The following is a 230,686-nucleotide window of genomic DNA, read 5'->3' as shown; positions in this document are numbered from 1 at the left end:
TGCGGCGAGCCCGGCGATACCGCCGCCGACCACCACGACATGAGGATCTGCCATGGCAGCGAGTCTGCCACCCCTTACGCGGGCGACCGTCCGGACGGCCCGCGGGCGGCCGGGGTCCGGGCGGGCCTACGATCGGGGCCATGGCCGACTTCCTGACGGTGTCCACGACGACCGACAGCGCCGACTCCGCGGCCGCGCTGGCCCGTTCGGCGGTGACGGCGCGGCTGGCCGCCTGCGCGCAGGTGGAGGGGCCGGTGACCTCCGTCTACTGGTGGCGCGGCACGGTGGACACCGCGCAGGAGTGGCGGGTCGTGCTGAAGACGACGGGCGAGCGGTACGCCGCGCTGGAGGCCCACCTGCGGGCGGCGCATCCGTACGAGGTGCCCGAGGTGATCGCCGTCCCGGTGGTGGCGGGGAGCCCGGACTACCTGGCCTGGGTGGGGGCGGAGACCACCGGGCACTGACGCCGCGGATCGCCTCGACACTGCGTCAACACCCTTTGCCCGCAGGCCGTTTCGGGTACATCCGAACGAGTCCGGGCCGTGATCGAGTCGGTACCGTCGGGCGGGATCCCGCCGGCTGTTCCCGTCGTCCAATGGTCCGACCGGATCGGCGGACAGGACGGGGAGGACACCGGGATGACGGGTCGAAGAGGACGGGCGCTCGCGGGCGGCGCACTGGCGGGGGTGCTGCTGCTGAGCGGATGCTCGGCGGCGGAGTCGGGGGCTTCCTCCTCCTCCGGGGCGCGGGCCGCCGACGCGGCGGCGGCACCGGCCGCGGCGCCGCCCAAGGCGGGCACGGCGGGCGCCGGGTCGGGGCAGGAGAAGCCGGCCGGATCGGCCGCCCCGGGCGCGGACGCGGCGGCCGGGCGGGCGATCGCGTACACCGGCCGGGTGGCGCTGGAGAGCGCCGACCCGGGCGCGGTCACGGCCCGGGCACGGCAGCTGGCGGTGGCCGCCGGCGGTTTTGTGGGCGGCGAGTCCGAGTCGGGCGGCGGCACCGGCCCGTACAAGGCCGAACTGGTGCTGCGGGTCCCGTCGGCGGGGTACGAGCGGACGCTGGACGAGCTGGCGGCGCTCGGCACGGTGCTCTCCCGCACCAGCCAGGCCGACGACCTGACCCAGCAGGTCGTCGACGTGGAGAGCCGGGTGAAGACCCAGCAGGCCTCGGTGGACCGGGTGCGGGCGCTGCTGGCGGACGCCAAGTCGCTGGCCGACGTGGTGTCGCTGGAGAGCGAGCTGACCCGGCGCGAGGCGGACCTGGAGTCGCTCAGGCGGCAGCAGCAGGAGCTCTCCGCGCAGACCTCGCTGTCGACGATCACCGTCGACCTGCAGCGGACGGCCGCGGCCGCGGCGCCGAAGGCGAGGCCGCGCGGGTTCTGGGCGTCGATCGGCCACGGCTTCGCCGGCGGCTGGCACGTGCTGGTGACCGTCCTGCGGGCGCTGGCGATCGGGTTCGCCGCGCTGGCGCCGTTCCTGGTGGTGCTCGTCCCGGGCGCGTGGCTGACCCGGCGGTGGCTGCGCCGCAGGCAGGACCGGCCCCGCACCGCACCGGCCCCGGCGCCGGGATGGCAGGCGCCCGTCCGGCCGGCACCCGGACCGCACCCCGGAGTGCCGGCCCAGGCCCAGGCGCCCGTACCGGCGGAGGCACCGGCGCCGCAGCCGCCCGCGGCCGAGGAGTGAGCCCGCGGCGCGGCCGGCGCCCCCGTCGGGGGTGCCGGCCGCGCGGCGGGTCAGCGGGCGCTGGCCTCGTGCACGAAGGCGACCAGGCGGGACAGCGCGTCCGGGTCCATGGTCGGCATGACCCCGTGGCCGAGGTTGAAGATGTGGCCGCTGTCGCCGATCGCCTGGGCCGCGTGCAGCACCTCGCGGGCCTTGGTCTCCACGACGCGGGTCGGCGCGTACAGCACGGCCGGGTCCAGGTTGCCCTGCAGGCCCTTGCCGGGGCCGACCCGGTCGGCCGCGACGTTCAGCGGCACCCGCCAGTCGACCCCGACGATGTCGGCGCCGGCCTGGCCCATCAGGCCGAGCAGTTCGCCGGTGTTGACGCCGAAGTGGATCCGGGGCACGCCGTACGGGGCCACCGCGTCGAAGACCTTGGTGCTGGCGGGGAGCACCGAGCGGCGGTACTCGTCGGGGGCGAGCGCGCCGGCCCAGGAGTCGAAGAGCTGGACGGCCGAGGCGCCCGCCTCGATCTGCACCTTGAGGAAGGCGGCGCTGATATCGGCCAGCCGGTCGACCAGGGCGGCCCACAGCTCGGGCTCGCCGTACATCATGGCCTTGGTGTTCTCGTACGACTTCGACGGGCCGCCCTCGACGAGGTAGCTGGCCAGGGTGAACGGCGCACCGGCGAAGCCGATCAGCGGGGTGGTGCCGAGCTCGTCGACGAGCAGGCCGACCGCCTCGGTGATGTAGGACACGTCGTCCGGCTCCAGCGGGCGCAGCCGCTGGAGGTCGGCGGCGGTGCGGACGGGGTCGGCGATGACCGGGCCGACGCCCTGCTTGATGTCGACGTCGATGCCGACCGCCTTGAGCGGCACCACGATGTCGCTGAAGAAGATCGCCGCGTCCACCTTGTGCCGGCGGACTGGCTGGAGGGTGATCTCCTTGACCAGCTCGGGCCGCATGCACGACTCCAGCATCGGGATCCCCGCGCGCACCTTGTTGTACTCCGGCAGCGAACGGCCGGCCTGGCGCATGAACCACACCGGGGTGTACGGCACCGGCTCGTTGCGGGCGGCGCGGAGGAACACGGAGTCGTACGCGGCGCCGCGGCGCGCCGCGGCCTGACGGGGATGCTGACCGGGCTGGGCTGCGGGGGTCTCCGCGGGTGTCTCACTCACAGGTCGAATCTTCGCACGCGCGGCGGGGCGGGTCGGGGCAGGAGGTTCGTAGGTTCGTCCGGAATGCCCGACCCGTGGGGCCCACGGCACGCCGCACCGGCGAAAGTTGCTCGGATTGCAGGCATCGGCAACCTAGGCTTCCCCTCATGGCAGCGGTCGGCGGGCACCCCGCACAAGGTGGCGGAACGGACAGGGAGGCGGCGCCGATCGAGTTCCGCCGTGCGGTCGAGGCGCTGGCCGGGGCCCGGCTCCGCCCCGAGGTGCTGCTCTCCCCGCGCCGGCCCCGCGCCGGCTGGCCCCTTCGCGTACGCGGTGACCGCCACCGTCGAGGTGGACGGCGACGAGCTGGCGGACGGCAGGCTGGTGCTGCTGCACGACCCGGCCGGCCAGGAGGCCTGGAACGGCGACTTCCGGGTGGTCACCATGACCCGGGCCGAGCTGGAACCGGAGATCGCCGGCGACCCGATGCTGGGCGAGGTGGGCTGGGCCTGGCTGATGGACTCCCTCCAGGCGCACGGTGCCGGGTACGCCGAGCCGGGCGGCACGGTGACCCGCTGCGCCTCCCAGTACTTCGGGGCCCTGTCCGAACGGCCCGGGTCCACCGAGATCGAGGTGCGGGCGTCCTGGACGCCCGCCGACGGCCGGTTCGACCGGCACCTGGCGGCCTGGGGCGACCTGTTGTGCATCTGCGCCGGGCTGCCGCCGGCCGCCGCCGCGGCCCTGCCCGCGGGTGAGGCGCCGCCGCTCGGCGGGGTCGTCCCGATGCCGGCCCGCCGCCGGCCCCGCCCGCACTGAACGCCCGCCCGCGCTGAGGGCCCGTCCGCACCGACGCCCGGCCGGGGCCCGGAGGGCTGCCGCCCGGACGGGCGCGCCCCCGCTCCCGCGACCCGCCCCCGCCGGCGGGTCCGCGCGTTCCGGGCGCCGCGACCGGCGCCCCGGCCCGGGGAGTGTGCCCTTCCGGGGGACCTGACCACCGCGCCGGTGACCCGCCACCCGGAGGACTGACGGAGTGTGACTTCGGTCGCGCTCTGTGTCAATTAACCGCCTCAAATTGATCATCCTGCACCGATCTTGATCGAATCCGTGCGATTTCAGGGCATGTCGCATCAGTCATCTGCGCGAATTGTCCGTATTGTTACTCACTAGATCGTGATCATTCGCTAAAGCCGGGCACGGATGATGCCGAAGGTGTCAGTGACCCTTTCCGAACGCGGAACACTCCGACCGCCCCCATCGGGGTTCCGTCCGCCACTCCCCGCAGGAGGCCTGGTGTCGGTCCTTCTTGAGCACCCCGCAAACGTGGTCGCCTACCGTCCGACGAAGCCCACCGCCATGGTGGTCATCGCGGACCCGCGCGTCCGAAACACCGTCACCCGGCACCTCTGGGCCCTGGGTGTCCGCGACGTCATCGAGGTCTCCTCGATCGCCGAGGCCCGCCCGCGGGTCGCCACCCCCGCGACATCTGCATCGCGGACGTCCACCTGCCCGACGGTTCCGGGCTGACGATCCTGGCCGAGACCCGCGCCGCGGGCTGGCCCAACGGCCTGGCCCTCTCCGCCGCCGACGACATCGGCGCGGTCCGCTCCGCGCTGGCCGGCGGCGTGAAGGGCTACGTGGTCACCGGCACCCGCACCAACCTCGCGATGCCGGGCCGCCCCGGCATGCCGCTCGGCGCGGCCCACCTGGCCGGCCGGATGCGTCGCCCCGGCATGCCGGGCGTTCCCGGCGCCACCGGCGCGGTCGGTGCCCCCGGCGCGCCCGGCGCCCCCGGGGCACCGGGTGCGCAGCCGACCGCGTACCGGGAGCTGTCGGGCCGTGAGGTCGAGGTGCTGCGGCTGGTGGCGGAGGGCCAGTCGAACAAGGCGATCGGCGTGGCCATGGGCCTGTCCGCGCTGACCGTCAAGAGCCACCTGGCCCGGATCGCCCGCAAGCTGGGCACCGGCGACCGGGCGGGCATGGTCGCCGTCGCACTGCGTACGGGGATCATCCACTGACCCGCGCGCCGGCGCGGAGCGGTACCGGCGGCCCGGAGGAACGTTCCTCCGGGCCGCCGCCCCGTGCCCGGCCGAACGGGGCCGCGAAGTCCGGCCGCTCGCGGGCGCCCCGCGGGCGGACCCCGGTCTGACCAGTCCGACAACACTCCCGGCCGCGGACGCCGTCGTACCCTTGGGGGTGACCGACGCCGTAGCAGCCATCCCAGAAGAGACAGCCCCGGTCCCGCTCCTCGAACCGCGGGAGGGGCTGCCACCCGTCGTGGCCGACGAGGAGGCGCTCGCCGCCACGGTCGCCGCGTTCGCGGGAGGCAGCGGGCCGGTCGCCGTCGACGCCGAGCGGGCCTCCGGGTACCGCTACGGCCAGCGCGCCTACCTCATCCAACTGCGCCGCGCGGGCGCGGGCACCGCGCTGATCGACCCGATCGCCTGCCCCGACCTGAGCGCGCTCGGCGCGGCCCTGGCGGACACCGAGTGGGTCGTGCACGCCGCCACCCAGGACCTGCCCTGCCTCGCCGAGGTCGGCATGCGGCCGCAGCGGCTGTTCGACACCGAGCTGGCCGGCCGGCTCGCGGGCTTCCCCGGGTGGGCCTGGGCCCGATGACCGAGAACGTGCTCGGCCTCTCGCTCGCCAAGGAGCACTCCGCGGTCGACTGGTCGACCCGGCCGTTGCCCGAGCCCTGGCTGCGCTACGCCGCCCTGGACGTCGAGGTGCTGGTCGAGCTGCGCGACGCCCTGGAGCAGGAGCTGGAGGGGCAGGGCAAGCTCGGCTGGGCGCTGGAGGAGTTCGCGGCGCTCGCCGCCGCGCCGCTGCCCACCCCCGCGTCGACCCGTGGCGGCGCACGTCGCAGCTGCACAAGGTGCGCCGCCGCCGGCAGCTCGCCGCGGTGCGCGAGCTGTGGCAGACCCGCGACCGGATCGCCCGCGAGCGGGACGTGTCACCCGGTCGGGTGCTCCCCGACGCGGCAATCGTCAACGCGGCGCTCGCGATGCCGCTGAACGCCCCGGCGCTGGTCGCCGTCTCCGGTTTCGGCCCGCGGGTGAACCGCCGGCAGCTCGACCAGTGGCTGGCGGCCGTGCAGCGGGCGCGCGAACTGCCCGAGTCGCAGCTGCCGCCGGCGTCCGCCCCGCACGACGGCCCGCCGCCGCCGCGCGCCTGGGCCGAGAAGGACCCGGTGGCGGCCGCCCGGCTGTCGGCGGCCCGCGCCGCGGTCTCGGCCCTCGCCGAGGAGAAGAACCTGCCCGCCGAGAACCTGATCACCCCGGACCTCGTCCGGCGGGTCTCCTGGGAGCCGCCGGTGCAGGCGGACGCCGCGAACGTCGGGGCCGTGCTGCGAAGACTCGGCGCCCGGCAGTGGCAGACCGACCTGGTCGCCCCGGTGGTGGCCGCCGCCTTCACCAAGGGATCCGAGTCCGAGCCCGAGTCCCAGTCCTAGCCCTAGAGGCACTCGACCGACACGCAGGGGCGCGGGAGACCGCGCCCCTCGGCGGTTCCGGGTGCGTTCCCCGGACGTGGTGCGGGACACACCCGGTCCGGGGGTGGTGGGCACTGTCCAACGTAGTTACCGGCGGGTAGCATGGCCGTGAAGCAGAGCCGCTCCACCCGTGGGCCGGGGTCTGCGCCTAACGTCATGTCCCCTGGGAGGAGAGCCCCCGTGCCTCGTACCGCGAGGGACGTCGTCTTTGTCGACGGCGTCCGCACCCCGTTCGGCAAGGCCGGCCCGAAGGGCATCTACCACGAGACCCGCGCGGACGACCTGGTCGTCAAGTGCATCCGTGAGCTGGTGCGCCGCAACCCGAACCTGCCCGTCGAGCGCATCGACGAGGTCGCCATCGCGGCCACCACCCAGATCGGCGACCAGGGCCTGACCATCGGCCGCACCGCCGGCCTGCTCGCCGGCCTGCCGAAGTCCGTCCCGGGCTACGCGATCGACCGCATGTGCGCCGGCGCGATGACCGCCGTCACCACCACCGCGGGCGGCATCGCCTTCGGCGCCTACGACATCGTCGTGGCCGGTGGCGTCGAGCACATGGGCCGCCACCCGATGGGCGAGGGCGTCGACCCGAACCCGCGCTTCGTGTCGGAGAAGCTCGTCGACGAGTCCGCCCTGTTCATGGGCATGACCGCCGAGAACCTGCACGACCGCCTGCCGCACATCACCAAGGAGCGCTGCGACGCGTACGCGGTGCGCTCGCAGGAGAAGGCCGCCAAGGCGTACGCCAACGGCGACATCCAGCCGGACCTGGTGCCGATCGCGATCCGCAACACCAACCCCGAGGTCGGCGAGACCGGCTGGGGCCTGGCGACCACGGACGAGCCGATGCGCCCGGGCACCACCATGGAGTCGCTGGCGAACCTCAAGACCCCGTTCCGCCCGCACGGCAACATCACCGCGGGCAACGCGGCCGGCCTCAACGACGGCGCCACCGCCTCGCTGCTCGCCGCCGAGGACGTCGCCGAGGAGCTCGGCCTCCCGATCAAGATGCGCCTGGTCTCCTACGCCTTCGCCGGCGTGGAGCCCGAGGTCATGGGCATCGGCCCCGTCCCGGCGACCGAGAAGGCGCTGGCCAAGGCCGGTCTGACCATCGACGACATCGGCGCCTTCGAGATCAACGAGGCGTTCGCCGTCCAGGTGCTCTCGCTGCTCGACCACTACGGCATCGCCGACGACGACGAGCGCGTCAACCCGTACGGCGGCGCGATCGCCTACGGCCACCCGCTGGCCTCCACCGGCGTCCGCCTGATGACGCAGCTGGCGCGCCGCTTCGAGCAGCGCCCCGACGTCCGCTACGGCCTGACCACCATGTGCATCGGCTTCGGCATGGGCGGCACGGTCATCTGGGAGAACCCGCACTTCGAGGGTGGTAAGTGAGCATGAGCACCACTGAGCTGCTGAAGCGCGCGGCCGAGCTGTTCCCCGGCGAGGTCGTCACCACCGCGCACGTACGCCACCTCGACCTGCCGCAGCAGGCCGGCAGGCTGGCGCTGATCACCCTGGACAACGGCTTCGACCACACCAAGCCGACCACCTTCGGCCCGGGCTCGCTCGCAAAGCTCTCCGAGGCGCTGGACCAGGTCGAGGCCGAGGCCGCCGAGGGGAAGATCGCCGCCGTGGCGATCACCGGCAAGCCGTTCATCTTCGCGGTCGGCGCCGACCTCAAGGGTGTCGAGGTGCTCAAGGAGCACAGCGACGCGCTGGCCATCGGCAAGGGCGGCCACGACGTCTTCAAGCGGATCGCCGCGCTGCCCGTCCCCTCCTTCGCCTACTACAACGGCGCGGCGATGGGCGGCGGCGTCGAGGTCGGCCTGCACTGCACCTACCGCACGGTCAGCTCGGGCGTCCCGGCGTTCTCGCTGCCGGAGGTCTTCCTGGGCCTCGTCCCCGGCTGGGGCGGCTGCACCATCCTGCCGAACCTGATCGGCCCGGCGAAGGCCGTCAAGGTCATCGTCGAGAACTCGATGAGCCAGAACAAGCAGCTCAAGGGCGCCGAGGTGTTCGACCTCGGCATCGCGGACGCGATCTTCGAGCCGGCCGACTTCCTGGAGCAGTCGCTGCACTGGACGGCCGCCGTGCTGAAGGGCGACATCGCCGTCCAGCGCGAGGAGATCGACCGCGGCAAGGCCTGGGACGACGCCGTCGCCTGGGGCCGCCTGGTCGCCGACGCCAAGGTGCACGGCGCCGCGCCGGCCGCCTACAAGGCGCTGGACATCATCGCGCAGGTCAAGGACGAGGACCTGCAGGCCGGCTTCGACGCCGAGGACGCGGCCCTGGCCGACCTCATCATGAGCGGCGAGCTGCGCAGCGGCCTGTACGCCTTCAACCTGGTGCAGCGCCGGGCCAAGCGCCCGTTCGGCGCGCCGGACAAGTCGCTGGCCCGCCCGGTCTCCAAGGTCGGCGTGGTCGGCGCGGGCCTGATGGCCTCGCAGCTGGCGCTGCTGTTCGCCCGCCGCCTGGAGGTGCCGGTCGTGCTGACCGACATCGACCAGGAGCGCATCGACAAGGGCGTCGGCTACGTCCACGGCGAGATCGACAAGCTGCTCGCCAAGGGCCGGATCAATGGCGACAAGGCCAACCGCCTCAAGGGCCTGGTCTCCGGCCACATCGACAAGGCCATCGCCTTCGGCGACGCTGACTTCGTCATCGAGGCCGTGTTCGAGGAGATGGGCGTCAAGCAGAACGTCTTCGCCGAGCTGGAGGCGGTGGTCTCGCCGACCACCATCCTGGCGACCAACACCTCCTCGCTGTCGGTCACCGAGATGGCCTCCAAGCTGGAGCACCCGGAGCGGGTCGTCGGCTTCCACTTCTTCAACCCGGTCGCGATCCTCCCGCTGCTGGAGATCGTCCGCGCGGAGAAGACCGACGACGCGTCGCTGGCGACCGCCTTCGGTGTCGCCCGGAAGCTGAAGAAGACGGCCGTCCTGACCAAGGACGCCCCGGCGTTCGTGGTGAACCGGATCCTGCTGCGCTTCATGGACGCGATCCAGGGCGCCATCGACGAGGGCACCCCGATCGAGACCATCGAGAAGGCCGTGCTGCCGCTCGGCCTGCCGATGTCCCCGATCGTGCTGCTGGAGCTGGTCGGCCCGGCCATCGCCCTGCACGTGTCGGAGACCCTGGCCGCGGCCTTCCCGGAGCGCTACACCGTCTCCGAGAACCTGGGCAAGCTGGTCAAGGCCGGCAAGCGCGGCTTCTACGTCTGGCAGGACGGCCAGCAGGTGCTGGACCCGGAGGTCCTCGCCCTGCTGTCCTTCGGCGACACCGTGCTGACGGAGGAGCAGGTGCGCGAGCGCGCCCTGGCCGCCGTCGCGCAGGAGATCGGCCTGATGCTGGACGAGGGCGTCGTCGGCGAGGCGCAGGACATCGACCTGTGCATGATCACCGGCGCCGGCTGGCCCTTCCACCTGGGCGGCATCACGCCGTACCTGGACCGCGAGGGTGTCTCGGAGCGCGTCAACGGCAAGCGGTTCCTCGCCCCGGGCCTGGCCTCTGTGCCGGTCTGACGCATGGTGAGTGCCGAACGCCCCGCCGGTCCACCGGCGGGGCGTTCGCATGCCCCCGGTCCGGCGCGGGCCGGGAGCAGCGCCGGGGCGCGGGCAATCAGGTTGTAATCGAACCGTAAAGTGAACTGACAGAGAACATTCCGTTAACCCCATAGGATCATCGTTCGATCACCCTTTCCATCGAGATCGAGGGCCTCCACAACCATGCCGGTGCGTTTCCGGGCTGCCCAGGCCACCCAGCTCAAGCGCCGGGCCAACGCCACCAGGCTGCGCGGCCTCGCCGTGGCCCTGGGGATGACCGCCGCACTCGCCGGGCTCCTGCTCACCGCCCTGCGCCCCGAGCCCGTCCTCTTCGTCGTGGTCGGCATCGCCAGCTACCTGGCCGAGCTCTACCTGCACCTCAACGAACCGCTGATGATGCGTCGCCTCGGCCAGCTCCGGGCCGGCGTGACGCTGCGGAGCGTGCTGCGCACCGCCCTGCTCCTCGTCCTGATGGCCCGCATGGGCCTGACCGACGACGCGGCCTACCTGCAGGCCGCCGTGCTCGTCCCCGTCCTGCTGATCCTCCAGACCGCCTACTCGGCGGTCAGCGCCGGCATCCGCCGCAACCGGACGCTGCCCGTGGTCACCCGCAACATCCCGCTGGACGGGCTGCCCGTCAGCAACACGCCGCCGCTGCGGCTGCTGCGCAAGCCGGGCCAGCGCCTGCTCCACCAGGAACTGACCGTCCTCGTCGGCGCAGCGGTGGCGCTGGCCACCCAGGACCGCTTCTGGATCCCGGTCGGCCTGCTGGCCGCCGCGCTGTCCGCCCTGCTGACCACCGTCCAGCTGGTGCCCTCGCTGCGCCGGGCGCTGCGGTTCCCCTCCCGCGAGGCCGTGCTCGCGCACGTCGACCACTGGCTGGGCGACTACCGGCCCGACGTCGTCCTCTACTTCACCGGCTCCAAGGACTCCGCCTACCAGGGCAACATGTGGCTGGAGTCGCTCGCCGACCTGGCCCGTCGGGGCCACCGACCGATGGTGGTGATGCGCGAGCGGGGCCTGGTGCGCAGCCTCGACCCGACCACCGTCCCCGTGCTCTGCGTCCCGTCGGCGACCCACCTGATGAACATGGAGCTCGGCTCCGTCCGCCTGGCGCTCTACCCGGCCAACGTCGGGAAGAACATCCACTTCCTGCGGATCCCCAAGGTCACGCACGTCTTCATCGGCCACGGCGACAGCGACAAGCTCGCCAGCGTCAACCCGTTCAGCAAGGTCTACGACGAGGTGTGGGTGGCCGGGCGGGCCGGGCGCGACCGCTACGCCCTCGCCGACGTCGGCGTCCGCGACGACGAGATCGTCGAGGTCGGCCGGCCGCAGCTCGACGCGCTCACCACCCGCCCGGCCGTCACCACCGGGCCGATCCCGACCGTGCTCTACGCACCCACCTGGGAGGGCTGGACGGACGACCCGGGCAACACCTCGCTGCTGCTGGCCGGCGAGAACATCGTCCGCCGGCTGCTGGCGGGCGACGAGCCCGTCCGGGTCGTCTACAAGCCGCACCCGTTCACCGGCATCCGCGACCCCAAGGCCCGCGGCGTGCACGAGCGGATCCTCCGGATGATCGCCCGCGCCAACGAGACCCGCGCCGGCCAGGACCGCTGGCGGGAGGCGGCCGCCGCCGACGCCGCCGCCCGCGCCCACGCCCGGGCCGAGGAGCAGCGCCTCACCGAGGAGATCACCCGGATCCAGAGCGAACTGGCCGACGAGGAGCTGGACGACGCCCAGCTCTCCCGGGACAGCGGGCACCCCGACGGCCGGCTGAGCGCCCGGCTGGCCGAGGCCAGGGCCGCTCACGTGCGGGTCTACTGGCAGGCCCGGGGCGCCTGGGAGCACCTGGTGGTCGAGGCCGGCGGCCCGCACCTCTACGACTGCTTCGACCAGGCCGACCTGCTGATCAGCGACATCTCCAGCGTGGTCTCCGACTTCATCTGCACCCTCAAGCCGTACGTGCTGACCGACACCGCCGAGCTCGGCGTCGAGGAGTTCCGGGCCCAGAACACCGCCGCCCGGGCCGCCTACATCCTCGACTCCGGCGCCACCGGGATGCCGAAACTCGTCAGGATGCTGACCCGGCCGGAGATGGACGTCCTGCGCCCGCACCGGCTCGACCTGCGCGAGTACCTGCTCGGCCCGGGCAGCCAGGCCTCCGCCGAGCGGTTCGCCGAGGCCTCCCGGCTGGGGATCGCCCGCGCCGCCGGGAAGGCGGAGCCGCCCGCGGCCCCGGACGGGGCCGAGCACCTCCCGCTCGTCACCCAGGGCATGTGATACCCGCCCCTTTCCGGTTTCCGGCGCCCCCGCCCGGTGGTCACCCGCCACCGGCGTGCCCTCTCCCGTTCTTCTCGCCCGTGCTCCCCCCACGCGCCGCCCCGCAAGACAAGGACTCCCTGCCATGCGCCGTGCCCCCGCCGCCCCCTCACCGTCGCCGTCGTGCTCGCCGGCGGCTCCGGCCAGCGGATCGGCCTGTCGATCCCCAAGCAGCTGATCAAGATCGCCGGCAAGACGATCCTGGAGCACACGCTGGCCGTGTTCGACGACGCGGCCGGCATCGACGAGGTCGTGCTGATGATGCACCCCGGCTTCGTCGCCGAGGCCGAACAGGTCGTGGCCGCGGCCGGGCTGCGCCGCACCGTCCGGGTGGTCGCCGGCGGGGAGACCCGCAACGCCACCACCGAGCGGGCGATCGGCGTGGTGGCCGAGCTGGCGGACGGGCGCGACTGCAAGGTGCTGTTCCACGACGCGGTGCGCCCGCTGGTCTCGCACCGGATCATCCAGGACTGCGTGGAGGCGCTCGACACCTACCGCGCGGTCGACGTCGCCATCCCGTCCTCGGACACCATCGTGGTGACCACCACCAGCGGCATGGCCACCGGCGAGCACGAGATCATCACCGAGGTGCCGGACCGCGCCAGGCTCCGCCGCGGCCAGACCCCGCAGGCCTTCTGGCTGTCCACCATCCGCCGGGCCTACGAGCTGGCCGCGACGGACCCGCACTTCGCCGCCACGGACGACTGCTCGGTCGTGCTGCGCTACCTGCCCGACACCCCGATCCACGTGGTGGCCGGCGAGGAGCGCAACATGAAGGTCACCCAGCCGATCGACATCCACATTGCCGACAAGCTGTTCCAGCTCGCCACCAGCACGCTCGCCGAGCCGATCCACCCCGAGGACTACCGCGACCACCTGGCCGGCCGCACCATGGTCGTCCTCGGCGGGTCGTACGGCATCGGCGCCGACATCGCGGCCCTGGCCGAGGAGCACGGCGCGCGGGTGTTCAGCTTCAGCCGGAGCACGACCGGGACGGACGTGGCCGACCCGGCGAGCGTGCAGGCCGCGCTGGAGCGGGCGTACGCGGAGAGCGGGCGCATCGACTTCGTGGTCAACACCGCGGGCGTGCTGCGGATCGGCCGGCTGGCCGAGCTGTCCCCCACCGAGGTGGACGAGGCGCTGCGGGTGAACTTCATCGCCCCGGCGTCGATCGCCCGGGCCGCCCACCCGTACCTGGCGCGCACCGGCGGTCAGCTGCTGCTCTTCACCTCCAGCTCGTACACCCGCGGCCGGGCCGACTACAGCCTGTACTCCTCGGCCAAGGCCGCGGTGGTCAACCTCACTCAGGCGCTGGGCGACGAGTGGTCGGCGGACGGCGTGCGGATCAACTGCATCAACCCGGAGCGCACCCTGACGCCGATGCGCGTCCAGGCCTTCGGCGACGAGCCGCAGGGCTCGCTGCTCAGCAGCTCGGCGGTGGCTCGGGCCTCGCTCGACGTGCTGGTGTCGGACATCACCGGCCAGATCGTCGACGTGCGGCGGGAGTCGGTGCCCGCCCAGCAGCGGGTGCCGGCCGCGGCCGGCGTCTGAGCGCGGGGGAAATCCGCAGGTCGGGGAACCACCGGCGGTCCGGCGCAGTCACCCACTGCGGACAGCCGTGATCCGCATCCGCAGGAGGAGAGCATGACCGCACCGGGCCGCCCGGCCCCACTCGGGCGGCGGGGCTTCCTGCTCGGCGGCGCCGCCCTGCTGACCGCCGCCGGGTGCGCCCAGGCGCCGCCGGCCCCTCGGGGGACGGGCCCGCGCTTCGACCTGAGTGCCGGGGCGGTCAAGCGGCTGCGCGAGAAGCCGCTCTGGTACGGCACCCTCGCGCAGTCGTTCGCGTTCGACCGGGTCAACGGGCACCTGTACGTCACCCAGGCTGTGGAGGCCGGGGTGCGGCTGCCCGGCGACGCGCAGCCCGTGGCGACCGCCGAGGGGCACCACGGCGACCTCTGCGTCAACAAGCTCGACCTGGCGGGGAACCGGCTGGCGTTCATGCGGCTCAAGGGCTTCGGCCACGGCGTCGGCCTCGGGGTGGAGCCGGTCGGCGGGGACGTCTTCGTCTGGACGGAGGCGGACGTGAACCCCGCCTCCGGCTACGGCCGGGCGCTGGCCAGGACGCGGTTCACCCCCGGCGCCGTCCTCTCCGCCGCCGACACCGGGACGGTGACCGTGCACCGGCCCGTCCCCGGGTCGACGTCCAACCAGCCGGCGATCGACCCGACGACGGGCCGCCTCGCCGTCCGGCACCGCCGCGCGGGGCAGGCCCACTACCGCGTCTTCGACCTGGCGGACGCCGGGCTCGGCGCCTTCGACCGTCCGCTGGCCGACATCGCGGAGACCGACCTGGGCGACGGGGACGAGGACGTCTTCCAGGGCTTCGCCGTCATGGGCGACTTCCTCTACCGGCTGCTGGGCACCGCCTACACCCCCGACGCGGAGGACGACCCCGACGCCGGCGGCAACCCGAAGGACAGCCACGGCAACGCCTCGGTGTCCACCGTCGACCTGCGCAGCGGCCGGGTGCTCGACCGGGTGCGCACGGAGGCGGCCTGGACGCTGGACTGGCGTGAGCCGGAGGGCATCGCGGTGGATCCGCAGGGGCCCGCGCTCTGTCTGGGCTTCGGCGGCGGCCAGGGCCGGCCGTGGACGTTCACCGCCTACGAGAAGCGCGCCCTGGTCGGGGTCAGTGCTTCTTCAGCCGGTAGATGACCGTGTCGCCGGTGACGCCCACGACCTCGTAGTGGGTGTCCAGCAGGCTCTCGATCCGGGGGACGAGCACCGGCTGGTACGGGGCGGTGCCGGAGTCGTCCACGACGATCTCCGGGAGGCCCTTGGTGGCCAGCTCCTGGTCGAAGGTCTGCCAGGCGTCACTGACGCTGTACTGCTCGCCGACCTTCTGGCTGTCCTTGCCGCCGCTGTAGTTGGTCAGGAACCCGGCCGTCAGGTAGCGGCTGGCCGGACGGCGGTCGGCCAGCCAGTACAGCTCCGGATGCATGCCCCAGACGAGCACGGTGTCCTTCGGGGTGGTCTGCGCGGCGACCGCGGTGGCCACCTCGGTGGTCTGGGTGAGCTTCTGGCCGGGCCAGAACACCGCGAGCGACCAGAACACCGTGCAGGCGACCGCCGAGTAGGTGAGCACCGGCCGCCAGCGCACCGCCGAGGTGGAGACGGCGCCCACCCCGAGCAGCACCAGCGGCGGCATCAGCTGCAGGTAGTAGTGGCCGAAGAAGTGGAAGCCGACGCTGACCGCGACCAGCGAGGACAGCAGCCACACCCACAGATCGGTGGTGGAGCCGTGCTCCTCCCCCGCGGTCGGGACGAACACCCGCCGCCGGTGCAGCCACATCCGGCGGGCCAGCGGCACGACGAAGCCGAGGCCGGCCGCGAGCAGGATCGCCGAGTTGCCGAGCGCCCGGCCGGCCATCTGCAGCCAGGCGCCGCCCAGCGAGGCGTAGTCGCCGCTGCCGGTGACCACCCAGAACAGGAAGCCCTTCGGCTTGGTGAGGATCAGCGCGACCAGCGCTATCGGCAGCGCGAAGCCGAGGCCGATGGCGCCGAGCACCGGGGGCCAGCGCACGCCGCGCCGGCGGGCGTCCTGGAACAGCATCCACAGCACCGGCAGCAGCACCGCGCCGCCGGTCTGCTTGGTCAGCGAGCAGACCGCCACCGCGATGCCCGCGGCCAGCCAGCGGCGCCGCTCGGCGTACCGGAAGGCGGCCACCATCGCCGGCAGCATGAACACCTCGAAGGTGGCGGCCTGGGTGTCCTCCGGCGACAGGCCGATGGAGACCAGCAGGTAGAGCGCCCCGGCGGCGCCGCCCGCCCGGTTCCCCCAGCGGCCGCGGGCGATCGAGGCGAGCAGCACGGCGGTGAGCAGGTGGGCGCCGATCGCCAGGGTGCGCAGCGGCCAGAGCGAGCCGGAGCCGAACAGGGCGAAGCAGGCCTGGTAGAGCCAGGGCAGCAGCGGCGGCTTGCGGTCGACCACGGTGTCGTACAGGACGCCGCCGTCGGCGAGCATCCGGGCCTGGGTGGCCAGGTAGCCCTCGTCGGGGCTCCAGACCGGCCGCAGGAAGGACGGGAGGTGGGTGAGGGCGGCCAGCAGCGCCAGCACCGGCACCAGCCTGCTCCAGTAGCCCGTCCGGATCCGCGCCGCGAGGCGGGCGGTCGGAGCGGCCTGCGGGCTGCTGGTCGGGGTGGGCACGGGTGACAACCTACCTGGCGGTCGTCACAGCGGCACCGCTGGTACCGGTATCCGTACGACGATCGGCCGGTTCGCGCCGGTGCGGGCGGCACCGGGTTCGGTCGGGTGGGCGGCGTGCGCGAGGCCCGGGTGCGTGCGCGCACCCGGGCCCCGTGCGGACGGTCAGGCCTGGACGGGCTGGGCGTCGAGGCGGGCCACCAGGGCGGTCACCTGGCGGGCGACGTCCGGGGCGGTGAGCCCGATCTCGGCGAGGATCTCCTCGCGCTTGGCGTGGTCCAGGAACTCCTGCGGGATGCCGAAGTCGCGCAGCGGCAGGTCCACGTCGGCGTCGCGCAGCGCCTGGGCGATCGCGGAGCCGACGCCGCCGGCGCGGCCGTTGTCCTCGACGGTGACGACCACCCGGTGCTCGGCAGCGAGGCCGGGCAGGGCCTTGTCGACCGGCTTGACCCAGCGCGGGTCGACGACGGTGGAGGTGATGCCCTGGGCGCCGAGCAGGTCGGCGGCCTCCAGGCAGAGCGGTGCCATCGCGCCGACCGAGACGATGAGGACGTCGGCGCGGCGGTCGCCGTGCTCGTGCGAGGTGTTCTCGCGCAGCACGTCCATGCCGCCGATCCGGCCGAGGGCCGGGACGGCCGGGCCGACACTGCCCTTGGAGTAGCGGACGACGGTGGGCGCGTCGTGGACCTCGACGGCCTCGCGCAGCTGGGCGCGGACCTGGTCGGCGTCGCGCGGGGCGGCGAGCCGCAGGCCGGGGACGGTCTGCAGGATCGACATGTCCCACATGCCGTTGTGGGAGGCGCCGTCGGTGCCGGTGACGCCGGCCCGGTCGAGGACGAAGGTGACGCCGAGGCGGTGCAGGGCGACGTCCATCAGGACCTGGTCGTAGGCCCGGTTGAGGAAGGTCGCGTAGACCGCGACGACCGGGTGCAGGCCGTTGGTGGCCAGGCCGGCGGCGGAGACCGCGGCGTGCTGCTCGGCGATGCCGACGTCGAAGGTGCGCTCCGGGAAGGCCTTGGCGAACGGGGCGAGGCCGACCGGGTGCAGCATCGCGGCGGTGATCGCCACGATGTCCTTGCGCTCGCGGCCGAGCGCCACCATCTCCTCGCCGAAGACGGACGTCCAGTCCTTGCCGGAGGTCTTCACCGGCAGGCCGGTGTCCGGGTGGATGACGCCGACGGCGTGGAAGCGGTCCTCTTCGTTGTTCTCCGCGGCGTGGTAGCCGCGGCCCTTCTCGGTGATGCAGTGCACGATCACCGGGCCGCCGAAGCCGCGGGCCTTGGTGAGCGCGGACTCCAGCGCCACCAGGTCGTGGCCGTCGATCGGGCCGATGTACTTGAGGCCGAGGTCCTCGAACATGCCCTGCGGGGCGATGAAGTCCTTGAGGCCCTTCTTGGCGCCGTGCAGGGTGTCGAAGAGCGACTGGCCGACGACGGGGGTGCGCTGCAGGGCGTCCTTGCCCCACGACAGGAACCGCTCGTAGCCCTGGGTGGTGCGCAGGGTGGAGAGGTGGTTGGCGAGGCCGCCGATGGTCGGGGAGTAGGAGCGCTCGTTGTCGTTGACGACGATGACGACCGGCAGGTCCCGGGCGTCGGCGATGTTGTTGAGCGCCTCCCAGGCCATGCCGCCGGTGAGCGCGCCGTCGCCGATCACGGCGACGACCGGGCGGTCCCGGTGGCCCTGGATCTTGTTGGCCTTGGCCAGGCCGTCGGCGTAGCCGAGCACGGTGGAGGCGTGCGAGTTCTCGATCACGTCGTGCTCGGACTCGGCGCGCGAGGGGTAGCCGGACAGGCCGCCCTTCATCTTCAGGCGGCTGAAGTCCTGGCGGCCGGTGAGCAGCTTGTGGACGTAGCTCTGGTGGCCGGTGTCGAAGAGGATCCGGTCGCGCGGGGAGTCGAAGACGCGGTGCAGGGCGAGGGTGAGCTCGACCACGCCGAGGTTGGGGCCGAGGTGGCCGCCCGTCTTCGAGACCTCTTCGACCAGGAAGCCGCGGATCTCCTCGGCCAGGTCGGCCAGCTGCGCCGGGGTGAGCCGGTCGAGATCACGCGGTCCCCTAATGCGGGTCAGCAGGGCCACCCGTTCCTCCTCGTTCACAGTTCCCGGGCCAGGGCAGGCCCGCCGGGCTTCGGCGCCCGTGGTGCCGGGCGCCCTCGACATCGGTTGTCGGAGTACCCCGGCTGGTCGAGTCTAATGTCCGACTGCCGGACACCGTGCGGCGCATGGGCCACATCGGGGACGCCCCACCCAGGACACGACGAGGCCCGGCACCCTTTCGGTTCGGGTGCCGAGCCTCACATCGGGGTCGGGCGTGTCGTCAGCCGCGGCCGGAGGACTTCTGGGTCCGGCGGGAGACGGAGTCGAGCACGACGGCGCCGAGCAGCACCGCGCCGGTGATCATGTACTGGATGGCCTGGTTGACGTGCACCAGGTCGAGGCCGGTGATGATCGACTGGATGACCAGGATGCCCAGCAGGGCGGACCAGGTCTTGCCGCGGCCGCCGAAGAGGCTGGTGCCGCCGATGACGGCCGCCGCGATGGAGTTCATCAGGACGTTGCCGCTGCCGAGCAGCTTGTCGGCGGAGCCCTGCTGGGAGGCGATGAACAGGCCGCCGAGGGCCGCCATGCCGGCCGAGATCATGAAGACCGAGATCCGCACCCAGGCGACGTTGATGCCGGCGCGGCGGGCCGCCTCGACGCTGCCGCCGACCGCGAAGATCTGCCGGCCGTAGGAGGTGCGGCGGAGCACGAAGTCGGTGATGACGACGACCGAGAGGAAGATCACCAGGGGCAGCGGCAGGCCGCGGTCCTGGTTCAGCATGTAAGCGGCGACCAGGCCGATGACGGCGAGCACGCCGGTGCGCAGGGCGATCTCGCTCATCGGGCGGGCCGGCAGGCCGGCGTCGCCGCGACGCTTGGCGTCCAGGAACTGGCCGGCGCCGAAGAGTGCGATGCCGAGGACGGCGAACGCCCAGGTGAAGGCGACGTCGCCGTCACCCAGGAAGTAGGTGTCGAGGTTGGCGAGCACACCGTCGTTCAGGACGTTGACGGTGCCCTTGTCGCCGAGCACGGACATCTGCAGGCCGCTCCAGGCGAGCAGGCCGGCCAGGGTGACCACGAAGGCCGGGACGCCGATCTTGGCGAAGAAGAAGCCGTGCAGGGCGCCGATGGCGACCGCGGCGGCGATCGCGATCAGGCAGGCCAGCCACTCGTTGACGCCGGAGCGCACCGAGAGGACGGCGGCTATCGCGGCGGACACGCCCGCGACCGAGCCGAGCGACAGGTCGATCTCGCCGAGCAGCAGCACGAAGACGATGCCGACGGCGATGAGGCCCGGGCCGGCGATCCACTTGGTGATGTTGGTGACGTTGTCGGCGTTGAGGAAGTCGCCGGTGACGCTCTGGAAGATGATGCCGATCAGGATCAGGCCGAGCACGACCGGGACGGAACCCAGGTCGCCGCTCTTCATCTTCCGCTTGAACTCCGCGAGGTAACCGGCGAAACCGGCCTCACGGACGAGCAGGCGGGGGTCGACCGCGGGGGCGAGGGGGCCTCGGCCGCCGTGGTGTCGGTGGTGGTCTGCTCGGTCACTTCGCTTCCTCCGCGATGCGTGCCTGACGCCGGGTCACGGCGTTCTCGGTGGCGCCGGTGATGGCGGAGATGATCTCCTCGTGCGAGGTGCTGGCCACCTCGAAGACGCCGTTGTTGCGGCCCAGGCGGAGGACCGCCACGGTGTCCGCGACAGCCTTGACGTCGGCCATGTTGTGGCTGATCAGGATGACGCCGAGGCCGCGCTCGCGCAGGCGCTCGACGAGGTCGAGGACCTGGGCGGTCTGCTCGACGCCGAGGGCCGCGGTGGGCTCGTCCAGGATGACGATCTTCGGGTCGCCGACCAGGGCGCGGGCGATCGCGACGACCTGGCGCTGACCGCCGGAGAGGGCGGCGATCGGGATGCGGACGCTCGGGATGCGGATCGACAGGGTGTCGAGCAGCTCCTTGGCGCGCTTCTCCATCGCGACCTCGTCGAGCGCGCCGAAGCGGCGCAGCTCGCGGCCGAGGAAGAGGTTGCCGACCACGTCGAGGTTGTCGCAGAGCGCGAGGTCCTGGTAGACGGTGGCGACGCCGAGGGCCTGGGCGTCGTGCGGCCGGTTGATCGCGACCTTGCTGCCCTCCCACTCGATCGCGCCCTCGTCGATGGGGTGGACGCCCGCGATGGTCTTCACCAGCGTCGACTTGCCCGCTCCGTTGTCGCCCACCAGGGCGACGACCTCGCCGGCGTGGACCTCCAGATGCACGTCGGTGAGTGCCTGCACGGCACCGAAGCGCTTGGAGACACCGCGCAACGCCAGTACGGGTGCGCCTGTCACGTGAACCATCTCCTTCATTCCGCGACGCCCTCGTCCAGGGCATGCCACGGCCTGCCGTGCGCCGGCGGGGGCACGGAAGGGTAGTGCGAGAAAGGATTTTGACGGCGCGGCGGGAGGGTGACGCGGCGCCGAGGGGCGGCCGTACCCCGGTGCACCGGGGTACGGCCGCCCTTGGGGGTCTTACTGCAGGCCCGCGGTCTTGCAGGCGGCGGCGTAGTCGCCGGTGCAGATGTCGGCGACCTTGTACAGGCCGTCGGCGATCACGGTGTCCTTGATGTTGGTCACGGTGACGACCTTCGGGTCCAGCAGCTTGGCCGGGATGTTCTTGTCGGTGTCGCTGTCGATGCTGGAGGAGGCGACGGACTTGATGTCCTTGCTCTGCAGCAGGTCGACGGCGAGCTCGGCGGCCGAGTCGGCCAGCGGCTTGTACGCCTTGTAGATGGTGTAGGTCTGGTCGCCGCTGATGAGGCGCTGGATGGCGTCGAGACCCGCGTCCTGGCCGCCGACCGGCACCTTGATGCCGGCGGACTTCAGCTGGGTGATGATCGCGGCGGCCATGCCGTCGTTGGCGGAGTAGACGGCCTGGAAGCCGTCCTTGCCGAGCTGGGTGATCGCGGCGCCGATCTTCTGGCCGGCCACGGTCGGCTTCCACTCGCCGGACTGCTCGTAGACGACCTTCTTGACCTTGCCGTCGAGGATCTTGTGCGCACCGGCCTTGAACTTGCCGGCGTTCGGGTCCGCGTCGTCACCGTTGATCATGACGATGTTGGCGTCGGCGGCCTTGGCGCCGAGGGCGTCGACCAGGGCCTGGCCCTGGAGCTCGCCGACCTTCTCGTTGTCGAAGGAGACGTACGCGGAGACCGGGCCGGTGGCGAGGCGGTCGTACGCGATGACCTTGACGCCCTTGTCGGCCGCTTCCTTCACCCAGGACTGGGTGGAGGCCGCGTCGAACGCGTCGAGGATGATGACCTTGACGCCCTGGGCGATCAGGGTGTCGAACTGCTGCTTCTGCTTGGCGGCCGAGCCCTCGGCGTTGCTGTACTTGACGTTGCAGTCGCTGCACAGCTCCTTGACCTTGGCCTCGATGAACGGCTTGTCGAAGGACTCGTAGCGCGTGGAGGACGCGTTCTCCGGGAGGAGAAGGCCGATCGACTTGGTGTCGCCGCCCTTCGCGTCGGAAGACTTGTTGTCGCTGCCGGCCTTGCCACAGGCGGCCATCGAGAGGGCCATCGAGACAGCAGCGGTACCGATGACAGCGCGACGCATCATTGCGTTCATGGTGGGGGTGCCTCCCTGACAGAGCCGCAACGTTGCGGCGAGGTTGGATGGAGTCAATCCGGCCCGCCCGCTTGTCGTCAATAAGTAAAACCGCGACTGCCTGGATCCGAACCCTTTCGTTATCTTCCTGAAGGCGAAGCCGAGATCAAACGACCTCGGCCCCCGTCTCCGGCCCTGCTCAGGCGGGTGCCGCCGTGGCCAGACCGGTCTGCCGGATGGCCCCCGATTCGCCCATCTCGCTCATCACCAGGGCCAGTGCGCCGAGCACCTCCGCACGGCCGCCCAGCGTGCCCGGCACCACCGAGAGCTGGCGGGCCGCACTGGGGATGGCGTACCGCGCCACCGAGTCCCGGATCGGGGAAAGCACCAGCTCACCGGCCTCGGCGAGCTCGCCGCCGAGGATCACCCGACGCGGGTTGAGCAGGTTGCACAGGGTGGCCACCCCGCTGCCGATCTGGCGGCCCGCGTCCGCGATCACCCGCCGGCAGCCCAGGTCGCCCTGCTGGGCGAGCTGCACGACCTTGGAGAGGGTGAGCTCCCCCGGGTGGTTAGCGTTCAAGAGGTTGAGCAGGTAGCGGGAGCCCACGAAGGTCTCCAGGCAGCCCCGGTTGCCGCAGCGGCAGACCGGTCCGGCCTCGTCCAGCGTGATGTGCCCGATCTCGCCCGCGGTGCCGCCCGGGCCCCGGTAGATCTGGCCGTTGATGACCAGACCGGAGCCGACGCCGCTGGCCACCTTGATGTAGGCCAGGTCGCTCAGCCCCCGCCCGGCGCCCCAGACCAGCTCGCCCAGCGCGCCGAGGTTGGCGTCGTTGTCGACGTAGACCTGCATGCCCAGGCGCTGCGCAAGCTCCTGGCCCGGGTGGATGCCCGTCCAGCCGGGCAGGATCGCGGTGGAGCCGAGCGCGCCGGTCTCCACGTCGATCGGCCCCGGTACGCCGAGGCCCACCCCGATCACCTTGTCCGAGCGGAAGCCCGCCTGCGACAGCAGACGCTCCACCAGGGCCTCGGCCCGGTCGAAGCCCTGCTGCGCCGACACGTCCGTGTCGATGGGCTCGCTCTCCTCGGCGAGCACCCGGTGGGCGAGGTTGCCCACCGCGACCCTCAGGTGCGTGTGGCCGAAGTCGACGCCCACGACGATCCCGGCGTCCCCGCTCAGGGAGACGCTGCGGGCCCGTCTGCCGCCGGAGGAGGTGTCGGCGACCACGACGGTGCCGCTCTCCTTCAGCTCGCGGACGATGTTGGACACCGTCGCCGCCGACAGCCCGGTCGACCTGGCGATCTCGGCCTGGGTGAGCGAGCCGGCCATCCGCACGGCCCGCAGCACCCGTTCGAGGTTCGCCCGGTGCAGTGAGGACTGCGATCCCGGCGTGTCCATCGACATGATTCACCCTCCCAGGGCACGGGGACCCGACCGTCCCCGCCCCTGCCGCGCCGTTGCGGCGGAGCTCGTTGTGCCGGCCGGACCCGTCACCCTGCGGTGTCGGTGCCTCAACCGGGCGTTCATCTTCAACTTCTGAACTCTAAGCTCAGCCAGCCCAGCCATACAGAGTCAAGGGCGAAGACGGATCGTTGCGAAACCTCTTCCGCCCTCCTACGTCGAGTGTCGTAGCCCGGCGCCTCCGGCGCCCGGTGACCAGGACTTCCCAGGTCCGCGCGGGGGAGGCTCGTGGGAGGATGCCGGGTATCAAAGCCTGACGAAGGAGTCCTGCGAGTGCCTGGCACCAACTTGACCCGTGAGGAGGCCCGTACCCGGGCCGCGCTCCTGCATGTGGAGTCGTACGACATCGAGCTCGACCTGAGCTCGGCCCGCGAGGGCGGCACGTTCCGGTCCACCACCGTGGTCCGCTTCACCGCCACCACCCCGGGCGCCGAGACCTTCATCGACCTGGTGGCCCCCGCCGTCACCGAGGTCGTCCTCAACGGCGAGTCGCTCGACCCGGCCGCGCACTTCGCCGACAGCCGGATCTCGCTGCCCGGCGTGCAGGCCGAGAACGAGCTGCGCGTGGTGGCCGACTGCGCCTACACCAACACCGGCGAGGGCCTGCACCGCTTCGTCGACCCGGTCGACGGCGAGACCTACCTCTACACCCAGTTCGAGGTCCCGGACGCCCGCCGGGTCTTCGCCAGCTTCGAGCAGCCCGACCTGAAGGCCTCCTTCGCCTTCACCGTCACCGCTCCGACCGGCTGGGTCGTGGTCTCCAACTCCCCCACCCCGGAGCCGGCCGGCGAGGGCGACACCCGCACCTGGCGCTTCGCCCCCACCCCGCGGATGTCCTCGTACATCACCGCGCTGGTCGCCGGCCCGTACGTGGGCGTCTTCGACGAGTACGCCGACGGCTCCCAGCGGGTGCCGCTCGGCGTGTACTGCCGCCCCTCGCTGCGGGAGTTCCTGGACGCCGAGGCGATCTTCGACGTCACCAAGCAGGGCTTCGCGTACTTCCAGGAGAAGTTCGACTTCGCCTACCCCTTCGCCAAGTACGACCAGCTCTTCGTCCCGGAGTTCAACGCCGGCGCGATGGAGAACGCCGGTGCGGTCACCCTCCGCGACCAGTACGTCTTCCGCTCCAAGGTCACCGACGCCGCGTACGAGATGCGCGCCGCGACGATCCTGCACGAGCTCGCCCACATGTGGTTCGGCGACCTGGTGACCATGGAGTGGTGGAACGACCTCTGGCTGAACGAGTCGTTCGCGACCTTCGCCGAGGCCGTCTGCCAGGCCGAGGCGCCCGGCTCGAAGTGGCCGCACTCCTGGACGACCTTCGCCAACCAGATGAAGACCTGGGCGTACCGGCAGGACCAGCTGCCGTCCACCCACCCGATCATGGCGGAGATCAACGACCTGGAGGACGTCCAGGTCAACTTCGACGGCATCACCTACGCCAAGGGCGCCTCGGTGCTCAAGCAGCTGGTCGCCTACGTCGGCCAGGACGCCTTCTTCCAGGGCGTGCAGGCCTACTTCAAGCGCCACGCCTGGGGCAACACCACCCTCGCCGACCTGCTCGGCGCCCTGGAGGAGGCCAGCGGCCGCGACCTGAAGACCTGGTCGAAGGCCTGGCTGGAGACGGCCGGCATCAACCTGCTGCGCCCCGAGCTCACCCTCGACGCGGACGGCGCGATCGCGTCCTTCAGCGTCCTGCAGAGCGCCCCGGCGCTGCCGGCCGGCGCCCGCGGCGAGGCCGTGCTGCGCCCGCACCGGATCGCGATCGGCCTCTACGAGCTGGTCGACGGCTCGCTGGTGCGCACCGACCGGATCGAACTGGACGTGGACGGCCCGCGCACCGACGTCCCCGAGCTGGTCGGCCGGCAGCGCCCCGCCGTCCTGCTGCTCAACGACGACGACCTCTCGTACGCCAAGGTCCGCCTCGACGAGGAGTCGCTGGCCGTCGTCACCGAGCACCTCGGCGACTTCGCCGACTCGCTGCCGCGCGCGCTGTGCTGGGCCTCGGCCTGGGACATGACCCGCGACGGCGAACTCGCCACCCGCGACTACCTCGCCCTCGCCCTCTCCGGCCTCACCCGGGAGAGCGACATCGGCGTCGTCCAGTCGGTGCAGCGCCAGGTCAAGCTCGCGCTGGAGATGTACGCCGACCCGGCGTGGCGCGAGGAGGGCCTGCAGCGCTGGGCCGCCGCCGCCGAGCAGCAGCTGCTCGCCGCCGCCCCCGGCAGCGACCACCAGCTGGCCTGGGCCCGCACGCTGGCCGCCGCCGCCCGCACCGACGGCCAGCTCGCGCTGCTCGCCGACCTGCTGGACGGCACCCGCACCGTCGAGGGCCTGGCCGTCGACACCGATCTGCGCTGGACGCTGCTGGCCCGCCTGGTCGCCACCGGCCGTGCGGACGACAAGGCCATCGAGGCCGAACTCGCCCGCGACAACACGTCCTCCGGCCAGGAGCACGCCGCCAGCTGCCGGGCCGCCCGGCCGAACGCCCGGGCCAAGGCCGAGGCCTGGGCCTCGGTGGTCGAGTCCGACACCCTGACCAACTACGTGCAGGAGGCCGTCATCGGCGGCTTCCAGCAGGCGGACCAGCGCGAGCTGCTGGCGCCGTACGCGGCGAAGTACTTCGCCGCCGTCAAGGAGGTCTGGGAGACCCGCAGCCACGAGATCTCGCAGCAGATCATCGTCGGCCTGTACCCGGCCTACCAGGTCGAGCAGGCCACGGTGGACGCCACCGACGCCTGGCTGGCCTCGGCCGACCCGGCCCCGGCGCTGCGCCGTCAGGTGGTCGAGGCCAGAGCCGGCATCGAGCGGGCGCTGAAGGCCCAGGCCGCCGACCGCGCCGCCACCGGCCGGAACTGACCCGGCAGCAGGGCCCGCCGGCCGCCCGGAGCCACCGCGCTCCGGGCGGCCGGCGCCGTCCGGGGCAGCGGATCAGGCGCCGGCCCGCGGCAGCGGATCAGGCGCCGGCCCGCGGCTGCGGGAGCCGGACGGTGAAGACCGTCCCGCCGGCGCCGCTCGCCACCGCGACCGAACCGCCGTGCGCCTCCGCGACCGCCCGGACGATCGCCAGCCCGAGGCCGGTCGAACCGGTCGCACGCGACCGTGCCCGGTCGCCGCGCACGAAGCGCTCGAACACCCGCTCCGCCAGGTCGGGCGGGATCCCCGGGCCGGTGTCCGCCACCGTCAGCCGCACCACGCCGTCGACGGCCGCCAGCCCCAGCGTCACCGCGGTGCCGGACGGGGTGTGCGCCCGGGCGTTGGCGAGCAGATTGGCCACCACCTGGCTCAGCCGGTCGGCGTCGCCCCGGACGAGCACGGGCTCCGCGGGCAGTTCCAGCCGCCAGTGGTGGTCCGGTCCGGCCGCACGGGCGTCCGCGGCGCCGTCCAGGGCGAGCCGGGTCAGGTCCACCTCGCCGGCGGCGAGCGGGCGGCCGGCGTCCAGCCGGGCCAGCAGCAGCAGGTCCTCCACGATCGCGCCCATCCGCCGGGCCTCGGCCTCGATCCGCTCCAGCGAGTGGTGCACCGGCTCCGGCACCGGGCCGGGGTGACGCAGGGCCAGCTCGGCATGGCCCCGGACGGTCGCCACCGGCGTCCGCAGTTCGTGGCTGGCGTCCGCGGCGAAGGACCGCAGCCGCTCCTCGACCTCGTGACGGCTGGTCAGCGCGGATCCGACGTGCCCGAGCATGCCGTTCAGTGCGGCGCCGACCCGGCCGACCTCGGTGCGCGGATCGTCGTCGGGGACACGCTCCGACAGCGCCACGGCGCCGGTGTCCAGCGGCATCGCGGCGACCCGTTCGGCGGTGGCCACCACCCGGTCCAGCGGCCGCAGCGACCAGCGCACCCACAGCGTGCCCGCCACCCCGACGGCGACCAGCGCCACCGCGAACACCGTGAGTTCCAGGCTGACCAGCCGTCCGGTGGTGTCGTCCACGGGTTGCAGCGGCAGGCCGGTCACCAGCACGTCGCCGTCGTGGCCGGAGAACGCGCGCAGCCGGTAGCCGCCCAGCGCGGCGACCGGGGCGCTGCGGGCCGCACCGTCGACCGGGAGGGCGGCGAGCAGGCGCTGCTCGGTGGCGGTGAGGGTCACCACGTCGTCGTTGTTGGGCGCGGACTCGTCGTCGGCGTCCCCGTCGACGACGCCCGCGGCGGTGACCCGGCCGGCCAGCAGCCGGGCACCGAAGGTCCCCGGCGCCTGCGCCCGGGTGTCGGCGCTGCCGACGGCCGCGCCGTGCTCCAGGCTCGCCGCGTACCGGCCGCCCGCGTCCACCAGCTGCTGGTCGAGCCGGTCCATCAGGAAGTGCCGCAGCGCCCCGGTGGTGGCCAGCCCCACGCCGCCGAAGGCGAGCACCAGCAGGGTGAGCAGGCCGGCGACCAGCCGGGCCCGCAGGGTCCGCGGCACGAGCCGGGCCCCGAGGGCCCGTACGGTCCGCCGCGGGCGCGACGACGGCGCCGGGCGGCGGGTCACACCGCCGCCTTGATCAGGTAGCCGGCCCCGCGCACCGTGTGGATCATCGCCGGCCGGCCCGCGTCGACCTTCTTGCGCAGGTAGCTGATGTACAGCTCGACCACGTGCGCCTGCCCGCCGAAGTCGTACGACCAGACGGCCTCCAGCAGCTGCGCCTTGCTCAGCACCTGCCGGGGGTGCTGCATCAGGTGGGTGAGCAGCGCGTACTCGGTGGGGCTGAGCTCGACCGGGGTGCCGCCGCGGGTGACCTCGCGGGCCTGCTCGTCGAGCACCAGGTCGCCGAGGACGAGGGCGTGCTCCGGCGGGCCGCCCGCGGCCGGCGGCTCGGCGCGGCGCAGCAGCCCGCGGAGCCGGACGGCGACCTCGGCCAGGCTGAACGGCTTGGTGACGTAGTCGTCGCCGCCGGCGGCGATGCCGGCGATCCGGTCCTCGACGGTGTCGCGGGCGGTCAGGAAGAGCACCCGGACCTCCGGGCGCTCCCGGTGGATGAGCCGGAGCACCTCCATGCCGTCGAGGTCGGGCAGCATCATGTCGAGGACCACGGCGTGCGGCCGCCAAGCGGCCGCGATCTCGACGGCCTCCCGGCCGGTGGTGGCGCCGCGGGTCTGCCACCCCTCGTAGCCGAGGCCGCCGCAGACGACGTCGACGAGGTCGGGCTCGTCGTCGACCACCAGGATCCGCCAGGTCGGCTGCGCGCTGCGGTCCATGCTGCTCCCTGGTCTCTGGTCTGGGCGGCTCCGCTCATTCTGGCCGCCTGCGATGAGAAAGCGGTGAGATCCGCCGGCCCGGCACGGCCCCGGCATCACCGCTCCGACCTGCTGGAACGCCTGCTCTCAGGATTTCCTCAGAGGCCCGGGCTCAGAGGCAACTGAGAGGTTGCGATGCCAGGGTTGGGCTCCTCGGCGGCACCGGGCCGCCCGAGACCGGAAGGAGGTCCGCCATGACCGCCGTCGCACCGCCGCGCACTGCCGGGAGCACCCGGCGGGCGCACCGCCCGCCGCGCCGCTTCCCGGTCGCCACCGTACCGGCCGCCGCGCTCGCCGCGATCGCGCTGGGCGCGCTGGGCGTCCTCGTCGTCTGGTGGCAGGGCACCGGCTCGGTCACCGGGGCGGCCGGCTGGCTGACCGGCGCGGGCCGGATCACCGGTCTGCTGGCCGGGTACGCCGCGCCCGTCCTGCTGCTGCTGATGGCCCGGATCCCGGTGCTGGAGCGCGAGGTCGGCGCGGACCGGATGGCCCGCTGGCACGCCTTCGGCGGCCGGTACCTGGTCTCGCTGGTCACCGTGCACGTGCTGACGATCGTCTGGGGCTACGCCCTGACCGACGGCCGCGGGCCGCTCGCCGAGGGCGTGGACATCGTGTTCCACTACCCCGAGATGATCAAGGCGTCGCTGGGCACCCTGGTGATGCTCGGAACCGGCGCGGTCTCGGCCCGGGCGGCCCGCCGCCGGATGTCGTACGAGGTCTGGTACTACCTGCACCTGGCGACCTACCTCGCGGTGGCGCTCGCCTTCGGCCACCAGCTGGCCACCGGGGCCGATCTCGGCGACGGGCCGGCCAGGCTCGCCTGGTACGCGCTGTACCTGGGCACCGCGGCGGTGCTGGGCTGGTACCGGCTGGCCGTGCCGTGGCTGCGGGACCGGCGGCACCGGCTGCGGGTGGCAGAGGTCCGGTCCGAGGGGCCGGGTGTGGTGTCGGTGTTCCTGACCGGCCGCCGCCTGACCGAGCTGCGGGCCGAGCCCGGCCAGTTCTTCCGGCTGCAGTTCCAGGCGCCGGGGCTGCGCTGGGCGGCCAACCCGTACTCGCTGTCGGCGCCGCCGCACCCTAATTTCCTGCGCTTCACGGTGAAGGACCTGGGGGCGCACAGCGCCGCCGTGGCCGGGCTGCGGCCGGGCACCCGGGTGCGCGCCGAGGGCCCGTACGGGGCGTTCACCGGGCGGCTGCACCGGCAGCGCAAGGTGCTGCTGCTGGGGGCGGGCGTGGGGATCACCCCGCTGCGCGCCCTGTTCGAGACGCTGCCCGGGGAGCTGACCCTGGTGCAGCGGGCCCGCCGGCCCGAGGACCTGCTCTTCACCGCCGAGCTGGCGGCCGTCGCCGCGCGGCGCGGCGGCCGGGTGCACGCGCTGACCGGCTCCCGTTCCCAGGTCGGCGACCTCGGCCGGGCGCTGCGCCGGCTCGTCCCCGACCTCCCCGCGCACGAGGTCTACCTGTGCGGCCCCGAGCCGATGGCCGAGGAGGCCGTCCGGGCGCTCCGGGCCGCCGGTGTGCGGCCCGACCGTATCCACCGCGAGTCGTTCGCCTTCTGAGGAGCCCCGCCATGCGCCGAGCCGTCGTCACCAGCACCGCCACCGTGGCCGGGGTGATCCTGCTGCTGTCGCTGAAGCCGCACGACAGCACCCCCGTCAAGGTGATCGGTTCGGGGGTACCGCCACCGACACCTCCGCGGGCTCCGCCGCGGACACGCCGTCCTCGGGATCCTCCGCCGCTGCGGGCGGGTCCTCGGGCACCTCGACCGCGACCCGGTCGGTCACCGGCAGCGCCGTCGACACCCGGTACGGGCCGGTGCAGGTGAAGGTCACCCTCGCCGGGTCGAAGCTCACCGCCGTGGACGTGATCCAGTACCCGTCCGAGGACCACCGCGACCAGGAGATCAACAGCTACGCGCTGCCCGTCCTCAACCAGGAGGCGATCGCGGCGCAGAGCGCCGGCATCGACGTGGTCTCCGGGGCCACCTACACCAGCGACGGGTACATCCGCTCGCTGCAGAGCGCGCTCGACCAGGCGGGCCGGTGAGCACCGCGGCGGACGCCGTCCGGCACGCCGAGCACGTCATGGGGACGGTCTTCTCGGTGACCGTCCGCGATCCCGGGCCGGGCACCGCGGCGGCGCTGGAGCGGGTGGCGGCCCGGCTGCACCGGATCGACGCGGTCTTCTCGACCTACCGCGCCGACAGCGACATCAGCCGGCTGGACCGCGGCGAGCTCGGCATCGAGGGCTGCGACCCGGACGTGGCCGAGGTGCTGGCCCGCTGCCGGGAGACGGCCGCGCAGACCGGCGGATGGTTCACCGCGCGGCCCGGCGGGCGGCTCGATCCGAGCGGCTGGGTCAAGGGCTGGGCCGTCGAGGAGGCCTGCCGGATCCTGCGCGCGGCGGGCTCCCGGGTGCACTGTGTGAGCGGCGGCGGCGACGTGCAGACGGCGGGCGGCCCGTGGCGGGTCGGCGTGGCGCACCCGCTGCGGCCGGGTGCGCTGGCGGCCGTGCTCACCGGCCGGGACCTCGCGGTGGCCACCTCGGGCACCGCCGAGCGCGGTGCGCACGTGGTCGACCCGTTCACCGGGCGCCCGGCCGTCGCGCTGGCCTCGCTGACCCTGGTGGGCAGTGCCGGCACCGGGCTGGCCCGCACCGACGCGTGGACGACCGCCGCGTTCGCGATGGGCCCCGATCGCGCGCTCGCCTGGGCCGGAGCGCGGCCCGGCATCGAGGCGCTCGCCGTCCTCCCGGACGGCTCGCAGCGGCGGACGGCGGGCCTGGCCCGCCACCTGCCGCCCGCCGGCCCGGCGGACTGGACACTGCGCGGCGCCCCCGTGAACGCCTGAGCGCCGCCGGGCGGGGCCCGGCGGCGCTCAGATCACGTCGTGTCGCAGGTGTCAGGACTTCTTGGCGCTCTTGCGGGTGCCGACCAGCACGAGACCGGTGATCGCCAGGAAGATCACGATCGGCAGGGCGACGTACAGACCGAGGGTCTGTGCGACGGTCAGACCGTTGCCCGCCTGCTCCCCGTCGTCCTGGGTCAGGGCCATGGCCGGCGACGTCATCAGCATCATCAGCGTGGCCGCCGCGGTGACCGCACCGGCGCGCATTGCGTTCCTCTTGTCCACGTTTCCCACGCTACCGGCAGGTCAGACGCCGCCGCGCGGCGGGGTGCGCCTTCCGGGCCCGTCCGCCAGCGCCCTGGTCAACCGGGCGGTGGAGGGTGCCGCGGCCAGCCGGTCGAGGGTCACCGGGCGGCCGTCGGCGTCGGCGACCGGCAGCCGCCAGTTCGGGTACTGGTCCCAGGTGCCGGGCAGGTTCTGCGGACGGGGGTCGCCGACCGCGTCCGGCAGCCAGACCCCGACGAGCGAGGCCGGGGTCGCCAGCAGGAAGCCGTACAGCGCCTCCGGCGTGAGGTCGCCGTCCTCCGGGAGCAGGCCGAGCCGGGCCAGTTCGGTGCGCCACCCGGTGAGCTCGGCGGCGGCGACCGCCTGCTCGTCGGCGAGGGGACGGGCCAGCAGGCCGAGCCGGTGCCGCAGTTCGACGTGCTCCCCGGTGAGGCGGGCCGCGGTGGACGGCAGGTCGTGGGTGGTGAGGGTGGCCAGGCAGCCGGCCCGCCAGCGCTCCGGCGGCAGGATCTCGCCCTTGGACTGCCAGTCCCGCTCGAACCAGAGCACCGAGGTGCCGAGGATCCCTCGGTCGGACAGCTCCTCGCGCACCCCCGGCTCGACGGTGCCCAGGTCCTCGCCGATCACGTACGTGCCGGCCCGGTGGGCCTCCAGGGCGAGCACGCCGAGCATGGCCTCGGCGTCGTAGCGGACGTAGGCGCCGCGGGTCGGCGGGTGCCCGGCCGGCACCCACCAGAGCCGGAACAGACCCATCACGTGGTCGATCCGCAGGGCGCCGGCGTGCCGGGCCGCGGCACGCAGCAGCTGGGCGAACGGCTCGTAGCCGGCCTCGGCGAGGGCGTCGGGGCGCCACGGCGGCAGGCCCCAGTCCTGGCCGTGCGCGTTGAAGGCGTCCGGCGGGGCGCCGACCGAGATGCCGTCGGCCAGCACGTCCTGGAGCGCCCAGGCGTCGGCGCCGTCCGGATGCACCCCGACCGCCAGGTCGTGGATCAGCCCGACCGCCATGCCGGCCTGCTCGGCCGCCCGCTGGGCCGCGCCGAGCTGCTCGTCCACCAGCCAGGCCAGCCAGCGGTGGAAGCCGATCCGGTCGGCGAGCTCGGCCCGGGCGGCGGTCACGTGCGGACTGTCCGGGTGGCGCAGCCCCTTCGGCCAGGCGTGCCGGTCCGGGCCGTGCCGCTCGGCCAGCGCGCACCAGGTGGCGTACCGCTCCAGCCAGTTGCCCTCGCGGGCGGTGAAGGCGTCGAACGCGGCCTGCCGGCCGACCGTCCGCTCCACCGCGTACAGCGCCTCCAGCGCCTCGCGCTTGAGCGCCCAGACCGCGTCCCGGTCGATCAGGCCGTCGTGCTCCAGCACCTCCGCGCGCAGCCGCGCGGCGCGCGGCGCGAACTCCCGCAGGTCGGCGTAGGCGTACTCGGGCACCGCCTCGATGCGCAGGTGGACGGGGTCGGCGAAGCGCCGCGACGACGGCCGGTAGGGCGACGGGTCGGAGGGCTCGCCGGGCATCCCGGCGTGCAGCGGGTTGATCTGCAGGAAGCCGGCGCCCAGGCCGTCGCCGGCCCAGCGGGCCAGCTCGGCGAGGTCGCCGAGGTCGCCCATGCCCCAGGAGCGCTCCGAGAGCACCGAGTACAGCTGGGCCAGGAAGCCCCAGCTGCGGCCGGACGGCTGCGGCAGCCGCGGCGGGGCGACGACCAGCGCGGCGGACGCCTCGCGGGCGCCGGCGCGCGCGGTCAGCCGGTGCCGGCCGAGCGGCAGGTCGGCCGGCAGCCAGTGCGAGCGGCCCTTCGGCAGCCGCCACTCGCCGCCGTCCTCCAACTCGACCAGCAGGTCGGCCTCGGCGGGCAGGTCCAGTGCGGTGCGGCGGCCCCGGCGGACGACCACGCACGGCGGCAGGAGGCGGGCCGCGGCCGTCCTGCGGTGCTCCTCCAGCGCCGCCAGCACCGCCTCGGGGGTGGACGCGTCCACCCCCAGCGCGGCGAGGACGGCGATCAGCGTGTCCGGCCCCACCGGCACCGGCCCGCTGCCCGGGTCGTACGTGTCGTCGACCCCGTACGCGTGTGCCAGGGCCACCAACTCCGGTGGCGGGGGCGGTGAGTCCTCGGCGGGCACCTGCTCGGCGGGGACCTGCTCGCTCCCGGTCTGGTCACGGTCGAGGTATGCGGCCACTCTGCGGCTCCCTGCGGTCAGCCCGACACCGAACAGCACAGTCCTACCCGGAGCCGACCCGCCCGACCCCGACCGACACGGGAAGAATCCGGCGCCAGGTTGCGCAGTACTGCGGGCCCGGACCGGACATTCGTCACACCCGCCATGAATGGCGCCCCCTCGGGAGGCCGTGAATTCCGAATGCCTCGAAGCCGCAGGCCCCGGGGACACGGACGCGAGCCGGGTGGCCGGTTCGTCATTCCGGGCGCACCACCGCCGGGTGAGCATTTCCTGACCTTCGCGGGAGTCGGCGTCGCGCCGTCAAAAGGCTTTCCGATGTTCGTTCGTCCGCACCCCGGGCGACGCGCCACGAAGGCCTGGTCCATCGTTGCCGCCGTGCTCGCAGCGGGGCTGACCTACGATCACCGCCCGGGCTGTGGTTGCTCGCGGCTCCCCTCCTTCCGGCCCCGGCCCCGGTACGGGTTCGCCGACACGCGGCCGAGCGACTGGGCCTGCCCCTGTCCGTGCCCCTCGCCCGAGCAGGCCCCCTGCACCTGCTGGCCCTTCCACCCGACGACGCGGACGGGCCGGAGAAGGTGCACGTCGCGCTGGCCAACGGCGAGTGGCACGGCAACCGCCTGCACCCGGGATCGGCGGACGACTGCCCAGGCCGTGTTCGGCGCACAGCGGCCACGCCTGCCGCAGACGCCAGCCGTGGGCGCGCTCGACGCGCTCGTCCGCCCGCGTCGTCCCCATCGGAAGAGGCGGCGGGCCGGTTGACGTCCCCTGCGCCCCGGTCGTCGAACGGGTGGACCGTTCCACGATCGGTCGGGCCGTCCACGGGATCCGCCCCTTGCCGGCGGCGCGCGACACCGGGGGGCCGTCCCCGGCGCGCGATCGGCGTACCGGGCGGCCTCGCACACTTTCTCGACATATCGGGCATACCTGTCACCGCCGTTGACACCCGCCCGGGTACCTGGTGGGCTGGCCCGGCGGAGCGGGTGCAGGCGGTGCACCGGGGTGAGGGGCCGGTGAGCTGCCGGGTTTTCGGCAATCGAGGAGGTCCGGTGCAGGCACGGGTGTCGGTGGCCGCGGGACGGCGCCTGCGGCAGCAGCTCGGACAGAACCCGGCCCTGCGTGAGTTCCTGGAGCACCCGGCGGCGCTGACGGCCCGCCGGACGGCCGCCCGTACGGCCCGCCAGCTGGCCCCGCGCGCCGCCGACCGGCTCATCGCCGACCTCAAGGGCACCGAACCGCTGCTCGCCTCCGTCCGCGCGGAGCGCCGCCGCCCCGGCCGCCGCCGCAGCACCCTGCAGCTCGCCGCGACGCTCTCGGCCGCCGCTGTCGTGGGCGGCCTGCTGGCCGGACCGACGGCCTGGGCGACCGCCCCGGGCATCGCCGACCGCACCGTCAGCAGCGCCCCGGTCACCCCGCTCGGCTCGCTCACCGAACCCCAGGTCTACCCCCGCCCGCAGCAGTTGGCCGCCGCGGGCACCCCGGTGGCCGTCCCCGACACCGTCGCCCTGGTCGCCGCCGCCCACGCCGACCGGTCCGCGCTGGCCGCCGTCCGGCAGGTGCTCGGCACGGCCGGCGCCACCGACATCGTCGAGTCCGACGGCGCCGCGGCCCCGGCCGCCGGCTCGCTCGTGGTGTACGTCGGCGGGCCCGCGGAGGGCTCCGGCGGCGACACCGACCGGACGCTGCGCCGGCTGGCCGAGGCCGCCGGACGCCCGGCCGGCGACCTCTCCACGGTCGGACTGCCCGCCGGCGGCCACGTACTGGCCGCCGGACAGCTCCCCGCCGCCGGCGGCGGCAGCTACGGCGCGGTGGTGCTGGCCGGCGTCGACGGCACCGGCACCTTCTACGCCGCGCAGAGCCTGCGCCAGCTCCTCGCCCCGCTGACGCCCGGCCAGGGCCAGGGCCCGTCCGCCGCCGGCAAGGGCCTGCCCGGGGTCGTGCTGCGCGACTGGCCGAGCGGCGCCGCGGTGCGCGGCACCGCCGAGTCCTTCTACGGCACCCCGTGGACCACCGAGGAACGCCTCGACCAGCTGGACTTCCTCGCCCGGACGAAGCAGAACTTCTTCCTGTACGCGCCCGGGGCGGACCCGTACCGCACCGGCCGCTGGCGCGAGGCCTACCCGGCGGCGCAGCTGGACGGGCTGCGCCGGCTCGCCGAGCGGGCCCGGGCCGACCACGTCGTGCTCGGCTACTCGGTCGACCCCGGGCAGTCGTTCTGCTACACCTCCGGCAAGGACGTGGACGCGCTGGTCGCCAAGCTGGACGGGCTGCGCCGGCTCGGCTTCGGCGCCTTCCAGCTGCAGTTCCTGGACGTCAGCTACGACGAGTGGCACTGCACCGACGACCGCCGCCACTACGGCACCGGCCCGGCCGCCGCCGCCAGGGCGCAGGCGGACCTCGTCACGCAGGTGCAGCGCCGGCTGGTCGCCGCCCACCCCGGTCTCGCGCCGCTCTCGGTGGTGCCGACGGAGTACCAGAAGCAGGGCGCGACGCCGTACCGCACCGCGCTGGCGGGCCTGCTGCCGGCGGGCGTCCAGGTGGCCTGGAGCGGCGGCGCGGTCATCGCGGGCACCGTCTCGGGCGACCAACTGGCCGCGACGGCCGGGCTGTTCGACCGCCCGCTGATGACGCTCGACAACTACCCGGTGAACGACTCCACCCCGGACCGGCTCTTCCTCGGCGGCTACACCGGCCGCGACCCGGCGGTTGCCACCCGCTCCGCGGCCCTGCTGACCTCCGCCATGGCCCAGCCGGTCGCCTCCCGGCTGCCGCTGGCCACCGCCGCCGACTTCGGCTGGAAGCCGGAGGGCTACCGCGCGGCCGACTCGCTGAAGGCCGCGGTGCACGCGCTGTCCGGCGGCGACGCCTCCGCCGAGGCCGCGCTCACCGCCCTGGCCGCCAACAGCGCCTCCTCGCCGCTGGACAAGCAGGAGTCCGCCGCCCTGCAGCCGCTGCTGGCGCGCTTCTGGGCGACCCTGGAGCCCGCCTCCGGCACCGCGCCCGACCAGGCCGCGCTCCAGCAGGTCGCCGCCCCGCTGCGGGCCGCCTTCGCCACCATGGCGGGCGCCCCCGCGGCCCTGGCGGGACAGCCGATCGGGGCCGACGCCGGCCCGTGGCTGGACCGGCTGGCCGGCTACGGGCGGGCCGGGGAGGCCGCCGTCGCGATGCTGCTGGCCCAGCGCGGCGGTGACGGCAGCGCCGCCTGGCAGGCCCGGGTGGACCTGCGCCGGCAGCGCGAGCAGCTCGCGCAGGGCTCCGTCACGGTCGGCGCCGGGGTGCTGGACGCCTTCCTGGAGCGGGCCCTCAAGGACGCCGACAGCTGGTCCGGGGTGAGCTCCGGCTCCGCCGCGCCGACCACCACGCTCGGCAGCGCCGACGATCACGTGCCGTCGCTGATGACCGACGGCGCCGCCGACACGTTCTACTGGAGCTCCGCGCCGCCGCAGGCCGGCGACGCGGTCGGCCTGGACCTCGGCGCCGGGCGTCCGCTGGGCCGGGTGACCGTGCTGATGGGCTCCTGGGGGACGGCCCCGACGCGGCCACCGCCGCCGACGACTACCTGCGCGACGGCGTCCTGGAGTACACCACCGGATCCGGGGCTGGCGCCAGCTCGGCGTGGTGCACGGGCAGAAGAGCATCTCGGTGACGGCCCCGGCGGGCACGGTCGCCAAGGCCGTCCGGCTGCGGGCCCGCACCGCGCAGAAGACCGCGATCGCCGTCCGGGAGTTCTCGGTGACGGCGCCGGACGACAACCCCGCCGTGGTGACCGGTCCGGCGGCCGCGCCGGGCTCCTCCGCGGACGCCGTGCTGGACGGCGACCCGGACACCGCCTTCCGGGCCGCCGCGGCGCCCACCGACAGCACCGTCCCGCTGACCGTCGAGCTGGGCTCCGCCCGGCCGCTGGACCGGGTGACGGTCCTGACCGACCCGACCGTGCAGGCCACCGCGACGGTGGCCGTGCGCGGCACGGACGGCGCCTGGACGACCATCGGCACGCTGCGGCCCGGCTACAACGAGCTGCCCGCGGGCGGCCGGCCCGCCGACGCGATCCGCCTGGTGTGGGCGGCCGGCGGCCAGGCGCCGGTGGTCAACCAGGTGGTGCCCTGGTACGCCGACACCCCGGCGGCGCGGCTCAGCCTGAGCGACGCCAGCGTGGACGTGGTGACCGGCCAGGCGGTGCCCGTCCGGACGGATGCGATCCTGGAGTCCGGGCGCCCGGAGGGCACCAGCGGCGAGCTGAAGGTCGAGGTGCCGACGGTCGCGAAGGGGCTGACGGTGACCCAGGCCGCGGCCGTGGCGGTGCCCCGCGGCAGCCGCGTCGGGGTGCCGCTCCAGGTGGTCGCCGCGGCCGGGACGCCGTCCGGGACGTACCAGGTGCCGGTGACCTTCACCGCGGGCACGCTGACCGTGCGGCAGACGCTGACGGTGCACGTGGTGCCGCCGACCGGCGGTCAGGACCTCGCGCCGGCCGCCACCGCCACCTCGTCGGGCGACGAGACCTCCGCCTTCCCGGCCGGCAACGTGAACGACCGCGACCCCCGCTCGCGCTGGTCCTCGCCGGCCGAGGACGACGCCTGGGTGCAGCTGCAGCTGCCGCAGGCCGTCCGGCTGGGCTCCGCGGTGCTGCGCTGGCAGGACGCGCACGCCTCGGCGTACCGGCTGGAGTCCTCGGCGGACGGGGTGACCTGGACGACGGTGGCCTCGGTGGACGACGGCACCGGCGGGGTGGAGACCGTCCGCTTCGACGCGCCGAACACCCGCTTCCTGCGGATCCAGGGCGTGAGCCGGGCGACCAAGTACGGCTACTCGCTGTGGGGCGTGGAGCTGTACGCCGTCACGTCCTGACGAGCAGCCCGGCCAGCGAGGTGAGCGCGCCGGGGGTGGCTCCGCTGCGGTCCAGCAGCCGGGCCTGCAGGCCGGCCGCGCGGGCCGCGGCGACGTCCTCGACCGGGTGGTCGCCGACGTGCAGGACGCGCGCGGGCTCGACGCCCAGCCGCTGTGCGGTGATCCGGTAGATCGCCGGGTCCGGCTTCTGGACCCCGCACTCGGCGGGCCGCACCACCGTGTGGAACAGCGGCTCCAGGCCGACCCAGGCGAGCTCGGCGTTGCCGTTGGTGGTGAGCGCCAGCGGCAGCTCGGCGGCGAGCACCGTCAGCACCTCGCGGACCTCGGGGAACAGCCGGGTGGCGCGGGCCCGGGCGGCGGTGAACTCGGTGTACAGGGTGTCGGCCAGCTCGGGGCGGTCGGGCGCGCGGCGCCGGACGGCCTCCGCGAAGCCGGCCCGCCGCAGCTCGGCGAGGGTCGCGCCGGGGAGCCCCGCGGCCACCTCGCGGCGGATCCGCTGGAGCCAGTCCGTCCCGACCGGCGGGCCGTCCAGGGCGCGGCCGAGGACCTCGGCGGCGTGCGCGATGGCGACCTCGAACGAGGCCGAGAAGTCCCAGAGGGTGTCGTCGCCGTCGAAGGACAGGGCAGCGATCGGGGGTGTCACGGTCGGTCTCCCGGGGGCGGTGCGGCGGACGTCCGGAGGGTGCGGAGGACGACGGCGGGCCGCCGACGCTCCCGCTGGGGGTGCGCCGGCGGCCCATGAGGCGTACCGAGGTGTGGCGGGCAGGCCCTTGTCTGTCAGGCGGAGAGTGCTTCCGGGTGCTCTCCGCGGCGGGTGGGGTGGGTCCGGACGACGGCCGGGCCCGGCAGGGCACCCCCGTGATCCGTATGGTCGTGGTGCTCGTACTCCCGGAACTGGTCGAGTCCGCCGTACGGCTCCAGGTAGGGCCGCCAGCGCGGGTCCTTGATCCCGGTGCCGATGACGCGCCAGGCCAGGCCGCTGGGCGGGGCCGGGGGCGCTTCATCCGCCACCCGAGTTCGGTGAGGTGGCGGTCGGCCTTGGTGTGGTTGCAGCGGCGGCAGGCGGCCACCACGTTGTCCCACCGGTGCTGGCCGCCCCGGCTGCGCGGAATGACGTGGTCGACGCTGGTAGCGGCGGCCCCGCAGTACACGCAGCGCCCGTGGTCACGGGCGAACAGGGCGCGGCGGGTGAGCGGGACGGGCCCGCGAAAGGGCACCCGGACGAAGCGGGTGAGTCGGACGACGGACGGTGCCGTCACGGTGTTCGTGGCGCTGTGCAGAGTGATTCCGGAGTCCTCGAGGCTGATGGCCTTGTGGTTGAGGACCAGGATGAGGGCGCGGCGGGTCGAGACCACTCCGAGTGGCTCGTACGACGCGTTGAGGACCAGGACATGCGGCACGGATGCCTCCTTGGTACGCCTGCGGCGCGTGGCTCGCGCCGGGACGAGCGGGTGATCGCATTGCGGCGCGATCTCCCCCAGTGTCGCCTTACGCCTTCGTACGGCGCCACCACTCCTGTGTAACGGACCGGATGTGGAATCCGTCATAGCCGGTATGCCCGCACACAGGCCGCGATGCACCCGTCGCCCCCGGTGAGAGGGTGTGGGCGGGGCCGGAGGCACGCTGACGGGGCGTCCGGGGCCGGGTGCCGGGGCCGATACTCTTGGGCGGGACGGCCCGCAGGCCGGGCCGTCGCCGGCGCCGTGCGCCGGTCGCAGCCCGTACCACGGAAGGCCCGCACGTGTTCCGGTCCGGTGTCACCGGCCTCCTCGCCGAAGCCACGCCCGCCCCCGCCCAGCCCAGCCTCGACCTGAAGCTGCCCACCAGCGCGGGCGAGGTGACGGCCTCCACCAAGCAGGCCGCCAGCTGGCTGGACCAGAACTGGCAGAGCTGGGTCGAGGGCGCCGTGCGCATCGTCTTCATCGTGCTGCTGGCCCTGATACTGCGGGCCGTCGTCCGCAAGCTGATCACCCAGCTGATAGCCCGGATGGGGCGGCCCTCGGAGGACGAGGCGGAGACCGGCCGGCTGGGCGGCCTGCTGGCCAACAGCGGAGTGGTGAACACCGAGCGCCGCCAGCAGCGCTCGGAGGCGATCGGGTCGGTGCTGCGCAGCGTGGCGTCCTTCTCGATCCTCGGCACCGCGGCCCTGATGGTGCTCGCCGCGCTGGGGGTGAACCTGGCTCCGCTGCTGGCCAGCGCCGGTGTGGCGGGTGTGGCGATCGGTTTCGGCGCCCGGAACCTGGTCACCGACTTCCTCTCCGGCGTCTTCATGATCATGGAGGACCAGTACGGCGTCGGCGACGAGATCGACACCGGCGTGGCGACCGGCACCGTCCTGGAGGTCGGCCTGCGGGTGACGAAGCTGCGCGGTACGAGCGGCGAGATCTGGTACATCCGCAACGGCGAGGTGAAGCGGATCGCCAACATGAGCCAGGGCTGGAGCACCGCCTCGGTGGAGGTCCAGGTCGGCTACAAGGAGGACCTCGTCCGGGTCGAGGCGCTGATCACGGACGCGGCCGAGCAGCTGTCCAAGGAGACCCCGTACGACGAGCTGATCTGGGGCCGGGTCAAGGTGCTGGGGGTGGACTCCGTCGCGACGGACTCGCTGGTGCTGCGGGTAGAGGCGCGGACCACGCCGGGCAAGTCGGCGCAGGTGGCGCGGGCGCTGCGGCAGCGGCTGAAGCTGGCCTTCGACGAGGCCGGGGTGAAGCTGAAGGAGGAGGCGACGGCCGCCGTGCCGGCGCAGGCGGTGGAGATCGCCGCGCCGTCGGCGCTCGCGGACCCGCACTCGCCCCGCTCCGAGGCCGCGAAGCCGATCCCGGTGGCACCCACGGAGTGAGCCGTCCGGCAGCAGGCCCCGTTCCCTGATGGGAGCGGGGCCTTCGTGTTTCCCGGCCCTGCCGGGGAGGCGCCGGTAACGCTTCGACGTCGGGTCATTGACACCCCCTGGGAGAGGATCTACCGTCCTCTCCAGGGATTGGAAAGTTTCCTAACAGTTCGCCGCCGCACCCCTTGCGGACCCGACCGACCCGCACGGAGGAGGATCGAGACGTGACCGACACCACCCGCCCCCGCTCGCCGGAACGCCCAGCCTGCTGCGCGCCATCAACGACCGGGCCGCGCTCGAACTGCTGCTCGCCAACGGCCCGCTGTCCCGCACCCAGATCGGGACGCTGACCGGCCTCTCCAAGCCCACCGCCTCCCAGCTCCTGGCCCGGCTGGAGGCCGCCGGGCTGGTCGTCCCGGTCGGCACCACCGCCGGCGGCCCCGGGCCCAACGCCCAGCTCTACCAGGTCAACCCCGCCGCCGGATACGTCGCCGGACTGGACGTCTCCACCACCCACGTGCGGATCGCCGTCGCCGACATCACCGGCACCACGCTGGCCGAGCAGCAGGTCGCCACCAAGGGCTGGCCGGCCGCCGCCACGGTCGAGAAGGTCGCCGCCGCCGTCGCCGCGACCGTCCGGCAGGCCGGGCTCGCCGAGGACAGCCTGCGCGAGGTGGTGATCGGCGTGCCCGGCGCCCTGGACCCCTCCAGCGGCAAGCTCCGCTACGCCTCCCACCTGCCCGGCTGGCACTCGCCGCGGCTGGTCGCCGAGCTGGAGGAGGCGCTCGGCGCCCCCGTCGCGATCGAGAACGACGTCAATCTGGCGGCCATCGCCGAGCAGGCCTTCGGCGCCGCCGCCGGCTGCGAGGACTTCGTGCTGCTCTGGGCCGAGGAGGGCATCGGCGCGGCCATCGTGATCGCCGGCCGGCTGCACCGCGGCTTCACCGGCGGCGCCGGCGAGGTCGGCTACATGCCGGTGCCCGGCGCACCGGTCGTCCACGACGTCCGCCGCCGCAACTCCGGCGGTTTCCAGGAACTGGCCGGCGCCGACGCCGTGCTGGCACTGGCCGCCGGGCACGGGCTGGCGGCGCCCACCGCCGAACAGGCCGTGCAGCTCGCCCTCACCACCCCCGGCGCGGGAGACGACTTCCTGGCCGTGCTGGCCGAGCGCTTCGCGACCGGCCTGGCCGTGATCGTGTCGGTGGTCGACCCGGAGCTGCTGGTGCTCTCCGGCGGGATCCCGGCCGCCGGCGGCGAGCGGCTGCGCGAGCTCGTACAGGAGGCGCTCGCCTCGATCTCCATCCCCCGGCCCGAGGTGCGGTTCACCACCGTCCCGGGCTCCCCCGTCCTGCACGGCGCGCTCCAACGCGCCCTCGCCGCCGCCCGGGAAGCGGCCTTCACGACCCACTGACCCACCGAACCGCCGAACCACCGACCCGCCCCGAACCGAGCGCACGCACCGCACCGCACCCGTACGACACCTCACCATCCCCCATGCACGGGCCGAAGGGCGATGACGCCTGCCCGCGTACCCCCAGGAGGAGCAGAAGTGCACACCCCCGCAGATCCCGTCGCACCGCCGCCGCCCTCGCCGGCACCGCCGCCCTGGCCCTGTTCTCCGCCGCCTGCACCGGCACGCCCCAGGGCGGCGGCGACGACGGCTCCGCGCAGGGCAAGGCCGTCACCATCACCTTCTGGCACGGCTGGAGCCAGGACAACGAGACCAAGGCGATCAACGACAACATCGCCGCGTTCGAGAAGTCCCACCCCAACATCCACGTCAAGGTGGTCGGCAACATCGCCGACGACAAGAGCGAGCAGGCCCTGCGGGCCGGCGGCGCCGACGCCCCCGACGTGGTCTCCTCGTTCACCACCGACAACGTCGGCAAGTTCTGCTCCGCCAAGGTCTGGTCGGACCTCACGCCGTTCCTCAAGAAGGACGGCATAGACCCGGCCAAGACCTTCCCGTCGGCGATGCTCACCTACAGCGCCTACCAGGGCAACCAGTGCTCGCTGCCGCTGCTCGGCGACGCCTACGGCCTCTACTACAACAAGACCGCCTTCGCCGCGGCCGGGATCACCGCGCCGCCGAAGACGTTCGGCGAGTTCGAGGCGGACGCCGTCAAGCTGACCGTGCCGCAGGGGGACGGCTTCAAGCAGCTCGGCTTCATGCCGAACTACCACGGCTACGAGTCCACCCCTTCGCACTTCCTCGGCCAGTACGGCACCGACTACTTCGGCAAGGACGGCAAGTCCGACATCGCCACCGACCCGAAGGTCGCCGCGATGTACACCTGGCAGAAGGCCCTGGTCGGCAAGCTCGGCGGCTTCGACAAGCTGGAGAAGTTCCGCACCGGCTTCGGCGACGAGTTCAGCGCCAAGAACCCGTTCACCACCGGCCAGGTGGCCATGGCCATCGACGGCGAGTGGCGGACGGCCTCGCTCGCCGACGACAAGCCGGCCTTCGAGTGGGCCACCGCGCCCTTCCCGGTGCCGGACGACCAGGCGGCCACCTACGGCCGCGGCTACCAGACCGGCACGATCATCGGCATCGCCAACAGCAGCCGCAAGCAGACCGCCGCCTGGGAACTCGTCAAGTACCTGACCACGGACACCGACGCGGTCGTCACCTTCGCCAACGCCATCCACAACGTGCCGAGCACGCTGGCCGCGCTCGACTCGCCGAAGCTGGACGCCGACCCCAACTTCAAGACGTTCCTGGACATCGCGAAGAACCCGAACTCCTCCACCACGCCCGCCTCGGTCAACGGCGGCGCCTACCAGGTCTCCATGCAGAACCTCGGCTACGAGTTCGAGTCCGGCAAGCAGGCCGACCTCCAGGCCGGCCTCCAGGCCACCGCCAAGGAGATCGACGCCGCCATCGACCAGGCCAAGTGACGGACGCACCATGGCACTTCTCGGCACACCCCGCCCGGCGGCGCTGCGACGCAAGCGCCGCCGGGAGGCGGGCCGCACGCTCGCCTTCCTGTCGCCCTGGCTGATCGGCTTCGCGGTCTTCTTCGCCTACCCGCTGATCTCCACCGTGTACTTCTCCTTCATGAAGTACGACGGCTTCACGGCCCCGACCTTCACCGGCCTGAAGAACTGGAACTACCTGTTCCACCACTACCCGTTCTTCTGGCAGGGCCTGCGCAACACCCTGTGGCTGGTGGTCGTCATGGTCACCCTGCGGACGGTCTTCGGGCTCGGCGTCGGGATGCTGATCACCAAGGTGAAGTCCGGCGCCGGCTTCTTCCGGACGGCCTTCTACCTGCCGTACCTGGCACCGCCGGTGGCCGCCACGATGGCCTTCGCCTTCCTGCTCAACCCCGGCACCGGCCCGGTCGACCACCTGCTCGGCGAGCTCGGCCTGCCGCAGCCCGGCTGGTTCACCGACCCGAGCTGGTCCAAGCCCGCGCTCACCCTGCTGGGGATGTGGGGCGTCGGCGACCTGATGGTGATCTTCATGGCCGCCCTGCTCGACGTCCCCAAGGAGCAGTACGAGGCCGCCGAACTCGACGGCGCCGGCCCCTGGCAGCGGTTCCGCTTCGTCACCCTGCCGAACATCTCGCCGATCGTGCTGTTCGCCGTCGTCACCGGAGTCATCCAGACGATGCAGTACTACACCCAGGCGATCGTCGCCGGAAAGGTCGCCAGCGGCGTGATCGGCGGCTCCGGCCAGCAGTTCGAGCCCGGCTACCCGCACGGCTCCACCTGGACGCTGCCGCAGATGGTCTACAACCTCGGCTTCCAGCGCTTCGACACCGGCACCGCCTGCGCGGCCGCCCTGATCCTGTTCGCGATCTCGATGGCCTTCACGACCCTGCTGCTGCGCCGCAGGTCCGGCCTGCTCGGGGAGGACTGACCAGTGACGCTCACCTCGACCCTGCCGGTGCACGTCGCCGCCCGCACCACCGCGGCCCGCACCGCCCGCCGCCGCGCCCTGCTCAACTGGGTGGCCGTGCACGCGCTGGCCATCGCCGCGGCACTGTTCTTCCTGCTGCCGTTCGTCTTCGTACTGCTCACCTCGGTGATGAGCGACCAGCAGGCGCTGACCTCCGACCTCTGGCCGGGCAGCTGGCACTGGGGCAACTACGTCAAGGTCTGGCAGACCCCGGCTTCCTCACCTGGTGGCGCAACACCCTGCTCTACGCGGGCGCCGGCACCGTGCTGACCGTCGTCTCCAGCCTGCCGGTGGCGTACGCGCTCGCCAAGTTCCGCTTCCGGGGCCGCAACGTGGCCCTGATGGCGGTCATCTCGATGATGATGCTGCCACCGCAGGTCACGATCATCCCGATGTACCTGTTCTGGGCCAACCAGCTGCACCTCACCGGCACGCTCTGGCCGCTGATCATCCCGATGGCGTTCGGCGACGCGTTCACCGTCTTCCTGCTGCGGCAGTTCCTGCTCACAATCCCCAACGAGTACCTGGAAGCCGCCCGGATGGACGGCTGCGGGGACCTGCGCACCCTGCTCCGGGTGGTGCTGCCGATGGCGAAGCCCGCGATCGCCGCCGTCGCGCTGTTCCAGTTCTTCTCCTGCTGGAACGACTACTTCGGCCCGCAGATCTACGCCAGCGAGAACCCGGGCGCCTGGACGCTCAGTTACGGCCTGGAGTCCTTCAAGGGCGCCCACCACACCAACTGGAACCTCACCATGGCGGCGACCCTGCTGGTGATGGCTCCGGTGATCATCCTCTTCTTCTTCGCACAGAAGGCCTTCATCGAAGGCGTGACACTGACAGGGGTCAAGGGCTGATGTCCGCACTGAAGTTGGCAATCGTCGGCGGCGGTTCCACGTACACACCGGAGCTGATCGACGGCTTCGCCCGGCTGCGGGACAGCCTGCCGATCGGCGAACTCGTGCTGGTCGACCCGGCCGCCGACCGGCTGGAGCTGATCGCAGGCCTCGCCCGCCGGATCTTCGCCCGGCAGGGGCACGGCGCGCAGGTCAGCACCGCCACCGACGTCGCGGCCGGCGTCCAGGGCGCGGACGCCGTCCTGCTGCAGCTGCGGGTCGGCGGACAGGCCGCCCGCAACCAGGACGAGACCTGGCCGCTGGAGTGCGGCTGCGTCGGCCAGGAGACCACCGGCGCCGGCGGTCTGGCCAAGGCCCTGCGCACCGTCCCGGTGGTGCTGGAGATCGCCGAGCAGGTCCGCCGGGCCAACCCGGACGCCTGGATCGTCGACTTCACCAACCCGGTCGGCATTGTCACCCGCGCCCTGCAGACCGCCGGCCACAAGGCCGTCGGCCTGTGCAACGTCGCGATCGGCTTCCAGCGGAAGTTCGCCGCCCACCTGGGCGTGGCACCGGAGTTCGTCCGGCTCGACCACGTCGGCCTCAACCACCTCACCTGGGAGCGCGGCGTCACCCTGCTGGACGCCCCCGGCGCCGCCACCGGCCGCGAGGTGCTGCCGGAGCTGCTGGCCGGCCACGGCGAGGAGATCGCCGCCGACCTGCACCTGCCGCTCGACGTCGTCCGCCGGCTGGGCGTGGTGCCCTCCTACTACCTCCGCTACTTCTACCAGCACGACCTGGTGGTCGAGGAGTTGAAGGAGCAGGGCTCGCGCGCCGCCGCGGTCGCCGCCATCGAGAAGCAGCTGCTGGAGATGTACGCCGACCCGACCCTGGACACCAAGCCGGAACTGCTCGGCAAGCGCGGCGGCGCCTTCTACTCGGAGGCCGCCGTCCAGTTGATCGCCGCACTGCTCGGCACCGACGGCACCACCGGCGTGCAGGTGGTCAACACGCGCAACGACGGCGTGCTGCCGTTCCTGCCGGACGACGCCGTCATCGAGGTGCCGGCCGAGGTCGACGCCGCGGGCGTCCGCCCGCTGCCGCAGCGCCCGGTGGAGCCGCTCTACGCCGGGCTGATCGCCGGCGTCACCGCGTACGAGCACCTGGCGCTGGAGGCCGCGCTCAAGGGCGGCCGCGGCCGGGTCTTCGACGCCCTGCTGGCCCACCCGCTGGTCGGCCAGATCGACCTCGCCGACCGGCTGACCGACCGGCTGATCGACCACAACCGCGCCCACCTCGGCTGGGCGTGACACCGCACATGACCACCTCGCGCCACCCCGGGGAGAACTGATGGACCGTCTTCACGGCGGGCAGATCCCCGGCGTCCTCGCCATCGACGCCGGAAACAGCAAGACCGACGTGGCCCTGGTCGCCGCCGACGGCACCGTCCTCGGCTCCGCCCGCGGCGGCGGCTTCCAGCCCCAGCCCGGCGGCGCCGACCGCGCGATCGGCGCCCTCACCCCGCTGGTCGAGGCGGTCGCCGCGCAGGCCGGGCTGAGACCGGAGGGCGTGCTCACCACCCACGTCAGCGCCTGCCTCGCCAACGCCGACCTGCCGGTGCAGGAGGCGCAGCTGCTGGCCGCGGTCGAGGCCCGGCCCTGGGGCGTCGCCAGCTCCGTCGCCAACGACACCTTCGGCCTGCTGCGGGCCGGCACCGACGGGCCGCTGGGCGTCGCGGTGGTGTGCGGGGCCGGCATCAACTGCGTGGGCCTGCTGCCCGACGGGCGCACCGCGCGCTTCCCCGCGCTCGGGGTGCTCACCGGCGACTGGGGCGGTGGCGGCGGACTGGCTGCAGAGGCCATGTGGCACGCCGCCCGGGCCGAGGACGGCCGGGGCCCGGCGACCGCCCTGGCGGGCGCGATCGCCGCCCACTTCGGGGTGGCCGGTGCCACCGCCGTCGCCGAGGCGATCCATCTCGGCGAGCTCTCCCAGGAGCGGCTGCACGAGCTCGTCCCGGTGCTGTTCGCCACCGCCGAGGCGGGCGACCGCACCGCGCTGGACCTGATCGACCGCCAGGCGGCCGAGATCGTCGGGTTCGCGCGGATCGCGCTGACCCGGCTCGACCTGCTGGGCCGGCCCGCGCCGGTGGTGCTCGGCGGCGGCGTGCTCGCCGCCCGGCACCCGCTGCTGATCGACAACGTCACGGCCCGGCTCGCGGCGGCGGCCCCGCTGGCGGAGCCGCGGGTGGTCGTCGCCCCGCCCGTGGTGGGCGCCGCCCTGCTCGGCCTGGACCGGCTCGGCGCCGGCCCGCAGGCCCAGCAACGGCTGCGGGACGCCTACGCCCCGGTGCAGTCGGCCGCGGCCTAGGCCGCCACGTACTCCGCGGCCGCCGGGGCCCGCACACCCCGGCGGCCGCGGTTCGCATGTCGCGGTACCCTGCCGTCCTTCGACGGTGTGTCAGGGGGCTGCGGGTGGGTGTTCCGACGATGGGACGGGAGCGGGTCGTCGGCATCGCCGTCCGCAGGTGGGCGAGCCGGGCGGCGCTCGCCGCGGCCGTCCTGCTCACCGCGCTCCACGCGGCGGGCGTCTGGTCGGACCGCTCGGGCGGGCTGGTCCGTGTGCAGCAGGTCTTCGGGTCACCGTGGTGGCCGGCCACGGCGATCGGGCTGCTCACCGTCGCCCCGTTCCTCGGTCCGGCCGGTGAGCGCCGGGGCTGGCGGACCGCGGCCTGCGTCGCACTCGGTCTGACGCTCTGTCTCGCCCTGCTCGTCATCCTTGCGGAACGGGAGTTGCGCTTCCCGCCCCGGCAGGTCGCGGCGTCGGCCCCGCAGGGGCGGGCGGACCGCCGGGTGGTCGCCGCGTACGACGGCGGCGAGGACCCCGTCTGGTCGGTAACGCTTTTCACCGGCTCCGGCTGGTCGGAACGCCGCTGGGACCTCGGGAACTTCCGGGTCGGTGACGAGGGCGGCCCCGGCGGCGATCCGGTCGCCTGGCGGGGGCCCGACGCCTTCACGGTCACGGTGCGCGGCACCCGGACGCTCGTCCGACTCGACCCCGCCTCCGGCCGTCCGCTCGACGCCCCGCACCGCTGAGCAGGCCGGACGGGCGGGGACGGCGGTCACGGGGCGGCGGCCGGCGATTCGGTGGCCGGCGGTTCGGTGAATTCTCGGTCACGAATTCGGCGCCCGGGGAATGTACGTTGATCGGACGGTCCGATGACCGCTACGCTCCCGGCTTCGTACCGCGCACCCGACCCACGGGACCGCGCACGTCCCCAGGGGAGCACGCCAGATGGCGATCCGTAAGTCCACCATGCAGGAGCAGGTCGCCGAGGCGATCGCCGCGATCGAGCCGAACGACCGGCCCGTCGTCACCTTCCACACCGTCACCGGCCCGAACCCGTGGCTGATGAGCCAGCTCGGCCTGATCGGCCAGCTGTTCGTCAAGTACTACTTCGTCACCCTGACCGAGCGCGTGGTCGTCGTGCACCGTGCCGCCCGGATGAGCAACCGGCCGCAGGAGCTGCTGCACGTCATCCCGCTGGAGCAGGCCCGCGGCCTGATCAGCCAGGTCGACCGCGGCGCCGTGTGGAGCTCGATGCGCCTGCACCTGCCCGGCGACGAGAAGCCGACCCGCCTCAACGTGGGCCGCTACTGGCGTGCCGAGCTCGACCAGTTCGTCCCGGCGCTGACCGGTGTGACGATCGCCGGCTGACCGGCCGTCCACCGACCGGACGCACGACGGAGGCCGGGCCCTGGCGGGCCCGGCCTCCGGTCGTCGGCGGCTGTCAGGCCAGGTGCTCGTCCACCCAGGCGGCGAGGATCTTCGCGCAGCCGTCCACCGACTCGCGCCAGCTGCGGGCGGCGCCGTCCCCCGCCTCGTCGCTGACGTGCTTCACCAGGCGGACGGGCACACCGGCCCGGCCCGCCACGGTGGCGATCGCATAGCCCTCCATGTCGACCAGGTCCGCGGTGAGCGCCAGCCGCTCCCGGGCCACCGGGTCCGAGACGAACAGGTCGCCGGTGGCGAGCACCGGGCCGTCCCCTCGCCGAGGTCGATCGCGTCGCCGTAGCTGCGGCCGGTCAGCTCGCGCAGCACCGGGGTGTCGATGTCGTGCTGGATCACCTTCGCGATCCGGTGGGTCGTCCCGGCCAGGCCCGGGCGCAGCGCGCCGGCGGTGCCCAGGTTGACCACCTCCGAAGGGCGGACGCCCTGGGCCAGCACGGTCGCCAGACCGGCCGCGGCGTTGATCTTGCCCATCCCGGTGAGCAGCACCGGAAGGCGCCGGTCGAGGTGGGCCGCCTCCTCGCGGACGGCGACGACGAGCAGCGGGCGGTCCGGGGACACGGTGCCAATCAGTTGCATGGAACCCATGCTACGGGCGGTGGCATCACCCCCGGCGGCCGCCGCGGGCCCCGGCCGGCCCGCCCCGGCACGGCACGAGGAGCGCCCGTGACGGCCCGGGCGGATCGTCCCGTTACGGGCCGAAGAGGCGGAACGCGCGGAAGGCGCTACCTCAAGACCGACACAACTCGGGTGTGACCGTCACAAGCGGCGGCCATACTGCTGGCTGAGGGGGATCCCCCGGCACGGGGTGAGCCACAGGGGAGGATGAGCGCGGGTGACGACACCGGCGGAGTTCGAGGGGGCTGCGGCCGCGCCGCAGGCGGAACGGCCACAGGCGGAAGGCCCACCGGGGCGGCCGGACGTGCCGGGCGCCCGCCGCCCGGGCGGCCCGCTCGCGGACGGCCGGGACCGGCTCGCCGAGCTCGGCCGGGCGGCCCGCACGCCGCCGGGTCGGCTACGGCTGGCCGGCGCCGTCCTGGCCGGGCTCGCCCTGTTGTTCGGGGCCAGCGCCGCCTGGCAGGCCGGCGCCCGGGCCACCGCGGCCGACCAGGTCGTGACGCACAGCCGGCCGCTCAGCCGGGACGCCAGCGAGATCTACCGGTCGCTGGCCGACGCCGACACCACGGCCGCCACCGGCTTCCTGCTCGCCGGCGACGAGCCGGCCGCCGTCCGCAAGCAGTACGAGGACGACCTCGCCACCGCCGCCCGGCTGCTCACCGAGGCCGCCGGGCAGGCCGCCGCAGGCTCCGAGGCGCAACGGCTGATCGGCAGTCTCAACGAGCAACTCCCCTCGTACGCAGGCCTGGTGGAGACCGCTCGGACGGACAACCGGCAGGGCCTGCCGCTCGGCGGCGCCTACCTGCGGCACGCCTCCGGGCTGATGCAGAACACCATGCTGCCGTCCGCCCAGCGGCTGGTCGCCGTGGAATCGGCCCGGCTGGACGGGGACTTCGCCGCCGCCGAGTCCCTGCCGTGGACGGCCCTGCTGCTCGGGGCCGTCACCATCGGCGCGCTCCTGCGGTACCAGCTGGTGCTGTTCCGCCGGACCAACCGGGTGGTCAACCCCGGCCTGGCCGCCGCCACGCTGGCGGTGCTCACCGCCACGGTCTGGCTCGGCGCCGGCGGCCAGGCGTCCTCCTCGTCGCTGGCCGCCGCCCGGACCTCCGGCGCCGGTCCGCTGCGGGTGCTCGGCGACGCCCGGACGCAGGCGCTGCAGGCCCGGGCCGCCGAGAACCTCAACCTGGTCTCCCGCGGGGCGAGCGACACGTACACCAAGCGCTGGCAGAGCGTCAGCGAGGCGCTCGGCGGCCGGGCCGGCGACGCCGCGGCGGGCGGCGGCGCACCGCAGAGGGCCGGCGGCGGCACCCTGGACACCGCCGGCAAGAACGCGCCGTCGGACGCCGCGGTCCACCTGGCGAAGGCCCGCACGCTGTTCGCGGCCTGGGACACCCGGCACGCGGCGGCCGCCCGCAGCGATCAGAGCGGCGACTACGACTCCGCGCTGAAGGCGACCGTCGGGCTCGGCGGGACGGACACCACGCAGGCGGCGTTCGCCGCCATGGACCGCGAGCTGGCCGCGGCCGCCGAGGCCGAGGAGGCCCGCTTCGGCACCGGCACCTCCGGTGTCGCGGGCGGGGACGAGGCGCTCGCGGTGGGCGCGGCCGTGCTGGCCCTGCTCGCGGCGACAGGCACGGTCAGAGGCATCGGCCGCCGACTGGCCGAGTACCGGTAGGGGGCGGCGATGACACCACGAACGGGACGAGCGGGCAGAACGGGCGCGACGGGGCGCGGGCGACGGCTCCGGCGGCCGACCGCGGCAGCGGCGGTGCTGGCCGCCGCCGCGGCGCTGCTCACCTCCGCGGGCCCCGGGGCGGCCGCCGCTCCCACCGCTGCGGCTCACGCCCCCGCGGCGGCCCCGGCACTGGCCCCGGCGGCGGACACCTGCGACGTGACGAAGAGCGCGGCGCCTGCGAAGGACCCGGACGGGGCCGCCGTCCGGCGGATCCGGCAGCGCGGCTCCCTGGTCGTCGGAGTCGACCAGAACAGCTTCAACTGGGGCTTCCGCAACCCGCGGACCGGCCGGATCGAGGGTTTCGACATCGACCTCGCCCACGCGATCGCCGCCTCGCTGTTCGGCGACCCCGACCGGATCACCTTCAAGACCGTGCCGACCGCCCGGCGGATCGACGCGATCAAGAACGGCGAGGTCGACCTGATCACCCGCACCATGACCATCACCTGCGACCGGCTGAAGGAGATCGCCTTCTCCGCGCCGTACTTCCGCTCCGGCCAGCAGGCCGTGGTGCCGAAGGCGGCGAGGATCACCTCGACCGCCCAGGCGTTCCGGGGACGCCGGGCCTGCGTCGCCGCGCAGTCGTCCTCGGAGGCCGAGCTCAAGCGGGACGCCCGCGGCACCGCCTCGGTCACCGTGGTGGAGAACCAGCTGGACTGCCTGGTGCTCATGCAGCTCGGCCAGATCGACACCACGCTCACCGACACCGCGCTCGGCGCCGCCCAGGCCGCCCAGGACCCGGGCATCGAGCTGGTCGGCGACACCATCGCCCCCGCCTTCATGGGCGTCGCGGTCAGCAAGGCCGCGCCCGACCTGGTGGCCTGGGTCAACCAGGTGCTGGCCGACTACCGCTCCGGCGGCGGCTGGCAGCGCAGTTACGACCACTGGCTGGCACCCACCATGGGGGCCTCCTCCGCGCAGTACCTGCCGTAGTCTCGTCACCCCCGCCGGTCTGCCGCCGGTCCCCCGCCGGCCGTACGGCCGGTCACCGCACCGCAGTACCGTCAACCCAGGCCCGCCGCACGGGCCGCACCGAGAACCAGCCGCCCGGCGCACCCGCCGCGGCGAGCCGCACCGGAGAGGACGACCGTTGGCAGGAACTGCCGGACCGGCGATGAGCCGGGAGGAGGTGGACCGCGCACTGGCGCGGCTGGGCGCCGAGCGCGACGCCGTGGAGGCGGCGCTGCTGGCCCTCCAGGACCATCCCGGCCGGCGCCTGCTGGAGGGGGCCGAACTGGCCGGCCGCACGCTGGAGCGGTGGTCCGTCGCCGGGCAGGGCCTGGAGGTGCTCTGGTCGCTGTTCGACCGGTACTCCGAGGCGCTCGCCTCGGCCCGGGCCGTCCGCTCCCGCCGCAACCGGCCCGGCAGCGCCGAACTGGCCGAGCTGGGCGAGCTGCTGGGCGGCCAGTCGGTGACCGTCTCCGGCGGCCAGCTCCCCGACGGCGCCGTGCGCCTGGGCGGACCGGCCCGGCTGGTCGAGCGGATGAGCCTGGCCGACCTGCTGGAGCGGATGAACACCTGGTACGGCGCCGTCGTCGAGGTGGTGACGGCGGTGGACGCGGTGTGGTCCGCGCTGCCCGCCCGGATCGACCTGCTGCTGGCCGAACTGCACCGCGTGCAGATGCTGGCGCTGTCGGTCGGCGTCCGGCCCGGCGGTCACCCCCTGGCCGACGATCTCGCCCGGCTCGCCGAGGACCTGACGGCGCAGCGCTCCGAGGTCGTCTCCGATCCGCTCGCCCTGTGGCGGCCGACCCGGGTGCCGGCCCAGCGCGGCACCGGGGCGGCGGGCCCGGACGGGAAGAGCGGTGACGGCAAGACGAGCAAGAACGCGACGGAGCGCGGCAGGGCGGGCGGCGCGGTGGACACCTCGCGCTTCGACCGGGCCGGACGGGCCCTGGACGACGTCCGGGTGGAGCTGGAGGGCCTGCTGCGGCTGCGCGACGAGTCGCACGAGCGGCTGCAGCAGGTGGGCGACCTGTTGCAGCGCGCCGACGCGACGCTCGCCGAGGCCCGCCGGGCCCGCGGCGAGGTGCTGGCGAAGATCGCGGCCACCGAGGTGCCGGCGGTGCCCGGCCCGGCGTCCGCCCTGCGCGAGCGGATCGCGCAGGCCGTGGAGCTCCAGCACAGCGGGCAGTGGTACCGGCTCGGTCCGCTGCTGGACGCGCTGGAGGACGCCGCCGCCAAGGAACTCGGCCGGGCCCGGCACTCGCTGACCGAGGTCGCCCAGCCGCTCGCCGTCCGCGCCGAGCTGCGCGGCCGGTTGGAGGCGTACCGGGCGATGGCCTCGCGGCGCGGCATGACGGAGGACCCGGAGGTCGTCGAGCGCTTCGAGAAGGCGCGCTGGCTGCTGTGGAGCGCGCCCTGCGACCTGCGCGCCGCCGCCGACGCGGTGGCCCGCTTCCAGCGCGCCGTCCGGCCGCACCCGGCCCTGCCCCCGCCGCGGCAGCGCCTGCGGAGGGTACCGCCGTCGCAGTGGTGGAGCGGGCGGGCAGCGCGGCCTCGCACGGTGTGCGCGACGCGGACGGTGGGCAGGAGGGGGACGGTGTGCAGGGCGGGGAGGGCGTGCACCCGGGGGACGGCGTGCAGGACGGGGTGCCGCTGACGGACCGGCGGCAGGACGGGGGATCCGATGGGTGAGGCCTGTGTGCGGCCCGAGTGCTCCGGCACCGGGGTCATCGACGCGGACGGCTACTGCGACGACTGCGGCGTGGCCGCCCGGCCCGCCGCAGGCACCGGCACGCACGGCAGTGCGCGGAACGCGGCGCCGGACGGGGCGGCGAACGGCGCGGCGCCGGCGCTGCCCGCCGGGCCGGTCGGCTGCACCCGGGACTGCCCGGGCACCATCGACGCGGACGGCTACTGCGACGAGTGCGGGCTGGCCGCCCCCGCGGGAGAGGCCACCGCGGTGCACGTGCCCTCCGCGCGGACCGGGTCGGCCCGTTCGTTCTCCCGGCGGTCGATGTCCGGCCGCTCACGCTCGCACGGCTCGACGCGGACGGGCAGCGGCCGGTCGGTCTCCGTCCGCAGCAGCCGGGGCTCCACCGGCACCGGACGGCGCGGCAACCTCGGCGCGGGCCTGGTCGAGGTGCCGCCGGTACCGCGGCACGACCCCGCCTCGGCCGTACTGGCGAACCCGGAGGTACCGGAGCGCAAGCGGTTCTGCAGCCGCTGCGACAGCCCGGTGGGGCGGTCCAAGAACGGCGACCCCGGCCGCCCCGACGGGTTCTGCACCAAGTGCGGCACCCCGTACTCGTTCACGCCCAAACTGCGCCGGGGCGACCTGGTCGGCGGGCAGTACGAGGTACTGGGCTGCCTGGCGCACGGCGGCCTGGGCTGGATCTACCTCGCGATCGACCGCCGGGTGAGCGACAAATGGGTCGTGCTGAAGGGCCTGCTGGACACCGGCGACGAGGACGCGCTGGCGGTGGCACTGGCCGAACGACGCTTCCTCGCCGAGGTCGACCATCCCAACATCGTCCGCATCATCAACTTCGTCGAGCACCCGGATCTGCGGACCGGCGCCTCGGACGGCTACATCGTGATGGAGTACGTCGGCGGCAAGTCCCTCAAGGACATCGCCAACGGGCGCCGCACCCCGCAGGGCCGCCGGGACCCGCTGCCGGTCGAGCAGGCGATCGCGTACGCGCTGGAGGCGCTGCCCGCGCTCGGCTACCTGCACGCGCGCGGGCTGGTCTACTGCGACTTCAAGGTCGACAACGTGATCCAGAGCGAGGACTCGCTCAAGATCATCGACATGGGCGCCGTCCGCCGGCTGGACGACGACGGGCCGATCTACGGCACCGTCGGCTACCAGGCCCCCGAGATCGCCACCGACGGGCCGTCGCCCTCCTCCGACCTCTACACCGTGGCCCGCACGATGGCCGTGCTCTCCTTCGACTTCCAGGGCTACACCGACACCCACCGCTACGACCTGCCCGGCCCCGAGCAGGTGCCGCTGTTCGACCGCTACGAGTCGTACTACCGGCTGCTCGTCCGGGCCACCGACCCGGACCCGGCCCGCCGGTTCGGCTCCGCCGACGAGATGGCCGACCAGCTCACCGGCGTGCTCCGGGAGATCCTCAGCCTCCAGGACGGCCGCCCGCGGCCCGCCCTCTCCGCCCTCTTCGGCCCCGAGCTGCGCGTCGTCGACACCGAACTCCGGCCGGGGCCTCCCGAACCGGCCGTCACCGCGCTCGCCCTGCCCATCCCGCGGGTGGACCCCGCCGACCCGAACGCCGGGTTCCTCGCCGCCCTGGCCGGCGGCACGCCCGGCGAAGCCCTCGCCGCCCTGCGCAAAGCCGCCACCGACTCCCTCGAACTGCGCCTGCGGGTGCTGCGCTGCCACCTCGAACTCGGTGACCGGGACGCCGCCGAGGAGGCGCTCGCCGCACTCGCCACCGACCACGGCGACGACTGGCGGGCGGTCTGGTACCGCGGGGTCGCCGCCCTGGCGGCGGGCGAGGCCGGCCCGGCCGCGGAGGCCTTCGACGCGGTCTACGACGCCTTCCCCGGCGAGGCCGCGCCCAAGCTCGCTCTCGCCGCCTGCGCCGAGCTCCTCGGCAACGGCGCGGACGCCGCCGAGTTCCACCGGCTGGTCGCCACCGCCGACCACGGCTACGTGGGCGCCGCGTTCGGCCTCGCCCGGGTGCGGCTGGCGGACGGCGACCGGTCGGGTGCGGTCGCCGCGCTGGAGGCCGTACCGGAGTCCTCCGCGCACTGGACCGCGGCCAGGATCGCCGCCGTCCGCGCCCGGCTGCGCGACCGCGGCCCGGCCGACCCGCTCGGGCCCGAGCTCGTCCGCTGCTCGGAGCAGCTCACCGGCCTCGCCCTGGATGCGCGGCGGCGGGCGGAACTGACGGTCGAGGTGCTGGACGCCGCCCTGGGCTGGGTCCGGGCCGGCCGCCCCGACCGGACCGGAGCGGCTGGGGCGGGAGCGGCCGGAGCAGCGGGAGCGGCGGGTGGGACGGTCGCCGAAGGGGCGGGCGGGACGCTCGCCGGGGCAGCGGACGCCGATACGTACCAGGTGCTCGGGCATCCTGCGGACGAACGGGAACTGCGGTTCGCCCTGGAACACTCCTACCGGGTGATGGCGCGGTTGTCCGACCGGGCCGAGACGAGGATCGACATGGTGGAGCGGGCCAATCGGGCCCGTCCCCGGACGTGGGTGTGAGCAATGCCGCAGCAGCAGACCGTGTGCCCCAACTGTGCCGAGCGCCTGGAGCCCCAGGACGCCTACTGCGGAGCCTGCGGGCAGAACCTGACGCGCCCTCCGGAGACCGCCGGCCCGGCCCCCGCGGCCGCGCCCGGTGCGCCTGACGGATCCGGTGGGTTGGGTGGATCCGGTGGATCGGGCGGATCGGGCGGTCCGGCCACGGTGAGCGACCCGGCCGCTCCCGGACGTGCCGCGGCGGGCGGCTGTGCGCACTGCGGCGCAGGTGAGGTGGCCCCCGACGGGTACTGCGAGGCCTGCGGCAAGGCCCAGCCCAAGCCCCGCGACCACCAGGAGAAGGCCCTCGACGGCGTCGCCGGCGTCAGCGACCGCGGGCTGCGCCACCACCGGAACGAGGACGCGTTCACCATCGCCGGCACCTCGCTGCCCGACGGCGAACCGGCCGTTGTCGCGGTCGTGTGCGACGGGGTCTCCTCCTCGCCGCGGCCCGACGAGGCGTCCGCCACCGCGGTCGACGCCGCCTCCGAGTCGCTGCTCAGCTCGCTCGAACGGGGCGAGGACCCGGCCGCGGCGATGCGCCGCGCGATCGGCGACGCCAACCGCGCGGTCACCGCCCTCGCCCACGACGGCCGCAGCCCCGCCCAGCCCGGCGGCGGCGTCAACGCCCCCGCCTGCACCTACGTCAGCGCCGTCTCCGCCGCCGGGCTGGTCACCATCGGCTGGGTGGGCGACACCCGCGCGTACTGGATCCCGGACGACCGCGAGTCCGCCGAGCCGTACCGGCTCACCGAGGACGACTCCTGGGCCGCCCGGATGGTGTCGGCCGGCCTGATGGCCGAGGCCGAGGCGTACGCCGACCCGCGGGCCCACGCCATCACGGGCTGGCTCGGCGCCGACGCCGAGGACCTCCTGCCGCACACCGTCTCCTTCACCCCGCACGTCCCCGGGGTGCTGCTGATCTGCACCGACGGCCTGTGGAACTACGCCGAGGCCGCCACCGACCTGGCCTTCTTCGTCCGGACGGACGCGCGGACGGAGCCGCTGGCCGCGGCCCGCGCGCTGGTGAACTTCGCGGTCACCTCGGGCGGGCACGACAACATCACGGTGGCCGTCCTGCCCATCACGCCGGCCGTCGAGGAGTACGAACCGACCCTGCTCGACCTGCCCGTGCAGCGCCCCGCCTCGGACACCCCGGCGCCGGCCGGCGGCCCCTCCCGTGCGGCGGCGGGCACCGGCGGCCCGGCCGGTACGGGCGGGGGCGGCGGTACGGGCGGGGGCAGGCACGACGTCACGGTGCCGGACCTGCCCCCGCTGCCGCCGCTGCCCGACCTTCCCCCGCCACCGGCGATGCCGCCGATGCCGGCCTTCGCGCCCACCGCGACGCCGGGCTCCGGCTGACCGCACCACGGCACGCCCTTGCGGGTCACGGGTCACGGGTCACGGCAAGGCCCTCCGCAGCGCCCGCGCCCGCAAGCCGTGCACCCCGTCCAGGGCACGCACCGCACCCGTACACCGCAGCCCACGCACCGACCGACGACCACCCGCCTGACCGCTCGAAGGAGCCCTCAAGCCATGGCAAGTCCGTCCACGCCGAACGCGCCCCACTTCACCGTCGACATCTTCCAGAACGAGTACCTCGCCGAGGGCTCCCGTGAGGTCAACGCGATCGTGACGGTCGCCGCCACCGGCAGCGGCGTCGACGGCCGGCCACAGCCGGCAGCGGCGGAGGGCGGCGGCCCGGACGCCGCCGTGGTCGTCATGATCGACTGCTCCGGTTCGATGGACCACCCGCCCACCAAGATGCGCAACACCCGTGAGGCCACCGCCGCGGCGATCGACACCCTGCGCGACGGCGTGGCCTTCGCCGTGGTCGCGGGCACCCACGAGGCCACCGAGGTCTACCCGGGCGGCGGCGCGCTGGCCGTCGCCGACAGCACCACCCGGGCCGCCGCCAAGCAGGCCCTGCGCAAGCTCACCCCGCTGGGCGGAACGGCCATCGGGACGTGGCTCGCACTGGCCCACCGTCTGTTCGAGACCCGACCCGACATCACCATCCGGCACGGCATCCTGCTCACCGACGGCAAGAACGAGCACGAGAAGCCGGCCGAGCTCCAGCACGTCCTGGACCGGGCCGCCGGGTACTTCACCGCCGACTGCCGGGGCGTCGGCACCAACTGGGAGGTCGCCGAACTGCGGCGGATCTCCTCCGCCCTGCTGGGCACCGTCGACATCGTCGCCGAACCCGCCGGCCTGGCCGACGACTTCCGGGCCATGATGGCGGCCGCCATGGACAAGCAGGTCGCCGACGTCGCCCTGCGCGTCTGGACCCCGGCCAACGCCGTCGTGAAGTACGTCAAGCAGGTCGCCCCGGCCGTGGAGGACCTCACCGACCGCCGCACCGACACCGGGCCCCGGGCCGGCGACTACCCCACCGGATCCTGGGGCGACGAGAGCCGCGACTACCACGTCTGCATCGAGGTGCCGGCCGCCGCCGTCGGCGACGAGATGCTGGCGGCCCGGATCAGCCTGGTCCTCCCGCGGACCGGCGGGACGGCCGATGTACTCTCCCAGGGCCTGGTCCGCGCCGTGTGGACGGACGACCTGGCCTCCTCCACCCGCATCAACCAGCAGGTCGCCCACTACACCGGCCAGGCCGAGCTCGCCGCCTCCATCCAGGAGGGGTTGGCGGCCCACCGGGCAGGGGACGTGGACCAGGCGACCGCCAAGCTCGGCGCGGCCGTCCGGCTCGCCCGCGCGACCGGCAACGACGGCACCTTCCGACTGCTCCAGAAGGTGGTGGACGTGGTCGACGCGGAGGAGGGTACGGTTCGATTCCGTAAGAACGTGAGCGCGGCGGACTCGATGACACTCGAGACCAAATCCACCAAGACTGTGCGTGTGAAGAGATGACCGGCCACCTCCCGGGGCCGGACCTGCTGGAAATGTGGGGGACCTGATGCCGATCTGCCCTAGGGGCCATGAGTCGCAGGCCGAGGACTGGTGCGACTTCTGCGGCTTCCCGATGACTCCGCCGCCCGGCCTCGCCGTCCCGGGCGCGCCGCCGGCCGCGAACGGGCCCTTCGGCGCGCCCGCCCAGAACCCCGGCCCCGGCTATCCGCCGCCCCCGCCGCCCACGACAGCTCCGCCCGGGCCCGGCGGCGCACCGGGCGCCGGGCAGGGCCCGCACGGCGGCCACACCGGTGGCCCCGGCGGCCGGCCGGGTCCGGGACCTCAGGGCGGCCGGCCCGGTCCGGGAGGCCAAGCGGGTCCGGGAGGGCCCCGCGGCGGCAACGGCTACGACCCGCAGGCGTTCGAGAACCCCTCGTACGAGCCCCCGCGCTACGAGCCGCAGGGCTACGAACGGCAGAGCTTCGAGCCCCAGGGCTACGAGCGGCAGGGCTTCGAGCGGCAGCAGCCGTACGAGCAGCAGCCTTACGAGCAGGCCGGCTACCAGCAGCCGGAATACGAGCAGGCCGGGTTCGAGCGCGGTGGGCTCGGCGGGCTGTCCATCGGCGGTGGCGGCCGGCGCGGCGGGTCGCCCGACGTGACCGCCGGGCTGGTCACCTGCCCGATCTGCCGGACCCCGCAAACCGGCCGGTACTGCGAGGAGTGCGGGTACGACTACGACCTGTCCGCGCCGCCCAGGCCGCAGGCGCCCGCAGCCCCGCCCACCGCTCCCCCGCCGCCGCCCCCGGCACCGCCGGGCGCACCCGCGGGCCGGGGTGGCTACGGCTTCCCGCCGCCCGCCGGATCGGCCCCGGCTCCGGCCCCCGCGCCGCCGGCCGACCCGTACCGGCAGTCCGGGTTCGACAAGCAGCCGTCCTTCGAGAAGCAGGGCTTCGACCAGCCCGGGCCGCCGCCGCAGGGCGGCGAGCGGCCGTTCCCGGGGCAGCCGTTCCCCGATCACGACGGCTACGAGCGGACGGGGCCGGTCTATGCCCAGCCGACGACCGGTGCCACCGGTACGGCCGGCGCTCCCGCCCGCCCGGCGGCTCCCGGCACGCACGGTGCTCCGGGCGCTCCCGGTGCTCCGGGGGCTCCCGGTGACGAGTTCGGCACGTCCTTCCGGCTCGCTCCGCCCGGACCCGGGCAGGCACCGCCCGGACAGCAGGGTCACCCCGGGCAGGGCGGCCACCCTGGACAGGCCGGGCAGCCCGGACAGGGGCAGGGACAGCCCGGACGGCCCGGCGGTCAGCAGGGTCACCCCGGACAGGGCGGGCAGCCGCCGGCTCCGCCGACCCGGACCCAGTGGATCGCGGTGGTGAGCGCCGACCGCGACTACTTCACCGACATGATGGTGCGCAGCGGGCCGGAGGCGGCCGGACTGTTCTTCCCGCCGTACTGCCCGGAGCGCCGGATCCCGATGACCGGCCGCGGCCAGCTGCGGATCGGACGGCGCAGCCAGCAGCGGGGCACGGTCCCGGAGATCGACCTGTCGGTGCCGCCGGAGGACCCGGGCGCCTCGCACCAGCACGCACTGCTCGCCGAACAGCCGGACGGCAGCTGGGTGCTGGTGGACCAGGACTCGACCAACGGCACCACCGTGAACGGCGGGGCCGAGCCGGTGCCGCCGCACACGGCGATCCCGCTCGGTGACGGCGACCGCGTCCACATCGGTGCCTGGACGACGATCACCCTGCACCGCGCCTGACGGAGCCTCGGGCGGGGCCGCCGGCCCCGCCTGAGCTTTCCTCAGGTTTTGCCCATATGGCTCGGCACGGCCTGCACGGATCCCCTACTGTCAGGCCACATGACTGCAGCGATATCCGCGGACGGGATCCGTAAGCGGTACGGGGATGTCCAGGCTGTCGACGGGGTGTCACTGACCGTTGAGACCGGCGAGTTCTACGGAATTCTCGGCCCCAACGGGGCGGGCAAGACGACCACGCTCGAGATCCTGGAGGGCATCCGCGAACCGGACGAGGGCCGCATCGAACTGCTGGGGCTCAAGCCCTGGCCGCGCAACTCCGAACTGCTGCCGCGCATCGGCGTCCAGTTCCAGGCCTCGGCCTTCTTCAACCGGTTGACGGCGCGGGAGACGATCCGCACCTTCGCCTCCTTCTACGGCGTCGGTGCCAGGAGCGCGGACGCCATGCTCGAAAGGGTCGGCCTCAACGATTCGGCCGGGGTCCGCACCGAGAAGCTCTCCGGCGGACAGGCGCAACGCCTCTCCATCGCGTGCGCCCTCGCCCACGACCCCGAACTGGTGTTCCTCGACGAACCGACCACCGGTCTCGACCCGCAAGCCCGGCGCAACCTCTGGGACCTGCTGCGCGACATCAACGCCGAGGGTCGCACCGTCGTCCTGACCACGCACTACCTGGACGAGGCCGAGGTGCTGTGCGACCGCGTCTCGGTGATGGACCACGGCAAGGTGCTGCGGACGGGCGCCCCGGCGACGCTGATCCGCGAGATCGACGACACCGTGCGGATCAGCGTGGAATCCGGCCTCCTGGCGGCCGACACCGCCCGTGAGCTGTTCACGGGGGCCGGCGCGGAGATCGCCGCCCTGGAGGACGACGGTGTCCTGCTGTCGGTCTCCACCCACCTCCCGGGACCGGTGCTGTCCGTACTCGCCGAGCAGAACGCCCTGCGCGGCCTGGAAGTCCGCGGCGCCACTCTGGAGGACGTCTTCCTCCAGCTCACCGGACGGGAGTACCGGGCATGACCGCCACCACCCCCACCGTGACCGAGCAGCCGCCGACGGGGAAGCCGGAAGCGGCGGCGCCCGAGCGGGCCAGCGCCTTCGTCGGCCTGACCCGCGTGATGTGGCTCGGCTTCGTCCGCGACCGCGGCGCGCTGTTCTTCACCATGGTCATGCCGCTGATGTTCCTGCTGCTCTTCGGCGCGCTCTTCAAGAGCGCCGGGGCTGCCCACGTGACCATCGGTCAGGTCGGCCAGGTGCAGGTGCTGGACTCCGTCCAGGGCGATGACCGCACCGAACTCGCGAAGACCGTCACGATCACCAAGTTCGACGACGAGCGGACCCCGCTGGAGAAGGTCCGCAAGGGCAACCTCGACGCGCTGGTCGAGCAGGGCCCGAACGGACAGGTCGTGGTGCGGTTCAGCGCCGGCGACAAGGTCAAGGCCGGCGTCGTGCAGGCCATCATCGACAACCTCGTGCAGGGCGCCAACCAGAAGGCGTCCGGCAAACCGCCCGCGTTCACCCTCGTTCCCAGCCAGGTCGAGGACAACTCGCTGAAGCCGATCCAGTACCTCACCCCCGGTCTGCTGGGCTGGGCGATCGCCTCCGGCGCGATGTACGGCGCCTCGTTCACCTTGATCAACTGGCGCACCAAGCGGGTGCTCCGCCGGCTGCGGCTGGCTCCCGTCTCGGTGGGAGCGGTGGTCGGTGCGCGGGTCGGGGTCAGTGTCCTGGTCGCCCTCGGGCAGACCGCGATCTTCCTCGTCGTGGCGACCATGCCGTTCTTCGGGCTGAAGCTCACCGGCCAGTGGTGGCTGATCGTCCCGCTGGTGCTGTGCGCCACGATCGCCTTCATGTCGATCGGCCTGGTCACCGGCGCGGTGGCCAAGACCGAGGAGGCGGCGAACGGCATCAATCAGATGATCATTCTGCCGATGTCCTTCCTCGGCGGGGCCTTCTTCCCGCTGGACGGAGCTCCCGGCTGGCTGCAGGACGTCTCCAAGGTGCTGCCGCTGCGGTACCTGGTGACCTCCTCGCAGTCCGTCCTCAGCCGGGGCGGCGGTCTCATGGACGCGCTGCCCTCGATGGGCGGGCTGCTGCTGTTCTCCGCCGTGCTCTGTGCGATCGCCTGGCGCTTCTTCAGCTGGGACGACGCGTAGCGTCCGACCGGCCCGGGATGCCGGACCGCGCAGGGGTCGTACGCCGAAGGTCCGGTGTACGGCCCCTGCGGCCGTCTGCGACCATGGTCGGGTGAACGAGATCCGGCAGACCCTCCCCGAGGCGACCTTCTTCGACGCCGTCGGCGGCGAGGCCACCTTCCGCCGGCTGGTGCACCGGTTCTACGAGGGCGTCGCCCAGGACGAGCTGCTGCGGCCGATGTACCCGGAGGAGGACCTCGGGCCCGCCGAGGAGCGGTTCACGCTCTTCCTGATGCAGTACTGGGGCGGGCCCCGGACGTACAGCGAGCACCGCGGCCACCCGCGGCTGCGGATGCGGCACGCCCCGTTCGCGGTCGACCGGGCGGCACACGACGCGTGGCTGCGGCACATGCGGGTGGCGCTGGACGAGCTGGAGCTCCCCAAGGACGCCGAGCAGCAGCTGTGGGAGTACCTGACCTATGCCGCCGCCTCGATGATCAACACCGCGGGCTGATCCGACCGGCGAAGCTCCGGCCCGGCCGATCCCGATCCCGGCGGCCGGGATCGGCGGCCGATCGGGACGGCTTCAGCGCAGGGGCTGAGCCCGAGGCCCGCACCCGGCGCGGCCGCCCGGCGGACGGCGACCGATCCGCTGGGGGCGCTGAGCCGCAGCCATCCTCCCGCGCGGTGCACGGTGAGCGGCGCGCCCGGCCTGAGGAAGCCGATGACGTAGGCGGCGTGGACGGCCCGCAGCGGCAGCTCCGGCAGGGCGGTCAGCGGACGGGACCAGATCTCGTCGGCCAGTGCGTCCAGCACGGCGCGGGTGCGGTGGTGCTCCGGCACCGCCTCGCTGCGCTCGCGGAACTCCCGCACACCGGCCATCAGCTCGGGCACCACCTCGAACGCGGGCGGCTCGCCGACCAGCTGCCAGCCCCTGCGGGGCGGCAGCAGCCCCGCCCAGGCCGGGCCGGTGACGGGCGACGGCACGGCGACCAGGCCGCTCTCCGCCTCGACACCGTCGAGCAGCTGCCCGGCGGACACGGTGACATCGAAGTCCGGGGCGGTGGGACCGGCCTCGCTCGCATCGGCACCGATCGCGCGGGGACCGACCGCACGGGTACCGACCGCATCCGTGCCGGTCGCGTCGGTGTCGGTCGGCCCGGCATCGACGACCGTGCCGGCGGAGGCACCGAGCCGGGAGGTGCGGATGGCGATGGCACCGGAGGTGCCGAGCGGCAGTCGGCCGAAGACGGCCAGGACGCCATCGCCCCGGGGGCCACGAACCGCCTGCAGCCGTACCGCGGCAGCCCGGTCGAACCGCAGCAGGCGGGCCAGGAAGGCGGCAAGATCCGCCGCCCCGCCGCTCTCCGCGAGGACGAGGGCGGCCGGATCACCGGACAGGTGCGATCGGTTCATGGTCGGCGGCACGGCGGGCTCAGGCGGCGACGACGGCGGCCGGGGCGTCGTCCATGAAGCGGGAGAGGAACTGGCGCTCGATCGGGCTGATCCGGCGCGGCCGGCCCTCCGCCAGGTTGTAGGGGACGACCACGGTGGAGGCGGTGACGTACACCGTCTCGGTGCCGTCGTCGTGGGTGTCCTTGATCTTGTAGGAGACCGTCAGCGAGGCGCCGCCGATCTTGGTGACCCAGGTCTCGATCGTCACCGGGGTCGGCCGGTGCACCAGCGGCCGCTTGTACTCGATCTCGTGGCGCGCAACGACCGAACCGCCCGCGAACTCCCCGCCCCGGCCTCGGCGGCCTGGGTGAACATGAAGTCGATCCGGGCCTCCTCCAGGTAGCGCAGGAAGACCACGTTGTTGACGTGGCCGAAGGCGTCCATGTCGGACCACCGCAGCGGGCAGTCGTAGATGTGGCGTGCCACGAACCTTCTCCTCAGCAATCGGTCGTCCGCGATCACTCGCGGACGGGGCCGGCAGGCTGCCGCAGGGACAGCCTGCCGGTCCGGTGTTGCGCCGGCGTTGCCGCCGGCTGTCCGTCCGGGGACGGTCAGCCGCGGGTCAGCTTCTTGTAGGTGGCGCGGTGCGGCCGGGCGGCGTCCGCACCCAGGCGCTCGATCTTGTTCTTCTCGTACGACTCGAAGTTGCCCTCGAACCAGAACCACTTGCTGTCGCCCTCGTAGGCGAGGATGTGGGTCGCGACCCTGTCCAGGAACCAGCGGTCGTGGGAGATGACCACGGCGCAGCCCGGGAAGTCGAGGAGCGCGTTCTCCAGCGAGGAGAGGGTCTCGACGTCGAGGTCGTTGGTGGGCTCGTCGAGGAGCAGCAGGTTGCCGCCCTGCTTGAGGGTGAGCGCGAGGTTGAGGCGGTTGCGCTCACCGCCGGAGAGCACACCGGCCGGCTTCTGCTGGTCCGGGCCCTTGAAGCCGAAGGCGGAGACGTAGGCGCGGGACGGCATCTCGACCTGGCCGACGTTGATCCAGTCGAGGCCGTCGGAGACGACCTCCCACAGGGTCTTCTTCGGGTCGATGTTGGCCCGGTTCTGGTCGACGTAGCTGATCTTGACGGTCTCGCCGACCTTGACCTTGCCGTCGTCCGGCGTCTCCAGGCCCTGCAGCATCTTGAAGAGCGTGGTCTTGCCCGCACCGTTGGGGCCGATCACGCCGACGATGCCGTTGCGCGGCAGGGTGAAGCTGAGGTCCTCGATCAGCAGCTTCTCGCCGAAGCCCTTGGAGAGGTTGTCGACCTCGACGACGATGCTGCCCAGGCGCGGGCCCGGCGGGATCTGGATCTCCTCGAAGTCCAGCTTCCGCATCTTGTCGGCCTCGGCCGCCATCTCCTCGTAGCGGGCGAGGCGGGCCTTGGACTTGGCCTGACGGCCCTTGGCGTTGGAGCGGACCCACTCCAGCTCTTCCCTGAGCCGCTTGGCGCGCTTGGCGTCCTTCTGGCCCTCGACCTTGAGACGGGTCTGCTTCGTCTCCAGGTACGTGGAGTAGTTGCCCTCGTACGGGAAGGCGCGGCCGCGGTCGAGCTCCAGGATCCACTGGGCGACGTTGTCCAGGAAGTACCGGTCGTGGGTGACCGCGACGACGGTGCCGGCGTACTTGGCGAGGTGCTGCTCCAGCCAGTTCACCGACTCGGCGTCGAGGTGGTTGGTGGGCTCGTCGAGGAGCAGCAGGTCGGGCGCCTCGAGGAGCAGCTTGCAGAGCGCCACGCGGCGCTTCTCGCCACCGGAGAGCTTGGTGACCGGCCAGTCACCGGGCGGGCAGCCCAGGGCGTCCATGGCCTGCTCCAGCTGGGCGTCGAGGTCCCAGGCGTTGGCGTGGTCCAGGTCCTCCTGGAGCTTGCCCATCTCGTCGAGCAGCGCGTCCGAGTAGTCGGTCGCCATGAGCTCGGCGATCTCGTTGAACCGGTTGAGCTTGCCCTTGATCTCCTTGACGCCGTCCTCGACGTTCTCGAGAACCGTCTTGGACTCGTCGAGCGGGGGCTCCTGGAGGAGCATGCCGACGGTGAAGCCCGGCGACAGGAAGGCGTCGCCGTTGGAGGGCTGGTCCAGGCCGGCCATCATCTTCAGCACCGTGGACTTACCAGCGCCGTTGGGGCCGACGACGCCGATCTTCGCCCCGGGGAGGAAGGAGAGCGTCACGTCGTCAAGGATGACCTTGTCGCCGTGTGCCTTGCGCACCTTGCGCATGGTGTAGATGAATTCCGCCACGTGAGATCGCTCCGGCGTCGTCGTGAGTATTCGGCTTGCAGCCTTCCATTGTGCCGCACTGCGCCCTCCGCCCCGAACGGTCGGCCGGAACGGGGCCGGCCCTGCCCCCGTCCGGGACGGGGAACAGGGCCGGTTCAGGTGGCGGAGCCGCGCGGGCGGCTCACACCTGGAGCGGAGCGGATCAGGCCGAGGTGCGGCCGTGGCGACCGCGGCGGCGCAGGGCGAAGACGGCGGCGCCGCCGGCCAGGAGGAGCGCACCGGCCAGGCCGGCGATGATCGGGGTCTCACCGCCGCCACCGGTGAAGGCGAGGCCGCCGCCGGTGGTCGAACCGGAGCCGGTCGTCCCCGTGCTGCCGGTGGTGCCCGTGGTACCGGTCGTGCCCGTGGTACCGGTGGTGCTGCTGGTCTTGCAGTCCAGGACGCCCTTGAACTCCTGGCTGAGGCCCGGGCCGGTGACCTTGATGTCGTACGCGGCGTCCTCGGCGACCGGGACGAGCACGGTCACGGTCTTGCCGGCCGCCACGGTGGTGACCTTGCCGGGGGTCACGGTGACGGTCGCGTCCTGGTCACCGGTGTTGGTGATGGTGACCTGCACACCGTTGTCGGTGCAGTCGACCTTGGCGGAGGCCTGGAGCAGCGGGCCCTTGGCCTGCGTCCAGGTGGCCTTGGCGCTCTTCGCGGTGGTCACCTCGTCGGAGCCCGCGAGGATCATCGTCTGACTGTGCTTCTCGGGGGTGTACCCGACGCTGAGGAACACCCGGCCGGTGGGGACGGTCGTGGTGGCCGAGGCGTTGACGGTCGCCGAGCCCGCGGCGGTGCCGGCGGGGACGTCCAGGAACAGCTGGGTGTCCTTGGCGATGGGCCCCTTGAGGTCACCGACCGCCTTGCCGTCCTTGTCGATCAGCTTGACCTTGCCGCCGGAGGAGTCCCCGGTGACGGACAGCTTGACCTCGTCGGCGCCGCTGTTCAGCGTGAACGGGCCGAGCTTGCTGCCGGACTTGCCGGTGACCGAGGCGGGGTCGAGGTCGAGGAGGGCTTGGGCTCGGCCGGAATGCCGGTGTTCTTGCTGCCGGCGAGGTACTCGGTGAGCTGCTTCGCCTCGGGGTCGATCGGCGTGGCGGCGGTCTTGTTGTCCGAGTAGCGCCAGATCGCGGCCTGCGTACCGGCGGCCGCGTCCTCCTTGCTGAAGTCACCCGAGATGCCGGCGGCGGTCTTCACCGCGTCCAGCGACAGCTTCGGGTAGGAGTGCTCCAGGATCCAGCGGATCTTGCCGGCGGCCTCGGCCTTGCCGGGGGCGCCGAGCGAACTGGAGGCCCAGTCGGACTCCTGGTACTTGACCGAGTCCTTGATCTTCACGCCGTGGTCGATGTCGATGCAGTACGTCTGGATGTACTTGCCGTCGTCGGTCTTGAGCGTGAACAGGCCACCCTGGATCACGTGGCCGCCGCCGGTGTCGACGGACCCGCTCAACAGCGTGGGCTGAAGGGTCGCGGTGATGCCCGCGCCGTTGTCCGCCGAGGCCGTGCCGGCCGCGAAGAGGCCACCGGCGACGGCCATTCCGGACGCGAGCATGACAGTGATTATGCGGGAGGCAGCCCGCTTCTGGCTGTGGAACATGTGTGATCCCTCCGAGCCGGACCCTGCCGATGGCAGCCGGCGCTGCAAAGCGATGCCCCCTGTGACACCGCTGCACATGTGTGGACCAGACGCATCATATTGAGATGTGAGACCGCGCCCTCGCCTGTGCGGAACCAGGACAGTACCGTTGCCATTCTGTTATCAAGGAGCGCGACCAGGGGTCTTGTTGACGATTCACCAGAAGTAACGGGCAATCAAGATGGATCCCCGATTGCCGTCCGACCGAACGGAAGTGTCCGCAATCCGTTCATCCGGTGGCGGCCGGGACGCGCTGTCCGTCGGCGCCGGGCAGCGAAGCCCCGGGCGGGACAGCCGCGTCGGCGGACCGTCGGGCGGCGACCGCCGCCACGATCCAGTCGGGGACGGCCTCGTCCACGCCCACCGGGCCGCCACCGGGTGCGGAGGCCCCGAAGTCGCCCGCATCACCGAGCGCCCCTGCTCCGGCGGGCACCGGCTCGCCGCGCCCCCGGACCGCCCAGCGGAACGCCGACGTGCCGCGCGCGAGATCGTGGCCGACGGACCGCGCGTCGATCTCGACCGTCGTTCGGCGATGGCCCTCCTCCCCCACTCCCTGACGCGGAGTCGGCCGCTCACCACCACCGGATCGCCCTTGTTCACCGAACTCACCAGATTGGTCGCCAGCCACCGCCAGGCGACCACGGTGATCCAGGTGGTATCGCCGTCCACCCAGTCGCCGGCGCCGCGGTCGAACCGCCGCTCCGTGGTCGCCATCCTGAAGTTCGCGACCGGCACCCCGCCCGCGGTCTGCGCATAACTGACGGCCGAAGCGACATTGCCGACAACCGTCACCAGCGTCTCATTCACGGGAAATCCCTCCGCCTCACCGAATACGAGCCGACCGACTCGCAGGGCGATCCTGGTGGATTGGGGAAACCGCCGGAGGGCGGAGGCGAAAACCTGTGGAAAACCGGGGGTGTGGATAACCGATATCACTCCGTAGAGCGAATAGCCGGCAGGCCGAGTTGACCTTGGGAACCGACAACCCGCGAGGTCATGACAAACGAGGTGCCGGTCAGGCCACCGGCGCCCGGCCCCGAACGGGTGGCCACGGCAGACGTCCGACCAGGTCATCCGACCGAAGGAAGCCAAATCCGACCCCCACCCCGCTGGTTCCCGGCCAATCAACGCGCCGAATCCATAACAGGTGAGGAGGCAGCCCCGTAACGACTGCACAACGTCCGGCTCCAGATCCCGCCAGACCGCTGCACGTCCGGCCGCCACCTGCGATTATCGGACCGCTCCGCCAAGGCCGACACACCCGAAGCGGTGCCGGAACGCCCGGCGGGGGATCTGGTCACCCTTATCCTGTCCCGGGCATCCCGTGCCCGACGGGGCCGACTCCCGTGCCCCGACAGCCGTACCCGACGGAGCCCCACCGGGCGCCGCGCAACGCCAGCAGCAGCACCGCCGGCACGGCCGGCACCTGCACGACCGACACCGGTCATGCCCCCATAGCTCAGCGGATAGAGCACCCGCCTTCTAAGCGGTAGGTCGCAGGTTCGAATCCTGCTGGGGGCACCTTCACAAGACCCGCGCGCCACCGCCCGCGCGCGGCGCGCCGATACCCCGCCATCCGCCCACGCGGGCCGGCATCTCGACAGCCGCCCTCCGGCATGCCGCAGCGCGAACGGCGGGACCGGCCCTCAGGCCGCGCGGAGTCCGGCCAGGAAACCGTCGACGAGGGCGACCTGCCGCTCCGGCGGGAACTCCTCCGGCGCGAACAGCGCCTGCACCACCAGCCCCAGCACGAAGCACTGCGCCGTGGCCGCCACGTCCTCGGCCGCCCGCCCGGCGGGCAGTTCGCCCGCCAGCTGGGCCGCGGTGACGTGGTCGAGCAGGCGCCTGCGGGAGCGGCGGTACCGCTCGGCGTGCTCGGCGGCGAGGCCGGGGGCGGCCAGGGCCGCGTCCCAGGAGCCGACCCAGATGCGGTTGTCGGTGGCGTCACGCTCGGTCAGCGGGAGGACGTCGAGCAGCAGCGCGCGGACCATCGCGAGCCCGCCGGCGGGCGCCGCGCTGTCGGCCGCGGGGCGGGGCCGGGCGTCCGAATGCTCGTCCAGCACCTCGAGCGCGTGGGCGACCAGCGCCTGCTTGCTCGGGAAGTAGTGGGTCAGCAGGCCGGTGGTCGCGCCCATCTCGGCGGCGACGGCGCGCAGCGTCAGTCCGGCGAAGCCGCGCGCGGCAAGGACCCGCCAGACCGCCTCGGAGACGTCTCGGCGGCGGGCTTCGTGGTCTCCACGGGCGGGCGGCATGCGCGCTATGGTACCTACCAAACGTTTGTTATGTACGAGCTCCACCCCCGCCGTCCCCCTCCCCGCCGACCCGAAGGACCGCCATGTACGCCGTACCGCTCGCCGACAACGCGGAGCTGCGCCCGCTGGAGCCCTGGCAGGCCGCAGAATTCCTCGCCCACATCGACCGGGCGCGGGCCAACACCGATCCGTGGATCCCGTGGGCGTCCCGCTCCACCGACCTGGAGTCGGCCCGCGCCGTCCTGCAGGGATATGCCGACCGGCAGGCCACGGACAGCGGCCGGATCTTCGGAATCTGGCTCGACGGCACCCTGGTGGGCGGCGTGATGTTCGTGCACTTCGACGCCAAGGCCGGTGTGTGTGAAATCGGTGTGTGGTCGGAAAAGGCCGGTGAAGGAAGAGGGCTCGTGAGCGCCGCGGTGCGCCACCTGATCGACTACGCGCTGGTGGAGCGCGGCCTGCACCGGGTCGAGTGGTGGAGCAGCACCCGCAACGAGCGCAGCCGCGCCGTCGCACAGCGCATGGGGATGCACCTGGACGGTGTGCTGCGCGAGTACTTCCCGCACAACGGCATCCGCCACGACAAGGAGGTCTGGTCGCTGCTCGCGCACGAGTGGCGCCCCGGGGCGGCTCGGCCCCCGGCGCCGCGGCCGGCGAGCCCAAGGGCGTCTGACGGCCGCCGCGGACCGGACCGGCCGGAGAGCGGTGGCCGGCGCCTGCGGGCCGGCTGCCGGCCCGCACACCTCGACGCTGCCGGGCGCCGCCCGCCCCGGCGGCGCCGGCCGGTTGGTGGAGATCACAGTGACCGCCGTGGTGCCGGACGACCCCGCTGTGGAAGGGTGATCGGGGACGTTCCGATCACGGAGGCAGTGATGGCCGAGGAGTTCGACACCGGCGTGGCCGGGCTGCGGGTGGAGCTCGACGGGCCGGTCGCGACCCTGGTGCTGGACAGGCCGGAGCGGCGCAACGCGATGACGCTGGCGATGTGGCGCGGACTCCCGGGGGTGCTGGACAGGATCGCCGCTCGGCCGGGCGTCCGGGTCCTGCTGGTGACCGGCGCACAGCAGACCTTCTGCGCCGGAGCGGACATCGCCGAACTCTCCGAGGTGTACGCGGACCCGGTGCGGGCCGACGCCTACCACGCCGAGAACGTCGCGGCCGAGGAGGCACTGGCCGCCTTCCCGCACCCCACGGTGGCGGTGGTGCACGGTGCGTGCGTCGGCGGGGGCTGCCAGTTGGCGGTCGCCTGCGACCTGCGGTTCGCCGCCTACGACGCCCGGTTCGGGATCACGCCGGCGAAGCTGGGCGTGGTGTACCCGGCGGTGCCGACGGTGCGGCTGGCCCGGCTGGTCGGGCCGGCCAGGGCCAAGTACCTTTTGTTCTCCGGTGAGTTGGTGTCAGCCGAACGGGCGGAACGGTTCGGCCTGGTGGACGAGGTGCTGCCGGCCAGCGAACTGGACCAGCGGGCCCGCGAGTTCGCCGCGCTGCTGGCGAAGCGGTCGCCGCAGACGATCGGGGCGGTGAAGGCCGCGCTGGCCGGCGGCCCCGAGGAGGCGGCCGCGGCGGTGGCGCCGTGGGAGCGCCGTTCGCGGGAGGCGCCGGACGTGCGCGAGGGCCTGTCGGCGTTCCTGGAGCGGCGCGAGCCGCGCTTCTGAGACCCCCGCGCCCGCGGCACCCGCAGCCTGTTGCGGCGCCGGGTCCGCCGCGCGGCCCGGCCCGGCGGCCCGGCGGTGCGGCGGACCGGCGGTGCCGTCAGCGGATCGGCAGCCCCGAGATGGCGCGGGCGATGACCAGGCGCTGGATCTCGCTGGTGCCCTCGAAGATGGTGTAGATGGCGCTGTCGCGGTGCATCCGCTCGACCGGGTACTCGCGGGTGAAGCCGTTGCCGCCGAGGATCTGCATCGCCTGCGAGGTCACCCACTTCGCGGTCTCGCCCGCGTAGAGCTTGGACATCGAGCCCTCGGCGTTGGTGAACGGCTGGTTGTTGGCGGCCATCCAGGAGGCGCGCCAGACCAGCAGCCTGGAGGCGTCGATCCGGGTCTTCATGTCGGCGAGCTGGAACGCCACGCCCTGGTTGTCGATGATCGGCCGGCCGAACTGCACCCGGGTCTTCGCGTAGTCGAGGGCGACCTCGTACGCGGCGCGGGCGATGCCGATCGCCTGGGCGCCGACAGCCGGACGGGACGCCTCGAAGGTCGCCATCGCCGCGTTCTTGCCCTTGGCGGCGGCCGGGCCGCCGGCCGCGCGCTCACGGGCCCGGGCGAGGCGCTCGTCCAGCTTCTCCTTGCCGCCGAGCAGGCAGTGGCCGGGGATGCGGACGCCGTCGAGCACGACCTCCGCGGTGTGCGAGGCACGGATGCCGTGCTTCTTGAACTTCTGGCCCTGGGACAGCCCGGGGGTGTTCGGCGGGACGATGAACGAGGCCTGGCCGCGGGCGCCGAGGGCCGGGTCGACGGTGGCGACGACGACGTGCACGGAGGCGATGCCGCCGTTGGTGGCCCAGGTCTTGGTGCCGTTGAGGACCCACTCGTCGGTGGCCTCGTCGTAAACGGCGCGGGTGCGCAGGGCGGAGACGTCGGAGCCGGCGTCGGGCTCGGAGGAGCAGAACGCGGCGACCTTGACGTCGTCGGGGGTGCCGAACATCTGCGGGGCCCAGGTGCCGATCTGCTCGTCGGTGCCGTTGGCGAGCACGGCGACGGCGGCGAGGGTGGTGCCGACGATGGCCAAGCCGATGCCGGCGTCACCCCAGAACAGCTCCTCCATGGCGATCGGGATGCCGACGCCGGAGGGGTCGAAGTACTGCTGGGCGTAGAAGTCCAGCGAGTAGATGCCGAGCTTGGCCGCCTCCTGGATGACCGGCCAGGGCGTCTCCTCGCGCTCGTCCCACTCGGCCGCGGCGGGCCGCATCACGTCGGCGGCGAAGCCGTGCAGCCAGTCGCGGACGGCGATCTGGTCCGGGCCGGGGTCGAGGGAGAAGGTGCTCATGGGGCGTGCCTCCGCAGGAAATGCGCACAGAGATGGGGGTCGGGCGCGGTGGGGATCCACGCCGCAGCAGGTGTTACCTCGGGTAACATCACGGGAGTCTGCTACTGATTGGTAACGCATGTCAACGCCCGCACCCCGAAGGAGCAGCACCGTGCCGACCCCCGCCACCGCACCCGCCGGAGAGCCCCGCCGCGAGCAGCTGCTCAACGCCGCCGACCGGGTCATCCAGCGGGAGGGGCCGGGCGCGAGCATGAACACCATCGCCGCCGAGGCCGGCATCACCAAGCCGATCCTCTACCGCCACTTCGGCGACCGCAACGGCCTGATCGGCGCGCTGACCGAACGTCACACGGCCGGCCTTCTGGACGCCGTGCGCGCAGCGCTGAGCGAGCCGCTGGAGCGACGCGACCAGGTCGAGCACGTCATCGACACCTACCTCGCCGCCATCGAGTCGCGGCCCCAGGTGTACCGGCTGCTGACCCACCCCGAGCCGGGCGACCCCACCGGCGCCGGCAACGCGCTCGCCCCGGCGCTGAAGCAGATCGCCGAGGAGATCACCCGGGCCGTACAACTCCAGGTCGACCTCGGCGCCGACACCCCGCTGCTCTCCGAGACCTGGGGGCGTGCGATCACCGGGATGGTGCTGGCGGCCGGAGACTGGTGGCTGGAGCAGCGTCCCTGCCCGCGGGCCAGGATGGTGCAGGCGCTGGCCGACCTGCTGTGGGGGCGGCTGGCGGCCGCCGCCGCCCTGCCGCCGGTGGTCCTGCCCGCCGCGCCGGAGCCGGCGGAGGAGACGGTCGCCGACCAAACATGAGCCGTACTCACCTCTTGTGCGGCCACGGCGACCGCGGCATCATCGCGGTCACCGACTCCCCTGCGAGGTGCACCGTGCGCATCCGCCGAACCGCCGCAGCACTCCTCCTGGCCCTGGCCGCCCTGTGGGGCTCCGCCCCGCCCGCGCCAGCCCGGACGGGCCCGGCCACCCGGCTGCCCGCCGGCACCACGACCACGGCGGACGGCCGCACGCTGTTCGCCGACAGCGCCGGACGCGCCCTCCAACTCCGCGGCTTCAACCTGGACAAGTACGCCGAGGCACGGGACGAGGACCTGCGGACGATCGCCGCCGACGGCTTCACGCTCGTCCGGATCGCGATCTCCTGGGCCCGGCTGGAGCCCGCGCCCGGCCGCCTCGACCGCACCGAACTCTCCCGTGTCGAGCGCCTCTTGGACAGCGCACAGCGGCACGGCCTGCTGGTCGTGGTCGACTTCCACCAGGACGTCTACGGCCCGGCGTTCGGCGGCGGCGACCGCGGGGTGCCGACCTGGGCCACCCGCGACGACGGCCTGCCGTTCACCCCCGACCCGGACGACTGGTTCGCCGGGTACTTCCAGCCGGCCGTCCAGGCCGCCTTCCGCCACCTGTACGACGACCCGGACCTGCGCCGGGCGCAGAGCGGGTTCTACACGGCGGTGGCCCGCGCCCTGCGCGGCCACCCGGCCCTGCTGGGCTACGACCTGTTCAACGAGCCGTTCGGGCCGGTCGACGGCGACCCGGCCGACCCGGCGGTGCTCGCCGCGGCCGCCGCCGAGCTCGAACAGGGGCGGCTGGCCGGGATGTACCGGCGGCTGATCGACGCCGTACGGCGGGTCGACGACCGCTCCTGGCTGTTCGTGGAACCGACCGTGCTGGTCGGCCAGGGCGTACCGACCGCGCTCCCCGGTTCGCCGACCCGCGCCGGGGGCCGGCCCGGATCGGCTACGCACCGCACTTCTACGACACCGCGGTCGAGGCGGGCCGCGACTGGGATCCGTCCGACGGCTTCGTCGAGGCCTACACCGCCGCGATCACCGCCTACCCGCAGGCCGCCCGGATGCCGGTCCTGGTCGGCGAATGGGGGCCGCCGAGCGCCCGGACGCCCGGCAACGCCGCGCTGATCGACCGCCAGGTGGCGGCGATGCAGGCCTTCGCCACAGGATGGACGATGTGGTACTGGTGCCTCGGCGACGGCGGGTACTGCGCGCTGGGCCCGGACGGGCGGCCGGCCGCCGGGGACGGCCCCGCCTTCGGACCGTACCCGGTCGCGACCGCCGGAGTGCCGCTCGCGCAGTCCTTCCGGGCCGACCGCTTCACCCTGGAGTTCACCTCCGGGGCGCGCGGCGGGGTGAGCGAACTGACCCTGCCGGTCGGCTCGTTCCCGCACGGCGTGCGGGTGTCGCTCACCGGGGCGGGCCGGACGGTGACCGACGTCCGGCAGCCGACCGCGGACCGGGCCGGGACGGTCCGGGTGCGGCTGCCGGACACCCGGCCCGGAAGCCGGGTCACGGTCACCCTCACCGGCTGAGCCGGCCGGCTCAGCCCAGGCCGCGGCGGGCCAGCAGCGGGCCGATCTCCGGGTCGCGGCCCACCACCGCCCGGAAGCAGTCCAGAGCAGGTCTGCTGCCGCCGCGGGCGAGGAGTTCGCGGCGGAAGATCTCGCCGCTCTCGCGCACCGGGCGCCCGTTGCCGCCGAACCACTCCACCGTGTCGGCGTCCAGCACCTCGGACCAGATGTAGGCGTAGTAGCCGGCGCTGTAGCCGCCGGAGAAGATGTGGCTGAAGTACGCGGTGCGGTAGCGCGGCGGGATCTCCGGCACCGCCAGGCCCGCCCGCCGCAGCGCCTCGGCCTCGAACTCCTCCGCGTCGGTGACCTCGTGGCCGGCCGGCAGGGTGTGCCAGGCCCAGTCCAGCAGGGCTGCCGCCAGGTACTCGACCGTCCGGAAGCCCTGCCCGAAGCCCTCGGCTGCGGCCATCCGCTCCACCAGCTCGGCCGGCAGCGGCTCGCCGGTGACGTGGTGCCGGGCGTAGTTGGCGAGCACCTCCGGCCGGGTCATCCACATCTCGTTCACCTGCGAGGGGAACTCGACGAAGTCGCGCGGCACTTCGGTGCCCGAGAAGAGCGGGTAGCGGACGTCCGAGAACAGGCCGTGCAGCGCGTGCCCGAACTCGTGGAACAGCGTGCGCACCTCGTCCCAGGTCAGCAGCGCCGGCTCGCCGACGGCGGGCTTGGCGATGTTGAGGTTGTTGACCACCACCGGCCGCTTGCCCAGCAGGTCGGACTGCGGCACGAGTTCGTTCATCCACGCGCCGCCGCGCTTGGAGGCCCGGGCGTGGAAGTCGCCCAGGAACAGGCCGAGCGAGCCGCCGTCGGTGTCGAACACCTCGAAGACCCGGGCGTCCGGGTGGTACCCGACCAGGTCCGTCCGCTCGGTGAAGGACACCCCGTAGACCAGCCCCGCCGCGAAGAACACCCCGTCGTGCAGCACCCGTTCGAGCTCGAAGTAGGGGCGCAGCCCGTCCCCGTCGATCAGGTACGAGGTCCGGCGGACCTTCTCCGCGTAGTACGCCCAGTCGTGCGCGGCGAGTTCGGTGAGGCCGTCGGCGCGGGCGGCGGCCAGCAGCTCCGCCTTCTCCCGCTCGGCGTTGGCCACCGCGGGCGCGACCAGCCCGCCCAGCATGGCGTCCACCGCCTCGACCGTGCCCGCCGTCTCGTCGGCGACCACGTACGCGCCGTGACTCGGGTACCCGAGCAGGGCGGCCCGCTCGGCGCGCAGCGCGGACATCCGGATCGCCAGCGGCCCGTTCGCCGCCGCCGCGCGGCCGAGTGAGGCGGCCAGCAGCCTCTCGCGCAGGGCCCGGTCGCCGAGGGCGGCGAGCTCGGTCTGGTTGGAGAAGTTCTTCAGGCTGAGCACGTACGAGCCGTCCAGACCGAGCGCGCGGCCGTTCTCGGCGGCGGCCGCGACCGCGTCCGGCGACAGGCCGTCGAGCTCCTCCGCGGTGCCGACGACGATCGCGCGGGCCCGGGTGTCGGCCAGCACGTTCTGCCGGAACGCGGCCTCGTCCGCCGCGAGTTCGGCGTTGATGACGCGCAGCCGGTGCTGGTCCTCCGCGGACAGCTCGGCGCCGGCCCGGACGAAGGCGGTGTGGTGGCGCTCCAGCAGCCGGAGCGACTCGGCGTCCAGGCCCAGTTCGGCGCGCCCCCGGTAGAGGGCGTCGATCCGTGCGAACAGGCCCGGGTCCAGATGGATCGCGTCCGCGTGCCCGGCCAGCCGCGGGCTGAGCACCGCGTCGAGCTCCTGCAGGACGGGGGTGGTGTCGGACGCCTCCTGGTTGTCGAAGGCGAGTCGGACGCGTCGCAGCAGAGCTCCCGAACGCTCCAGTGCCACCAGGGTGTTGTCGAAGGTCGGCGGTTCCGGGTCGGCCACGATCCCGGCGATCTCGGTGAGCTGGACGGCCATGCCCTGCTGGAAGGCGGGCAGGTAGTGCTCCTCCCGGATCTCGGCGAAGGGCGGCAGCTCGTGGACCAGGGTGCTGGTCGCGAAGAAGGGGTTGTCGCTCATGGTGCCGACCCTACGGGCTGTGATTCCGGCTGCCTACGCGCTCCGGCCGGTGCCCTGCCCGGGGCGCCCGGCGGGGGCCCCGGACAGGGCGACGGCCCGCCGCGGACCGGTTGTCGGTGCCACGCGCTACGGTCGGGCACGGAGCACCATCGTCACCCGGACCAGGAGAGGAGACCGCCGATGGCCCCCCGCTACGCCCTCGCCCCCGACCCGCACGGCCCCGGCGGCCGCCTGCAGCCGTTGGCCGACGACGGCACCCCGCTCGGGGCGCCGCACCACGCGCCGGCCCTGGCCACGGCGGTGGCCCGGATCGAGGCGGCCGAGCAGCCGCGCTGGGTCTTCGCCGCCGCCGACAGCGGATACGCCCCGCTGCTGCCCGTCCGGCTCGCCCGCTGCCACGACCTGCGGCTGACCGAGCCCCTGCTGCTCGGCCACGAGGGGCATTGGGGCGAGCCGCGCTCGCTGGGCGCGGCCTGGGCCAGGGTCCACGGCCGCCCCGTTCCGGCCGACCTGCCCGAGGCCGGCGCCGCCGACGACGACCAGGCCTCCCTGTTCGCACCGGACCGCCTGCAGCTGCCGCCCGGCGTCGACCCGCTGGAGGCCGTGGTCACCGTCCACGCCGACCAGCAGCGCCGGCTCTCCGCCGTCCGGGACGCGGGCGAGCGGGCCCGGCTGCGGCTTCTGGTCGCCGCCGAGTCCGCCGGTGGCCTGCTCGCCGCCGAGATCGCCGCCGACGGACTGCCCTGGCGCGCGGACGTGCACGACCTGCTGCTCACCGAGTTGCTCGGCCCCCGCCCGCAGATCCCGGGCGCTCGGCCGCGGCTCGTCGCCGAGCTGGCCGCCGAGCTCCAGCAGGCGCTCGGCGGACGCCCGTTCAACCCCGACTCGCCCGATCAGGTGCTGCGGGCCTTCGCCGAGCAGGGCGTCAAGCTCCCCTCGACCCGCAGCTGGGAGCTGCGCCGGGTGGACCACCCGGCAGCGGAGCTGGTGATCCGCTACAAGGAGCTGTCCCGGCTCCACACCGCGCACGGCTGGGCCTGGCAGTCCGCCTGGGTGCGCGGCGGCCGCTTCCGGCCCGAGTACGTGGTCGGCGGCGTGGTGTCCGGCCGGTGGGCCAGCCGGGGCGGCGGCGCCCTGCAGATCCCCCGGATCCTGCGCCGCGCCGTGGTCGCCGACCCGGGGTGGTCGCTGGTCGTCGCCGACGCCGCCCAGCTGGAGCCGCGGGTGCTGGCCGCGCTGTCCGAGGACGCCGGGCTGGCCCGCACCGCCGCCGAGGGCGACCTGTACGAGGCCCTCGCCGCCACCGCGTTCCAGGGCGACCGGTCCAAGGCGAAGCTCGGCCTGCTCGGCGCCATGTACGGCCAGACCAGCGGCGACATCGGCCCCCTGCTCGCCACCCTGCGCCGGCGCTACCCGGCGGCGATGGGCTACGTCGAGGCCGCCGCCCGGACAGGTGAGGACGGCGGGATCGTCCGCTCCCGGCTCGGCCGCACCTGCCCGCCGCCGTCCGCGGAGTGGCTCGACCGCACCGAGGCCGCCGACCCGGGCGACGAGGCCGGTGGCCGGTCGGCCCGGGCCCGCGGCCGTTTCACCCGGAACTTCGTGATCCAGGCCAGCGCCGCCGACTGGGCGCTCGCCATGCTCGCCGGGCTGCGGCGCCGACTGGCCGCGTTGAGTTCCGGGGCGGACCGGCCGCACCTGGTGTTCTTCCAGCACGACGAGGTGATGGTGCACACCCCGTCCGATCTCGCCGACCGGGTGGCGGCCGAGGTCGCGGCGGCGGCGGACGAGGCCCGGGCGCTGGTCTTCGGCGACACGCCCGTCCGCTTCCCGCTCTCCACCGCGGTGGTGGACTGCTACGCGGACGCCAAGTAGGCCGGGGAGCGCACGCGGGCCGGCCGGGCGGGTCAGAACTTGCGGAAGGCCCGGGCCTCCTCGGCCGCCCGGACGACCTCGTCCAGGGCGGCGCCCGCGGAGGCCGTCACCGTGGCGGCCACCGCCCCCTCCACGAACGGGGCGTCCACCAGCACCGGGCCCGGGCCGGGCCGCTCGGCCAGCACCGCCCGGACGGTCAGGACCGCGCTGCCGAGGTCGGGCAGCACGACGACCCCGGCACCGCCGTCGGCCTCCGCCAGCGCCGCGCGCACCAGGGCGTCACTGGTACCGAGGCCCCCGTCGGCCGTCCCGGCGGCCAGGGCGACCCGGACGGCCCCGCCGCCGAGTTCCGCGAGCAGGTCCCGGAGCCCGGCCGCCATCGCCGGGCTGTGCGAGACCAGGACGATGCCCACAAGCGCTGCCATGCCGCGCACCCTACTGCCGCGTCGGGCGCTGAACGGCCCCCGCCGGTCCTGACGCGAACGATCGGTGGGCGTCCGCGGCGTGTCGTACCGCACGGCACCCGGGGGTGCCCGGCGTAACGTCGGGCCGGGAGCAGCCCAGGGACACCGCCGTGAAGAGGCCCACCGGATGAAGAAACTGATCAACAGCCCGGAGACGCTACTGGCGGACGCCCTGGCCGGGGTCGCCGCGGCGCACCCGGGGCTGGCGGTGGACGCCGACGCCCGGGTGGTGACGCGGGCGGTGCCGGCGGCCCCGGGCAAGGTGGCGCTGGTCTCCGGCGGCGGTTCGGGGCATGAGCCGCTGCACATCGGTTTCGTCGGCCCGGGCATGCTCGATGCGGCGTGTCCGGGCGAGGTGTTCACCTCCCCGGTGCCCGACCAGGTGCTGGCCGCGGCCCGGGCGGTGCAGAGCGGGGCCGGGGTGCTGTTCGTGGTGAAGAACTACACCGGCGACGTGCTGAACTTCCGGCTCGCGGCGGAGCTCGCGGCCGAGGAGGGCATCGCGGTGGAGACCGTCCTGGTCGACGACGACGTGGCGGTGGAGGACTCCACCTGGACGGCCGGCCGCCGCGGTACCGGGGCGACCGTGGTGGTGGAGAAGACCGCCGGGGCGCTGGCCGAACGCGGCGCGCCGCTGGAGGCGGTCGCGGCGGTCGGGCGGCGGGCCGACGCGGCGTCACGGTCCTTCGCGATCGCGCTGAGCGCCGCCACGGTGCCGGCCGCCGGGCGGCCCGGCTTCGACCTGCCCGAGGACGAGATCGAGGTCGGGGTGGGCATCCACGGCGAGCCGGGCCGCCGCCGGGAGCCGATGCGTCCGGCCCGTGACCTCGCGGCCGAGGTGGTCGGGGCGATCCTCGCCGACCACGACCTCGCGGCCGGGGACGAGGTGATCGCCCTGGTCAACGGCCTGGGCGGCACGCCGTTGCTGGAGCTGTACGTGGTCTTCGGCGAGGTCCGGGCCCTGCTGGCGGCGCGCGGTGTCCGGATCGCGCGCAGCCTGGTCGGCAACTACGTCACCAGCCTCGACATGGCGGGTTTCTCGCTCACCCTGACCAAGGCCGACCGGGAGCTTCTGGAGCTCTGGGACGCCCCCGTGGCCACCCCCGCCCTGACCTGGTCCTGACCGGGCCGAGAGGACGCAGCCGATGGACGGCACCCTGGACACCGCCCGCGCCGAGGCGTGGATCCGCGCCCTGGCGGCCGCGGTGGCGGCGCACGAGGCCGAGCTGACCGCCCTCGACGCGGCGATCGGCGACGGCGACCACGGCAGCAACCTGCGGCGCGGGTTCGAGGCGGTGCTGGCCACGCTGGACGACGCCCCGGCCGCCTCACCGGGGGCCCTGCTGGCGACCACCGGCAGCACCCTGATCTCCCGGGTCGGCGGTGCCTCCGGCCCGCTGTACGGCAGCGCGTTCCGGGCGATCGGGCACGCACTGGCCGTCCCCGACCCGGATGCGGGTGAGCGGCCCGCGACGGGTGCGCCCGCGGTGGCGGCGGCGCTGGCCGAGGGCCTGGCCGCGGTGCAGCGGCTCGGCGGTGCGCAGCCGGGCGACAAGACGATGGTGGACGCCTTCGCGCCAGCCGTGGAGGCGTTCCGGGCGGCGGCGGGCGACGGGGTCGCGGCGGCTGCGCGGGCCGCGGCGGCCGCGGCGGAGCAGGGCGCGACGGCGACCGTGCCGATGGTCGCCCGCAAGGGCCGGGCCTCGTACCTGGGCCCGCGCAGCGCGGGGCACCGCGACCCGGGGGCGGTGTCCACGGCGCTGGTGTTCGGCGCGCTCGCCGCGGCCTGCCGGGGCTGATCCGCCGGGTTGCCGCCGTCCGGTTCCTCGGTCTCCGGCCGGTGGGGCGCCGTCAGTCCCCGGCCGGTGGGGTGCCGTCGGGCTGTCCGGGCTCGTCGGCCGGCCGGTGGTCACTGCGGCTGATCAGCATCAGCAGGGCGTCGTCGCCGAGTTCGCCGCCGGTGTGGACGAGCAGGTCCGCGTAGACGCGGCCGACCGCCGATTCCAGCTCGGCGGCGGAGCGGGCGGCGCCGCGCACCAGCGGGCCGACCCGCTCGGTCAGCGGGTAGAACTCCCCGGTGCGGTGGTGCCGGGCCTCGACGACGCCGTCGGTGCAGAGCACCATGACGTCCTCGGGGCCGAAGGGCTCGCGCACGCTGACGGGTTCGCCGGCGGCGAGCTGTCCGAGGCCGAGCGGCACCCAGGGATCCTCGGTGTCCAGGACGGCGGCCCGGCCGTCCCGGCCGACCCGGATCGGCGGGACGTGGCCGAAGTGCAGCAGTTCCACGCTGCCGGGCTCGTCGAACTCGGCGAACAGCGCGGTGGTGAACTCGCCGTCGGGCACGTGCCGGGTGACGCTGGCCTCGATCCGGGCGGCGACCGCACCCAGTTTCGCCTCGTCGTACGCCGCCTCGCGGAAGGCGCCGAGGACGACGGCCGCGGTCTGCACCGCACCCAGCCCCTTGCCGCGGACGTCCCCGACCAGCACCCGGGTGCCGTGCGGGGTCTCCAGCACGGAGTACAGGTCGCCGCCGATCCGGGCCTCGTCGGCCGCGGAGACGTAGCGGACGGCCAGGCTCAGCGGGCCGACGGTGGGCCCGGGGCGGCGCAGCAGGGCGCGCTGGGCGGCCTCGGCGACGGAGCTGACCGCCGCGAAGGCCGCGGCGCGGCGCATCCGCAGATGGGCGAGGTAGGCGCTGAGCAGGGTGAGCACGAGGTAGCTCAGCAGGGCGCCGAACAGGAACCGGCGGTCGTTGATGTTGGCGACCTGCTCGTAGTTGCTCAGCCAGAGCAGGGACAGGAAGCCGATGCCGCAGACCATCAGCAGTTCCAGCGGGCGCAGCAGCAGCGCGGCGATGGACGGGACGATCACCATCAGCGGGGCGAGGTAGCGGTCCTGGCCGGAGAAGAAGTCGGCCAGGGACACCAGCAGGATGGCGAGCAGGGCGGGGGCGGCCCGCCGTCGGAAGGACAGGTCCTGCAGATCGGCGGCGAGCAGCGCGGAGCGGCGGCGGGCGGGCGCGAGCCCGGTGGTGTTCAGCGCGCCGGCGCGCTGGACGCGACGGATCGAAGGCACATCTCGAACATATCGGACAACTGGCACGAGCCCCCGTCGAGCAGGGCCGGCGGTGACACGCCGAGCCGGCCGCCGTGACCCTGTGCGATCGACCGGCTACCCTCTGCTGGCGCATCCGGCCCGCGCGCGACGCACGCCACACGTTCCCCCCGGCACGGGGAATACCCCCTGGGGGTATGGTGTTGTGCAGAATCGGAGCGCGAACAAGGCCCGTCCCATCCACCTCCCGGAGGTCCCGATGTCCAGCACCGTCACCTACACCGTCACCGGCATGAGCTGCGGCCACTGCGAGAAGTCGGTGAGCTCCGAGGTATCCGGCCTGGCCGGGGTCACCGAGGTCGCGGCCGACGCCAAGGCCGGCACGGTCACCGTCTCCTCCGAGCAGCCGCTGGACGAGGCCGCCGTGCGCGCCGCGGTGGACGAGGCCGGTTTCGAACTGGTCGGCCCCGCGGCCTGAGCCCGGCCGGCGCGATCCCGTGGCCGGGGCGCCCGCAGCGCCCCCGCCGCGCCCTACTCCCAGGGAGCACCCGAGCATGAGCACGACCACGCAAGGCACGGAAGCGGCGCCCGCACGGCAGCGCGTCGAACTGTCGATCGGTGGCATGACGTGCGCCTCGTGCGCGGCCCGGATCGAGAAGAAGCTGAACCGGATGGACGGGGTCGAGGCCACCGTCAACTACGCCACCGAGAAGGCCCGGGTGGACTTCGCCCCCGGCATCGGCGTGGCGGACATCGTCGCCACCGTCGAGCGGACGGGGTACACCGCCGAGCTCCCGCCGCCGCCCGCCCCTCCCGAGCCCGTCGGCACCTCGGCGGCCCGCCCGGCCGAACGCCCGGCCGACCCGCTGCGTGAGCGGCTGCTGGCCACCGTCGTGCTCACCGTCCCCGTGGTGCTGCTGTCGATGGTCCCGGCGCTCCAGTTCGACGACTGGCAGTGGCTGGCGTTCGCGCTCACCGGCCCGGTCGTCGTGTACGGCGGAGCCCCGTTCCACCGGTCCGCCTGGACCAACCTGCGGCACGGCGCCGCCACCATGGACACCCTGGTCTCGCTCGGCACCCTGGCGGCGTTCGGCTGGTCGGTGTGGGCGCTGTTCCTCGGCAATGCCGGGATGCCCGGCATGCGGCACGCCTTCACCCTGGGGGTCGGCGGCGGCGACGCCGCCTCCACCCTCTACCTGGAGACCGCCGCCGCGGTCACCACCCTGATCCTGCTCGGCCGCTGGCTGGAGGCCCGCTCCAAGCGGCGGGCCGGCGCCGCCCTGCACGCCCTGCTCGACCTCGGCGCCAAGGACGTCGCGGTGCTGCGCGACGGGCGGGAGCACCGCGTCCCGGTCGACCGGCTCACCGTCGGCATGCGCTTCGTCGTCCGGCCGGGCGAGACGATCGCCACCGACGGCGTGGTCGTCGAGGGGGCCTCGGCGGTGGACGCCTCGATGCTCACCGGCGAGTCCGTCCCGGTCGAGGTCGCCGTCGGCGACCAGGTGACCGGCGCCACCGTCAACGCGGGCGGCCGGCTCGTCGTCGAAGCCTCCCGGGTCGGCGCCGACACCCGGCTCGCCCGGATGGCGAAGCTGGTCGAGGAGGCGCAGAACGGCAAGGCCGCCGCCCAGCGGCTGGCCGACCGGATCTCCGCGGTCTTCGTCCCGGTGGTGATCCTGATCGCGCTGGCCACCCTGGTCGGCCGGCTGCTGCTCGGGGACGACCCGACCGGGGCGTTCACCGCAGCCGTCGCGGTGCTCATCATCGCCTGCCCGTGCGCCCTGGGCCTGGCCACCCCGACCGCGCTGATGGTCGGCACCGGCCGCGGCGCCCAGCTCGGCATCCTGATCAAGGGCCCGGAGGCGCTGGAGAACACCCGCCGGGTCGACACGATCGTCCTGGACAAGACCGGCACCGTCACCACCGGCCGGATGGCCCTGGTCGCCGTCCACACCGCCGACGGCGTCGACGCGCAGCAGGCGCTGCGGCTGGCGGGAGCGCTGGAGCACGCCTCCGAGCACCCGATCGCAGCCGCGATCGCCGCCGCCGCGGCCGAACGGACGGGCCCGCTGCCGGCCGTCGAGGACTTCGCCAACCTTCCCGGCCTCGGCGTCCGGGGCACCGTCGAGGGCCGCGCGGTGGTCGCCGGACGCGCCTCCCTGCTGACCGCGGGGGACGGCCACGGGCCCGCGCGGACGCTGCCGCCGGAGCTGGCGGCCGCCCGGGCGGCCGCCGAGCGGGCCGGGCGCACCGCCGTCACGGTCGGCTGGGACGGCGCCGCGCGCGCCGTCCTGGAGGTCGCCGACACCGTCCGCCCGACCAGCGCGGAGGCCGTCGCCGAGCTGCGTGCGCTGGGCCTGCGCCCGGTGCTGCTGACCGGCGACAACCGGGCCGTCGCCGAGGCGGTCGCCGCCGAGGTCGGCATCCCCGTCCAGGACGTCGTCGCCGAGGTGCTGCCCGAGGACAAGGTGGCCGCCGTACGGCGGCTGCAGGCCGAGGGACGCTCGGTCGCGATGGTCGGCGACGGCGTGAACGACGCCGCGGCCCTCGCCCAGGCCGACCTGGGCCTGGCCATGGGCACCGGGACGGACGCGGCGATCGAGGCGGGCGACCTGACCCTCGTCCGCGGCGACCTGCGCTCGGCGGGCGACGCGATCCGGCTCTCCCGCCGCACCCTGGCCACCATCAAGGGCAACCTGTTCTGGGCCTTCGCCTACAACGTGGCGGCGATCCCGCTGGCCGCGGCCGGGCTGCTCAACCCGGTGGTGGCCGGTGCCACGATGGCCTTCTCCTCGGTCTTCGTGGTCACCAACAGCCTGCGCCTGCGGCGCTTCCGGCCGTCCTGACCGGCGGCGTCCACCGGTCCCCGGCGCTGCCGGGGACCGGACGGGTCAGCGGCCGAGCAGCTCGCCGCCGTTGAGGTGGACGATCTCCCCCGTGATGAAGCCGGCGTCCGGCGAGGCCAGGAAGTACACCGTGGCGGCGACCTCCCCGGGCAGGCCGATCCGGCCGACGAGGGTGCGGGACGCCCGCCGGGAGACCTCGGCCTCGTCCAGGCGGGGGCCGAAGAACTCGGTTCCGGCGACGGTGCCCGGCGCGACGATGTTCGCGGTGATCCCGGACGGCCCGAGCTGGGCGGCCAGGAAGTGGTTCCAGGCGTGCAGCGAGGCCTTCGCCGCACCGTACGATCCGGCGCCGCGCAGGGCGGCGATGGAACTGATCGTGACGACCCGGCCGGAGCCGGGGGTGAGCCGGTCGCGGATCGACTCGGTGAGCAGCACGACGGTGAGCACGTTGCGCTCGAAGTCGCCGCGCCAGCGGGCCAGCACGGCGTGCGGTCCGGCCCCGATCACGGTCTCCCGGCTGCCCGCGTTGTTGACCAGCACGTCGACGGTGGCCGGGAGTTCGGCGAGCGCCGCCTCCACCGCGTCGGGGTCGGCGAGGTCGCAGACCAACGGGGTGACGTTCGCGCCGAGTTCCGCGGCGGCCTTCTCGAGCACCGCCCGGCGGCGTCCGACGATCACCACGCGCTCGCCCGCGTCGGCGAACCGGCGGGCCACCTCCAAGCCGATGCCGGTGCCACCACCGGTGACGACGACATTCCTGGCCATCCGCGCACTCCCTCCCGCTCCGCGGCCGCACCGCGCGCCCTGCTGACGCTCCGTACCGATGGGGGTATCCCGGGCCGTCGGCCGGGGACGGAACGATTCCTATCACGCTGGGTTGCGGAGTCTGCGGGGAGGGTAACGCAGGGCGTCGGAAACCGTGTGATAAGGGGCGGGGCCTCGCTGGCACCGCTCGCACACGGAGCGTGGAGAGAGGCACATCACACCCCGCGAACGTGCCGCAGCGGGCCCCGTTACGTCTTACCTTGTGTACAGCGGCGGTTTCACAGCCCGCGGCGGTGTGGAGAACGGCTTCATCACCCCGCTCGGGCCGTCGCCGTGCACGGGGCTCCGGCGGGCCCCGGCGGCTGCCGGCCAGACCGGCGACCGCAGCGTACGACGCCGGGGTGCGACGGGTCGGGGACGCTTTGAGCGGCCGTTCCCGGCACTGTCGCACCCAGGCGTCGTAGGCGCCGGCACCCGATCTGCAGGACGACGCGCGACGGGCCCGGTCCGCTCCCGAGGGAGCGGGCCGGGCCCGTCGGCGTCAGCGGGTCAGCGGTCGCCGAGGTCGACGTAGTCGCGGATCGCGGTGCCGGTGTAGATCTGACGCGGGCGGCCGATGCGGCTGCTCGGGTCGTTGATCATCTCGTGCCAGTGGGCGATCCAGCCGGGCAGCCGGCCGAGCGCGAACAGCACGGTGAACATGCTGGTCGGGAAGCCCATCGCGCGGTAGATCAGACCCGTGTAGAAGTCCACGTTCGGGTAGAGCTTGCGCGAGACGAAGAAGTCGTCGCTGAGCGCGTGCTCCTCCAGCTTGAGGGCGATGTCGAGCAGCTCGTCGGACTTGCCGAGCTGGCCGAGGACCTCGTGCGCCAGGATCTTGACCTGCGCGGCGCGCGGGTCGAAGGCCTTGTACACGCGGTGGCCGAAGCCCATCAGCTTGACGCCGTCCTCGCGGTTCTTCACCTTGCGGATGAAGGCGTCGACGTCGCCGCCGTCCTTCTGGATCTGCTCCAGCATCTCCAGGACGGCCTGGTTGGCGCCGCCGTGCAGCGGGCCCCACAGCGCCGAGATGCCCGCCGAGATCGAGGCGAACAGGTTGGCGTGGCTGGAGCCGACCAGGCGCACGGTGGAGGTCGAGCAGTTCTGCTCGTGGTCCGCGTGCAGGATCAGCAGCTTGTCGAGGGCGTTGACGATGACCGGGTTGATCTCGAAGTCCTCGGCGGGGACGGCGAACGTCATCCGCAGGAAGTTCTCGACGTAGCTCAGGTCGTTGCGCGGGTAGACGAAGGGCTGGCCCATCGCCTTCTTGTACGCGTAGGCCGCGATCGTCGGCAGCTTGGCCAGCAGGCGCACCGTCGACAGGTGGCGCTGGTCGGCGTCGAACGGGTTGTGGCTCTGCGGGTAGAACGTGGAGAGCGCGCCGACCACCGAGGACAGCATCGCCATCGGGTGGGCGTCCCGCGGGAAGCCCTGGTAGAAGCGCTTGACGTCCTCGTGCAGCAGGGTGTGCTGGGTGATCTCGGTGTTGAAGGCCGTCAGCTCCTCGGCCTTCGGCAGCTCACCGTTGATCAGCAGGTACGCGGTCTCGATGAAGTTGCCGCGCTCGGCGAGCTGCTCGATCGGGTAGCCGCGGTAGCGCAGGATGCCGTTGTCGCCGTCCACGAAGGTGATCGCGGACTTGTAGGCGGCGGTGTTGCCGAAGCCGTTGTCCAGGGTGACCAGGCCGGTCTGCGGGAGCAGCTTCGAGATGTCGAAGCCGGCGTTGCCCGCAGTGCTCTCGACGACGGGGTACTCGTACTCGCCGTCCTGGTACCGCAGTACTACCGAGTTGTCGCTCACGTCTTCCTCACCGACGAAATGAATCCTCATCCGAGTGCCCTGACTGTCTCTACGATCCCCCATCCGGAGGACAGCCGCGCACCCGGGGTGGGCCGAAAAGGGGCCCGCCATACAAAAGCTGTCGCCGAAGCCGGTGTGAACCGGACAAGATCGGCACCAGACCAGGTTCCGCCCTAAATCTCTTCACGTCAAGACAACCCCGGACCGTACCCCACCCCCGGTCGATCATCCAATCGACAGCCGATGATCAAGCGCGGAATGCCTCCGACCAGCGCTGACGGCCCGCACCGCCTGCCCGATCGCCCTCCGTGACCCGACGAGCACCACGAGCCTCTTCGCCCTCGTCACAGCGGTGTAGAGCAGATTTCGCTGAAGCATCGACCATGCCGATGTAGTGACCGGAATCACCACCGCCGGGTACTCGCTGCCCTGCGAGCGGTGGATCGTCATCGCGTACGCATGCGCCAACTCGTCCAGCTCGTCGAAGTCGTACGGCACCTCCTCGTCCTCGTCGGTGCGCACCGTCAGCCGCTGGTCCTCGACGCTCAGCGCGGTGACCACCCCGACCGTGCCGTTGAAGACGCCGTTCTCGCCCTTCTCGTAGTTGTTGCGGATCTGGGTGACCTTGTCCCCCACCCGGAACGTCCGGCCACCGAAGCGCCGCTCCGCCAACCCCTCCCGCGCCGGCGTCACGGCCGCCTGCAGCAGCGTGTTCAGGTTGCCCGCACCGGCCGGGCCGCGGTGCATCGGCGCCAGCACCTGCACGTCCCGCCGCGGATCCAGCCCGAAGCGCTGCGGGATCCGCCGGGCCACCACGTCCACCGTCAGCCCCGCCGCCCGCTCCGTGTCGTCCTCCGCGAACAGGAAGAAGTCCGGCAGACCCTCGGTCACCGGCGGCAGCCCCTCGTTGATCCGGTGCGCGTTCGTCACCACCCCGGACTGCTGCGCCTGCCGGAAGATCCTCGTCAGCCGCACCGACGGGATCGGGCTGCCGGGCGCCAGCATGTCCCGCAGCACCTCGCCCGCCCCCACCGACGGCAGTTGGTCGACATCGCCGACGAACAGCAGGTGGGCGCCCGGCGCCACCGCCTTCACCAGCTTGTTCGCCAGGATCAGGTCCAGCATCGAGGCCTCGTCGACCACCACCAGGTCCGCCTCCAGCGGGCGGTCCCGGTCGTAGGCCGCCTCACCGCCCGGCCGCAGCTCCAGCAGCCGGTGCACCGTCGACGCCTCGGCCCCCGTCAGCTCCGCCAGCCGCTTCGCGGCCCGCCCGGTCGGCGCCGCCAGCACCACCTTGGCCCGCTTGGCCAGCGCCAGCGCCACGATCGACTTCACCGTGAACGACTTGCCGCAACCCGGCCCCCGGTCAGCACCGCCACCTTGCGGGTCAGTGCCAGCTTCACCGACTCCTGCTGCTCCGGGGCCAGTTCGGCACCCGTCCGGCGGCCGAGCCAGGTCAGCGCCGCCGCCCAGTCCACCTCGGCGAAGCCCGGCATCCGGTCGCCCCCGGCGTTCAGCAGCCGCAGCAACTGGTTGGACAGCGAGATCTCAGCGCGGTGGAACGGCACCAGGTACACCGCGGTGATCGGCTCCCCCGCCGCACCCGGCACGCTCTCCCGGACGACCCCCTCCTCGGTCACAAGCTCCGCCAGGCAGTCGATCACCAGGCCCACGTCCACCTGGAGCAGCTTCACCCCGTCGGCGATCAGCCGCTCCTCCGGCAGGTAGCAGTGCCCCTGGTCGCTGCTCTGCGACAGCGCGTACTGCAGTCCCGCCTTCACCCGCTCCGGGCTGTCGTGCGGGATCCCGACCGCCTGGGCGATCCGGTCCGCCGTCAGGAAGCCGATGCCCCACACATCCGACGCGAGCCGGTACGGCTCGTTCTTCACCACCCCGATCGAGGAGTCGCCGTACTTCTTGAAGATCCGCACGGCCAGCGAGGTCGACACCCCCACCCCCTGCAGGAAGACCATCACCTCCTTGATGGACTTCTGCTCCTCCCACGCCGCCGCGATCATCCTCGTCCGCTTCGGACCGAGCCCCGGCACCTCGATCAGCCGCTTCGGCTCGTTCTCGATGATCTCCAGCGTCTCCACGCCGAACGCCTCGACGATCCGCTCCGCGAATCGCGGCCCGATCCCCTTGATCAGCCCCGAGCCCAGGTACCGCTGGATCCCCTGCACCGTCGCCGGCAGCACCGTCGTGTAGTTCTCCACCGTGAACTGCCGCCCGTACTGCGGATGCGAGCCCCAGCGCCCGAACAGCCGAAGCGACTCGCCCGGCTGTGCCCCCAGCAGCGCACCGACCACCGTGAGCAGGTCGTTCCCGCCCCGCCCGGTGTCGACCCGGGCCACGGTGTACCCGGTCTCCTCGTTGGCGTAGGTGATCCGCTCCAGCACCCCCTCGACCTGGGCGAGCTGGCGCGGCACCGCCTGCTCCTGCTTCGTCGTCACGGGCCCCTCCCGGTAGCGGTGCGGTGCGCGGTGCCGAGACCGCCCGCCACGCACGCTACCGCCCGCCGCCGACAGCCGGGAGCGGCTCCCGGCGGCGCACCGGACCGCCCCGGGTTGTGAGCGCCCGGCCCGCGCCCGACGATGCCCCCAAGGGGGTTTGCCCGACCGCACCGGTGCCACCCAGGCGAGCGGAGGACCCGCCGTGCCCGCTACCGACCGCCCCCACGGGGCCCCCGCCGGCCTGGACCACACCGGCCCCGACCCGGAGTCCGCCGGGCGCTTCTACGCCGCACTGTTCGGCTGGCCGCATCCCCCGGCGGCGTCGCCCTGCACCCCGGAGCGGGCGCCCACGCCGCCTGGACGGTCGCCTTCACGACACCGGACGCGGCCGCCACCGCCCGCACCGTGCACCGCGCCGGCGGCACCGTGCACCGCTGCACGCCGGACGAGCGCGGCCGGCCCGCCGCCCTCTGCACCGATCCCACCGGCGCCGTGTTCGCCGTCCGGCAGACCGGGGCCCCGTTCCGCCTGCCGTGGACGGAGCTGCACACGCCCGACACGGCCGCCGCCCGCACCTTCTACCGCACGGTCTTCGACTGGCAGCAGCACGACCTGCGTGCCGAACGCGGCGGGTGCACCGTGCTGCGCCCGGTCGGCGGCGGGCCGGAGGACGGCCACGGCGCCATCGTCCAACTCCCCGCCCACCAGGCCGCCGACGGGATCCGCCCGCACTGGCTGCCCTACTTCGCGGTGCTCGATGCCGACGCCGCCGCGGAGCGGGCCGTCCGGCTCGGCGGATCCGTCCGCATGACCGGCCGCCCCGTCCCCGGCCTGGGCCGGCTCGCCCGGCTCACCGACCCGTACGGGGCCGCCTTCGCCGTGATCGCCGCCGACCGGCCGGGAGGTGCGCGTCCGCCCGGGTGCTCCGGGCCGGTCGGGCGGCCCTGACACCGGCTCCGGAACGCGGAACGCCCCCTCCCGCGGCGGGAGGGGGCGTTCCGGGGCGACGGCTTCAGCGTCCGGGCTTGATCCAGGTGTGTGCCACCTGCACGGGCTCGCCGTCCGGGTCCAGCGGGTCGGCCACCAGCCCGTCGGCGTCCAGCCAGGCCACGACGCCCTGACGGAGCTGCGCGGCGGACGACCGGTCGCCGTGGAACGCCTCGCGGGCCGCCTGGTAGGCGAACCAGCGCTCCACGTGGGCCAGCCACGCCTGCTCGGTCGGCGCGAAGTGCATCACGAACCGCGGGTGCGACCGGAGCCAGTTGATGACCGTCGGCGACTTGTGGGTGAAGTGGTTGTCGCAGATCAGATGGACCTCGCCGACCTCCGGCAGGGTCTTGTCGAGCTCCGAGAGGTAGCGTCGGAACTCCACGCCGCGCCGACGGCGGTGCAGGGTGCCCATGACCTTCTGAGCCGTGCCGCCGAGGGTGGACAGCAGGCCCTCCACGGTGGCCGGCAGCGGCTCGTCGCGGAGGCCGGCGAGCGCGTCGCGGAGCTTGGGCCGCAGGACGGTCTCGGCGTCCACATGCAGCACCAGGACACGCTCGGGGGTGCCAGGTAGAGGCCGGCGACCTCGTGCGAGGTCTCCATCGTGAACGGGTCGGTGGACAGACTGAAGGGCTCGGTCCGCGGCTGGGGCTGGGGGCGGCCTTGGGGGCTGGTCTTGCCATATCCCGATCGTATCCGGAAAAACAAGAAGGGCCCCACCCGTGCCGGGTGAGGCCCTTCTCAGAATGATTGTTCGGCGGCGTCCTACTCTCCCACAGGGTCCCCCTGCAGTACCATCGGCGCTACGAGGCTTAGCTTCCGGGTTCGGAATGTGACCGGGCGTTTCCCTCGTGCTATGACCACCGAAACACTATGAAACTGTCGCCGCCGACACACCCGAAAAGGAATCGGGGTCGGGGTCGTTGTTTCAGAACAACACAGTGGACGCGAGCAACTGAGGACAAGCCCTCGGCCTATTAGTACCGGTCAACTCCACCCATTACTGGGCTTCCATATCCGGCCTATCAACCCAGTCGTCTACTGGGAGCCTTACCCTCTCAAGGAGGTGGGAGTGCTCATCTCGAAGCAGGCTTCCCGCTTAGATGCTTTCAGCGGTTATCCCTCCCGAACGTAGCCAACCAGCCATGCCCTTGGCAGGACAACTGGCACACCAGAGGTTCGTCCGTCCCGGTCCTCTCGTACTAGGGACAGCCCTTCTCAACACTCCTACGCGCACAGCGGATAGGGACCGAACTGTCTCACGACGTTCTAAACCCAGCTCGCGTACCGCTTTAATGGGCGAACAGCCCAACCCTTGGGACCTACTCCAGCCCCAGGATGCGACGAGCCGACATCGAGGTGCCAAACCATCCCGTCGATATGGACTCTTGGGGAAGATCAGCCTGTTATCCCCGGGGTACCTTTTATCCGTTGAGCGACGGCGCTTCCACAAGCCACCGCCGGATCACTAGTCCCTACTTTCGTACCTGCTCGACCCGTCAGTCTCACAGTCAAGCTCCCTTGTGCACTTACACTCAACACCTGATTGCCAACCAGGCTGAGGGAACCTTTGGGCGCCTCCGTTACTCTTTAGGAGGCAACCGCCCCAGTTAAACTACCCACCAGACACTGTCCCTGATCCGGATCACGGACCCAGGTTAGACATCCAGCACGACCAGAGTGGTATTTCAACGATGGCTCCACCATGACTGGCGTCACGGCTTCAAAGCCTCCCACCTATCCTACACAAGCCGAACCGAACACCAATATCAAGCTATAGTAAAGGTCCCGGGGTCTTTCCGTCCTGCTGCGCGAAACGAGCATCTTTACTCGTAATGCAATTTCACCGGGCCTGTGGTTGAGACAGTCGAGAAGTCGTTACGCCATTCGTGCAGGTCGGAACTTACCCGACAAGGAATTTCGCTACCTTAGGATGGTTATAGTTACCACCGCCGTTTACTGGCGCTTAAGTTCTCAGCTTCGCCACGACGAATCGTGACTAACCGGTCCCCTTAACGTTCCAGCACCGGGCAGGCGTCAGTCCGTATACATCGCCTTACGGCTTCGCACGGACCTGTGTTTTTAGTAAACAGTCGCTTCTCGCTGGTCTCTGCGGCCAACCCCAGCTCAGACAGTAAATGTCATCACCAGGACTGGCCCCCTTCTCCCGAAGTTACGGGGGCATTTTGCCGAGTTCCTTAACCACAGTTCACCCGAACGCCTCGGTATTCTCTACCTGACCACCTGAGTCGGTTTGGGGTACGGGCCGCCATGAAACTCGCTAGAGGCTTTTCTCGACAGCATAGGATCATCCACTTCACCACAATCGGCTCGGCATCAGGTCTCAGCCTCAATGAGTGACGGATTTGCCTATCACTCGGCCTACACCCTTACCCCGGGACTACCACCGCCCGGGCTGGACTACCTTCCTGCGTCACCCCATCGCTCACCTACTACCCTGTTGGGTCACCGGCTCCACCACGTCCCTTCGTCCGAAGACTCCAGGCCGGCTTCACGGGCTTAGCATCAAGAGGTTCGACGTTGGCGCTTCAAAGCGGGTACGGGAATATCAACCCGTTGTCCATCGACTACGCCTGTCGGCCTCGCCTTAGGTCCCGACTTACCCTGGGCAGATCAGCTTGACCCAGGAACCCTTGGTCAATCGGCGCAAGAGTTTCCCACTCTTGTATCGCTACTCATGCCTGCATTCTCACTCGTGAACCGTCCACAACTGGATTCCTCCGCTGCTTCACCCGGCACACGACGCTCCCCTACCCATCCACAGCGCCGTTGGGCGTATTCTGTGAATGACACGACTTCGGTGGTGTACTTGAGCCCCGCTACATTGTCGGCGCGGAATCACTTGACCAGTGAGCTATTACGCACTCTTTCAAGGGTGGCTGCTTCTAAGCCAACCTCCTGGTTGTCTCTGCGACTCCACATCCTTTTCCACTTAGCACACGCTTAGGGACCTTAGTCGGTGTTCTGGGCTGTTTCCCTCTCGACCATGGAGCTTATCCCCCACAGTCTCACTGCCGTGCTCTCACTTACCGGCATTCGGAGTTTGGCTAAGGTCAGTAACCCGGTGAGGCCCATCGCCTATCCAGTGCTCTACCTCCGGCAAGAAACACACGACGCTGCACCTAAATGCATTTCGGGGAGAACCAGCTATCACGGAGTTTGATTGGCCTTTCACCCCTAACCACAGGTCATCCCCCAGGTTTTCAACCCTGGTGGGTTCGGTCCTCCACACGGTCTTACCCGCGCTTCAACCTGCCCATGGCTAGATCACTCCGCTTCGGGTCTTGGGCATGCAACTGTAACGCCCTATTCGGACTCGCTTTCGCTACGGCTACCCCACACGGGTTAACCTCGCTACACACCGCAAACTCGCAGGCTCATTCTTCAAAAGGCACGCAGTCACAGTCCGAAGACTGCCCCCACGGCTTGTAGGCACACGGTTTCAGGTACTATTTCACTCCGCTCCCGCGGTACTTTTCACCATTCCCTCACGGTACTATCCGCTATCGGTCACCAGGGAATATTTAGGCTTAGCGGGTGGTCCCGCCAGATTCACACGGAATTTCTCGGGCTCCGTGCTACTTGGGAGAAGCTCAAGTGAGCCGCTGATGTTTCGTCTACGGGGGTCTTACCCTCTACGCCGGACCTTTCGCATGTCCTTCGACTACACCAACGGTTTCTGACTCACCCAGCCGCCGGCAGACGACTGAAGAACTTTCCCACGACCCCTCATACGCAACCCCTGCCGGGTCTCACACGTATCAGGTTTAGCCTCATCCGGTTTCGCTCGCCACTACTCCCGGAATCACGGTTGTTTTCTCTTCCTGCGGGTACTGAGATGTTTCACTTCCCCGCGTTCCCTCCACATACCCTATGTGTTCAGGTATGGGTGACAGCCCATGACGACTGCCGGGTTTCCCCATTCGGACACCCCCGGATCAAAGCTCGGTTGACAGCTCCCCGGGGCCTATCGCGGCCTCCCACGTCCTTCATCGGTTCCTGGTGCCAAGGCATCCACCGTGCGCCCTTAAAAACTTGGCCACAGATGCTCGCGTCCACTGTGCAGTTCTCAAACAACGACCAGACACCCACCCTCCACACCGAAACAGTGCGTCAAGTGAGGCCGGCATCCCAGAGGCGAACGAAAAAATCGTTCCCTCAGGACCCAACAGCGTGCCCGACCCACCAAGCGGTCCCCGCGTTCCACGCCCCCGGAGGAGCAGTACTGACAGACCCATACTCGATGTGCCGAATAGTCAACGTTCCACCCATGAGCAACCGTGCGAGACATTCGCTCGCAACCGGCCATGTGCTCCTTAGAAAGGAGGTGATCCAGCCGCACCTTCCGGTACGGCTACCTTGTTACGACTTCGTCCCAATCGCTGGTCCCACCTTCGACGGCTCCCTCCCAAGGGTTAGGCCACCGGCTTCGGGTGTTACCGACTTTCGTGACGTGACGGGCGGTGTGTACAAGGCCCGGGAACGTATTCACCGCAGCATGCTGATCTGCGATTACTAGCAACTCCAACTTCATGGGGTCGAGTTGCAGACCCCAATCCGAACTGAGACCGGCTTTTTGGGATTCGCTCCGCCTCGCGGCATCGCAGCCCTTTGTACCGGCCATTGTAGCACGTGTGCAGCCCAAGACATAAGGGGCATGATGATTTGACGTCGTCCCCACCTTCCTCCGAGTTGACCCCGGCAGTCTCCTGTGAGTCCCCATCACCCCGAAAGGCATGCTGGCAACACAGAACAAGGGTTGCGCTCGTTGCGGGACTTAACCCAACATCTCACGACACGAGCTGACGACAACCATGCACCACCTGTACACCGACCACAAGGGGGCGACCATCTCTGGCCGTTTCCGGTGTATGTCAAGCCTTGGTAAGGTTCTTCGCGTTGCGTCGAATTAAGCCACATGCTCCGCTGCTTGTGCGGGCCCCCGTCAATTCCTTTGAGTTTTAGCCTTGCGGCCGTACTCCCCAGGCGGGGAACTTAATGCGTTAGCTGCGGCACCGACGACGTGGAATGTCGCCAACACCTAGTTCCCAACGTTTACGGCGTGGACTACCAGGGTATCTAATCCTGTTCGCTCCCCACGCTTTCGCTCCTCAGCGTCAGTAATGGCCCAGAGATCCGCCTTCGCCACCGGTGTTCCTCCTGATATCTGCGCATTTCACCGCTACACCAGGAATTCCGATCTCCCCTACCACACTCTAGCCTGCCCGTATCGAATGCAGACCCGGGGTTAAGCCCCGGGCTTTCACATCCGACGCGACAGGCCGCCTACGAGCTCTTTACGCCCAATAATTCCGGACAACGCTCGCACCCTACGTATTACCGCGGCTGCTGGCACGTAGTTAGCCGGTGCTTCTTCTGCAGGTACCGTCACTTGCGCTTCTTCCCTGCTGAAAGAGGTTTACAACCCGAAGGCCGTCATCCCTCACGCGGCGTCGCTGCATCAGGCTTTCGCCCATTGTGCAATATTCCCCACTGCTGCCTCCCGTAGGAGTCTGGGCCGTGTCTCAGTCCCAGTGTGGCCGGTCGCCCTCTCAGGCCGGCTACCCGTCGTCGCCTTGGTAGGCCATTACCCCACCAACAAGCTGATAGGCCGCGGGATCATCCTGCACCGCCGGAGCTTTCCACCCACCCCCATGCAGGAGCAGGTCATATCCGGTATTAGACCTCGTTTCCAAGGCTTGTCCCAGAGTGCAGGGCAGATTTCCCACGTGTTACTCACCCGTTCGCCACTGATCCACCCCGAAGGGCTTCACCGTTCGACTTGCATGTGTTAAGCACGCCGCCAGCGTTCGTCCTGAGCCAGGATCAAACTCTCCGTGAATGATTACCCGTAATCGGGTTCACACCCGCGTTGAGCGGCACGGCGGTCACCGGAATGAGGTGAACCCCGCGCACTGCGTCCTCGCTGTGTTTGTTACTTCAAAAGGAATCTCCAACCCCAGAAAATCCGGGGCCGGGGATGTCAACATATCTGGCGTTGACTTTTGGCACGCTGTTGAGTTCTCAAGGAACGGACACTTCCTTCGGACCGCCTTCCAGCGGACCCTCCGGGTGTTTCGCTCTTTCGTGTTCCCAGCTTATCAGAGAATTTCCGGCCCGTTTCACCGGGTGATTTCCGCCGACTCGCTTTTGCCGCCCCTCTCGGCGCGACTCCGGAACTGTACGGGGGCCGGCGGCCCGGAAGCAAATCGCCCCCGCCGGGCCGTGGGGCCGGGCGGGGGCGAGCGCTGCCGTCAGCGGACCTCGGTGATCTCCGGGCCGCGGGCGAAGGGGTCGAGGGCGGCCCCGCCGAAGCGGGGGTCGGCCTCGGTGGCCGCACCGTCGGCGACCATCTGGGCGTCCTCGGGCAGCTTCAGCACGATCGGGTCGCGCGGCGCCATCGGCGCCTCGCCGCGGACCACGACGGTCTGCTGGAAGACCTGCTCCAGGATGCCGGCCATCTCCGGCTGAACCGCGGCCTGACCGGAGATGACACCGCGCAGGAACCAGCGGGGGCCGTCGCAGCCGACGAAGCGCACCAGCTGGGCGCCCTGGGTGCCGTCGGGCAGCTGGACGGGGACCTGGGCGCGCAGGTGCCAGCCGAGCGCGCCCTCCTCCTCCTCGATCAGGCCACCCTGCTGGGTGATGCCGGTCGCGATCTCCTCACGGACCTCGGGCCAGATGCCCTCGGACTTGGGAGCCGCGAAGGCCTGGAGCTGGATGGCGCTGTTGCCGAGGACCAGCGTCGCGGCGACGATCGCGTCACCGGCCACCTCGACCCGGAGCTCCATGCCCTCGACACCGGGGATCAGCAGACCGCCGAGGTCCACCCGGCCCTCTTCCGGCTGCTCCAGCTCGGAGACGTCCCACGGACCGTCCGGACGGGGGCCGGCGGAAGGCCGACCCGGTCCGCCTGGTCCAGCTCGATGTCGTTCTCGCTCTCGGCGGAACCTTCGACGTCATCGGCCGGCTCGTCGGCGCTGATGGCGTCCTCGGCGAGCTGCTCGACAGCGTCCTCGCTCTTCTGGCGACGACGGAACACGGTCACTGTCCTTCCCGGTCCAGGACCGAATCCAAGACCGAAGCGAATACCTGCTCGGCTACTGCGAGACCGCGGGCATGCTAGACCGCGGCGTGGCCGCCGGTCGACCCGAACCCACCTTCGGCCCGTGCCGACCCGGGCAGTTCGGCCACCTCGTGGAAGGCCGCCTTCTCCACCTGCTGGATCACCAGCTGGGCGATGCGGTCCCCTCGACGGAAGCTGACACCCTCGCGCGGGTCCAGGTTGACGACGATCACCTTGATCTCACCACGGTACCCGGCATCGACCGTCCCCGGGGCGTTCACAAGGGCAACTCCGCAACGAGCTGCCAGGCCGGACCGCGGGTGCACGAACGCCGCGTAACCGTCCGGCAGCGCAATGGCGATCCCGGTCGGCAGCACCGCCCGTTCGCCGGGGCCGAGCTCGGCGTCGACGGTCGTCCTCAGGTCCGCCCCGGCGTCGCCGGGGTGCTCGTAGGCCGGGAGCGGCAGCTCCGGGTCGATGCGCCTGATCAGGATGTCCACCGGCGGACGGGACGTACTGCTCACGGATTCACCTCGAAAGCTCGCGCTCGCTCGAAAAGGTCGCGGTCGTCCATCGCCTTCTTGATGTCCTCCGGACGACCGTGCGTGGTGAAGTGTTCCAGCTTCACCTGGATGAACAGCGCCTGCGCCCGGATGGCGAGCGGACCGTCCGGCCCGCCGATGCGGCCCTCGGCCGCGCTGTAGATCTTGCGGCCGTGCATGCCGGTCACCCGTGCGCGGATGTGCAGGACGGTGTCGACCGGCACCGGGCGCACGAAGTCCGTCTCCAGCCGGCCGGTCACCGCGGGAGTGTGCAGCAGCCAGTTCAGCGTCCCGAGGGCCTCGTCCATGGCGGCGGTGAGGATGCCGCCGTGGGCCAGCCCGGGCCCGCCCTGATGGTGCGCCTCGACGGTGAACTCGGCGTCCACCGTGAGGCCCTCGCCGGCGACCGCGTCGAGGCGCAGCCCCTGCGGGTGCTGGGGGCCGCAGCCGAAGCACTGGTCGTAGTGCGAGCCGAGCCTCGTCCCCGGAGCGGGCGCCTGCTCGGCGCGGGGCGGCATCACCGCGTCGGCGGGCGGCGTGGTGGGCGACCCGGCGACGGTGTCGGCGGAGGTGCGGGGGCGGGCTGGCCGGCGCCCTGGGACGGCGCGGGTGCGATGGATCCGGTCACAGCGGCGACCCTACCGGCTGGTAGCACGCTGCGCGGAGGGGCCGGGGCGGGCCGCCCGGCAGCGGCGCCCACAATGGGGGCATGTACGACGAACGCCTCACCGTCCCGCGGTCCTGGTGGCTGCTCACGCCCGTCTGCGGGGTCGCCCTCGCCCTCGTCATGCTGCGGTTCAGCGCGATCGGCGCGCTGATCGCGCTGGTGGTGGGGATCGCCGCCGCCGCCGCGGCGCTGAGCAGCTACGGCTCGGTGCGGATCAGGGTGGTGCAGGACTCGCTGGTGGCGGGCCAGGCCCGGATCCCGCTGGACGCCCTCGGCGGCGCCGAGGTGCTGAACCCGAAGGAGGCGGTCGCCTGGCGCTCGGTGAAGGCCGACCCCCGGGCGTTCATGCTGCTGCGCAGCTACGTCCCGACGGCGCTGCGGGTCGAGGTGACCGACCCGGCCGACCCCACGCCGTACCTCTACCTGTCGACCCGGTCGCCGCAGAAGCTCGCGGACGCCCTCCAGGGCGCCCGCCGCGCCGCGCAGCGCTAGCCCGCCGCTCCCGCGGTGGCCCCGCCGGCCCGCAGGGCCTCCAGGGGGCCGTGGAAGGCCGGACAGGCCGCGGCGCGGGTGGCGCGGGCCGGGCCCGGAGGCCCGGACATGGAGGAGGGACGGCTCCGCGGATGCGGACCGTCCCTTCGCTCCTGTGGTCGCAGGGCCGGAGCCCTGCGGGGTGCGGCACCCGAAGGTGCCGCGGATCTGCCCCCGGCCTCGCTGCCCAAGGCCGGCGGGTGCGGTCTGCCGGGCCGACGGTGAGGCGTCGGGCCCGGGTCCTCCGCGTGGTGCTCAGGCGCCGCAGTCCCGGCAGATCGGCTGCCCGTTCTTCTCGCTGTAAAGCTGGCTGCGGTGGTGCACCAGGAAGCAGCTCATGCAGGTGAACTCGTCGGCCTGGCGCGGCAGCACCCTGACCGACAGCTCCTCGTTGGACAGGTCTGCGCCGGGCAGCTCCAGACCCTCGGCCGCGTCGAACTCGTCGATGTCGACCGAGCCGGTCGTCTTCTCGTTCCGGCGGGCCTTCAGTTCCTCGATGCTGTCCTCGTTGAGGTCGTCATCGGTCTTGCGTGGGGTGTCGTAGTCCGTTGCCATTTTTCGCTCTCCCCCTTTGGGTGTGTGCGGTATCTCCAGCGCACGTAACGCATGGGGGGCCGGTCTTGTGCCCGACCCGAGGCGGAGATTTTGCCTTACTTCAAGCCCTGTTACTCAATCGACACCCGGTTTCGGCCCCGTTGGGGTGATCGAATGCGGTTCGGGCAACATCTGCGGCGGTCACCCGTACGGCCTCGCAGCCCCCACCCAGCGGCTACCCGGAGTAGTCGTACACCCGCCCGGAGGGCTCCAACCGCCGTGTACTGCCGGAGCTTTGGCGAAAGACCGGCAGCTCGGCGGGCGGCCCGTCCGGTGACTGTGAGCAATGGTGTCGTGGGTCACGATGATCGCGGCCCCGGATCGGCCGGGCGGGCCGAACGGCCGAATGTGAGCTTGGCCACATCCGTGACTTTTCCGAAAAATCATGGCATTCAGGACGTCCACGCCGCCGGCCCGACCCGCCCGCCGGTCACTTGCGGGCGGCGTTGGCGGCGCGTCGGGCCAGCAGGGCGGCCTGCCGCTCGTCGAACTTCGTGGCCTGCGCGTCGAGGCCGTCCAGGAACGCCCCGAGCTCCTGCTGGGCCTGCTGGCCGACCGGCCCGAGCCCGGTGATCTCCATGACCTTCAGCTTCCGCAGCACGGGCTGCAGGACGTCGTCGTGGTGGATCCGCAGGTTGTAGACCCCGCCGATGGCGATCTGGACGGCGGAGCGCTCGAAGCCGGGGATGCCGTGGCCGGGCATCCGGAAGTTGGTGACGACCTCGGCGATCGCGCTCATGGCCTCGTCCGGGGCGATCTCCAGCGCCGCGCGCAGGAGGTTCCGGTAGAAGACCATGTGCAGGTTCTCGTCATTGGCGATCTTCGCCAGCAGCTGGTCGCAGAGCGGGTCGCCGGAGTGGTGGCCGGTGTTGCGGTGCGAGATGCGGGTGGCGAGCTCCTGGAAGGCCACGTACGCGACCGAGTGCAGCATGCTGTGCGCGTTGTCGGACGTGAAGCCCTCGCCCATGTGCATCATCCGGGCCCGCTCCAGCTCCACCGGGTCCACCGCCCGGGTGGCGAGCAGGTAGTCGCGGATGGCTATGCCGTGCCGGCCCTCCTCGGCCGTCCAGCGGTGCACCCAGGTGCCCCACGCCCCCTCGCGGCCGAACATGGTCGCGATCTCGTGGTGGTAGCTGGGGAGGTTGTCCTCGGTCAGCAGGTTGACGACCAGCGCGACCCGGGCCAACGGCGTCACATTGGACTGGTCCAGCGACCACGCCTCGCCGCCGAGCACACCGTCGAAGTCCCGCCCCTGGCTCCACGGCACGTACTCGTGCGGCATCCACTCCTTGGCGACCTTGAGGTGGCGGTTCAGCTCGGTCTCCACGACCTCCTCCAGGGCCATGATGAGCCGGGCGTCGGTCCAGGCGGTCGAGGAGGTGCGCTGCACGGGTGCGATGGTCACGGCTGGTGCTCCTGTGGGCGGTGTCCGGCACCTCGGTGGCAGCGAGGGCGGCCCCGCGGGACGGGGCTCGGACGGAACGGGGACGGGCGGGACGGGACGCGGGGACGCGCTCTGCGAGACGGGCGCGTCCGACTCACTTACGGATGCGTAGGTTACGTAACCGTAAGTTGTTCCGGCTACCCATGGCAAGCCGCCCCTGCCAGCGCTTATGTCGTTCTGACACGGCCGGCAGGGGCGGAAGTGGCGATCGGGGATGGTCAGCGCACGGAGCGGCGCCGGGCAGGGGCGCCGCTGCCGGCTCGGAGGGGCGTCAGGCGCCCGGGATGCGGACCTTGATGGTCAGGCCGCCACCGGGGCGCGGAACGGCCTCGATGCTGCCCCCGTGCGCCCGCACCACCGACCGGACGATCGACAGCCCCAGCCCTACGCCCTTGTCGCTGCGTGTGCGGTCCGCGCCCTTGACCCGCCGGAAGGGCTCGAAGATGTGCTCCAGCTCGTACCCGGGCACCACCGGGCCGGTGTTCGACACCACCAGCTCGCCCGCCCCGCCCGGGGCCGGCGAGGTCGAGATCTCCACCCAGCCGTCGGGCGTGTTGTACCGCACCGCGTTCTGCAGCAGGTTCAGCGCGATCCGCTCCAGCAGCACACCGTTGCCGAACACCGTCACCGGATGCAGCTCCGGGCGCAGCGACACCTCGCGGGTCACCGCCTCGGGCCGGACCTGCTCCAGGGCCCGCAGCGCCACCTCGGAGAACTCCACCGCGCGCCGCTCGGTGATCTCGTTGTCACTGCGCGCCAGCAGCAGCAGGCCCTCGACCAGCTGCTCGCTGCGCTCGTTGGTCGCCAGCAGCGTCCGCCCCAGCTGCTGGAGGTCCGCCGAGGCCTCCGGGTCGGCCAGCTGCACCTCCAGCAGGGTGCGGTTGATGGCCAGCGGCGTGCGCAGCTCGTGCGACGCGTTCGCCACGAACCGGCGCTGCGAGTCGAAGGAGCGGTCCAGCCGGTCCAGCATCTCGTCGAAGGTGTCCGCGAGCTCCTTCAGCTCGTCGTCCGGCCCGTCCAGCTGGATCCGCCGGTGCAGGTCCGAGCTCGCCACCTCGCGCGCGGTGCGGGTGATCCGCCCCAGCGGGCGCAGCACCCGGCCCGCCATGGCGTAGCCGACCGCGAAGGCGATCACGGCGAGGCAGACCAGTGCGGTGAGCGCCTTGCGGAGCAGGGTGTTGAGCGCCTCGTCGTCCTGCCGGGCCTGGAAGTGGTTGAGCCACTGGTCGAGGCCGGCCTGGCTGGTGATCACCGAGCCGTCCGAGGTGGTGATGGTGACGCCGGGGCCCAGGTGCAGCGGGGGCAGCTGGGCGCTCTGCATGGACTGGCGCACGAAGTAGTACGTGAGCAGCAGCAGGACCACGCCCGCCATCAGGAACATCCCGCCGTAGAGCAGGGTGAGCCGGATCCGGACGGTGGGACGCAGGGACAGCCAGGCGAACAGGCCGTCCCCGGGCTGGTACGGAGGGGCGGTGGCGGGCCGGGACGCGCCCAGCGGGGGGACGTCCGACCGCGGTGGTGCCGGGCGGGACGACAGTGGGCCCGGGCCGCCTGCGGGCGTGCCGGGGGCCCCGCCGACGGGGGCGGGGTGGTCATGGCCTGTCCTCTCGGGTGCTGCGGTGTGCTCTCGGTCCTGCGGGACGTCGGGGCGGGTCAGATGCGGTAGCCCGAGCCCGGCACCGTGATGATCACGGCGGGGTCGCCGAGCTTGCGGCGGAGCGTCATCACGGTGACCCGGACGACGTTGGTGAACGGGTCGGTGTGCTCGTCCCAGGCCTTCTCCAGGAGCTGCTCGGCGGAGACCACGGCGCCTCCGGCCCGCATCAGCACCTCCAGGACGGCGAACTCCTTGGGCGCCAGCTGGACGGTCTTGCCGTCGCGGAGCACCTCGCGGCGGCCCGGGTCGAGGCTGATGCCGGCGCGCTCCAGCACCGGCGGCAGCGGGACGGTCGCCCGGCGGCCCAGCGCCCGCACCCGGGCGACGAGTTCGCTGAAGGCGAACGGCTTCGGCAGGTAGTCGTCGGCGCCGATCTCCAGGCCCTCGACCCGGTCGCTGATGTCGCCGGAGGCGGTCAGCATGATCACCCGGGTGGCCAGGCCCTGCTCCACGACCTTGCGGCAGACGTCGTCGCCGTGCACGAGCGGAAGGTCCCGGTCGAGGACGACCACGTCGTAGTCGTTGATCGCGATGCGCTGGAGCGCGGCCTCCCCGTCGTAGACGACGTCGACGGCCATGGCCTCGCGGCGCAGCCCGGTGGCCACGGCCTCGGCGAGCAGCTGCTCGTCCTCGACGACGAGTACCCGCACGGTGGTTGTCCCTTCTTCGGAGCGGCCCCGCCGTGCTCACCCGAGCGGGCCGTGATGCGCCGGGCGCGGAGCCGCGCCCCTGGGACACGACTCCGACGGTGCCTCCATCCTGCCTGGTCCGCGGGTAAAGCAGCGGTAAGCTGACGCGCGATCGGCGCCCCACCCGCGTGACCAGCGGTGTCGCGGGCCGGGCCGGCCGTCGAGGGGTCCTGGTGAGAGGCCGCCCTCCGGTTGGACTGTGACACGGGCAACTTTCTGGACCCGAAGAGGTTTCCCCGCCCGGCGGTGGGGAGGACAAGCTCACACCGCGATCGCGCCGTGCGCGGATCGCACCACCCGCCGTGTGTTCATCCGCACCGGTTCGGGGGATCGATGTCACCGGGAGTCGCCACCCACCCGGCCGGCTCGCACTCGCAGGGACCAGACCGTCTGGCCGTGATGCGCCCGGGATGCCGTCCACCGATCGGGGAGCACGCGGACCCGTGCCCGTCCGACACAGCAAGGGGGCCAGATGGACGCCTTCACCGCCGGAATCCTTCAGCGCATTCAGAACGCCGAGCAGGACCTTCACCGCGCTCTCGAGTCCGGGGACGAGTTCCTGGCCGAGGTCGAGCAGTCCGAGTTGGAGGACCTGCGCCGGCTCGCCGCCGAGCACGGTGTCGACCCGGTGCACGAGATGCACCGCTTCGCCGCCTGATTCCGGGGCCGACCCGACACCGTGCGCCCCGCCCCCGCGGGGTTGAGCACACCGCAGTACGCACCAGCGAGCCCTGGCACCTCCCACGTGCCAGGGCCCTTTCCTGCCCAGGGCCCGCCGCCCGCCCCGCCCGGGGCGAGCGGCGGGCCCGTCGGCGTTGCCGGCCCGGGTCAGTCGTGCCAGGCGCCGAGTGCGTCCAGTCGCTCCTGGAGGGGCTCGAAGACGCCGGGGGCGCCGGCGACGGTCAGGTCCCCGTCCTCGGGCCGGCCGGGCCGGCCGCCGACCAGGGCGCCGGCCTCGCGGGCGACGAGCGCGCCGGCCGCGCTGTCCCAGGGCTTGAGGCCGCGCTCGTAGTAGGCGTCGAGGCGGCCGGCGGCGAGGTCGCAGAGGTCGACGGCGGCGGCGCCGCCGCGCCGGATGTCGCGCACCTCGGGCATCAGCGAGAGCAGCACCCGGGCCTGGTGGGTGCGGACGGCCTGCACGTAGTTGAAGCCGGTGGACACCAGGGCCTGCCCCAGGGCGGGGCCGGGCGGACGGTGAGCGGGCGGCCGTCCAGGTGGGCGCCGCCGCCCCGGACGGCGTGGAAGAGCTCGCCGCGGGCCGGCACGGCGACGACGCCGACGACCGCCTCGCCGTGCAGTTCCGCCGCCACGCTGACGCCCCACGACGGCAGGCCGTACAGGTAGTTCACGGTGCCGTCGAGCGGGTCGACGACCCAGCGCACGCCGCTGGTGCCGGGCCGGTCGGTACCTTCCTCGCCGAGGTAGCCGTCGGCGGGGCGGCGCTCGGCGATCAGCTCCTGCAGGAGCTTCTCGGAGGCGAGGTCCATCTCGGTGACGACGTCGACGGGGCTGCTCTTGGTCGCGGCGACGCCGAGGTCCGCCGGGCGGCCCGCGTGCAGCAGCTCGCCGGCGGCGCGGGCGGCCTCCGTGGCGAGCGCCAGCAGTTCGGCGAGCAGGCCTTCGGTCGGGGCGGTGCTGGGCACGCTGGTCCCTCCTGGGGGTCGGGTCACTGTTCGGCGGCCGCGGGCCGGGGGCCCGCGGGTTGGGGCAGCAGGCCACGGCGCAGACGTCGTGGCTCGGTCCGAGGGTGCCGAGGGCGCAGCGCGCCGGCCGGCTGCCGCGCTCGGTGGCGGCCCGTTCCAGGACGAGCTCGCGCACGGCGGCGGCGAACCGCGGGTCGGCGCCCACGGTGGCGGCCCGGGCGGCGGGCAGGCCGAGCTCGGCGGCCCTGGCGGCGGCCTCCGTGTCGAGGTCGTACTTGACCTCCATGTGGTCGGAGACGAAGCCGATCGGGACCATCACGGCGGCGGCCGCGCCGGCCCCGTGCAGCTCCTCCAGGTGGTCGCAGATGTCCGGCTCCAGCCAGGGGATGTGCGGGGCGCCGCTGCGGCTCTGGTAGACGAGGCGCCAGGGGCGGTCGGCGACGCCGGTGGCGTCGGCGACGGCCGCGGCGACCAGCCGGGCGACCTCCAGGTGCTGGGCGACGTAGGCGCCGCCGTCGTGGCCGCGGGCCGGGTCGGCCGGGTCGCCGGAGGAGTCCGCCATGGCGACCGGGATGGAGTGCGTGGTGAAGGCCAGGTGGGCGGTGTCTCGGACGGCCTCGGGCAGCGTGCCGAGGGCGGCGAGGGCGGCTTCGGCCATCGGCTCGACGAAGCCGGGGTGGTTGTAGAAGTGGCGGAGCTTGTCGACCGTCAGTTCGGGCAGGCCCTCCTCGGCGAGCACGGCCAGGGCGTCGGCGAGGTTCTCGCGGTACTGGCGGCAGCCCGAGTAGCCGGCATAGGCGCTGGTGGCGAGGACGAGGACGCGGCGGTGGCCGTCGGCCGCGATCTCGCGCAGCGCGTCGACGAGGTACGGCGCCCAGTTCCGGTTGCCCCAGTAGACGGGGAGGTCGAGGCCGTGGTCGGCGAAGTCCTTGCGGAGGGCGGCCAGCAGGTCGCGGTTCTGCTCGTTGATCGGGCTGACGCCGCCGAACAGGAAGTAGTGCTTCCCGACCTCGACCAGTCGTTCCCTGGGGATGCCGCGGCCCCGGGTCACGTTCTCCAGGAACGGCACGACGTCCTCGGGGCCCTCGGGGCCGCCGAAGGAGAGCAGCAGCAGCGCGTCGTACGGTGTGCGGTCGGTGCGGGTGCGCGAGTCGGACATGGCTCGATCCTGCCACCCGTCGGGGGCCGGGCCGGTGACGGGCCGCCGACCGGACCCCGACGGAACGGATATGGCTTCGCGGAAGGCCGTGCACACTTCGTAAGCTGTCATACGACCGACGTGCCTTACCGACCCGCGGAGCACCAGTGCTGTCCAGTTACCGCCAGATCTTCGCCGCCCCCGGCAGTCTGGCCTTCTCGGCGAGCGGCTTCGTGTCGCGGCTGCCGATCTCGATGACCGGGATCGGCGTCGTGACGATGCTCTCCCTGATCCGCGGCTCGTACGGGATCGCCGGCGCCGTCACGGCGGTGCTGGCACTGTCCGCGGCCGTGCTCGGCCCCCAGGTGTCACGGCTGGTCGACCGGTACGGGCAGCGGCGGGTGAGCCGCCCGGCGACGCTGGTGGCGGTGGCGGCAGGCACCGCCCTGCTGGCCTGCGCCCGGCTCGGGGCACCGGACTGGACGCTGTTCGTCTGCGCGGCCGGCATGGGCGTGATGCCGAGCACCGGCTCGATGGTGCGGGCCCGCTGGGCGCACCTGTACAGCGACGCGCCGCAGCGGCTGCACACGGCGTACTCGTTCGAGGCGGTGGTGGACGAGCTGTGCTTCATCGTCGGGCCGATCCTGTCGATCGGCCTGGCGACGGCGGTCTTCCCGGAGGCGGGCGTGGCGCTGTCGGGGGTGTTCCTGCTGGTGGGCGTCTGGCTGTTCACCGCACAGCGCCGGACGGAGCCGCCGGTGCACCCGGTGGAGCACCGGGCCGGCGGGTCGGCGATCCGTTCGGCGGGGCTGCAGGTCCTGGTGGTGACCTTCGTGGCGACCGGAGCGATCTTCGGCTCGGTGGAGGTGGTCACCGTGGCGTTCGCGCAGGAGCAGGGGCACACGGCGGTCGCCAGCGTGGTGCTGGCGGTGTACGCGCTGGGCTCCTGCCTGGCCGGGGTGGTCTTCGGCGCGCTGCGGCCGAAGGGGTCGCTGGCGGGCCGGTTCCTCGCGGGGATTGCCGGGATGGCGGTGCTGATGGTGCCGCTGGTCGTGGTGGCGTCACTGCTGCACGGCACGGCGGGCCTGGTGGGCATCGGCGCCGCGCTCTTCCTGGCCGGGCTCTCCATCTCCCCGACGATGATCACCGTGATGGCGCTGGTCGAGCGGCTGGTGCCGGCGGCGCAGCTCACCGAGGGGATGACCTGGACGACCACCGGGCTGGCGCTGGGTGTCGCGCTGGGCTCGTCCGCGGCGGGCTGGATGGTGGACGCGGCGGGCGCCGCGGCCGGCTACTGGGTGCCGGTCGCCGCCGGCGGGTTCGCGGCGGTGACCGCGCTGATCGGGCTGTCCCGGCTGCGGGCCGGCCTGCACGCCCCCGCGCCGGAGCCGCTGGCGTCCGCGCGGCCCTGAGCCGCCCGTCCGGCGCCGCCGTACGCGGGGCCCACAGGCATGGACCAGCGGCAGGGGAGTGACTACGCTCCCCTACCCACTGGTAGTTCGCGAGCAGGAGGCACCCCGCATGCCCCACGGCACCGCCGCCGGAACCTGGACCAACTGGGCCGGCAACCAGAGCGCCCGGCCGGCCGAGGTGATCGCCCCGGCTTCGGCCGAGGAGATCGGCGCCGCCGTCCGGCGGGCCGCCGACCAGGGGCGGCGGGTCAAGGCGGTCGGCTCCGGCCACTCGTTCACCGCGATCGCCTCGGCCGGCGACGCCGTGCTCGTCCGGCCGGACGCGCTGACCGCCGTCCGCGAGCTGGACCGCGAGGCGGGCACCGTCACGGTGGAGTCCGGACTGCCGCTGAGCCGATTGAACCGGCTGCTGGCCGCGGCCGGGCTCTCGCTCACCAACATGGGCGACATCGAGGTGCAGACCGTCGCCGGCGCGACCAGCACCGGCACGCACGGCACCGGCCGGGACTCCGGGTCGCTGGCGGCCCAGATCCGGGCGGTGGAGATCGTCCTCGCGGACGGCTCGGTGCAGCAGTGCTCGCCGACCGAGAACCCGGAGCTGTTCCAGGGCGCCCGGCTGGGCCTGGGCGCGCTCGGCGTGGTCAGCGCGATCACCTTCGGCGTGGAGCCGGCCTTCCTGCTCACCGCGCACGAGAAGCCGATGTCCTTCGACGAGGTGCTCGACGGCTTCGACGACCTGACGGCGGTCAACGAGCACTTCGAGTTCTACTGGTTCCCGCACACCGACCGCTGCTCCACCAAGCGCAACAACCGCAGCCAGGGCCCGGCCGCGCCGCTGCCCGCCTTCAAGGCCTGGCTGGACGACGACTTCCTCTCCAACACCGTCTGGGAGGGCGCCTGCCGGGTCGGCCGGCGCTTCCCCGGCACGATCCCGACGATCGCCCAGGTCGCCAGCCGGGCCTGGTCGGAGCGCACCTACACGGACACCGCGTACAAGGTGTTCACCAGCCCGCGCACCGTCCGCTTCATCGAGATGGAGTACGCGGTGCCGCGGGAGGCGGCCACCACGGTGCTGCGGGAGCTGAAGGCGCTGGTGGAGCGATCCGACTGGCGGATCAGCTTCCCGGTGGAGGTGCGGGTGGCGCCCGCCGACGACCTGTGGCTGTCCACCGCGAGCGGCCGCGACAGCGTCTACATCGCCGTCCACCTGTACCGCGGCACCGCCGAGCAGAGCTACTTCACCGAGGTGGAGCGGTTGATGACGGCACATGCCGGCCGCCCGCACTGGGGCAAGCTGCACACCCGGGACTCCGAGTACCTGGCCGGCGTGTACCCGCACTTCGGCGATTTCACGGCGCTGCGCGACAAGGTCGACCCGGGCCGGGTGTTCGCCAACGACTACCTGCGGCGGGTGCTGGGCGCCTGAGCCGCCTCAGCCCGCGGCGCCCGCGGCCGGCGAGCCGGCGGCGGGCGCCGGCGAGGAGGCTCCGGCGCTCGGGACGGCGGGCTCCTCGGTGGGACTCGCGGCCGGGCTGTCGGCGGGGGCCGACGGGTCGGGCGCGGCGGAGGCGGCCCCGGAGGGCGTCGCGGAGGGGCTGTGCGGGGCCTGCGAGGGACTGTGGCCGGTGCTGCCCCCGAACGGCGCACCGGAGGGACCCGGCTCGGCCGGCGGGACGACGGTGCGGCCGCTGCCGGGATTGAGCGAGGTGCCGCTGCCCGAGCCGCCGGTCGTGATGTCGTGCATCGGCTTGCCGACGGCGGCCTCGACGGCCACGATCGGCACCATCGCCAGCGCGAAGACCAGCCCGGTCACCGCGGCCCAGCCCCGCCAGGTCCGCGGCCGGAGGATCCGCGTGCTGCGGGCCCGCAGCACGGCCGACTCGTTCCAGCCGTCCGGGGACTCGGCCGGCACCGGGGTCGCGCGCACGGCGCCCGTCCGGTCGGTCACGCCCCGCAGCCGCTCCCCCGTGCTGCGGAAGGCGTGCTGGAACAGCGCGCCGCCGGTGGTCGCGCCCACCGAGACCACGGCCGCGCCGACCACCGTCCCGTACACGCCGAGCTCCGAGGCCAGGACGGCACCCACCACCGCGGCCAGCGCGGCGGCGGCCACCTGGGCCAGGCTCAGATCGATCCGCCGGCCGTTCTGCGGCCCGCTCCGTTCCCTCTGCTGCGGCATCAGCTTCCCTCGGTCGACGCGCGGAAATTCGAACAATCCTGTCCATCCTGCCCGGAGAAGGACACAACGGGCGAAATCCTGGTTCTTTCCGGTCCACATATGTGAAGATGATCACCGTCGGCTGATCGGACACCCGGTCCCCGGTGTGCCCGCGCTTGAGAATCCGGTGATTCGGGGGAGACTTGAGCGGCGAGCCGCCCCGCCAGGTGCCACGAATGGAGTACTGTTCGTGGGGCCTGAGCCTTCGGTGATTCTGTCGACGACCCGTCAGACGGCGGTCGAGGGGCCCGGGCGCGACGTCGACCGGCGGCGTGGCGAACAGGCAACCGTGCCACAGCGGCGTGCCCGGGTCGAAGCCCGACACGCCGGGTAACTCTGCAAGGTTGTGGCCAGTCGCAGGCGGGCAGGCCACACTCAGTACGGGAGCAGCGACGCAGGTGACGTCGGCAGGCACCACCCGGGAGGTAACCGTGCCCGAACTGCGGGTTGTGGCCGTCAGCAACGACGGCACACGGCTGGTGCTCAAGGCTGCCGACAGCACGGAGTACACCCTTCCCATCGACGAGCGGCTGCGCGCCGCCGTCCGTGGCGACCGTCCGCGCCTCGGCCAGATCGAGATCGAGGTCGAGTCCCATCTCCGGCCCCGTGACATCCAGGCCCGGATACGAGCCGGTGCCTCCGCCGAGGAGGTCGCGCAGGCCGCGGGCATCTCGGTCGAGCGGGTCCGCCGCTTCGAGGGCCCCGTCCTGGCCGAGCGGGCGTTCATGGCCGAGCGGGCGCGGAAGACCGCGATCCGGCGGCACGGCGAGTCCACCGGCCCCCAGCTGGGCGAGGCGGTGGCCGAGCGGCTGACGCTGCGCGCCGCCGAGAAGGACACCGAACGGTGGGACTCCTGGCGCCGCGACGACGGCACCTGGGAGGTCATCCTCGTCTACCGCGCGGACGGCGAGCACCGCCGCGCGAGCTGGACGTACGACCCGCCGCGCCGGCTGGTGCAGCCGAACGACGACGAGGCCCGTGCGCTGATCGGCGAGAACGTCGACCGCGAGGAGGACTCGGTCTTCCCGTTCATCCCGCGGATCGCCCGGCTCCCCCAGGACCGGCCGGCCCGGCCCATGATCGAGCGGCCCTCGGCCGACCGGATCATGTCCGGCCGCGAGGTGCGCGAGGCCAGGGAGGCGTCCGCGGAGCACCGCGACTCGCTGACCAGTCTGCTCGACGTGGTGCCCGCCTACCGCGGGGACCTGGCGATCGGCCCCGCACCGGAGCCGGTCACCGTCGAGGAGCCGGAGGAACCGGAGGAGCCGGCCGCCCCTGCGGCGGGCATCGGCGCCGGATCGGCGTACGCGGACATCCTGATGCCGCCGCGCGCGGTGGCGCCGCACCGGGAGCGGCTGGTCGGCACCACCGACCGCCAGGCCGAGGCGGACGGCGTCCGGCCCGGCCGCCGGGCCACCGTGCCCAGCTGGGACGAGATCGTCTTCGGCAGCCGGCGCAAGAAGCAGGAGTAGCGGGGACCGCAGGCACGACCGACACCGGAGGGCCCCGCCGATCGGCGGGGCCCTCCGGTGCGTCGCGGGCCGGTGGCGGGCCGGTCAGCCCGGCTGCGGGCCGGTGGCCGCCGGGTTGGCAGGATCGGCCGACCACTCGCTCCAGGAGCCGGGGTACAGCGCGGCGGTGAGGCCGGCGCTCTCCAGGGCCAGCAGTTCGTGGGCGGCGGTGACCCCGGAGCCGCAGTAGACACCGATCGGGCGGCCGTCGGCGCCGAGCCCGGCGAACCGCTCGGCCAGCTCGGCGGGGCTGCGGAAGCGCCCGTCCGGCCCCAGGTTGTCGGTGGTCGGAGCGGAGACCGCGCCGGGGATGTGGCCGGCCCGCGGGTCGACCGGCTCCACCTCGCCGCGGTAGCGCTCGCCGGCCCGGGCGTCCAGCAGCAGCCCGGTACGGGCGAGGGCGGCTGCCCCGGCCGCGTCCAGGATCGGCAGCCCGCCCGGCACCGGCGTGAAGTCGCCGTCCTCGGCGGCCGGTTGCTCGTCGGTCACCGGCAGACCGGCCGCGCGCCAGGCGGCCAGGCCGCCGTCCAGGACGCGGACGTCGCGGTGCCCGGCCCAGCGCAGCAGCCACCAGGCCCGGGCCGCGGAGGTCGCGGGCCCGGCGTCGTAGACCACCACCGGGCGGTCGTCGGTGACGCCGGCGCGGCGGAGCGCGGCGCCGAACACCTCGGGGTCGGGCAGCGGATGGCGCCCGGCCGGGCCGGGCGGGGCGGCGAGCTCCCGGTCGAGGTCGACGTAGTGGGCGCCCGGCAGGTGCCCGGCGGCGTACTCCCCGGCGCCGGGCGGACCGCCGAGCTGCCAGCGGACGTCGAGCAGGACGGGCGGGCGGCCCGAGTCGAGCGCGGCGGCGAGCCCGTCGACCGGAATCAGCGGGGAGGGGGCGGCAGATGACGTCATGGGGGCCATTGTGCAGGCTCCCGGCCCGCCCGGCGGCGGCGTACGCGGCAGGGGCGCCGGCTGCCACACGATCGTCATGGTGGCCCGCCGGCGGTGCGGCGGGTCAGCGGTGCGGCTGGTCCCCGAAGGGGAGCACGTCCGGGGACAGCACGGCGGCGCGGGCGGTCGCGGCGGTGAGCCGGCGCCGGTGGTGGCGGCGGCAGAGCACCTCGTAGCCGATCTGGTCCTCGGCCACGGCCACGTCGCCGACCACCACCTGGGCACCCTCGACGACCATCACCCCGCCGACCGTCCGGGCGTTGTGGGTGGCCCGGGCGCCGCACCAGCAGAGCGCCTCGACCTGGAGGACCTCGACCCGGTCGGCGAGTTCGATGAGCCGCTGCGAGCCCGGGAACAGCCGGGTGCGGAAGTCGGTGGTGATGCCGAACGTGAAGACGTCGATGCCGAGTTCGTCGACCACCCGGGCGAGCTGGTCGATCTGCTGGGCGGAGAAGAACTGGGCCTCGTCGCAGATCAGGTAGTCGGCCTTGCCGCCGGCCGACAGCAGGTGCACGACGTGCGCCTGGAAGTCGAAGTCGTCGGCCACCTCGACGGCGTCGGCCTGCAGCCCGAGCCGGCTGGAGAGGGTCGCCGCACCGGCCCGGTCGTGGCGGGTGAAGATGATGCCCTGCCGACCGCGCGCCGCGTGGTTGTGGTCCATCTGGAGGGCCAGCGTCGACTTGCCGCAGTCCATCGTTCCCGAGAAGAACACCAGTTCAGCCATGGGTGGGGCGGGGGCCTTTCGGTCGGGGTCGGGCGGGGCGGGCGGCGCGGCTAGGCGCGGACTTCGAGCAGCGGCACCAGTTGCTCGACCGGGGTCATCGATCCGTGCAGGCCGATCATCGAGGACTCGCCCGGCTCGGCGCGGGAGGCGACCACCGCGATGTCGTCCCGGGCCGCGGCCACCACGTCCCCGATCCGCTCGCGGACCCGGTCGTCCACCTCGGGGCCGAACCAGCCCGCGGCTATCGCCTGGTCGCGGGTGGCCACCCACATCCGGTCGCCGAGCACCTCGCTCCAGACGGTGTGGACGTCGGCGGCGGCCCCCGGCACGGCGTAGACGTGCCGGGCCCGGCCCTCGCCGCCCAGCAGGGCGACGCCGGCCGAGAGCTCCCAGTCCTCGTCGAAGTCGATCCGGTCCTCGGGCGCGATGTCGATCATGCCGTGATCGGCCGTCACGTACAGCGCGGAGCGCGGCGGCAGCTGCTCGGCGAGCCGCTTCACCAGCCGGTCGACTGTGTTGAGGGTCATCCGCCACTCGTCCGAGTCGACCCCGAACCGGTGCCCGGCGCCGTCGAGTTCGCTGACGTACGTGTAGACCAGCGCCCGGTCGTGCTCGGCCAGCCAGCGGGCCGAGAGGTCCATCCGCTCCTCGCCGGTGGTGCGGCCCAGGAAGGTGCCGCCGGAGAGCGCGACCTGGGTCAGCGGGGTCTGTGCGAACAGCGGCGAGGAGACCTGAGCGGTGGCGACACCGGCCGCGTCCACCTGCTCGAAGACCGTCGGGTGCGGCTGCCACTCGCGCGGCGGGACAGGCGGCTGCCAGCGCAGCTGGTTCATCAGCTGGTTGCGGCCGGGGATCCGGACGGTGTACCCGGCCAGGCCGTGCACACCGGGGGTGAGGCCGGTGCCGACCGAGGCCAGCGAGGTCGCCGTGGTGGACGGGAAGCCGGACGTGATCGGGCTCGCCCCCGCCGTCAGCGAGGTCAGGAACGGCGCGTACTCGGGGTGGCGGCGGATCAGCTCCCAGCCCATCCCGTCCACCAGGAAGACGCAGACCCGGTCGGCGGGCTCCAGCGGCAGGCCGCCGGTGAACCCGGGCACGCCGAAGCCGGCCGCCACCGACGGCAGCAGGTCGGCGAGCGAGCCGCAGCCGTACGCGGGGGCCGGTGCGTCGGAGGGATCGAGGATCTCGAAGGAGTCGTAACCGAGCATGTGGGGCGGCGGCCTCAGACCCGGCCGGTGACGGTGGCCTCGGACAGCGCCCGGGCGAACACCAGCGCCTGGGCGACCGTCTCCGGGCCGTCGCCGGCCTCGCTGACGCGCAGCGACAGGTCGTCCGCGGTCGCCGAACCGGTGTAGCCGTGGTCGGCGTCGCAGTTCGGGTCGGAGCAGCCGGCCGGCTCCAGGTCGAGGCGCTGCACGGCGCCCCACCCGATGGTCAGCACGACCTCGCGCGGCAGCGTGCCCGGGGTGTAGGTCTCCGGGTTGGCGACCATGCGGCTCAGCACCACCGAGTTGATCCGGTCCAGCCGGACGCTCTCGGTGGACGTCGTCGCGAACGGGACGGGCGTCGCGGCGTCGCCGTTCTGCTCGTCGGTGTGGCTGACCACGAACCGGGACGGGGTGAGCACCAGCACGGTGACGTGCCGGCGGACCTCGTTGGCGTCGAAGGTGGTCTCCTGGTGCACCAGGTAGGACGTGATCGGCTCGGGGCCCACCGCGGACTCCACGGCCTCCGACACCAGAGCCGGGTAGTAGCCACTGCGCTCGATCGCGGACCGCAGGTCCTGTGTCGTGGTGGTACCGGTCTTCGCCATGTCTCCATCCTGGCATGTCCCGCCGACGAAGCGGGCGGCACTGCGCCGAGCTTCCGGGGGCCCCTCGCGCGGGGGCTGTCCAACAGCGCGCCGTCGGGCGCAGCCAGGCAAGGCTACAGGCTGCTCATGGCCCTCGGTCCCAGATCGGTGCGCACCGGCAGCGGGGCGATCCGTACGCGCGCCCCGAGAACCGCAAGCCCGTGCGGGGCCACGACCACGGGTTCGAGATCGACGGCGGCGACCTCCGGCAGGTCGTCGACGAGCCGGGAGACCCGCAGCAGCAGGTCCTCCAGGGCCGCGGTGTCGACCGGGTCGGCGCCGCGCCAGCCGAACAGCAGCGGCGCGGCGCGCACCTCGCGGATCAGGGCGGCGACGTCCTGGTCGGTGGCGGGCACCAGACGGTGGGCGACATCACCGAGCAGTTCGGCGGGGGCGCCGGCCAGCCCGAAGCTGAGGATGGTGCCGGCCGCCGGGTCGACGGTGGCGCCGATCACGGTGTCCACCCCGCGCGGGGCGAGCTGCTGCACGACCAGCTCGGCCTGGGCGGCGCCGCCGAGCAGGGCGTCGAGTTCGCGGTGTGCCCGGCGCAGCCCGTCCTCGTCGGTGAGGTCGAGCCGGACGCTGCCGAGGTCGGGCCGGTGGCGCAGGTGCGCGGCGGTGGCCTTGAGCGCGACCGGATAGCCGAGGCCTGCGGCGGCGCGCAGCGCGCTCTCCTCGTCGGGGGCGGGCCGGGTGGGCCGCACCTCGATGCCGTAGCAGCCGAGCAGGGTGGCGGCCTCGTCGTCGGGCAGGGTGATCCGGGCGCCGCCGGGCTGGGTGCGGGCGGCGACCGCCCGGCGGGTGTCCAGCGCGGCCTCGACCAGGGCGCGGGCCGCCGTCTCGTCGATCCGGTCGAGCTCCGGGACGCGGGCCGTCCGCTCCGCCTCGGCGCTCTCGCGGCGCCACTCGGCGTACCGGACGGCGTCCGCGAGGGCGTGCACCGCGCGTTCGGGCGCCGGGTAGGCGGGGATCCGTCCGTCGCGCAGCCGGTGGGCGAGGCCGCCGAGGGCGAGGTGGGTGAGCAGCAGCGGCTTGCCGAGTTCGCGGGCCCGGGCGCCGGCGTCGAGCAGGGCGGCGGCGATCTCCGCGTCGTCGTCGCGCAGGTCGACGTCCGGGGCGGTGCCGGCCGGCTCGGCCTCGGGGGCGCCCTGCACGCCGATGGACGGGATGGCGACGGCGATCACCGCGTCGACGGCCGGGTCGGCGAGCGCGACGCCGAGCGCGATCCGGAAGTTCTCGCCGGTCGCGGCGGTGGTCAGGTCGACCGGGGTGCGGGGGCGGAGCCCGCTGGAGAGGCAGGCGTCGTGGGTGAGCAGGCCGAGCGAGTCGGAGTTGCCGACCACCGCGACCCGGTCGCCGGCCGGCAGCGGCTGGCGGGCCAGCAGCTCACCGGTGTCGAACAGCTCGGTGATGGTCTCCACCCGGACGACGCCGGCCTGCCGGAACAGCGCGTCCACGGTGGCGTCCTTCAGCCGGCTCGCGGCCGGCTGCACGGCGTGGCCGGGCGGCAGGCTGCCGGTGTGCCGGGCGCCCTTGACCACGACGACCGGCTTGGCGGCGGCGAGCCGCCGGGCGATCCGGGTGAACTTGCGCGGGTTGCCGAAGGACTCCATGTACATCAGCACGGCGTGGGTGGCGTCGTCCTCCTCCCAGTACTGGAGGAGGTCGTTGCCCGAGACGTCGGCGCGGTTGCCGACGGAGGCGAAGGAGGAGACGCCGAGTCCGCGCCGGTGCGCGGCCTCCAGCAGGGCGACGCCGATCGCGCCGGACTGGCAGAAGACGCCGAGCGTGCCGCGGGCGGGCAGCACCGGGGCGAGCGAGGCGTTCAGCGGGTGCGCGGGGTCGGTGGAGACCAGTCCGAAGGCGTTCGGGCCGATCACCCGCATGCCGGCGGCGCGGGCCTGCCGGACGAGGGCGCGCTGGCGGTCGCGGCCCTCGGGGCCGGTCTCCGCGTAGCCGGCGGTGACCACGACCAGGCCCTGGACGCCGTGCGCGCCGCAGTCGGCGACCACGGAGGGCACCACGGCCGCGGGGACGGCGATCACCGCCAGGTCGACCGGGCCGGGGATCTCCAGCAGGGAGCGGTGGGAGGCGACGCCGTCCAGGACGGTGCCCGCGGGCAGGCCCCGGTTCACCGCGTACACCGGACCGTGGAAGCCGGCCAGGCTGCGCAGCAGGCCGCGGCCGACCGAGTGGGGGTTGCGGGAGACGCCCACCACGGCGACCGACCGGGGGTGAGCAGCCGTTGGACCGAGCGGGACTCCGCCCGGTGCTCGCGGGCCCGCATCACCGCGAGCGAGGCGGCGGTCGGCTCCAGGTCGAACTCCAGGTGGACGACGCCGTCGGCGAAGCTGCGGTGCTGGGTGTACCCGGCATCGGTGAAGACCTTCACCATCTTGCGGTTCTCCGGGAGCACCTCGGCGATGAAGCGGCGGATGTCGCGCTCCTGGGCGACCGCGGCGATGTGCTCCAGCAGGGCGGAGGCGACGCCGCGCCCCTGGTGGGCGTCCTGGACGAGGAAGGCGACCTCGGCGTCGGTGCCGGTCTCGGACGGCCGGCCGGTCTCGTCGATCCGGTCGTAGCGGACGGTGGCGATGAACCGGTCACGGACCACCACGGCCAGGCCCACCCGGTTCACGTAGTCGTGGTGGGTGAAGCGCCGCACGTCGCGGTCGGAGAGCCGCGGGTACGGGGCGAAGAAGCGGAAGTACTTCGACTGGTCGGAGACCTGGCCGTAGAACTCGACCAGGCGCTCGGCGTCGTCCGGGGTGATCGGCCGGATCCGGGCCGCGCCGCCGTCGCGGAGCAGCACGTCGGCCTCCCAGTGCCGGGGGTAGCCGGGCTGGTCGCGGGCGTCCGTCCCGTCCGGCCGGCCGGTGGCCCCGGTCCGTCCCTGCGCGTCGGACGGCCCGGTCTCGTCGCTGTGCGGTGCCGTCCCGGAGTCGTCCACAGGCGCCAGGTTATCCGTACCCCGGGCTGTGCGCGGATCGGTCCACGGCATGCAACACTGGTCTAGACAACACAGCTCCACCCAGCACCACCGAAAGGCACGTCCCATGGCAGAGCGCAGCGTCACCATCGGTTGGGCCGAAGGGCTGCACGCCCGTCCCGCCTCGATCTTCGTCCGCGCCGTGACCGCCACCGGCGTGCCGGTCACCATCGCCAAGGAGGGCGGCAACCCGGTGAACGCCGGCTCCATGCTCGGCCTGCTCGCCCTCGGTGCCCAGGGCGGAGAGTCCGTCGTGCTCGCCTCCGACGCCGACGGCGCCGACGCCGCGCTGGACCGCCTCGCGCAGCTCGTCCAGGGCGGCCTCGACGAGCTCCCGGCCGCCTGAGCCGACCGCTCCGTACGCCAGCACCGAAGGGGTGCGCCGCCGACCGCGGCGCACCCCTTCGGCATGCTCTCCCGGGGTCACGGGGTCAGAACACCGACCAGCCGGTCGCCGTCGTCAGGGCGTCCAGGGCGGCCACCCCCAGCACCGAGTTCCCGGCCGCGTCCAGCCCCGGGCTCCACACGCAGGCCGCGCCCCGGCCCGGCAGCACCGCCAGCACGCCCCCGCCGACCCCGCTCTTCCCCGGCAGGCCCACCCGGTAGGCGAACTCCCCGGCGGCGTCGTACGTCCCGCAGGTCAGCAGCACCGCGTTGATCCGCTTCGCCTCGCTGCGCGACAGCAGCCGCGAGCCGTCCACCCGCACCCCGTGCCGGGCCAGGAACAACCCCGCCAGGGCGAGGTCCCGGCAGCTCGCCGCGATCGCGCAGTGCGCGTAGTAGTGCGCCAGCACGCTGTCCACCGGGTTGCGCAGGTTGCCGTAGCTCGCCATGAAGTGCGCCATCGCGGCGTTGCGGTGGCCGTGCCGCGCCTCCGAGGCGGCCACCGTGTCGTCCGCGGCCACCTCCGGGTTGCCGGACTCGGTCCGCAGGAAGTCCCGTACCGCGCCCACCGCGTCGCCGGTCAGCTCCAGCAGCCGGTCGGTCACCACCAGGGCACCCGCGTTGATGAAGGGGTTGCGCGGGATGCCCTGCTCCGACTCCAGCTGGACGAGCGAGTTGAACGGATTGCCGGACGGCTCCCGGCCCACCCCCGCCACAGCCCCTCGCCGCCCTCGGCCAGCGCGAGCGCCAGCGTGAACAGCTTGGACACCGACTGGATCGAGAACGGCCGCTGCCAGTCCCCCGCGCCGAACACCCCGCCGTCCACCGTCGCGATCGCCATCCCGAAGGCCAGCGGATCCGCCTCGGCCAGTGCCGGGATGTAATCCGCCACCCGGCCGCGCGCCGGCATCCGCCGGGCCTGCTCCATCGCGTCCTGCAACAGCACCTGGTAGTCCACAGCCTCGTTCACGCCGACATTGTGGCCCGTCCACCGGCCGGAACCCGCCGTCGTCCACGCACCGGAAGCCCCCGGCGTCCACGCACCGGAACCCGCTGTCGTCCACGAACGGTGCGCACCTACCCTGGGCGGGGTGACCACCGACTCCCCCACCCTGGCAACCGCCGCGGCCCCGCCCGAACGCCCCGTCCGCACGGCGGCCCGCGACACCCTCGGCGTCGGCCTCGGCCTCTACCCGCTCGGCATCGCCTTCGGCGTGCTGCTCACCCAGAGCGGCTTCGCGTGGTGGTGGGCGCCGCTGTTCTCGCTGCTGATCTACGCCGGTTCGCTGGAGTTCCTGGCGATCGGGCTGTTCCTCGCCCTCACCCCGCTCGCCTCCGTCGCCCTGACCACCTTCCTGGTCAACTTCCGGCACGTCTTCTACGGGCTGTCCTTCCCGCTGCACCGGGTGCGCGGCCGGTTCGCGAAGGCCTACAGCGTGTACGCGCTGACCGACGAGGCGTACGCGCTCTGCGCCGCCCGCCCCGGGCTGTCCGGCCGCCGCATCCTGGCGGTCCAGGCGTTCTGCCAGGGCTACTGGGTGGCCGGCGGCCTCACTGGCGCGCTGGCCGGCGCCGCCCTGCCGGGCACCCTGCACGGCCTCGACTTCGCGCTGACCGCGCTGTTCGTGGTGCTCGCCATCGACGGCTACCGGGCCACCCGGGACGTCCCCGGCCCCGTCCTCGCGCTGCTCTGCGCCCTGACCGCACTCGTCGTCGCCAAGGGCCAGCTGCTGGTCGTCGCCCTCGGCCTGTACGTCCTCACCCTCGCCGCCCGCCACCTGCTCAGGAGCCGACGTGCCCACTGACCGCTACCTGCTCGCCGGCCTCGCGGTGATGCTCCTGGTCACCGTGGCGCTGCGGGCCGCCCCCTTCGCCGTGCTGGGGCGGCTGCGCGAGTCGGCCCTGATCGCCTTCCTGGCGACCACCATGCCGACCGGGGTGATGGTCGTCCTGGTCGTCTACACCCTGCGCGACCTCGACGGCTCGACCGCCCTTCCGGCGGCCCTGGGCGTCGCCGCCACCGCCGGCCTCCACCTCTGGCGCCGCAACGCCCTGCTGAGCATCGTCGCCGGCACCGCGGTGTACATGCTGGCGCAGCAGCTGACCTGAACACCGCTGCGCGCGACAGGAATCGAGTGCCCCCGCGGAGAAGGCCGGGGCGCGCGTCGCGCGCACCCCGGCCGGGGGTCAGCCCTTCACGCAGACGACCTGCTTGAGGTGGGCGACCACCTCGACCAGGTCCTTCTGCTGGTCCATCACCTTCTCGATGGACTTGTACGCGCCGGGGATCTCGTCGACGACGCCGGAGTCCTTGCGGCACTCCACGCCCTTCGTCTGCTCGACCAGGTCCCGGGTGGTGAACTTCTTCTTCGCCGCCGTCCGGCTCATCCTGCGGCCGGCGCCGTGCGAGGCGGAGTTGAACGCGGACTCGTTGCCGAGACCGCGCACGATGTACGAACCGGTGCCCATCGAGCCCGGGATGATGCCGTAGTCGCCGGAGCCCGCCCGGATCGCGCCCTTGCGGGTCACGAGCAGGTCGACGCCGTCGTACCGCTCCTCCGCCACGTAGTTGTGGTGGCAGCTGATCATCTCGTCGAAGACCGGCTTCGCCTTCGGGAACTCGCGGCGCACCACGTCCTGGAAGAGCGCCATCATCATCGCCCGGTTGTTCTTGGCGTACTCCTGCGCCCAGAAGAGGTCCTGGCGGTAGGCGTTCATCTGCGGGGTGTCCGCGATGAAGACCGCGAGGTCGCGGTCGATCAGGCCCTGGTTGTGCGGCAGCGACCGGGCCACGCCCATGTGGTGCTCGGCGAGTTCCTTGCCGATGTTGCGCGAACCGGAGTGCAGCATCAGCCAGACGGCACCGGTGTCGTCGACGCAGACCTCGATGAAGTGGTTGCCTCCACCGAGGGTCGCCATCTGCTGCGCCGCCCGCTCGCGCTTCCAGCGCACCTCGGAGGCGATGCCGTCGAAGCGGTCCCAGAAGGCGCTCCAGCCCGCCGTGGCGAAGCCGTGCAGCGACCGCGGGTCGACCGGGTCGGAGTGCAGTCCCCGGCCGACCGGGATGGCCTGCTCGATCTTGGAACGCAGCCGCGACAGGTCGTCCGGCAGGTCCTTCGCGGTGAGCGAGGTCCTGACCGCCGTCATTCCGCAGCCGATGTCGACGCCGACCGCGGCCGGGCAGACCGCGCCGTTCATCGCGATCACCGAGCCGACGGTCGCACCCTTGCCCAGGTGCACGTCGGGCATCACGGCGAGGCCGTGCAGCCACGGCAGGGTGCTGATGTTGCGCAGCTGCTGCAGGGCCTGGCCCTCGACGGTGGCCGGATCGGTCCACATCCGGATGGGGACCCGGACGCCGGGTACCTCGGTGTACGACATGGTGAACGACCTCCAGGGGTCGGTGGGTTCAAGCGTATGCGGGAATCACCGTGCGAAAGGTCCCGGCACGGTTCGGGGAAGCCGGTGGGCGGTGCGCTCAGCGCGCGCGGCGCGGGGCGGCGGGAGAGCCCGGGAGGGCGGTGCGTCGTGGGGAGCGCCTGTACAACTCGACCCGCATGGTGACCGCCTCCTCTCCGCCGTGCCGTGTGTGTGCCGGGGAACATCTAGCCACGGCCGTGACCGGCGCCGCAACGCAATAACGACGAGCGGCCCGGTGGAGCTGACGCTCCGCCGGGCCGCTGCCGTGCCGGGTCAGTTGGCGATGACGGTGACCTCGCCGATGCCCAGCTCGCGGACGTCGTCGGCGATCGCCGCCGCGTCGCCGACCAGCACCGTGACGAGGCGCTCCGGCGGGAACGCCGCGACGACCGCCTCGGTGGCGGCCTCGGTGCCGAGCTCGGCGAGCCGGCGGTACACCTCGGCCTGGTAGTCGTCGGGCAGGTCCTGCTCGACCTGGTCGGCGAGGGTGCCGGCGACCGAACCGGCGGTCTCGTACCTGAGCGGGGCGACGCCGACCAGGAACTGCACCGCCTCCTCGCGCTCGGCGTCGGTGAGGCCCTCGGCGGCCAGCGTGCGCAGGATCGTCCAGGTGTCGGCCAGGGCCGGGCCGGTGGAGGCGGTGTCGACCGAGCCGCTGATCGCCAGCAGGGCCCGGCCGGAGCCGTCGGCGGCGGAGCGCAGCGGCTGGGCGAAGGCCCGGACGCCGTAGGTGTAGCCCTTCTCCTCGCGCAGCACGCGGTCCAGGCGGGAGGTGAGGGTGCCGCCGAGGCAGTAGGTGCCGAGCAGCTGGGCGGCCCAGGTCGGGTCGTGGCGGTCCGGGCCGACCCGGCCGATGAGGAGCTGGGTCTGGACGGAGCCGGGCCGGTCGACGATGACCACGCGGGCCTTGTCGTCGGCGCTCACGGGCGCGTGCACGGACGCCTCGGCGGGGGTGCCCGTCCAGGTGCCGAGGGTGCTCTCCAGCAGGGCCGTGAGGTCGGTGCCGGTGAGGTCGCCGACGACCACGGCGGTGGTGGTGGCCGGCCGCAGGTGGGCGTCGTAGAAGGCCTTCACGGCGGCCCGGTCGATCGCGCGGACGGTGTCGGTGGAGCCGCTGCGCGGGCGCGAGAGGCGGTCCGCGGAGTCGAACAGCGTGGCGTACAGGGCCTTGGCGGCGCGCCGGGCGGGGTTGGCCTGCTCGTGGGTGATCTCGTCCAGGCGGTTGGCGACCAGGCGCTCGATCTCGTCCTCGGGGAGGGCGGGGGCGCGGAGCGCCTCGGCGAGCAGGGTGAGGCCGCGCTCCAGCCGCGAGGCCGGGACTTCGAGGGAGACCCGGACGGCGGGGTGGTCGGCGTGGGCGTCCAGGGTGGCGCCGGCCCGCTCCAGCTCGGCGGCGTACTCCTCGGCGGTGAGCGTCGCGGTGCCCTCGTTGAGGGCGCGGGCGAGGATGTTCGCGACGCCGTCGAGGCCGGCCGGTTCGGCGGCGAGCGGGGCGTCGACGACGAGGTCGACGGCGACCAGCTGCTGGCCCGGGCGGTGGCAGTGCAGGACGGTCATGCCGTTGCCCAGGGTGAGCCGCTCCGGCGCGGGGAACGCCCACGGGGTGGCGGGGCCGGCGGTCGGCTGCGGGTGGAAGGTCATGGCGGATTCGGTGCTCATGCGGCCGTCTCCTCCTCGGGCTCGTCGGCGGTCCGGTCGTCGGCGGTCTGGTCGTCGTCGTCGGAGGTGGTCGGCTCGTAGACGAGCACGGCCCGGTTGTCGGGGCGCAGCCGGGCGGCGGCGACGGCGCGGACCTCCTCGGCGGTGATGTCGAGGACCTTGGACAGGGCGGAGTTGACCAGCCCGGGGTCGCCGAACAGGACGGCGAAGCGGCAGAGTTCGTCGGCGCGGCCGGCGACGGTGACGAGCCGGTCGAGCCATTCGCGCTCGATCTGGGCCTGCGCGCGCTCCAGCTCCTCCGGGGTGGGCCCGTCGGCGGCGAAGCGGGCGAGCTCCTCGTCGACGGCGGCCTCGACGCTGCCGATGGTGGCGTCGCCGGAGGTCTTGACGTCGAGCCAGCCGAGCGAGGGCGCGCCGGCCAGGCGCAGCAGGCCGAAGCCGGCGGTGACGGCCGTGCGGTCGCGGCGCACGAGGCGGTTGTAGAGGCGGCTGGACTCGCCCGAGCCGAGGATGGTCAGGGCGAGGTCGGCGGCGTCGGCCTCGCGGGTGCCGTCGTGCGGGAGGCGGTAGGCGGCCATCAGGGCGCGGGAGGGGACGTCCTCCTCGACGAGTTCGCGCAGCTCGCGGCCGATGGTGTCGGGCAGGGTGCCGTCCCGCGGGGGCTGCTTGCCGTCGTGGGCGGGGATGGTGCCGAAGTACTTCTCGACCCAGGCGAGGGTCTGCTCGGGGTCGAGGTCGCCGACGATGGAGAGCACCGCGTTGTTGGGCGCGTAGTAGGTGCGGAAGAACGCGCGGGCGTCCTCCAGCGTGGCCGCGTCCAGGTCGGCCATGGAGCCGATCGGCGTGTGGTGGTAGGGGTGGCCGTCCGGGAAGGACAGCGCGGTGAGCTTCTCGAAGGCGGTGCCGTACGGGACGTTGTCGTAGCGCTGGCGGCGCTCGTTCTTGACGACGTCGCGCTGGTTCTCCATCGAGGCGTCGTCGAGGGCGTGCAGCAGCGAGCCCATCCGGTCGGCCTCCAGCCAGAGCGCGAGCTCCAGCTGGTGGGCGGGCATGGTCTCGAAGTAGTTGGTGCGTTCGAAGCTGGTGGTGCCGTTGAGCGAGCCGCCGGCGCCCTGGACGAGCTCGAAGTGCCCGTTGTTGGAGACGTTGGCGGAGCCCTGGAACATCAGGTGCTCGAAGAGGTGGGCGAGGCCGGTGCGGCCCTTGACCTCGTGGCGCGAACCCACGTCGTACCAGAGGCACACGGCGGTGACCGGGGTGAGGTGGTCCTCGGAGAGCACCACGCGCAGGCCGTTGGCCAGGCGGTGTTCGGTGATGGCGAGGCCTCGTGAGGAGGCGGGGGCCGGATGGGCCATGCGCGGTGGGTCCTTCCCTGGTCGACGGCGGGTCGGGGCACGCGGGTGGTGGTCACCGACCGTGTGCCCCATTGTGGTGCAACGCGTGGAAGGCCGTGTTGTGTCCGCGCCCGGCAGGCGTTCGCCAGGGGCGGAAGCGGCGGGGGTGGGCGGGGCTGTCCGCGGGAGGGTCCACAATGGGGGGCGCCGTGCCCGCGTACGGTACGAATCGGTTGTCCCAGAGATCGAATCAGCCCGACAGACGCAAGGGAGCCCCGCCGCGATGGCCCGCCGCAGTTCGCCCACCCCGCCGCCCGGTGACTTCGAGGAGCGGATCCTCGACGTCGATGTCGTGGACGAGATGCAGGGTTCGTTCTTGGAGTACGCGTACTCGGTGATCTACTCCCGTGCGCTGCCCGACGCGCGGGACGGGCTGAAGCCCGTGCACCGCCGGATCCTGTACCAGGCCAACGAGATGGGCCTGCGGCCCGAGCGCGGCCATGTGAAGTGCGCCCGCCTGGTGGGCGAGGTGATGGGCCGGCTGCACCCGCACGGCGACGCGTCGATCTACGACTCGGTCGTCCGGATGGCGCAGCCGTTCTCGATGCGCCTGCCGCTGATCGACGGTCACGGCAACTTCGGCTCGCTCGGCAACGACGACCCGCCGGCCGCGATGCGGTACACGGAGTCGCGGCTGACGGCGGCCTCGATGTCGATGGTGGAGTCGATCCACGAGGACACCGTGGACTTCGGGCCGAACTACGACGGCAGCGAGCAGGAGCCGGGCGTCCTGCCGGCGGCGTTCCCGAACCTGCTGGTCAACGGCGCGTCCGGGATCGCGGTCGGCATGGCGACGAACATGCCGCCGCACAACCTGGCCGAGGTGGTGGCGGCGGCCCGGCACCTGATCAAGCACCCGACCGCGGACCTGGACACCCTGATGCGGTTCGTGCCCGGCCCCGACCTGCCGACCGGCGGCCGGATCGTGGGGCTGTCCGGCATCCGCGACGCGTACGAGTCGGGCCGCGGCACGTTCAAGATCCGTGCCACCACGGCGATCGAGAACGTGACGGCCCGCCGCAAGGGCATCGTGGTCACCGAGCTGCCGTACAGCGTCGGCCCGGAGAAGGTGATCGCGAAGATCAAGGACCTGGTCAACGCGAAGAAGCTCCAGGGCATCGCGGACGTCAAGGACCTGACGGACCGCGAGCACGGCCTGCGGCTGGTGATCGAGGTCAAGAACGGCTTCGTGCCGGAGGCGCTGCTGGAGCAGCTGTTCAAGCTGACGCCGATGGAGGAGACCTTCGGCATCAACAACGTGGCGCTGGTGGACGGCCAGCCGCTGACGCTGGGTCTGAAGGAGCTGCTGGAGGTCTACGTCGACCACCGCTTCGAGGTGGTCCGGCGGCGCAGCGAGTTCCGGCGCCGCAAGCGCCAGGAGCGGCTGCACCTGGTCGAGGGCCTGCTGGTGGCGCTGGTCGACATCGACGAGGTCATCGCGCTGATCCGCTCCAGCGACAACGCGGCGCAGGCCAAGGAGCGGCTGATGGAGCGCTTCTCGCTGTCGGAGATCCAGACGGCGTACATCCTGGACACCCCGCTGCGGCGGCTCACCCGGTTCGACCGGGTGGAGCTGGAGGACGAGCAGCAGAAGCTCACCGGGGAGATCGCGGAGCTCACCGAGATCCTGGAGTCCGACACCCGGCTGCGCAACGTGGTCTCGACCGAGCTGGGCGCGGTGGCGAAGCAGTTCGGCACGCCGCGGCGGACGGTGCTGCTGGCGGCGGGCGCGGTGCCGAGTGCGGCGCTGACGGTGCCGCTGGAGGTCGCGGACGACCCGTGCCGGGTGCTGCTGTCCTCGACGGGGCTGCTGGCGCGGACGACCGACGGGGAGCCGTCGGAGGGTTCGGAGCAGCGGGCCAGGCACGATGCGGTGGCGTCGGCGGTGACGGCGACGGCCCGGGCGGACGTGGGCCTGGTGACGTCGGCGGGCCGGGTGCTGCGGCTGCCGGTGATCGACCTGCCGCAGCTGCCGGCGGGCGGCGCGGTGTCGCTGGCGGGCGGCGCCGCGGTGTCGGAGTTCCTCCGGCTGGAGGCCGGCGAGCGGGCCCTGGCGCTGACCACCCTGGACGAGTCCTCGCCCGGGCTGGCGCTGGGCACCCTGCAGGGCGTGGTGAAGCGGGTCGTGCCGGAGTGGCCGGCCAACAAGGACGAGTTCGAGGTGATCGCCCTCAAGGAGGGTGACGAGGTGGTCGGCGCGGTCGAGCTGGCCACCGGCGACGAGGACATGGTCTTCATCGCGTCCGACGCGCAGCTGCTGCGCTATCCGGCGGGCCAGGTGCGGCCGCAGGGCCGCCCGGCGGGCGGCATGGCGGGCATCAAGCTGTCGGAGGGCGCGCGGGTGCTGTCGTTCACGGCGGTGGATCCGGCGGTGGACGCGGTGGTGCTGTCGGTCGCGTCGGCGTCGGGGACGCTGGCCGGTGCGGAGCACACCACGTGGAAGGTGACGCCGTTCGAGCAGTACCCGCGCAAGGGCCGGGCCACCGGCGGTGTGCGCTGCCAGCGGTTCCTGCGCGGGGAGGACGCCCTGGCGTTCGCCTGGGCCGGCGCGGTGCCGGCGCTGGCCTCGGCGGCGAACGGCTCGCCGGTGGAGCTGCCCGAGCGCGACCCGCGGCGGGACGGCTCCGGCACTCCGGTGACGGGACAGGTGGCCGCGGTCGGCAGCCGCGCCTGACGGCGGGTGCGGGCCGTCGCACGGGGCCGGAGCGGCCCCCGTGACGGCCCGCTCCGCCCGCCGGGCCCCGTCGGGCGCGTCCGGGCCGGGGTCGACGGGCCGTGGCCGACCGGGGCTGCGGTCGACCGAGCCGTGGCCGACCGGGCGAGGGTAGGCTCACCTGGGTGAGCACCTGCACCACGCTGTCGCGTGAACTGACCGAACCGCTGGCCGCGACCGCGGCGACGGCGGCGACCTGGCTGCTCGTCGAGCAATCCGGTCCGTGGGGTGCGAAGGCGCTGGTGGAGAGCCATCTGGACACCGCGGTCGGCCGGGCCCTGGAGACCGCGGCGGCCGGCACGGGCGTGCGGGTGGCACTGATCCGCAGCCCCGGCCGGCACGCCGACGCGCAGGCGGCGCCGCACGAGGTGATCGTCGCGCACACCGCACCGGGCCGGTCCTGGGTGCGGCGCACCGCGGTGACCGATCCGGCGGAGCTGCTCGCCCTCGACCTCGCCGCCCTCGGCGCGGGCGAGCACGGGGGCCTGGGCACCGAGCACACCGGCGGCCCGGTGGCCCTGGTGTGCACCAACGGGCGCCGGGACCGCTGCTGCGCCCTGCTGGGCCGGCCGCTGGCCGCCGAGCTCGCCGCGGCCGGGCACGGCGAGGTCTGGGAGGTCACGCACCTCGGCGGCCACCGCTTCTCCCCGACGATGCTGGTGCTGCCGTACGGCTACGCGTACGGCCGGCTGTCCGGGGCGAGCGCCAAGGAGGTGCTGGCGTCGACGGCGGCCGGGCACACCGTGCCGGAGTTCTCCCGGGGCCGTTCCTGCTGGCAGCGGCCGGGCCAGGCCGCGGAGCACGCGGTGCGGCTGGCGACCGGCGAGACGGCGGCCGACGCGCTGACCGTCGAAGCGGAGCGGGCCGACGGGGGCGGCTGGGCGGTGGAGGTCCGGCACACGGACGGCCGGCGCTGGCTGGTGCCGGTCACCGAGGGTGTCAGCCTGCCGCCGCGGCCGGAGAGTTGCGGCAAGGCCGCGGGTACGCCGTCGCGGATGACCGCGGGCCCGGTGGAACGGCTGTGACGGCCCCCGCCCGCTGTCCGGGAGGCCGGGGGGCCGTCACAGGGTTTGGGAGGGTCAGCCGGCCGCCTTGGTGACGAACTCGGTGGTGTAGGTCTTCGACAGGTCGATGGTCGACTCCTTGCCCTTGACGTCCGGGTGGAAGGCGCCGAGCACCGCCAGCACCGTCTTCGGGCCGTCGGCGGGCATCACGCCGTCGGTGGTGAACATCGGCAGGGTGGCCTTGATCGCCGCCGCGTACTGCTCGGCACCGCCCTGCGCGTAGTCGGCGGGCATCTTCGCCGCGATCTCCTCCGGCGTGTGGCTGCCCATCCACTTGAGCGTCTTCACGAAGGCGTTGGCGAGCTTCTGGACGGTGTCCTTGTTGCCGTTCACCCAGGCGGTGTTCATGTAGAGCGAGGACGAGGGGTAGAGGCCGCCGAGCGCGGCCTTGGAACCCTCCGGGGTCCGCATGTCGTACAGCACCGAGCCGATGTTCTTGGCGACGATGTTCGCCACCGTCGGGTCGGTGGTCATGCCGGCGTCGATCGAGCCCTGCTGCATGGCGGCGATGAAGGTCTGGCCGGCGCCGACCGCGATCGGGCTGAACTCGCTGACGTTCACGCCGTTCTTGACGGCCAGGTACTTGGTGAGGAAGTCGGTGGAGGAGCCGATGCTGGTGACGCCCAGCTTGCGGCCCTTGAAGTCGGCGCCGCCCTTGATCGCGGCGGCCTGCTTGGCGGAGACCACCTCGACCTCGCCGGGGGCCTGCGAGAACTGGACCACCGACTCGACGCTCTTGCCCTTGGCCTGGAGGTCGATGGTGTGGTCGTAGAAGCCGACCGCGCCCTGGACGTCGCCGGCGAGCAGTGCGGTGGTGGCGTTGACGCCGGCCGGCTCGCTCAGCAGCTCGACGTTGACCCCGGCCTCGGCGAAGAAGCCGAGCCGCTGGGTGAGCATGGCCGGCATGTAGATGACCTTGTCCAGGCCGCCGACCATGATCTTCACTTTGGGGCCGGAGACGGTCGGGCCCGCCGGGGCCGCGCCGGTGTGCGAGGTGGAGGCGGCGTCGTTGGCACAGGCGGCCAGCGGCAGGAGCAGCACGGCGGCGATGGCGGCTGCGGCGGTTCTGCGCATGGTGGGGGAACCTCTCTGGGGCGAGCGGGAGTGGGGGTGGAGTGCGCGGTGGGGCGTGCGGGGGTCGCGACGGGGGAGGTCAGCGGCCGTCGCCGGTGTCGGCCGGCTTCCAGCGGAAGAGCCGCTTCTCGGCGAAGGTGAGCAGGCCCTCGGTGAGCAGGGCGACCACGGCGAGGATGGTCATCGCGGCGTACACACCGGCCGCGTTGAAGGTGCCCTGGGCGGCGGCGACCATCAGGCCGAGGCCCTTGGTGGCGCCGATGTACTCGCCGACGATGGCGCCGATGAGCGCGAAGCCGAAGCTGACGTGCAGGCTGGTGAAGATCCACGTGGTGGCGGCGGGGATGACCACCTGCAGGGTGACCCGGCGGTTGTCGGCGCCCAGGATCCGGGCGTTGGCGACCAGGTTGCGGTCGACCTCGCGGGCACCCTGGAAGGCGTTGAAGAACACCGGGAAGAACACCAGCACCACGGCCGAGGCGATCTTGGAGGCCGGCCCGAGCCCGAACCAGATCAGGAAGATCGGCGCCAGCACGATGCGCGGAACGGCATTGAGGATCTTGATGTACGGGCCGAACACGTCGGCCAGGAAGCGGATCCGGCCGAGCGCGATGCCCAGCAGCACACCGCCCGTCACGCCGATCACCCAGCCGGTGAGCGCCTCGTACAGGGTGTAGCCGACCTGCTCGCCGAGCGAGCCCTGCGCGGTGCCGTGGGCGATCCACTGCCAGATCTGCGCCCAGATCTTCGACGGCTGGGAGAAGTTGAACGGGTCGATCACCCCGGTGCGGGCGCACACCTCCCACAGGCCCAGGAACGCGGCCAGCACCCCGGCGCGGGCGCCGTACACACCGAACCTCCGGTTGCGGGCCGCTCGTTCGCGGACCTCGGTGCGGGTGGTGACGGGGGCGGTGGCGACGGCGGTCTCAAGCGGCACGACCCGCTCCTCTCTCACGGGTGATGCGGACCTCTTCGCCGAGCGAGGCCCAGATCTCGCGGTACAGCTCGACGAAGCGCGGCTCCAGGCGGACGGCCTCCACGGTGCGCGGGCGCGGCAGGTCGACGGTGAAGACCTCCTTGACGGTGGCCGGTCCGGCGGTCATCACCACGACCCGGTCGGCCAGCGCGATGGCCTCGTCCAGGTCGTGGGTGACGAACACGACCGAGGAACCCGTCCCGGCCCACAGCTCCAGCAGCTGGTCAGACATCAGCGCCCGGGTCTGCACGTCGAGGGCCGAGAACGGCTCGTCCATCAGCAGGATCTTCGGGTCGTTGACGAAGGTCTGGGCCAGCGCGACGCGCTTGCGCATACCGCCGGACAGCTGGTGCGGGTAGCGGTCCTCGAAGGCGGACAGGCCCACCCGGGCCAGCCAGTCGCGGGCCTTCTCACGGGCCTGGTCGGTCGGTACGCCGCGGAAGCGCGGGCCGGCCATCACGTTCGACAGCACGGTGCGCCACGGGAAGACGGCGTCCTGCTGGAAGACGAAGCCGACGTGCTCGTTGATGCCCTCGACGTTCTCGCCGTGCACCCGCACCTCGCCCTCGGTGGGCTCCTCCAGGCCGCTGACCAGTGTCAGCGTGGTCGACTTGCCGCAGCCGGTCGGCCCGACCACGGCGACGAACTCGCCGGGGGCGACGGTCAGGTCGAGGTCCCGGACGGCGGTGTGCAGGGTGCCGGAGGGCGTCCGGAAGCGTTTGGTCGCTCCGGTCAACTCGATCGCCGGGACGGCGCCGGCCTTGTGCGGGCTCACGTGAACCACCTACCTCCTCGGCCGGCGGCGGTGCCGGCGCGGTGCTGTGGTCCGGGACGCTACGAGGGGCCGCGGCAGCCGCGGGAGCCTTGCGGGCGTAACGCGGCTTTGCCGCGTAGAGGGGTTTTCTGCTCCTTTTGCTTCCGCTACAACAGCCGGGGGCGGGCTGACAGAAACACGCAGGAAACATAGGGTGACCCTCCACCCCCGACGCCCTGAGCAGGAAGGAGATCCGCCATGAGGCGACCTCGCTGGCCGCGCCGGGTCTTCGCGCAGCTGCTGCTCAGCCAGACCGTGGTGACGATCGGCGTCACCGCCGTGACCGCCGGGCTGTTCCTCGCCCCGGTCAGCCGCGAACTGGACCGCGACGCGATGCAGCGCGCGCTGTCCATCGCCCAGGCCACCGCGAGCGACGACGGCATCGCCCGGGCCGCCGCCGCCCGCGACTCGCGGACCGTCCAGCACAACGCCGAACAGATCCGGCGCGCCACCCACGCCGAGTTCGTGGTGATCACCGACACCGACGGCATCCGGCTCTCCCACACCGATCCCAGCCGGATCGGCCTGCGGGTCTCCACCGACCCCGGGCCGGCCCTGCACGGCGAGAGCGTCACCGCGATCCAGGACGGCACCCTCGGGCGCACCGCACGCGGCAAGGTGCCGCTGAGGCTCGCCGACGGCCGGATCGTCGGCGAGGTGTCGGTCGGCCTCAGCGACGACTCCATCCGCCGCCGCCTGCTCTCCATGGCCGGGGGATCCTGCTCTGCGCGGGCGCCGGACTGGCCGCCGGGCTCGCCGCCACCCTGCTGCTGGCCCGTCGGCTCAAGCGCCGCACCCACAACATCGCGGTCGCCGACATCTCCGCGCTCCTGGTGGAACGGGAGGCGATGCTGCACAGCATCCGCGAGGGCATGGTCGCCCTGGACGCCGCCGGGAGGATCAGGCTCGCCAACGACGAGGCGCTGCGGCTGCTCGCCCTGCCGGAGGAGTGCACGGGGCGGACGGTCGACGACGTCCTGCCGCCCGGCCGGCTGGCCGACGTGCTGACCGGCCGGATCGCCGGCCCGGACCTGCCGGCCGTCCGCGACGACCGCGTCCTGATGGTCAACCGGATGACCACCGCCGACGGGGGCGCCGTCACCACCCTGCGCGACCGCACCGAACTGGAGTCCCTCGTCCGCGAGCTCGACAACACCCGCAGCCTCACCGAGGCGCTGCGCGCCCAGGACCACGAGCACGCCAACCGGATGCACACCCTGCTCGGCCTGCTCGAACTCGGCCGGCACGACCAGGCGGCCGCCTTCATCTCCGAGCAGTCCGGTTCGCACGCCGCGGTCGCCGCCCGGATCGGCGAGCAGGTCCAGGACCCGCACGTGGCCGCCCTGCTGGCGGGCAAGGCCGCGGTCGCCGCCGAGCGCGGCATCCGACTGGCCGTCACCGGCGACAGCCACCTGCCGGACGCCGCCGTGGACGCCCGCGCGCTGGTCACCGTGGTCGGCAACCTGGTCGACAACGCCCTGGACGCGCTGGCCGGCGGCACCGTCGAAGTCCGGCTGCGCCCGGTCGGGACGACCCTGCTGGTGGAGGTCGCGGACAGCGGCCCCGGCGTGCCGACGGAGCTGCGCGAACTGATCTTCGAGGAGGGCTGGACCAGCAAGACGGCACCGGCCCACCGGCCGCGCGGGCTGGGTCTGGCGATGGTCCGTCGACTGGTCGAACGCTCCGGCGGCCGGCTCGCGGTCGGCGACGGCCCGCTCGGCGGCGCCCGCTTCACCGTGGAACTGCCCGAGGCCCTGCTCATTCTGGAGAACGCATGATCGACGTCCTCGTGGTCGACGACGACTTCCGGGTCGCCGACGTGCACGCCGCCTACGTGGCGAAGATCCCCGGCTTCCGCGTCACCGGCACCGCGCACAGCGCCGGTGAGGCCCTCGCGCTGCTGGAACGCGCCCCGGTGGACCTCGTGCTGCTCGACCACCACCTGCCGGACGAGAGCGGGCTCGCCCTCGTCCGACGGCTGCGCGATGCCGGGATCGCCTGCGACGTGATGATGGTCACCGCCGCCCGCGACGTCTCCACCGTCCACGCGGCCATGCAGCACGGCGCCCTGCAGTACCTGGTGAAGCCCTTCAGCTTCGGCGGGCTGCGCGCCAAGCTCACCGCCTACGCCGAGCTGCGCCACGCCCTGGCCGGACCGGCCGCCCGCGAGGCCTGCCAGGACGAGGTGGACCGGATGTTCGCCACCCTGCGCACCGCGTCCTCCCCGACCGCCACCCTGCCCAAGGGCACAGCGCACCCACCACCGACCTGGTGCTGGGCGCGCTGCGCCGGGCCGGGCGGGCGCTCTCCGCCCAGGAGGTCGCGGAGGAGACCGGCCTGTCGCGCTCGACCGCACAGCGCTACCTCAAGCAGCTGGCCCGGGACAGCCGGCTGCGGCTCTCCCTGCGGTACGGCGACACCGGCCGCCCCGAACACCGGTACGTGCTCGCCGCGCGCTGAGCGGCGAGCGCCGCGGCCCGCCGCGACACGTGGAGCTCCCCGGCACCACTCTCCCCGATCCACGCCCCGTCGCGTCGATCGTCCTTGGCCTGCCGGATGTCTGAGGTTCCGTCACCTGTCGGGCACACACGGTGGCCATTCTGTCACGGACATGACATAGTCGGCGATGCACGCCAACCGAGGCTCTGATTCAAAGGAGAACAGTGCCATGCTTTTCCGTATCGCAGGCCTGACGGCCGCAGCAGTAACGACCATCGCCCTGACCGGGGGACGGCGGTGGCCGCGCCCCGCCAGGCCTGCCCCGCCTCGATCAGCCGCCCGTGCGTCTGGCAACAGCCCGGCGGCGAGGGGATCGTCGGCGGCGCCCGGATCGACGCGGCCGACCGGGCCCAGCCCGTCCTGCTGCGGGTGGAGGTCCGGATCCAGAAGGCCTGGGGCAGTCCCTGGCAGACCGTGGCCAGCTCGACCCTCGTCACCAGCGGCACGGCCACCGTCACCACCCCGGCGGTGCGGACCGACTACCGCACCATGGTCTGCGCCACCGGCGGCCCGGCCGACCACCCGGAGCTGCACGCCACCAGCTGCACGTTCTGACGGCGGCTCACCGGATCCGGCGCGTGCACGGGCTTGTCCGGCAAGCCCTACACGGCGCCGGCGCCGGTGAGCGAGCGGACCTCCAGCTCGGCGTAGCGGTCCGGATCGGCCGGCTCCCGGGAGGTCACCGTGCCCACCCAGCCCGCGAGGAAGCCCAGCGGGATCGAGACCAGGCCCGGGTTCTCCAGCGGGAACCAGTGGAAGTCCACGCCCGGCAGCAGCGCCGCGGGCGACCCGGACACCACGGGCGAGAACACCACCAGCAGCACCGCGGGCACCAGGCCGCCGTACACCGCCCAGACCGCACCGCGGGTGGTGAAACGGCGCCAGAACAGGCTGTACAGCAGGGTCGGCAGGTTGGCCGAGGCGGCCACCGCGAAGGCCAGACCCACCAGGAAGGCCACGTTCAACCGCTGGGCGAACAGGCTCAGCACGATCGCCAGCGCACCGATCACCACCGCGGACAGCCGCGCGGCCACCACCTCCTCTCGCTCGTCCACCTGCCGCTCGTCGCTGCGGCGCCAGGCCCGGGCGTAGAGGTCGTGGGCGAATGCGGCCGAGGAGGCCAGGGTGAGCCCGGCCACCACCGCGAGGATGGTGGCGAAGGCGATCGCGGAGATCAGCGCGAACAGCACCACCCCGCGGGTCGAGCCCTCGCCGCCGCCCAGCACCAGGGCCAGCAGCGGCGCCGCGGTGTTGCCCGCGGGGTTGGCCGCCTTCACTGCGGGCGCGCCGACCAGGGCCCCGGCGCCGAGCCCGAGCACCACCGCCATCAGGTAGAAGCCGCCGACCAGCCCGATCGCCCAGATCGTGGAGCGCCGGGCGGCCCGCGCCGTCGGCACGGTGTAGAAGCGGGAGAGGATGTGCGGCAGCCCCGCGGTGCCCAGCACCAGTGCCAGGCCGAGGCTGACGAAGTCCAGTCGGCTGGTCGGGCCGGTGCCGTACTTCAGGCCGGGCTCCAGGTAGGCCTGCCCGGCCCCGCTGCGGTCGGCGGCGGCGGTCATCAGGGCGCCGACGTCCCCGTGGAACCGGGCCAGCACGAGCACCGTGAGCAGCACCGAACCGGCCATCAGCAGCACGGCCTTGACGATCTGGATCCAGGTGGTGGCGCGCATCCCGCCGACCGTCACGTAGACGATCATCAGGGCGCCGACCCCGACGATCGTCCACCCCTTGGCCTGGCCGCTGCCCGTGCCGAGCAGGAGGGCGACCAGGCTGCCGGCGCCGACCATCTGCGCGATCAGGTAGAGCAGCGAGACCACCATGCCGGCGGTGCCCGCGGCGGCCCGCACCGGGCGCTGGCGCATCCGCAGGGCCAGCACGTCGGCCAGGGTGTAGCGGCCGGCGTTGCGGACCAGCTCGGCGACCAGCATCAGCACGACCAGCCAGGCGACCAGGAAGCCGATGCTGTAGAGCATCCCGTCGTAGCCGTAGATCGCGATCAGGCCGGTGACCCCGAGGAAGGAGGCCGCGGAGAGGTAGTCGCCGGAGAGGGCCAGGCCGTTCTGCAGCGGGCTGAAGCCCCGGCCGCCGGCGTAGAAGTCCTCGGCGCCGTGGCCGCGGCGGCCGACCCACAGGGTGATCGTCAGGGTGACCAGGACGACGACCGCGAACAGGACGACGGCCAGCCCGTGGTGCGCGCCCGAGGGGGCAGCCGCGGCGAGCCGGGCGGGGGCGGGCGCGAACGCGCCGGGCCCCGTCACCGGAGCTGGTCCTGGGTGTCCCAGCGCAGTTCGAGGGCGGCTCGGTCGCGGCGGGTGCGGGCGTTGCGGGCGTACAGCCAGGTGAGCAGGAAGGTGGAGGCGAACTGACCGAGCCCCAGGATCCAGGCCACGTTCAGCGGGCCGACCGTGCGACGGGCCATCAGCCCCGGTGCGGCGGCCTGCGCGACCAGGTACAGCAGGTACCAGCCGAGGAAGGCGCCGGTGGCCGGCAGGACGAAGCCGCGGTACCCGCGGCGGATCTCCTGGAAGGCCTCGCTCTGCTGCACGGCGCGGTACACCGCGGCCGCGTCGGCCTCGACCGCCGTGGCGGCGGTGGCGGCGGTGGCGGCGGCCGCGGTGTCGGCCGGGGCTGCCCCGGCTGCCGGCACCGGCCGGGGCCGGACGACGGCCGGTGCCGGCGCCGCCTGCCCGGCGGCAGCGGCGGACCGTGCCGCCCGGGAGGGTGCGGGCACCCGCGCCGCACGGACGGCGGCGCGGCCCGACACCCGGCCGGCCCACCAGTCGAACCTCTCCTGCTGCACCACGGATGCTCCTGACGGGGACGCGCCGCGACAGGGCAGGCGTCGGAAGGGGCGCGGAGGAGAACGCTCCGGTCGCGCGCTGACCCGACCAGGATGGGACCGCAATCGGCACATGCGCCAATCGGTGCAGGAACGTTCACCCAAACTGATGAGCGGCCGTCAGCTCACGAACGACGTGAGATTCCCTGCCGAAAGGCGTAAGCCACCGCCTGCGCGCGGTCCCGGACGGCGGTCTTGGCGAAGAGGTTGTTGATGTGCGTCTTCACCGTGGACGGGCTGACGAAGAGCGCCTCGGCGATCTCCGCGTTGGAGAGCCCCTCGGCGATCAGCGCCAGCACCTCGGCCTCGCGCACGGTCAGCCCGTCCGGCAGCTCGGCCGGACGGACCGGCGACCCGGGCGACCCGGCCGACCCGGCTGATCCGGCGGACCCGGGAGTTCCCGCCGGGCCCGGCTGCGCCGCCGGCGCGGGCCCCGACAGCCTTTCCAGCAGCCGTCGCTGCACCTGCGGGGAGAGCCCGGCCGCGCCGGACCGCACGTCCGCGACGGCCCGGGCGATCTCCTCCGCCCCCGCGTCCTTGGTCAGATAGCCCCGCGCCCCGGCCTGCAGCGCCGGGAAGAGCGACTCGTCGTCGGCGTAGGTGGTGAGCACCACCACCTCCGTCCCCGCATGGTCCGCCCGGATCCGGCGGGTGGCCTCGACTCCGTCGCAGCGCGGCATCCGAAGGTCCATCAGCACCACGTCGGGGGCGAGTTCGGCGACCAGCCGGACGGCCTCCTCGCCGTCGGACGCCGCGCCGACCACCTCGATCCCGGGCAGCAGCCCCAGCAGCATCACGATCCCCTCGCGCACCACCGTCTGGTCGTCCGCGACCACCACCCGCGTGGTGGGGCCCCCGCTCACGTCGGCACCCGCAACAGCACCCGCCATCCTCCGTCCTCCGGTCCGGCCGCGAGCTCGCCGCCGAGCAGCTCGGCGCGCTCCCGCATCCCCAGCAGACCGTACCCGGCGCCGCTGTCGGCCAGCGGGTTGGACGCCGGCCCCGCCCCGGGGGTGTTGCGCACCTCCAGCTCCACCGCCCCGGCCAGATAGGCCAGTCGGACGGTGACCGCGGCGCCCGGCGCGTGCTTGCGGGCGTTGGTGACCGCCTCCAGGGCGACCCGGCGGACCGCCAGGGCCGGCTCGGCGGGCACCGGCCGCGGACTGCCCTCGACGACCAGCCGCGCCGCCTCACGGCCCGTCAGTTCCACCAGGAAGTCGCCGACCGGGGTCAGCTCGCCCCGCAGTGCGGACAGCGCCTGCCGGGTCTCCGCCAGCCCCTCCTGGGCCATCCGCCGGGCCGCCACCACCCGCTCGCGGACCCGGTCCCGCTCGGCTCCGCCGTCCAGCATCAGCCGGGCCGCCTCCAGGTGGACGAGCTGCGCGGAGAGGCTGTGCGCCAGCACGTCGTGGATCTCCCGGGCGATCCGGGCCCGCTCGGCGAGGGCCGCGCTCCGCGCCTCGGCCGTCCGGGCGGCCCGTTCCTGTTCCAGCAGCCGCCGCTGGGCGGCGCGGGCCTCGGCGTCCAGCCGCAGCAGAGAGCCGAGCAGCACCATCCCGCCCGCGGTCGCCAGCCCGGCCGTGGTCGACACACCGTCCAGGGCAACGTACGAGGCCAGGGCGGCCGCGGCGACCGGCAGCCCGCCGAGGAGCGGCAGCCGGACGAGGGCCGCCACGGCGAGGACGCACCAGACCGTGCCGGCCAGGGTGGAGGCGTCCACGGCGCTCGCCCCGACGGCCACCGCCAGCAGACCGGCCGCGCAGCCCAGCGCCGCCGGGAGCCGGCGTCCGCGGACCGCCAGGAAGAAGCCCACCAGCAGCGCCGCACCGGTGAGCAGCAGGCCCGACACCAGGACGACCGCCCCGGCGGCGAGGCGGTCCGAGGCGAAGGTGCTCCAGACCACCACGGTCAGCAGGACCAGCCGGCCGCCGAGGCCGAGCAGCTTCCGGGGCCCGGTGAGCCCGTCCCGGAACAGGACGTCCCCGCTCGGCCAGCGGCTCCAGACCTCCGCGCCCACCCGGGCCTCCTCTCCGGACCGCTCAGACACCGACCGGCTCGAACCGCCGCGCCGCCCGCCGGTTCACCACCACGCCGCGTGCCAGCAGCAGCACGCCGAGCGACAGCAGCAGCGCGCTGGTGTCCTGCCGGACGTGCAGTGCCGAGCCGAGGCCCCACCAGCCGAGCCGCAGCACCAGCATGCCGCCCCAGGCCGCCGCCGTCGCGGCCGTGCCCCTGGCCCAGACCGTGCCGTCGGACTCGCGCCACAGCCGCACCGTCCATCCCCAGACGCAGCCCATCGCGAGCACCGTGGCCAGCGAGCCGGCCAGCAGCAGCGCGGCCGCCGTCGGGTGGCCCGGGTCCAGCAGCTTCGGGTCGCGCAGCGCCAGCACGCCGAGGATCAGCGGCAGCAGCCACAGGCGGCGCTCGGTGTCGACCCGGCGGGCCTTCAGCTGGCGGCTCACCACCAGCGCGACCACGGCGACGGCGACGAGGAGGTCGGCGAGTGCGGACATCACGGGCTCCCGGCAGGAGAGGGGTTGCTGACCTCTCCGACGCTACGGACCGGGCGGGCGCCGGGCCTCGGAGCCGGGGTCGAAACGACGCCGAGGGGCTCTCCACCCCAGGGTGGAGAGCCCCTCGTACCGGGCCCGTCGGCGTCAGGCGTCGATGCGCGAGCGGTCCAGCGTCGCCGCGGAATCGACGATGAACTCCTTGCGCGGGGCGACGTCGTTGCCCATCAGCAGGTCGAACGTCCGCTCGGCCGCCTCCAGGTCGGCGAGGTTGATCCGGCGCAGGATCCGGTGCCGCGGGTCCATCGTGGTCTCGGCCAGCTGGTCGGCGTCCATCTCACCGAGGCCCTTGTAGCGCTGGATCGGCTCCTTCCAGCGCAGCCCCTTGGACTGGAACGACAGGAGGGTGCGCCGCAGCTCGGCGTCCGAGTACGTGTAGTGGTACTTGCCCTGGCCGCGCTTGGGGTTGGTCAGCTCGATCCGGTGCAGCGGCGGCACCGCGGCGAACACCCGGCCCTGCTCGATCATCGGGCGCATGTAGCGCTGGAAGAGGGTCAGCAGCAGGGTGCGGATGTGCGAGCCGTCGACGTCGGCGTCGGCCATGAAGATGACCCGGCCGTATCGGGCCTGGTCGATGTCGAACGTCCGGCCGGAGCCCGCTCCTATGACCTGGATGATCGAGGCGCACTCGGCGTTCTTGAGCATGTCGGCCACCGAGGCCTTCTGCACGTTGAGGATCTTGCCGCGGATCGGCAACAGGGCCTGGAACTCCGAGTTGCGGGCCAGCTTGGCGGTGCCCAGCGCCGAGTCGCCCTCGACGATGAACAGCTCGCTGCGCTCGACGTCGTCGCTGCGGCAGTCGGCGAGCTTGGCGGGCAGCGAGGAGGTCTCCAGTGCGGTCTTCCGCCGCTGGGCCTCCTTGTGCTGGCGGGCCGCGACCCTCGTCCGGGCGGCCGCGACGACCTTCTCCATGACCGCCCGGGCCTGGATCTTCTCGTCCTTCTTCGCCGAGGTGAGGAAGGCCTTGAGCTCCTTGGCGACGACCCCGGAGACGATCCGGTTCGCGGCCGAGGTGCCCAGCACCTCCTTGGTCTGGCCCTCGAACTGAGGCTCGGCGAGCCGGACGGTGACCACCGCGGTGAGGCCCTCCAGGGCGTCGTCCTTGGTGATGTCGTCCTCGGCGACGCGCAGCAGCTTGGCCCCGCGCAGCGCCTCGTTCACGGTCTTGGCGAGCGAGCGCTCGAAACCGGTGACGTGGGTGCCGCCCTTGGGGGTGGCGATGATGTTCACGAAGGAGCGCATCGTGGTGTCGTAGCCGGCGCCCCAGCGCAGCGCGATGTCCACGTCGAGGTGCCGGGTGACCTCGGTCGGGGTCATGTGCCCGAGATCGTCCAGGACGGGCACGGTCTCCTTGAAGGTGCCCTCGCCGTTCAGTCGGACGACGTCGCAGATCGGCTTGTCCGGGGCGAGGAACTCGCAGAACTCGGCGATGCCGCCGTCGAAGCGGAAGGTCGTCTCGTCGACCTTCTCACTCTCCGTCAGGCGCTCGTCACGGACGATGATGGTCAGGCCGGGGACGAGGAACGCCGTCTGCCGGGCCCGCGCGTGCAGGCTCTCCAGGGACAGCCGGGCGTCCTTGAGGAAGATCTGCCGGTCGGCCCAGTAGCGGATCCGGGTGCCGGTGCGGCCGCGCGGCGCCTTGCCCTTCTTCGTCAGGCCGCTCCCCGCCTCGAAGGGCGCGTCGGGGCTCAGCTCGGTGAAGATGCCCGGGGTGCCGCGGCGGAAGCTGATCGCGTGGGTGTGGCCGCTGCGGTCGACCTCGACATCGAGCCGGGCCGACAGCGCGTTGACCACCGAGGCGCCGACGCCGTGCAGGCCGCCGGAGGCGGCGTACGAGCCGCCGCCGAACTTTCCGCCGGCGTGCAGCTTGGTCATCACGACCTCGACGCCGGACAGACCGGTCTTCGGCTCCACGTCGACCGGGATGCCACGGCCGTTGTCACGGACCTCGACCGAGCCGTCCTCGTGCAGGAGGACCTCGATCCGGTCGCAGAAGCCGCCGAGGGCCTCGTCGACCGAGTTGTCGATGATCTCCCACAGGCAGTGCATCAGGCCGCGGCTGTCCGTCGAGCCGATGTACATGCCGGGGCGCTTGCGGACCGCCTCCAGCCCCTCCAGGACCAGCAGGTGCCGAGCGGTGTAGTTGGAACCGTCGTCCTGGGCGAGCAGGGCGGACGGCACTGATTCGGCACTCATGCGGCGTTGCACTCCTCAATGAAGTTCTCTGACTGGTCTGCTCGGCCCGCCGACCCCCTCGGCGCGCTCTCACTGGGCGAGACCCCGGGTGTGGCGTCTCTCGCAGCCTGTACGCGCTGCGCGAACACGGGCTCCACCGGATGCCGGGACGGCGGGGCGCCATCTCCACCTGCCACCACGGTTCCTGGCGGACCGTGGCACCGGGCGCAGGCGGCGGAGCTGCTGCGATGCAGGCTACCGGTGCGGGGGACGGGGCTTATGCTCCAACCCAGCAGAGGATTATGCTACGCGGACCTCGGACATCGCTTCGATCGGACGTTCGAGGGAAGCCCTGCGGTATCGGAACCGGTACGCATGAACCACCGAGCCCCGGGGCACGTCCTCATCAACAACAGCAGAATCCTCCGAGAAGAAAAGCCACGAGCGGGAACGAAATCGACCTGGTTGGATGTTCACCCTGGTACGACAGCTCGTCGAGCTAGAGAAGAGGCGACGTGACTACTGTTCTGACCCCTGCGAGCCCGCTCACCGCGGCTGACCGCTGCGACCGTTGCGGCGCCCAGGCCTACCTGCGCATCGTCCTCGCCAGCGGCGGAGAGCTGCTGTTCTGCGCCCACCACGGGCGCAAGTTCGAGCCGGAGCTCAAGAAGATTGCCGTGGAGATACAGGACGAGACGGGTCGTCTCGGGACGACTCCCGCCACGGCCGACGACAACGAGCGCTGACCCGGGCGCTCCGGCAACGAGCCGACTCGGCACGGGCCGAGGGCCGGGTGGCAGGTCCAGTGACCTGCCACCCGGCCCTTTTGCCGTCCTCCGAGCGACCGCTCCGTTCCCCTGTCACCGTCCGCGAGCCGGTCGATACGCTCTGACACCGCATCGGCCACCGGGAAGCGTCGTGCGTGGGTCTGCCATGACTCCGGGTCACCTGACCCGCACACAGTGCAGCGGGTGCGCCCGTCGCACGGTGACGGTCAGAGTGCGGAGCGTACGTCGTCGGCGACCGAGGCCACCCGGGTGTAGACCCCGGGATGGTCGGCCTCCGCGCAGCCGGTGCCCCAGGAGACCAGCCCGGCCAGCCGGCCGCCGACCAGCAGCGGCCCCCCGCTGTCCCCCTGGCAGGCGTCCCGGCCGCCCTGCTCCGAGCCCGCACACACCATGAAGCGCGCGTCGAACGGCGACTCCCCGCCGCTCGGATAGGCCCGCGAACAGGTCTCGTCCGCGACGATCGGGACGGTCACCCGGTGCAGGGTCGAGGCGTACGCACCGTTGCCGGTGGTGTCGCCCCAGCCGTAGACCTGCGCCGCCGTCCCGGCCGCGTACGGCTCGCTCTCACCCTGGCCGACCATGCCCAGGACCGGCCGGCCCGGCTGCGGCTCGGCGAGCGTGAGCACCGCCACGTCCCGCAGGTTGTGCGTGAAGTCGTAACCCGGATCCACCCAGACGCTGCGGACGGTGATCTCCTTGCCGTCCCTCGTCCGCAGGTCGTCCCGGCCGATCACCGCCTCCAGGCCCGGACGGTCGATGCGGTGGCCCGTCCGCTCGTCGTAGAAGCAGTGCGCCGCGGTCACCACCTTGGTCGCCGTCACCAGCACCCCGCCGCAGAACTGGCCGGAGCGGGCGCTGCCGAACTGCTGCCGGCTCGCCAGGGCCACCATCCAGGGATGCTCGGAGGTCGAGGTCGCCTCGCCACCGACGATCCGGCGCTGCGCCGAGGCGGAGCCGGCCCCCAGGAGGATCAGCGGGCCGGGCAGCGCGGCCAGCAGGGCCAGCGCCAGGGCGCGGCGCCGGCGGCGGGGCCCCGGGGCCGGTCGGCCGGGGCGGCCGCCACGGCGCGCATCGGGTCGGATCCGGGAAGCAGGGGCGTCCAGCAGGGGCAGCACCAGGTCTCCAAGCGTCATTCGACAGCAGACGACCGCCACAGCGTAGTCGAGCCGTCACTTGACGTGGCGACAGCCGGCAGGCCGCCACCCGGACGGGCGACGCACGGCTCCCCGGATGACGCCGAGGGGCCCCGAGCCGGTCACGGCTCGGGGCCCCTCGTGCGAAGGCTGCTCGGATCCCTGCGGATCCGGCCCGGTCAGTCCAGGTAGTCGCGCAGCACCTGGGAACGCGACGGGTGCCGCAGCTTGGACATGGTCTTCGACTCGATCTGGCGGATGCGCTCACGCGTCACGCCGTAGACCTTGCCGATCTCGTCCAGCGTCTTCGGCTGACCGTCCGTCAGACCGAAGCGCATCGAGACCACGCCCGCCTCCCGCTCGGACAGCGTGTCGAGGACGGAGTGCAGCTGCTCCTGGAGCAGGGTGAAGGAGACCGCGTCGGCCGGGACGACCGCCTCGGAGTCCTCGATCAGGTCACCGAACTCGCTGTCGCCGTCCTCGCCGAGCGGGGTGTGCAGCGAGATGGGCTCGCGACCGTACTTCTGGACCTCGATGACCTTCTCGGGGGTCATGTCGAGTTCCTTGGCCAGCTCCTCCGGGGTGGGCTCGCGGCCCAGGTCCTGGAGCATCTGGCGCTGGACGCGGGCCAGCTTGTTGATGACCTCGACCATGTGCACCGGGATGCGGATCGTGCGGGCCTGGTCGGCCATGGCGCGGGTGATCGCCTGCCGGATCCACCAGGTCGCGTAGGTCGAGAACTTGTAGCCCTTGGTGTAGTCGAACTTCTCGACCGCACGGATCAGACCGAGGTTGCCCTCCTGGATGAGGTCCAGGAAGAGCATGCCGCGGCCGGTGTAGCGCTTGGCCAGCGAGACCACCAGGCGGAGGTTGGCCTCCAGCAGGTGGTTCTTGGCGCGGCGGCCGTCCTCGGCGATGATCTCCAGCTCGCGCTTGAGCTTGGGGGCGAGCTTGTCGGCGGCCGAGAGCTTGTCCTCGGCGAACAGGCCGGCCTCGATCCGCTTGGCGAGCTCGACCTCCTGCTCGGCGTTGAGGAGCGGGACCTTGCCGATCTGCTTCAGGTAGTCCTTGACCGGGTCGGCGGTGGCGCCGGCGACGGCGACCTGCTGGGCAGGGGCGTCGTCCTCGTCGTCGTCGGAGAGGACGAAGCCCTGGTCCGACTCCTCCTCCGGGGTGTCACCCTCGGCGGCGGGCTTGTCGGCGGGCAGCGCCGCGTCCTCGAGCAGCTCGTCCTCGCCGGAGAGCTCCTCGTCGCCCTTGCCGGCCTTGCCGGCGGTCTTCTTGGCGGCGGTCTTCTTCGCGGGGGCGGCGGCCTTCTTGGCCACCGCCTTCCTGGCGGGGGCGGCGGCCTTCTTGGCCACGGCGGCCTTGGCCTCGGTGACCTCGACCACCGCGGTCTCGACCACGGAGATCTCGGTGGTCACCGCGGCGGCGACCACGGCCGGAGCCGGGGCGGGGGCACCCGGTGCGATGCGCACCGGCGGCTTGGTGGGGGCGGACGGGGTCCGAGTGGTGACCGTCTTCGTCGCGGTGCGCTTGGTCGTGCTCTTCGCCGCGACGCTCTTGCGCTTGGAGCCGGCCGGTTCAGCCGCGCTGACCATGAGCTCCACTCCTTCCTCAATCAACACCTGGTTGAGGCTGCGCATGACGTTCTTCCACTTGGTGACCGGGATCTGGTCCGCCTCGAACGCCTGACGCACGTCGTCACCGGCGATCTGCCCCTGGGCCTTGCCCCGCTCGATGAGCGCGAGCAGTGCTGCGGACTCGGCGATCTCGGGGGGAGCGAACGGGATGTGCTGGCCGACACGAACAACCTCTCGGACGATGAGTGGACTCGAACCCGGACCCGGCCGCCCGAAAAATCGGAGAGGATACGATCACGCACTCTGCGGTGCGGGACCGGCTCCGACCGGCTCGGGTCGATGGACGAGGACTGGGTTTGCAGGACGGCAGCAGCGCCGCAGACCAACACAGCATTCTGACATGGTGGCGGTATTCCGGAGCTGCTTCCGCTCCGTACACATCGCTGCCGCCCCTCAAGTGTTACGCATCCCCGTCGTGTCGCGGGTCACACCGCCGTCCGGCGTCGTCCAGCCGGACGGCGGCGCCCGTTCCGTCCCCCGGCCGAACGGGTCTCAGTGCTCCCGCGGCGCGGGAACGGCGTGCTCGATGTCGGGGTGCACCGTGAGCAGGGCGCGGATGGCCGCCTCGGCCGCGGTGCCGTCCCCCGTGCCGAGGGCGTCGACCAGCCGGACGTGCAGGCCGACCGCGGACTCCGACGTCCGCTCGCAGGTGCCGGAGGGGCCCCCGGAGACGTGCAGCGCGCACGAGACGATGCCCGAGAGGTGCTCCAGCATCCGGTTGCCGGCCATCTGCAGCACCAGCCCGTGCAGCTCGGCGTCGGCCCGGGTGTAGGCCAGCAGGTCGCCCTGGGCCGACGTGTGGGCCATGATCTCGACCAGCTCGACCAGCCGGTGCTGCACGTCCTCGCGGCCGTGGCCGGCGGCCAGCCGGGCCGCCAGCGGCTCGATCGCCCAGCGCAGCTCGAACAGCTCGCGGCGCTGCTCGTCGCGCTGCGGCCCGAAGGCCCGCCACTCGATGATGTCCGGGTCGAGGAGGTTCCAGTCGGCCACCGGCCGGACCCGGGTGCCGACGTTCGGACGGGCGCTGACCAGGCCCTTGGCCTCCAGCACCCGGAGCGACTCGCGGACGACCGTGCGGGAGACCTCGAACCGCTGGCCGATCTCCTCCGGGACGAGCGGGCGGTCGGCGCCCAGGTCGCCGGAGACGATCATCTGGCCGAGCTGCTGGACCAGCTGGCCGTGCAGGCCGCGGCCGCGGCTGCTGGTGGTCTTGCGACCGACCCGGCCCAGCTCGGACTCGGCGCCCTCCCAGCGGGGAGCGGGCGGCATGGGCCGTTCGGCATACGGGAAGCGGTCGAGGTCGGCGGCGGCCATCGGATCGGCCGAACGGGCAGCGGTCATGGCGGGGTGCGCAAGGGTAGTCACACGTCCTTTGTCGGCGATCGGCCGAGTCGCCTTGAGGATTCTCGTGAAAAGCACACGAAAGGGTGATCGTCCACGGCCGGAGCATTGACCTCTTATCAGGCAGAACCACCGCAATTCGACATGGACTTGATCACCTTACGCGATCGGACGACGACGCTGCGACAGGGTCGGCGTGCGGGGCGGGTGCGGCCGGCGTGCCGGGCGGGCCACGGGAGGGAAATGGGGAGGGGAGCGGAGTCGGGCTCGGGGCGGGGTCAGAGGGCGCGTCGCCGCAGCTGGAGGGCCAGGCAGACGGTTGCCAGTACGGCGACCGGGAGCAACGGCAGTGCCAGCAGGACGCCGTCCGGGACCGCCCGCGCGAACCCCTCCACCGGCACCCGGCCGAGGGCATTGCGCAGCGGCAGCAGCTCCCCCGCGCCGAACGGCCAGCCCCGGCCGACCCGGCGCAGCACCAGACCGGCGGACGCCTCCAGCGCCACTGCGAGGGCGAGGAACAGCGCCAACCCGGCACCGGCCCGCCGGACCACGGCCGCGGCCAGCACCCCCGTCCAGCCCGCGGCCAGCACGAGGAGCGCGAAGGCCGCGAACGGCTGCCACAGCGCGGTCGCCCCGGGGTGCCGGAGGACGGCCGCGGCTTCCGTCCGCAGGCCGGCCGCGGGCAGCGCGAACGCCTCCAGCGCGGTGCCCAGCAGCAGCGTCACGGCGGCGAGGGCCGCCGACACCACCGCGCTCACCAGCAGCTTCGCCCCGATGAGGCCGGCCCGGCGGCCGAAAGCGACCCGGGACGCCACCAGCCCCGGATGCCGCGCGTCATGGGCGTACGCGAGCACGCCCAGCACGCCGGCCGCGAGGGCCGCGACCGGCAGCGGCAGCCAGGGCACCACCCCGGTCGCGGCCCGCACGGCGGACGCGATCGCCGACGTCCGGTCCGGCCCGCCCCGGGGGCCGCCCGCACCGGTGCCGGCGAGTGCTCGCGCGAGCACCACGGCGAGGTCCGCGACCGGGACCGCCGCGAGGATCAGCCAGCTGGAACGCAGGCCGCGCAGCCTGCGCAGCTCGTACGAGAGGGCATGCACGGTCACTGGCTCCGGTGGGAGTGGGGCCGCCCCGCGACGGGCGGGAACGCCTCGGTCGGGCGGGTGTCGGCCAGGAGGGCATCGGGGAAGAGGTCGTCGGGGAAGGCGGGGTCGGACGGCAGGCTGTCGGAGGGCTGCGGGTCGGTCGGGTGCGGGCCGGCCGGGCGCCTGCCTTCCACGTGCAGATCCTTCGCCGGGCGCGGAGTTGCTGCGGAGCGTGCGGCGCCGGGCGGCGGGGGCGACGAAGGTTCCGGGGGTCGCGGCGCGGAGAGCAGTGACGGGACGGTGGGGAGAGCGCCCCGGTGGCGCGGACCCCGCGGCGCAGCCGGCCCCCGTCAGGCCCCGAACGCGGTGCCGGCGGCGCGGGAGGCAGCCCCTCGGCCCCCGGACACCGGGCCTCGGTGTCGGCGCCGACTTCGGCGGCCTCCTGATGCACCGGCAGCGACAGTCGCTCCGGCGGCGGATCGGTGGCCTTCGTCAGGCGTACCTGCCCGGATCGTCCGGACCCGGCCGGAAGGACGGGGCGCGGCGCGGGCCGTTCCACCACCCGGTCCGCGAGTTCGTGGAGCAGGATGCCGTGACGGTAGGCCAGCTCGCCGATCTCGGTACGGCCGATGCCGCTGACCGCGAGGGCCGTGCCGCCGTCCGCCCGGACCACGGCCCCGTGGGAGCGCAGAACGTCGCCCAACCGGACCATCTGCGGCCCACGGACGGCCACCTCCGGCGACAGCCGGCTGCGGCGGAAGTCCTCGGCGCTCTGGTCCGCGACCGAGCGGCCCGCGTCCAGCGTGACCACCCGGTCGCCCAGCACCGCGGCCTCCTGCGGGTAGCGCGTGGAGACGACGACGTTGCCGCCCGCGACCGCGAAGGAGCGAAGAAACGCCTGGAACCACTCGCTGCCGCGCACGGGAAGGCCCTCGGTCGGCGCGTCCAGCAGCAGCACCGCGGGGCGGCCCAGCAGCGCGGCGGCGAGGGCGAGCCGACGGTGCATGCCCGGGGAGAAGGTCCGCAGGCGGTGTCCCGCGACGCCGGCGAGCCTGGTCTGCTCCAGCAGTTCGTCGGCGCGCTCCAGCGGCACCCCGATGGAGGCGGCCAGCATCCGCAGATGGTCGGCGGCCCGTCGACCCGGGTGGCCGACCGCCGACCGGCCCATCGGGAGCATCACCCCGACCTGGCGCTCCGGGTGACGCAGGCGCCGGTACGTCCGGCCGTCGAACAGGGTGGCGCCCCGCCCGCGGTCCAGCTCCACCATGAGGCGCAGCGCGGTGCTCTTGCCCGCGCCCCCTCGCCGAGCAGAACGGTGACGGTACCGGGGCGGGCGTCGAAGCTCAGGTCCAGCAGGGCCGGAGGCCGACCGCGCCGGTAGACCTTGGTCAGTCCGGTGACCTGGATCATCACTGCCTGCTCCCATCCCTCGGCCGGACCGGGTCGCGAGGCACGGTGGTGTCCGGGCGTGCCCGCGCCAGCACCCTAGGGCGCGGCAGCGGAGATTCCGGGCATGACGGATGGCCGGACCGAGGCGCGCCCGCCGAGCTCACCCGATCAGGGGACCGAGGACCACGGTCAGCGCCCCAAAGGCCGCCCCCGCGCCCCGTCGCACGCCCCCAACGGCGCGCCCCCATCGCAACCCCGGCCCTCGTCCGCTGTGCCCGGCCCCCGACCGTCAGGCAGGCGGAGGGGCGGGACGTCAGGGCGTCAGGAGTCAGGCTTCAGGCTTCAGGCTTCAGGCTTCAGGGCGGAGCATCGGGGGGTTGAGCACGGTGGCTCCGCCGGCCGTGAACAGCTGTGCCGGCCGACCGCCCTGACGGGTCGTCGTGCCGCCGGAAGGCAGCAGGAAGCCCGGCGTGCCGGTGACCTTCCGGTGGAAGTTGCGCGGGTCCAGGACCACGCCCCAGACCGCCTCGTACACCCGGCGCAGCTCACCGACGGTGAACTCCGGCGGGCAGAAGGCGGTGGCCAGCGACGAGTACTCGATCTTCGAACGGGCACGCTCGACCCCGTCGGCCAGGATCCGGCCGTGGTCGAAGGCGAGCGGGACCCCGTCGGCCGGGGCGTCGCCCAGCAGGTCGCCGACCGGGGCCCAGCGGGCGCTGCTGGCGTCGCCGCCGGGGCGCGGCGTCGGCAGGTCCGGCGCCAGTACGAGGTGCGCGACGCTGACCACGCGCATGCGCGGATCGCGCTGCGGGTGGCCGTAGGTGGCCAACTGCTCCAGGTGCACGCCGGTGTCGGCGTGACCCGGCGCCGAGTGGGCTCGCAGGCCGGTCTCCTCGGCGAGTTCGCGCGAGGCCGCCTCCGCGAGGCCCTCGTCGGGCCGCACGAAACCGCCGGGCAGCGCCCAGTACCCCTGGAAGGGCGGCTCGCCGCGTCTGACCAGCAGCGCGCAGAGTGCGTGATCCCGCACGGTCAGCACCACCAGGTCGACGGTGACGGCGAACGGAGGGAAGGCCGACGGGTCATAGCGCGACATGGCGACGATCATAGTCGTCTCTCTGACGATAATCACAGACTCCGACAAGCCCGCCCCGGGTACCCGCAGGACCGAACCGGGGCCCTGCGGGCAGGCCGCCGCGACCAGCCGCGACCCACGGGGCCGACTCGCCGGGCCGGGGTCTCCCCGGCCGTCGCGTCAGCCGGCGCCCAGCTGGAGCTGGGGCGATGCCTCCTCCACCACGGCGACACCGATCCGGCTGACCCGGACGGAGAACGGCTCGCCGGCCACCCTCAGCCCGGTGAGCTGGAGCTCACCGAGAGGTGTCGTGCTCGCGGGCCGGACCACCACCCGGCCGGCCGGCACGTCGGGACGGACACCTGCCAGCGCGAGTATCAGGTGCACCCCGGCTGCGGCGGACAGGGCGGCGGGCCGGCAGGCCGCCGGGTGCGGAACCGGCGGGGACCCGGTCACCCGCTGCTCCCCGGCGTACATCTCCGGTGGGCGGCCCTCGAAGTACTCGGAGGCGCCGAGAAGCCCCTCCAGCAGCACGCCTGCCTCACGTTCGAACCCCGCGTCGGCGAGCCCCGAGACGGCCAGCGCCGTCTCGTGGACGCGGACCGCCCCGCTGCGGTGGCCGAGCGGGTTGAACCGCGGCGACTTGGCGCTCAGCGTCCGCAAGCCCCAGCCGCAGTCCAGTTCGGGTGCGGCCAGCCGCTGGGCCAGCAGCCTGGTCTGCTCACGGTCGAGGAGGCTCTCGTGCAGGTCTCCGCTGGTGGACAGGCCGACGTCGAGCAGGTGGACGAACGTGGACGCCACGGCGGGCACCGTGCGGCCGCCGGCGAGCAGCGCGGCCGCCGGGCGGCCACCCGACAGGTCGTCCACCCAGAACTGCTCACGGAAGCGTTCCCGCAGGGCGGCGGCCCAGGTGCGCCACCCGGCCGCACCGGGTCTGCCGAAGGCGGCCAGCAACTCGGCGCCGTGCATCGCCGCGCGGTACGCCTGGGCCTGCACCTCGCAGCGGGCGGCCGCCGGCCGGGCCGCGCGCTCCTCGGCGGAACGGCCGAGGTCGAGGACGAATCCCTCGGGCCCGTCCGACCCTTCGGCCACTCCTGCCCGCAAGGCGCCCAGGGCACGTTCGACCGCGGGCAGCAGCTCTATCACCTCGTGCCGGGGCAACCCCCAACGCCAGGCCTCGGCCAGCACGGTGACGAACAGCAGGGTGGCTTCGGTCGCGGTGCAGGACGGGGGCAGCTCGGGGCCGCCGTGCCGCATCGGGCCGGGGATCAGGCCGTCGTGACGGGACGCCTCCCCGGAGCCGCGGCCCCGGCCGGCTGGCCCGAGGCCGACGCGCCGGCCGGTCCGCCGCCGACCGCGCCAACCGGTCCGGTACCGGTCTGCTGCCGCCGTGCCAGCGCCCGGAGGGTGCCCGCCGCCAACCGCGTCCCCAGGGGCAGGGTCAGCCGTGCCGCCCAGAGTGCGTCGGCAGCGGTCAGACCGAAGCGCCACGGGGCGCCGGAGGCGGCGTAGAGGTCGGTGGGACGGTCCGCGTCCGCGATCAGCAGGGAGCCGAGCGAGTCCAGCGACCGGGTCAGCAGGCGCTGTGCGCGCGCGTCGTCGCACCGCACCTCGGGCTCCGCCCACGGCAGTGGGACGCTCTGTCCGCGCCCCGCGGGCGGACGCGCGCCGGGTGGCGCGCTCTCCAGCGCGGTCTTCAGTTCGACCGACCAGCGGGCGCCCGGCTGGACCTCCAGATCCCAGCGGAGCACACCCGCACCCGCCAGCACCGCGTGCGGAGTGGGCCGCGCCGAGACGGTCGCGCTGCGACCGTGGCCGGCCCAGCGCAGGCCGGCCGACTGCACCTGGCTCGGCAGGTCGGCGGACCGCTGGCCGCCGGCGATCTCGGTCAGCAGCCCCAGGTCGGTGCCGAAGGCGATCTCCAGCGGCAGCCGCGCCGGGCGGCCGCCGGCGTTGCGGACGGTGACGGTCTCGGAGCCGTCGGCGTGGCGCAGGCGCTCGACCATGAGTGCGGGATCAGGATCCGGGTCGCCGGGGACGCGGACCGCCCCCACGAAGCGCGCTTCGGCGGAGGAGGAGAGCGCGCCCTGCAGCGGCATCGGCTCGATCCCGCCGAGCCGGATCTCCATCCTGGCCAGGGTGCGGATGCCCGCGCGGTAGAAGCCCTGGAGCCCCTGGCCGCGGAGCTGCCCGTCGGGACCGGAGGCGGCCATCGCCGGTGCGGAGACGCAGAGCACGGCGTCGTGGGCCGTCACGGTCTGCGGCCGCGGCGCCGTCGGGCGCTGCTGCCCGACCGGGGCCGGCCCGGCGCCGAACGCCCCCGGCGGCGGGCCGAAGGGCGCGGGCGGCGGCCCGGCCGGCGGAACCGGCGGCGGGGCGGCGGCCGGTGCACCCGGCGGGGCGAAGGAGGGTGCCCCGGACGGGGTGAAGGACGGGACGAACGGCGGGGCACCCGCCATCGCACCGGGAACACCGGCGGCCCCGGGGCCGCCCTGCAGAGGCGGCGCACCGGCCGGACGCGGCGGTGCGCCGAACGGCGCGGACGGCGCGCCGGGCGGAGGCGGCGGGGGTGCCGTGGGCGGCCCGGACGGAGGAGCCGACGGCGCTCCCGTCGGGAAGGCACCGGGCGGTGCGGCGGGCGGACGCGGAGGAACGACGGGGCGGCCCGCGGGCGCTGCCCCGGGTGCGGGCGGCGGGGGCGATGCCTGTCCCGGCTCTGGCTGTGGCGGCCTGGTGGCGGTCACCGGGTTCTCCTCCCCTGGGTCGGCCGGCTGCTGCGGGGCCGGTCGACCACGAGCGTGCTCGTTCGCGGTCTGTGCTGCGCTGCCCGTCGGGGGCAGGTCGGTCGGTGGGAGCAGGCCCGGGTCGTGCCGGCGCGACCGGCCAGGTCGGCCGTCCCGCCGCGGGGCGGGGCCGGTCGCCGGGTCGGCGGGTACGCCGATGTCGTGGAACGGGTCGGCTCGGCGCAGGCCGTCGGACGGATGCTGCCGCCGACGCCCCGCTGGATGAACGCCCTGCACCTCTCACAAGTCACGCCGGTGTGCGCGGCTGCGGTGGCGCGCCGTCCGGAGCAACTGCTCGGCCGGACCTCCGTCGCCCCCTGCGACCCGGCCCGACCAGGCCGCCGGCGGTGACTCCGCCACCTTCGTGGCCTCCCCCACCGGCTCCCGTTCGCCGTCAGGATACGGTGCGAAGGCGCCGGCGGACGCACCGGGAACACCCTTCGGCGCCCGCTGTGCCAGGCCTGCGAACAGCACGTACCGAGGAGTTCCATGTCCACCGTCCACCGGCTGCCCGGGATCGTCACGACCGACCACGTCTTCCGGGTGCCGCTCGACCACCGGCGACCGGACGGTGAGCGGATCGAGGTGTACGCCCGGGAGGTCGTGGCCGCGGGCCGCGAGAACGACGCGCTGCCGTGGCTGGTGTACCTCCAGGGCGGCCCCGGCGGGAAGGCGGGCCGCCCCCTGGGAGCGGACAGCTGGCTGGCCAGGGCACTGGACGACCACCGGGTGCTGCTGCTCGACCAGCGCGGCACGGGCCGCTCCACGCCGGCCAACCGGCAGACCCTCGCCCGCCTCGGCAGCCCCGAGCAGCAGGCCGAGTACCTGGCGCACTTCCGCGCCGACTCGATCGTGCGGGACGCGGAGCTGATCCGCCGCACGCTGCTCGGCGAGCAGGGCCGCTGGAGCCTGCTGGGCCAGAGCTTCGGCGGCTTCTGCACGCTCACCTACCTGTCGCTGGCGCCCGAGGGCGTCCGCGAGGCGTACGTGACCGGCGGGCTGGCCGGTCTGCGCAGCTCCGCGGAGGACGTGTACCGCGCCGCCTACCCGCGGGTGGCCCGCAAGAACGCGGCGCACTACCGGCGCTACCCGGCGGACGTCGAGGCCGTCCGGCGGATCGCCGCGCACCTGGCGGAGCAGCCGGCCCGGCTGCCCGACGGCGGGGAACTGACCGTCCGGGCCTTCCAGGCGCTCGGCCTGCTGCTCGGCAGCGGGTCGGGCTCGCACCAGCTGCACTACCTGCTGGAGGAGGCCTGGGTGGACGGCGTGGAGGGCCCGGAACTGTCCGACACCTTCCTGGCTGGAGCCCAGGCGCAACTGTCGTTCGCGCAGGGGCCGCTCTACGCCGTCCTGCACGAGTCGATCTACGGCCAGCGGTCCGTCGGCCCGGGCGGTACGGAGTGGGCGGCCGAGCGGGTGCGCAAGGAGTTCCCCGAGTTCGACGCGGGGACGGCGCTCGGCACGGACGCTCCCGTGCTGTTCACGGGCGAGATGATCTACCCCTGGATGTTCGAGACCGACCCGGCGCTGCGGCCGCTGCGGGAGACCGCCCAGCTGCTCGCGGACCGCGGCGACTGGCCCGACCTGTACGACGTCGAGCGGCTGGCGGCCAACGAGGTACCGGTCTTCGCCGCCGTCTACCACGACGACATGTACGTGGACACCGCCGACTCCCTGGCGACGGCCGAGGCCGTCGGGAACCTGCGCCCCTGGGTGACCAACGAGTGGGAGCACGACGGTCTCCGGGTCAGCGGCCGGGTCGTCCTCGACCACCTGATGCGGATGGCCCGGGGCGACCTCTAGGACAGGCCCGGCCGGGGCCGGCGCGCGCGTCAGCCGTGCACCGGGTGGCCGGGCCCCGCGGAGCCCCGGGCGCGCCGGGCCGTCGGGCCGCCGCGCGGTCGGGGCCTGGCCCTGGCGGAGCGGCCTGCCGGCCGTGGGGCGGGCGGGGCCGGGCGCCAGGGCTCGGGCCGCGCCGGGGCGCCCGTCGCGGCGGGCGCCCCCGATCCCGGCGCGCGCCCGGACGTCGACGCCGTCGGGTTGCCGGTGCCCGTCCCCGTCGCTGTCCCTGGATCGGCCCCGCCGTCCGCGGGGGCGCCGGCATCGGCACCGGTGGCCGGGCCGGGGGAACTCCCCGGGCCGGTGGCCTCCGCGTCGCCGTCCACCGAGGAGCCCACGGCGGCGAACGGACCACCGGGCGGTGCGCTCGCGGCCCGCCGGGCCCGCTGGCCGCGGACGCTCTCCAGCAGCCGCTCGGGCGGCAGACCGCCGTTGATGGACTCGTACAGCAACTGGGCGAGGGTGTATCCCGGGTCGACCTCCAGGGCCCGGGAGAGGACGATCCGCGCGGTGGCCGTGTCGCCGGCCAGCCAGGATGTCCAGGCGAGCAGGGTCAGCGGGGGCGGCGCCAGGTGTTCGAAAGGGCTGACGCAGCGCTGGACGAGGTGCCGCCACAGGCGCTGGGCCCGGGCCAGCTCGTCGGGCTCCGCCAGCTCGGCGCCGCGGTCACGGCCCAGTTTGTCCTGGAGGCCGAGCAGGATCCGGGCGGTGAGCACCGGATCCAGCTCCCGCGCGCCCGCCGCGAGAGCCGCCATCGCCTCGGTGAGCAGGCGGCCAGTACGGTCGACGGTGCTCATCCGCCCGGCCGCCAGCTCCTGGATGAAGTGGGGCCCCGCGCGCTCGATCTCCTGCCGCTGCACGTCCGCCGTGGGCGGCCCGACCGGCGCCAGGCCGGCGACCATGGCCTTCCGGCTGCCGCGGGGCGCGAGGCCCGCGTAGGTGGCGGCAGCGGCGATCGGGCTCGGCAGGTGCGCGGGACGGACGGGCGTACCCGCCGGGTCGCAGCACCCGGGACGTCGGCAGAGGAAGGACCACCAGCGGCCGCGGGAGACGCAGAGCGACTCCTTGACCCCGACGCCCGCCGCTTCGAAGGCCGCCGCGAGGGCGTCCGCGAGCGGCCGCAGCTCGGTCACCGCCGGTGCGACGTCGGGCGGCCCCACCCCTTCGGGGACCGCCGGGACGGACGGGGGCAGGGTCGACGGCGGGGGCCCGCCGCCCGGCGGCGGGCCGCAGGCCGTGTCCGAGGACTCCCGGACGAGGTAGAGCAGCACCTGACTCGGTCGGCGGTCCCGCTTCTCGGAGAGCTCGATGAGCAGCCCGGCCGCGTCCCGGGCAACCTGCGGCCACTGCTCCGGGTCGGCCGGGATGTCGATGCGGATCACTCCGCCCTGGTGGAGCGACGGCCCCTGGAGGCCGACCGCCACGATGCTGTCGTCGGGGAAGAAGCCGAGCAGGTAGGGCAGCATCTCGGCCATGTCGGCGGGGCCCCGCATCTGCATCGGGAGCGTGCCGGTGAGCGAGCGGGAGGACGGGGTTGCGGGCTGCGGGGAGCGTTCGTCGTTGTTCATGCCGGAAGGATGACGCAATTTCCCACCCCCGGGCGGGCCTGTGGACAGATCCGGGGGTCAGCATTTCCTCCCTCGTCCGGGGGACAACAGGTTTGGAATCGGATTGATCTGACGATTCGTCGGCAGACGGCCGCACCGAGGCCGCTGCAGGCCCCTTCGGCGGCCTCGCGCGCCCGTCTCGTTCGCGGTCTGTCGGTCCCGCGCGGTATGCATGGAGCCATGGACCACCGTACGGACGCCTCCCCCGGCCCGACCGACCGGCCGCCACGGCCCTCGGCACGCACACGTCGCCCGACGAGCGCGCCGCCGTGCGCGAGCGCGCGGAGGCGGTGCTGCGCGAGCTGGCCGGGCCCTCGGCCGTGCTCCGCGAGGACCAGTGGCTGGCGATCGAGGCGCTCGTGGTGGACGGCCGCCGGGCCCTGGTCGTACAGCGCACCGGCTGGGGCAAGTCGGCGGTGTACTTCATCGCCACCGCGCTGCTGCGCGCCCGCGGCGCGGGCCCGACGGTGATCGTGTCGCCGCTGCTCGCACTGATGCGCAACCAGGTCGACTCGGCGGCCCGGGCCGGCATCCACGCCCGGACGATCAACTCCGCCAACCCGGAGGAGTGGGAGGCCATCCAGACCGAGGTGGCGGCAGGCGAGGTCGACATCCTGCTGGTCAGCCCCGAGCGGCTGAACAACCCCGACTTCCGGGACAACGTGCTGCCCAAGCTGGCGGCGTCCACGGGCCTGCTGGTCGTCGACGAAGCCCACTGCATCTCCGACTGGGGCCACGACTTCCGGCCCGACTACCGGCGGCTGCGCACCATGCTGGCGGAGCTCGCCCCCGGCGTCCCGGTGCTGGCGACCACGGCGACGGCCAACGCCCGGGTCACCGCCGACGTCGCCGAGCAGCTCGGCACCGGTGCCGTCCCTGGCGGGGCCGTGCCGATCGGGAACGCACCGGGCGGGGACGCGCAGGCCTGGGCAGCGCCGATCGGGGACGCGCAGGCCGGGATCACCGCGGCGGACGACGCCCGGCGCGCCCTCGTCCTGCGCGGGCCGCTGGACCGCGAGAGCCTGAGCCTCTCCGTCCTCGCACTGCCGGACGCCGCGCACCGGCTCGGCTGGCTGGCCGACCACCTCTCCGAGCTGCCGGGCTCCGGGATCGTCTACACCCTGACGGTGGCCGCCGCCGACGAGGTCACCGCCTTCCTGCGCTCCCGGGGGTTCCCGGTCGCCTCCTACTCGGGCCGCACCGAGGACGCCGAACGGCGCACCGCCGAGGCCGACCTGCTGGCCAACCGGGTCAAGGCGCTGGTCGCCACGTCGGCCCTCGGCATGGGCTTCGACAAGCCCGACCTCGGCTTCGTGGTGCACCTCGGCTCCCCCGGGTCGCCGATCGCGTACTACCAGCAGGTCGGCCGGGCCGGGCGCGGTGTGGACCGGGCGGAGGTGCTGCTGCTGCCGGGCCGGGAGGACGAGGCGATCTGGCGGTACTTCGCCTCGCTCGGCTTCCCGCCGGAGGAGCAGGTCCGGCGCACCCTGGACGCACTGGCCGAGGCCGGCCGGCCGCTCTCCACGGCGGCCCTGGAGACCCGGGTGGACCTGCGCCGGGCCCGGCTGGAGACGATGCTGAAGGTCCTCGACGTGGACGGCGCGGTGCGCCGGGTGCGCGGCGGCTGGGAGTCCACCGGGCAGCCCTGGGCGTACGACGGGCCGCGGTACGCGAAGGTGGCCGCGTCGCGGGAGGCCGAGCAGCACGCGATGCGGGCCTACGCGTCCTCGTCCGACTGCCGGATGGAGTTCCTGCGGCGTCAGCTGGACGACCCCGACGCGGCCCCCTGCGGGCGCTGCGACAACTGCGCGGGGGCGCGGCACGGCGCCGAGGTGTCACCGGATGCGCTGGCCGCGGCCCGCGCGGCGCTCGGTCGCCCCGGGGTGACCTTCGAACCGCGGCGGCTCTGGCCCACCGGCATGGAGGCGCTCGGGGTGCCGCTCAAGGGCCGGATCCCGGCAGGTGAGCAGGCGGAGACGGGCCGGGCGCTCGGCCGGCTGTCCGACATCGGCTGGGGCACCCGGCTGCGCGGGCTGCTCGCGGAGGCCGCCCCGGACGGCCCCGTGCCCGCGGACGTCGTCGACGCCCTGGTGAGCGTGGTGGCGGACTGGGCCCGCGGCCCCGGCGGCTGGGCCGGTCCGGAGGCCGCCGACGGCAGCCGGCCGGACCGGCCGGTCGGCGTGGTCACAATGGCGTCGGCGACCCGGCCCGCACTGGTGGAGAGCCTGGGCGGCCGGATCGCCGCCATCGGCCGGCTGCCCCTGCTGGGGCGGCTGGAGTACGCGACGGGCCGCCCGCCGCACGGCCCGCGCAGCAACAGCGCACAGCGGCTGCACTCGCTCGCCGGGACACTGGTCGTCCCGGACGCGCTGCGGGCCGCCCTGGCCGAGGCGCCGGGCCCGGTGCTGTTGGTCGACGACCTGGTCGACTCGGGCTGGACGGTGACGGTGGCGGCACGGCTGCTGCGGCAGGCCGGTGCCGGTCCGGTGCTGCCGCTGGTGCTCGCCCTCCAGGCCTGACGGCCGCGCCCACCGGCGGGGCACCGTCCGTCCGATCGGCCGACACCCCGATGTCACCTGCCGGTCAGCCGAATAGCCCCCGCCGTCCGGTGGAATATATCCGGCAGTCCACTGATATCGGGCGGCGTGCGCACTTTCGTCATTGCCGCTCGACCGGAATTGACGGGAGAATTGGACGGTACCCGCCGCCTTGGTCGATCGACCGGGTGTTCGGCGTACCCACGTCACCGCCATGCGCGTCGGCGGCCCGGAAGGAGGATCGTGATCAACCGCAACGACCACGGTCAGGACCCTTCCGGGACCAGACGGAGCATCGACGCCGAACGCTGGGGCGAGGCGGGTGTCCCGCTGCTGCGGGCGCCCCGCGACTTCGTCCGCGAGCTGCATCAGCGGCACCTGCCGCAGCCCGGCACCACGGTGGTCGCCGTGCTCGACCCGGAGCAGCGACTGGTCGCCTCGGCCTCGTTCGGGGTCCGGCCGCACGTCACGGACGGCTGGCAGTACCGCAACAGCATCCTCGCCCACCTCCGGCAGGTGATCCCGCACGACCTCCGGCTGGCGGAGCCGGTGCGGACGGCCGTCCTGCTGCGCTGCCGCGAGGGCACGCCGGAGTGGACGGAGCAGGATGGTGCCTGGATGTGGGGCCTGCACGACGCCGCGGCGCTGCACGGGCTGCGCTGCGGTCCGTACATCACCCTCACGCCGGCCGGCTGGCACTCCCTGGGGGACGGCCGACGGGGGCGCACGCCGCACTCGGGTTCGTGGACGGAGGGCCCGGTGCACACGGTCACCGAGCTGCCGCCACGGGACGAACGGGAGCTCCTGCAGGCGCTCCGGCCCGCCCCCGTGGCATCGCTGGACGCGGCCCGGCGCGCGGCCGCCCGCTGAGAGCGGGCGGCGGCGCGCGGCCGGTCCGGTCGGTCCGGAGGCAGGTCCGCGCCGGGCGGGGCCGGCACGGAGGGGTGGCGGAGCCGGTGCGGGAGGTCCGGCTCAGGCCGGGACGGGACGCTCCGCGGCGGGGAACAGCGGGGAGACGGCGTCATTGCCGCCGCAGACCACCAGCAGCGAGCCGGCCCTGTCGGCCGCCTTGGCGGCGGCCTGCCGGGCGCGGTTGCCCCCGCCTGCGTTGACCACGAGCACCACGACCTCGCGGCGCAGCGGGCGACCGACGGCGGCGTCGGCGTAGAAGACGTCGTCCCCGGCGGCGAGCTGGGCCCAGTAGCGCTCCTCGCCGAACGACAGCTCGTGCTGCTGCCACGGGTGGGGCTCGCCGACGGTCAGGACCAGGATGTCGCCGGGGCCGCGGCCGGCCTCCAGCAGCCGGTCGACGGTCTCGTCCGCGCGCTCGACGGCCTCCTGCGAGGAGGCCGGCACGAGCTGGACGACGGGCCCGGCGGGGCTCTGCGCCGGTCCGGACCGGGGGCCGGGTCGGGATGCCGAGGCAGCAGGTCTCGGCGGCGCGGGTCGCGGCGCCGGACGGGGCGGCGCCGGACGGGGGCCCGGCACGAGGCCGGACGCTGCGGGGTTGGCGGAGGACATACGGGGGGCGAGTGCGTCCGACTTGTGGGGAAAGGGAACGCCGGGGCCCGGGATACTCTCGTGAATCTCCGGCTCCTCGGGGAAGACAGGCATACCCGGATATCTATCAAATGGCGGTCGGATGCGCACGGGCGCCCCACCTTTTGGGCACCCGGCGCGGGGCGGCGAACACCGGCAAAAGCAGACGGACCGTCAGAATCCGAGCGAGAGCTGCTCGTCCGCGGGCTCCGGGATCCGGCCCCGCTTCAGGTGCCGCCACTGTGGGAGCGCGTCGAGGTAGGACCAGGACAGCCGGTGCTCGTCGGTCGGGCCGAACTCCTCCAGCGCCGCCCGGTGGACCGGCGACGGATAGCCCGCGTTGTCCTCGAACCCGTAGGCGGGGTGATCGGCGCCGAGTTCCGCCATCATCCGGTCGCGCTCCACCTTGGCGAGGACGGACGCCGCCGAGACGCAGACACAGGACTGGTCGCCCTTGATCACCGTGCGTACCTGCCAGGGCCCGCCCAGGTAGTCGTGCTTGCCGTCGAGGATGACCGCGTCCGGACGGATCGGCAGGGCGGCGAGCGCCCGCTGGGCGGCGAGCCGCAGGGCGGCGGTCATGCCGAGTTCGTCGCACTCCAGCGGCGTGGCGTGGCCGAGGGCGTAGGCGCTGACCCAGTCGGCGAGCTGCGGGGCGAGCGCCTCGCGGCGCTTCACGGTCAGCAGCTTGGAGTCGGTGAGCCCCTCGGGAGCGCGGCGCAGGCCCGTCACCGCCGCCCCGACGGTCACCGGGCCCGCCCAGGCGCCGCGGCCGACCTCGTCCAGCCCGGCCACCACGGCGGCTCCGGCCCGGCGGAGCGAACGCTCGACCGAGTGTGTCGGGGGGTCGTAGGGCATCGCGTCGGTCCATTCGTCTCGCTCGGGCACCACCAGCCTACGGCTCCCCGCGCCCCCGCCGAACCGGCCCGCAACCGATCCACGGACCACCGGCCCACGGACCACCGGCCCCGGCCCACGGACCACCGACCACTGACCCCGGGACGGCCGCCCCGGCGTGGCCCCATGCGGTCGGGCGCCGTGAGGGAACGGCCTACGGCCGGACCAGCGGGACCAGCACCTGGTCGACCAGGTCCAGGCAGAACCGCTCGTCGAGCGGGCCCTCGCAGATCTTGGAGTGGTACATCAGCATCGCGGGGGCGATGTCGGCCACGATCGGAACGGCCGCCCCCGCGCGCACGTCGCCGCGCCGCTCCCCCGGGCGAGCACCCGGATCATGGCGGCGTTCGACGGCGCGACGACCCGCGCGACGAGGAAGTCCTTGAACACCAGGGCCTGTTCGTGGTCGAGCTCGGACATCACGACCCGGATGGCGGCCCCGGCCCGGGAGTTCATCACGGCGCCGAACCCGGCCATGAGCTGGAGCAACTCCGCACGCACGGAGCCGAGATCGGGAATGTCGGTGGGGGTGGCAGAGTGGCCCCGAGGGCGCTGATCACCAGATCGGCCTTGGACGCCCAGCGCCGGTAGAGCGCGGCCTTCCCGGTCTGCGCGGCGCCGGCGACGCCCTCCATGGTCAACCGGGCGAAGCCACCGGAGATGAGTAGGTCGAGCGTGGCATCGAAGATCGCGTTCTCCAGCGCCCGGCCGCGGCGCCGGGGCGCCCCGCCAGGCCGGCCCACCGCACCCGACCCGCCCGACCTTCCGGCCGCCTCCGACCCACCCGCCCTGCGCGGCGGGCCCTCCGGCGTCTGGCGCCGCACCATCTGATCCATCGTCACCCAACCTAGGGAACGCTTGCGTTCACAATATCCGTCCGGATATCGTGCTCATGATAGTGAACGCATCCGTTCCTTGACAGCACTCGGGAACCGGCACCAGCCGCACCGTGGCGCGGAAGCACGCACGCCAGAGGCCTCGCCGAGCATCACCCGGAGCACAGGGACAAGCAGGGGGCAAACCAGTGGCACTCTCCGACACGCTCAGCAAATCCGATCCACCCCGCGCCGCGGGCAGCTCGCGCAAGGGCCTCGCCCTGACCGTGATCGCCGCGAGCCAGCTGATGGTGGTGCTCGACGCGACCATCGTGAACATCGCCCTGCCGCACATCAAGGGCGCGCTCGGCTTCTCCGACACCACGCTCTCGTGGGTCATCAACGCCTACACCCTCGTCTTCGGCGGGCTGCTCCTGCTGGGCGGCCGGGCCGGCGACATCCTCGGCCGGCGCCGGGTCTTCATCGCCGGCACGCTGCTGTTCGGCCTCGCCTCGCTGCTCGGCGGCTTCGCCCAGGACTCGACGATGCTGCTGGCCTCCCGGGCCCTCCAGGGCATCGGCGGCGCGGTCTGCGCGCCGACGGCGTTCGCACTGATCGCCACCAACTTCGAGGAGGGCCCCGAGCGCAACCGCGCCTTCGGCGTCTTCTCGGCCGTGGCCGGCTCGGGTGCGGCGATCGGCCTGCTGGCCGGCGGCCTGCTCACCCAGTACCTCGACTGGCGCTGGGTGTTCTTCGTCAACGTGCCGATCGCGGTGGCGATCGCCGTCGCCGCCCCGCGGTACATCAACGAGTCCGAGCGCCGCCCCGGCCGGTTCGACCTGCCCGGCGCACTGACCTCGACGATCGGCCTCTGCGCGCTGGTCTACGGCTTCATCCGGGCCGCCTCGAACGGCTGGAGCGACCCCGCGACGGTGGCGTCCTTCGCCGGCGGCGTGGTACTGCTGGCGGCCTTCGTGGTGATCGAGCGCCGGACGGCGCAGCCGATCACGCCGCTGCACCTGTTCCGGGACCGCAACCGCACCGGCGGCCTGGTGATGATGCTCTGCCTGACGGCGGCGATGTTCGGGATCTTCTTCTACATCACGATCTTCGCCCAGACGGTGATCGGCTACAGCCCGCTGAAGGCGGGCGTGGCCTTCCTGCCGATCAGCGCCGCGATCATCGTGGCCGCCCAGATCGCCTCGACCTTCCAGGCCCGGCTCGGGCCGAAGGCGTTCATGGCCGGCGGCGCCGCGCTGGTCGTCGCGGGCCTCGGCTGGCTGACCCAGCTGAAGGCCGACAGCGGCTACGTGGACGGCATCCTCGGCCCGACGGTGGTCTTCGGCTTCGGGATGGGCCTGATCTTCGTCCCGGTCATGCTGATCTCGGTGGCCGGGGTGCCGGGCCACGAGACCGGTGCCGCCTCCGGCCTGCTCAACTCGATGCAGCAGATCGGCGGTGCGGTCGGCCTGTCGATCCTCACCACCGTGTTCACCTCCGCGGCCAAGGACCGGGCCACCGCACTGGTGCCGGGCTTCCTGAAGTCCGCGAGCCCGGCCCAGGCCCAGCAGTTCCAGGCCTCGCACGAGTTCCCGCCCGGCAGTTCGCAGTACGCCGACACGCTGGCGCACGGCATCGGGCAGGCCTTCCTCGTGGGCACCGGGATGGCGCTGCTCTCGCTGATCGTCGCGCTCTTCGTGGTGAAGGCGAAGGCGAGCGACCTGCCGGCCGAGGGTGCCGCGGGCATCGCCCTCTGACGTCCCCCGACGTCCACCCGCCGCGGCGGTGGTGACGGCCCGTCCGGGCCGTCACCACCGCCGCGGCGTTCCGGTGTCCCTCAGCGGCCTTCGTCCTGGTACCCGTCGTCCAGCGGGCCGCCCCGGTCGAAGATGCCGATCCGGCCGCAGGCCGCCTCGGGCCGGTCGACCGGCCTCGCCCTCAGGATCCGACGGGCGTCGGCCTCGGCGAGGCTGGTCGCGTACCAGGGCAGGTGCGCGGAGTCGAGGTCGGCGGCGATGTTCCCGAGGGCGCAGGTCCGGTTGTCCCCGGTCAGCCGGTCGAGGGCGGGGGCCGCGTCGGCGGACAGCGTGCGCAGGTAGGCGATGTCGATCGTCCGGGAGTGCTGGTAGCGCTGGACGTTCTGCTCGGCGATCAGGGCGTCGGGGCTGAGCAGGCCGAACGCGGCGGTGGCGGCCACGGCGCTGAGCACCACGGCCCGGGGCAGCCAGCGGGCGGAGGCGGTCGCGACGGCGACGACGACCAGGAGCAGCACGACGCCGAGCCAGATCTCCACGGCGGCCACCGAGATCCGCAGCCGGGTCAGGCCGAACACGTCCACGTAGCGGTGCATGCGGTAGAGCGCCGAGGCGACCACGACCAGGGTGAGGGTGCACAGCAGGCCGAGCAGGCCCTTGGCGAGCAGCCTGTCCCCCGGGGTGCTGCGGGGCGCCCAGCGCCGGGCGAGGGCCACCAGGACGAGCACCAGCAGGGTGACCACCAGCAGTTGCCAGAAGCCCTGCCGGGCGTACTCGGCGGGGATCACGCCGGGCTTGCGCATGACCGATTCGTAGCCGCCGACGAAGACCACCGCCTGGATCGCCGCGAAGGCGCCGAAGAGCAGGTTGAGGGCGACCAGCGGCACGGCCCACTCGACCCGGCCGCGCTCCTTGCCGGGCCGCACCGGGTAGCGGTCGAAGCGGCGGGGTGCGGCCGCGGTGTGGGCGGCGCCCACCGTGATGAGCAGGCCGGCCAGGAAGAGCAGGAGCTGCATCGGCAGGTCGGCGGTGTCGACGCTGGGGGCCAGGTCGCCGAGCAGCTGGGCGACGGCGGCGTCGGCGCTGGCGAACAGCGCGCCGAAGACCAGCAGCAGGACGGCGGAGACGCCGACCGCCTTGAGGACGGGCACCAGCCGGTCGCGGGCCGGGTGGCGCCGGGTGCGCACCGCGACGAACGACCAGGCCAGGCCGGGTATCACGTGCGTCCACAGGCCGACCGAGCCGAGCAGTACGCCGGGCCAGCGGCGGCCGCCGTGCAGTGCGAGGGAGCCGGCCGCGGTCGCGGCGAGCAGGGCGAGCAGCACCGGCCAGCCGGCCTCGGTCAGCGCCGGGACGAGCAGCAGGACGAGGGCGGCGGCTGTCCAGGCGGCCGTCCACGGGCGGATCCGGCGGCCGGCGGCGACCGCGGCCAGGGCGGCGGCGAGGGTGCCGACGGCGGCCCAGAGCAGGACGTTGACGCCAAGTCCGTCGGTCAGCAGGGCGGCTGCGGCGACCCCGGAGAGGAGGGCGGCGGCGACCACCCGCAGCCGCGGCGTCGCCGGGCGGGCGGGTGCGGTCAGCCGGAGCCAGAGCGGCGGGGGCGGCGGCTGCGGGGGCCGGAACGCGTACCCGACGGAGCCTGGTGCGGTGCCCGGCGCGGGCCTCGGGCCGGGCGGCGATGTCGACATGTGTCCCCCTCGGACGTCGCGGGCGCGCGGCGGCCCGGGCCGGGCCCCGCTGCGGTGCTGGCGACTCTAGGCGCCGGGGGAGTTTTCTGAACAGGTTCAAAAGCCCTGCGGGCCGCTTGTGTCGCAGAGTTGTGACACAAGCGGCCCGCAGCGGACGGATCGTCAGTACGACCCGTAGAGCGAGTAGACCAGGCTGTCCTTCACCACCGTCCCGAAGCTGCTCGGCCAGGTCCCGAACGGCACCACCGCACTGCTGTAAGCGCCCGAACCGGCCGCGCCTGCCGTGTAGTTCATGTTGTTGACGGTGGAGCTGGTGCCGTTGCTGTTGTAGACGAACCAGTAGCTGGTGCCGGCCGCCAGCGTCAGGTTCACCGGCAGCGCGTTCCAGGCGTTGGCGGTCAGCGTGCCGGAGGCGGTGGAAGCCACCAGCGTCCCGGGCGAGCCCGCGTTGTCGGTGTAGACCGCCAGCTGGTACTGGTTGTTGGGCGCCGCGCTGATCTGGCCGACGTGCACACTGAGCGAGGTCAGCGGGACGGCGGCCGACCCGGTGGTCACCTTCGACCCGTTCAGGTGGTTGGAGTCGGTGTCGTCGATCAGCGTGCCGACCGTCGTCGACCCGATCGTCTTCGGCGGCGCGCCCGCGGTGGTGAAGGCCACCGACACCGGACCGGCCAGCGCGTTGCCCGACACGTCAGTCACCCCTTGGACGGTCGCCGTGTAACCCGTCGTCAGGGCGAGTTCGGCGCTCGGGGTGAAGAGCGCGCTGCTGGTCGTCGGGTCGTACGACACGGTGCCCGGCACCGCCGTGCCGCCGCTCGTGGTGCGCAGCGTGACGGCCGCGGAGGTCACGGTCGCCGGGTCGAGCGGCTCGCTGAAGGAGAACCGGACGGCGCCGGTGGTGGGGACCCCGGTCGCCCCGGCCGCCGGGGTGGTGCCGGTGACCGTCGGCGCGGTGGTGTCCTGGCCGTACGTCACCGTGTAGGAGCCGACGGCGCCGTCGAAGAACGCGTACGGGACGCCCTTGACGGTCTCGATCCGGTACGGCAGCGACTGACCGGCCCGGGAGATCCCGGTGACCGTGCCGGAGGCCGCGTTGACCGGCACCATCGCCCGCAGGCCGTTGGCGCCGCCGGTGATGTCGAAGGTCAGCGCGTTGCCGCTCCAGGCCATGTGGGAGAAGGCGGAGCCGTTGCGGCCGTCCAGCCAGGTGAGCATCTGGCGGCCGGAGACCACCGGCACGCCGCGGGCCTTGGCCGCCGCGATGACCGCGTCGGAGGCACTGGAGGCGGCGAAGTCGGTGTGGATGTTGGCGCCGATCGCCGCGTAGTAGCCCTTGGCGCCGACCGCGTTGTCCAGCAGCGTGGTGATCGTCGCCGGCGAGGACTGCCCGGACTCGTCGGTCAGCTGGGTGGTCGCCTGGTACTCGTCGATGACACTGCCGTCGGTGTCGGCGAACTTCATGATGCTGCCGGTGCCGTTGAAGAAGCCGGGCCGGTCCTGGACGAAGTTCGAGGGGTAGTAGTAGTAGTCCATGTCGAGCCGGATGCCGTTGGCCAGCTTGGTCCTGGCCTGCGTCGCCCAGTCGTCCCACTCCACGCAGTGGGTGCGGCTGCTCGACGGGTTCGGCAGCGAGCCGTACTTGGCCTTCCAGGCGCCCAACTGGTCGCTGTAGAAGGCCTGGAGCGCGGCGGTGGTGCCCCACGGCTTGCAGTTGGTGGTGACGTGCACGCCGACCTCGAAGCCCTCGTCGGTGTAGGCCTGGGCCTGCGCCGCGGTCATCGGGTCGTCGGTGTAGATGTACGAGGAACCGCGCACGCACTCCCAGTTGGCGACGTTGCAGCCAGCCGGGGACTGCGCGATGTAGCCGTCCCAGCGGCCGACGGTGCCGCCGATGCCGTGGTCGTCGCCGGTCATCACGACGACCGCCTTGACGTCCCGCGGGTAGTACCAGAACCGCGGCAGCGGCTTCCGGTCCGCGTCCATCAGTGTGATCAGGTTGGCCAGCAGCCGCTGCTGCTCGTCGGCGATCGGGATCTGCGCCTTGCCGAGGTCGTTCCAGTTCGGCTGGCCGTTGGTGCCGAAGAACATCTCGCTGGCCTCGTAGCCGTCGGTCGAGTCCCGCTGCTGTCCGGCCCAGGCGATGTTGCCCTGGCGGGTCTGCACGACGGACTTGGCGAGGTCGTAGGTGAAGGCGGCGGCCCGGCCGCTGCCGGCGGTGCGCAGGGTGACGGCCGGGTTGGCCGTCGCGGTGGAGGCGTCGCTGTAGAGGGTGGCGACGGCCGTCGCGCCGTTCAGGGTGTAGCGGTCGGCGGTGCCGTGGAAGCCCATGGTGTCGGCGGTCAGGCCCGCCCCGGGCGCGGCGGAGGTGTCGATCTTCAGGTAGGAGTCGGCGAGCGTCCCGGTGGTGGCGGTGAGACCGAGCAGCCCGGCGAGCTGCTTGTCGGGGCGCATCGCGATCAGCCGGCCGCCGCCCTGCGTCCAGGTGCCGAGCATCGAGACCTGGGCGGCGGTCAGCGGGGTCTCGCCGAGCAGCACGACGTCGTAGGAGGCCAGGGTGGCCGCGCTGACCGAGGAGAGGTCGCTGATCTTGTAGTAGTTGAGGCCCTCGGCCTTGAGGATCTCGGTGTAGTACGTGGTGTAGGGGTTGGCGGCGCTGCTGATCAGCAGGATCGGGCCCTCGGCGCCCGGCCCGGAGCCGGGCGGGGTCGTCGTCCCGCCGGAGTCCGGGGTGTAGGTCGCGTAGATCGAGAAGGTGACGCCCTCCGAGCTGAGCGCACCGAAGGTGCCGGGCCAGCTGCCGAAGGCCTGCCCGCCGGTGCCGTAGCCGCTGGTGCCGCCGCTGGTGTACTTGAGGTTGTTGACGGCGGCGCTGGTGCCGTTGCTGTTGTACGCCAGCCAGTAGGCGGTGTTGGCGCTGAGCGTGGCGGTCAGCGGCAGGGTGTTCCAGGCGTTGGCGGTGAGGGTTCCGGAGGAGCTGGAGGCGACCAGGGCGCCCGGCTTGCCGGAGGCGTCCGCGTAGACGGCCACCTGGTACTGGTTGTTCGGCGCGGCGCCCACCGCTGCGACGTACACGCTGATGCCGGTGACGGTGCCGCCGGTGGAGCCGGTGACGTAGCGGGAGGTGTTGATGTAGTTGGAGTCGCCCGCGTCGGTGGCGGTGCCCACCGTGGTGGTGCCGAGGGTGGCCGTGGTGGTCGCCCCGGCCGGGGCGGCGGCCAGGACGGCCCCTGCCAACACGGCGGCCACCAGAGCCGCCAGCCGTTTTCTGAACCTCACGCCAGCCCCCACATCCCGATAAGCCGATCAGCGGCAGAATTGCCGCTAACCGGTGTACCGGGTCCGAGGGGGCCGCGTCCTCGAAATCCACACATTCCCGGGCCATGTCACCCGCACCGCCGGAGGGGCTCGGCGGGGCGGTCACGGCCCGGTGGGCGTCAGCCCTTCACCGATCCCGCCAGCAGCCCGCGCACGAAGTACCGCTGGAGCGCGAAGAAGACGATCAGCGGGACGATCAGCGACAGGAAGGCGCCGGCCGTCAGCAGCTCCCAGCGGCCGCCGAACGAGCCGGTCAGCTGGGCCAGCCGGACGGTCATCGGCGCCACCTCCGGGGTGCCGCCCGCGAAGGTCAGCGCCACCAGCAGGTCGTTCCAGACCCAGAGGAACTGGAAGATCGCGAACGAGGCCAGCGCCGGGGTGCAGAGCGGGAGCACGATCGACCGGAAGATCTTGAAGTGCGAGGCGCCGTCGACGACCGCCGCCTCCATGAGGTCCCGGGGCAGCTGGGCGATGAAGTTGTGCAGCAGGAAGATGGCCAGCGGCAGGGCGAACATCGTGTGCGCCAGCCAGACCGGCGCGTACGTCCCGCTGAGGTCGAAGGACGGCACGATCGTCACCGAGCCAAGGTGCGCGCCGCCCGAGAAGAGCTGCAGCAGCGGGATCAGCGCCATCTGCAGCGGCACCACCTGCAGCGCGAAGATCACGAAGAACAGCACGTCGCTGCCGCGGAACTTCACCCAGGCCAGTGCGTACGCCGCCATCGCGGCCAGCACCAGCGGGAAGACCGTCGCCGGCACGCTGATCGCCAGCGAGTTCACCAGGTACGGCAGCAGGCCGCCGCTGACGCCGAAGCCGCCCTCGAAGAGCACGGTGTGGTAGTTCGCGAGGGTGGCGTCGGGGTGCGCGAAGAACTCCCACCAGCCGGTGGTGGCCACGTCCTGCTTGGGCCGGATCGAGGTGACCAGCAGGCCGAGGGTCGGGATCGTCCACAGCACCGTGACCACGATCATCAGCAGGGAGGCGATCGGGTTGCTGAACGCCTTGCGGGCGGCCTTCACCGGCGGCACGGTGCCGCGCTCCTCCCCGGCGCCGGCTCGGTGGCCGGCTGGGCCAGCTGCTCGCTCATCGGTGCTCACGCTCCTTGCGCAGCTGGACGATGTTGTAGGCCACCAGCGGGGTCACCGCCAGGAAGAGGATCACCGCGAGCGCGCTGCCGCGTCCGACGTTGAACTGGACGAAGGACTGCGAGTACATCTCGTTGGCCAGCACCTGGGTGCCGAAGTTGCCGCCGGTCATGGTGCGGACGATGTCGAAGGCCTTCAGCGTGGTGATCATGACCGTGGTGAGCACCACCACCAGGGTGGTGCGGATCATCGGCACCGTCACGTGCCGGAACAGCCGGAATCCGCGGGCGCCGTCCAGCCGGGCCGCCTCGGTGATCTCGTCCGGGATCGCCTTGATCGCCGCGGACAGCACCACCATCGCGAAACCGGTCTGCACCCAGACCATGACCACCATCAGCAGGAAGTTGTTGAGGGGGTGCGACAGGATCCAGTTCGGCGGGTGGTGCCAGCCCAGGCTGATCGCGATCTGGCTCAGCAGACCGATCTGCGGCTGCGCGGGGTCACGGGCGTCGTAGACGAACTTCCAGATGATCGAGGCGCCGACCAGCGAGATCGCCATCGGCATGAAGAGCAGCGACTTGTAGACCGCCTGGCCGCGCATCCGGTCGACCAGCAGGGCCAGCAGCAGGCCGAGGCCGGTGGCCACCAGTGGGGCGATCACCAGCCAGAGCAGGGTGTTCCACAGCACCTGGTGGATGGAGTCCGTCGTCAGCGCCCAGCCGTAGTTGGCGCCGCCCACCGACCGGGTCGAGTCGTCGTTGGAGAAGCTCAGGTAGACGGTGCGCACCAGCGGCACCACCAGGCCCACCACCAGCAGCAGCGCCGCCGGGCCGAGCATCACGGCGATCGCCAGCGGCCGGGTGAACCGGCCGCCGGCCCGGCCGGCCGCGAAGAAGATCAGGAGCAGAATGCCGAGAAAGCCGGCGATGGCGCCGACGCTGTTGCCGAGCTTGATCGACGCGTCCGTCCAGGCCGAATCGGCGAGCTGGACGGCCGAGGCCGAGACCGTGGGCATGCGAAGGATCCTTCCTCGGACACAGGAGGGGGCAGCGCGGGCGGGTGGGACCCGCGCTGCCCGCGACGACTGTCGTTACTGCGGCCAGGCCGCGTCGATGTCAGCCGCCACCTTCTGGATGGACTGTCCCTCGGCGAACCAGGCGGTGAACGACTTCCACTCCTGGCCCGCGCCGACCGCGGCCGGCATCAGGTCGGAGCCGTCGAACCGGAACGTCGCGGCCGGGTCGGTGAGCGCCTCGGCCGAGATCTTGTCGATCGGGTCGGTGTACAGACTCTTGTCGACGCCCTGGTTGGCGGAGACCCAGCCCGAGGATACCTTCACCCGGCTGCTCGCCCAGTCGCTGCTGGAGAGGTAGTTCTGCACGGCCTGCACCTCGGGCCGCGAGGAGAACGCGGCCAGGAACTCGCCGCCGCCCTCGACCGGGTTGTTGACCTGCGGGTTCACCGCCGGCAGGTGGAAGGCGAAGACGTCGCCGTCCGCACTGATCTTGGTGCCCTTGGCCCACTGCGCGCGGTAGAACGAGGCCTGCTGGAGCATCGCGCACTTGCCGGCGAGGATCGGCGCACCGGCGTCCTGGAAGGTCGTGGTGGCGATCGACTTCACGTCGCCGATGCCGCCGTTGACGAAGGCCGGGTTCTGCATCCAGTCGGCCACCGTCTTCATCGCGCCGGTGATCTTCGGGTCGCTGAACTTGATCTGGTGGCTGACCCACTGGTCGTAGACGTCGCCGCCGTAGCTGCCGAGGACGACCTCCTCGACCCAGTCGGTGGCCGGCCAGCCGGTCGCGGTGCCGGAGCCGATGCCGCCGCACCAGGGCTTCATGCTGCCCGACGTGGCGATCTTGGTACTGAGGGTCATCATGTCGGCCCAGGTCTTCGGCACCTCGTAGCCGGCCGCCTTGAAGGCCTTCGGCGAGTACCAGACCAGCGACTTCATGTTGGCGCTCATCGGCGCCGCGTAGAAGGTGCCGTTGACCGAGCCGTAGGTCTTCCAGACCGGGCTCCACTTGTCCTCGTTCGCCACGGTGCCCGCCGGCGGCTTCACGACCTTGCCGGTCTTCACCATCTGGGCGAGCAGGCCCGGCTGCGGGATGATCGCGAAGTCGGGGGCGTTGCCGCCGCTCACCCGGACGGGCAGCTGCGACTCGAAGTCGTTGGAGCCCTCGTACGAGATCTTGATGCCCGTACAAGAGCTGAACTCGGCCCAGGACTTCTCCAGCGAGTCCGACTCCGGGCTGAGGATCGAGGCGAACATCGTCACCTTCGTCCCGGAGTGGCCGGCGTAGGGCTGGTACTTGGCACAGTCGCCGGTGAGCGTCGCGGCGGCCGAGGCACCGCCGCCACCGCCGGAGGAACTGTTCGAGCACGCCGCGGCGAGCGCGAGGCCGAGAACGGCGGGGACGGCCAGCAGGCGCCGCCGCAGGAGTGTGGTCATCGGCTGGCCTCGCAGGCGATCGTGGGGGTGGTCAATGCGGTCCTCCTCGGCAGGGCATGCGGGATGCCGGCGGTAAGACAGAACGACACTGCGCTGAACCGGTTGATCGAGCTGTACCCAGCGGCGCTGGCTTGAAGACGTTAACCCACGGGTTACCTCACGCCAAGATCCGTGTTCGACCTTCATCGGCCGGTGTCCCGGCCGTAACCAGGTTGTGCTGGAAGGCCGGTGGCCCTCCGGACCGCCCCGCCTTCACAGGGTGACGGGAAGGTCCCGCAGACTGTTGACGACCATCGTCGGGTTGGGCCGCAGGTCCTCGTCGCCGACCGCCAGGGCCAGCCCGGGGAACCGCTCGAACAGCGCGGGCAGCGCCACGACCGCCTCCAGCCGGGCCAGCGGGGAGCCCGGGCAGACGTGCGGCCCGTGGCCGAAGGACAGGTGCCGGGACGGATCCCGGGTGATGTCGAACACCTCGGCGGTGACCCCGTGCTGCAGCGGGTCCCGGCCGATCGCGTTGTACGAGATCAGCACCGCGTCCCCGGCCGGGATCACCGTGCCGCCCGCCTTGACGTCCTCGGTGGCGAAGCGGAACAGGAAGTTGCTGGTCGGCGGCGTCCAGCGGAGCGACTCCTCGACCACCGCCGGCCAGCCCACCTCGCCCGCCCGGGCCAGCGCCAGCTGGTCGGGGTGGGCCAGCAGCGCCCGTACCGCGTTGGTGATCAGGTTGACGGTCGTCTCGTGCCCGGCCGCGATGATCACCCGCAGCGTCGCCGCGGCCTCCGTGTCGGTGAGCGCGCCGCCCTCCACGTCGGCCGCCAGCAGGGCGCTGATCAGGTCGTCGCCGGGCTCGGCCCGGCGGCGGGCCACCAGGTCGGCCACGAAGGCGTTCAGCGCGGCGATGGTGGCCGGCACGTCGGCGGGCTTCGTGGTGCTGGAGAAGAACCGCTCGTACAGCTCACGGATGTACGCGTGGTCGTGCTCGGGCACGCCCAGCAGCCAGCCGATCACCGACATCGGCAGCGGGAAGGCGAACGCCGTCTTGAGGTCGACCACCGGGCCGGCCGCGGCCAGCCGGTCGAGCAGCTCCGCGGTGACCTGCTCGACCTTGGGCCGCATCAGCTCCACCCGGCGCGGGGTGAAGGCCTGCGCCACGATCGCCCGCAGCCGGCGGTGGGCGGGGCCGTCCGTGGTCACCATCGACGGGCCGGGGACGGCCAGGCCGATCAGCGGCCAGCTCTTCGGCACCTCGCCCCGCTGGTAGGCCGCCCAGTGCGCGGCGTCCTTCACCAGCCGGGCGTCGGTGAGCAGCTGCCGGGCCTCCGCGTGCCGGGTGACCGCCCAGCCGCGCACGCCCAGCAGCTCCACCGGCACCACCGGCCCGGCCGCGCGCAGCAGCGCACCCTCCGCCGCGTTGTCGCGCGCCAGCGGATCCATCACGATCGGCTCGGTCATCGCCGCGCCCCTTCCCTCGGGTCCGTCACTCCGCCACATAACCCGGCGTGAACGCCACCGGCAGCGCCACCAGCGCCCGCACCCACGCCGAGGGCCGCCACACCAGGGCGCTCTCGGTCACCGCCAGCCGAAGGTCCGGCAGCCGGTCCAGCAGGACCTCGATCGCGGTGGTGGCGATCACCTCGGCGGCCTCCCGGGCCGGGAACGGGCAGCCGTGGTCGCCGTAGGAGAAGCTCAGGTAGGCGCGGTTGCCCTCGGCCGGGCGGCCCGACTCCTGGCGGACGGTCGGGTCCGCGTTGGCTCCGGCGAAGCCCAGCAGCACCATGTCGCCCTTGGCGATCCGCTGCCCGCCGAGCTGGGTGTCGCGGGTGGCCCAGCGCCCGGCGAAGATCTGGGTCGGGGTGTCCTCCCACAGCGCCTCGCCGAGCGCCTGCCCGATCGAGCGCCGCCCGCCGGAGAGCGAGGCCGCGAAGCGCTCGTCGGTGAGCATCAGCCGCAGCGCGTTGGCGATCCAGTACGCGCACGGCTGGTGACCGGCGATCAGCAGGACCCGCAGGTCGCGCATGACCTCCTCGTCGTCCAGGCCGGCCTCGTGCGCGAGCAGCCGCGAGGTGAGGTCGGCGGCGGGCCGCTCGCGCCGGCGGCGCACCAGGTCCAGCATCACGGTGAGCAGTTGCTGAGCGCCGGCCTGCGCGTCGGCGCCGCCGTCCAGCATCGCGACCAGACCCTGGATCAGCACCGGGGCCTCGTCCTCGCCCAGGCCGAGCATCCGGCACAGCACCAGCAGCGGCATCCGGTGCGCGTACTCGGCGACCAGGTCCACCTCGCCGCGCCCGGCGAAGGAGTCGATCAGCCGGTCGGCGATCTCCTCGCTGTACTTGCGCAGTTCGTACGGGTCGACGCCGGCCAGCGCGTCGGTCACCGCGGCGCTGCGGCGCTGGTGCTCGGCGCCCTCCGCGTAGAGGATCGACGGGACGGGGGCCATCATCGGCTTGAGCGGCCAGTCGGCGGGGATGTGCGGCCACTGGTTCCACCGGGTGGAGTCCCGGCCGAAGACCTTCGACTGGCCGGTGACCAGTTGGAGTTCGCGGTAGCCGATCACCAGCCAGGCGGGCACCCCGCCGGCCAGCTCGACCGGGGCGACCGGGCCGTGCTGCTCGCGCAGCTCCCGGTACACGCCGCCGGGATCGGTCTGGAAGCGCGGCCCGTACAGCGGGGCCGCGTCGGCGTGCGCCGGGCAGCCGGGCGGGGGCGTGGACGCGGGCTCGGTCACGGGGTGTCCTCTCTGGAGGCCTCTGCCAGCGCCAGGCGGTGCAGATGGCGGACGAGCTCGATCAGCACCTGCTTGCTCGACGCGCGGTCCCGGGCGTCGCAGTCGATCAGCGGGATGTGCGCGGGGAGGTCCAGGGCGGCCCTGATCTCCTCCAGGGTGTGCTCCTGCGGCCCGAAGTTGTTGCGGGCCACCACGAACGGGGTGCCGTGGTGTTCGAGGCGGTCGATGGCGTACCAGGACTCCTCCAGCCGGCGGGTGTCCACCAGGACGACCGCACCGAGCGCGCCGCTGAACAGCCGGTCCCAGAGGAACCAGAAGCGCTCCTGGCCGGGCGCGCCGAACAGGTAGAGCACGTTCTCGGCGTTCAGCGTGATCCGGCCGAAGTCGAAGGCGACGGTGGTGGAGCGCTTCTCCTCGATGCCGGCGAGGTCGTCGATGCCCTCCCCGGCCCGGGTCATCGTCTCCTCGGTGTTGAGCGGGCGTATCTCGCTCACCGAGCCGACCAGGGTGGTCTTGCCCACGCCGAAGCCGCCCACCACGACGATCTTCAGGCCGTTCGAGGCGGTGCCGACCAGTGGCGCCCGCCCGGCCAGCAGGGCGGCGTCAGAGCTGTTGGAGACCATGCAGTACCTGCTTCAGCGTGTCGAGGTCGGGCAGGCGGGCCCTGGACGGGGCGAACCGCGGATGGCGGGCGGTGACCCGGCCGGCCTCCAGCAGGTCGCCGAGCAGGATCTTGACGATGCTCACCGGCAGGCCCAGTTCGGCCGCGATCTCCACCACGGCCGTCGGGGTCGCGCACAGCCGGAGGATCCGGGCGTGCTCGGACTGCATGCCGAGCACCGGCTCCTGCTCGGTGACGATCAGCGTCACCAGGTCGAAGGCGTGCTCCGGGGCCTGCTGCGGCCGCGGGTCACCGTGTAGAGCCGGTCCGGGTCCTCGTCCCGGCCGGCGAGCGGCCGGCTCACACCCCGGCCTCGATCTCGCGCGGCGGGGCGCTCAGGAAGACCCCGATCTGCTCGATCAGCCCCAGCATGTTGTGCCCCACGACGCCGACGTCGGCGTCGTCGTCGGTGACCACGGCCAGGTGGGCGCCCTCGCCGGCCGCCACGATGCACAGGATCCCGCCGTGGAACTCGGTCATCGACTGGCGGACCCCGCCGGTGCGGTCACCGAACTCGATCGAGGCGCCGTGCGCGAGGCTCTGCATGCCGGAGGCGATCGCGGCCAGCTGGTCGGCCCGGTCGGTGCCCAGCTCGGCGGTGTGGCAGAGCTTCAGGCCGTCGGCCGAGAGGACCAGGGCGTGCCGCGCGCCGGGGGTGGCGGTCAGCAGGTTCTCCAGCAGCCAGTCGAGGTCGCGGTCGGTGCTGCTGCTCATCAGGCATCGTCCTTCGGGGAGGCGTCGGGGGTCTCGGCCCCTTGCAGGGCCTTGCGGAAGGCGCCGAAGCGGGCTGCGGAGAGTGCCGCTCCGGTGCGGTCCGGCCGGCGCGGCGCGGTGGGCGCGTCCGCCGGGGTCGCCGCCGCCAGGGTCTGCCCGCGGCGACGCTGCGGCAGGCCGTTGCCCGGGGCGGCCGGGGTTGCGGGTTCGAGGTCGCGGTCGGCCGGCGGCGGCGCGGTCTCCAGCGCGGGCCGGGCGGACTGCGGTGCGCGCTCGGCCCGCGCCGGCGCGGCGGCCGGGCGGTCCTCGGCGAGGGTGCGGGCGAGGGCCGGCGCCGGGTGGGTGACCAGCTGCTCGGGGATCAGCACCACGACGCCGGTGCCGCCGCGGGCGGACGGGCGGAAGGAGATCGACAGGCCGTGCTTGCGGGCCAGCGAACCGACCACGGCGAGGCCCAGCCGGGTGCCGGCGGAGAGCGCGGTGAGGTCCAGCGACGCGGCGCCGACCGCGAGTTCGGCGCGGCGCAGCCAGCTCTCGCTGAGGCCGAGGCCGCCGTCCTCCACGGTGATCACCAGGCCGGAGTGGACCTCCTCGACGTACACGTGGACCTCGCCCGGCGGGGCGGAGAAGTTCGCGGCGTTGTCGAGGAGTTCGGCGAGGACGTGCATGACGCCCTCGGCCGCGTAGCCGGCCACCGCGGCGGTGGAGGCGGAGTGCAGCCGGACCCGCTGGTAGGCGCCGATCCGGCCGAGTGCGCCGCGCAGGACGGACTCCACGCCGATCGGCTTCGTCCAGCGGCGGCCGGAGCGGGCCCCGGTGAGGACGGCGATGGAGTCGGCCATCCGGCCGACCTGGGCGGTGGAGTGGTCGAGGGCGAGCAGGTCGCCGAGGACGTCCTCGCCGTGCCGGTGCTGCATGTCGCGCAGTTCGGCGTGCATGGAGGTGGCCAGGGCCTGGACGCGTCCGGCGGCCGTGGCGCAGACCGCGAGGGCGGCGGCGCGCTGGCGTTCGCCGCGGGCGACCTCCTCGGCGAACGTCCGCAGCAGGGCGTGGTGGACGGGCAGGTCGTGGCGGGCGAGCACGGCGTCCACCGAGGCGCCGGCCCGCAGGCGTTCGACCACGTCGGGCAGCACCTGGTCGCGCAGGGCGGCGAGTTCGGTGCGGTCGCGGACGGCGGAGGCGTGCGCCTCGTGCAGCGCGGCGAGCTCGGCGCGCACGTTCTGCTCGACGGCCCGGGACTGCGCCAGGTCGGCGCGGCCCTCCTTGGCCTCGATCTGAGCGGTGGCCAGGGCCGCGCGCAGCGCGCCCGCGGTGGTGTGCGCGGCGGTGAGCTCGGCCTGCAGGGAGCCCGCGGTGGCGCCGGTCTCGGCCAGGTCCCGCTGGGCGGTGGCGAGGTGGCGCTCGGCGTGCCGGGCCCGGCCGCCGAGCCGGGCGGCGTACGCCACCAGGGCGCACCAGAACAGGGTGGCGCCGCCGAGCGCGGCCGCGACGGCGGCCCGGTGGGCCGCGGGGGCGAGGGTGACGGCGCCGGCCGCGACGGCGATGCCGAGCAGGGCGCCGGCGGCCGTCCACGCGATGAGGCTGCCGTCGCGTCCCTGGTGTGCCACGCGAGCGGGGCGCGTGCGAGCTCTCATCTGTCTGATCCTCGGGCGGCGTCGGCGGCAGAACGGACTGCGCGCGGACTGTCCGGCGCGCACCACGGGGAGCGTGCCACGGGCTGCGTACCGGACAGTTGATCGGTACACGCGGTCAGCAGATCATATCCATTCAGCTTTTCGACTCAACGGGCGAGTTGACGGTCAGTTGCCCCCACTGACGCTCCGCGCCCGTACCACCCGGTAACCCGGGGCCGCCCCTGCCCCGGAGCCCCGTACCCGGGTGGGTGTCAGGCGGCCCTCCCCCGCTGCGGGCCAGCTCGGCCTCGACCTCGGACCGCAACTGCTCCCGATCGATGCCGTGGGCGGCGAGCACCTCGGTGACGGTGCCGTCCTCCGCGCGGAGCAGGCCGAGCAGCAGGTGGCCGGTGCCGATCTCCTTCTGCCGCAGCCGGAGCGCCTCGCGCAGGGACAGTTCCAGCACCTTCTTGGCCGGGCCGGAGAAGGTGGCCCGCCGGCGCGGGCCCCGCTCGGCCGCCGCCGGCCGGCCCAGGGCGCCCTCGCCGAACACGGACTCCACCGCCTCCCGGACGGCGTCCAGGTCGACGCCGATCGCCGCGAGGGCCCGGCCGTCGACCGCGCCCGCCGCCAGCCGGACGAGATCTTCCCGGGCCGCGGCGTGGTCCAGCCCGCCCCCGGCGAGCAGCACCGCGACCGGGTCCTCGGCGTCGGCCAGGAGCGCCAGCAGCAGGTGCTCCGCACCGATCCGCTCCGCGCCCAGCTCGCGCGCCTCCGCCTGCGCCCGGGTGACGGCCTGCCGCGCCCGGGCCGTGAACCTCTCGAACATGGTCAGCCCTCTCCTCTCCCACCGAACAACCGCTTGGCGTACTTCTTGTGCACCGCCTGCCGGCTCACGCCCAGGCAGGCGGCGATCTCCTGCCAGGACCAGCCCTGCGTACGGGCGTTGCCCACCTGGAGGTCCTCCAGCCGGTCGGCCAGGTCGCGCAGTGCCCGGACGGCCCGCAGGCCGATCGCGGGATCACGACTGCTCGCGTCCGCCGCGAGCTGCTTCGTCTCGCTCATGGTGTCAACTTAGGTTGACGGATCCGAATTGTCAACCAAAGTTGACAGCCGGCCCGCGGGGCGCCCGCCCGGTCACGCCGACCAGCGCCCCCGGTCGTTCGGGTTCCGCTCCCCCTCGGCCGGCACCCGACGCCCGCAGCGCTTGCCCGACCGCCGCGCACGCGCGTACGCCTCCAACTCCGCCAGCCAGCCGGCCCGGTCCGCCTCCAATACCTCCAGCGCCCGCAGCAGTGCGGCCTCGTCCCGCTGGTACGGGCCGGCCACGCCGGCCAGCCGATCCAGCGTTCCGTGGAACCCCAAGGGCCGGTACAGCTGCACACAGGAGCGCAGCGCGGCCACCCGCACCCGCAAGGGCAGCGCCGGATCCGCCACCCGTCGGGCATGCCACCCGAAACTCATACGTCGGCCACCTCCAGAAGTTGAGCCCCCGTCACTTTCGCGCCGTCTGACGACTCGCCAGTAACATGCCAAGAATTCAGCCGGGCGGCCACCCCCGCCCCGCCTCACCCTGCCCTCACCGCCCCGAATGTGAACCCTCCGTATGCGCCACGGCACCCGAATACTGCCCGCGATCGTCCTTCCCCTGCTGCTCGCCGCCGCCACCGGCTGCGCCTCGACCGCTCCGAAACCGGCCGCGGACGCCCGGGCCGGGGCCCTCACGGCCGCCGCCCCGGCCACCCCGCCCGGCCCCGCGGCGGCGCCCACCCCCGCCGGCGGATCCACCGACGGGCCCGCCACCGCGGCCGTGGCCACCCCCGCACCGGACGGCCGCGCCCCTGCCCGGCCCGCCGGCGGCGCCGGGGTCCGCCTGGTCGCCTACGACCCCGGCACCGGCCGGGCCGCCCTGAGCGCCCCGACCACGGGCGGCCCGGACGCCGACCCGGTGCGAGCGGGCCGCCTCATCGCCAGCCCGCCCTCCCCGGCCGCACCGCACGGCGCCCTGGTCTCCGTCACCGGCGTCGGGCACAGCTCCGGGGGCCGGACAGAGGTCACCACCCGGCCGGCCGCCGTCACCGAACTGCTCGGCACCACCGCCACCAGCCTGCACGCCGCGGTCGACCCGCACACGATCACCGTCCAGCCGCTCGTCAAGGACCTGACCACGAGCTTCACCGGCCACCCCGGCGGCGGCGCGGGCAGCGCCTCCGCGCGGCTCACCCTCGACGCGCACACTGCGGTGCCGCTGCCCGGCGGGGCCACCGCCGCACTCGCCGCCGGCATCGAACTCGACCCCGCGGTCGACTTCTCCTACGACGGCACCCGACTGCTCCAGGGCGGCCCGGAGCGGGCCCGGGTCGGCTTCACCCTCGGCTCCCACGCCACCTGGCGGATCGACGCGGCGCTCGGCGCGGGAGCCGCACCGCTGCGCATCCCGATCGCGCGGCTCAGCGCCGACCCGGTGCTGACCGTGGCCGGCTTCCCCGTCGTGGTCAACCTCGACCTCACCTGCTACCTGACCGTGAGCGCCGACGGCACGGTCACCGTCGACACCGAACAGGACCTGGACGGCCGGTGGGCGGTGCACGCCGACTACCTGCGCGGCCGGGGCTGGACCTCCGCCGCCGATCCGGGCAGCACCGAGGCCGGGCCCGTCCGCGCCAGGCTGGCCGGCCACGCGGCGGTCCGTACCGGTCTGGCCTCCGAGGCCGGCGTCGGCCTGTACGGCGCGGTGGGCGTGCGGGCCACCGTGGAGCCGTACCTGACCACCCGGGTCGACGGCACGGTGACCCTGAACGGCTCCGGCCGGCCGCCGGTGGTGGCGGGCAGCTGGTCCACCCGGGCCGGGCTCGACGTCACGGGCACCGTGTTCGCGCGGATCTCCGTCCTCGGCACGCCGGTGTTCTCGGCGGACCTGCCGCTGCCGGCCCTGCACCGCGAGTGGCCGGTGCCGCCGCCGCACTGAGCCGACGCCCTCGCGGGACGGGCGGCCGACTCGCAAAACGTCCACAACGGGATAATCCCGATGCCGCCCGAGTTGTTACCCTCGCAGCATGAGCACCGAAACCACCGGCCTCCGGGTGGCCGACCTCTCGGCCCTGCTGACCCACACCAGCCACGTGCTGGCCACCCGGATGACGGCCGCCTTCGCCGAACTCGGGATCACCCCGCGCGCCTTCTGCGTCCTGCACCACGCGCTGGAGACCGAGCGGACCCAGATCCAGCTGGCCGAGCTCTCCGACCTGGACAAGACCACCATGGTGGTCACCGTCGACGAACTGGAGGGCGCCGGCCTCGCGGAGCGCCGGCCGTCCCGCACCGACCGCCGGGCCCGGGTCATCCATGTGACCCCGGCCGGCGAGCAGGCCGTCGCGGACGGCGCAAGGATCGCCGACCGGGTGCACCAGGACGTGCTGGACGCCCTGCCCGCCGACGACCGGGCGGCGTTCGTCCGGGCGCTCTCGGCGCTGTCCGAAGGTCATCTCGCCGTGCCGGTGGAGTCCGAGCGCCCGGTGCGGCGGGCCCGCCGCACCCGAAGCTAATCCCGACATAGATAGTCCCGTACAAAACTATCTGCTAGCGTCTTACCTGTCCCGACGACAGGAGGAGACGCCATGTCCCCGCACACCCCGAAGCGGCCGCGCTCACGCCGAACGGCACTCGCAGTGCTCTGCGCCGGGATGCTGATGATCATCCTGGACGGCAGCATCGTCACCGTCGCCCTCCCGGCCATCCAGCGCGACCTGCACTTCTCCGCCGCCGACCTCACCTGGACGGTCAACGCCTACGCCATCGCCTTCGGCGGACTGCTGCTGCTCGCCGGCCGCCTCGGCGACCGGCTCGGCCGGCGCCGGATGTTCGTCGCCGGACTGACCGTCTTCACCGCCGCCTCCCTCCTGTGCGGCCTCGCCACCACCCAGGGAATGCTGATCGCCGCCCGGTTCGCGCAGGGCGCCGGCGGCGCGGCGGCCTCCGCCGTCAGCCTCGGCATGATCGTCACGCTCTTCCCCGAACCCCGCGGACGCGGCCGCGCCATCGGGGCGTTCAGCTTCGTCGGCGCCACCGGCGCCTCGCTCGGGCAGGTCCTCGGCGGCGTGCTCACCGAAGCCGTCAACTGGCACTGGATCTTCTTCGTCAACCTGCCGATCGGCCTCGTCGCCATCGTGCTCGCGCTGCGCACCCTGGCCGACGACCGCGGCCCCGGGCTCGCCGGCGGACACCTCGACCTGCCCGGTGCCCTCCTGGTCACCAGCGGCCTGATGACCGCCGTCCACAGCATCGTCGGCGCGGGCCCGCACGGCTGGGGCTCAACCCACACCCTCGGCTCGGCCGGCCTCGCGGCCGCCCTGCTCGCCGGATTCGTCGCCCGACAGGCCACCGCGGCCCACCCCCTGCTCCCGCTGCGGATGTTCCGCGCCCGGAACGCCACCGCCGCCAACCTCGTCCAGGTGCTCGCGATCGGCGCGATGTTCGGCTTCCAGATCATGGCCGCCCTCTTCATGCAGGACGTCCTCGGCTACGGAGCGCTCGCCACCGGACTCGCCATGCTCCCGGCGGCCGTCCTGATCGGCGCCGTCTCGCTCGGCCTCTCCGCCCGGCTCAACGCCCGCTACGGCGAACGCGCCGTCCTGCTCGCCGGGCTGGCCCTGCTGACCGCGGCCATGCTGCTGCTCGTCCGGCTCCCCGTGCACGCCGCCTACGCCGCGCACCTGCTGCCGACCATGCTGCTCGTCGGCGGCGGCGGGCTCGTCCTCTCCGCGCTCACCGTGCTCGGCATGTCCGGTGCCGAACCCGAGGACGCCGGCACCGCCTCCGGTCTCTTCAACACCACCCAGCAGGTCGGCGCCGCCCTCGGCGTCGCCGTCCTCTCCACGCTGGCCGGCGCCCGCAGCGGCGCCGGACACCCCACGCCCGAGGCCCTCACCGGCGGATTCCATCTCGCCTTCGGCACGGCGGCCGGCCTGCTCGCCCTCGCGTTCGTCCTCGCCGCCGCCGTTCTGCGGCGCGGCGGACCGACGGCCGCTGCCGGCACCGCCCCGGAGGCCGCCCCCACCGGACTGCCGGGCCGCCCCGCCCGGGCCGGGAGGAGCTGACCCCGGAGGGCCGGGCGGCGGACACGAGGAAGGGGACCGGCCGGTGGCCGGTCCCCTTCGTGCGCTGCTGGTCAGTCACCTGTGCGGGTCACGCGGGGTGTTGCACCCCGCGGACCGCCGGTGTCAGCTGCAGCCGCTGGTCGAGCCGCAGCCCTCGCACAGGTAGCAGCTGCCGGCGCGGCGCATCTTGGTGCCGCAGGAGAAGCAGAGCGGCGCGTCGGCGTTGAGGCCGAGCTGGATCTCCACCAGTTCGGTCGAGTTGTGGGCCTGGGCCCGGGCCGCCTGCGACTTCGCCGGGGCGGGCTGCTCGGCCGCCTTCGGCGGGGCGATCGGCGCGGACTGGGCGAGGCCCTCCACGTCAACGTCCTCCTCGACGGGCTCGTAGGAGCCGGTCTCCAGGTGGCGGGTGCGCTCCTCGACGGAGTGGATGCCGAGCGCGGAACGGGTCTCGAACGGCAGGAAGTCGAGCGCCAGGCGGCGGAAGATGTAGTCGACGATCGACTGCGCCATCCGCACGTCCGGGTCGTCCGTCAGACCGGCCGGCTCGAAGCGCATGTTGGTGAACTTCGAGACGTAGGTCTCCAGCGGCACGCCGTACTGCAGGCCGACCGAGACGGCGATCGAGAAGGCGTCCATCATGCCCGCGAGGGTCGAACCCTGCTTGGACATCTTCAGGAAGACCTCGCCGAGGCCGTCGTCCGGGTAGGAGTTGGCCGTCATGTAGCCCTCGGCACCGCCGACCGTGAAGGACGTGGTGATGCCGGGGCGGCCCTTGGGGAGACGCTTGCGGACGGGGCGGTACTCGACGACCTTCTCGACCGCGGCGGGGGCCTCGGCGGCCTTCGCCTCCACGGCGGGGGTCTTGGTCTTCGCCGAGAGCGGCTGGCCGACCTTGCAGTTGTCGCGGTAGATGGCCAGCGCCTTCACGCCGAGCTTCCACGCCTCGAAGTAGATCTCCTCGACCTCTTCGACGGTGGCGTTCTCGGGCATGTTGACCGTCTTCGAGATGGCGCCGGAGATCCACGGCTGGATCGCCGACATCATCCGCACGTGGCCCATCGGCGAGATGGAGCGCTCGCCCATCGCGCAGTCGAAGACCTCGTAGTGGGCGGCCTTCAGGCCGGGGGCGTCGACCACGTTGCCGTTCTCGGCGATGTGCGCGACGACCGCCTCGACCTGCTCGTCCTGGTAGCCGAGGCGGCGCAGGGCGCGCGGCACGGTGCCGTTGACGATCTGCATCGAGCCGCCGCCGACCAGCTTCTTGAACTTGACCAGGGCGAGGTCGGGCTCGACGCCGGTGGTGTCGCAGTCCATCATCAGGCCGATGGTGCCGGTCGGGGCCAGCACCGAGGCCTGGGCGTTGCGGAAGCCGTTCTGCGCGCCGAGGCGGAGCACGTCGCCCCAGGTCTCGGTGGCGGCGGCCCACACCGGGGCGTCCAGGTCGTCGACCGCCACGGCGGCGGCGTTCGCGTCGGCGTGCTGCTGCATGACCCGCTGGTGCGGGGCCGCGTTGCGGGCGTAGCCGTCGTACGGGCCGACGACGCCGGCGAGCTCGGCGCCGCGACGGTAGGCGGTGCCGGTCATCAGCGAGGTGATGGCGCCGGCGAGCGCCCGGCCGCCCTCGGAGTCGTACGCGTGGCCGGTGGCCATCAGCAGGGCGCCGAGGTTGGCGTAGCCGATGCCGAGCTGGCGGTAGGCGCGGGTGGTCTCGCCGATCTTCTCGGTCGGGAAGTCGGCGAAGCAGATGGAGATGTCCATCGCGGTGATGACCAGCTCGACGACCTTGGCGAAGCGCTCGGCGTCGAAGGAGTCGTCGTCGCGGAGGAACTTCATCAGGTTCAGCGAGGCGAGGTTGCAGCTGGAGTTGTCCAGGTGCATGTACTCGGAGCAGGGGTTGGACGCGTTGATGCGGCCGGACTCCGGGCAGGTGTGCCAGTGGTTGATCGTCGAGTCGTACTGGATGCCGGGGTCGGCGCAGGCCCAGGCGGCCTCGGCCAGCTTGCGGAACAGCTTCTTGGCGTCGACGGTCTCGATGACCTCGCCGGTCATCCGGGCGCGCAGGCCGAACTCGGTGCCGTTCTCGACCGCGGTCATGAACTCGTCGGAGACGCGGACGGAGTTGTTGGCGTTCTGGTACTGGACGGACGCGATGTCGTCGCCGCCCAGGTCCATGTCGAAACCGGCGTCGCGCAGCGCGCGGATCTTCTCCTCCTCCTTCACCTTGGTCTCGATGAAGGCCTCGACGTCCGGGTGGTCCACGTCCAGGACGACCATCTTGGCCGCGCGGCGGGTCGCACCGCCGGACTTGATGGTGCCGGCCGAGGCGTCGGCGCCGCGCATGAAGGAGACCGGGCCGGAGGCGTTGCCGCCGGAGGAGAGCAGTTCCTTGGAGGAACGGATCCGGGAAAGGTTGAGGCCGGCGCCGGAGCCGCCCTTGAAGATCATGCCCTCTTCCTTGTACCAGTCGAGGATCGACTCCATGGAGTCGTCGACGGCCAGGATGAAGCAGGCGGAGACCTGCTGGGGCTGCTTGGTGCCGACGTTGAACCAGACCGGCGAGTTGAAGCTGAACACCTGGTGGAGGAGGGCGTGCGTCAGCTCGTGCTCGAAGATCTCGGCCTCGTCCGGGCCGGCGAAGTAGCCGTGCTTCTCACCGGCGGCGCGGTAGGTGAGCACCACCCGGTCGATGATCTGCTTGAGGCTCCACTCGCGCTGCGGGGTGCCGACGGCGCCGCGGAAGTACTTCGAGGTGACGATGTTCACCGCGTTCACCGACCAGAAGTCGGGGAACTCGACGCCGCGCTGCTCGAAGTTGATCGAGCCGTCACGCCAGTTGGTCATGACGACGTCCCGGCGCTCCCACGTCACCTGGTCGTAGGGGTGGACGCCAGGGGTGGTGTAGATGCGCTCGATCCGCAGGCCGCCCTTGGAAGCCTTGCCGGCCGCCTTGGTCGCCTTCTCGGACTTCGACCCGCGTGCGGAACCGCTCGTCGTGTCTGTCACTTCTTCTCCTCCTCCTGGGCCAACGCCCTGGACGCCGCGATGCTTCCGGGCATCCGGTGGTTCGCTTCCTGGTGTGCGGGCAGCCGTGGACGCCGACCGCTTTCGCACGATGTGTTGTGTTCTGCACCCGTGGTGAGGGCGCGCGCCGGCCGCGGGCGGCCGGGTCGAGCTCCGGCCCGTTAGGGCGCGGCTGCGGGGGCGGGCACCGGGGTGCCGCCCTCGGGGCTGAAGGGCTGCTCGGCGCGGAGCTCCGCGATGGCAGCCTCGAAGTCCTCCAGGCCGTCGAAGGCCCGGTACACGGACGCGAACCTGAGGTACGCGACGACGTCGAGCTCCTTGAGCGGACCGAGTATGGCCAGGCCGACGTCGTGGGTGGACAGCTCGGCGCTGCCGGAGGCGCGCACGCACTCCTCGACGCGCTGGCCGAGCTGGGCGAGGGCGTCCTCGGTGACCGGGCGGCCCTGGCAGGCCTTGCGGACTCCGGAGATCACCTTCTCGCGGGAGAACGGCTCGGTGACGCCGCTGCGCTTGATCACCATCAGGGTCGCCGTCTCCACCGTGGTGAAGCGGCGGCCGCAGTCCGGGCACTGGCGACGGCGGCGGATCGAGCTGCCGTCGTCGCTCGCACGGCTGTCCACGACTCGGCTGTCAGGATGCCGGCAGAAGGGGCAGTGCACCTGAGACTCCCTCCCTGGCGGCGTGACAGCGGACCGGGACACTCTACGCGATGGATGTGGGTCGGAAGCAACCTCGACCACAACCTGTGGGCCCCGACCGGCGAGACTGGCACAAGATCTAGGTTCCGCCGCCACGCCACGCCGAGGATGGCGCAGGGGGATCGAAATCCCGGGATCGAGTGAATTAGACTGCCCGTGGCTGCCGAGTCGAACATTTAATCGACGTACGACCCAATGCCCCGCACGGCCGTACACCCAAAGTCTTGATCGAGTCAGCAAACTGCTAAATAATTCACTCGAACGTGTGTTTGGCGCAACCTTTCGATAGGGGCACCAGTTGAGCTGGACAAGGGAGAGACGCCTGTCCAAGAGGGGCCGCCATGAACACCGTAGATCTGAAGAGCAACTCCATCCCGGTACAGGAGCGCTCCGCGCGCACCCCGGATCAGCAGAGCGTGGACCAGAGCATGAGCCGTAGCCAGCCGATCGAGCACGCTGCCGTGCAGGATGCCGTGCTCGGCGCGCCCACCCCCGTCCGTTCCATGCCCGGCCGTCCTCCCGGCATCCGCACCGACGAGGCCGGGCTGACCGAGCGCCAGCGCCGGGTCATCGAGGTCATCAGGGACTCGGTCCAGCGCCGCGGGTACCCGCCCTCCATGCGCGAGATCGGCCAGGCCGTCGGCCTCTCCTCCACCTCCTCGGTGGCGCACCAGCTGATGGCCCTGGAGCGCAAGGGCTTCCTGCGCCGCGACCCGCACCGCCCGCGCGCCTACGAGGTCCGCGGCGGCGAGGTCGCCCGGCCGAACACGGCCGAGACGGCCGGCCGCCCCTCCACCTCGTACGTGCCGCTGGTCGGCCGGATCGCGGCCGGCGGCCCGATCCTCGCCGAGCAGACCGTCGAGGACGTCTTCCCGCTCCCCCGTCAGCTGGTCGGCGAGGGCGAGCTGTTCGCGCTGACCGTCCGCGGCGACTCCATGATCGAGGCCGCGATCTGCGACGGCGACTGGGTCACCGTCCGCCGCCAGCCGGTCGCCGAGAACGGCGACATCGTGGCCGCGATGATCGACGGCGAGGCCACCGTCAAGCGCCTCAAGCGCGAGGACGGCAAGATCTGGCTGATGCCGCACAACCCGGCGTACGACCCGATCCCCGGCGACAACGCCACCATCCTGGGCAAGGTCGTGGCGGTGCTGCGTCGCCTCTAGGGCGTGGCACCGGCACACCGACGGTGGCCGTGAGGGGGCGCCGGGGCGAGACCCCGGCGCCCCCTCACGGCCACTGCGTGCGTCAGGACCGCTTGGCCACCGGTACCACCGGCGGCGCCGAGGCGTCGATCGCGGCCAGCGAGCGCCGCACCTGATTGCGGTCGGTGGTGTACCAGAAGTCCGGCATCGACGACCGGAAGAAGCCGCCGTACCGGGCGGTGGCCAGCCGCGGGTCCAGCACCGCGACGATCCCCCGGTCGTCGGCCGCGCGCACCAGCCGGCCCGCGCCCTGCGCCATCAGCAGCGCGGCGTGGGTGGCCGCGACGGCCATGAAGCCGTTGCCGCCGCCCTCCTCCACGGCCTTCTGCCGGGCGCTCATCAGCGGGTCGTCCGGCCGCGGGAACGGGATGCGGTCCATCACCACCAGCTGGCAGGCCGCACCGGGCACGTCCACGCCCTGCCACAGCGACAGCGTGCCGAACAGGCAGGTCGCGGCGTCCGAGGCGAAGGCCCGGATCAGCTCGCCCAGCGTCTCCTCACCCTGGAGCAGGATCGGGTTGTCCAGCCGCTCCCGCAGCGCCTCCGCGGCGGCCTGCGCCGCCCGCATCGAGGAGAACAGGCCCAGTGTCCGGCCGCCGGCCGCGCCGATCAGCTCGGCCAGCTCGTCCAGCATCTCCGGCCGGTCCGGCTCGCGGCCGGGCGGCGGCAGGTGCTTGGCGACGTACAGGATGCCCTGCTTCGGGTAGCTGAACGGCGAGCCGACGTCGATGCCGCGCCACAGCGGCGGCGCGTCCTCGCCCTCCGCCGGCTCCGGCTCGGCGGAGGACCGCTCGTCCGGCAGCCGGCCCTCGGCGGGCAGGCCGACCGAGGCGGCCACCCCGGTGAAGTCCCCGCCCAGCTTGAGCGTGGCGGAGGTGAGCACCACCGAGCGGTCCTTGTAGAGCCCCTCCCGCAGCAGGCCGGAGACGCTCAGCGGCGCGACCCGCAGCGAGGCCGCGCCCATGCCGAAGCGGTCGTTGCGCTCGATCCACACCACGTCGTACTCGGACCCCAGGAGCAGCCGCTCGGCGGTCTCGTGCAGCGACTCGGCGGAGGCCATCGCCTGCTTGCGCACCGCGTCCTCGTCGGAGAGCGACTTGTCGCGCGTCTCCCCGAGCGAGGTGATGACCTGGCGGCAGGCGTCCCGGATGCCGGCGACCGCGTACGCGAGGTACTCGGGCAGCTCCTCGACCCGGCCGGGCTGGGCCGTCTCCATCAGGCCGTGGTAGTTCTCGGCGGCGGCCTGGAGGGCGTCCACCGCCTTCTCGTTGGCCAGCTTCGCGGCTCGCCGCACGGCCCGGTTGACGGCGTGCACCGTGAGCTCGGCGGTGGCCGCGCCGGTGACCCGGTTGACCAGCTCGTGCGCCTCGTCGACGATCAGCAGGCCGTGCTCCGGCAGCACCGGGGCGCCCTCGATGGCGTCGATCGCCAGCATCGCGTGGTTGGTGACGACCACGTCCGCCAGCTTGGCCCGCTCGCGGGCGGCCTCGGCGAAGCACTCCTGGCCGTACGGGCACTTGGTGGCGCCCAGGCACTCCTTGGAGGTCACGGCGAGCTGGGCCCAGGCCTTGTCCGAGACGCCCGGGGAGAGGTCGTCGCGGTCGCCCGTCTCGGTCTCCTCGGCCCACGCGCGCAGGCGCAGCACGTCCTGCCCGAGCTTGCTGCCGGGCCCGCCGAGCACCTCGGCGGCGTCGAACAGGCCCTCGCCCTCGTCCGCCGGGGTGCCCTCGTGCACCCGGTGCAGGCAGACGTAGTTGGAGCGGCCCTTGAGCATGGCGTAGGCCGGGCGGCGGCGCAGCACCGGATGGAGCGCCTCGACGGTGCGGGGCAGGTCGCGCTCCACGAGCTGGCGCTGGAGGGCCAGGGTCGCGGTGGCGACCACCACGCGGTCGCCGTGGGCCAGCGCGGGCACCAGGTAGGCGAGGGACTTGCCGGTGCCGGTGCCGGCCTGGACGAGCAGGTGCTCGCCCTCGTCGACGGCGTCGGCGACGGCCGCGGCCATGGTGACCTGGCCGGGCCGCTCGACGCCGCCGACCGCGGTGACGGCGGCGTGCAGCAGCTCCGGGATGCGCGTCCGCGGGACGGGGGCCGGCGCGTCGTCGTCCGGCTGGGGCAGGGGTGCGGAGTCGTTCGTCATGACGCCGACCACCCTACGGCGCGGCACCGACAGTGCGGGGCCGCTGCGCGGGGAGCGCGGCGATCGCGCCCGGGTGCAGGGCGTTGTCGACCTGCCCGTGCACGGCGACCCGGGGGCGTTCGGGCCGGTCGTGGTAGCCGTCCGGCAGCAGCCGGTTGCGGTTCAGGCAGAGCCGCTCGATCCGCGGCGTGAACAGGTCGAAGAGCGCGAACCGGTCGGCGAGCTCCGGGAAGCGCTGCTGGTGGGCGAGGATCTCGGCGCGCAGCAGCGCCCAGAAGTCCGCCTCGGCGAGGCCGAGCTGCCGCTCCAGCAGAGGGGCGAGGAACCGGTAGACGCCCACGAACAGACCGCCGTGCAGGAACTGGCAGAGGAAGTCCGGCGGCCGCCGCAGCAGGACGCGTGCGGCCTCCTCCGGAAGTCCGGCGAGTTCCGGCAGGTCGCGGTCGCTGAGGTTGACGTCGTCCACGAAGTCCTTGACGGCGAGGCGGACGGGGATCTCGTGTTCGTCGAAGACCACGATGGCGTTCTCGCCGTGCGGGGAGAACACCGTGCCGTACCGGTACAGGAAGTGCAGCAGCGGCGGCAGCATGACGGCGAACAGGCGGCGCAGCCAGGCGTCCGGGGCGAGTCCGGAGCGGGCGACGAGTTCGGCGGCCAGGGCCCGGCCGTCCGATCCGGTCTGCAGCAGGGCGGCGAGCGTCCGGCCGTGCTCGCCGGGATCCAGGTACCGGCCGAGGGGTTCGCGCCAGATCGCGCCGAGGACCTCCCGGTACTGGTAGGGGGCGTCGGGGAGCTCGGCGTACAGCGGGTGCTCGACGGTCACCGAGGCGATCTCGCCGAGCAGGACGACCCGGCACTCGTCGCGCAGGAAGGGGTCGTGGTCGCGGATGCCGTGCAGCCATCCGGTGACGGCGGGGGCGGCGAGCGTGCGCGCGGTCGGCAGGCCGCGCCAGACCAGGGTGTTGAGGACGGTGAGCGGCAGCTTCACGGTGCAGCGGTCGGGCCGGCTGAGGTTGAAGAAGCTGCGGACGGACTGCTGGGGCTGCCGCAGGTCGCGGTCGGCGGGCAGCGGGACGATGTCGCCGGCCGCGATCCAGGGGGCGAAGAGCGGCACGACGGCCTCGTCCCACTGCCAGGGGTGGACGGGCAGCAGCAGGTACTCGTCGGCGCGGTCCCCGAGCAGGGCGCGGTACTCGCCGAGGCTGTCGAGTTCGCGCTCGTAGAGGTCGGCCGGGCCGCGGAAGCGGGCGAGCGAGCGGTGCACGGCCAGCCAGGGCAGCCGCTGGACGGTGCGGGCTTCCGGGGCCCAGCGGGCGGCGTCGGCGGCGGAGAAGCCGAGCCGGCCCTTGTTGGGGACGATCCACGGGTGGCCGCTCTGCCGGCCCTCCAGCTCGCTGTGCGAGAGGTCGGCCAGGTCCGCGGCGGTGAGCGGGTCGGCCAGCAGCAGGGCGTCGGCGGTGAGGGTGGCGGTGAGCTCGCGCACCAGGTGGCCGGCGGTGTCGCCGGTGAGGCCGAGCAGGCCACGGGCGCGCACGACGAAGCGGAGCGGGTCCAGGCCCGGGTCGGTCGGGCAGTCGAGGCTCTCCGGGTCGACCTGCCAGCTGCCGTAGGCGCCGCGGCGGGCGGCGAAGCGGTAGGTGTGGCCGCCGTCGACGGTGAGCAGGTAGCCGTCGTCGGTGGCGGTGGGGGTGAGCAGTTCCTCGTACGCGAACTCGCCCAGCAGTTTGGCCAGCATCGCCCGGCAGGCCCGCGGCCACAGTTCGGGGGTGAGCTGGGCCGGGTGCTGCAGCGGCGGGTCAGGGACGAACTGCGGCGGCACGGCCGGCCTCCTCGGCGAGCGGCGGGGCGGGCGGGCCGGCCGGCGGGGCGAAGCTCGTCCAGGCGGTGCGGGCGGGCAGCGGGTGGAGCGGTCGGCCGGCGACGGCGTTGAGGATGACGGCGGCGCGGTGGGCACCGAGCCCGAGGTCGGGCGTGCCGACGCCGTGGGTGTGCAGTTCGGCGTTCTGGACGTAGAGGCCGCCGGTGACCTCGGGCCGGGTGGCGACCCGGTGGTCGAGGTCGACGCGGTAGCGGCCCCGCTCGTCCCAGTCGACGAGGTGGGCGATCGGGTCCAGGGCGGCGGGGCGGGTGGCCCGGTACCCGGTGGCCAGCACCACGGCGTCGGTGCGCACCAGGTGGTCGGTGCCGGAGTCGGTGTGCCGGCAGCGCAGTTCGAGCCCGCCGCAGGAGCCCGCCTGGGCGTCGGTGACGGCGGTGCCCGGCATGATCTCGACCGGGTCGGTGCCGGGCGGGCGGCCGGTGGACCGCTCGTAGAGCAGGTCGTGGATCTCGGCGAGGGTCTCGGCGCTGGCGGCCTTGTGGAGCTGCCACTGCGCGGGCACGAGCCGGTCGCGCACCTCGGCGGGCAGCGCGTGGAAGTAGCGGGTGTAGTCGGGCGTGAAGTGCTCCAGGCCGAGCTTGGAGTACTCCATGGGGGCGATCGCCCGGGTGCGGCTCAGCCAGCGCAGCCGGGTGCCGTCGTCGGCCCGGCGGCGCAGCAGGTCGAGGAAGACCTCGGCGCCGGACTGCCCGGAGCCGACGACGGTGATGTCGCGGGCGCCGTCGAGGCTGCCGATCCGGTCGAGGTACCCGGCGCTGTGCCAGACGCGCGGGTGGCCGCTCAGGGCCGCGAAGGCCTCGGGGTGGGCGGGCCGGGTGCCGGTGCCGAGGACGACGTTGCGCGCCCACAGGGGCGCGCCGCCGGCCTCGGCCCGGAAGAGGCCGCGCCCGGTGTCCCAGTGCAGGGCGGTGACGGGGGTGCCGAAGCGGCAGTTGGGCAGCCGTTCGGCGGCCCACCGGCAGTAGTGCTGGTACTCCCGCCGGGTCAGCTGGAAGCGCTCGGCGAAGTAGAACGGGTAAAGCCGCTGCTGGTGGCGCAGGTAGTTGAGGAAGGACCAGGGGCTGGTCGGGTCCACCAGGGAGACCAGGTCGGCGAGGAAGGGCACCTGCATCCGGGCGCCGTCGACGAGCATGCCGGGGTGCCAGCGGTAGGCGGGGGCCGCCTCGCAGAAGACCGTGTCGAGGGCGTCCGTGCCGTCGGCGAGGGCGGCGAGGGAGAGGTTGAACGGCCCGATGCCGACGCCGAGGAGGTCGTAGGGCCGGGACCGCTCGGCGTCGGCCGGGCCGGCCGGGGCGGGGACGGCGGCCGGGCCCGCGGCGATCCGGGCCGGGGTGCGCGGGCGGATCATCAGGGCGGCCCGCTTGTCGGGGAGTTCGAGGTCGCCGGCGTGCTCGAACCCGGCGCCGGCGAACGCCCGGACGGAGGGGATGTTGCGGACGTCCGGTTCGGCGAGCACCCGGCGGCAGGCGGGGCGGCGGGCCAGCACCCGGTCGGCGAGGGCGCGGATGAGTGCGGTGCCCAGGCCGCGGCCGCGCCGGTCGGCCGGGCCGAGCAGCAGGTGCAGGCCGGTGTCGTGGGGCTCGGCCGGGTAGTGGCCGGCCAGCGGGTCGAGGTCGGCGCGGTACACCTCCCAGTAGCTCATCGGGACGCCGTCGAGCAGGCCGAGGCAGGGCCGGCTGCGGCCGTCACCGTCGAGTTGGGCGCGCAGGTGGCGTTCGGTGGTGGCGGCCGGGCCGGCGAGCTGCCAGTAGGCGGCGACGGCGGGGTCGTTCATCCAGCCGGTGAGCAGCGGCAGGTCGTCCGGGAGGCGGACGGGCCGCAGCCGGAACTCGCCCGCGGGGGTGGCCATGGGGCCCCAGTCCGCGACCCGGTCGAGCAGGTCGGCCGGGGGCGCGCTCATCGGGCGGCCGCCGGCGCGGAGGCGGCCACCGGGTTGGCGAGGGCCACGTACACGGACTGGGTCTCGACCGGTCCGACGAGTTCGTCGAGACCGTGCAGGCGGGTCAGCAGGTTGGCCTTGCAGCGCAGGGTCGGCGCGGTCAGCAGGTGGTGCGGGAGGGTGGAGCCGGTGGCCGCGGCGCGCGGGCCGGTCAGGAAGCGGCGGAGGGCGGCGAGCAGCACCTGTTCGTCGGCGAGCTGCTGGGAGCCGAACGCGCCGATCAGGCCGAGCACGTGGTTGATGCCGAGGTAGTAGCAGAAGCGCTCGTCCGCGACGTGGTCGGGGACGAAGGTGTCGCTGGTGGCGCCGATCCCGGGCAGCCGGGCGGTGAGCCGGTCGGCGTGCGAGGCCCGGTAGTAGTAGCCCTGGTTGTCGCGGTAGCGGCCGCCGGTGGGCCAGCCCTCGGTGTCGAGCAGGACGAGGCTGTTCTGCTGGTGGGCCTCCAGGGCGATGCCGGCGCGGCCGTCGAGCCAGAGGATCGGCAGGACGACGGCGTCGAGGTAGCGCAGGAACCACTCGGTGGCGACGGTCTGCCGGGTGCGTCCGCTGCGCGCGGCGAGGGCGGCGACGATCCGGCCGAGGCGGGAGTCGACCTGCCGGGAGGGCTGTTCGGCGACCAGGCCGGCCAGGCAGACGGCACGGTCGGCGGGCCCGAACGGCTGCCGGCGCAGCACGGTGTCCAGGCCGGTGGGGTCGGTGAGGCCGGGGTGGTCGACGCCGATCCAGGCGGGGTCGCGGACGATGTCGAACTGCGGGTGGGCGGCCCGCCACTCGGCGCCGAGGCCGGCCTCCAGCAGCCGGTGCACCTCGGTGCCGCGGTGGAGTTCCTTGCGGAGGTTCTCCCGGCGGGAGTTGGTGATCCGCAGGCCGAGCGAGAGCTTGAGCATCCAGGGCGTGCCGGGGCGGGTGACGGTGCGGACGGAGGAGGTGGGGTGCCACGGCTCGCCGTGCGGGCCGAGGTCGTGCAGCAGCCCGCGGCCGAGCAGCTCGGCGACGACGGGGCGGAGCGCGAGTTCGCGGGCCTGCCAGGGGTGCAGCGGCAGGGCGGCGGTGCCGGGGGGCAGCAGGTCGTCGCGGTCCAGGAGGCGGGCGGTGATCCGGTCGGCGGGGAGCCGGTCGGCCGAGTCGGTGGCGAGCAGGCCGTGGTCGACGGCGTACCAGTGCAGCCGGAAGCTGCCGTGGAGTTCGGGCGAGTAGGCGCGGCTCTGGGCGGGGCCGAGGCCGTCGCGGCTCTTGGGGGTGGGGTGCAGGGGTGGCCCAGCAGCAGGGCCTGTTCGGCCCGGAGGAAGGGGTCGGGGTCGGCGGCGTCGGGGGTGCGGCGGCGGTGCGCGAGGATCTCCGCCGTACGGGCCACCGAGTCGGCGACCCGGGCGGTGAGGTCGGCGATCTGCCCGGGGTCGGCGTGTTCGTCGGCGGCGCGGGCGACCAGGGCGGCGACGGTGACGGCGGTGACGGGGGCGGCCGGGCCGCCGGGGCCGGCGGTGACGGTGACCGGGCCGAAGCGGTGCCAGCCGCAGGCGGACCAGTGCCGGACGGGCGCGCTGAGCTGGGCCGCGCCCCCCAGGACGGGGACGGTCAGGCGGCCGGCGGCGTCGGGCCGGGCGCCGGTCTCGCGGGCCCAGCAGCGCAGCAGGGCCTCGGTGCCGGCGTGTTCGGCGGCCGCGGCCGGGTCGGGGTGGAGCAGCGGGTCGGCGGTGGGGGACAGCGGCCCGGGATGCGGCGGGGTGCGGAGGGCAGCTGCCGGATCGGACGGGGCGACGGGCGGGGCTCCGGTGAGGGCGGTGCTCAAGGCTGCTCCTTCGGGCGCCCGCGGGGCCGGGCGCGGCCAGTCGAGCGGGTGCGCGGGGGAGGCACCCGGTCCGTTCCAGGGTTCACGGGCCGGTCGGGCGAACTCAAGATCACCTCACTCGTTGTGGTGAATACCTGCCGATCACTCACCCGTGGGGGTGGTGTGGACCGACGGTGTGCCCGGATCACGGTTCGGTGACCTCTCGTCAGGGCCGGGCACTGATGGGCGGTTCGTCCCGGTGGGTGGTGGCAGACTGCACCGGCGGCAAGGAGCGCCGCAGCGACGTCAGGGGGCGGAGCCATGCGATCGGGGATCGGACGGGCGGGGCCGGTGGCGGGGCTCGCCGCGGCGCTGGTGTTCGCGGCCACGGGGTGCTCCCCGTCGGCGCCGGGGGCGGATCCGTCCGCGGGCGCGTCCGCGGCGGCGGGACGGCTGACCCTGCCGACGGACGTGCCGTCCCGGCTGCTGGCGGGCCTGCCGCGGAGCTGGGACGAGTTGCGGCACTGGAAGGCCGCGGACTGGGACGCCTGGGCGTCGAAGCACGTGTTCAGCAACCCGGTCGTCCGCGGTCTGTGGAGCGCGGACCGGATGGGCGGCGCGCAGCCGCAGCAGCCCGCCCCGCCGGCCGTCTCGCCGTCGCCGACGGACGGCGGCACGCCGGGCGACCCGGCGCCGGTGGCCGCGGTCGCGGTGGAGCGCCCGTACACCCGCTACCCGGCCTCGGGGAAGGTCTTCTCGACGGCGCCGGGCGGCGGGACGGGCCAGTGCTCGGCGACGGTGGTCGCCGATCCGGCCCACCCCGGCAGGTCCGACCTGGTGTGGACGGCGGCGCACTGCGTGCACGAGGGAAAGGGCGGCGACTGGTTCCGCAACCTGGTCTTCGTACCGGCGTACAACAGCTCGGGGGCGGCGAGCGGCGGCCACCGGGCCACCCTCGCCGACGTCGCGCCGCTCGGGCAGTGGTGGGCCGACCGGGTCGTCACCTCGCCGCTCTGGCCGGTCGAGGGCGGGCACAGCGGGGACTCCGCCAACCAGTACGACTTCGCGATCCTGCACGTCCACAACCCGGACGCCGGGGCGAAGTCGCTGGAGGAGACGATCGGCACCGCGGTACCGGTCTGGTTCGACGCGCCGCGCGCACAGCTGTCCGTCTCCGCCTGGGGCTATCCGGCTCTCAAGCCGTTCAACGGGCAGGAGTTGGACCGCTGCGACGGCGGCCGCCCGGCCGCCCGCTCGTTCGACCCGGCGCGCCCGGCGATGCTGACCATCGGCTGCACCATGACGGCGGGGGCGAGCGGCGGGGGCTGGTTCGCGACGATGCCGGACGGCCGGCAGGCGCTGGTCAGCAACACCTCGATCGGCACCCGCGACCACACCGCTCTCAGCGGGCCCTACCTGGAGGGCGTCGCCCGGCAGGCGCTCGCCTACATCGCCCAGAAGTAAACCGACACCGACGACACACCACGGGGATCACCATGCCATCCACCATCCGCCGCTCGGCGGCGGCCGCCGCGGCCGCCGCCGTGCTCACCCTGTCCGTGACCGCCTGCGACCCGGCGGGTGGGAGCGACCCGAACGCGGCGGCCCCGCCGCCCCCGTCGGCGGTCGCCGCGGCGAGCAGCGGCAAGCCGGGCCTGGACCTGTCGGCGGCCCTGAAGAACCTGAAGAACTGGTCCAAGGACGACTGGGCGAAGTGGGCGAACGCGCACGGCTTCACCCCGGAGAAGCTGAAGGGCTTCTGGGACCGGTCGAAGATGGACTCGGCCCAGGGCATGGAGGCCCAGGACGCCGCGCTGCAGTCGGAGAAGACCGCGCCGGAGAACGACACGCAGCCGCCGGTGAAGATCCCCGCCAAGGCCCAGGCGCACCCGTACTCCGCGAGTTCGGCGGTGCTCGGCAAGATCTTCATGACGGTCGACGCCAGGACGGACGCGGTCTGTTCGGGCACCGTGATCAGCGACCCGGCCCACCCGGGCAAGTCCGACCTGGTGTGGACGGCGGCGCACTGCCTGCACGAGGGCAAGGACGGCACCTGGTTCAAGAAGATGGCCTTCGTCCCGTCGTACAACCGCTCCGGCGCGGCCTCGCACGGCCGGGACGCCTCCTTCCAGCAGGTCGCCCCGTACGGCGTCTGGTCGGCGGACTACGCGGTGGTCTCGCCGCAGTGGGCCGAGGAGGGCGGCGAGCACGGCGGTCCGGTCAGCCAGTACGACTTCGGCATCATCCGGGTCCACAACGAGGACTCCGCCGACGGCCGTTCGCTGGAGGAGACAGTCGGCGGCTCGGTGCCGGTCTGGTTCAACGCGCCGCGTTCCCAGGTCACCTCGGCCTCGGCGTACGGCTACCCGCAGGGTGCCCCGTTCGACGGCCTGGAGCTGGAGCACTGCGACTCCGCCGTCCGCCCGGGGCGGCTCTCCTTCGACCCGCAGCGGCCGACCATGTACGTGATCGGGTGCACCATGACCGGCGGTTCCAGCGGCGGCGGCTGGTTCGTGCTGCGGGGCGGCAAGCCGGCCCTGATCAGCAACAACTCGATCGGGCCGCGCCCGGCGGCGTGGATGGCGGGGCCGTCCCTGGGCGACCAGGCGAAGGCGATGCTCGACTACGTCGGCAATCTGAAGAACTGAGCAACGGCGCGGGCCCCCGATCCGGACAGGATCGGGGGCCCGCGCCGTTGCCGGGGCGTCGCCGTCAGGCCTGGGCGACCACGGTGTAGCGCTCCAGTTCGGCAGCCAGCTCGGCGGCCACCTTGGCCCGCACCAGCGTGCCGTCACCGGTGTGCTCGGTGGAGAGCAGGTCGCCCTCGGCGTGCACCCGGGAGACCAGGTCGCCCCGGGTGTACGGGATCAGCGCCTGGACCTCGATGGCCGGACGGGGCAGCTCGTCGTCGATCAGCTGGAGCAGCTCGGCGATGCCCTGCCCGCTGCGGGCGGAGACCACGATGGCGTGCGGCTCGCGGCGCAGCAGTCGCTGCAGCACGGCCGGGTCGGCCGCGTCGGCCTTGTTGATCACCACGATCTCGGGCACGTTCTGTGCCTCGACCGAGACGATGACCTCGCGGACGGCGGCCAGCTGGGTCTCCGGCTCGGGGTGCGAGCCGTCCACCACGTGCAGGATGAGGTCGGCGTCGGCGACCTCCTCCATGGTGGAGCGGAACGCCTCGACCAGGTGGTGCGGCAGGTGCCGGACGAAGCCGACGGTGTCGGCCAGGGTGTAGATCCGGCCGCTCGGGGTCTGCGCCCGGCGGACGGTCGGGTCCAGGGTGGCGAACAGCGAGTTCTCCACCAGGACACCGGCTCCGGTGAGCCGGTTGAGCAGCGAGGACTTGCCGGCGTTGGTGTACCCGGCGATGGCGACCGACGGCACCTGGTGGCGCTTGCGCTCCTGGCGCTTGGTGTCGCGGCCCTTCTTCATGTCGGCGATCTCGCGGCGCAGGCGCGCCATCTTCTCGCGGATCCGCCGGCGGTCGGTCTCGATCTTCGTCTCACCCGGACCACGGGTGGCCATGCCGCCGCCGGACGAGCCGGAGCCGCCACCACCCATCTGCCGGGACAGCGACTGGCCCCAGCCGCGCAGGCGGGGGAGCATGTACTGCATCTGCGCGAGCGAGACCTGGGCCTTGCCCTCACGGGACTTGGCGTGCTGGGCGAAGATGTCGAGAATCAGGGCCGTCCGGTCGACGACCTTGACCTTGACCACGTCCTCCAGGTGGATCAGCTGGCCGGGGGTGAGCTCTCCGTCGCAGACGACGGTGTCGGCCCCGGTGGAGGCGACGATGTCGCGCAGCTCCTTGGCCTTGCCGGAGCCGATGTACGTGGCGGCGTCGGGCTTGTCGCGGCGCTGGATCACACCGTCCAGCACCTCGGAACCGGCCGTCTCGGCGAGGGCGGCGAGCTCGGCCAGCGAGTTCTCCGCCTCCTCCGAGGTGCCGTCCGTCCAGACGCCGACGAGCACCACGCGCTCCAGGCGGAGCTGGCGGTACTCGACCTCGGTGACGTCCTGGAGTTCGGTGGACAGACCGGCCACTCGGCGCAGTGCGGCGCGCTCGGAGCGGTCGTACTGCTCTCCGTCGAGCTGGTCGAGGTCCTCGTCGATCGCCGCGAGGTCCTCGTCCATCAGGGCCTCGGCCCTGAGGTCGGCGAGCCGCGGGGCGGACTCGCGGTTGGTGCGGCTGTCGAACGTGGAGGTCATCTCATCCTTTGCGGTGTCGGGAAGGCCGGGGTACAACGCGTGTACCGAGGAGTCTGCCCAGCTGCCGCCCCTCCTACCGTCGGGCGGGGTGAGCTACCCCTGCGGACCACCGGGTCCACCGGCGCTACTGCCTCCGGAGAACGCCGCGGACCGGCCGTGCATTCCCCACGATGGTCGCATGACCGCGTCCGCGGGGTCATCCCCATTTCCCCCGCGGGCCGCCGGGTCGCCCGGCCCGTCGAGCGGCCGGTCCGCCGTGGCGGCCGGGTCCTCGCCCGGGACACCGGGCCGGTAGACGTCGTACACCCCCGGGACGCGGAGCATCGCCCGCATCACCGCGGGCAGCACCTCGGCGCCGGAGAGCTCGATGGTGTAGCTGTGCCGTACCCGCAGCTCGCGCGGCGGCTCGACGTCGGCGGAGAAGATCCCGACGCCCTCGGCGGAGATCGCCGCGGTCAGGTCGGCGAGCAGCCGGGGGCGGGTCAGCGCCTCCGCGTGCAGGGCGACCCGGTAGCCGTTCGGCGGCTCGACGCCCGGGATCCAGGCCAGCGACAGCGGGCTGCGGCCGTCCTCGCGCATCTGGTCGCCGACCGGGCAGCCGGTGCGGTGAACCGCGACGGCGCCGCCCCGGATCGGGTAGCCGGTGAGCGCGTCCGGCGGCACCGGGGTGCAACATCGGGCCAGCCGGACGGGGGTGTCCGGCCGCCCCAGGACGGCGACCGGTGCCCGGCCGCGCACCACGGCGGGTGCGGCCTGCGGGGCCGGCCGGTCGTCGGACGGGCCGGTCTCCACCACCGGTGCCGGTGCCGGGTGCCCGGCCAGCCAGCGTTCGATCGCCAGCCGGGCGGCCGGGGTGCGGGCGTGCTCCAGCCACTCCGCCGCCGGGCCGGAGGGCTCACCGGCGGGGGCGGTGAGCACGGCCACCACGTCGCCGTCGCGCAGGGCGGTGGAGAGCGCGGCCAGCCGGCCGTTCACCCGGACGCCCACGCAGCGATGCCCGGTCTGCTCGCCGAGCAGGTAGGCGGCGTCCACGCAGCTCGCGCCGACCGGCAGGTGCAGCCGCTCGCCGCTCTCGGTGACGGCGGTGATCTCGCCGTCGTCGGAGAGGGTGTCGGTCAGGGTGGACCAGAAGGCGTCCGGGTCCGGGGTCTCCTGCTGCCAGGCGAGCAGCCGGCTGAGCCAGCCGGGCCGGGCCGGGTCGGTGCCGTCGAGTTCGTCGCCGGAGGCGGCCTGCACGGCGCCGGGCTGGTGCGGGTCGCCGAGCGCGACCACACCGGTCTCGGCGACCAGGTGCATCTGCCGGGTGCGGACCAGCACCTCGGCCACCTCGCCGCCGGGCAGCTGCACGGCGGTGTGCAGCGACTGGTACAGGTTGAACTTGGGCGCCGCGACGAAGTCCTTGAACTCGCCCGGCAGCGGTGTCCAGCAGGTGTGCAGCTCGCCGAGGACGGCGTAGCAGTCGGCGTTCTCCTCGACCACCACCAGCACCCGGCCGAAGTCGGCGGGCTGGAGGGCCTGCGGCAGGCCGTCCGGCCCGGCCGCGGCGGCGCGCTTGAGCAGCACCCGGTGCACCGAGACGCAGTGCCGGGGTCTGACGGTGACCTCCGCGCCCACCCCGGCCTCGGCCAGCTGGCGGCGCAGCGTCTCGGCGAACGGCGCGAGCAGCTCGTCCGGGCGCTCCTCGTGGGCGGCGAGCACGGCGCGGGCGCGGGCGTACTCCTCCGGGTGGAGCGTGGCGAAGACGATGTCCTCCAGCTCGGCCTTGAGGACCTGGATCCCGAGCCGCTCGGCGATCGGGATGAGGACGTCGCGGGTGACCTTGGCGATCCTGATCCGGCTCGCGGGCTTCATGTGGCGGATCGTCCGCATGTTGTGCAGCCGGTCGGCGAGCTTGATCACCATCACCCGGACGTCGTCCCCGGTGGCGACCAGCATCTTGCGGAACGTCTCGGCCTCCGCCGCCGCACCGAAGTCGACCTTCTCCAGTTTGGTGACGCCGTCGACGAGATAGGAGACCTCGGGCCCGAAGTCCGCGGCGACCTGATCGAGCGTCACCTCGGTGTCCTCGACGGTGTCGTGGAGCAGCGAGGCGACCAGCGTCGTGGTGCCGGCCCCGAGTTGGGCGAGGATCATGGTGACGGCGAGCGGATGCGTGATGAACGGCTCGCCGCTCTTGCGCATCTGGCCGCGGTGGCTCTCCTCGGCGAGGCGGTAGGCGCGGGAGAGCAGCGCCAGGTCGGCCTGGGGATGGTGGCGGCGGTGGGCCTGGACGATGGGCTCGATGGCGTCCGGCACCGGGGCGCGGTCGGTGGCCAGCAGGGCGGCCCGCCCGGCCCGGGACAGGGCGCTGCGACTCAGCCGGCCGAGCGGGCGCCGTGCGGCACCGTGCTGACCCGTGTCGATCGGACCTGCTTCGATGGCCATCCGCACCTCCGGCAGCGATCACCGGAGCGCCTCCCGACCCGGTGGTCCATGCTACCGAGGACAGCACGTTCCGCGACGCACCGCTCCCGGTCCGTCATGCAGATCACTCGATCGGGGGATTCGTGCACGGCGGAAACGGGAAAAACGGGCGGCCGGCCCGCGGAAGGCCCCCGACCGGCCCACGCCGGCCGGGGTTCGCGCGGCTCAGGCGGTCAGCGCGGCGGTGAAGTCCGGGTCCAGCGTGCCGGACGCGACGATCTCGGCCGGGCCGGTCATCTCCACCCGGCCGTCCGGGAACTCCTCGATGACCAGCCGGCCGCCCGGCAGGTCCACCGTGTACGTGACCGACTGCCCGGTCGACGCCGGGTCGAGCCCGTCGCGGCGGGCGGCGGCGACGGCCACCGCGCAGGCGCCGGTGCCGCAGGAGCGGGTCTCCCCGGAGCCGCGCTCGAAGACCCGCATGGCGACGTGCCGCGGGCCGCGGTCCACCACGAACTCGACGTTGACGCCCTCGGGGTAGACGCCCTCGGGGCTGGTGCGCGGGGCGGTGTACAGGTCGCCGGCCTCGTCGAGACCGTCGACGAAGGCCACCGCGTGCGGGTTGCCCATGTTGACGTTGCGGGCGGGCCAGATCCGCTCCCCCACGGCGACCTCGATGCCGTCCGGCCCGGGCAGCAGGGCCCGGCCCATGTCGACGGTGACCTCGCCCGGGGTGCCGTCGGGGCCGTCCTCGGCGATCCGCACCGCGCGGACGCCGGCCCGGGTGGCGATCGTCAGCGGGCCGGGCTTCACCAGGCCGGCGTGCACCAGGTAGCGGGCGAAGACCCGGACGCCGTTGCCGCACATCTCGGCGATCGAGCCGTCGGAGTTGCGGTAGTCCATGAACCACTCGGCGCGGTCCGCCAGGTGCGCCGCCGCGGGGTCGGCGGCCGAGCGCACCACGCGCAGCATGCCGTCGCCGCCGATGCCGGCCCGGCGGTCGCACAGCCGGGCGACCGCGGCCGGGCCCAGGTCGAGCCTGCCGTCCGGGTCGGGGACGATCACGAAGTCGTTCTGCGTGCCGTGTCCCTTGAGGAAGGGCAGGCCGGGGGCGGTGGGTGCGCTCACACCGCCGATGGTACCGATCTTCGGCCGGTACCGATCAGCCGCGCAGGTGGACGACCCGCCAGAGGGCGAGCGCGACCGCGACGGCGGCGATCAGCGTGTAGATCACGATGGCTCGCCAGCCGGCCCGCCGGCCGCTGCCGCGACGCGGCAGACCCGGCCACTTGTACCCGGCGTGCCGGGCCGCCATCGCGCCCCAGCCGCCGGAGGCGGCGGTGAGCAGCAGGCCGAGCATGCCGATCATCGAGGAGGCGGCGTCGCCGGAGAAGGCCAGCGGGAAGGCGAACATCAGCGAGCCGAGGGTGCCCATCAGCACGATGGGGAGCAGCTGCCACCAGCGCAGCCGACGGCGCGGACGGATCTCGCGCTCGTGCACCACGCCGGGCGCGGCGAGGTCGTCGATGGCGGGCAGGGCGATCGCGTACGAGGTGGGCACGAGGAGTTCCGGCAGCTCCAGTCCGGCACGTTCGGCCGCGCTGCCCGGCAGCTCCTCGGTTTCGGGGCCGGTACCCGTCGACACGCGGCCTCCCCTGACGGATCGACACGAGCGAGCGGACTCGTGAACGGTGAGGCCGGTCCGCGCGACTGACCCCTGGTGGTACCGATGATGGCATGTCCCGGGCCGCCCGCAGGGTGTCCCGAGGGTCCTCGGGTGATCCGTGGCCATGACGTGATCCGCCTGTAACCGCCGGTTCGCGGTGCACCTGCAGCTGCGTGCGCAGGTGCACCGGCCGGGTGGCCGGATCCGCTCGGTGGGCGGCCCGATCCCTTCCCCGGGCGGCGGCCGCCCGGCGTCGGTTCAGCCGCGGACGAGCTCCAGGGCGCGGTCGAGCAGCACGAGGGGGTCGGCGCCCGCGGGCCGTTCCAGCCAGTGGATCCGGTCGTCGCGGCGGAACCACGACTCCTGGCGGCGGGCGAAGCGGCGGGTGGCCCGGACGGTCTCGGCCCGCGCCTCGTCCTCGGTGCAGTCGCCGGCGAAGTACCCGAGCACCTGCTGGTAGCCGAGCGCGCGCGACGCCGTCCGCCCCCGCGCAGCCCGGCCTTCTCCAACTCGCGTACCTCGTCCAGGAGTCCGGCCTGCCACATGCGGTCCACCCGCAGCTCGATCCGGCGGTCGAGTTCGGGGCGCGGCACCTGGACGCCGATCTGCACCGCCTCGTAGACGGCGGTGTGGCCCGGCAGGTTGGCGGTGAACGGCTGCCCGGTGATCTCGATGACCTCCAGGGCCCGGACGATTCGGCGGCCGTTGCTCGGCAGGATCGCCTCGGCCGCCCCCGGGTCGAGGACGGCGAGCCGGACGTGCAGCGCGCCGGAGCCGTGCTCGGCGAGCTCGGCCTCCAGCCGGGCGCGGACCGCGGGGTCGGTGCCGGGGAACTCCATCTCGTCGATCGCCGCCCGGACGTAGAGGCCCGAGCCGCCGACCAGCACGGGGGTGCGGCCGGCCGCCAGCAGCCGGTCCATCTCGGCGCGGGCCAGGCGCTGGTACTCGGCGACGCTGGCCGCCTCGGTGACGTCCCAGACGTCGAGCAGGTGGTGCGGCACGCCCTCGCGCTCGGCGAGGGTGAGCTTGGCGGTGCCGATGTCCATGCCCCGGTAGAGCTGCATGGAGTCGGTGTTGATCACCTCGCCGCCCAGGGTGCGGGCCAGGGCGACCGCGAGGTCCGACTTGCCGGCGGCGGTCGCGCCGACCACCGAGACGACACGGGGCGGGGTGGGGTCAGGGCTGCTCACCCATCCAGTCTCCCAAACCCGGCGTGGGAACCGCTCGGGAGGGTTCCGACCGGTTCGCACCGGTTTGCACCGGTGAACAACCGGGCACATCCGAGCGTTGGACGAGTGGGGGCGCCCCACCGGACGAGGAGACGAACGATGGGTCTGATGGACAACCTCAAGGGCAAGGCCGACGAGCTCAAGGAGAAGGCGAGCGAACTCGCCGGCCGGCACAACGAGCAGATCGACGACGTCGTCGACAAGGCCGGCCACGCGGTCGACAAGGCCACCAAGCACAAGTACAGCGAGAAGATCGAGCACGGCACGGCGAAGGCCAAGCACGTGGTCGACGACTTCGCCACCAAGCCCGGGGACGGCACCGCCGACTAGAGGGCCCCGGCCGTGTCAGGCCCTGCCCGGCGGCCGGGGCGTCAGCGCCAGGATGCGACCAGGTAGCCGACGCCGTACGGCGCGTCGTCGTAGCGCAGCCGCCCGGTCAGGCCGGCGCCCTCCGCCGCGCCGGCCAGCACCTGCCAGGGCGCCCGCCCGTCGGCCTGCAGCTCCGCCGAGAGCTGCGGGTCGAGCGCGGCCAGCGCCGCGGTGTCGGCGGCGCCCAGCGCGGCGGCGGCCGCCGCGTCGTACGCCTCGGAGCGCTCGTCCCAGTAGCCCGGGGCCTTCACCGAGCGGCAGGCGCTGCCGCCGCCGAGGACGAGCAGCCCGACCCGGTCGGCCAGCTCCGCCAGCCCCCGGCCCAGACCGTGCAGCCGCTGCGGCGCGGTGTCGGCCCGGACGGCGCAGGCGTGCGCCGGGACGGTCGCGCCGGCCTCGGCGAGCAGCCAGGCGCCGACGGTGAGCGAGGGGGCGAGTTCGGGCCCGTTGACGCCGGCGGCGGGCAGCCGGACGGCGAGGTCCACGCCGTAGCGCCGGAACGACCCGGCGCCGCCCTCCGTCCAGACCTCGGCCTTCGGCCCGGTGCCGACCACGACGATCAGCTCGGCGCCCGAGCCCAGCAGCTCGCCGACGGCCTCGCCGCAGGCGGCCCGCAGCGCGTCGAGCTCGGCGGCGGCCCCGGCCGCGACCTCGGGGACGATCAGCGGCGGGCAGGGGCAGACGGCGGCGGCAACGAGCATGGCGATCACTCTAGTGCCGCGTCACCGGTCCGCGGGAAAGCCGAGGCCCCCGGCCGGGACGGCAGCCGGGGGCGAGGGGCGGGAGGGCCGGTCGGTCAGTCGCAGCCGCAGCCGGGCGCGGCCGCCGGGGCCGGCGCCGGGGCGCCGATCGTCGGGATGCCGAGCATCACGCCGGCCGGCTTGGCGGCCGGTGCGGCCTGGCGCCGCTCCCAGGCGTCACCGGCCGGGGTGCGGCGGACGGCGCCGGTCGGGCCCTCGGCCAGCAGGTGGTGCGGCGCCGCGTAGGTGATCTCCACGGTGACCATGTCGCCGGGCCGGACGGGCTCGGCGGGCCGGGTGAAGTGCACCAGCCGGTTGTCGGGGGCGCGGCCGGAGAGCCGGTCGGTGCGGTCGTCCTTCTTGCCCTCGCCCTCGGCGACCAGGATCTCCAGGGTGCGGCCGACCTGCTTCTTGTTCTCCTCCCAGGAGATCTCCTCCTGGAGGGCGACCAGCCGCTCGTAGCGCGCCTGCACGACGGCCTTCGGCACCTGGTCCGCCATGTCGGCGGCGGGGTGCCCGGGCGCTTGGAGTACTGGAAGGTGAAGGCGTTGGTGAAGCGGGCCTCGCGGACGACGTGCAGGGTCTGCTCGAAGTCCTCGTCGGTCTCGCCCGGGAAGCCCACGATGATGTCGGTGGAGATCGCGGCGTCCGGCATGGCCTCGCGGACCTTGCGGATGATGCCGAGGAAGCGGTCCTGCCGGTACGAGCGGCGCATGGCCTTCAGCACGGTGTCCGAGCCGGACTGCAGCGGCATGTGCAGCTGGTGCATCACGTTCGGCGTCTCGGCCATCGCGGCGATCACGTCGTCGGTGAAGTCCCGCGGGTGCGGCGAGGTGAAGCGGACCCGCTCCAGGCCCTCGACCTGCCCGCAGGCGCGCAGCAGCTTGGAGAACGCCTCGCGGTCGCCCAGGTCGGAGCCGTAGGCGTTGACGTTCTGGCCGAGCAGCGTCACCTCGACGACGCCCTCGGCGACCAGCGCCTCGACCTCGGCGAGGACGTCGCCGGGCCGGCGGTCCTCCTCCTTGCCGCGCAGCGCCGGGACGATGCAGAAGGTGCAGGTGTTGTTGCAGCCGACCGAGATGGCGACCCAGGCGGCATAGGCGGACTCGCGCCGGGTCGGCAGGGTGGAGGAAGGTCTCCAGCGACTCCAGGATCTCCACCTGGGCCTGCTGCTCGACCCGGGCGCGCTCCAGCAGGGCGGGCAGGTGGCCGATGTTGTGGGTGCCGAAGACCACGTCGACCCAGGGCGCCTTGCGGACGATGGTGTCGCGGTCCTTCTGCGCGAGGCAGCCGCCGACGGCGATCTGCATGCCCGCGTGCTGCTGCTTCGCGGGCGCGAGCCGGCCGAGGTTGCCGTACAGCTTGTTGTCGGCGTTCTCACGGACCGCGCAGGTGTTGAAGACCACCAGGTCGGGATCGGCGTCCTGGCCGGCCTTGGCATAGCCGGCGTCCTCCAGCAGCCCGGACAGCCGCTCGGAGTCGTGGACGTTCATCTGGCAGCCGTACGTGACGACCTTGTAAGTTCGCAAGCTCTCCTCCATACCCACGACAGCAAGGGTACGGGCACCGGGCGGGGCCTCCCGCCCGGCCGTCGCGCCTGGCAGTATCCCCCGTATGGCCCTCACCCCGATCCCCGCCGCCGTCGGCGCGGCCGTCCGCCGCGCGGCCCGCAGCCGCCCGCTGGCGGCCGTGCTCGCCCTGCTGGTCGCGGCCGGCCTCGGCGGCTGGTGGCTGACCTCCGGCTCGGGCCCGGGGTACCCCCGCGGCCAGGTCAACTTCGCCACCGGCGTCCAGCGCGGGGTGTACGACCGCTACGGGCAGCTGCTGCAGGGCTACGCGGCGACCGCGATGCCGGGGTGCGGCTGCGGCTGGACAACTCCCAGGGGTCGGTGGAGAACCTGGAGCGGGTCGTCTCCGGCCAGGACGACTTCGCGATCGCCACCGCCGACTCGGTGGCCGGCTTCGACAGCCCGCAGAAGGGCCGGCTGCGGGCCATCGCCCGGCTCTACGACGACTACCTCCAGCTGGTCGTGCCGGCCGGCTCGCCGGTGCAGAAGACGTCCGACCTGCGCGGACTGCGGGTCGGCGTGGGCCAGGAGAAGTCCGGGGTGAACCTGGTCACCCGCAAGCTGCTCGCCGCGGCCGGACTCGACCTCGGCAAGGACATCCGGCCCGCGCAGCTGGGCGTGGGCGACGCCGCCGACCAGCTGCGCAGCGGGCAGCTGGACGCGTTCTTCTGGTCGGGCGGCCTGCCGACCGCGGCCCTGACCGACCTGTCGGAGCGGTTCCCGATCCGGATCGTGCCGCTCGCCGACCTGGCCGAGTCGCTGCACCAACTGGAGGGCGGCGAGGCGGACGCCTACCGGGCCGCGACCATCCCCAAGGACGCCTACCCGAAGGCCCAGCCCACGGGTGTCGCGGTACCCACGGTCGCGGTGCCGAACCTGCTGGTGACCCGGGACGACGTCGACCCGGGGCTGGTGGAGGCGATGACCCGCACCGTCATCGACAGCCGGGACACCATCGGCGCGGTGGTGCACGCGGCGCAGCTGGTGGACCTGCGGACGGCGGTCTACACGGATCCGCTGCCGCTGCACGAGGGCGCCCGGCGGTTCTACACCTCGATCAAGCCGTAGGGCCCGGGGCCCGGCCGGGCCGGGCCCGCGGTCACCCGGCGGCGCCCACCCGGCTCCGGTTGCGGGGCACCGTCAGCACCACGGTGAGGCCGTTCGGCTCCGCCGGGGCGAAGTCCAGCGAGCCGTCGCCGGCGAGCATCAGGGTGCGGGCGATCGACAGGCCGAGCCCGGAGCCGTCCACGTTCTGGTGCCGCGGGCTGCGCCAGAACCGGTCGCCGATCCTGGCCAGCTCGTCCTCGGTGAGGCCGGGCCCGGAGTCGGTCACCGAGACGGTCACCTCCTTGCGGCCGAGGACGACCGCGACCGCGACCCGGCACCCGGACGGCGTGAACTTCAGGGCGTTGTCGAGGACGGCGTCCAGGGCGCTGCCGAAGCCGATCGGGTCGGCCCAGCAGTGCGCCAGCGCGGGGCCGTCCCAGGCGAGCTCGATGGCGCGCTGGTTGGCGACCGGGCGCCAGGCGTCCAGGCGGGCCAGCACCAGTGCGGTCAGGTCGACCGGCTCGGGCTCCGGGCGGGCGTGCTCGGCGGTGGCAAGGCCCAGCAGGTCGTCGAGCACCCGGGCCAGCCGGGCGCCCTCCTCGCGGACGGCGCCGATCTCGTCCTGGTGCCCGTCGGGCAGTTCGAGGCCGAGCAGTTCGACCCGCAGCAGCAGCGCGGCGAGCGGGTTGCGCAGCTGGTGCGAGGCGTCCGCGACGAACGCCCGCTGCTGGTCGATGGCGAGCACCACGTTGTCGGCCATGTCGTTGAACGAGTGGGCCAGTCGCCGCAGCTCGGGCGGGCCGCCGCTGGCCGCCACCCGGGCGTTGAGCCGGCCGGTGGCGATGTCGTGGGTCGCCCGGTCCAGGGTGCGGACGGGGCGGAGCACCCAGCCGGTCAGCCGCAGGGCCAGCAGCACGGCGACGATCATGGCGAGGACCTCGCCGGCGCCGATCCACAGCCAGCGGTGCAGCACCCGGGAGCGCATCGGCCCGGTCGGCGACTCGGTGATCACCACCGCGACCACGTCGCCGTCGCGGACGACCGGCAGGGCGACGGTGAGGGTGCGATCCGGCGTCCAGGGCCAGACCTGCGGCGGGTTGTGGCTGCGGCGGCCGTCCAGCGCCTCCTGGAAGGCCTGCGCGCCCACGCCGGTGCGCGGCACCGTCCAGCCCTCCGGAGCGGCCGCGACGGCGGTGCCGTCGCGCTGGAAGATGCCCACCCGCACCCCGTAGAGGTCGTGGTAGCGGGCGGCCTCGATGGCGAGCACGTGCAGCCGGGTGGTGTCGCCGGCGACCGGCTGGGTGTCCCCCTTGACGGCGGTGTCGGTGCCGGGACGGCCCTGGGTGGGCAGGTCCTGGGCGAAGCGGGCGATGTCGTCGATCCGGTCGACGACCACCCGGCTCTGCTCGGCCGCGGCGACGGCCGCGGCGAGCGGCAGCCCGAGGGCCGCCAGCACGCAGGCCATCAGGGAGAGCAGGATGCCGAGCAGGCGGTTCTGCACGGCGGTCAGCGCTCCGCGGCGGTCGGATCGGCGTCGGTGTCGGCTCCGGCGGGCGCTTCTGCGACGGCTCCGTCCGGGTCGGCGGGCTGCTCCGGGATCAGCCGGTAGCCGACCCCGCGCACCGCCTCGACCAGTCCGGGCAGGCCGAGCTTGGTGCGCAGCGACCCGATGTGCACCTCCAGGGTGCGGCCGTTGCCCTCCCAGCCGCTGCGCCAGACCTCGCTGAAGATCTGCTCGCGCCGGTACACCACCCCGGGGCTCTGCGCGAGGAGCGCGAGCAGGTCGAACTCCTTGCGGGTGAGCGGGACGTCCCGGCCGTTCACGGTGACCCGGCGGCGCTCGCGGTCGATGACGATGCCGCGGGACTCCAGCGGGCCGCCGGCCGGTTCGACGGCGGTGCCGGCCGGGCTGGCGGCGAGGCCGCGGCGGGCCACCGCGTGGATCCGGGCCAGCAGCTCGCCCATGTCGTAGGGCTTGGTGATGTAGTCGTCCGCGCCCAGGTTGAGGCCGTGGATGCGCGAGCGGATGTCGGCCCGCGCGGTGACCATGATCACCGGCACCCCGCTGCCCGCCCGGATCCGGCTGCACACCTCGAAGCCGTCACGGTCGGGCAGTCCCAGGTCGAGCAGCACGACCCGGAAGGGCTCGCTGCCGTCCGGGACGAGCGCGTCCAGTGCCTCGTGCCCGCTGCGCGCGTGCCTGACCTGGAAGCCGTGTCGGCCCAGGACGGCGGTCAGCGCCGCGGCGACGCGGTCGTCGTCCTCGACGAGCAGCAGTCGCATCCGTGTCCTCCTCTCCTCCGGTGGCAGCCGGAGGTCCGTCCCGCCCCCGTGCCGGTCCCGGCCCCGGCCGGTCCCGTCCATGCGGTTCGGAGTATTGTGCCGTCCACCCGCCTGACCTGGACAGCGCCGGGGCGCAACCCCGCCCCCGCGGGGCGTCCCCATCCATCGGACCACCCGGATGCGCCCGGGGCCGACCCGGCGGGCGGACCGTTACCGAGCCGGTACCGCGCACCCGGTGCCGCACACAGGGTGCCGGGGCGGCTGCGGTGCGTGGCCCGATCGTGATCCTCAAGTTCCGCTCAGATCGGCTGACATGGCATCGTCGGGACTCCTAGGGTCGGGCCCACCGGGGGCTGCGGGCTCCGCCGGCTCCGGCCCCCGGTACCACGAGCAGCGCCGCCCAAGGGAGTTCGCCCTGGGATCCGACACGAGGGAGCACCGCGCGATGACCGAGACCACCGCCTCCGAGGCCGCGGCAGCGCAGGCTCCGCTGGTCGTCCTGAGCGGGGTCAACAAGCACTTCGGCGCGCTCCACGTGCTGCAGGACATCGATCTGAGCATCACGGCGGGCGAGGTCGTGGTCGTGATCGGCCCGTCCGGCTCGGGCAAGTCGACGCTCTGCCGGACGATCAACCGGCTGGAGACGATCGACTCGGGGACGATCACCATCGACGGCCGGCCGCTGCCCGCCGAGGGGCGCGAGCTGGCGCGGCTGCGGGCCGAGGTCGGCATGGTGTTCCAGAGCTTCAACCTGTTCGCGCACCGGACGGTGCTGGAGAACGTCGTGCTGGCGCAGGTCAAGGTGCGCAAGGTGCCGCGCGCCGAGGCCGAGCGGACGGCCCGCGACCTGCTGGAGCAGGTCGGTGTCGGCGCCCAGGCGGACAAGTTCCCGGCCCAGCTCTCCGGCGGCCAGCAGCAGCGGGTGGCGATCGCCCGCGCGCTGGCGATGAAGCCGAAGGTGATGCTCTTCGACGAGCCGACCTCGGCGCTCGACCCCGAGATGGTCAACGAGGTGCTGGAGGTCATGCGCCGACTCGCCGCCGACGGCATGACGATGGTGGTGGTCACGCACGAGATGGGCTTCGCCCGCTCGGCCGCCAACCGGGTGCTGTTCATGGCGGACGGCCGGATCGTCGAGGAGAACACGCCCGACGCCTTCTTCACCTCGCCGCGCTCGGACCGCGCCAAGGACTTCCTGTCCAAGATCCTGCACCACTGAGCGTCCTGACGCAGCGTCAGCGCCGATCGCTCACGGCCGGGCCCGAGGGGGTGCCCGGCCTCAGTCACGGAACGTCCCGCCCGCGGCCCGGCCGCATCGCGGACACAACCCAGGGGAGCACGACTTCATGAGGACCCGTCGCACCATCGCCGCCGCCCTGTCGGTGCTCGCGCTGACCGCCGTCGCCGCCTGCGGCAAGGACGGCTCGCCGTCGACCGGCTCGGACGCGGCCGCCCCGAAGCTGCCGACGTACAGCGTCAACACCGCGGCCAAGCTGGACGGTTCGCCGGCGTGGACGGCGGCCAAGAAGCGCGGCAAGCTGATCATCGGCGCCAAGTCGGACCAGCCGTTCCTGGGCTTCGAGGACGTCTCCACCAACACCCGCAACGGCTTCGACATCGAGATCGCCAAGATGGTCGCCGCCGACCTCGGATTCTCGCCCGACCAGATCGAGTTCAAGACGATCGTCTCGGCGAACCGCGAGACCGAGATCGGGCACAACAACATCGACTACTACGTCGGCACCTACAGCATCAACGCCAAGCGCAAGAACGACGTCTCGTTCGCCGGCCCGTACTACATCGCCGGCCAGGACCTGCTGGTCCGCAAGGACGACACGGCGATCACCGGCCCCGAGAGCGCCGTGGGCAAGAACGTCTGCACCGTCACCGGTTCCACCTCGGTCGACCAGATCGAGAAGTACATCGGCAAGGGCAAGGCGATCCACTACGACAACTACGCCCAGTGCGTGGACCGGCTGCTCACCGGCGAGCTCGACGCGGTGACCACCGACGACGCGATCCTCAAGGGATTCGCCGCGAAGAACGCCGGCAAGCTCAAGGTGATCGGCAAGCCGTTCTCCACCGAGCAGTACGGCGTGGGTCTCGCCAAGGACGACGCGGTGCTGCGCAAGGCGATCGACGACGCGCTCAAGGCCCACGAGGACAACGGGGACTGGAAGAAGGCGTACGACGCCACCCTCGGCCTGTCCGGCTCCCCGGCGCCGGCCGTCCCGGCCCTCGAGCGCTACTGACACCGGTCCTCGTGACCAGCTGAACGACGAGAGAGGAGGGCCGCCGGCGTGGGCATGATGTTCGAGGACGACAACTTCGCGACCTTCCGCGACGGGTTCCTGACCACGGTCGAGCTGAGCGCGGTGAGTGCGCTCTTCGCGCTGCTGCTCGGCACGGTGCTGGCGGCCTTCCGGGTCTCCCCGGTACCGGCGCTGCGGGCGTTCGGGGCGGTGTGGGTGAACGTGTTCCGCAACACCCCGCTGACCCTGCTGTTCATCGCCGTGGTGTTCGCCCTGCCGCGGCTGGGCGTGCACTTCGACAGCTTCACCTTCGCGGCGATGGCGCTGAGCGCGTACACCGGCAGCTTCGTCTGCGAGGTGCTGCGCTCCGGCATCAACACGGTGCCGCTCGGCCAGGCGGAGGCGGCCCGCAGCCTCGGCCTGACCTTCGGTCAGACGCTGGGGCAGATCATCCTGCCGCAGGCCGCGCGCACCGTGCTCGGCCCGATGAGCAGCATCTTCATCGCGCTGCCGAGGAACTCGGCGATCGCCGGCGCGTTCAGCGTCTCCGAGCTCTACAACGCGCAGCAGACCCTGACCGACAAGGGGTACGCCATCCTCCCGATCTTCGCCTGGGCGGCGGTGGCGTACCTGGCGCTCAGCTTCGCCGTCCGGGGCGTGTTCCGCCTCCTGGAGTCCCAGCTGGCGGTGGTCCGATGAGCACCGCCACCCGCTCCGCGACCGTCCTCTTCGACACCCCCGGCCCGCGGGCCAGGGCGCGCTACCGGCTGTTCGGCGTCCTCTCCCTGCTGGGGATCGCCGGGCTGCTCTGGTACGCGTACGCCAGCCTCGCCGACGCGGGGCAGTTCGACGGGCAGCTCTGGGACACCTTCCAGTACAAGGCCGTCCAGCAGCGGATCCTGGACGGGGCGGTGGCCACCCTCAAGGCCTTCGCGCTGGCCGGCGTGCTGTCGATCGTGCTCGGCACGCTGCTGGCCACCGGACGGCTCTCCGACCACCGGCCCGTCCGGGCGGTCTGCACCTCGGTGATCGAGTTCTTCCGGGCGATGCCCCTGCTGATCATGATCTTCGCGCTCTACCGCGGGGCGTTCGCCTCGCAGCCGATGTGGGCCCTGGTGCTCGGCCTCACGCTGTACAACGGGGCCGTCCAGGCCGAGGTGATCCGCGCCGGGATCGCTGCGGTGCCGCGCGGGCAGGGCGAGGCCGCCTACGCCCTCGGTCTGCGCAAGACCCAGGTGATGGGCCTGATCCTCGTCCCGCAGGCGGTGCGTTCGATGCTGCCGGCCATCATCGGCCAGCTCGTGGTCACCCTGAAGGACACCTCGCTCGGCTTCGTGATCACCTACCCGGAGCTGCTGTACGCGGGCAAGGTCATCGCCTCCAATTCGCCCGGCTACCCGTACATCCCGATGATCATGGTGATCGGGCCGATCTACATCGGGCTGTGCCTGGCCCTCACCGCGCTGGCGAAGTGGCTGGAGGCGCGCAGCCGCCGCGGCGCGAACCGGCGCACACCGGTCGCTGCTTGACGGCACCCCGGGTGATCTGTTGCATTGCTGTTCGTGACACCACCCGGGACCACCCACGCGGCATATGCTGATCCTGCGCGCCCGGAGGTCCCCGCGTGGACCCGGTGATCGTGGTCGGGGCCGGGCCGGTCGGCCTGGCCCTCGCCCTCGCCCTCGCCCGGCACGAGGTGCCCAGCATCGTCCTCGACGAGGGCGCGGGAGTCTGCCCCGAGAGCCCGCGCACCGTGGTGCTCGGCGAGGACGCCGCCGCCCTGCTGGCCCGGCTCGGCTACCACCGGGCCGTCTCCGACGCCGCCACCTGGGACGCCTTCACCGTCTGGCGCCGCCGGGCCGAGGTCCTGCGCATCCCGCTGGACGGCGCACCCGTCCTGCACCTCGCCCAGCACCGCCTCCAGCGCGGCCTGCGGGACGCCGTCACCGCCACCCCGCTGATCCAGCTGGTGTCGCTCACCAAGGTCGTCGAACTGGAGCAGGACCGCGACGGGGTGAGCGTGCGCACCACCGGCTCCCGCGACGGCGCCCGCACCTGGTGGCGCGGCAGCCACCTGGTCGGCTGCGACGGCGCCCGCTCCACCGTCCGCAAGCTGCTCAAGATCCGCTTCCCCGGCCGGCCCGCCGTGGACCGGCACGCGGTCGCCACCGTCCGGGTCGACCTGCCCTTCGCGGGCGAGGCCCGGCTGCACCGCGAACCCCCGTGGCGCGGCGACCGCGAGGCCTGCGCCCGCCCGCTCCCGGACGGCCTGTGGCGCCTGGACTGGCGTCTGCCGCCCGGCCGGCCCGCCCCCACCGAACCGGTGGACCCGCACGCCACCTGGCCCGGCATCGTCACCGGCGACACCCTGCTCACCCGGGTCAAGGCCACCCTCACCGGCTGGTGCGGCGAACTCCCCGCGTACGAGCTGCTCGCCGCCGCCGACCACACCGCCCAGCAGCGCCTCGCCGCCCGCTTCCGCTCCGGACGGTGCTTCCTCGCCGGAGACGCCGCCCACCTGCACGGCGCCCTCGGCATGCAGAACCTCGCCGACGGCCTGCGCGACGCCGACAACCTCTCCTGGCGGCTCGCCCTGGCCTGGCACCTCCCCCGACCGGGAGCGCCCGTCCCGCTTCGCCCGGGGGCTCCCTGCTCGACGGCTACGAGGCCGAGCGGCGCGGCGCCGTCGGCGCCCGGCTGCGCGCCGTGGACCAGGCGATGCCGCTGCTGCGCCCGCTGCGCGGCTGGCAGCAGACCCGTCGCTCACTGCTCACCGGTTCGTTCCGCAAGCACGCGCCGCTGCTGGCCGACGGTCAGCTCGGCACCGGCCGCTTCGGCGGCGCCCCCGCCTACCCGGCGGCGCCCTCCGGCGTGCCCGGCCGGGTGCCCGTGCAGCGCGCGCCCGGCCGCGGCACCTCGCTCACCGAGAACCTGCCGGCGACCGCTCCCGGCGTCCAGGTCCCCGACCTGCCGGTGGTCACCACCGACGGCTCCGCCGACCGTCTGCGGGCCCGGCTCGGGCAGGACTTCCTGCTGCTCCTGGTCGCCCCCGGCACCGCCGTCTGGTCCTCCCGGCACTGGCTCGGGGCCGGCCTGATGCCCCGGCTCACCGAGGTCGCCGCCGCACTGCCGGTGCCGGCCGAGGTGCTGGTCACCGAGGACTACCCGGGTGCGGAACCGCACACCGTGCTGCTGATCCGCCCCGACGGCCACCTGGTCGGCGCCACCCAGGGCTGCGCGGCCGAGGACCTCCGGGCGCTCGCCGACAGCGCCCGGGGCGGCCCGGCCGAGCTCACCCCGGCCGCCGGGGACCGGACCGGACCGGCGGCCGGGTCGGGGGCCGGACCGGCGGCCGGGTCGGCGGCCGGGCCTGCGGACGGACCGGGGACGGCGGACGGACCGGTGGGAGAGCGGGGCGCGGGGCCGCGCCACGACGAGGCCCGTCGGTAGAGGCCCGTCGGTAGCAGTGCGGCCCGGCCGCCGAGGTGGGCGCCGGGGCTCCCGGACACCGACGGCGGCCGGTCGTCGTCGGCGGCCGGTCGTCGGCGGCGGCGGCCGTCAGCGGGCGAACTCGGTGGCCCGGCTCTCCCGGACGACGGTGATCCGTATCTGCCCCGGGTAGGTGAGCTCCTCGCGGACCTGGCGGGCGACGTCCCGGGCGATGGTCTGCGCCCGCAGGTCGTCGACCAGCTCGGGCTGGACCATCACCCGGACCTCGCGGCCCGCCTGCATCGCGAACACCTTGGAGACGCCGTCGTGCGCCCGGGCGATCTCCTCCAGCCGCTCCAGCCGCCGCACGTACATCTCCAGCGACTCCCGGCGCGCCCCGGGGCGGCCGCCGGAGCAGGCGTCCGCGGCCTGGGTGAGGACGGCCTCCACCGTCTTCGGCTCGATCTCGCCGTGGTGCGCCTCGATGGCGTGCACCACCTCGGAGGACTCGCCGTGCCGCCGCGCGAATTCGGCGCCGATCGCGGCGTGACTGCCCGGCAGGTCGTGGCTGAGCGCCTTGCCGATGTCGTGCAGCAGCGCCGAGCGCCGGACGAGCTCGGGGTCGACCCCCAGCTCGGCGGCCATCATGCCGGCGATGTGGGCCGACTCGACGAGGTGCGCCAGCACGTTCTGCCCGTAGGAGGTGCGGTAGCGCAGGGTGCCGAGGGTCCGCAGGAGTTCCGGCTCCATGGTGTCGATCTGCACGGCCAGCAGGGCGTCCTCACCGGCCCGGACGCAGAGCCGCTCGACCTCGGCCCGGCTCCGCTCGTGGACTTCCTCGATCCGCAGCGGGTTGATCCGGCCGTCGGCGGTCAGGGCGTCGAGGGTGAGCCGGGCCGCCTCGCGGCGGACCGGGTCGAAGCACGACAGCTGCACCAGCTCGGGGGTGTCGTCGACGATCAGGTTCACCCCGGTGACCGCCTCGAAGGCACGGATGTTGCGGCCCTCGCGGCCGATCACCCGGCCCTTCATGTCCTCGCTGGGCAGCCGGAACGACGTCACGACGGTCTCCGCGGTGTGCTCGGCGGCCATCCGCTGGATCGAACCGGCGATGATCTCCCGGGCCCGCTGGTCGCCCTCGGACTTCGCCCTGCGCTCGATCTCCCGGACGGTGACGGCGGCCTCGCGGCGCGCCTCCGCCTCGACGGCACGGGTGAGCTCGTCCCGGGCGCGGGCCTCGGTCAGCCCGGCGGCCCGCTCCAGGGCCCGTCGCCGCTCCGACTCCAGCTCGTCGAGGGCGGCCCGGCTCCCTTCGAGCTCGGCGGCGCGGCGGTCGAGCTCGTCCTCCTGGGCGCGCAGCCGGCGCAGCTCCTCGGTGAGGCGCTCCTCGCGGCGGTCGAGTTCGGTGCGCAGCCGGGCGGCCTGGGTCTCGGCCCAGGTGCGGGCCCGCTCGGCCTCGCCGACGGCGCGCCGCTGGGCGGCCTGGAGCCGACGGATCATCAGCCAGGTGAGTGCCAGGACGAGGCCGAGCACGCCCGTGAGCATCAGGGAGGCCACCGATCCGGTGCCCATTGCGATCCTCATCGGCCCACTCCCCGTCCCTGCGCGCTGTCCTGATGCGGCGGTGAGGGAGCTGCCGGGGGCGAGGGTGGTACGCCGTACGGAACGACTCCGACCGATCATGCACACGACTGCCCGTGGCGCGATCGGAGTGATCCCTCACTTCTTGTGAGGCTAGGCGCAGGTTACGAAACGGTCAAGATGCGATCGAGAGTTGATGCCGATGACTGATGATCTGTCACCAGTCCTCGCCAAAGCCTTCACCCTCCTCCCCCAGGGTGTCCTCCTCGCCCATTGCCTCGCGGACGACGCGGAAGGCCAGGCCCTCGGCGTAGCCGCGCCGGGCGAGCATCGCGACCAGGCGGCGGATCCGCACCTGCGGCTCCAGCCCGCGGGTGGCCGGCAGCCGCCGGTCCACCAGGACGCGGGCGGAGGCGGCCTCGTCCTCCGGGTCGACCCGGGTGAGGGCGGCCTCGACGAGTTCGCCGGAGACCCCGCGGTTGCGCAGCTCGCGGCCGAGCGCGCGGCGGGCGAGGCCGCGCTGGGCGTGCCGGGCGTCGACCCAGGCCTCGGCGAAGGCGCCGTCGTCGATCAGGCCGACCTCTTCGAAGCGGTCGAGCACCCCGGTGGCGACGTCGTCGGGGATCTCCCGTTTGCGCAGGGCGTCGGCGAGCTGCCGCCGGGTGCGCGGGGTGCCGGTGAGCAGGCGCAGGCAGATGTCACGGGCCCGGCTCTCCGGGTCGGTGTCCTGGGCTGCCCGGGCGCCGCGGCCGGAACGGGCCGTCGCGGTGGACGCCTCGGGCGGCCCGTCGCCGTCGGCCGGGCGGCGGCCGCGGCGGCGCCCGGCCGGGCGGGCGGGTGCCGGCCCGTCACCGGCCGGGCCGGCGGACGGGTCGGCGGCCGACCCGGTGTGCGGGTCGGCCTCGGGCGCGAGGGCCGTGCGCCGGCGGCGCCGGCCACCGGCGAGCTCGGCGGCGGTGCGCAGCCCGGGGACGTCGGTCAGCGCCGGGGCACCGGCCGCGCCCTCGGTCGACGCGTCGTCGCGTGGCCTGTCCTCGGGCAGCGCGGCGGCGGCGAACCAGTCGGGAGGGCCGCTGTCGTCGGACCCGGCTGCCGCGACGGCCGGGCCCGACGGGCGGGCGGGATCGTGCATGGCGGACTCAGGCCTTGGCGGCTGCTGCCGTCTTCTTGGCGGCGGCCGTCTTGGCGGGCGCCACCGGGGCCTCGGCGGCGGGGGCCGCGGGAGCCGCGGCGTCGCCCTCCTGCTTGGGGCCGATGCCGAGCTTGGTCTTGATCTTCTTCTCGATCTCGTCGGCGAGCTGGGGGTTGTCCCGCAGGAAGTTCCGCGCGTTCTCCTTGCCCTGGCCCAGCTGGTCGCCCTCGTAGGTGTACCAGGCGCCGGACTTGCGGATGAAGCCGTGCTCGACGCCCATGTCGATCAGGCCGCCCTCGCGGCTGATGCCGACGCCGTAGAGGATGTCGAACTCGGCCTGCTTGAACGGCGCGGCGACCTTGTTCTTGACCACCTTGACGCGGGTGCGGTTACCGACCGCCTCGGTGCCGTCCTTCAGCGTCTCGATCCGGCGGATGTCCAGGCGGACGGAGGCGTAGAACTTCAGCGCACGGCCACCGGTGGTGGTCTCCGGGGAGCCGAACATCACGCCGATCTTCTCGCGGAGCTGGTTGATGAACACCGCGGTCGTGCCGGACTGGTTGAGCGCACCGGCGATCTTGCGCAGCGCCTGGCTCATCAGGCGGGCCTGGAGGCCGACGTGCGAGTCGCCCATCTCGCCCTCGATCTCGGCGCGCGGGACGAGCGCCGCGACGGAGTCGATGATCACCAGGTCGATCGCGCCGGAGCGGATCAGCATGTCGGTGATCTCCAGGGCCTGCTCACCGGTGTCCGGCTGGCTGACCAGCAGGGCGTCGGTGTCCACGCCGAGCTTCTTGGCGTACTCGGGGTCGAGGGCGTGCTCGGCGTCGACGAAGGCCACGGTGCCGCCGAGACGCTGGGCGTTGGCCGCCAGGTGCAGGGTCAGCGTGGTCTTGCCGGAGGACTCCGGGCCGTAGATCTCCACGACGCGGCCGCGCGGGATGCCGCCGACGCCCAGGGCGACGTCGAGGGCGGTGGACCCGGTGGGGATCACGTCGATCGGCTCGTTGGCCTTCTCACCGAGGCGCATCACCGAGCCCTTGCCGAACTGCCGCTCGATCTGGGCGAGTGCGGTCTCAAGGGCCTTCTCGCGGTCCGTACCTGCCATGGCTTCCACCCTCGGGTTCTGTGCTGTGCGCTTCATCGTTCTCGACGCTAGCGCGTCCCACCGACAATCGACCCGGATCGGGCGCGGCCTGTGGAAAACTCGACGCCGCCGAGTATAAGGAACATTCGTTCGATTCTGGCACGCGTCGGCCGAACAGCCCTAGGCCGGCTCGTCCACACGGCCCTGACCTGCGGGTTCGTCGGGAGATCCGCCACCGACCATGCGCCGGAGACGGAGCGCGGCCTGTCTTCTGCGCTCCCTGCGACCCCTGCGCGCCTCGCCACGGTCGATCCGCGGATCGGTGGCCACCTCGTAGCGGCGGACGTACGTCCCGACGAAGCCCTGCAGGGTCGCGGCCGCCGGGATGGCGATCAGCGCGCCCACCGCGCCGAGCAGCGCCGCCCCGGCGATCACCGATCCGAACGCCACCGCGGGGTGCACGTCCACCGTGCGGGCGGTGATCCTCGGGTGCAGCAGGTAGTTCTCGATCTGCTGGTAGACGATCACGAAGCCGAGCACCCAGACCCCGTCCACCGGTCGCACGGTCAGCGCCACCAGCACCGGCAGCGCCCCCGCGAGGTAGGTGCCGATGGTCGGGACGAACTGCGACATCACGCCGACCCAGACCGCCAGCGCTGCCGCGTACGGCAGCCCGACGACCTGGAACATCACCCAGTGCGCGAGGGCCGAGGCGAGCGCCAGCAGCGCCCGCGAGTAGAGGTAGCCGCCGGTCTTGGCCAGCGCGATCTCCCAGGCCCGCAGCACCTCGGCCTGCTTGGCGGGCGGCAGCAGCGAGCAGACCGTCCGCCGCACCCGGGGGCCGTCGGCGGTGAAGTAGAAGGTGAAGAGCCCGACCGTGAAGGCCTGGAAGAGACCGCCGATCACCGTGCTGGACAGGCCCCAGACGTTGCCGGCGGCCTGCTGGGCGTACTTCTCGACGGTGCCGGAGTCCTTCAGCACCTTCTGCTGGAGCTCGTTGAGCGAGAGGTCCTGGTGGAACGAGCGGTTGACCCAGTTGATCAGGTTCTCCAGCAGGTGCGGGAGCTCGGCGGCGATCCGGCCGACCTGGTCGACCAGCAGGGTGCCGAGCGCCGCGAGGAAGCCGACCACGGCGACCGCGACGCCGATGAAGACCAGGAAGGTGCCGACTCCGCGGCGCACCCCGCGGGCCGCCATCCGGTCCACCGCCGGCTCCATCGCCAGCGACAGGAAGAACGCCACCAGCAGCATCACGAACAGGTCGATCAGCTGGTGGAAGGCCCAGTCGGCGAGCTGGAACAGCCCCACCAGCAGCAGGGCGAGCAGCATCGCGCGCGGCACCCAGCGCGGCATCGGCTCACCCCAGAGGTGGTGCCGGCCGGGGCCGGCGGGCGGCTCCGCGGGCGTCGGGTCGGCGGTCGGCGGGCCCTCGGTCCTCGGCCCTGCGGTGCTGGTGTCCGGGTAGCTGTCCACTCGCCCAGTCTCACCCATCGAACACCGGGACCCGCCCGGCCCGCGCCGGTGCCGCCCGCCCGCCGGTCGGTCAGCCGGTCAGCGCAGCCGCGCGGCCACACCCTGGTCCTGGCAGACCACCCGCCAGACGTCCTTCGCCTCCCAGCCGCCGTCGAGCGCCTGACGGACCGTGCGCCCGCCGAGCCCGCTCATCACGTGGTCCTGCGCGAAGGACTCCGCGTACGCCTCGCCGAAATGCTCGTACATCCGTCGCCAGAACTCGGTCAGCCTCATGCGCACCAGTATCCCGCGAGGGCGTGCCGGGCCGTGTCCGCGGGCGGGCGGTCACGGCACGGAGAGCACGCCGGCGCCGTAGTACCGGCGGTCGGTGCAGCCGTCCGGGCCGAGCGGGCAGTTCGCGGCGGCCGCCTCGGTGAGGTGGTCGGTGATCCTCTCCGGCCCCCAGTCGGGGTGCTCGGCGGCGACCAGCGCGACCGCACCGGTGACGTGCGCGGCCGCCATCGAGGTGCCGGCCAGCGCGGCGTAGCGGCCGCCGGGCCAGTCCGAGACGACGGCGCCCTCCACCCCGCTGTCCGGGTCCCCGCCGGGCGCGGCGAGCGTGACGTTGCCGCCGTAGTTGGTGTACCCGGCCGGCAGGCCGCTGCGGTCGACCGCGCTGACGCTGACCACCCCGGGCAGCTCGCCCGGCAGCCGGATGCACTCGGTGCCCAGGACCCGGTCCTGGGCCGGGCCGGACGTCCGGTCGTTGGGGCTGCGCTGGTCGACCCGGGGGGCGTCGAGGTCCTGGCTGTCGTTGCCGGCCGAGGCGACGACGACCGCCCCGCGGCGCTGCGCGTAGGCGACCGCCCGGCCGACCGCCTGGGCCAGGGCGGCCTGGTCCTGGTTCTCGGGGCAGTTGTACTTCCAGGGATCGGCGAAGTAGCTGTCGTTGATCGCCCTGGCGCCGTGGTCGGCGGCCCAGAGCATCCCGCAGACGATGTTCTCCGCGTAGTACTGGCCGAGCGGTCCGAGCAGCCGGACGGCGGCGATCCGTACGCCGGGGGCGACGCCGGTGACCCCGTGGCCGTCGCGGGCGGCGCCGACGATGCCCGCCACGTGGGTGCCGTGGCCGCTCTCCGTCACCCCCTCGTCGGGCCGCCAGCTGCCGTAGCGGGCGTCCGGGCGGCCGTCCGCGCAGGAGGCCGAGGCGGTCGGGTCGACGGCTGCGCGCAGGTCGGGGTGGGTGTCGTCGACCCCGGAGTCCAGTACGGCGACCAGGACCCGGCGCAGGTCGCCGACGGCCGGCGTGCCCGTCTCGGGGGCGGGTTCCGGCGCCGCGGCGGTCCGCACCAGCGCGGCGGGGTCCGGCGGCTCGCCGGCGCCGATCATGGCGAGGTTCCAGTCGGCCTGCTCGGCGGGGTCGGAGAGCGAGGTGTCGTCGGGCCCGTCCGCGCTCTCCGCGGCGGGGCGGAAGTCGGCGCCGTTCAGTGGCCCGGGCGGGCTGGGCACGGCGGCCGTCCGGGTGGCGCCCACCGCCGCTATGCCGGGCCGGGTGCGCAGCCGCTGGGCGAAGCCGCCGGTGGCGTACGCGAGCACGGCGCCGATCTGCGGGTACTCCTGGACGACCCGGCCGCCGGCCGCCCGGGCCTGGTCGGCCGCGAGCGTGGCGCCGTGGGCGTCCTGGCTGCGGGCGAGGACGAGGTAGCTGAGGTAGACGCGGCCGGTGCCGGAGCCGAACGGAACGGCGCCGCCGAGCACCAGGGCAACCAGCAGCATCGCCAGCAGCAGCTGCAGCCACCGGCGGTGCTGCCGGGCGGTGCCGACGGCCGGGCCCGTCCGCTGCATGACGCCCTCCGCTCGCCCGGCCCCGGAGACCGGGTGGAATGTGACTGAATAATCACCATATGAGCGTTAAGTCCGAATCTGCCCGCCGGGCTGCGGCAGACGGACGGCCCGCGCAGGTCACGCGCACCGCCCGGCTGTCAGTGGCAGCGGGCACCATGGGGGCATGGCGCAGCACAGCACCGCGGACGCCCTCGACGGCTTCGCGCCGGCGACCAAGGCGTGGTTCACCGGCGCCTTCGACGCGCCCACCGCCGCACAGTCCGAGGCCTGGGCGGCCATCCGGCGACAGACCGACGTCCTGGTCGTGGCACCCACCGGCTCCGGCAAGACGCTGGCCGCGTTCCTCTCCGCGCTCGACCGGCTCAGCGCCGCACCGCCGCCCGCCGACGCCAAACGCCGCTGCCGGGTGCTCTACATCTCGCCGCTCAAGGCCCTCGCGGTCGACGTCGAGCGCAACCTGCGGGCCCCGCTGACCGGCCTGCGGCAGGCCGCCGTCCGGCTCGGCCTGCCCGAACCGGAGGTCGAGGTCGGCATCCGCTCCGGCGACACCCCCGCCGCCGAGCGCCGACGCTTCGCCACCCGCCCGCCGGACATCCTGATCACCACCCCCGAGTCGCTCTTCCTGCTGCTCACCTCGTCCGCCAGGGACGCCCTGCGCGGCATCGACACGGTGATCCTCGACGAGGTCCACGCCGTCGCCGGCACCAAGCGCGGCGCCCACCTCGCCCTCAGCCTGGAGCGCCTGGACGAGCTGCTGGACACCCCGGCCCGGCGGATCGGCCTGTCGGCGACCGTCCGCCCGGTCGAGGAGGTCGCCCGCTTCCTCAGCCCCGGCCGCGGCGCCGTCGTGGTGCAGCCGCCCGCCGCCAAGGAGTTCGACCTCTCGGTGGTCGTCCCGGTCGCCGACCTCGACGAGCTCCCGGCCGGCACCGACGACGACCCCGAACGGCTGGGGGCACCTCCCGGCCGCCAGGCCGGGGAGCCTCCATCTGGCCGCACGTCGAGGAGCGGATCGTCGACCTCGTCCAGGCCCACCGCTCGACCATCGTCTTCGCCAACTCCCGCCGGCTCGCCGAGCGCCTCTGCAACCGTCTCAACGAGATCGCGTACGAGCGCGCCACCGGCACCCCGCTGCCCGAGGCGCACAGCCCCGCGCAGCTGATGGCCGAGTCCGGCGCCGCCCGCGGCGCCCCGCCGCTGCTCGCCCGGGCCCACCACGGCTCGGTCTCCAAGGAGCAGCGCGCCCAGGTCGAGGAGGAGCTCAAGGCCGGCCGGCTGCCCGCCGTCGTCGCCACCTCCAGCCTGGAGCTGGGCATCGACATGGGCGCCGTCGAGCTGGTCGTCCAGGTCGAGTCACCGCCGTCGGTCGCCTCCGGCCTGCAGCGCGTCGGCCGGGCCGGCCACCAGGTCGGCGCGGTCTCCACCGGCGTGTTCTTCCCGAAGTACCGCGGCGACCTGGTGCAGTCCGCCGTGGTCACCGAGCGGATGCGCTCCGGCCGGATCGAGGCGCTGCGGATCCCCCGCAACCCGCTGGACGTCCTCGCCCAGCAACTGGTCGCCATGACCGCGCTCGACACCTGGCAGGTCGACGACCTGCTCGCCGTCGTCCGCCGCGCCGCACCGTTCGCGACCCTGCCGCAGTCCGCGTTCGACGCCGTCCTCGACATGCTCGCCGGGCGGTACCCGTCCGACGCCTTCGCCGAGCTGCGCCCCCGCCTGGTCTGGGACCGCGTCGCCGGGACGGTGACCGGCAGGCCCGGCGCCCAGCGGCTCGCCGTCACCTCCGGCGGCACCATCCCCGACCGCGGCCTGTTCGGCGTCTTCATCGCCGGCACCGACCCGAAGAAGGTCGGCGGCCGGGTCGGAGAGCTGGACGAGGAGATGGTCTACGAGTCCCGGGTCGGCGACGTCTTCACCCTGGGCACCACCTCCTGGCGGATCGAGGAGATCACCCACGACAAGGTGCTGGTCACCCCGGCGCCGGGCGTCCCCGGCCGGCTGCCGTTCTGGAAGGGCGACACCCTCGGCCGCCCGATCGAGCTCGGCCGGGCCCTCGGCGCCTTCGTCCGCGAACTCGGCGCCCTGGAGCCGGAGCAGGCCACCGAACGGCTCAAGGCGGCCGGGCTCGACGACTGGGCCGCCGGCAACCTGCTCGCCTACCTCGCCGAGCAGCGCACCGCCTGCGGCCACCTGCCCGACGACCGCACCATCGTGGTCGAGCGCTTCCGCGACGAGCTCGGCGACTGGCGGATCGTCGTGCACTCCCCTTCGGCGCCCAGGTGCACGCCCCCTGGGCGCTCGCCATCGGCGCCCGGCTGCGCGAGAAGCACGGCCTGGACCCGCAGGTCATGCACGCCGACGACGGCATCGTGCTCCGGCTGCCCGACGCGGACCTGCTCGACTTCCCCTCCTCGACCGGCCGCCCGCCGACGAGGCCCCGGTCGGCGCCGACGCCGCGCTCTTCGACTCCGGCGAGATCGAACAGCTGGTCACCGACCAGGTCGGCGGCTCCGCGCTGTTCGCCTCCCGCTTCCGCGAGTGCGCCGGCCGCGCCCTGCTGCTGCCCCGGCGCAGCCCCGGCCGCCGCACCCCGCTCTGGCAGCAGCGCCAGCGCGCCTCCCAGCTGCTGGAGGTCGCCTCGGAGTACGGCTCCTTCCCGATCGTCCTGGAGGCCGTCCGCGAGTGCCTCCAGGACGTCTTCGACGTGCCCGGTCTGGTCGAGCTGATGGGCGATCTGGAGTCCCGCGCCGTCCGGCTGGTCGAGGTCACCACCGCCGAGCCGTCCCCGTTCGCCCGCTCGCTGCTGTTCGGGTACGTCGCCCAGTTCCTCTACGAGGGCGACTCCCCGCTCGCCGAGCGCCGCGCCGCCGCCCTCTCGCTGGACTCCCGGCTGCTGTCCGAGCTGCTCGGCCAGGCCGAGCTGCGCGAGCTGCTCGACCCGCAGGTCCTCGCCGAGCTGGAGGCCGAACTCCAGCGGCTCACCCCCGAGCGCAGGATCAAGGACGCCGAGGGCGTCGCCGACGCCCTGCGCCTGCTCGGCCCGCTCACCGAGGCCGAACTCTCGGCCCGCGGCGCCGAGCCGCTCTGGGCCCTGGAGCTGGAGGCCGCCCGCCGGGCGATCCGGGTCCGGATCGGCGGCGAGCAGCGCTGGGCCGCCATCGAGGACGCCGGACGGCTGCGGGACGCCCTCGGCACCCCCTGCCGGTGGGCGTCCCGGAGGCCTTCACCGAGCCGGTCAAGGACCCGCTGGGCGACCTGCTGGCCCGCTA

General features: G+C 73.4%; 166 protein-coding genes, 1 tRNA gene, 3 rRNA genes and 24 pseudogenes (2 of these 194 only partly in view). 80 read left to right on the top strand and 114 right to left on the bottom strand.

The window, feature by feature from the left end:
- Positions 1 to 54 carry the 5' portion of a protoporphyrinogen oxidase gene (gene hemG, locus ABEB13_RS28155; protein ID WP_345707679.1) on the bottom strand. Its footprint begins 1,353 nt before the window's first position, so the window shows 54 of its 1,407 coding nt (coding positions 1–54); the start codon lies at positions 52 to 54; its stop codon lies off the left edge, out of view.
- Between the two features lie 86 nt (positions 55 to 140).
- On the opposite strand from hemG, the gene cutA reads away from it, so the two are divergent.
- Together cutA and ABEB13_RS28145 are read left to right on the top strand one after the other, a co-directional pair.
- Entirely contained in the window at positions 141 to 464 is a 324-nt protein-coding gene (gene cutA / locus ABEB13_RS28150; RefSeq protein WP_345707678.1) for a divalent-cation tolerance protein CutA, read from the top strand.
- 174 nt (positions 465 to 638) lie between these two features.
- Positions 639 to 1,682 (top strand): DUF4349 domain-containing protein, encoded by a 1,044-nt coding sequence (locus ABEB13_RS28145; RefSeq protein WP_345707677.1) that lies wholly within the window; start codon positions 639 to 641, stop codon positions 1,680 to 1,682.
- A gap of 50 nt (positions 1,683 to 1,732) precedes the next feature.
- Here the strand turns inward: ABEB13_RS28145 and hemE are convergent, their stop codons facing one another.
- Positions 1,733 to 2,752 (bottom strand): uroporphyrinogen decarboxylase, encoded by a 1,020-nt coding sequence (gene hemE, locus ABEB13_RS28140; protein ID WP_345709853.1) that lies wholly within the window; start codon positions 2,750 to 2,752, stop codon positions 1,733 to 1,735.
- A gap of 402 nt (positions 2,753 to 3,154) precedes the next feature.
- Here hemE and ABEB13_RS28135 point away from each other — a divergent pair, with 402 nt between their 5' ends.
- The 8 genes and pseudogenes from ABEB13_RS28135 (at position 3,155) to ABEB13_RS28100 (ending at position 14,896) form a co-directional block, all read left to right on the top strand.
- Positions 3,155 to 3,637, top strand: a complete 483-nt coding sequence (locus tag ABEB13_RS28135) for a DUF3000 family protein (protein ID WP_425559919.1) — start codon at positions 3,155 to 3,157, stop codon at positions 3,635 to 3,637.
- A gap of 474 nt (positions 3,638 to 4,111) precedes the next feature.
- Positions 4,112 to 4,836: pseudogene (locus tag ABEB13_RS28130) on the top strand (LuxR C-terminal-related transcriptional regulator).
- A gap of 178 nt (positions 4,837 to 5,014) precedes the next feature.
- A pseudogene (locus tag ABEB13_RS28125) lies at positions 5,015 to 6,269 on the top strand (HRDC domain-containing protein).
- Positions 6,270 to 6,488: 219 nt separating this feature from the next.
- Positions 6,489 to 7,706, top strand: coding sequence for a thiolase family protein (locus ABEB13_RS28120; RefSeq protein WP_100888197.1), 1,218 nt, complete (start codon positions 6,489 to 6,491; stop codon positions 7,704 to 7,706).
- Positions 7,707 to 7,708: 2 nt separating this feature from the next.
- Positions 7,709 to 9,835: a 3-hydroxyacyl-CoA dehydrogenase NAD-binding domain-containing protein gene (locus ABEB13_RS28115; RefSeq protein WP_345707676.1), complete on the top strand. Its 2,127-nt coding sequence runs from the start codon at positions 7,709 to 7,711 to the stop codon at positions 9,833 to 9,835.
- A gap of 210 nt (positions 9,836 to 10,045) precedes the next feature.
- Positions 10,046 to 12,142, top strand: coding sequence for a hypothetical protein (locus ABEB13_RS28110; protein WP_345707675.1), 2,097 nt, complete (start codon positions 10,046 to 10,048; stop codon positions 12,140 to 12,142).
- 162 nt (positions 12,143 to 12,304) lie between these two features.
- Positions 12,305 to 13,732 carry an SDR family NAD(P)-dependent oxidoreductase gene (locus tag ABEB13_RS28105; RefSeq protein ID WP_345707674.1) on the top strand — a complete coding sequence of 476 codons (1,428 nt, stop codon included), beginning with the start codon at positions 12,305 to 12,307 and terminating at the stop codon, positions 13,730 to 13,732.
- A gap of 93 nt (positions 13,733 to 13,825) precedes the next feature.
- The gene (locus tag ABEB13_RS28100; RefSeq protein WP_345707673.1) at positions 13,826 to 14,896 is read left to right on the top strand and encodes a phage baseplate protein; all 1,071 of its coding nucleotides are present in this window, start codon (positions 13,826 to 13,828) and stop codon (positions 14,894 to 14,896) included.
- Here ABEB13_RS28100 and ABEB13_RS28095 read toward each other — a convergent pair.
- From ABEB13_RS28095 to ABEB13_RS28070, 6 genes are all read right to left on the bottom strand, one after another.
- The gene (locus ABEB13_RS28095; RefSeq protein ID WP_345707672.1) at positions 14,871 to 16,388 is read right to left on the bottom strand and encodes an ArnT family glycosyltransferase; all 1,518 of its coding nucleotides are present in this window, start codon (positions 16,386 to 16,388) and stop codon (positions 14,871 to 14,873) included. The genes ABEB13_RS28100 and ABEB13_RS28095 overlap by 26 nt on opposite strands.
- Positions 16,389 to 16,550: 162 nt before the next feature.
- On the bottom strand, positions 16,551 to 18,461 hold the full coding sequence (gene dxs, locus ABEB13_RS28090; protein ID WP_345707671.1) for a 1-deoxy-D-xylulose-5-phosphate synthase: 1,911 nt from the start codon (positions 18,459 to 18,461) through the stop codon (positions 16,551 to 16,553).
- A gap of 238 nt (positions 18,462 to 18,699) precedes the next feature.
- On the bottom strand, positions 18,700 to 19,905 hold the full coding sequence (locus ABEB13_RS28085; protein WP_345709852.1) for a sugar ABC transporter permease: 1,206 nt from the start codon (positions 19,903 to 19,905) through the stop codon (positions 18,700 to 18,702).
- Between the two features lie 64 nt (positions 19,906 to 19,969).
- The gene (locus tag ABEB13_RS28080) at positions 19,970 to 20,758 is read right to left on the bottom strand and encodes an ATP-binding cassette domain-containing protein (protein WP_345707670.1); all 789 of its coding nucleotides are present in this window, start codon (positions 20,756 to 20,758) and stop codon (positions 19,970 to 19,972) included.
- A 171-nt stretch (positions 20,759 to 20,929) separates the two neighbouring features.
- The gene (locus ABEB13_RS28075; RefSeq protein ID WP_345707669.1) at positions 20,930 to 22,027 is read right to left on the bottom strand and encodes a sugar ABC transporter substrate-binding protein; all 1,098 of its coding nucleotides are present in this window, start codon (positions 22,025 to 22,027) and stop codon (positions 20,930 to 20,932) included.
- A gap of 178 nt (positions 22,028 to 22,205) precedes the next feature.
- Positions 22,206 to 23,402, bottom strand: coding sequence for an ROK family transcriptional regulator (locus ABEB13_RS28070; RefSeq protein WP_100892563.1), 1,197 nt, complete (start codon positions 23,400 to 23,402; stop codon positions 22,206 to 22,208).
- A gap of 336 nt (positions 23,403 to 23,738) precedes the next feature.
- On the opposite strand from ABEB13_RS28070, the gene pepN reads away from it, so the two are divergent.
- The gene (pepN, locus tag ABEB13_RS28065; RefSeq protein ID WP_345707668.1) at positions 23,739 to 26,324 is read left to right on the top strand and encodes an aminopeptidase N; all 2,586 of its coding nucleotides are present in this window, start codon (positions 23,739 to 23,741) and stop codon (positions 26,322 to 26,324) included.
- 97 nt (positions 26,325 to 26,421) lie between these two features.
- Here pepN and ABEB13_RS28060 read toward each other — a convergent pair whose 3' ends face one another.
- Both ABEB13_RS28060 and ABEB13_RS28055 read right to left on the bottom strand, forming a co-directional pair.
- Complete coding sequence (locus ABEB13_RS28060) at positions 26,422 to 27,930, bottom strand: sensor histidine kinase (RefSeq protein WP_345707667.1); 1,509 nt, start codon at positions 27,928 to 27,930, stop codon at positions 26,422 to 26,424.
- Positions 27,927 to 28,637 carry a response regulator transcription factor gene (locus ABEB13_RS28055; RefSeq protein WP_345707666.1) on the bottom strand — a complete coding sequence of 237 codons (711 nt, stop codon included), beginning with the start codon at positions 28,635 to 28,637 and terminating at the stop codon, positions 27,927 to 27,929. The genes ABEB13_RS28060 and ABEB13_RS28055 overlap by 4 nt, the downstream gene beginning before the upstream one ends.
- A 233-nt stretch (positions 28,638 to 28,870) precedes the next feature.
- Between ABEB13_RS28055 and ABEB13_RS28050 the strand changes: the two genes are divergently transcribed.
- Complete coding sequence (locus tag ABEB13_RS28050; RefSeq protein WP_345707665.1) at positions 28,871 to 30,235, top strand: ferredoxin reductase family protein; 1,365 nt, start codon at positions 28,871 to 28,873, stop codon at positions 30,233 to 30,235.
- A 96-nt stretch (positions 30,236 to 30,331) separates the two neighbouring features.
- Here ABEB13_RS28050 and ABEB13_RS28045 read toward each other — a convergent pair whose 3' ends face one another.
- Entirely contained in the window at positions 30,332 to 30,508 is a 177-nt protein-coding gene (locus ABEB13_RS28045; RefSeq protein ID WP_345707664.1) for a hypothetical protein, read from the bottom strand.
- Here ABEB13_RS28045 and ABEB13_RS28040 point away from each other — a divergent pair.
- Both ABEB13_RS28040 and ABEB13_RS28035 read left to right on the top strand, forming a co-directional pair.
- Positions 30,498 to 30,722, top strand: coding sequence for an FMN-binding protein (locus ABEB13_RS28040; RefSeq protein WP_345707663.1), 225 nt, complete (start codon positions 30,498 to 30,500; stop codon positions 30,720 to 30,722). The two genes, ABEB13_RS28045 and ABEB13_RS28040, sit on opposite strands and share 11 nt — an antisense overlap.
- A complete protein-coding gene (locus tag ABEB13_RS28035) occupies positions 30,719 to 31,525 on the top strand; it encodes an FAD:protein FMN transferase (RefSeq protein ID WP_380230744.1) in 807 nt (268 codons plus the stop codon). Before ABEB13_RS28040 ends, ABEB13_RS28035 begins: the two co-directional genes overlap by 4 nt.
- Positions 31,526 to 31,576: 51 nt before the next feature.
- On the opposite strand, the gene ABEB13_RS28030 is transcribed toward ABEB13_RS28035, so the two are convergent.
- Together ABEB13_RS28030 and malQ are read right to left on the bottom strand one after the other, a co-directional pair.
- On the bottom strand, positions 31,577 to 31,807 hold the full coding sequence (locus ABEB13_RS28030) for a hypothetical protein (RefSeq protein ID WP_345707662.1): 231 nt from the start codon (positions 31,805 to 31,807) through the stop codon (positions 31,577 to 31,579).
- A 21-nt stretch (positions 31,808 to 31,828) separates the two neighbouring features.
- Positions 31,829 to 33,913, bottom strand: a complete 2,085-nt coding sequence (gene malQ / locus ABEB13_RS28025) for a 4-alpha-glucanotransferase (RefSeq protein WP_345709850.1) — start codon at positions 33,911 to 33,913, stop codon at positions 31,829 to 31,831.
- 560 nt (positions 33,914 to 34,473) lie between these two features.
- Between malQ and ABEB13_RS28020 the strand changes: the two are divergent.
- Together ABEB13_RS28020 and ABEB13_RS28010 are read left to right on the top strand one after the other, a co-directional pair.
- A pseudogene (locus ABEB13_RS28020) lies at positions 34,474 to 37,248 on the top strand (glycoside hydrolase family 84 protein); the annotation flags it as partial.
- A gap of 334 nt (positions 37,249 to 37,582) precedes the next feature.
- Entirely contained in the window at positions 37,583 to 38,812 is a 1,230-nt protein-coding gene (locus ABEB13_RS28010) for a discoidin domain-containing protein (RefSeq protein ID WP_345707660.1), read from the top strand.
- Here the strand turns inward: ABEB13_RS28010 and ABEB13_RS28005 are convergent.
- On the bottom strand, positions 38,802 to 39,455 hold the full coding sequence (locus ABEB13_RS28005) for an HAD family hydrolase (protein ID WP_345707659.1): 654 nt from the start codon (positions 39,453 to 39,455) through the stop codon (positions 38,802 to 38,804). The two genes, ABEB13_RS28010 and ABEB13_RS28005, sit on opposite strands and share 11 nt — an antisense overlap.
- Before the next feature lie 134 nt (positions 39,456 to 39,589).
- A pseudogene (locus ABEB13_RS28000) lies at positions 39,590 to 40,212 on the bottom strand (HNH endonuclease).
- Between the two features lie 341 nt (positions 40,213 to 40,553).
- Here ABEB13_RS28000 and ABEB13_RS27995 point away from each other — a divergent pair.
- The 9 genes and pseudogenes from ABEB13_RS27995 to ABEB13_RS27955 all read left to right on the top strand — a co-directional run bounded on the left by ABEB13_RS27995 (position 40,554) and on the right by ABEB13_RS27955 (position 50,090).
- Positions 40,554 to 41,651: a mechanosensitive ion channel family protein gene (locus ABEB13_RS27995; protein ID WP_380230742.1), complete on the top strand. Its 1,098-nt coding sequence runs from the start codon at positions 40,554 to 40,556 to the stop codon at positions 41,649 to 41,651.
- Between the two features lie 265 nt (positions 41,652 to 41,916).
- Positions 41,917 to 43,050: an ROK family transcriptional regulator gene (locus ABEB13_RS27990; RefSeq protein ID WP_345709848.1), complete on the top strand. Its 1,134-nt coding sequence runs from the start codon at positions 41,917 to 41,919 to the stop codon at positions 43,048 to 43,050.
- An 83-nt stretch (positions 43,051 to 43,133) separates the two neighbouring features.
- On the top strand, positions 43,134 to 44,537 hold the full coding sequence (locus tag ABEB13_RS27985) for an ABC transporter substrate-binding protein (protein ID WP_345707658.1): 1,404 nt from the start codon (positions 43,134 to 43,136) through the stop codon (positions 44,535 to 44,537).
- Positions 44,538 to 44,547: 10 nt separating this feature from the next.
- The gene (locus ABEB13_RS27980) at positions 44,548 to 45,504 is read left to right on the top strand and encodes a carbohydrate ABC transporter permease (RefSeq protein ID WP_345707657.1); all 957 of its coding nucleotides are present in this window, start codon (positions 44,548 to 44,550) and stop codon (positions 45,502 to 45,504) included.
- A gap of 3 nt (positions 45,505 to 45,507) precedes the next feature.
- Positions 45,508 to 46,397 (top strand): annotated as a pseudogene (locus ABEB13_RS27975) (carbohydrate ABC transporter permease).
- Between the two features lie 8 nt (positions 46,398 to 46,405).
- The gene (locus tag ABEB13_RS27970; protein WP_345709847.1) at positions 46,406 to 47,686 is read left to right on the top strand and encodes a 6-phospho-beta-glucosidase; all 1,281 of its coding nucleotides are present in this window, start codon (positions 46,406 to 46,408) and stop codon (positions 47,684 to 47,686) included.
- A gap of 40 nt (positions 47,687 to 47,726) precedes the next feature.
- Entirely contained in the window at positions 47,727 to 48,743 is a 1,017-nt protein-coding gene (locus tag ABEB13_RS27965) for an N-acetylglucosamine kinase (protein ID WP_345707656.1), read from the top strand.
- A 119-nt stretch (positions 48,744 to 48,862) separates the two neighbouring features.
- Complete coding sequence (locus ABEB13_RS27960) at positions 48,863 to 49,468, top strand: hypothetical protein (protein WP_345707655.1); 606 nt, start codon at positions 48,863 to 48,865, stop codon at positions 49,466 to 49,468.
- A 199-nt stretch (positions 49,469 to 49,667) separates the two neighbouring features.
- Positions 49,668 to 50,090, top strand: coding sequence for a hypothetical protein (locus ABEB13_RS27955; protein ID WP_345707654.1), 423 nt, complete (start codon positions 49,668 to 49,670; stop codon positions 50,088 to 50,090).
- A 73-nt stretch (positions 50,091 to 50,163) separates the two neighbouring features.
- Here ABEB13_RS27955 and ABEB13_RS27950 read toward each other — a convergent pair whose 3' ends face one another.
- Positions 50,164 to 50,358 carry a phosphorylase family protein gene (locus ABEB13_RS27950; RefSeq protein ID WP_345709846.1) on the bottom strand — a complete coding sequence of 65 codons (195 nt, stop codon included), beginning with the start codon at positions 50,356 to 50,358 and terminating at the stop codon, positions 50,164 to 50,166.
- Positions 50,271 to 50,741, bottom strand: a complete 471-nt coding sequence (locus ABEB13_RS27945) for a phosphorylase family protein (protein ID WP_345707653.1) — start codon at positions 50,739 to 50,741, stop codon at positions 50,271 to 50,273. Before ABEB13_RS27945 ends, ABEB13_RS27950 begins: the two co-directional genes overlap by 88 nt.
- A gap of 256 nt (positions 50,742 to 50,997) precedes the next feature.
- Between ABEB13_RS27945 and ABEB13_RS27940 the strand changes: the two genes are divergently transcribed.
- The 10 genes from ABEB13_RS27940 (at position 50,998) to ABEB13_RS27895 (ending at position 64,982) form a co-directional block, all read left to right on the top strand.
- Complete coding sequence (locus ABEB13_RS27940; protein ID WP_345707652.1) at positions 50,998 to 52,455, top strand: hypothetical protein; 1,458 nt, start codon at positions 50,998 to 51,000, stop codon at positions 52,453 to 52,455.
- A gap of 93 nt (positions 52,456 to 52,548) precedes the next feature.
- On the top strand, positions 52,549 to 53,448 hold the full coding sequence (locus tag ABEB13_RS27935) for a glutamate ABC transporter substrate-binding protein (protein WP_345707651.1): 900 nt from the start codon (positions 52,549 to 52,551) through the stop codon (positions 53,446 to 53,448).
- A gap of 157 nt (positions 53,449 to 53,605) precedes the next feature.
- Complete coding sequence (locus ABEB13_RS27930; RefSeq protein ID WP_425559918.1) at positions 53,606 to 55,117, top strand: hypothetical protein; 1,512 nt, start codon at positions 53,606 to 53,608, stop codon at positions 55,115 to 55,117.
- 27 nt (positions 55,118 to 55,144) lie between these two features.
- Entirely contained in the window at positions 55,145 to 57,685 is a 2,541-nt protein-coding gene (locus ABEB13_RS27925) for a serine/threonine-protein kinase (RefSeq protein WP_345707650.1), read from the top strand.
- 270 nt (positions 57,686 to 57,955) lie between these two features.
- A complete protein-coding gene (locus tag ABEB13_RS27920; protein WP_345707649.1) occupies positions 57,956 to 59,083 on the top strand; it encodes a PP2C family protein-serine/threonine phosphatase in 1,128 nt (375 codons plus the stop codon).
- Positions 59,084 to 59,257: 174 nt separating this feature from the next.
- Complete coding sequence (locus ABEB13_RS27915) at positions 59,258 to 60,595, top strand: VWA domain-containing protein (protein WP_345707648.1); 1,338 nt, start codon at positions 59,258 to 59,260, stop codon at positions 60,593 to 60,595.
- 34 nt (positions 60,596 to 60,629) lie between these two features.
- Positions 60,630 to 62,336 (top strand): FHA domain-containing protein, encoded by a 1,707-nt coding sequence (locus tag ABEB13_RS27910; RefSeq protein ID WP_345707647.1) that lies wholly within the window; start codon positions 60,630 to 60,632, stop codon positions 62,334 to 62,336.
- 165 nt (positions 62,337 to 62,501) lie between these two features.
- Positions 62,502 to 63,353 carry an ABC transporter ATP-binding protein gene (locus ABEB13_RS27905; protein WP_425559917.1) on the top strand — a complete coding sequence of 284 codons (852 nt, stop codon included), beginning with the start codon at positions 62,502 to 62,504 and terminating at the stop codon, positions 63,351 to 63,353.
- Positions 63,350 to 64,489 (top strand): ABC transporter permease, encoded by a 1,140-nt coding sequence (locus tag ABEB13_RS27900; RefSeq protein WP_345707645.1) that lies wholly within the window; start codon positions 63,350 to 63,352, stop codon positions 64,487 to 64,489. The genes ABEB13_RS27905 and ABEB13_RS27900 overlap by 4 nt, the downstream gene beginning before the upstream one ends.
- A gap of 91 nt (positions 64,490 to 64,580) precedes the next feature.
- The gene (locus ABEB13_RS27895) at positions 64,581 to 64,982 is read left to right on the top strand and encodes a globin (RefSeq protein WP_345707644.1); all 402 of its coding nucleotides are present in this window, start codon (positions 64,581 to 64,583) and stop codon (positions 64,980 to 64,982) included.
- Here the strand turns inward: ABEB13_RS27895 and ABEB13_RS27890 are convergent.
- The 7 genes and pseudogenes from ABEB13_RS27890 to ABEB13_RS27860 form a co-directional block, all read right to left on the bottom strand.
- Entirely contained in the window at positions 64,946 to 65,884 is a 939-nt protein-coding gene (locus ABEB13_RS27890) for a DUF8185 domain-containing protein (protein ID WP_345707643.1), read from the bottom strand. The genes ABEB13_RS27895 and ABEB13_RS27890 overlap by 37 nt on opposite strands.
- A gap of 19 nt (positions 65,885 to 65,903) precedes the next feature.
- A pseudogene (locus ABEB13_RS27885) lies at positions 65,904 to 66,349 on the bottom strand (acyl-CoA thioesterase).
- 125 nt (positions 66,350 to 66,474) lie between these two features.
- Complete coding sequence (gene ettA, locus ABEB13_RS27880; protein ID WP_345707642.1) at positions 66,475 to 68,139, bottom strand: energy-dependent translational throttle protein EttA; 1,665 nt, start codon at positions 68,137 to 68,139, stop codon at positions 66,475 to 66,477.
- A 181-nt stretch (positions 68,140 to 68,320) separates the two neighbouring features.
- Entirely contained in the window at positions 68,321 to 68,896 is a 576-nt protein-coding gene (locus tag ABEB13_RS27875; RefSeq protein WP_345707641.1) for an LAETG motif-containing sortase-dependent surface protein, read from the bottom strand.
- Between the two features lie 209 nt (positions 68,897 to 69,105).
- Complete coding sequence (locus tag ABEB13_RS27870; RefSeq protein WP_345707640.1) at positions 69,106 to 69,711, bottom strand: thioester domain-containing protein; 606 nt, start codon at positions 69,709 to 69,711, stop codon at positions 69,106 to 69,108.
- 313 nt (positions 69,712 to 70,024) lie between these two features.
- On the bottom strand, positions 70,025 to 70,228 hold the full coding sequence (locus ABEB13_RS27865; protein ID WP_345710017.1) for a hypothetical protein: 204 nt from the start codon (positions 70,226 to 70,228) through the stop codon (positions 70,025 to 70,027).
- Between the two features lie 134 nt (positions 70,229 to 70,362).
- A pseudogene (locus ABEB13_RS27860) lies at positions 70,363 to 70,869 on the bottom strand (single-stranded DNA-binding protein); the annotation flags it as partial.
- A gap of 374 nt (positions 70,870 to 71,243) precedes the next feature.
- Here ABEB13_RS27860 and ABEB13_RS27855 point away from each other — a divergent pair.
- Positions 71,244 to 71,316, top strand: a tRNA-Arg gene (locus ABEB13_RS27855).
- A 125-nt stretch (positions 71,317 to 71,441) separates the two neighbouring features.
- Here ABEB13_RS27855 and ABEB13_RS27850 read toward each other — a convergent pair.
- A complete protein-coding gene (locus tag ABEB13_RS27850; protein WP_345707639.1) occupies positions 71,442 to 72,047 on the bottom strand; it encodes a TetR/AcrR family transcriptional regulator in 606 nt (201 codons plus the stop codon).
- 83 nt (positions 72,048 to 72,130) lie between these two features.
- Between ABEB13_RS27850 and ABEB13_RS27845 the strand changes: the two are divergent.
- Together ABEB13_RS27845 and ABEB13_RS27840 are read left to right on the top strand one after the other, a co-directional pair.
- Positions 72,131 to 72,520, top strand: a pseudogene (locus ABEB13_RS27845) (GNAT family N-acetyltransferase); the annotation flags it as partial.
- A gap of 399 nt (positions 72,521 to 72,919) precedes the next feature.
- Entirely contained in the window at positions 72,920 to 73,702 is a 783-nt protein-coding gene (locus ABEB13_RS27840; protein ID WP_345709844.1) for an enoyl-CoA hydratase/isomerase family protein, read from the top strand.
- A 97-nt stretch (positions 73,703 to 73,799) separates the two neighbouring features.
- On the opposite strand, the gene ABEB13_RS27835 is transcribed toward ABEB13_RS27840, so the two are convergent.
- The gene (locus ABEB13_RS27835; RefSeq protein WP_345707638.1) at positions 73,800 to 75,032 is read right to left on the bottom strand and encodes an acyl-CoA dehydrogenase family protein; all 1,233 of its coding nucleotides are present in this window, start codon (positions 75,030 to 75,032) and stop codon (positions 73,800 to 73,802) included.
- 118 nt (positions 75,033 to 75,150) lie between these two features.
- Between ABEB13_RS27835 and ABEB13_RS27830 the strand changes: the two genes are divergently transcribed.
- From ABEB13_RS27830 to ABEB13_RS27820, 3 genes are read left to right on the top strand one after another with little or no spacing between them, the layout of a single operon-like run.
- Complete coding sequence (locus tag ABEB13_RS27830) at positions 75,151 to 75,846, top strand: TetR/AcrR family transcriptional regulator (RefSeq protein WP_380232379.1); 696 nt, start codon at positions 75,151 to 75,153, stop codon at positions 75,844 to 75,846.
- Positions 75,843 to 76,967 carry a glycoside hydrolase family 5 protein gene (locus ABEB13_RS27825; protein WP_345707636.1) on the top strand — a complete coding sequence of 375 codons (1,125 nt, stop codon included), beginning with the start codon at positions 75,843 to 75,845 and terminating at the stop codon, positions 76,965 to 76,967. The genes ABEB13_RS27830 and ABEB13_RS27825 overlap by 4 nt, the downstream gene beginning before the upstream one ends.
- Entirely contained in the window at positions 76,904 to 77,374 is a 471-nt protein-coding gene (locus tag ABEB13_RS27820) for a hypothetical protein (protein WP_345707635.1), read from the top strand. Before ABEB13_RS27825 ends, ABEB13_RS27820 begins: the two co-directional genes overlap by 64 nt.
- 10 nt (positions 77,375 to 77,384) lie before the next feature.
- Here the strand turns inward: ABEB13_RS27820 and ABEB13_RS27815 are convergent, their stop codons facing one another.
- Positions 77,385 to 79,409, bottom strand: coding sequence for a M3 family metallopeptidase (locus tag ABEB13_RS27815; protein ID WP_345707634.1), 2,025 nt, complete (start codon positions 79,407 to 79,409; stop codon positions 77,385 to 77,387).
- Positions 79,410 to 79,589: 180 nt separating this feature from the next.
- Between ABEB13_RS27815 and ABEB13_RS27810 the strand changes: the two genes are divergently transcribed.
- Complete coding sequence (locus ABEB13_RS27810; protein ID WP_345707633.1) at positions 79,590 to 81,284, top strand: bifunctional 3'-5' exonuclease/DNA polymerase; 1,695 nt, start codon at positions 79,590 to 79,592, stop codon at positions 81,282 to 81,284.
- 32 nt (positions 81,285 to 81,316) lie between these two features.
- Here the strand turns inward: ABEB13_RS27810 and ABEB13_RS27805 are convergent, their stop codons facing one another.
- The gene (locus ABEB13_RS27805; RefSeq protein WP_345707632.1) at positions 81,317 to 81,709 is read right to left on the bottom strand and encodes a PTS-dependent dihydroxyacetone kinase phosphotransferase subunit DhaM; all 393 of its coding nucleotides are present in this window, start codon (positions 81,707 to 81,709) and stop codon (positions 81,317 to 81,319) included.
- 166 nt (positions 81,710 to 81,875) lie between these two features.
- Here ABEB13_RS27805 and dhaK point away from each other — a divergent pair, with 166 nt between their 5' ends.
- Positions 81,876 to 82,871, top strand: a complete 996-nt coding sequence (dhaK, locus tag ABEB13_RS27800) for a dihydroxyacetone kinase subunit DhaK (RefSeq protein ID WP_345707631.1) — start codon at positions 81,876 to 81,878, stop codon at positions 82,869 to 82,871.
- A gap of 22 nt (positions 82,872 to 82,893) precedes the next feature.
- Positions 82,894 to 83,547, top strand: coding sequence for a dihydroxyacetone kinase subunit DhaL (gene dhaL / locus ABEB13_RS27795; protein WP_345707630.1), 654 nt, complete (start codon positions 82,894 to 82,896; stop codon positions 83,545 to 83,547).
- 52 nt (positions 83,548 to 83,599) lie between these two features.
- Here dhaL and ABEB13_RS27790 read toward each other — a convergent pair whose 3' ends face one another.
- The gene (locus tag ABEB13_RS27790; protein WP_345707629.1) at positions 83,600 to 84,823 is read right to left on the bottom strand and encodes a PP2C family protein-serine/threonine phosphatase; all 1,224 of its coding nucleotides are present in this window, start codon (positions 84,821 to 84,823) and stop codon (positions 83,600 to 83,602) included.
- Positions 84,824 to 85,061: 238 nt separating this feature from the next.
- On the opposite strand from ABEB13_RS27790, the gene ABEB13_RS27785 reads away from it, so the two are divergent.
- Entirely contained in the window at positions 85,062 to 85,280 is a 219-nt protein-coding gene (locus tag ABEB13_RS27785) for a heavy-metal-associated domain-containing protein (RefSeq protein ID WP_345707628.1), read from the top strand.
- 76 nt (positions 85,281 to 85,356) lie between these two features.
- The gene (locus tag ABEB13_RS27780) at positions 85,357 to 87,648 is read left to right on the top strand and encodes a heavy metal translocating P-type ATPase (RefSeq protein ID WP_345707627.1); all 2,292 of its coding nucleotides are present in this window, start codon (positions 85,357 to 85,359) and stop codon (positions 87,646 to 87,648) included.
- A 45-nt stretch (positions 87,649 to 87,693) separates the two neighbouring features.
- Here the strand turns inward: ABEB13_RS27780 and ABEB13_RS27775 are convergent, their stop codons facing one another.
- From ABEB13_RS27775 to recD2, 3 genes and pseudogenes are all read right to left on the bottom strand, one after another.
- A complete protein-coding gene (locus tag ABEB13_RS27775; protein WP_345707626.1) occupies positions 87,694 to 88,413 on the bottom strand; it encodes an SDR family NAD(P)-dependent oxidoreductase in 720 nt (239 codons plus the stop codon).
- Between the two features lie 549 nt (positions 88,414 to 88,962).
- Positions 88,963 to 90,252 carry a citrate synthase gene (locus ABEB13_RS27770; RefSeq protein ID WP_100888244.1) on the bottom strand — a complete coding sequence of 430 codons (1,290 nt, stop codon included), beginning with the start codon at positions 90,250 to 90,252 and terminating at the stop codon, positions 88,963 to 88,965.
- 225 nt (positions 90,253 to 90,477) lie between these two features.
- Positions 90,478 to 92,705, bottom strand: a pseudogene (gene recD2 / locus ABEB13_RS27765) (SF1B family DNA helicase RecD2).
- 405 nt (positions 92,706 to 93,110) lie between these two features.
- On the opposite strand from recD2, the gene ABEB13_RS27760 reads away from it, so the two are divergent.
- Positions 93,111 to 93,653, top strand: coding sequence for a VOC family protein (locus ABEB13_RS27760; RefSeq protein WP_345707625.1), 543 nt, complete (start codon positions 93,111 to 93,113; stop codon positions 93,651 to 93,653).
- Positions 93,654 to 93,717: 64 nt separating this feature from the next.
- Here the strand turns inward: ABEB13_RS27760 and ABEB13_RS27755 are convergent, their stop codons facing one another.
- The 7 genes and pseudogenes from ABEB13_RS27755 to ABEB13_RS27725 all read right to left on the bottom strand — a co-directional run bounded on the left by ABEB13_RS27755 (position 93,718) and on the right by ABEB13_RS27725 (position 101,839).
- The gene (locus ABEB13_RS27755; protein ID WP_345707624.1) at positions 93,718 to 94,239 is read right to left on the bottom strand and encodes a transposase; all 522 of its coding nucleotides are present in this window, start codon (positions 94,237 to 94,239) and stop codon (positions 93,718 to 93,720) included.
- Positions 94,240 to 94,444: 205 nt separating this feature from the next.
- A 5S ribosomal RNA gene (gene rrf, locus ABEB13_RS27750) occupies positions 94,445 to 94,560 on the bottom strand.
- Positions 94,561 to 94,649: 89 nt separating this feature from the next.
- Positions 94,650 to 97,754 (bottom strand): 23S ribosomal RNA (locus ABEB13_RS27745).
- Positions 97,755 to 98,033: 279 nt separating this feature from the next.
- A 16S ribosomal RNA gene (locus ABEB13_RS27740) occupies positions 98,034 to 99,555 on the bottom strand.
- Together the 16S, 23S and 5S rRNA genes form the textbook arrangement of a ribosomal RNA operon.
- 412 nt (positions 99,556 to 99,967) lie before the next feature.
- Positions 99,968 to 100,755 (bottom strand): annotated as a pseudogene (locus ABEB13_RS27735) (DUF3710 domain-containing protein).
- A gap of 80 nt (positions 100,756 to 100,835) precedes the next feature.
- Positions 100,836 to 101,303: a dUTP diphosphatase gene (gene dut, locus ABEB13_RS27730; protein ID WP_345707623.1), complete on the bottom strand. Its 468-nt coding sequence runs from the start codon at positions 101,301 to 101,303 to the stop codon at positions 100,836 to 100,838.
- Entirely contained in the window at positions 101,300 to 101,839 is a 540-nt protein-coding gene (locus ABEB13_RS27725) for a PaaI family thioesterase (protein WP_345707622.1), read from the bottom strand. The genes dut and ABEB13_RS27725 overlap by 4 nt, the downstream gene beginning before the upstream one ends.
- A 191-nt stretch (positions 101,840 to 102,030) precedes the next feature.
- Here ABEB13_RS27725 and ABEB13_RS27720 point away from each other — a divergent pair, with 191 nt between their 5' ends.
- Positions 102,031 to 102,480, top strand: a complete 450-nt coding sequence (locus tag ABEB13_RS27720; protein WP_345707621.1) for a DUF3093 domain-containing protein — start codon at positions 102,031 to 102,033, stop codon at positions 102,478 to 102,480.
- A 294-nt stretch (positions 102,481 to 102,774) separates the two neighbouring features.
- Here the strand turns inward: ABEB13_RS27720 and ABEB13_RS27715 are convergent, their stop codons facing one another.
- The 4 genes from ABEB13_RS27715 to ABEB13_RS27700 form a co-directional block, all read right to left on the bottom strand.
- Positions 102,775 to 103,074, bottom strand: coding sequence for a DUF4193 domain-containing protein (locus ABEB13_RS27715; protein WP_030277357.1), 300 nt, complete (start codon positions 103,072 to 103,074; stop codon positions 102,775 to 102,777).
- 469 nt (positions 103,075 to 103,543) lie between these two features.
- A complete protein-coding gene (locus ABEB13_RS27710) occupies positions 103,544 to 104,518 on the bottom strand; it encodes an acyl-ACP desaturase (RefSeq protein ID WP_380232105.1) in 975 nt (324 codons plus the stop codon).
- A 310-nt stretch (positions 104,519 to 104,828) separates the two neighbouring features.
- Positions 104,829 to 105,938 (bottom strand): sensor histidine kinase, encoded by a 1,110-nt coding sequence (locus tag ABEB13_RS27705; RefSeq protein ID WP_425559974.1) that lies wholly within the window; start codon positions 105,936 to 105,938, stop codon positions 104,829 to 104,831.
- A 272-nt stretch (positions 105,939 to 106,210) separates the two neighbouring features.
- A complete protein-coding gene (locus ABEB13_RS27700; RefSeq protein WP_345707620.1) occupies positions 106,211 to 106,864 on the bottom strand; it encodes a response regulator transcription factor in 654 nt (217 codons plus the stop codon).
- Between the two features lie 511 nt (positions 106,865 to 107,375).
- Between ABEB13_RS27700 and ABEB13_RS27695 the strand changes: the two genes are divergently transcribed.
- Positions 107,376 to 107,561 carry a hypothetical protein gene (locus ABEB13_RS27695; protein WP_100888253.1) on the top strand — a complete coding sequence of 62 codons (186 nt, stop codon included), beginning with the start codon at positions 107,376 to 107,378 and terminating at the stop codon, positions 107,559 to 107,561.
- Positions 107,562 to 107,731: 170 nt separating this feature from the next.
- On the opposite strand, the pseudogene ABEB13_RS27690 reads toward ABEB13_RS27695, so the two are convergent.
- Together ABEB13_RS27690 and ABEB13_RS27685 are read right to left on the bottom strand one after the other, a co-directional pair.
- Positions 107,732 to 108,546, bottom strand: a pseudogene (locus ABEB13_RS27690) (inositol monophosphatase family protein).
- A 22-nt stretch (positions 108,547 to 108,568) separates the two neighbouring features.
- Positions 108,569 to 109,705, bottom strand: a pseudogene (locus ABEB13_RS27685) (ferrochelatase); the annotation flags it as partial.
- A gap of 146 nt (positions 109,706 to 109,851) precedes the next feature.
- On the opposite strand from ABEB13_RS27685, the gene ABEB13_RS27680 reads away from it, so the two are divergent.
- Positions 109,852 to 111,096, top strand: a complete 1,245-nt coding sequence (locus tag ABEB13_RS27680) for an MFS transporter (protein WP_345707619.1) — start codon at positions 109,852 to 109,854, stop codon at positions 111,094 to 111,096.
- 109 nt (positions 111,097 to 111,205) lie between these two features.
- On the top strand, positions 111,206 to 112,522 hold the full coding sequence (locus ABEB13_RS27675) for a D-arabinono-1,4-lactone oxidase (RefSeq protein WP_345707618.1): 1,317 nt from the start codon (positions 111,206 to 111,208) through the stop codon (positions 112,520 to 112,522).
- A 6-nt stretch (positions 112,523 to 112,528) separates the two neighbouring features.
- Here the strand turns inward: ABEB13_RS27675 and ABEB13_RS27670 are convergent, their stop codons facing one another.
- The gene (locus tag ABEB13_RS27670; RefSeq protein WP_345707617.1) at positions 112,529 to 113,272 is read right to left on the bottom strand and encodes a hypothetical protein; all 744 of its coding nucleotides are present in this window, start codon (positions 113,270 to 113,272) and stop codon (positions 112,529 to 112,531) included.
- A gap of 437 nt (positions 113,273 to 113,709) precedes the next feature.
- Between ABEB13_RS27670 and sepH the strand changes: the two genes are divergently transcribed.
- The gene (gene sepH, locus ABEB13_RS27665) at positions 113,710 to 114,783 is read left to right on the top strand and encodes a septation protein SepH (protein ID WP_100888258.1); all 1,074 of its coding nucleotides are present in this window, start codon (positions 113,710 to 113,712) and stop codon (positions 114,781 to 114,783) included.
- An 84-nt stretch (positions 114,784 to 114,867) separates the two neighbouring features.
- Here the strand turns inward: sepH and ABEB13_RS27660 are convergent, their stop codons facing one another.
- The 5 genes and pseudogenes from ABEB13_RS27660 to ABEB13_RS27640 form a co-directional block, all read right to left on the bottom strand.
- Positions 114,868 to 115,728: a sulfurtransferase gene (locus ABEB13_RS27660; protein ID WP_380232100.1), complete on the bottom strand. Its 861-nt coding sequence runs from the start codon at positions 115,726 to 115,728 to the stop codon at positions 114,868 to 114,870.
- Positions 115,729 to 115,822: 94 nt separating this feature from the next.
- On the bottom strand, positions 115,823 to 116,482 hold the full coding sequence (locus tag ABEB13_RS27655; protein WP_100888259.1) for a thymidine kinase: 660 nt from the start codon (positions 116,480 to 116,482) through the stop codon (positions 115,823 to 115,825).
- Between the two features lie 50 nt (positions 116,483 to 116,532).
- Positions 116,533 to 117,690, bottom strand: a complete 1,158-nt coding sequence (locus ABEB13_RS27650) for an alkaline phosphatase family protein (protein WP_345707615.1) — start codon at positions 117,688 to 117,690, stop codon at positions 116,533 to 116,535.
- Positions 117,691 to 117,704: 14 nt separating this feature from the next.
- Entirely contained in the window at positions 117,705 to 118,295 is a 591-nt protein-coding gene (locus tag ABEB13_RS27645) for a DUF5998 family protein (RefSeq protein ID WP_100888261.1), read from the bottom strand.
- A gap of 113 nt (positions 118,296 to 118,408) precedes the next feature.
- Positions 118,409 to 121,335 (bottom strand): annotated as a pseudogene (locus tag ABEB13_RS27640) (bifunctional acetate--CoA ligase family protein/GNAT family N-acetyltransferase).
- A gap of 55 nt (positions 121,336 to 121,390) precedes the next feature.
- Between ABEB13_RS27640 and ABEB13_RS27635 the strand changes: the two are divergent.
- Entirely contained in the window at positions 121,391 to 121,669 is a 279-nt protein-coding gene (locus ABEB13_RS27635; RefSeq protein WP_345707614.1) for an HPr family phosphocarrier protein, read from the top strand.
- Between the two features lie 85 nt (positions 121,670 to 121,754).
- Here the strand turns inward: ABEB13_RS27635 and ABEB13_RS27630 are convergent.
- Positions 121,755 to 122,548, bottom strand: a pseudogene (locus ABEB13_RS27630) (glutaminase).
- A gap of 250 nt (positions 122,549 to 122,798) precedes the next feature.
- Between ABEB13_RS27630 and ABEB13_RS27625 the strand changes: the two are divergent.
- The gene (locus tag ABEB13_RS27625) at positions 122,799 to 123,512 is read left to right on the top strand and encodes an AzlC family ABC transporter permease (RefSeq protein WP_345707613.1); all 714 of its coding nucleotides are present in this window, start codon (positions 122,799 to 122,801) and stop codon (positions 123,510 to 123,512) included.
- Entirely contained in the window at positions 123,502 to 123,816 is a 315-nt protein-coding gene (locus tag ABEB13_RS27620) for a branched-chain amino acid transporter permease (RefSeq protein ID WP_345707612.1), read from the top strand. The genes ABEB13_RS27625 and ABEB13_RS27620 overlap by 11 nt, the downstream gene beginning before the upstream one ends.
- A gap of 78 nt (positions 123,817 to 123,894) precedes the next feature.
- Here ABEB13_RS27620 and ABEB13_RS27615 read toward each other — a convergent pair whose 3' ends face one another.
- From ABEB13_RS27615 to ABEB13_RS27605, 3 genes are all read right to left on the bottom strand, one after another.
- A complete protein-coding gene (locus ABEB13_RS27615) occupies positions 123,895 to 125,088 on the bottom strand; it encodes an RtcB family protein (RefSeq protein WP_345707611.1) in 1,194 nt (397 codons plus the stop codon).
- A 312-nt stretch (positions 125,089 to 125,400) separates the two neighbouring features.
- Positions 125,401 to 126,768 carry a M16 family metallopeptidase gene (locus tag ABEB13_RS27610; RefSeq protein ID WP_345709841.1) on the bottom strand — a complete coding sequence of 456 codons (1,368 nt, stop codon included), beginning with the start codon at positions 126,766 to 126,768 and terminating at the stop codon, positions 125,401 to 125,403.
- 14 nt (positions 126,769 to 126,782) lie between these two features.
- A complete protein-coding gene (locus ABEB13_RS27605) occupies positions 126,783 to 128,141 on the bottom strand; it encodes a M16 family metallopeptidase (protein ID WP_345707610.1) in 1,359 nt (452 codons plus the stop codon).
- A 262-nt stretch (positions 128,142 to 128,403) separates the two neighbouring features.
- Between ABEB13_RS27605 and ABEB13_RS27600 the strand changes: the two genes are divergently transcribed.
- Positions 128,404 to 130,854 carry a DNA gyrase/topoisomerase IV subunit A gene (locus ABEB13_RS27600; protein ID WP_345707609.1) on the top strand — a complete coding sequence of 817 codons (2,451 nt, stop codon included), beginning with the start codon at positions 128,404 to 128,406 and terminating at the stop codon, positions 130,852 to 130,854.
- Between the two features lie 164 nt (positions 130,855 to 131,018).
- Positions 131,019 to 131,918, top strand: a complete 900-nt coding sequence (locus ABEB13_RS27595) for a ferredoxin family protein (protein WP_345707608.1) — start codon at positions 131,019 to 131,021, stop codon at positions 131,916 to 131,918.
- A 54-nt stretch (positions 131,919 to 131,972) separates the two neighbouring features.
- Here ABEB13_RS27595 and ABEB13_RS27590 read toward each other — a convergent pair whose 3' ends face one another.
- The 3 genes from ABEB13_RS27590 to ABEB13_RS27580 all read right to left on the bottom strand — a co-directional run bounded on the left by ABEB13_RS27590 (position 131,973) and on the right by ABEB13_RS27580 (position 134,782).
- Complete coding sequence (locus ABEB13_RS27590; RefSeq protein ID WP_345707607.1) at positions 131,973 to 133,031, bottom strand: ABC transporter substrate-binding protein; 1,059 nt, start codon at positions 133,029 to 133,031, stop codon at positions 131,973 to 131,975.
- 79 nt (positions 133,032 to 133,110) lie between these two features.
- Positions 133,111 to 133,968, bottom strand: a complete 858-nt coding sequence (locus ABEB13_RS27585) for an ABC transporter permease (RefSeq protein WP_345707606.1) — start codon at positions 133,966 to 133,968, stop codon at positions 133,111 to 133,113.
- Positions 133,958 to 134,782 (bottom strand): ABC transporter ATP-binding protein, encoded by an 825-nt coding sequence (locus ABEB13_RS27580; protein ID WP_345707605.1) that lies wholly within the window; start codon positions 134,780 to 134,782, stop codon positions 133,958 to 133,960. Before ABEB13_RS27580 ends, ABEB13_RS27585 begins: the two co-directional genes overlap by 11 nt.
- Before the next feature lie 237 nt (positions 134,783 to 135,019).
- Between ABEB13_RS27580 and ABEB13_RS27575 the strand changes: the two are divergent.
- The 3 genes and pseudogenes from ABEB13_RS27575 to ABEB13_RS27565 all read left to right on the top strand — a co-directional run bounded on the left by ABEB13_RS27575 (position 135,020) and on the right by ABEB13_RS27565 (position 137,875).
- Positions 135,020 to 136,599, top strand: a pseudogene (locus ABEB13_RS27575) (sensor histidine kinase).
- Positions 136,596 to 137,281 (top strand): annotated as a pseudogene (locus tag ABEB13_RS27570) (response regulator). The pseudogenes ABEB13_RS27575 and ABEB13_RS27570 overlap by 4 nt, the downstream one beginning before the upstream one ends.
- 276 nt (positions 137,282 to 137,557) lie before the next feature.
- On the top strand, positions 137,558 to 137,875 hold the full coding sequence (locus tag ABEB13_RS27565; RefSeq protein ID WP_345707604.1) for a hypothetical protein: 318 nt from the start codon (positions 137,558 to 137,560) through the stop codon (positions 137,873 to 137,875).
- 47 nt (positions 137,876 to 137,922) lie between these two features.
- Here the strand turns inward: ABEB13_RS27565 and ABEB13_RS27560 are convergent, their stop codons facing one another.
- The 6 genes from ABEB13_RS27560 to ABEB13_RS27535 all read right to left on the bottom strand — a co-directional run bounded on the left by ABEB13_RS27560 (position 137,923) and on the right by ABEB13_RS27535 (position 144,925).
- Positions 137,923 to 139,578 (bottom strand): solute symporter family protein, encoded by a 1,656-nt coding sequence (locus ABEB13_RS27560; protein ID WP_345707603.1) that lies wholly within the window; start codon positions 139,576 to 139,578, stop codon positions 137,923 to 137,925.
- Positions 139,575 to 140,123, bottom strand: coding sequence for a DUF485 domain-containing protein (locus tag ABEB13_RS27555; protein WP_345707602.1), 549 nt, complete (start codon positions 140,121 to 140,123; stop codon positions 139,575 to 139,577). The genes ABEB13_RS27560 and ABEB13_RS27555 overlap by 4 nt, the downstream gene beginning before the upstream one ends.
- Positions 140,124 to 140,284: 161 nt before the next feature.
- Positions 140,285 to 141,049 (bottom strand): response regulator, encoded by a 765-nt coding sequence (locus ABEB13_RS27550; RefSeq protein ID WP_345707601.1) that lies wholly within the window; start codon positions 141,047 to 141,049, stop codon positions 140,285 to 140,287.
- On the bottom strand, positions 141,019 to 142,176 hold the full coding sequence (locus ABEB13_RS27545) for a sensor histidine kinase (RefSeq protein WP_345707600.1): 1,158 nt from the start codon (positions 142,174 to 142,176) through the stop codon (positions 141,019 to 141,021). Before ABEB13_RS27545 ends, ABEB13_RS27550 begins: the two co-directional genes overlap by 31 nt.
- Before the next feature lie 22 nt (positions 142,177 to 142,198).
- The gene (locus ABEB13_RS27540; RefSeq protein WP_345707599.1) at positions 142,199 to 142,672 is read right to left on the bottom strand and encodes a DUF1453 domain-containing protein; all 474 of its coding nucleotides are present in this window, start codon (positions 142,670 to 142,672) and stop codon (positions 142,199 to 142,201) included.
- A gap of 144 nt (positions 142,673 to 142,816) precedes the next feature.
- Positions 142,817 to 144,925, bottom strand: coding sequence for a DNA gyrase/topoisomerase IV subunit B (locus tag ABEB13_RS27535; protein WP_345707598.1), 2,109 nt, complete (start codon positions 144,923 to 144,925; stop codon positions 142,817 to 142,819).
- 494 nt (positions 144,926 to 145,419) lie between these two features.
- On the opposite strand from ABEB13_RS27535, the gene ABEB13_RS27530 reads away from it, so the two are divergent.
- Positions 145,420 to 145,650, top strand: a complete 231-nt coding sequence (locus ABEB13_RS27530) for a DUF7455 domain-containing protein (RefSeq protein ID WP_100888280.1) — start codon at positions 145,420 to 145,422, stop codon at positions 145,648 to 145,650.
- Between the two features lie 248 nt (positions 145,651 to 145,898).
- Here ABEB13_RS27530 and ABEB13_RS27525 read toward each other — a convergent pair whose 3' ends face one another.
- The 10 genes and pseudogenes from ABEB13_RS27525 to ABEB13_RS27485 all read right to left on the bottom strand — a co-directional run bounded on the left by ABEB13_RS27525 (position 145,899) and on the right by ABEB13_RS27485 (position 155,814).
- Positions 145,899 to 146,825 (bottom strand): S1 family peptidase, encoded by a 927-nt coding sequence (locus tag ABEB13_RS27525; protein ID WP_345707597.1) that lies wholly within the window; start codon positions 146,823 to 146,825, stop codon positions 145,899 to 145,901.
- 179 nt (positions 146,826 to 147,004) lie between these two features.
- A pseudogene (locus ABEB13_RS27520) lies at positions 147,005 to 148,632 on the bottom strand (RNA polymerase sigma factor).
- A 328-nt stretch (positions 148,633 to 148,960) separates the two neighbouring features.
- Entirely contained in the window at positions 148,961 to 149,887 is a 927-nt protein-coding gene (locus tag ABEB13_RS27515; RefSeq protein WP_345707596.1) for a FadR/GntR family transcriptional regulator, read from the bottom strand.
- A gap of 200 nt (positions 149,888 to 150,087) precedes the next feature.
- Positions 150,088 to 150,915 carry a hypothetical protein gene (locus ABEB13_RS27510; protein ID WP_345707595.1) on the bottom strand — a complete coding sequence of 276 codons (828 nt, stop codon included), beginning with the start codon at positions 150,913 to 150,915 and terminating at the stop codon, positions 150,088 to 150,090.
- Positions 150,912 to 151,088 carry a hypothetical protein gene (locus ABEB13_RS27505; protein WP_345707594.1) on the bottom strand — a complete coding sequence of 59 codons (177 nt, stop codon included), beginning with the start codon at positions 151,086 to 151,088 and terminating at the stop codon, positions 150,912 to 150,914. The genes ABEB13_RS27510 and ABEB13_RS27505 overlap by 4 nt, the downstream gene beginning before the upstream one ends.
- A gap of 800 nt (positions 151,089 to 151,888) precedes the next feature.
- Positions 151,889 to 152,161: pseudogene (locus ABEB13_RS40770) on the bottom strand (hypothetical protein); the annotation flags it as partial.
- Positions 152,071 to 152,307 (bottom strand): hypothetical protein, encoded by a 237-nt coding sequence (locus ABEB13_RS27500; RefSeq protein WP_345707593.1) that lies wholly within the window; start codon positions 152,305 to 152,307, stop codon positions 152,071 to 152,073. The gene ABEB13_RS27500 and the pseudogene ABEB13_RS40770, both read right to left, overlap by 91 nt.
- Before the next feature lie 325 nt (positions 152,308 to 152,632).
- Complete coding sequence (locus ABEB13_RS27495; protein ID WP_100892585.1) at positions 152,633 to 153,376, bottom strand: NUDIX hydrolase; 744 nt, start codon at positions 153,374 to 153,376, stop codon at positions 152,633 to 152,635.
- 159 nt (positions 153,377 to 153,535) lie between these two features.
- Positions 153,536 to 154,612, bottom strand: a complete 1,077-nt coding sequence (locus ABEB13_RS27490) for an amylo-alpha-1,6-glucosidase (RefSeq protein ID WP_345707592.1) — start codon at positions 154,610 to 154,612, stop codon at positions 153,536 to 153,538.
- An 11-nt stretch (positions 154,613 to 154,623) separates the two neighbouring features.
- Entirely contained in the window at positions 154,624 to 155,814 is a 1,191-nt protein-coding gene (locus ABEB13_RS27485; RefSeq protein WP_345707591.1) for a glycogen debranching N-terminal domain-containing protein, read from the bottom strand.
- Between the two features lie 813 nt (positions 155,815 to 156,627).
- Here ABEB13_RS27485 and ABEB13_RS27480 point away from each other — a divergent pair.
- A complete protein-coding gene (locus ABEB13_RS27480) occupies positions 156,628 to 157,941 on the top strand; it encodes an alpha/beta fold hydrolase (RefSeq protein WP_345707590.1) in 1,314 nt (437 codons plus the stop codon).
- A 29-nt stretch (positions 157,942 to 157,970) separates the two neighbouring features.
- Here the strand turns inward: ABEB13_RS27480 and ABEB13_RS27475 are convergent, their stop codons facing one another.
- Positions 157,971 to 159,545 carry a DUF4192 domain-containing protein gene (locus ABEB13_RS27475; protein WP_345707589.1) on the bottom strand — a complete coding sequence of 525 codons (1,575 nt, stop codon included), beginning with the start codon at positions 159,543 to 159,545 and terminating at the stop codon, positions 157,971 to 157,973.
- Positions 159,546 to 159,853: 308 nt separating this feature from the next.
- On the opposite strand from ABEB13_RS27475, the gene ABEB13_RS27470 reads away from it, so the two are divergent.
- Both ABEB13_RS27470 and ABEB13_RS27465 read left to right on the top strand, forming a co-directional pair.
- Positions 159,854 to 162,103, top strand: a complete 2,250-nt coding sequence (locus tag ABEB13_RS27470; RefSeq protein ID WP_345707588.1) for a DEAD/DEAH box helicase — start codon at positions 159,854 to 159,856, stop codon at positions 162,101 to 162,103.
- 312 nt (positions 162,104 to 162,415) lie between these two features.
- The gene (locus tag ABEB13_RS27465) at positions 162,416 to 162,991 is read left to right on the top strand and encodes a hypothetical protein (protein WP_345709840.1); all 576 of its coding nucleotides are present in this window, start codon (positions 162,416 to 162,418) and stop codon (positions 162,989 to 162,991) included.
- Positions 162,992 to 163,093: 102 nt separating this feature from the next.
- On the opposite strand, the gene ABEB13_RS27460 is transcribed toward ABEB13_RS27465, so the two are convergent.
- The 4 genes from ABEB13_RS27460 to ABEB13_RS27445 form a co-directional block, all read right to left on the bottom strand.
- Positions 163,094 to 163,477: a hypothetical protein gene (locus ABEB13_RS27460; protein ID WP_345707587.1), complete on the bottom strand. Its 384-nt coding sequence runs from the start codon at positions 163,475 to 163,477 to the stop codon at positions 163,094 to 163,096.
- 357 nt (positions 163,478 to 163,834) lie between these two features.
- The gene (locus ABEB13_RS27455) at positions 163,835 to 164,518 is read right to left on the bottom strand and encodes a ribonuclease HII (protein WP_345707586.1); all 684 of its coding nucleotides are present in this window, start codon (positions 164,516 to 164,518) and stop codon (positions 163,835 to 163,837) included.
- A 285-nt stretch (positions 164,519 to 164,803) separates the two neighbouring features.
- Positions 164,804 to 165,058, bottom strand: coding sequence for a hypothetical protein (locus ABEB13_RS27450; RefSeq protein WP_345710016.1), 255 nt, complete (start codon positions 165,056 to 165,058; stop codon positions 164,804 to 164,806).
- Entirely contained in the window at positions 165,013 to 165,192 is a 180-nt protein-coding gene (locus tag ABEB13_RS27445) for a TetR family transcriptional regulator (RefSeq protein ID WP_345709839.1), read from the bottom strand. The genes ABEB13_RS27450 and ABEB13_RS27445 overlap by 46 nt, the downstream gene beginning before the upstream one ends.
- A 40-nt stretch (positions 165,193 to 165,232) precedes the next feature.
- Here ABEB13_RS27445 and ABEB13_RS27440 point away from each other — a divergent pair, with 40 nt between their 5' ends.
- Positions 165,233 to 165,388, top strand: coding sequence for a hypothetical protein (locus tag ABEB13_RS27440; RefSeq protein ID WP_345710015.1), 156 nt, complete (start codon positions 165,233 to 165,235; stop codon positions 165,386 to 165,388).
- 193 nt (positions 165,389 to 165,581) lie between these two features.
- A complete protein-coding gene (locus ABEB13_RS27435) occupies positions 165,582 to 167,129 on the top strand; it encodes an MFS transporter (RefSeq protein ID WP_380231351.1) in 1,548 nt (515 codons plus the stop codon).
- An 80-nt stretch (positions 167,130 to 167,209) separates the two neighbouring features.
- On the opposite strand, the gene ABEB13_RS27430 is transcribed toward ABEB13_RS27435, so the two are convergent.
- The 14 genes and pseudogenes from ABEB13_RS27430 to ABEB13_RS27365 form a co-directional block, all read right to left on the bottom strand.
- The gene (locus ABEB13_RS27430; protein WP_345707585.1) at positions 167,210 to 168,814 is read right to left on the bottom strand and encodes a DUF4153 domain-containing protein; all 1,605 of its coding nucleotides are present in this window, start codon (positions 168,812 to 168,814) and stop codon (positions 167,210 to 167,212) included.
- 162 nt (positions 168,815 to 168,976) lie between these two features.
- Positions 168,977 to 172,060: an Ig-like domain-containing protein gene (locus tag ABEB13_RS27425; protein WP_345707584.1), complete on the bottom strand. Its 3,084-nt coding sequence runs from the start codon at positions 172,058 to 172,060 to the stop codon at positions 168,977 to 168,979.
- A 188-nt stretch (positions 172,061 to 172,248) separates the two neighbouring features.
- A complete protein-coding gene (locus ABEB13_RS27420; RefSeq protein ID WP_345707583.1) occupies positions 172,249 to 173,157 on the bottom strand; it encodes a carbohydrate ABC transporter permease in 909 nt (302 codons plus the stop codon).
- Between the two features lie 55 nt (positions 173,158 to 173,212).
- Positions 173,213 to 174,229: a carbohydrate ABC transporter permease gene (locus ABEB13_RS27415; protein WP_345707582.1), complete on the bottom strand. Its 1,017-nt coding sequence runs from the start codon at positions 174,227 to 174,229 to the stop codon at positions 173,213 to 173,215.
- 75 nt (positions 174,230 to 174,304) lie between these two features.
- The gene (locus ABEB13_RS27410; protein WP_345707581.1) at positions 174,305 to 175,666 is read right to left on the bottom strand and encodes an ABC transporter substrate-binding protein; all 1,362 of its coding nucleotides are present in this window, start codon (positions 175,664 to 175,666) and stop codon (positions 174,305 to 174,307) included.
- A gap of 252 nt (positions 175,667 to 175,918) precedes the next feature.
- Complete coding sequence (locus ABEB13_RS27405; RefSeq protein WP_345707580.1) at positions 175,919 to 177,118, bottom strand: cytochrome P450 family protein; 1,200 nt, start codon at positions 177,116 to 177,118, stop codon at positions 175,919 to 175,921.
- 25 nt (positions 177,119 to 177,143) lie between these two features.
- Positions 177,144 to 178,391 carry a cytochrome P450 gene (locus ABEB13_RS27400; RefSeq protein ID WP_100888299.1) on the bottom strand — a complete coding sequence of 416 codons (1,248 nt, stop codon included), beginning with the start codon at positions 178,389 to 178,391 and terminating at the stop codon, positions 177,144 to 177,146.
- Positions 178,388 to 179,014: a GTP-binding protein gene (locus ABEB13_RS27395; protein ID WP_345707579.1), complete on the bottom strand. Its 627-nt coding sequence runs from the start codon at positions 179,012 to 179,014 to the stop codon at positions 178,388 to 178,390. The genes ABEB13_RS27400 and ABEB13_RS27395 overlap by 4 nt, the downstream gene beginning before the upstream one ends.
- A pseudogene (locus tag ABEB13_RS27390) lies at positions 178,995 to 179,356 on the bottom strand (DUF742 domain-containing protein). The gene ABEB13_RS27395 and the pseudogene ABEB13_RS27390 overlap by 20 nt, the downstream one beginning before the upstream one ends.
- Entirely contained in the window at positions 179,353 to 179,766 is a 414-nt protein-coding gene (locus tag ABEB13_RS27385) for a roadblock/LC7 domain-containing protein (protein ID WP_100888302.1), read from the bottom strand. The pseudogene ABEB13_RS27390 and the gene ABEB13_RS27385 overlap by 4 nt, the downstream one beginning before the upstream one ends.
- The gene (locus tag ABEB13_RS27380) at positions 179,766 to 181,373 is read right to left on the bottom strand and encodes a sensor histidine kinase (protein ID WP_345707578.1); all 1,608 of its coding nucleotides are present in this window, start codon (positions 181,371 to 181,373) and stop codon (positions 179,766 to 179,768) included. The genes ABEB13_RS27385 and ABEB13_RS27380 overlap by 1 nt, the downstream gene beginning before the upstream one ends.
- Positions 181,374 to 181,533: 160 nt before the next feature.
- Entirely contained in the window at positions 181,534 to 182,208 is a 675-nt protein-coding gene (locus tag ABEB13_RS27375) for a Clp protease N-terminal domain-containing protein (protein WP_345707577.1), read from the bottom strand.
- Between the two features lie 2 nt (positions 182,209 to 182,210).
- On the bottom strand, positions 182,211 to 182,444 hold the full coding sequence (locus ABEB13_RS27370; RefSeq protein WP_100888304.1) for an RNA polymerase subunit sigma-70: 234 nt from the start codon (positions 182,442 to 182,444) through the stop codon (positions 182,211 to 182,213).
- A 72-nt stretch (positions 182,445 to 182,516) separates the two neighbouring features.
- Positions 182,517 to 182,843 carry a hypothetical protein gene (locus ABEB13_RS27365; protein ID WP_345707576.1) on the bottom strand — a complete coding sequence of 109 codons (327 nt, stop codon included), beginning with the start codon at positions 182,841 to 182,843 and terminating at the stop codon, positions 182,517 to 182,519.
- Between the two features lie 142 nt (positions 182,844 to 182,985).
- Between ABEB13_RS27365 and ABEB13_RS27360 the strand changes: the two genes are divergently transcribed.
- The 3 genes from ABEB13_RS27360 (at position 182,986) to ABEB13_RS27350 (ending at position 186,475) form a co-directional block, all read left to right on the top strand.
- On the top strand, positions 182,986 to 184,347 hold the full coding sequence (locus ABEB13_RS27360) for a hypothetical protein (RefSeq protein ID WP_345707575.1): 1,362 nt from the start codon (positions 182,986 to 182,988) through the stop codon (positions 184,345 to 184,347).
- An 88-nt stretch (positions 184,348 to 184,435) separates the two neighbouring features.
- On the top strand, positions 184,436 to 184,924 hold the full coding sequence (locus ABEB13_RS27355) for a MarR family winged helix-turn-helix transcriptional regulator (RefSeq protein ID WP_345707574.1): 489 nt from the start codon (positions 184,436 to 184,438) through the stop codon (positions 184,922 to 184,924).
- A 72-nt stretch (positions 184,925 to 184,996) separates the two neighbouring features.
- Positions 184,997 to 186,475: an MFS transporter gene (locus tag ABEB13_RS27350; RefSeq protein ID WP_345707573.1), complete on the top strand. Its 1,479-nt coding sequence runs from the start codon at positions 184,997 to 184,999 to the stop codon at positions 186,473 to 186,475.
- A 123-nt stretch (positions 186,476 to 186,598) separates the two neighbouring features.
- Here ABEB13_RS27350 and ABEB13_RS27345 read toward each other — a convergent pair whose 3' ends face one another.
- Complete coding sequence (locus ABEB13_RS27345) at positions 186,599 to 189,478, bottom strand: vitamin B12-dependent ribonucleotide reductase (RefSeq protein ID WP_345707572.1); 2,880 nt, start codon at positions 189,476 to 189,478, stop codon at positions 186,599 to 186,601.
- A gap of 179 nt (positions 189,479 to 189,657) precedes the next feature.
- The gene (gene nrdR, locus ABEB13_RS27340) at positions 189,658 to 190,155 is read right to left on the bottom strand and encodes a transcriptional regulator NrdR (RefSeq protein ID WP_345707571.1); all 498 of its coding nucleotides are present in this window, start codon (positions 190,153 to 190,155) and stop codon (positions 189,658 to 189,660) included.
- 467 nt (positions 190,156 to 190,622) lie between these two features.
- Here nrdR and lexA point away from each other — a divergent pair, with 467 nt between their 5' ends.
- Complete coding sequence (gene lexA, locus ABEB13_RS27335; protein ID WP_100892588.1) at positions 190,623 to 191,360, top strand: transcriptional repressor LexA; 738 nt, start codon at positions 190,623 to 190,625, stop codon at positions 191,358 to 191,360.
- Between the two features lie 82 nt (positions 191,361 to 191,442).
- Here the strand turns inward: lexA and ABEB13_RS27330 are convergent, their stop codons facing one another.
- From ABEB13_RS27330 to ABEB13_RS27315, 4 genes and pseudogenes are all read right to left on the bottom strand, one after another.
- Positions 191,443 to 193,536 carry an ATP-dependent DNA helicase gene (locus ABEB13_RS27330; RefSeq protein WP_345707570.1) on the bottom strand — a complete coding sequence of 698 codons (2,094 nt, stop codon included), beginning with the start codon at positions 193,534 to 193,536 and terminating at the stop codon, positions 191,443 to 191,445.
- A gap of 13 nt (positions 193,537 to 193,549) precedes the next feature.
- Positions 193,550 to 195,355 (bottom strand): IucA/IucC family protein, encoded by a 1,806-nt coding sequence (locus ABEB13_RS27325; protein WP_345707569.1) that lies wholly within the window; start codon positions 195,353 to 195,355, stop codon positions 193,550 to 193,552.
- Positions 195,333 to 197,315, bottom strand: a complete 1,983-nt coding sequence (locus ABEB13_RS27320; protein WP_345707568.1) for a GNAT family N-acetyltransferase — start codon at positions 197,313 to 197,315, stop codon at positions 195,333 to 195,335. Before ABEB13_RS27320 ends, ABEB13_RS27325 begins: the two co-directional genes overlap by 23 nt.
- Positions 197,312 to 199,143, bottom strand: a pseudogene (locus tag ABEB13_RS27315) (IucA/IucC family protein). Before ABEB13_RS27315 ends, ABEB13_RS27320 begins: the two are co-directional and overlap by 4 nt.
- A gap of 300 nt (positions 199,144 to 199,443) precedes the next feature.
- Between ABEB13_RS27315 and ABEB13_RS27310 the strand changes: the two are divergent.
- Both ABEB13_RS27310 and ABEB13_RS27305 read left to right on the top strand, forming a co-directional pair.
- Positions 199,444 to 200,586: a trypsin-like serine peptidase gene (locus ABEB13_RS27310; RefSeq protein ID WP_345707567.1), complete on the top strand. Its 1,143-nt coding sequence runs from the start codon at positions 199,444 to 199,446 to the stop codon at positions 200,584 to 200,586.
- A 32-nt stretch (positions 200,587 to 200,618) separates the two neighbouring features.
- Positions 200,619 to 201,770: a trypsin-like serine peptidase gene (locus tag ABEB13_RS27305; protein WP_345707566.1), complete on the top strand. Its 1,152-nt coding sequence runs from the start codon at positions 200,619 to 200,621 to the stop codon at positions 201,768 to 201,770.
- 64 nt (positions 201,771 to 201,834) lie between these two features.
- On the opposite strand, the gene hflX is transcribed toward ABEB13_RS27305, so the two are convergent.
- The 5 genes and pseudogenes from hflX to miaA form a co-directional block, all read right to left on the bottom strand.
- A complete protein-coding gene (hflX, locus tag ABEB13_RS27300; RefSeq protein ID WP_345707565.1) occupies positions 201,835 to 203,334 on the bottom strand; it encodes a GTPase HflX in 1,500 nt (499 codons plus the stop codon).
- A 93-nt stretch (positions 203,335 to 203,427) separates the two neighbouring features.
- Positions 203,428 to 205,758: a RelA/SpoT family protein gene (locus ABEB13_RS27295; protein WP_345707564.1), complete on the bottom strand. Its 2,331-nt coding sequence runs from the start codon at positions 205,756 to 205,758 to the stop codon at positions 203,428 to 203,430.
- 204 nt (positions 205,759 to 205,962) lie between these two features.
- Positions 205,963 to 206,874 (bottom strand): diaminopimelate epimerase, encoded by a 912-nt coding sequence (gene dapF, locus ABEB13_RS27290; protein ID WP_380231358.1) that lies wholly within the window; start codon positions 206,872 to 206,874, stop codon positions 205,963 to 205,965.
- 25 nt (positions 206,875 to 206,899) lie between these two features.
- A complete protein-coding gene (locus tag ABEB13_RS27285) occupies positions 206,900 to 207,382 on the bottom strand; it encodes a DUF1129 domain-containing protein (RefSeq protein WP_345707562.1) in 483 nt (160 codons plus the stop codon).
- Between the two features lie 279 nt (positions 207,383 to 207,661).
- Positions 207,662 to 208,593, bottom strand: a pseudogene (gene miaA, locus ABEB13_RS27280) (tRNA (adenosine(37)-N6)-dimethylallyltransferase MiaA).
- Positions 208,594 to 208,731: 138 nt separating this feature from the next.
- Between miaA and ABEB13_RS27275 the strand changes: the two are divergent.
- Entirely contained in the window at positions 208,732 to 208,962 is a 231-nt protein-coding gene (locus ABEB13_RS27275) for an antitoxin (RefSeq protein ID WP_345707561.1), read from the top strand.
- A 41-nt stretch (positions 208,963 to 209,003) separates the two neighbouring features.
- Here ABEB13_RS27275 and ABEB13_RS27270 read toward each other — a convergent pair whose 3' ends face one another.
- Positions 209,004 to 209,702, bottom strand: coding sequence for a class III extradiol ring-cleavage dioxygenase family protein (locus ABEB13_RS27270; protein ID WP_345707560.1), 699 nt, complete (start codon positions 209,700 to 209,702; stop codon positions 209,004 to 209,006).
- 95 nt (positions 209,703 to 209,797) lie between these two features.
- Positions 209,798 to 211,282: pseudogene (gene miaB / locus ABEB13_RS27265) on the bottom strand (tRNA (N6-isopentenyl adenosine(37)-C2)-methylthiotransferase MiaB).
- A gap of 73 nt (positions 211,283 to 211,355) precedes the next feature.
- On the opposite strand from miaB, the pseudogene ABEB13_RS27260 reads away from it, so the two are divergent.
- Positions 211,356 to 212,377 (top strand): annotated as a pseudogene (locus ABEB13_RS27260) (TAXI family TRAP transporter solute-binding subunit).
- Positions 212,378 to 212,408: 31 nt separating this feature from the next.
- On the opposite strand, the gene ABEB13_RS27255 reads toward ABEB13_RS27260, so the two are convergent.
- Together ABEB13_RS27255 and ABEB13_RS27250 are read right to left on the bottom strand one after the other, a co-directional pair.
- Positions 212,409 to 213,857: a sensor histidine kinase gene (locus ABEB13_RS27255; RefSeq protein WP_345707558.1), complete on the bottom strand. Its 1,449-nt coding sequence runs from the start codon at positions 213,855 to 213,857 to the stop codon at positions 212,409 to 212,411.
- Between the two features lie 5 nt (positions 213,858 to 213,862).
- On the bottom strand, positions 213,863 to 214,639 hold the full coding sequence (locus ABEB13_RS27250) for a response regulator transcription factor (RefSeq protein WP_345707557.1): 777 nt from the start codon (positions 214,637 to 214,639) through the stop codon (positions 213,863 to 213,865).
- A gap of 445 nt (positions 214,640 to 215,084) precedes the next feature.
- Between ABEB13_RS27250 and ABEB13_RS27245 the strand changes: the two genes are divergently transcribed.
- The 5 genes from ABEB13_RS27245 to ABEB13_RS27225 all read left to right on the top strand — a co-directional run bounded on the left by ABEB13_RS27245 (position 215,085) and on the right by ABEB13_RS27225 (position 219,988).
- A complete protein-coding gene (locus ABEB13_RS27245) occupies positions 215,085 to 215,858 on the top strand; it encodes an amino acid ABC transporter ATP-binding protein (protein WP_380231336.1) in 774 nt (257 codons plus the stop codon).
- A gap of 127 nt (positions 215,859 to 215,985) precedes the next feature.
- Positions 215,986 to 216,891, top strand: a complete 906-nt coding sequence (locus tag ABEB13_RS27240) for a glutamate ABC transporter substrate-binding protein (protein ID WP_345707556.1) — start codon at positions 215,986 to 215,988, stop codon at positions 216,889 to 216,891.
- A 54-nt stretch (positions 216,892 to 216,945) separates the two neighbouring features.
- The gene (locus ABEB13_RS27235; RefSeq protein ID WP_345709836.1) at positions 216,946 to 217,590 is read left to right on the top strand and encodes an amino acid ABC transporter permease; all 645 of its coding nucleotides are present in this window, start codon (positions 216,946 to 216,948) and stop codon (positions 217,588 to 217,590) included.
- Positions 217,587 to 218,420 (top strand): amino acid ABC transporter permease, encoded by an 834-nt coding sequence (locus ABEB13_RS27230; RefSeq protein ID WP_345707555.1) that lies wholly within the window; start codon positions 217,587 to 217,589, stop codon positions 218,418 to 218,420. The genes ABEB13_RS27235 and ABEB13_RS27230 overlap by 4 nt, the downstream gene beginning before the upstream one ends.
- Before the next feature lie 95 nt (positions 218,421 to 218,515).
- On the top strand, positions 218,516 to 219,988 hold the full coding sequence (locus ABEB13_RS27225; RefSeq protein ID WP_345707554.1) for an FAD-dependent monooxygenase: 1,473 nt from the start codon (positions 218,516 to 218,518) through the stop codon (positions 219,986 to 219,988).
- A gap of 461 nt (positions 219,989 to 220,449) precedes the next feature.
- Here ABEB13_RS27225 and rny read toward each other — a convergent pair whose 3' ends face one another.
- The 6 genes from rny to ABEB13_RS27195 form a co-directional block, all read right to left on the bottom strand.
- Entirely contained in the window at positions 220,450 to 221,904 is a 1,455-nt protein-coding gene (gene rny / locus ABEB13_RS27220) for a ribonuclease Y (RefSeq protein WP_345707553.1), read from the bottom strand.
- A 214-nt stretch (positions 221,905 to 222,118) separates the two neighbouring features.
- Positions 222,119 to 223,033 (bottom strand): regulatory protein RecX, encoded by a 915-nt coding sequence (locus tag ABEB13_RS27215; RefSeq protein ID WP_345707552.1) that lies wholly within the window; start codon positions 223,031 to 223,033, stop codon positions 222,119 to 222,121.
- Between the two features lie 7 nt (positions 223,034 to 223,040).
- The gene (gene recA, locus ABEB13_RS27210) at positions 223,041 to 224,141 is read right to left on the bottom strand and encodes a recombinase RecA (RefSeq protein ID WP_345707551.1); all 1,101 of its coding nucleotides are present in this window, start codon (positions 224,139 to 224,141) and stop codon (positions 223,041 to 223,043) included.
- A gap of 159 nt (positions 224,142 to 224,300) precedes the next feature.
- On the bottom strand, positions 224,301 to 225,611 hold the full coding sequence (locus ABEB13_RS27205; RefSeq protein ID WP_425559916.1) for an AI-2E family transporter: 1,311 nt from the start codon (positions 225,609 to 225,611) through the stop codon (positions 224,301 to 224,303).
- A gap of 60 nt (positions 225,612 to 225,671) precedes the next feature.
- On the bottom strand, positions 225,672 to 225,866 hold the full coding sequence (locus ABEB13_RS27200; protein ID WP_100888334.1) for a DUF3046 domain-containing protein: 195 nt from the start codon (positions 225,864 to 225,866) through the stop codon (positions 225,672 to 225,674).
- Between the two features lie 51 nt (positions 225,867 to 225,917).
- The gene (locus tag ABEB13_RS27195; RefSeq protein WP_345707550.1) at positions 225,918 to 227,417 is read right to left on the bottom strand and encodes a S8 family peptidase; all 1,500 of its coding nucleotides are present in this window, start codon (positions 227,415 to 227,417) and stop codon (positions 225,918 to 225,920) included.
- A 163-nt stretch (positions 227,418 to 227,580) separates the two neighbouring features.
- On the opposite strand from ABEB13_RS27195, the pseudogene ABEB13_RS27190 reads away from it, so the two are divergent.
- A pseudogene (locus ABEB13_RS27190) lies at positions 227,581 to 230,686 on the top strand (ATP-dependent helicase); it runs 1,561 nt beyond the window's last position.

This window comes from Kitasatospora paranensis, from assembly GCF_039544005.1.
GTDB classification, from domain to species: domain Bacteria; phylum Actinomycetota; class Actinomycetes; order Streptomycetales; family Streptomycetaceae; genus Kitasatospora; species Kitasatospora paranensis.
The sequence above is the reverse complement of the archived record's forward strand: the minus strand, read 5'-3'. Positions and strand labels throughout refer to the sequence as shown.

Bases quoted from the DNA above. Each gene is read 5' to 3' on its own strand.
- cutA (WP_345707678.1), top strand. From the start codon at position 141: ATGGCCGACTTCCTGACGGTGTCCACGACGACCGACAGCGCCGACTCC.
- ABEB13_RS28145 (WP_345707677.1), top strand. From the start codon at position 639: ATGACGGGTCGAAGAGGACGGGCGCTCGCGGGCGGCGCACTGGCGGGG.
- ABEB13_RS28115 (WP_345707676.1), top strand. From the start codon at position 7,709: ATGAGCACCACTGAGCTGCTGAAGCGCGCGGCCGAGCTGTTCCCCGGC.
- ABEB13_RS28100 (WP_345707673.1), top strand. From the start codon at position 13,826: ATGACCGCACCGGGCCGCCCGGCCCCACTCGGGCGGCGGGGCTTCCTG.
- ABEB13_RS28080 (WP_345707670.1), bottom strand. From the start codon at position 20,758: ATGGTTCACGTGACAGGCGCACCCGTACTGGCGTTGCGCGGTGTCTCC.
- ABEB13_RS28075 (WP_345707669.1), bottom strand. From the start codon at position 22,027: ATGAACGCAATGATGCGTCGCGCTGTCATCGGTACCGCTGCTGTCTCG.
- ABEB13_RS28070 (WP_100892563.1), bottom strand. From the start codon at position 23,402: ATGGACACGCCGGGATCGCAGTCCTCACTGCACCGGGCGAACCTCGAA.
- ABEB13_RS28055 (WP_345707666.1), bottom strand. From the start codon at position 28,637: ATGGACCGCAGCGCGCAGCCGACCTGGCGGATCCTGGTGGTCGACGAC.
- ABEB13_RS28050 (WP_345707665.1), top strand. From the start codon at position 28,871: ATGACCGCCGTCGCACCGCCGCGCACTGCCGGGAGCACCCGGCGGGCG.
- ABEB13_RS27985 (WP_345707658.1), top strand. From the start codon at position 43,134: ATGCACGGGCCGAAGGGCGATGACGCCTGCCCGCGTACCCCCAGGAGG.
- ABEB13_RS27980 (WP_345707657.1), top strand. From the start codon at position 44,548: ATGGCACTTCTCGGCACACCCCGCCCGGCGGCGCTGCGACGCAAGCGC.
- ABEB13_RS27965 (WP_345707656.1), top strand. From the start codon at position 47,727: ATGGACCGTCTTCACGGCGGGCAGATCCCCGGCGTCCTCGCCATCGAC.
- ABEB13_RS27960 (WP_345707655.1), top strand. From the start codon at position 48,863: ATGGGACGGGAGCGGGTCGTCGGCATCGCCGTCCGCAGGTGGGCGAGC.
- ABEB13_RS27955 (WP_345707654.1), top strand. From the start codon at position 49,668: ATGGCGATCCGTAAGTCCACCATGCAGGAGCAGGTCGCCGAGGCGATC.
- ABEB13_RS27945 (WP_345707653.1), bottom strand. From the start codon at position 50,741: ATGCAACTGATTGGCACCGTGTCCCCGGACCGCCCGCTGCTCGTCGTC.
- ABEB13_RS27925 (WP_345707650.1), top strand. From the start codon at position 55,145: ATGGGTGAGGCCTGTGTGCGGCCCGAGTGCTCCGGCACCGGGGTCATC.
- ABEB13_RS27915 (WP_345707648.1), top strand. From the start codon at position 59,258: ATGGCAAGTCCGTCCACGCCGAACGCGCCCCACTTCACCGTCGACATC.
- ABEB13_RS27900 (WP_345707645.1), top strand. From the start codon at position 63,350: ATGACCGCCACCACCCCCACCGTGACCGAGCAGCCGCCGACGGGGAAG.
- ABEB13_RS27890 (WP_345707643.1), bottom strand. From the start codon at position 65,884: ATGAACCGATCGCACCTGTCCGGTGATCCGGCCGCCCTCGTCCTCGCG.
- ABEB13_RS27870 (WP_345707640.1), bottom strand. From the start codon at position 69,711: ATGCTCGCGTCCGGAATGGCCGTCGCCGGTGGCCTCTTCGCGGCCGGC.
- ABEB13_RS27850 (WP_345707639.1), bottom strand. From the start codon at position 72,047: ATGCCGCCCGCCCGTGGAGACCACGAAGCCCGCCGCCGAGACGTCTCC.
- ABEB13_RS27840 (WP_345709844.1), top strand. From the start codon at position 72,920: ATGGCCGAGGAGTTCGACACCGGCGTGGCCGGGCTGCGGGTGGAGCTC.
- ABEB13_RS27835 (WP_345707638.1), bottom strand. From the start codon at position 75,032: ATGAGCACCTTCTCCCTCGACCCCGGCCCGGACCAGATCGCCGTCCGC.
- ABEB13_RS27830 (WP_380232379.1), top strand. From the start codon at position 75,151: ATGTCAACGCCCGCACCCCGAAGGAGCAGCACCGTGCCGACCCCCGCC.
- ABEB13_RS27825 (WP_345707636.1), top strand. From the start codon at position 75,843: ATGAGCCGTACTCACCTCTTGTGCGGCCACGGCGACCGCGGCATCATC.
- ABEB13_RS27820 (WP_345707635.1), top strand. From the start codon at position 76,904: ATGCCGGTCCTGGTCGGCGAATGGGGGCCGCCGAGCGCCCGGACGCCC.
- ABEB13_RS27815 (WP_345707634.1), bottom strand. From the start codon at position 79,409: ATGAGCGACAACCCCTTCTTCGCGACCAGCACCCTGGTCCACGAGCTG.
- ABEB13_RS27810 (WP_345707633.1), top strand. From the start codon at position 79,590: ATGGCCCCCCGCTACGCCCTCGCCCCCGACCCGCACGGCCCCGGCGGC.
- ABEB13_RS27805 (WP_345707632.1), bottom strand. From the start codon at position 81,709: ATGGCAGCGCTTGTGGGCATCGTCCTGGTCTCGCACAGCCCGGCGATG.
- dhaK (WP_345707631.1), top strand. From the start codon at position 81,876: ATGAAGAAACTGATCAACAGCCCGGAGACGCTACTGGCGGACGCCCTG.
- dhaL (WP_345707630.1), top strand. From the start codon at position 82,894: ATGGACGGCACCCTGGACACCGCCCGCGCCGAGGCGTGGATCCGCGCC.
- ABEB13_RS27785 (WP_345707628.1), top strand. From the start codon at position 85,062: ATGTCCAGCACCGTCACCTACACCGTCACCGGCATGAGCTGCGGCCAC.
- ABEB13_RS27780 (WP_345707627.1), top strand. From the start codon at position 85,357: ATGAGCACGACCACGCAAGGCACGGAAGCGGCGCCCGCACGGCAGCGC.
- ABEB13_RS27775 (WP_345707626.1), bottom strand. From the start codon at position 88,413: ATGGCCAGGAATGTCGTCGTCACCGGTGGTGGCACCGGCATCGGCTTG.
- ABEB13_RS27725 (WP_345707622.1), bottom strand. From the start codon at position 101,839: ATGCCGCCCCGCGCCGAGCAGGCGCCCGCTCCGGGGACGAGGCTCGGC.
- ABEB13_RS27720 (WP_345707621.1), top strand. From the start codon at position 102,031: ATGTACGACGAACGCCTCACCGTCCCGCGGTCCTGGTGGCTGCTCACG.
- ABEB13_RS27715 (WP_030277357.1), bottom strand. From the start codon at position 103,074: ATGGCAACGGACTACGACACCCCACGCAAGACCGATGACGACCTCAAC.
- ABEB13_RS27705 (WP_425559974.1), bottom strand. From the start codon at position 105,938: ATGTTCCTGATGGCGGGCGTGGTCCTGCTGCTGCTCACGTACTACTTC.
- ABEB13_RS27695 (WP_100888253.1), top strand. From the start codon at position 107,376: ATGGACGCCTTCACCGCCGGAATCCTTCAGCGCATTCAGAACGCCGAG.
- ABEB13_RS27675 (WP_345707618.1), top strand. From the start codon at position 111,206: ATGCCCCACGGCACCGCCGCCGGAACCTGGACCAACTGGGCCGGCAAC.
- ABEB13_RS27670 (WP_345707617.1), bottom strand. From the start codon at position 113,272: ATGCCGCAGCAGAGGGAACGGAGCGGGCCGCAGAACGGCCGGCGGATC.
- ABEB13_RS27660 (WP_380232100.1), bottom strand. From the start codon at position 115,728: ATGGCCCCCATGACGTCATCTGCCGCCCCCTCCCCGCTGATTCCGGTC.
- ABEB13_RS27655 (WP_100888259.1), bottom strand. From the start codon at position 116,482: ATGGCTGAACTGGTGTTCTTCTCGGGAACGATGGACTGCGGCAAGTCG.
- ABEB13_RS27650 (WP_345707615.1), bottom strand. From the start codon at position 117,690: ATGCTCGGTTACGACTCCTTCGAGATCCTCGATCCCTCCGACGCACCG.
- ABEB13_RS27645 (WP_100888261.1), bottom strand. From the start codon at position 118,295: ATGGCGAAGACCGGTACCACCACGACACAGGACCTGCGGTCCGCGATC.
- ABEB13_RS27635 (WP_345707614.1), top strand. From the start codon at position 121,391: ATGGCAGAGCGCAGCGTCACCATCGGTTGGGCCGAAGGGCTGCACGCC.
- ABEB13_RS27615 (WP_345707611.1), bottom strand. From the start codon at position 125,088: ATGTCGTACACCGAGGTACCCGGCGTCCGGGTCCCCATCCGGATGTGG.
- ABEB13_RS27610 (WP_345709841.1), bottom strand. From the start codon at position 126,768: ATGACCTTCCACCCGCAGCCGACCGCCGGCCCCGCCACCCCGTGGGCG.
- ABEB13_RS27605 (WP_345707610.1), bottom strand. From the start codon at position 128,141: ATGGCCCATCCGGCCCCCGCCTCCTCACGAGGCCTCGCCATCACCGAA.
- ABEB13_RS27600 (WP_345707609.1), top strand. From the start codon at position 128,404: ATGGCCCGCCGCAGTTCGCCCACCCCGCCGCCCGGTGACTTCGAGGAG.
- ABEB13_RS27590 (WP_345707607.1), bottom strand. From the start codon at position 133,031: ATGCGCAGAACCGCCGCAGCCGCCATCGCCGCCGTGCTGCTCCTGCCG.
- ABEB13_RS27550 (WP_345707601.1), bottom strand. From the start codon at position 141,049: ATGGCGGGTGCTGTTGCGGGTGCCGACGTGAGCGGGGGCCCCACCACG.
- ABEB13_RS27540 (WP_345707599.1), bottom strand. From the start codon at position 142,672: ATGTCCGCACTCGCCGACCTCCTCGTCGCCGTCGCCGTGGTCGCGCTG.
- ABEB13_RS27535 (WP_345707598.1), bottom strand. From the start codon at position 144,925: ATGAGTGCCGAATCAGTGCCGTCCGCCCTGCTCGCCCAGGACGACGGT.
- ABEB13_RS27525 (WP_345707597.1), bottom strand. From the start codon at position 146,825: ATGACGCTTGGAGACCTGGTGCTGCCCCTGCTGGACGCCCCTGCTTCC.
- ABEB13_RS27495 (WP_100892585.1), bottom strand. From the start codon at position 153,376: ATGTCGCGCTATGACCCGTCGGCCTTCCCTCCGTTCGCCGTCACCGTC.
- ABEB13_RS27490 (WP_345707592.1), bottom strand. From the start codon at position 154,612: ATGCGGCACGGCGGCCCCGAGCTGCCCCCGTCCTGCACCGCGACCGAA.
- ABEB13_RS27485 (WP_345707591.1), bottom strand. From the start codon at position 155,814: ATGGCGGGTGCCCCGCCGTTCGTCCCGTCCTTCACCCCGTCCGGGGCA.
- ABEB13_RS27480 (WP_345707590.1), top strand. From the start codon at position 156,628: ATGTCCACCGTCCACCGGCTGCCCGGGATCGTCACGACCGACCACGTC.
- ABEB13_RS27475 (WP_345707589.1), bottom strand. From the start codon at position 159,545: ATGAACAACGACGAACGCTCCCCGCAGCCCGCAACCCCGTCCTCCCGC.
- ABEB13_RS27455 (WP_345707586.1), bottom strand. From the start codon at position 164,518: ATGCCCTACGACCCCCCGACACACTCGGTCGAGCGTTCGCTCCGCCGG.
- ABEB13_RS27445 (WP_345709839.1), bottom strand. From the start codon at position 165,192: ATGGAGGGCGTCGCCGGCGCCGCGCAGACCGGGAAGGCCGCGCTCTAC.
- ABEB13_RS27430 (WP_345707585.1), bottom strand. From the start codon at position 168,814: ATGTCGACATCGCCGCCCGGCCCGAGGCCCGCGCCGGGCACCGCACCA.
- ABEB13_RS27415 (WP_345707582.1), bottom strand. From the start codon at position 174,229: ATGCCCACGGTCTCGGCCTCGGCCGTCCAGCTCGCCGATTCGGCCTGG.
- ABEB13_RS27410 (WP_345707581.1), bottom strand. From the start codon at position 175,666: ATGACCACACTCCTGCGGCGGCGCCTGCTGGCCGTCCCCGCCGTTCTC.
- ABEB13_RS27405 (WP_345707580.1), bottom strand. From the start codon at position 177,118: ATGACCGAGCCGATCGTGATGGATCCGCTGGCGCGCGACAACGCGGCG.
- ABEB13_RS27395 (WP_345707579.1), bottom strand. From the start codon at position 179,014: ATGGTCTCCAACAGCTCTGACGCCGCCCTGCTGGCCGGGCGGGCGCCA.
- ABEB13_RS27385 (WP_100888302.1), bottom strand. From the start codon at position 179,766: ATGAGCAGCAGCACCGACCGCGACCTCGACTGGCTGCTGGAGAACCTG.
- ABEB13_RS27375 (WP_345707577.1), bottom strand. From the start codon at position 182,208: ATGTTCGAGAGGTTCACGGCCCGGGCGCGGCAGGCCGTCACCCGGGCG.
- ABEB13_RS27370 (WP_100888304.1), bottom strand. From the start codon at position 182,444: ATGAGCGAGACGAAGCAGCTCGCGGCGGACGCGAGCAGTCGTGATCCC.
- ABEB13_RS27365 (WP_345707576.1), bottom strand. From the start codon at position 182,843: ATGAGTTTCGGGTGGCATGCCCGACGGGTGGCGGATCCGGCGCTGCCC.
- ABEB13_RS27360 (WP_345707575.1), top strand. From the start codon at position 182,986: ATGCGCCACGGCACCCGAATACTGCCCGCGATCGTCCTTCCCCTGCTG.
- ABEB13_RS27355 (WP_345707574.1), top strand. From the start codon at position 184,436: ATGAGCACCGAAACCACCGGCCTCCGGGTGGCCGACCTCTCGGCCCTG.
- ABEB13_RS27350 (WP_345707573.1), top strand. From the start codon at position 184,997: ATGTCCCCGCACACCCCGAAGCGGCCGCGCTCACGCCGAACGGCACTC.
- lexA (WP_100892588.1), top strand. From the start codon at position 190,623: ATGAGCCGTAGCCAGCCGATCGAGCACGCTGCCGTGCAGGATGCCGTG.
- ABEB13_RS27330 (WP_345707570.1), bottom strand. From the start codon at position 193,536: ATGACGAACGACTCCGCACCCCTGCCCCAGCCGGACGACGACGCGCCG.
- ABEB13_RS27320 (WP_345707568.1), bottom strand. From the start codon at position 197,315: ATGAGCGCGCCCCCGGCCGACCTGCTCGACCGGGTCGCGGACTGGGGC.
- ABEB13_RS27310 (WP_345707567.1), top strand. From the start codon at position 199,444: ATGCGATCGGGGATCGGACGGGCGGGGCCGGTGGCGGGGCTCGCCGCG.
- ABEB13_RS27305 (WP_345707566.1), top strand. From the start codon at position 200,619: ATGCCATCCACCATCCGCCGCTCGGCGGCGGCCGCCGCGGCCGCCGCC.
- hflX (WP_345707565.1), bottom strand. From the start codon at position 203,334: ATGACCTCCACGTTCGACAGCCGCACCAACCGCGAGTCCGCCCCGCGG.
- ABEB13_RS27295 (WP_345707564.1), bottom strand. From the start codon at position 205,758: ATGGCCATCGAAGCAGGTCCGATCGACACGGGTCAGCACGGTGCCGCA.
- ABEB13_RS27275 (WP_345707561.1), top strand. From the start codon at position 208,732: ATGGGTCTGATGGACAACCTCAAGGGCAAGGCCGACGAGCTCAAGGAG.
- ABEB13_RS27270 (WP_345707560.1), bottom strand. From the start codon at position 209,702: ATGCTCGTTGCCGCCGCCGTCTGCCCCTGCCCGCCGCTGATCGTCCCC.
- ABEB13_RS27250 (WP_345707557.1), bottom strand. From the start codon at position 214,639: ATGCGACTGCTGCTCGTCGAGGACGACGACCGCGTCGCCGCGGCGCTG.
- ABEB13_RS27245 (WP_380231336.1), top strand. From the start codon at position 215,085: ATGACCGAGACCACCGCCTCCGAGGCCGCGGCAGCGCAGGCTCCGCTG.
- ABEB13_RS27240 (WP_345707556.1), top strand. From the start codon at position 215,986: ATGAGGACCCGTCGCACCATCGCCGCCGCCCTGTCGGTGCTCGCGCTG.
- ABEB13_RS27235 (WP_345709836.1), top strand. From the start codon at position 216,946: ATGATGTTCGAGGACGACAACTTCGCGACCTTCCGCGACGGGTTCCTG.
- ABEB13_RS27230 (WP_345707555.1), top strand. From the start codon at position 217,587: ATGAGCACCGCCACCCGCTCCGCGACCGTCCTCTTCGACACCCCCGGC.
- rny (WP_345707553.1), bottom strand. From the start codon at position 221,904: ATGAGGATCGCAATGGGCACCGGATCGGTGGCCTCCCTGATGCTCACG.
- ABEB13_RS27215 (WP_345707552.1), bottom strand. From the start codon at position 223,033: ATGCACGATCCCGCCCGCCCGTCGGGCCCGGCCGTCGCGGCAGCCGGG.
- recA (WP_345707551.1), bottom strand. From the start codon at position 224,141: ATGGCAGGTACGGACCGCGAGAAGGCCCTTGAGACCGCACTCGCCCAG.
- ABEB13_RS27205 (WP_425559916.1), bottom strand. From the start codon at position 225,611: ATGGGTGAGACTGGGCGAGTGGACAGCTACCCGGACACCAGCACCGCA.
- ABEB13_RS27200 (WP_100888334.1), bottom strand. From the start codon at position 225,866: ATGAGGCTGACCGAGTTCTGGCGACGGATGTACGAGCATTTCGGCGAG.
- ABEB13_RS27195 (WP_345707550.1), bottom strand. From the start codon at position 227,417: ATGCAGCGGACGGGCCCGGCCGTCGGCACCGCCCGGCAGCACCGCCGG.